We start from the raw sequence: 230,686 nt of genomic DNA on the forward strand, positions 1-230,686 counted from the left end.
GCCGGAATATGCGCCATCTTGTTGTATGCGCCGCGCACCTTGAAGGAGAACACCGGCTGGTTGTCCTCGCGCTTCAGGTAGACGGGATTGCGCAATCGCGCCGACAGATTCGGCGCACGCTCGAGTTCGGTCTCGCGGGCCACGTCGTAGACACGCGCGGTCAGGGTTTTCTTCAGGTAGTCGTGGGAAGCCATGCGGGTGGCGCGGTGCGCTTTGCGGGACGGGAAAGGATCAATGATAGCGCCAACGGTGCGCTCTCTGACCTTCAGCGTATCGCCCGGCGCCTCGGATGAAGGCCCGCCCGACCGTTCGGTCGGAAAATTCGCCGCAGGCACTGCCGGCCATCGTCCGCCAGGAAAGCGCTCCGGGCCGCCATCGTTTCGCGTCTTTCCGCCGGACATGACGCAAGGTTTTACACCAATAAGCTTGCCTGGCAGGCGACGCAAACGGTTCGTTCGACGAAGCGAGGCTGCCGATCGAACTCAGTAGTACGGATAAGGCGCGTACATCACCGGCGGCGGCGCGACATACCTCGGCGGCGGCGCATAGTAGTACGGCTGCGGTGCGTAATAGGCCGGCTGCGGCGCATAGTAGGCCGGCATCTGCGGCTGCGAGATCGTATTGCCTTTCGAGGTCATGCACTGCGCGTAGGCGGCGTCGTAGCGCGCTTGCAAGCCCGCCGCGGAATACTGCGCGCCATTCGCGCCGTTCGCGCCACCGATCAACAGCCCGCTGCCCGCCCCGATCGCCGCGCCCGCGCCGGCATTACCCGCCGCCGCACCGATCAGTGCGCCGACAGCGGCGCCGCCGAGCGTGCCGATCGCCGCGCTGTTCACGCTGTTCGTGGTCGCCGCTTGCGCAGCCGCATTCGGGTCGGTCGAGCGGTTCGCGTAGTCTCGGCATGCATAGTCGTCCTGTTGGAACTGCCCGAGCGGCTCGCCGCTGCGCGGCAGCGCCACCACACTTGGGCCGCCAGGCGGCATCACCGCGCAACCGCCGAGCGCGAGAGCGACGACGGCGGCCGGTATGACGATGCTTATCGACTTGGTGCTGGAGATCATATTGGTGTGCTTTAGAGACATTGGAATTCTAACGTTAGGCCAATCGGTACCGTCCCTGGTTACAGGATCGTTACAGAAAGTTTTTCGCTGACATCCGTGCAGCGGCCCGCGCGGTGGTCCGCTCAATGCAGGAATGGAGCCTCGGTCGCCAGTTCTGATTTCACGCCTCACGGCCTAAACTGGCTGTCTCCAACGCCGGGGAATCTAGCCGAAGCGCTGCCTCGCATCGCACGGCGGCTCCACTGGATGTGCACTCACCCGTTGGCTCGTGCGGCACCAGTCGCTGAATTAGAGGATCACTCGATGAATCGGTTTGTTTTCGCCGTGGCGGCTTCATTCGGCTGCATATCGCCCGTCTTCGCGCAGTCGAATATGACGCTCCCCAGCACCGTGATCGAGCCCTCGACGACGACATTTCCGAGCGCCGCGATCGCGCAGAATTTCCAATACATCAATCACCCGCCACCACCATCCGCACCCGCGAGTTCGGTTGCGCCCAACGGCGGCGGGCGTGGTCATCGGCATCGACAGATGTCGACGGATTCCGATACTGCAGGCGCTGCATCGACTCAGCCTTGAGCCGCGTGCTCACAAAGTCCGCTGCAATGGTCAGTTGTGCTCGCCGCAGTTACCCGATCGATAGCAGAAGTCGTGAATCCAGGTTCGACGTATTTGACCGGCCGATGCTTCACGCAATGCACACCGACCACTGAGGAACTGACGACCTGTTGACGTTGATTGCGTGCCGCGGCATGCGTCAGCAGAGAACGGGGCGTCAACCCACGGCTGGCCGTCCCAATTCTCCAGACGCTGAAAAGCAGAAAACCCTCGCGAAGGAGACCGCCACGGCCCGGATTTCACGCGTCAACGCGCAACTGGATCATGCGGTAGAATTCCATTTTGGAATAAGGATCGGAAGATGCATTGGCAGCCTCGGATCGCCCATTTGATGCCCGCCCCGCGTGAGTCTCGCCCCGCGGCGGAGCGTCATGTCCGCCAAGCGCGATCGTGTAGCGGTCTCTGAGCGCCGCGAAGCGACTGATGTGGGTAGACCGTCGGTCGTGCTTCGCTCCACAAGAAAATTTCCAGCATTGCGCACCACGCGCACCGTCAGCCGGCGCCTCGTCAATGAGCCCGCCGGGTTGACCCACCGAGTCGTCCGAACATGAACGCACCTCAAAGTTTCGATCCGCACGGGGCCGCCGCTGAGGTGGCCGCCGATCCCGAAGCGCGTCTGCGCGAAATCCCCTATAACTACACGTCGTTTTCCGATCGCGAAATCGTCATCCGTCTGCTCGGCGATGAAGCCTGGGCGGCTTTGGCCGAACTGCGCGCGGAACGCCGCACCGGCCGCTCGGCGCGGATGCTGTACGAAGTGCTCGGCGACATCTGGGTGGTGCGCCGCAATCCTTATCTGCAAGACGATCTGCTCGACAATCCGAAGCGCCGCGCGCTGCTGATCGAAGCGCTGCATCATCGTCTCTCGGAGATCGAGAAGCGCCGTCGCGCCGATCTGGTCGAGCACGGCGATGCAGCCGGCGTCGACCGGGCCGCTCGCGTCGAAACGCTCGTCACGGCCGCGCGCCGCGCCGTCGACGATTTCGAGACCGAATTCCAGAAGACAACCGATCTGCGCCGCCGCACGAACAGGGTGTTGGGCCGCGTCACGGAAAAAGACAACATCAAGTTCGACGGTTTGTCCCGGGTGTCGCATGTGACCGATGCGACCGACTGGCGCGTCGAGTACCCGTTCGTCGTGCTGACGCCGGATACCGAAGCCGAGATCGCCGGCATGATCAAGGCGTGTTTCGAACTCGGTCTGACCGTGATTCCGCGCGGAGGCGGCACGGGCTACACGGGCGGCGCGGTGCCGCTTACGCCGTTCTCGGCCGTCATCAATACCGAAAAACTCGAACAGCTCGGCGCGGTCGAATTGACCGTGCTGCCGGGCGTCGAGCGCAAAGTGCCGACGATTTTCTCCGGCGCGGGTGTCGTCACGCGTCGTGTGACCGAAGCGGCCGAACAGGCGGGCTACGTGTTCGCGGTCGATCCGACGTCGCTCGACGCATCGTGTGTCGGCGGCAATGTCGCGATGAACGCGGGCGGCAAGAAGGCGGTGTTGTGGGGCACGGCGCTCGATAACCTCGCCTGGTGGCGCATGGTCGACCCGGAAGGGAACTGGCTCGAAGTCACGCGTCTGGACCATAACCTCGGCAAGATCCACGACATCGAAGTCGCGCGTTTCGAACTGAAATGGTTCGACGGCAACTACGCACCGGGCGAAAAGCTGCTGCGCACGGAAGCGCTCGACATCAAAGGCCGCGTGTTCCGCAAGGAAGGGCTCGGCAAGGACGTCACCGACAAATTCCTCGCCGGCCTGCCGGGCGTGCAGAAGGAAGGATGCGACGGTCTGATCACGTCGGCGCGCTGGGTGCTGCACAAGATGCCGGCGCACACGCGCACGGTCTGCCTCGAATTCTTCGGCCAGGCGCGCGAAGCGATTCCGAGCATCGTCGAAATCAAGGATTACCTGTTCGAAACGTCGAAGCAGGGCGGCGCGATTCTCGCCGGCCTCGAACACCTCGACGAGCGCTATCTGCGCGCGGTCGGCTACGCGACCAAGAGCAAGCGCAACGCGTTTCCGAAGATGGTGTTGATCGGCGACATCGTCGGCGACGACGCCGATGCGGTCGCGCAGGCCACCTCGGAAGTCGTGCGGATGGCCAACGGCAAGAGCGGCGAAGGTTTCGTCGCGGTCAACGCCGAGGCGCGCAAGCGTTTCTGGCTCGACCGCAGCCGTACCGCCGCGATCGCGAAGCACACCAACGCGTTCAAGATCAACGAAGACGTGGTGATCCCGCTCGACCGGATGGGCGAGTACACCGACGGCATCGAGCGCATCAACATCGAGCTGTCGATCAAGAACAAGCTGCAACTGGTCAACGCGCTGGAAGCGTTCTTCAAGGGCGGCAAGCTGCCGCTCGGCAAGAGCGACGACGCCAATGAAATCCCGAGCGCCGAGTTGCTCGAAGATCGCGTCCAACAGGCGCTCGATCTGCTGAAAAACGTGCGCGCGCGCTGGGAATTCCTACGCGACAAGCTCGATCTGTCGTTGCGCGAGGCACAGCATTATCTGGTCGGCCTCGGTTACGAAGGGCTGGCTGAGAAGTTCGCCGATCGCGTGGACGCGCAGCCGGACGCAACCGTGTTCCATGTCACGCAGGACCGTACGGTGCGCGTGTCGTGGAAGGCGGAGATCCGGGCTGAGTTGCGACAGATCTTCAACGGTGGCGAGTTCAAGCCGATCCTCGACGAAGCCCAGGCGATCCACAAGCAGGTGCTGCGTGGCCGCGTGTTCGTCGCGCTGCACATGCACGCGGGCGACGGCAACGTGCACACGAACTTGCCGGTCAACTCCGACAACTACGAGATGCTGCAGGACGCCCACACGGCGGTCGCGCGCATCATGAAGCTGGCGCGCTCGCTCGACGGCGTGATTTCCGGCGAGCACGGCATCGGTATTACGAAACTCGAATTCCTCACCGACGACGAGATCGGCGAATTCCGCGCTTACAAGCAGCGCGTCGATCCGCATGGCCGCTTCAACGCGGGCAAGCTGCTCGAAGGCGCCGACTTGCGTAACGCCTATACGCCTAGCTTCGGCCTGATGGGCTATGAATCGCTGATCATGCAGCAGTCCGATATCGGCGCGATTTCCGATTCGATCAAGGACTGTTTGCGTTGCGGCAAGTGCAAGCCGGTGTGCGCGACCCACGTGCCGCGCGCGAACCTGCTGTACAGCCCGCGCAACAAGATTCTCGCGACGTCCTTGCTGGTCGAGGCGTTCCTGTACGAAGAGCAGACCCGCCGCGGCGTGTCGATCAAGCACTGGGACGAGTTCAACGACGTCGCCGATCACTGCACCGTCTGTCACAAATGCGTGACGCCGTGCCCGGTGAAGATCGACTTCGGCGACGTGACCATGAATATGCGCAACCTGCTGCGCAAGATGGGCAAGAAGAAGTTCAACCCGGGCAACGCGGCCGGCATGTTCTTCCTGAACGCCACCAATCCGCAGACCATCAACCTCGCGCGCACCGCGATGATGGGCATCGGCTACAAGGCGCAGCGTCTCGGCAACGACGTGCTGAAGAAGTTCGCGAAGAAGCAGACGGCGCACCCGCCGGCGACAGTCGGCAAGCCGCCGGTCACGCAGCAGGTGATCCACTTCATGAACAAGAAGATGCCGGGCAATCTGCCGAAGAAAACGGCGCGCGCGTTGCTCGACATCGAAGACAACAAGATCGTGCCGATCATCCGCAATCCGAAGACGACCACCGCCGATACGGAAGCGGTGTTCTACTTCCCGGGTTGCGGCTCGGAGCGTCTATTCTCGCAAGTGGGTCTGGCTACGCAAGCCATGCTGTGGGAAGCGGGCGTGCAAACCGTGCTGCCGCCGGGCTATCTGTGCTGCGGCTATCCACAGCGAGGCTCCGGCCAGTTCGACAAGGCCGAGAAGATCGTCACCGATAACCGCGTGCTGTTCCACCGCGTCGCGAATACGCTGAACTACCTCGACATCAAGACGGTGGTGGTGTCGTGCGGCACGTGTTACGACCAGCTCGCGGGCTATGAATTCGAGAAGATTTTCCCGGGTTGCCGAATCATCGACATCCACGAGTTTCTGCTGGAGAAAGGCATCAAGCTCGAGGGCGTGAGCGGCATGCGCTATATGTATCACGACCCGTGCCACACGCCGATCAAGACGATGGATCCGGTCAAGCTCGTCAATGAACTGATGGGCTCGGAAAAAGACGGCTACAAGATCGAGAAGAACGATCGCTGCTGCGGCGAATCCGGCACACTCGCAGTGACGCGCCCGGACATTTCGACGCAGGTCCGTTTCCGCAAGGAAGAAGAAATTCGCAAGGGCGCGGCCAGGTTGCGCGACATCCCGTTGGTTGCCGAAGGTGCGGCGGGTGCGTCGAACAACAACGGTTCGGCACTCAAGGCCGGCGACGGGTCACAGCCGAAGGGCACTACCGACGTGAAGATCCTGACGAGCTGCCCGTCCTGCCTGCAAGGTCTGTCGCGCTATAACGAAGACACGAACACCGAGGCGGACTACATCGTCGTCGAGATGGCGCGTCACGTGCTTGGCGAAGACTGGATGGCGGATTACGTCCAACGGGCGAACAATGGCGGAATCGAGCGCGTGCTGGTCTAATGGCAGCACCGACGATTTCTGCCCGAGGACGACGATGGACTGTGTTTTTTGCCGCGAAGAAGGCGGCGACGTGCTGTGGCGGGACGACACCCTGCGTGTCGTCCTCGCCGACGAACACGATTACCCGGGCTTCTGCCGGGTGATCTGGAACAGGCACATAGCCGAGTTTTCCGATCTTGCAGGAAACGACCGCGATCGCGTGATGCGGGCCGTGTATGCGGTCGAACGTGCGATGCGACGCATCATGCAGCCGGTCAAAGTGAATCTGGCGAGCCTCGGCAACCAGGTGCCGCATGTGCATTGGCATGTGATTCCGCGTTTTTCGAACGACGCGCATTTCCCGCTGCCGATCTGGGCGCCGCGGCAACGCACGGTATCCGAAGCATTGCTGTCGTCGCGCCGCGCGCAGGCTACCTTGCTGCGCGATGCGGTGCGCCAGGAAATCGAACAAGCGCTTGGTTGAGGCCATCATGAGTGGACTGACTCCCGATACCCCGGTGCCGACCGGTGTGGTCGTGCATTCCAAGTCACGGATGCTCGAACTGCAATATGCAAACGGCGAAACGTATCGTGTGCCGTTCGAACTGCTGCGCGTGTATTCGCCGTCGGCGGAAGTGCAGGGTCACGGGCCCGGCCAGGAAACCTTGCAGACCGGCAAGCGCGACGTGACGATCACGATGATCGAAGGTGTCGGCAACTACGCGTTGCAGCCGACTTTCTCCGATGGCCATGCCACCGGCCTCTATTCCTGGGACCTGTTGTACGACCTTGCAGTTCGTCAGGATGAACTCTGGCGCGCCTATCTCACCAAACTGGAAGCGGCCGGCGTCGACCGGGATACGCCTATGACCCCATCCGGCGCTGCGCACGGGCACTGTCACTGATACGATTCGCCCTGGTCGCCGCACTGATGCGGCGCAACATTTCAGAATACGCGAAAGGACAAGCGCGATGAGCAAAACCCACTTCGGCTTTCAATCGGTCGACGAACAGGAAAAAGCGCAGAAGGTGGCCGGCGTGTTCCACTCGGTTGCCGCAAACTACGACTTGATGAACGACCTGATGTCGGGCGGGTTGCACCGGGCGTGGAAGATGTTCACGATCGCGCAGGCCAACGTGCGGCCGGGCTTCAAGGTGCTTGACATCGCGGGCGGCACGGGCGATCTGTCCAAGGCGTTCGCCAGACAGGCAGGCGAGACCGGCGAAGTCTGGCACACCGACATCAACGAATCGATGCTGCGCGTGGGCCGCGACCGCCTGCTGGATAAGGGCGTGATCACGCCGGCGCTGCTCTGCGACGCCGAAAAGATCCCTTTTCCGAACAATTACTTCGATGTGGTCACCGTGGCATTCGGCCTGCGCAACATGACGCACAAGGATGTCGCGCTGGCGGAAATGCGCCGGGTGCTGAAGCCGGCCGGCCGTCTGCTGGTGCTGGAGTTTTCGAAGGTGTGGGATCCGCTCAAAAAGGTCTACGACGTCTATTCTTTTAAGGTGTTGCCGTGGCTCGGCGACCGCTTTGCGAAAGACGCCGAGAGCTACCGCTACCTCGCGGAATCGATCCGGATGCATCCGGATCAGGAAACTTTAAAAACAATGATGGAACAAGCAGGCCTGGATGGCGTCAAATATTACAATTTGTCAGCTGGCGTGGTAGCTTTACATGTGGGGACCAAATACTAGGGGTCCCTAACCCATCGTTTTTTAAAGGAAAGTACGAAAATGTCCGATTCAGATGTGTTATCTCCCCGTAAGGTTTCGAGGTCGTTGGTGAGAAGAATCGGACTGATCGCAATGGTCGGTCTGATCATGGCCGGCTCTCTCGCCTCGCTCGATGCCGAAGCCCGCCGCATGGGCGGCGGCCGCAGCATCGGCCGTCAGTCGAATACGGTTCAGCAGCAATCTGCGCCGACACAGCCGTCCCAAAGCAATCAGGCGATGCAGCAGCGCGCGCAGCCTGCTCCGGCGCCCGCGCCGACGCCGGCCGCACAGCCTAACCGCTCGCGCTGGCTCGGCCCGATCGCCGGTCTCGCGGCCGGTCTCGGCATCGCTGCCTTGTTGTCGCACTTCGGTCTTGGCGGCGCGTTTGCCGGCGCCATGGCCAACATCATCGTGATCGCCGTGATCGCGATGATCGGTATCTGGCTGATTCGCCGCTTCATGGGCCGCAAGCGCGATGCGGCGCAACCGGCTTACGCAGGCGGCTCGCCGTCGCTGAACGCGGGCGGCACCGGCTACGCGCAGGAACCGCGCTACAGCGCGCCGCCCACCGGCTCGTACCTCGAACCGCAAGGCAACCCGCTGACCACGCCGTCCATCAACACCGCGCCCGTTGTGCCGGCCGGCTTCGATTCGGAAGCGTTCCTGCGTAACGCCAAGGTGTACTTCGTGCGCCTGCAAGCGGCATGGGACGTCGGCAACATGGAAGACATCCGCGAATTCACGACGCCGGAAATGTTCGCCGAAGTGAAGGTCGATCTGAGCTCGCGCGGTGCGGAGTCGAATCAGACGGACGTGGTGCAACTGAACGCCGAGCTGCTGGGTGTCGAAGAGCGTGCGAACGAGTACTTCGCCAGCGTGCGCTTCTCCGGTTTGATCCGCGAATCGGCGGGTGCGGCGGCCGAGCCGTTCGTCGAAGTCTGGAACCTGTCGAAGTCGAACCGCGCCGGCGAAGGCTGGCTGCTGGCCGGCATTCAGCAGGTCGCGCAGCACTAGGACAACGCTGAGGCAGCGCAAAGCATTGGCCGTTCGGCATAGCAAGCCGCGAAGCGAACGGACGTTACAATAGGAACCCGCGCGGGCACCTCGCCCGCGCGGGTTTTTTCTTGCCACTTTCAATGACCCTCGCCGCCAAGCCCTTCGCTGCTGCCGTCAATCACTTGCTCGCCCGCGAATCGTGGGCTCGTGAGCGCCTCGCCCCGTACGCGGGCAAAACCGCCAGACTGTCATGCCCGCCGGTCGTCTTGATGCTGCTGGTGCAACCCGATGGCTACCTGAGCGCGGTCGGCGAAACAGAGGCGCAACAGTTCGATGTGACCATCGCGGTGCCGTCCGATGCGCTGCCGGCCTTCGTGCAAGGCGGCCAGGCCGGCGTGATGAAGCATGTGAAGATCGAAGGCGACGCCGAGTTCGCCACCGTGATCGCGAAGCTCGCCGAGCATCTGCGCTGGGAGCCGGAAGAGGACCTCGCGAAACTGATCGGCGACGGTCCGGCGTGGCGGGTTGCGTCGGTCGTGCGCACGGTCGGCGAACATGCGCGGCGCACCGGCCGCAACCTGCTCGATACGGCCGCCGAATATCTGCTCGATGAGAATCCGCAGTTGGTGCGGCGCGCCGCGCTCGACGATTTCAACGTCGAACTGGCCCGTGCCCGCGATGCTTTGGCGCGCGTTGAAAAGCGCCTCGAACGTCTTGAACAGAAGGTCGAAGCCCGCGGCGCCGATGCGCCGGGCGGCGCCGCCACGTTGCGCGGCACGCGCTAGTCACCGGGCTCAACTATGCGTTTTCTGCGTTTTCTCAAGATTTTTTTCACAGTCATCCGCTTCGGTCTCGATGAGATGATGCTCAGCCGCGTCAACGACCGGCGCGTGCGTTTGCTGCTGCGTATCACCACCATCGGCCGCAAGTTCGAACAGCCGCCGGGCGTACGGCTGCGGCTCGCGCTCGAAAGCCTCGGGCCGATCTTCGTCAAGTTCGGGCAGGTGCTCTCCACCCGGCGCGATCTGCTGCCGGTCGATATCGCCAACGAGCTTGCCAAGCTCCAGGATCAGGTGCCGCCGTTCGATTCGGCCGTAGCGATCGGCCTGGTCGAGAAGTCGCTCGGCGCACCGGTCGACATTCTGTTCGACGACTTCGAGCGGGTGCCGGTGGCGAGCGCGTCGATCGCGCAGGTGCACTTCGCGAAGGTCAAGGCCGGCCAGCATGCGGGCAAGGACGTCGCAGTGAAGGTGTTGCGGCCGAACATGCTGCCGGTGATCGATTCCGATCTGGCGCTGCTGCGCGACATCGCCGTGTGGGCCGAGCGGCTGTGGGCGGACGGCAAGCGTCTGAAGCCGCGCGAGGTAGTCGCCGAGTTCGACAAATACCTGCACGACGAACTCGACCTGATGCGCGAGGCGGCCAACGGCAGCCAGTTGCGCCGTAACTTCGCCGGCCTCGATCTGCTGCTGGTGCCGGAAATGTACTGGGAGTTCTGCACGCCCACCGTGCTGGTGATGGAGCGCATGGTCGGCGTGCCGATCAGCCAGATGGACACGCTGCGCGCGGCCGGCGTCGATATTCCGAAGCTGGCGCGCGAAGGCGTCGAGATCTTCTTCACCCAGGTGTTTCGCGACGGCTTTTTTCATGCCGACATGCACCCGGGCAACATTCAGGTGAGCCTCGATCCGGCGCACTTCGGCCGCTATATCGCGCTCGACTTCGGCATCATCGGCGCACTGTCGGACTTCGATAAAAACTACCTCGCGCAAAACTTCCTTGCGTTCTTCAAGCGCGACTATCATCGCGTCGCCACGCTGCATCTGGAGTCCGGCTGGGTGCCGCCGACCACCCGCGTCGAAGAACTGGAAAGCGCGATTCGCGCGGTCTGCGAGCCGTATTTCGACCGCGCGCTGAAGGATATTTCGCTCGGGCAGGTGCTGATGCGGCTGTTCTCGACGTCGCGCCGCTTTAACGTCGAGATCCAGCCGCAATTGGTGCTGCTGCAAAAAACCATGCTGAACGTGGAGGGGCTCGGCCGCTCGCTCGATCCTGAACTGGATCTGTGGAAGACCGCCAAGCCATACCTCGAACGCTGGATGAACGAGCAGATCGGTGTGCGCGGCTGGTACGAGCGGCTGAAGATCGAGGCGCCGCAGTGGAGCAAGACGCTGCCGCAGTTGCCGCGCCTGATCCATCACGTGCTGGCCGCGCGTCACGACCACACCCGCGGCGCGAACGACGACATGATTCGCCAGATTCTGCTTGAGCAAAAGCGTACCAACCGGCTGCTGCAAGGGTTGTTGCTGTTCGGCGTGGCGGTCGGCGTCGGCGCGGTGCTGGCGAGGGCGTTTCTGGCGTTCGCTTACGGCGGTTAATCCAGGCGAGGTGTTCAATGAGCGACCCGAACCAACCTGGCGCACCTGACTTCGCCAGCCGCGATCCGAATTCGCCGGACTTCTGGGACGAGCGCTTCGAACGCCATTACACGCCGTGGGATCAGGCCGGGGTGCCGGCGGCGTTCCGATCGTTCGCCGAGCGGCATAGCGGGGCGGCCGTGCTGATTCCGGGCTGCGGCAGTGCCTACGAGGCACTTTGGCTGGCCGAGCACGGCAATCCGGTCTGCGCGATCGACTTTTCACCGAACGCCGTAGCCGCAGCACGTGAGCAATTGGGTGCGCAGCATACGGAACTGGTCGAGCAGGCGGACTTTTTTACGTACCAGCCGCCGTTTGCGCCCGCATGGATCTATGAGCGCGCGTTCCTCTGCGCGTTGCCGATAGCGCGCCGCGCGGACTACGCGCAACGGATGGCCGAACTGTTGCCTGGCGGCGCGCTGCTGGCGGGGCTCTTCTTCCTCGGCGCGACGCCCAAAGGGCCGCCGTTCGGCATCGAGCGCGCCGAACTCGACGCGTTGCTCACGCCGCACTTCGATCTGATCGAGGACGAAGCCGTGAGCGATTCGATTGCTGTGTTTACCGGGCGCGAGCGTTGGCTGACCTGGCGCCGCCGCTGAAACAGCACTTGATTCGATATCGGCCACCCCCATTTAGAGCGACGGCGGCTGCGTCGGGTGCTTGCCCCGGAAATCCAGGGGTGGGATGTCGTTTGCGGCTATAATTCAAGGCTTTGCAAGCGTTTACAAGATTTCTGTAGGGAAAAGATCATGCCGATCTACGCTTATCGTTGCGAATCGTGCGGCTTCGGGAAAGATGTGCTTCAGAAGATGAGCGACTCCCCGTTGACGCAATGTCCCGAATGCGGGAAAGACACCTTTCGCAAGCAGGTGACCGCCGCCGGCTTCCAGCTTAAGGGCTCCGGCTGGTACGTCACCGATTTTCGCGGTGGTAATGGCGGCGCGGGCTCGCCGGCGAAGCCCGACGCGAATGCCGGTTCGAATGCGAACTCGGACGAGAACGGCGCGTCCGCGAATCACGGCGCCGCGAAATCAGACTCGGGTTCGGCCAGCAGCACGGCCGCAGCCAGTACTTCGAGCGCTGCCGCAACGCCGGCCGCGCCCTCAGCCGCACCGGCCGCTTCGGCAACATCGAGCGGTTCGGGCAGCGCCTAGCAGGACTGCCGCCCTCGGGGCGGCGCACACACCGCGCCTCGAGCCTTGGCTCGCGCGGCTTTCTGGCGGTACACATGACGACGAAAAAAACGACGCTCAAATCGGTGTTCCTGACTGGCCTGCTGGTGCTGGTGCCTTTGGCCATCACACTGTGGGTGCTCGGCCTGATCATCGGCACGATGGACCAGACGCTGTTGCTGTTGCCGAGCTCATGGCAGCCGGAGCGCGCGCTCGGCTTCCGTCTGCCCGGTCTCGGCGCGGTGCTGACGCTGGCGTTCATCTTTGTCGTCGGGCTGTTGACGCAGAACTTCATCGGGCAGAAGCTCGTGAAGTGGTGGGAAGTCGTGGTCGCGCACATTCCGGTGGTCGGTCCGATCTACACCAGCGTCAAGCAGGTGTCGGACACCTTGCTCTCCAGCAGCGGCAATGCGTTCCGCAAAGCGCTGCTGATCGAGTACCCGCGCCGCGGCTCCTATACGATTGCGTTTCTGACCGGTATCCCGGGCGGCGACGTGGTCAATCACCTGAAAGAAGATTACGTCAGCGTGTATGTGCCGACTACGCCGAATCCGACCTCCGGCTTCTTCCTGATGGTGCCCAGGAGCGAAGTGATCGAACTCGACATGACGGTCGACGCTGCGCTCAAGTACATCGTCTCGATGGGCGTCGTGGCGCCGTCCGCGCCGCCGGCGCCGGTGGTGCGCCGCACGACAGTCGAGCCTCCGCTGTAATTCCGGCGCGCAGCGTTTCACGCAGTGTTTCATTGCGGCGCGCCGTTCAACCAATGCAAAACGAAAGACAAACATCATGTCGATGAGATCTCAATACTGCGGTCTGGTGACCGAAGAACTGCTGGGCCAAACCGTCTCGCTGTGCGGCTGGGTAAGCCGCCGCCGCGACCATGGCGGCGTCATCTTCATCGACCTGCGCGACCGCGAAGGCCTCGTTCAGGTCGTCTGCGATCCGGACCGCGCGGAGATGTTCAGGGCCGCCGAAGGCGTGCGCAACGAGTTCTGCCTGCAGATCAAGGGCGTGGTGCGTAGCCGGCCGGAAGGCACGACGAACGCCGCGCTGAAGAGCGGCAAGATCGAAGTGCTGTGCCATGAGCTGATCGTGCTGAATGCATCGATCACGCCACCGTTCCAGCTCGACGACGACAACCTGTCGGAAACCACGCGTCTCACGCATCGCGTGCTCGACCTGCGCCGTCCGCAGATGCAGCACAACCTGCGTCTGCGTTACCGCGTCGCGATCGAAGTGCGCAAGTATCTGGACGCGCAAGGCTTCATCGACATCGAAACGCCGATGCTCACCAAGAGCACGCCCGAAGGCGCGCGCGATTACCTTGTGCCGTCGCGCACCAACGCGGGCCAGTTCTTCGCGCTGCCGCAATCGCCGCAGCTGTTCAAGCAACTGCTGATGGTGGCGAACTTCGATCGCTACTACCAGATCGTCAAGTGCTTCCGCGACGAAGATCTGCGCGCCGACCGTCAGCCGGAATTCACGCAGATCGACTGCGAAACCTCGTTCCTGTCGGAACAGGAAATCCGCGATCTGTTCGAAGCGATGATCCGTCACGTCTTCAAGGAAACGATCGGCGTGTCGCTGGCCGAGAAATTCCCGGTCATGCTGTATTCGGAAGCGATGCGCCGCTTCGGGTCGGACAAGCCTGACCTGCGCGTGAAGCTCGAATTCACGGACCTGACGGATGCCGTGAAGGATGTCGACTTCAAGGTGTTCAGCACGCCCGCCAACACGAAAGACGGCCGCGTCGCGGCAATCCGCGTGCCGAAGGGCGGCGAACTCTCGCGTGGCGACATCGACAGCTACACGGAATTCGTGCGCATCTACGGCGCGAAGGGCCTGGCGTGGATCAAGGTCAACGAAGTCGCGAAAGGCCGTGACGGTCTGCAAAGCCCGATCGTCAAGAACCTGCACGACGAAGCGGTCAAGGCGATCATCGAGCGCACCGGCGCGCAAGACGGCGACATCATTTTCTTCGCAGCGGATCGCGCGAAGGTGGTGAACGACAGCCTGGGCGCGCTGCGTCTGAAGATCGGTCATTCGGAATTCGGCAAGGCCAACGGTTTGGTCGAGTCCGGCTGGAAGCCGCTGTGGGTGATCGACTTCCCGATGTTCGAATACGACGAGGAAGACAACCGCTACGTCGCCGCGCATCACCCGTTCACGAGCCCGAAGGACGAGCACCTCGAGTATCTGGAAACGGATCCGGCGCGCTGCCTCGCGAAGGCTTACGACATGGTGCTGAACGGCTGGGAAATCGGCGGCGGTTCGGTGCGTATCCACCGTGAAGAAGTGCAGAGCAAGGTGTTCCGCGCGCTGAAGATCAACGCGGAAGAAGCGCAGGCCAAGTTCGGCTTCCTGCTCGACGCGCTGCAATACGGCGCGCCGCCGCACGGTGGTATCGCATTCGGTCTGGACCGCATCGTCACGATGATGGCCGGCGCCGATTCGATCCGCGACGTGATCGCGTTCCCGAAGACGCAACGCGCGCAGTGTCTGCTCACGCAGGCGCCGAGCGAAGTGGACGAGCGCCAGCTGCGCGAGTTGCACATCCGTTTGCGTACGCCGGAACCGAAGGTGTAACCAGAAACGGGTCGAGCCAAAGCTGTCTGAAAACGACAGCAAGGGGTAGACGAAAAAGCGAGACAAAAAAGGCGCGTGATGCGCCTTTTTCGTTTTTTGCGTTACAGTCGAAGCAACCGGTCTCGACCGCTCATGGGACCGATCACCGACATGTACCGCGCAAGCGTTGCGCCCAGTTTTAACGCCATGCCGAAACCGCCGAAGATCCCGCAATCCGTACTAGTCGTCATCCATACACCCGCACTCGAGGTGCTGCTGATCGAGCGCGCCGACCATGCAGGCTTCTGGCAGTCGGTGACAGGTTCCAAAGACCATCTCGACGAGCCGCTCGCCGAAACGGCCGTGCGCGAAGTCGCGGAAGAAACCGGCATCGTGGTCGGCAGCACGCTGGTGCCGCAGAGCGCGTTATTCGATTGGCAATACGAGATCGAGTACGAGATTTACCCGGAGTATCGCCATCGCTATGCCGAGGGCGTGATCCATAACACCGAGTATTGGTTCAGCCTGCAAGTGCCCGAGCAGATCGAGGTGACGCTCGCGCCGCGCGAGCACACCGCGTTCCTGTGGCTCCCGTACGAAGAGGCGGCGTCGCGCTGCTTTTCGTCGTCGAATGCCGACGCGATCTTGCAGTTACCCAGGCGGCTGACCGGGCGGCTCCATGAGCGCCTGAAGGAGCGTGCCCGGTGAGCGTCGGCGGCGCGCGCCGTTTCGCGCGACTCCGTCAATCGCTGCTTGGCCGCCGCTATTTGCAGCGCTACCGTTTTACCAGCGGCAACGACGTCAAGCTGCTGCGTTCCGGCGACGCGTTCTTCGAGGCGCTGACCGGCCGTATCGACGCCGCGCAGACCGACGTCGTTCTTGAAACCTATATCTTCTGCGACGACAGCGCCGGCCATGCCGTTAGCGCGGCGCTGCTGCGCGCCGTCGCGCGCGGCGTGAAGGTGCGCGTGATCACCGACGGCATCGGCACCGCGCGCCTGCCGTTGTTCAACGAATGGACACTCGCCGGCATCGAGCATCGCATCTACAATCCGCATCTGTTCGGCCACTTCGGCTTCTCGCGCACGCACCGCAAACTGGCGGTGGTGGACGATCGGTTCGCGTATTGCGGCGGCATCAATATCGTCGACGATTACGAGAACAACGGTGAGAAGCTGCCGTACCGGCGCTGGGATTTCGCGGTCGAGTTGCACGGGCCGGTGGTTAGCGATATCCGCCAGGCATTCGAGCTGCAATGGCAGCGGATTCGCCTCGGCCATCGGCCCCTCGAGTCCATGGTGCCCGAGCCTGGGCCGAAGACCGGCGCGTCGCTCGGCACGCTGGGGCGCCGCCGCCGCAACCGCAACGAGGCGCTATGGACCGGCGGACAGCCGTGCGTGGCCTTCGTCGCGCGCGACAACCTGATCAACCGGCGCGCCATCGAAAAAGCCTATCTGACCGCGATCGGCCAGGCGCGCAGCGAAGTGCTGCTGGCCAATCCCTACTTCATGCCGGGCCGCAAGCTGCGGCGTGCGCTGGTGTTTGCGGCCCGGCGTGGCGTCGAGGTAAAGCTGATCATCGGGCGCAAGGAGTTTGCCGCACTCGATTACGCTGTGCCGTTCCTGTATCGTGCGCTGCTCAAAGCCGGTGTGGAGATCGCCGAATACGAGAAAACCATGCTGCACGGCAAGGTCGCGGTGGTGGATTCGAACTGGGCCACCGTTGGCTCGTCGAACCTCGACGCGCTTAGCCTCGTGCTCAACAACGAAGCCAACGTGGTGCTGGTGAACGACCCCCAGATCAATGCGCTGCGCGAAGCGATCCTCATGGCGTTCAAGGATTCGCGGCGGATCGACGAGGCGCGTTACGATGCCCGTCCGGCCGGCGAGCGCTTCCTCAACTGGCTCGCTTATACGACTTACCGGGCCGTGATGAAGCTACTGACGGTGGGCGGCTATGACTAGCGCATCCTCCTCTTTCGCATAAGCGCAAGGGTTCGGCGTCAAGGTAAGGATAAAAAAGAAGGCAAACGCCTCTAAAAAATCTCCTTCCTCCGATTGACGGATGCCGCAGAATTGAAACCGGGTTAGAAACCGGTTTCTAATAAAGTCCTTGTTTCGCGGACGGCGGCACTCAATAATAGTACGGCCGTTCGATTTTCTTTCGGTCACATTAGAACGGTAAAAAAGCTATGCGAAAAGGCGAACAAACGCGAGCCGCGATTCTCGATGCAGCACTTGATCTGGCAAGCCGCGACGGACTGGAAGGTCTGACGATTGGACTGCTGGCCGAGCGCATGCAGATGAGCAAAAGCGGTGTGTTTGCGCATTTCGGGTCGCGCGAGGATTTGCAGGTCGAAGTCGTGCGCGAATATCACCGTCGTTTTGAAGACGAGGTGTTTTTCCCGAGTTTGCGCGAGTCCCGCGGCTTGCCGCGTCTGCGCGCGATGATCTCCCGCTGGATCGAGAAGCGCATTCAGGAAGTGACCACTGGATGCATCTATATCAGCGGTGCGGTCGAGTATGACGACCGCGCGGACAACCCGGTGCGTGAGCAACTGGTGTCGAGCGTGACGATCTGGCGTGCGGCGCTCACTCGCGCGATTTCGCAGGCGATGGAAGAAGGGCATCTGCGTGCCGATACCGATCCGCAGCTGATGCTGTTCGAACTGTACAGCTTCACGCTCGGCCTGCATCACGACGCGCGCTTCCTGCACTTGCCGGATGCGGTGCGCCTCACGTGGGCCGCGCTGGAAAAATTGATTATTTCGTATCAGAGCGAAAGCCGTTAGCAGGGCCGCCGAACTTAAGCAGATTCAGCGGCGCTGAAAGTCCGATCCACGGACCCAGCTGACAGCCTGGCTTCTTGTCAAACTTTGGAGAGAGTCATGGGACAGTACGCCGCGCCGCTGCGCGACATGCAATTCGTGTTGCACGAGCTGCTTAACGTCGAAGCCGAGATCAGGCAGATGCCGAAGCACGCGGATCTCGATGCCGACACGATCAACCAGGTGCTCGAAGAAGCCGGCAAGTTCTGCTCCGAAGTCCTGTTCCCGCTGAATCAGAGCGGCGACCAGGAAGGCTGCACGTACGTCGGCGACGGCGTCGTGACCACGCCGAAGGGCTTCAAGGAAGCTTACCGGCAGTACGTCGAAGCCGGTTGGCCCGCACTCGGTTGCGATCCGGAATACGGCGGCCAGGGCCTGCCCGCGTTCGTCAACAACGCGCTGTACGAAATGCTGAACTCGGCGAATCAGGCCTGGACGATGTATCCGGGCCTGTCGCACGGCGCGTATGAATGTCTGCATGCGCACGGCACGCCGGAGCAGCAGAAAACCTATCTGCCGAAGCTCGTGTCGGGCGTCTGGACGGGCACGATGTGTCTGACCGAGCCGCATTGCGGCACCGATCTCGGCATTCTGCGCACGAAGGCCGAGCCGAACGTCGATGGCTCGTACGCGATCAGCGGCACGAAGATCTTCATCTCCAGCGGCGAACACGACCTGTCGGAGAACATCGTTCATCTGGTACTCGCGCGTCTGCCGGATGCGCCGATGGGCACCAAAGGCATTTCGCTCTTCATCGTGCCGAAGTTCGTGCCGAACGAGGCGGGTGAACCGGGCGCACGCAATACCGTGAAGTGCGGCTCGATCGAACACAAGATGGGCATCCACGGCAATGCGACCGCCGTGATCAATCTCGACAACGCGAAGGGTTGGCTGGTCGGTGAGCCGAACAAGGGCCTCAACGCGATGTTCGTGATGATGAACGCCGCGCGTCTGGGCGTCGGCATGCAGAGCCTGGGCCTGACCGAAATCGCCTATCAGAACTCGCTGACGTACGCGAAAGAGCGTCTGCAAATGCGCTCGCTGACCGGCCCGAAGGCGCCGGAAAAGGCGGCTGACCCGATCATCGTGCACCCGGACGTGCGCCGCATGCTGCTCACGCAAAAGGCCTATGCCGAAGGCGCGCGCGCATTCTCGTACTGGTCGGCGCTGCACATCGACAAGGAACTGTCGCACGCCGACGAATCGGTGCGCAACGAAGCCGCCGACCTGGTCGCGCTGCTCACGCCGATCCTGAAAGCCTTCCTGTCGGACAATGCGTTCGAAGGCACCAATCACGCGATGCAGATCTACGGCGGTCACGGCTTCATTGCAGAGTGGGGCATGGAGCAATACGTGCGCGACGCGCGCATCAATATGATCTACGAAGGCACCAACGCGATTCAGGCGCTCGACCTGCTGGGCCGCAAGATCCTCGGCGACATGGGCGCGAAGATGAAGAAGTTCGGCAAGCTGGTGTCGGAATTCGTCGAAGCCGAAGGCGTGAAGCCGGAAATGCAGGAGTTCATCAACCCGCTCGCCGACATCGGCGAAAAGGTGCAGAAGCTGACGATGGAAATCGGCATGAAGGCGATGCAGAACCCGGACGAAGTCGGCGCCGCGGCTGTGCCGTATCTGCGTACCGTCGGCCACCTGGTGTTCTCGTACTTCTGGGCGCGCATGGCACGTATCGCGCTCGACAAGGAAGCATCGGGCGATGCGTTCTACAAGGCGAAGCTGGCCACCGCTCGTTTCTACTTCGCGAAGCTGCTGCCGGAAACGGCGATGACGATCCGTCAGGCACGCGCGGGTTCGAAGTCGCTGATGGAAGTCGACGAAGCGCTGTTCTAAGCACACATCGAGGCAAGCGCCACGTTCACGAAAGAACGTGGCGCTTGCGCCAGCCACACATCGCGAAACGTTGATGAAGCATTCGCGACCCCGCATAACTCCCCGGAGGAACGACGTGAGCAATCTGATCATTCGCAAGGTAGCCGTGCTCGGCGCCGGCGTGATGGGCGCGCAGATCGCCGCGCACCTGATCAACGCCAAGGTGCCCGTGCTGCTGTTCGACCTGCCCGCAAAGGAGGGCCCGAAGAACGCGATCGCGCTGAAGGCGATCGAGAATCTGAAGAAGCTGTCGCCCGCGCCGTTCGGCGTGAAGGACGACGCGCAATACGTCCAGCCCGCGAACTACGACGACGATATCGAGAAGCTCGCCGAGTGCGACCTCGTGATCGAAGCGATCGCCGAACGCATGGACTGGAAGCACGACCTGTACAAGAAGGTTTCGCCGCACATTGCGCCGAATGCGATCTTCGCGACCAACACGTCGGGTCTGTCGATTACCGAACTGTCGAATGGTTTTTTGGATGAATTGAAGTCGCGCTTTTGCGGCGTGCACTTCTTCAATCCGCCGCGCTACATGCATCTGGTCGAATTGATTCCGACCGCGACGACGCGTCCGGAAATCCTCGACCAACTCGAATCGTTCCTGACGAGCGTGGTCGGCAAGGGCGTCGTGCGTGCGAAAGATACGCCGAACTTCATCGCGAATCGCGTCGGTATTTTCTCGATCCTCGCCGTGATTACCGAAGCCGCGAAGTTCGGCCTGCGTTTCGACGAAGTGGACGACCTGACCGGCAGCCGCCTCGGCCGCGCGAAATCGGCGACGTTCCGCACCGCGGACGTGGTCGGTCTCGACACGATGGCGCACGTCATCAAGACGATGCAGGACAACCTGAAGGCCGATCCGTTCTTCCCGGTCTACGAAACGCCTGCGGTGCTCGCCGAACTGGTGAAGAAGGGCGCGCTCGGTCAGAAGACCGGCGGCGGCTTCTACAGGAAGGAAGGCAAGGCGATCAAGGTGCTCGACCCGAAGACGGGCGAGTACGTCGACGGCGGCGCGAAGACCGACGAACTGGTCGGCCGCATTCTGAAGCGCCCGCCGGCAGAGCGGCTGAAGCTGCTGCGCGAATCGGAGCACCGCCAAGCGCAGTTCCTGTGGTCGATCTTCCGCGACGTGTTCCACTACATCGGCGTGCATCTGGAGTCGGTCGCCGACAACGCGCGCGACATCGATCTGGCTATCCGTTGGGGCTTCGGCTGGAACGAAGGCCCGTTCGAAGGCTGGCAGACGGCCGGCTGGAAACAGGTCGCCGAGTGGGTGCAGGAAGATATCGCGGCAGGCAAGGCGCTGTCGAACGCGCCGCTGCCGTCGTGGGTCCTTGAGGGTCCCGTCGCCGAGAAAGGCGGCGTGCATACGAACGAAGGCTCGTGGTCGCCGGCTTCGAAGACGTTCGTGCCGCGCTCGTCCCTTGGCGTCTACGACAAACAGGTGTTCCGTGCGCCGCTGGTCGGCGAAACGGCGGCCGATCCGAAGACCTACGGCAAGACGCTGTTCGAAACCGACGCAGTGCGCGCATGGGTCGACGACCGTGCCGGCGAGAACGACGTCCTGATCGTGTCGTTCAAGAGCAAGATGAACACGATCGGACCGTCGGTGATCGATGGCCTGACGCAAGCCATCGAACTGGCCGAAAAAGACTACAAGGGGCTGGTCGTGTGGCAGCCGACATCGCTGAAACTCGGCACGCCGGGTGGCCCGTTCTCCGCAGGCGCGAACCTCGAAGAAGCAATGCCGGCGTTCATGATGGGCGGCGCGAAGGGTATCGAGCCGTTCGTGAAGAAGTTCCAGCAAGGGATGCTGCGCGTGAAATACGCGAGCGTGCCGGTCATCTCGGCCGTGTCGGGCATCGCGCTCGGCGGCGGTTGCGAGCTGGCGCTGCATAGCGCGAAGCGTGTCGCGCACATCGAAAGCTATCTCGGCCTGGTTGAAGTCGGCGTGGGTCTCGTGCCGGCAGGCGGCGGTCTGAAGGAAGCCGCACTGCGCGCGGCGGAAGCCGCGACGCAGGCCGGCGCGACCAACGACCTGCTGAAGTTCGTGCAGAAGTCGTTCGAAAACGCGGCGATGGCGAAGGTGTCGGCCTCCGCACTCGACGCCCGCGCGATGGGCTATCTGAAACCGTCCGACACGATCGTCTTCAACGTGTTCGAACTGCTCGACGTCGCCAAGAAGGAAGCGCGTGCGCTGTCCGCCGCGGGTTACCGTCCGCCGCTGCGCGTGACGCAAGTGCCGGTCGCGGGCCGCTCGGCGATTGCGACCATCAAGGCATCGCTCGTCAACATGCGCGACGGCCGCTTCATCAGCGAACACGATTTCCTGATCGCCAGCCGCATTGCGGAAGCCGTCTGCGGTGGCGATGTCGAAGCGGGCAGCGTGGTCGATGAAGAATGGCTGCTGCAACTCGAGCGTCGCGCGTTCGTCGATCTGCTCGGCACGCAAAAGACGCAGGAACGGATCATGGGCATGCTGCAAACCGGCAAGCCGGTGCGTAACTAACGCGCGACGAGCGGACAGCAAACATTGCATGGGACCAGAGTAAGTGCTAAAGCGCCAACTCTGGTCGACATAGGAGCTTTAAATGACAAAGCAATTGCAAGACGCATACATCGTCGCCGCGAGCCGCACGCCGATCGGCAAGGCGCCGCGCGGCATGTTCAGGAACACGCGCCCGGACGAACTGCTGGTGCACGCGATCAGGTCGGCCGTGGCGCAAGTGCCGGGTCTCGACACCAAGGTGATCGAAGACGCAATCATCGGCTGCGCGATTCCGGAAGCTGAACAGGGCTTGAACGTCGCAAGGATGGGCGCGCTGCTGGCCGGCCTGCCGAACACGGTCGGCGGCGTGACGGTGAACCGCTTCTGCGCATCGGGCCTGACGGCGCTGGCGATGGCGGCTGACCGCATTCGCGTCGGCGAATCGGACGCGATGATCGCGGGCGGCTGCGAATCGATGAGCATGGTGCCGATGATGGGCAACAAGCCGTCGATGTCGCCGCACATCTTCGATCGTAATGAAGATATCGGCATCGCTTACGGCATGGGCCTGACGGCCGAGAAGGTCGCCGAGCGCTGGAAGATCAGCCGCGAAGCACAAGACCAGTTCTCGGTCGAGTCGCATCGCCGCGCCATCGCCGCACAGCAAGCCGGCGAATTCAACGACGAAATCGCCGCGTACACGATCACCGAGCGTTTCCCCGATCTGGCCAGCGGCGAGGTGCGGGTCAAGACGCGCGAGGTCGCACTCGACGAAGGTCCGCGTGCGGAAACGTCGATGGAAGGCCTGGCGAAGCTGCGCGCGGTGTTCGCCAACAAGGGTTCGGTGACGGCGGGCAACAGTTCGCAGACGTCGGACGGCGCGGGCGCGCTGATCGTCGTGTCGGAGAAGATGCTCAAGCAGTTCAACCTGACGCCGCTCGCGCGTTTCGTCAGCTTCGCCGTGCGCGGCGTGCCGCCGGAAATCATGGGCATCGGTCCGAAGGAAGCGATTCCGGCTGCGCTGAAGGCCGCCGGCCTGAAGCAGGACGACCTCGACTGGATCGAACTGAACGAAGCGTTCGCCGCGCAATCGCTGGCGGTGATTCAGGACCTCGGCCTCGATCCGTCGAAGATCAACCCGCTCGGCGGCGCGATCGCACTCGGCCACCCGCTGGGTGCGACCGGCGCGATCCGTGCGTCGACGGTGGTGCACGGCTTGCGCCGCCGCAACTACAAGTACGGCATGGTGACGATGTGCGTCGGCACCGGCATGGGCGCGGCGGGCATCATCGAACGTCTGTAAGCGTGTTCGCTCCGGGCCCCCACGGTGACTCCCGCAGTGATCCCTTAAGGACCGCATGAACGGTTCGCACGCCGGCAGGCTTGCGAACCGTTTTTCCATTCAGCAGTGTGAGGAGATGACAATGGATATTCTGGTCGAGCGCGCGGACGGCGTGCTGACGATTGCCTTCAACCGGCCGGACAAGAAGAACGCGATTACGGCCGCGATGTATCAGACGATGGCCGATGCGCTGGTGCAAGCGCACGGCGACGCCTCGGTTCGCGCGATCCTGATTCGTGGCAGCGTCGGCATTTTCAGCGCAGGCAACGATCTCGAAGACTTTATGAAGAAGCCGCCCAGCGGCGAAGACGCGCCGGTATTCCAGTTCCTGCGTGCGATCAGCTCGGCGGAAAAGCCGGTGGTGGCGTCGGTGGCGGGCCCGGCTGTCGGCATCGGCACGACGCTGCTGCTGCACTGCGATCTGGTCTACGCCGCCGATACAGCCACCTTCTCGCTGCCGTTCGCGCAGCTTGGGTTGTGCCCGGAAGCGGCCTCGAGCCTCTTGTTGCAGCGCGTCGCCGGTTATCAGGCAGCGGCCGAAAAGCTGCTGCTCGGCGAAGCGTTCGACGCGCGCGAAGCCCACCGCATGGGCTTCGTGAATCGCCTGCTGCCCGCGGCGGAAGTCGACGCGTTCGCGGCGGCGCAAGCGGCCAGGCTGGCGGCGCTGCCTGCCTCATCGTTGCGTGTGACGAAGAGCCTGATGAAGCGCGCGAGCGAGCATGAGTTGCAAACGCAGATGACCGAGGAAGCGGTGCACTTCGCCAAGATGCTGATCGCGCCCGAAGCGCGCGAGGCGTTCAAGGCGTTCTTCGAGAAGCGCAAGCCGGACTTCCGGCAATTCGATTGACCGGCGGCGTTCAGCCGTTCAAGGCTGCGTCGGCTGCAACGTGTCGTAGTCGACGTAGCTGGTTTCGCGGCAGAAGCTGACGAGCCGCACGCCGGCCTTGCGCGCAATCGCAATCGCCAGCGACGACGGCGCGGAAATGGTGGCGACCATCGGCACGTCGACGCGCGCCGCCTTGCGCACCAGCTCGTAGCTGGCGCGGCTCGACAGAAACACAAAACCCTCTTTGGTATCCGCGCGATCGAGCACGAGTTGGCCGATCAGTTTGTCGAGCGCGTTGTGACGGCCGACATCTTCGAATGCGTAGCGGATCGCGCCCGCCGCATCGCACCATGCGGCAGCGTGCAATCCGCCGGTCAGACGCGTCAGCGCCTGGTGTCCGGGCAATTCGCGCGCAGCCCGAGCGATCGCATCGGGCGCGAGCCGTTGCAGAAAACCGGTGTCCGGCACGCGTTCCGGTTTCAGATCCAGCAGATCGATGCTTTCGATCCCGCATACGCCGCAGCCGGTACGCCCGGCCAGTGCGCGGCGCTTTTCCTTCAGCGCGACGAAAGCCTGTTGCACGACTTGCAATTGCACTTCGGCATGCGGCAATTCACCGTCGTCATGCAGTTCGACCTCGATGTCCTGAATGTCGCTGCCGCGCGCCACGATTCCTTCCGAGATCGCAAAACCTACCGCGAACGCTTCCAGATCGCGCGGCGTGCACATCATCACCGCGTGCGAAATGCCGTTGAAGACGAGCGCGACCGGCCACTCCTGACCGACGTGATCGGTGACGGTTTCGACCGCCGCGCCGCGGTGCCGGTGCACCTGGCGCTCGACGGCGCCCGGTTGTCCAGCCGTTTCCAGTTCGTTCAAGTTGCTTCACTCCTTTGGCCATGCTGCGCGCGAGCGGCTGCAAGCCTTGCCTCGCGCCGAAAAGCGGCCCCAGTCCGCGCCGCTATTACGCGAATAAGGTTCTAAAATACCCCAAGGCGGGTTTGCGCGTTGCCCGCCGTCAAAGGGGAATACTGTCATGGGACTCAACGAGGCACCGCTTCTGTTCAACTTCGAAGTCGAGTCTTCGGAGAATTTCACCTTCATTCCAATGTCCGTGCGCTTCAATCTGGACCGTTTCGGGCTGCGTATCTCGCTTGCGCAGTGGCAGTTGCTGCCGCTCGAAGACCGCAAGCTGCTGGCGCGTTTTCCGGTCGAGGAAGACACGGAAATCGAGCCGAATTTCGATCACGCGCTGTTCGAAATGCTGCGCACCCACGCGAACGTCGAACCGGAGTGGTTCACGCCCGACGAAGCGCCTGCCTGGCGCCGCACGGATAGCGTACCGGAAGGCGTCGCGCACCAGGCGGGGCTGGCTAGCCTGCCCGCGCCGGGCGCCGCCGAGTGGGCCGAACTCGATCCGTTCAAACGCTACGTGCTCGCCAAATTGTCGCGCAAGCCTGAAGGCAGCCACGACTTTGTCCCCGCTATGAGGGAGTTTGGTCTGGCCAGATAGGCCTGGCCGGCTGGCACCACGAACCGGCCGCGTTCGCCCTGAAGCGGCCGCCGCGCACTGCGCCCACTCCAAAGCCGCCCAGACGGCCGGCTAATTTTTTCTCTCGCCCCCCTCAAGCTGTTCCGAACCCAGCCGTTATCCATGGGTTGGCGCGTAAAAAGACTCGTATCGACGCGAGCTCGCGCTCCCGCCCCCCAGAACGATTAACGTTCGGAACCCATGACTCCTTTTTTATCGAAGCGGCTGCTGATCAATCTGGCGGTCGTCGTCGCGGCGGTCGGCGCGAACGCGTTCGTCGCCTATACGCAGATTTGCGGCCAGCGCGACACCGACGCGCGCATGCTGCGTTCGACAAGCGTGCGTGAGGACCTCGACGCCTACCAGATGGCGCTCGACGGCGGTCTCGCCACGCTTGGCCGTTTCGACGCGTCGGGCGAGGCCCCGCCTGCCAATGAGGCCGCTACCGTGGCGGCGTCGCTGGCCCGGCTGGAGCGCGAGTTGCGCAGCGATCTGGCCGGCGAGCCGGCCATGCTCGATACGCTCGGCAAGCTGAGCGCGGATAGCCGCGCGCTGCAACGCGGCATCGACGCTGCGCTGTTGCGCGGCGCGAGCGCCGCGCCGAACGAGTCGCGCGCCTGGGCGTCATCGGCCTACACGCGTCTCGGCATGGGACAGGACCGCGTCGAAGCCGGGCTGGCAGCGCTGCGGGCGCAGGAGAATCACGCGTTGCAGGCGTCGCTTGCGGCCTCCACGCGTGAAACCGAGCACGCGATGCTGTTCCTGATCCTGACGATGCTGGCCGGCAGCGCGCTGCTGATCTACACGTTCGGCGCGCGCGAAAACAGCGCGCGCGAGAAATTGCGCATGGTTCGCGCGCTGGGCCGCCACGACGACCGTTTTCGCGGCCTGTTCGACGATCATCCGGTGCCGATGTACATCTTCGATCGCGAGACGCTGCGCTTTCTGGCGGTCAACGCGGCCGCCGTTCAGCAATACGGTTACACGGAGAGCGAATTCCTCGGCATGACGATCCGCGCGATCCGGCCAGATTCCGAAGTCGGCCGCCTCGAATCGCACCTGCAACGCAGCGACGCAGTGCCGCGCGGCCGCACGATGGCAGGCATCTGGCATCACCGGCGCAAGGACGGCTCGACCATCAGCGCGGATATTTCGTACCATGCGCTGAACTTCATGGGGCGCGCCGCCTTCTTCGTGCTGGCCGACGATGTCACGGATCAGATCAATGCCGAAGCCGAAGCGCAGCGCTCGAACCAGATGCTCGAGACGGTGATCGACAACATTCCGCAGCGCATTTTCTGGAAGGACCGGGAATCGCGCTATCTCGGCTGCAACATGGCGTTCGCGCGCGACGCGGGGCTTGCTTATCCGGAACAGGTGGTGGGCAAGAGCGATGCCGACATGCCGTGGCGCGCATTCGCCGACCGTCTGCGCGGGCACGACGAAGAGGTGTTGAGCACCGGCGTGCCGAAGATGAACTTCGAAGTCGACATGGTCATCGACGGCGTGCATCGTACGACGATCACGAGCAAGCTGCCGTTCACCGACGGCGACGGCCGCGTCATCGGCGTGCTCGGTTCCTATACGGACATCACCGAACGCAAGCGTGCCGATCTGGCCTTGCGTCTGCAAAGCCGCGCACTCGATGCGAGCGTCAACGCGATTCTGATCACCGCGCCGTCGCCGTCGGGCAATCTGATCGAATACGTGAACCCCGCATTCAAGCGCATCACCGGCTACGATCCGGCCGAATTGATCGGCCACGATTGCCGCGTGCTGCAACGCGACGACCGCGATCAGGAAGGCGTCGCCGAGATCCGTCAGGCGCTCGCGGCGAACCGCGAGGTCAGCGCCGTGGTGCGCAACTATCGCAAGGACGGCGCGCTGTTCTGGAATCAACTTTTCATCGCGCCGGTACCGAACGCGGAGGGCGTCATCACGCATCACATCGGCGTCATCAACGATGTGACCGATCTGATCCGCTATCAGGAGCAGCTCGAATATCAGGCCAACTATGACAGTCTGACGCGGCTGCCCAATCGCAACCTGCTGCGCGACCGCCTGCAGCATGCGCTGATCGTCGCGCAGCGGCATCACAAGGGCGTCGCGGTGGTGTTCATCGATCTGGACGGTTTCAAGAACGTCAACGACAGCCTCGGTCATAGCGTCGGCGACCGCCTGCTGAGGGTGGTCGCCGAGCGGCTCGCCCGCTGTACGCGCACGAGCGACACGGTGGCCCGTCACGGTGGCGACGAGTTCGTGATCGTGATGACCGACACCGTCGACGAACAGTCGCTGATCGCGTGGATGGAGCGCGTGCGTGCGTCGATTTCCGAGCCGGTGTGGCTCGACGGTACCGAGCTGTATGTCGGCTGCAGCATGGGCGCGAGCCTGTTCCCGCAGGACGGCGGCGACGTGGAAACGCTGATGAAAAAAGCCGACCTCGCGATGTATCGCGCGAAGGACATGGGCCGCAACACGTTCCAGTTTTATCAGCCGGAGATGAACGCGAGCGCGGGCGCGCGGTTGAATCTCGAACGGCGTTTGCGCCGTGCGTTGCGCGACAACGAATTTCTGCTCCACTATCAGCCGCAAGTGGATATCGGGAGCGGGCAGATTGTAGGCACCGAGGCGCTGGTGCGCTGGCGCGATCCGGAAGCCGGCTTGATTCCGCCGTCGTCGTTCATTCCGGTCGCGGAAGAATGCGGCTTGATCGGGCCGCTGTCGGAGTGGGTGTTGCGCGAAGCGTGCCGGCAGAACAAGGCCTGGCAGGATCAGGGTTTGCCGCCGGCGCGGGTGTCGGTGAATCTGTCGGCGCGGGTGTTCCAGCAGCGCGATATTGCGAAGCTGGTGATGCAGGTGCTCGATGAGACGGGCCTCGAGCCGCAATACCTCGAACTCGAACTGACCGAAAGCACGATCATGCGCAACGCCGAAGAAGCGGTATCGATGCTCAACGAGTTGCACGCGCTGGGTATCGGTCTCGCCATCGACGACTTCGGCACCGGCTATTCGAGCCTCAGCTACCTGAAGCGCTTTCCGGTGGACCGCCTGAAGATCGACCGCTCGTTCGTGTCGGACATCGGCGTTTGCGGCGACGACGAAACGATCACCTCGGCGATCATCGCGCTCGCGCATTCGCTGAAGTTGCAGGTGATCGCGGAAGGCGTGGAGACCTCGGCTCAACTCGACTTCCTGAAAGAACGCGCGTGCGACGAGATGCAAGGTTTCTACTTTGCCAAACCGTTGTCGACGGAGGCGATCTCCGCGTTGTTCCAGGGCGGCGTGGACCGGGAGATCGTCGCAGTCTGAGCGCTAGCAAGGGCCGCTAGCGCGGGCTCAGGCGCGCGCCTTGGCCCATGCAACGGAGCGCGAGCCTAAGTCGCGCTCCGTCCCGCGACGCGCGGCCTCAAACAGCCGGCGTGCTGACGAAAACCGGCAACTGTTCGGCTGACTCGGAAAAAGCCTGCAGATGGGGATACGCCGCCTTCGCGACGATCTCCGGCAGGAACATCTGCGTGAAGTTCCATGCGACCGCCACGCTGACGTCCGCCGCGCCGAAGCGGCCCGGCTCGATCGGCAGGGCCGCCGCTGCGAGGTCCTGTTCAAGCTCGCGGTATGCGGCAAGCAACTGCTCGGTGACACGATCGACCCACGGCGCGTGCTGCTTCTCCGCCGGACGCAGATTGCGTTCGTAGACGATCTGCACCGATTTCTCGCAAGCGGCTAGCGCCAACCCCGTCAGGCGCGCCGCGCGCTTCCAGTGCTCCGGTCGCGTCGGGAAGATCCGCTCGCCCGGTCCGGCGAGCGTGGCGACATACTGAAGAATCACCGTCGAGTCCATCACGCGTTGGCCGTCGTCGAGCACCAGTGTGGGTGCCTTGACTACCGGGTTGATCTTCTTGAACTCGTCGTAGGTCCTGAATACCGAGATCGATTCGTGCTCGAAGTCGAGCTTCAGCAACTTGAGGCAGATGGCGACGCGGCGCACATAGGGCGAGTCCAGCATTCCGATCAGTTTCATTGCGTTTTCGTTAGAAGATCCATCATCGCGCGCCCGAGTGCGCCGGGGCGTGCTCCAATTGCAGTCAGTCCAGCACCGGCAATGCCCGCGGGCGCCGGTCGCTATCGGTCGCGACGTAGGTCAGGGTCGCCTCGGTCACCTTCACGACTTCTTCGGTCAGGCTCATGCGCTGCGCGTACACCTCGACCGACACCGTCACCGAGGTGTTGCCCGTCTTCACGATATCCGCGTAAAAGCTCAGCAGATCGCCGACGAACACCGGCTGCTTGAAGACGAACGAATTGACCGCAATGGTCGCCACCCGCCCGTTGGCGCGCCGGCTCGCCGGAATCGAGCCGGCGATATCCACTTGCGCCATGATCCAGCCGCCGAACACGTCGCCGTGGACGTTCGCGTCCGACGGCTGCGGCACGACGCGCAGCGCACATGACTTTTGCGGGAGTTGAAGAAGATTGGTCATCGGGGGCACCCTTGAGAAACGTATTGGCTCGGTCGGCTCGACCGGCAGGCGGGGGATTTCACGACAACTGCACGGCACAGCGGCATGACCAGCGCGTAAACGAGACGCGCGTCAGCGACGGCCGCACTGCCCATGAAAAGCGGCGCCAGCCGGCTTCTGCGACAATAGAACAATGAGGAATTGTACGGGAAAGCGCCCAGCCGGGTCGCGCGACATAAAGCAGTCTGCCGACTGCCTGTCGGCGCCGCTGCGAACTCCGTCGCTTCCACACTCTCCCTCCAGCCGATCCCATGCGCCGCACGCCCGCCTCCGAACCTTCGCCGATCTCGACTCAGCCGCGCAACGACTGGCAGACGATCCTGTCGTTGCTGCCCTACCTCGCCACCTACAAATGGCGCGTCGTCTTCGCGCTGAGCTGCCTGATCGGCGCGAAGATCGCCAACCTCGGCGTGCCGGTCGTGATGAAGCGGATCGTCGACAACCTCGCCTCCGTGCAGCATCTGACGGCGCTCGGCCGCGCGCACGATGCGCCGGGCATCGTGTTGCTGGGCGGCGTCGGTTTGCTGGTAGTCTCGTATGCGGTGGTGCGGCTGTCCACGTCGCTGTTCACCGAGTTGCGCGAGATCCTGTTTTCGAAAGTGACCGAAAGCGCGGTGCGGCAACTCGCATTGAAAGTGTTCCGCCATCTGCATGCGCTGTCGTTGCGCTTTCACCTCGAGCGGCAGACGGGCGGCATGTCGCGCGATATCGAACGCGGCACGCGCGGCATCACGCAGCTCATTTCGTATTCGCTGTACAGCATTCTGCCGACGCTCGTCGAAGTCGGCCTCGTGCTCGGTTTTTTCGTCGTCAAATACGAAGCGTATTACGCGATCGTCACCTTTATCGCGCTCGCCGCGTACATCACGTTCACCGTCAAAGTCACCGAATGGCGCACGCATTTTCGCCGCACGATGAACGATCTCGACTCGCGGGCGAATTCGCGCGCGATCGATTCGCTGCTCAACTACGAAACCGTCAAGTACTTCGGCAACGAGGAGTGGGAAGCGCAGCGCTACGACGAAAATCTCAAGCGCTATCGCACGGCGGCGATCAAATCGCAGCGCTCGTTGTCGGCGCTGAATTTCGGTCAGCAGGCGATCATCGGCACGGGGCTAGTGTTCATTCTGTGGCGCGCCACAGAAGGTGTGATGGCCGGGCGCCTCACGCTCGGCGATCTGGTGCTGATCAACACCTTCATGTTGCAGCTCTACATTCCGCTCAATTTTCTCGGCGTCGTGTATCGCGAGTTGAAGCAGAGTCTCACCGACATGGACCGCATGTTCACGCTGCTCGGCGCCTCTCAGGAAGTGCCGGATGCGCCGGACGCGCCCGCGTTGCAAGTGAACGGCGCGCAGGTCCGCTTCGAACACGTGAACTTCGCGTACGAACCGGCGCGGAAGATTCTGCACGATGTGAGTTTCACGATCCCGGCGGGCACCACGACGGCGGTGGTCGGCCACAGCGGCTCGGGCAAATCGACGCTCGCGCGGCTGATGTTCCGCTTCTACGATCTGGATCGGGCGAGCGGCGGCGCGATCACGATCGACGGCCAGGATATTCGCGACGTCACGCAGGATTCGCTGCGCGCGTCGATCGGTATCGTGCCGCAGGACACGGTGCTGTTCAACGATTCGATCTACTACAACATTGCTTACGGCCGGCCGTCGGCCACGCGTGACGAGGTGGTCGCGGCGGCGCGTGCCGCGCATATTCACGACTTCATCGAAGGCCTGCCGAAGGGTTACGACACGCCGGTCGGCGAGCGTGGCTTGAAGTTGTCGGGCGGTGAGAAGCAACGCGTCGCGATTGCGCGGACCATCCTGAAGAATCCGCCGATCCTGCTGTTCGACGAAGCGACTTCCGCACTCGATTCGCGTTCGGAGCGCGCGATCCAGCACGAACTCGATCAGATCGCCCGCGAGCGCACGACGCTGATCATTGCGCACCGGCTTTCGACCGTGGTGCACGCTCAGCAGATCATCGTGATGGACAAAGGACGCATCGTCGAGCGCGGTACGCACACCGAATTGCTGAGCGCGAACGGATTGTTCGCGCAGATGTGGGCGTTGCAGCAGCAACGCGCGGCAGAGGCGCCCGAGGCCGCCGAAACGGTAGGCGCGGAGGTTCGCCGCACGTTCGAGGCTTAGCGTGCGCTCAGACGTTGATCCAGCGCCTGTAGCTGGGCCGGTGTGCCGACGTTTTCCCACAAACCTTCGTAGAGCTTGCCGCTCGCAAGGCCGCGCACGATCGTGTCGCGGTAGTACGGCTTGAGCGCACGCCGCGTGCCGCGCGGCAGATCGCGGAACATCCGCGTGTCGTACAGACCGATATTGCCGAACGTGAAGCGAGGTTGCGCGTCGAGCGACAGCACGCCGTCGATCAAGGCAAAATCGCCGTCCGGATGAAACACCGGGTTCGGCACCATCACCAGATGCATGCCCGGCTCGGGCAGTGCCGAGAGCTTGTGGGCGGGAGCATTCAGCGTCGCGTAATCGAAATCCGCATAGACGTCGCCGCTGACCGCGACGAACACCTCGCCGCGGCCCGCGTCTTCCAGTAGCGGCAGCGCCTGCACGATACCGCCTGCCGTTTCCAGCGCTTCGTGCTCGGCCGAGTAGCGCAGTTGCACGCCCCAGTGCGAACCGTCGCCGAGCGCGGCTTCGATCTGCTCGCCTAGCCAGGCATGGTTGATCACAATGGTTTGAAAGCCGGCGCGCGCAAGCCGTTCGATCTGCCACACGATCAGCGGTTTGCCGCCCGCTTCGAGCAAGGGCTTCGGGCGCGTGTCGGTCAACGGACGCATGCGTTCGCCGCGGCCCGCAGCGAAAATCATCGCTTTCTTCAGAGACATTGTCATCGGTCAGAAGGTGTAGCCGACTTCATTCGCCCGGCCTTCGAGATCGTCGAGCAGCTTCGCGAACGGGCGCAGTGGTGCGTAGCGTTCGGCGACCTTGCGCGCATAGCCGATGAAGCGCGGCAGATCCTTCATGTAATGTGGTTTGCCGTCGCGATAGTTGATCCGGCAGAACAGACCCAGCACCTTGATGTGCCGTTGCAGACCCATCCATTCGAGTTGGCGGTAGAACTCGCCGAAGTCCGGGTCGACCGGCAGGCCGGCTTTTTTCGCGCGCTCCCAGTAGTACACGAAGCAATCCAGCTCGAACTCTTCGTCCCAGCTGATGAACGCGTCGCGCAGCAGCGAAGCGACGTCGTAGGTGATCGGGCCGTACACCGCGTCCTGGAAGTCGAGCACACCGGGGTTCGCGGGCTTGGGCGCTGTGGCGATCAGCAAATTGCGCGGCATGAAATCGCGCAGCATGAACACTTGCGGCTGCGCCCGGGCGCTTGCGATCAGCAGCGCGAAGGTGCGATCGAGCAGCCCGCGGGTCTTTTCGTCGACCTCGCGGCCCAGATGCCGGCCGATGAACCACTCCGGCATCAATTCCATCTCGCGGCGCAGGAAGGCTTCGTCGAACGGCGGCAGCACGTCTTCGCGCGAAGTGAGCTGCCAGCGGATCAACGCGTCGAGCGCGTCGCGCATCAGCGTGCGGGCCGCGCGGGGCTTGTCGTCCTGCTGTGCTTGGCTCAGCGCGCGGAGGTACGACTCGGTGCCCAGATCGGCGACGAGCATGAAGCCCGCGTCGAAATCGACCTCCAGCACCCGCGGCACATGCACGCCGGCTGCGTCGAGCAACTGGGCGATCTGCACAAATTCGCGGCACTTTTCGGGCGGCGGGGCGTCGACGGCGATCACCGTGCCGACGCTTTCGCCTTCCGCCGCCTTACCGGCGAGCCGGAAATAGCGGCGAAAACTGGCGTCGGATGAGGCCGGTGCAAGGGTGGCGAGTTCGAGCGCATAGCGTGCTGCGTGGCCGTTCAGCCAGGCGGTGAGCAGGTCGAGGCGGGTATCGGTGGTGTCTTGGGAAGGGGGCAGCGTCATGAAAACCGGCGGCAAATTCAGAGGGGCAACGTCTTGCCATATAATACCCCACGACTTTTTTGACGCGACTTACGCCGGCTTTCGCGTATTCCGCTTTACCGCCCGCCTCATCGTTCGACAGATTGTAAATATTGATGTGCAGCCGACTGTCACGGTCGGGGTGTGCAGGCGGTGGACCGTGACTGCAGAAGCTGACGGACGAGCCGATTCGCCAAACGATACATGCCGCCTAGACAGCTTTCCCAAACGACTCCCTCTTGTGCTGTTGTGCCGCGCAAAAGGCGGCTCGTCGCGGCGTTGATCGCCGTTCCGGGCCTGATGCCCGCGCTTGCGCACGCCCAGTTGACGGGGGAAGCCGCGCAGCCGCAGCCTATCGACGCCCCTTGGGGCATGCAACTCGCCCCACAACTCGAAGAGCATCCGTTAATGCCCGGCCAGAAGCCGGCCACCTTCGTGCTGGGCGACACCACCAGCGGCACCACCGATCAGGACATGGCCGCCAAAGGCTCGGCCGAGGTGCGCCGCAATACGGTCGCGATCAAGGCCGACGCGTTGCATTACGACCAGGACACGGACATGGCCGACGCGTACGGCCAGGTCCACGTGATCAACAACGGCAGTACGTTCGTCGGCCCCGAAGCGCATCTGCGAGTGGATTCGAGCGAAGGCTTCATGACCTCGCCGAAGTACCACTTCAACGTGACGGGCGGCTCGGGCAGCGCGGAACGCGTCGATCTGCTCGACAACGAGCGTTCGGTTTTCACGCACGGCACCTACACGGCCTGCGCGTGCGCGGACGATCCGGCGTGGTACATCAAAGGCAGCGAGTTCGACTTCGACACCGGCGCGGACGAAGGCGTCGCGCACAACGGCGTGCTGTTTTTCCAGGGCGTGCCGGTGTTCGCTTCGCCATGGCTGTCGTTCCCGCTGTCGGGCGAACGGCGTAGCGGCCTGCTGCCGCCCACGTTCTCGCTCAGTTCGGGCAACGGTTTCGAACTGTCGGTGCCGTATTACTTCAACCTCGCGCCGAATCGCGATCTGACGGTCACGCCGCGTCTGATCTCGAAGCGCGGCGTGCAGTTGCAGTCGACCTTCCGCTATCTGTCGCCGACCTATTCCGGCTCGATCACCGGCGAGTACCTGCCGAACGATCGCCTGACGAAGACCAACCGCTACGCGCTGTATATCCAGCACAACCAGAACTTCGGTAACGGGTTCGGCGGCTACATCTACTACAACAAGGTTTCGGACAACACGTATCCGGAAGACCTGTCGTCGTCGGTCAGTCAGTTTATGAACGGCACCCAGCTCCTGTATCAACAGGAAGCAGGGTTGACCTACAACAACGGGCCGTGGTCGGTGCTCGCGCGCGAACAGCACTGGCAGACGCTGACGCCGTCGGTGGCGCCGTACGGCCGCGAGCCGCAGTTGAACGTGAAGTACGCGAAGTACAACGTCGGTGGCTTCGACTTCGGCTCGGAAGCGGACTACACGAATTTCCGCATCACGACCGCGGACATGACCGAAGGTCAACGGGTGATGTTCAACCCGTACATCTCGTATTCGGTGGTCGGGCCGGGCTACTTCGTCACGCCTAAGGTGCAGTGGCACTTTGCGTCGTACAACCTGCGCAATATCGGCACCGATGTGCCGGCTGGCACGCCGAAGAATTTCACCGAATCGATCCCGACGCTCAGCTTCGACACCGGGCTGATTTTCGACCGTTCGGTGCGCATCTTCGGCGAGGATTACATCCAGACGCTGGAGCCGCGGCTTTACTACGTGTACACGCCGTACCGGAACCAGGCATCCGCGCCGCTGTTCGATACCGCCGACTCCGATTTCGGGCTGGCGGAAATCTTCACGCCGAACACGTTCGTCGGCAACGACCGGATCGCCGACGCGAACCGCCTGACCGCCGCCATCACCACGCGCTTCATCAATCCGGCCACCGGCGACGAGCGCGCGCGCTTCGTGCTCGCGCAGCAGTACTACTTCACGGATCAGCGGGTCACGCTGCTGCCTACCCAGACCAGCACGCAAGCCACGCATTCGGACCTGATCGCGGGTGCATCGATCAAGCTCGGGGCCGGTTTCGCTTCGGAAACGGCGTTCCAATATAATGCCGACAACAACCAGTTGGTGAAAACGAGCGTCGGTTTCGGGTTCAGTCCGGGCACCAGCAGAGTGATCAATGTCGCGTATCGCTACACCCGCGCGAACACCACGCTGGACAACCAGCCGATCAATCAGATGCTGGTCTCGGGCCAGTGGCCGCTGTCGCATCGCGTGTACGGGGTAGGCCGTTTCAATTACGACCTGGGCGGGCACCGGATTGTCGACGGTCTGGTCGGCCTGCAATACGACGCCGACTGCTGGACGCTCGGCGCCGGGATCCAGCGTTACGCGAACGGTCTGAATACCTCGGGGCAGCATCAGTCGAGCACGCGGTTTCTCGCGCAGTTGACGTTCAAGGGCTTGTCGAGCGTCGACAACGGGCTGATTTCCGCGTTCCGCTCCAGCGTGGCCGGCTACACGCCGTTGCCGCCGCCGCCGCCGCCGGAAGCGCGTTTCACCAATTACGAATGATGCTCGTCCGATCATTTATAGAATGCGAAAAGACGGGCCAGGCGCGCCCGACATCATTGGAGTATCTGTGGCAATCATGAAAAAGCTTCGCTTGGCAACGCTTGCGGCCGGTCTCGCCGCCGTGGCGTCTTTCCTGTCGGTCGTGCCGGTTCAGGCGCAGGCGCTGTCCGGCAATAGCGGCCAGACGGTCGACACCATCGCCGCGGTGGTCAACAACGGCGTCATCACGCGGCGCGAGCTCGACGAGCGCATGGGCCTGATTACCCGCCGGCTGAACCAGCAGAACGCGCCGGTCCCGCCGATGGACCAGTTGCGCCAGCAGGTGCTCAACCAGATGGTGCTGGAACGCATCCAGTTGCAGAAGGCGAAAGAAGACGGCATCAATGTCGACGACGCCGCCGTGCAAAAAACGCTGGAACGGCTCGCGCAAGCGAACAACATGACGCTCGACATGTACCGCGCGCGGATCGAGGCGCAAGGCGTGCCCTGGAGCACGTTCACGGGCGACGCCCGTACCGAACTGACGCTCTCGCGTCTGCGCGAGAAGGAAGTGGACAGCAAGGTCACGGTGTCGGACGCGGAAGTCGCGAACTACATCGCCAGTCAGCGTGGCCCGAACGCTGGCCTGACGAGCGATCTGCGCTTCCAGCACATTTTCCTGAAGGCGCCGCTGAACGCGTCGGAAACCGACATCGAAGCGGCACAGCAAAAGGCCCAGGCGCTGCTGACGGAAGCCAGGGGCGGCGCCGACTTCGAGAAGCTCGCGAAGTCGAATTCGCAAGCGCCGGATGCCTCGAAGGGCGGCGATACGGGTTTCGCGCCGCCGTCCAAACTGCCGCCTGAATTCGTCAAGGCCGCCGCGGCACTGCGCCCCGGCCAGGTCAGTCCGGATCTGATCCGCACCAACGACGGCTTCGAAATCGTGCGCCTCGTTGATCGTCGCGCGGGCCAGGGCACGAGTACAGCAGACGCGACAAAGCTAGTGCAGACGCACGTGCGCCACATTCTGCTGCGCGTCGGCGACGGCATGTCGGAGCCGCAAGCACGTCAGAAGCTGCTCGAAATCAAGAACCAGATCGCCGGCGGCGGCGACTTCGCGAAGTTCGCCCACACCTACTCGCAAGACGGTTCGTCGTCGCAAGGCGGCGACCTGGGCTGGATCAGCCCGGGCGAGACGGTGCCGGAATTCGAGCGCGCGATGAACAGCCTGCAGGACGGTCAGATCAGCGATCCGGTGCGCAGCGAATACGGCTATCACCTGATCCAGGTGCTGGGCCGCCGCGAAGCGGAAGGCTCGGTCTCGCAGCAGATGGATCTGGCGCGGCAGGCAATCGGTCAGCGCAAGGCGGAACAGGCTTACGCCGACTGGCTGCGTGAATTGCGCGACACTGCGTATGTCGAAGTGAAACCCGCTCAAGCAAACTTGCAATAAACGTCATGACAACCGCCGCCCAGTTCGCCAGCGCTCCGTTGCAAATCGCGATCACGACCGGCGAACCGGCCGGCGTCGGCCCCGAGTTGACGGTGCAGGCGCTGGCCGGGGCGGCGGCGCATTGGCCCGGCGCGCAATTTACCGTGCTGGGCGATGCGGGCTTGCTCGCCGAACGCGCCCGCGCGGTTGGCGTCGATTGGACCGCGCTGGTGGCTGACGGCAAACGCGTGCGGGTGCAGCACCGGCCGCTCGGCGCGCCGTCGCAGGCAGGCAAGCTCGACGCCGCGAATGGCCGTTACGTGCTCGACCTGCTCGACAGCGCGATCGACGGCGCGGTGGCCGGTACCTTCGACGCGATCGTCACCGCGCCGCTGCAAAAAAGCACGATCAACGATGCCGGTGTGCCGTTCACCGGCCACACCGAATACCTGGCCGAACGCACGCACACGCCGCGCGTGGTGATGATGCTGGCCGGCACCGGCAAGCGCCCATTGCGCGTCGCGCTCGCCACCACGCATCTGCCGCTGAAAGACGTGTCGGCGGCGTTGTCGATCGACGGTATCGGCGAGACGCTGCGTATCATCGATCACGATCTGCGCCACCATTTCGGTGTGCCGGCGCCGCGCATCCTCGTGACCGGTTTGAACCCGCATGCGGGCGAAAACGGCTATTTGGGCCGCGAAGAAATCGACGTGATTTCGCCGGCGCTGAAACTCGCGAACGAGCAGGGCATCGACGCACGCGGTCCCTATCCGGCCGACACGCTATTCCAGCCGCGTTATCTGAACGAAGCCGACTGCGTGCTCGCGATGTTCCACGATCAGGGACTGCCGGTATTGAAGTACGCGACTTTTGGCGAAGGCATCAATATCACGCTCGGCTTGCCGATCATCCGCACCTCCGTCGACCACGGCACCGCGCTCGATCTGGCCGGCACCGGCCGCGCCGATTCCGGCAGCCTGATCGCCGCGATCGATACGGCGGTGTCGATGGCGCAGCATCGCCGCGCGGGCTGATTCACGCTGGCTATCGTTTCACCAGCAGCGTTTCACCAGCATCGCTTTACCCGCGTATCCGGCGTTTCTTTTTTTAAGCAGTTCTCTTCCTAGCGTTTCTTCGATGTCCACCAGCAGACAGCAACGGGCCCAGCATCAGGGTCATACCGCACGCAAGCGTTTCGGCCAGAATTTTCTGGTCGATATGGGCGTGATCGATTCGATCGTCGACGTGATCCGGCCGCAGCGCGGCGAGCGCATGGTCGAGATCGGGCCGGGGCTGGGCGCGCTCACCGAACCGCTGATCGAACGTCTGGCGACGCCTGAAGCGCCGCTGCACGCGGTCGAACTGGATCGCGATCTGATCGGCCGGCTCAAGAAGAAATTCGGCGACCTGCTCGAGCTGCATGCGGGCGACGCGCTCGCGTTCGACTTCGGCTCGCTTGCGGCGCCGGGCGACAAGGCGTCGCTGCGCATTGTCGGCAATCTGCCGTACAACATTTCGAGTCCGCTGCTGTTTCATCTGACGTCGTTCGCACATCGCGTGATCGATCAGCACTTCATGCTGCAGAACGAAGTGGTCGAGCGAATGGTGGCGGAGCCGGGCACCAAGGCGTTCAGCCGGCTCTCGGTGATGCTGCAATACCGCTACGTGATCGACAAGCAACTCGACGTGCCGCCCGAAGCATTCCAGCCTCCGCCGAAGGTCGATTCGGCGATCGTGCGGATGATCCCGTACGAGCTGCGCGAATTACCGCCGGTGGACGAGCGCGTACTCGGCGAAGTGGTGACGGCGGCGTTCTCGCAACGGCGCAAGATGCTGCGCAATACGTTGGCAGCCTACCGTGACTCGGTGGATTTCGACGCGCTCGGCTTCGATCTGCAACGCCGCGCCGAAGACGTGCCGGTCGCCGAATATGTGCGTGTGGCGCAGGTCGTGGCGGCGTTGCCGTCGCGCGGCGCCGCGGCCGCTGAAGACGGCGACGCCTGAGGTCCACGGCTTAAGCCGTGAAGGAAGCGCGCCGCGTCCTGCGGCGCGCTTAAAAAATCACTTCGCTTAAACGGCAACCCGCTTCGCCGGCGCATTGACCAGTGCAATGCCGGCCAGCACCAGCACCGCGGCCATCAGGAAACGCAGGCTGAACAACTCGCCGAGCAACAGCGCACCCGCGAGCAAGCCGGCGCCCAGGGTGCCGTCGTCAAGCCAACAGCGTGGCAGTCATAAGTCATACGATAACAAAACCGCTCATGCTGCAATGTGATGACCCCACCGCCTACGCGTGCTTCTGGCGCACTGCAAGTAGTTCGCTGACTTAACAGCACCGGTGCAACACCTGCGCAACACCGACATAGTCTATTTTCTTGCCATGCCGATTTCAGGATATGGTTCCACTCACGCGTATTTCGTCAGGTCATTGGCGAGGCTCCCAACCTGTGCGGCGCTGGTACTTTACATCAGGCGTGGCAGCGCAGACGGCAGGAGACGGCGGCTAAAAAGACAGGATGCCTACGCGTCATGCGGTGCGCCGCCCGCCTGAAAACCTGACTGATGCGCGCCCGCAGAGCGACACGAACGACCCATATCCGCGGCAAGCGGAACCAATATGAGGAACCGTTATGAAGAACGTGAGCAAATGGGCGATAGCGATAGCGATGGCGCCCGCGGCATTGGCCTGTCAGATGGTGCACGCGCAATCGAGCGTGACGCTATACGGCGTGGTCGATGAGAGCGTGCGATACCTGACCCACGCGAATAAAGCCGGCGATTCGTCGATTGGGCTTGGCACCGGCGGCATGACCCAGAGCCGTTGGGGCCTGAAGGGCGTCGAGGATCTGGGCGGCGGCTGGTCCGCGTTCTTCAAGCTCGAAAACCGTATTTACATCAATAGCGGACAAAGCGATCCCACCCTGCCGTTTTTCAACGAAGCGCAAGTGGGGCTGCGCTCGAACTCCTATGGTCAAGTGATCCTGGGCCGTCAGTACAACGTGATGATCGAAGGCGTCACGATCGGCGGCTACGGCAGCAATCCCTGGATTCCGTACGATTTCAGCTTCCAGCCGGAAGTGACGATGACCGGCGGCATCTGGACCAGCAACCAGGTGCAGTATCAGGCGCACTTCAACGGCTTGATGTTCGCCGCCGGCTACGCGTTCGGCGGCAACGCGGGAAATTCATACGGTAGCCAGATCGGCGCCGCAGCGGCGTATGCTCCGACCGGCGGTCCGTTCACCATTGGCGGCGCGTACGAGGAGTCGAAAGACTCGGTCAACGGCGCGGCCGCGAAGACGTGGAGCTTCGGCGGTTCGTACACGTGGGACAAGACGCGCTTCGCGGCCGGTTACATCGTCAATCAGAACGACGCCGGCTTTTCGAATTTCGCCAATGGACCGTTCACCGCGCCCGCGCTGGCCGCGCTCAAGTACACCGACTTTTCGCGGCGTCGCATGATCATGGGCGGCATCACGCAGCAGGTCGGCCATGCGTGGCACTTCGCCGCGAATGTGTGGCGTACGCTGCAGGACGGCAAGAAAGCCGCTCAGGACGGCTCGGCATGGCAGTACCAGCTGGTTGCCGACTACAACCTGTCCAGGCGCACCGATGTTTATCTGGAAGGCGACTACTCGCTGTACCGGGGCGATCTGATCGGCGCTCAACTGCAAGGCGTCAACGGCGTCGGACTCGCGCAGAAGGGAACGCAGATCGGCCTGATGGCGGGCGTGCGGCATCAGTTCTGATCACCCGTTCCGCCGTCATGGCTGAAAATCCGGCTGCGGCGCCGCCTCGGATTGCCGGACAGTTGATTTTTTTACCGAATAATCGGAACAAGAATTCCGTTTCCGATTATTCGGATGAGTGACAGACGACGCGTTTTCGCGAGACGCAACCTGATTTTTCAAGGAGACATTCGGTACGGCCGATCCGTTGCGTACATTCTTCGAATGCTTTGATCGGCCCGCGCGGCGTATGCCCGCATCAGCGCATCGAGATGCGAAACCAAGGGAGGAGACATGGAAAAAATCTTGGCGCGCGGGGCGCGCATCGCGGTGATGTTGCCGAACGTGCTGCAATACCCGGTGACGATGGCCGCCATCCTGCGCGCGGGTTACGTCGTGGTGAACGTCAATCCGCTGTACACGCCGCGCGAACTCGAGCATCAGTTGAACGACAGCGGCGCCGCAGCGATCGTGTTGCTCGATACCTTCGCCAGAACGCTCGATGCGGTGCAGGCGCACACCTCGATCAAGCATGTCGTGCTGACGTCGGTCGGTGAAATGCTGGGTGCGGGCAGCCCTGAGATTGCGGAACACGCGCCGTCGTCGCGCATCGCGTTGAACGATGCGATTGCACGTGGCGCGGAAACGGCCTTCACGCCCGTTGCCTTGACCGGCGGCGACGTCGCGGCACTGCAATACACCGGCGGCACGACCGGCGTGTCGAAAGGCGCGACGCTTTTGCATAGCAATCTGATCGCCAACATCCTGCAATCGGAGTTGTGGCGCGAGCCGGCATATCGCGGGCGTTCCGATATCAAGCAGTACATCACGGTCGTTGCGCTGCCGCTGTATCACATCTTCGGACTGACGGTCTGCGGCTTGTTGACGATGCGTTGTGGCGGCATGGGTATCCTGATTCCGAATTCGCGCGACCTGCCCTTATCGGAGTGATGACCGAAGGGGGCTTCGTGAAGATCGTCGATCGCAAGAAGGACATGATTCTGGTGTCGGGCTTCAACGTCTATCCGAACGAAGTGGAAGACGTGGTCGCGAAGCATCCGGGCGTATTCGAAGTGGTGGCGGTCGGCGTGCCGGATGCGGAGTCGGGCGAGGTGGTGAAGCTCTACGTCGTGAAGAAAGATCCGGCGCTCACCGAAGCGGATGCTTTCGCATTCTGCAAGGAACAACTGACGGGGTACAAGCGCCCAAGGATCGTCGAGTTCCGCACCGAACTGCCGAAGACCAACGTCGGCAAGATTCTGCGGCGCGCGCTGCGCGACGAAGCGAAGGGCGCCGGTTAAAAAGGGGCCGGACGCGCATCACACGGCGCGTTGCGCGCTCTGCAGCGCAGCGTGATTCCGGGTACATTTACGTTCTCGACATCACGCAACAGGGAGTACACGATGCGCCTGCTTCACACCATGCTCCGGGTCGGCGACCTGGACCGTTCGATCGCGTTCTACACCGAACTGCTCGGTATGAAATTACTGCGCCGCGACGACTATCCGGACGGCAAGTTCACGCTTGCTTTCGTCGGCTACGAGGATGAGCGCGATGGCACCGTCATTGAGCTGACGCACAACTGGGATACGCCGTCGTACGACCTCGGCACCGGCTTCGGGCATCTCGCCGTCGAAGTCGAAGACGCGTACGCCGCGTGCGACAAAATCAAGGCGCAGGGCGGCACGGTTGTGCGCGAAGCCGGCCCGATGAAACACGGCACCACCGTGATTGCCTTTGTCACCGATCCGGACGGCTACAAGATCGAGTTCATCCAGAAGAAAAAATAACGCACGCGCCACGGCGAGGATGCAGGCAATGAGCAACAACAATCCCTATTTCGAAGAACTGGACACCATCCACGTCGAAATTCAGGCGTTGTTCGACGGTTCGGCGGACGCCGGCGCGCTGGAGCGGATCATGGCGCGCTTCGCGCCGCAGTTCACGCTGGTCATGACGTCGGGCGTCGCACTGGACCACGCCGGCGTGCGCGAGATTTTCGCGAAGCTCCGCGGTGCGCGTCCCGGCTCGCAGATCACGATCCGCGATAGGGAGATCGTGGCGGCGTATCCGTCGGGCGCAGTGGTGAAGTATCGTGAATATCAGCGCGACAACGCGGGCAACGCAAACGTGCGGCGCTCGACGGCGGTGATGGACATCGATGCGCACGGCAAGGTGACATGGCGTCATCTGCAGGAAACGTTCTGCACGGCGTGAGCCGCGGGCTTCGGAAGGCCGGCGCTTCAGCCTGAAGCGCCGGCGCTTTAAAGCGTCGGCAGCAACTCCGGCGGGTGCGACTTCAACGTCTGCCGCGCTTCGCGGAATTCCGGAAAAATCGATTCGACCGTTTGCCAGAAGCGCGGGCTGTGATTCATCTCGCGCAGATGCGCGAGTTCGTGCGCGACGACGTAATCGATGATCGACAGCGGGAAGTGAATCAGCCGCCAGTTCAGGCGGATCTTGCCGTCGCTCGAACAACTGCCCCAGCGCGTTGCCGCCGACGAGAGCGCATACGCGCGATAGTCGACACCCAGCTTCTCCGCGTAAATCGCGAGGCGCTCGCCGAACAGGCGCTTCGCTTCACCTTGCAGCCAGCCTTGCACGCGGTCCTTGATCTGCTGCGGATCGGCCTGCAACGGCAGCGGCAGTGCGAGCGCCGCCTCATCCGCATTGAACGCCAACGTGCCTTGCGGCGAGCCGAGCTTCACGCGTACCGGTTGGCCGAGATACGGCACTTGCGCACCATCTTTCCAGTCGACTTTGGGCAACGCGCGTTGCTCGACACGCGTTTGCCACTCGATCAGCTTCGCAAAAATCCAGCGCTGCTTTTCGGTGATCGCGGTTTCGATGTCGGCAAGCGTGACCCAGCGTGGTGCGGTAATCATCAGGCCGCTGCTGTCGATCGCGAAACCGATCGAACGGCGTGCCGAGCGCTTGAGCTGGTAGTGCAGTGTCTGCGAACCGATCGTCAGGCTGCGCAGCTTGCTGCCGTCCGGCGCGAGCGGCACGGCCGGCTGTTGCCCGCTTGGCGAGCCTGGCGAAGAGCCGGACGAAGGTATGGACGGTGAAGGGGACGACGACGTCGAACCCGGCTCGGCGAAGAGCGGGAGATCGAGTTGCCGGCTATCGAGCGCCGCAGCGGGTTGCGGCGTAGGAGACTTCTGCATCGGATTCGGCTTCGCGCAAATGCGCCATCGAGGGCGCGGGCGCGTCAGATTGGTGCGGCGGCGGAGGTGCTTTCCGCCGCGCGGTACGCGGTAGGATCGATGCGACGCATTTCGGCTTCGATCCACTTTTCGACGCGCGTGTTCACTTCATCGGGCGTGAGCCCCGTCGTCTCGATCGGCTTGCCGATCGACACCGTGACTATACCCGCATATTTGAGAAACGAGTTGCGCGGCCACACACGTCCCGCGTTGTGCGCGATCGGCACGACCGGCGCGCCGCTTGCAATCGCGAAACGCGCGCCGCCGGTTTTGTATTTGCCTTGCTTGCCGGTCGGCGTGCGCGTGCCTTCCGGAAACATGATGACCCAGGCGCCTTCGGCCATGCGCGCCTTGCCTTGCCTGATGACCGATTCGAACGCGTACTTGCCTTCCTTGCGATCGATGTGAACCATCTTCAGCATGCCCAGCGCCCAGCCGAAAAATGGCACATAGAGCAGCTCGCGCTTGAACACGTAGCACAGCGGCCGCGGCATCAGCGCCGGAAACGCCAGCGTTTCCCACGCCGATTGATGCTTCGACAGCAGCACGGCAGGACCGTCGGGCAGATTCTCGTAGCCTTCGACGTGGTAGCGGATGCCGTTCAGCCAGCGCACCGTGTGGAGCGTGGCGCGGCACCAGCCGGCGGCCATCCAGTAGCGGTGGTCGGCGCGCATGAACGGAAACGCGATGAAGCACGCGGTCGCGTACGGCACCGTGAACAGAACGAAGTAGATCAGCAGCAGCAAAGAACGAATGAAGCGCATCGGCGTGGTCAGTGAAGGTTGGGGACGCGCTCTACGCGCATCACTCGTGATCGTCGGAAAGGAAGTCGAGCGCGAACGCGCGCAGATCGTTGTGCACGCGCGTGCCTTCGGGCAAGCCGCCGGCCTCGAGCGTTTTGCGGCCCTTGCCGGTCAGCACCAGATGGGTCGGATGTCCGAGTGCGGCGCCTGCTTGCAGGTCGCGCATCGCATCGCCGACCACCGGCGTATATTCCGGCAAGACTTCGAAGCGCTCGGCGATCATCTTCAACATGCCGGGCTTCGGCTTGCGGCATTCGCAATGGTCTTCCGCCGTGTGCGGGCAGAAGAACACCGCGTCGATGCGCCCGCCGACCGCCGCCGCCATGCGGTGCATTTTCAGATGCATTGCATTGAGCGCGTTCATGTCGAAAAGTCCCCGGCCGATGCCCGACTGGTTGGTCGCGATCGCGACGCGATAACCGGCCTGGTTCAGACGGGCAATCGCTTCGAGCGAGCCCGGCAGCGCGACCCATTCGTCCGGCGACTTGATGAACGCGTCGGAATCGACGTTGATCACGCCGTCGCGGTCTAGGATCACCACTTTTCTTGTCGGCATGGTGCGGGGCTCAGGCGGCGAGTCGGGAAATGTCGGCGACGCAATTCATCTGCTGATGCAGCGTGCCGAGCAAGGCCAGACGGTTGGCGCGCAACGCCGGATCTTCGGCGTTGACCATCACGTCGTTGAAGAACGTGTCGACCGGTTCGCGCAATGCGGCCAGTGCAGTCAAGGCGCCAGTGTAATCGCGTGCGGCGAGTTGCGATTGCACACGCGGCGTGACGTGTTCGAGCTGCGCATGCAAGGCTTTTTCCGCCGTTTCGGTCAGCAGCGTGACCTGCACATCGCCGGTCGTGGCGCCGTCCGACTTCTTCAGGATGTTCGAAATGCGCTTGTTGGCCGCAGCGAGCGATGCTGCTTCAGCCAGCGTCGCGAATTCGCGCACCGCATCGAGTCGCGCGACGATGTCGTCGAGGCGCGTGGGGTTCAGCGCCAGCACCGCGTCGATTTCACCCGGCGCGTAGCCGAGTTCACGCAGCAAGCCGCGCAGACGGTCCGTGCAGAACTCGTAGATCGCTTGTGTCGAATCGGCGACGTTCGGCACCGCGGCGAATTGCGCGTAAGCGGTGCGCAGCAGTTCGACGAGATCGACCGGCAACTGCTTCTCGAGCAGAATCCGCAGCACGCCGAGCGCGTGGCGGCGCAGCGCGAACGGGTCTTTCTCGCCGGTAGGTTGCAGGCCGATGCCCCAGATGCCGACCAGCGTTTCGAGCTTGTCCGCCAGCGCGACGACCGTGCCGGTTGCGGTGGACGGCAATGCGTCGCCGGAGAAACGCGGTTGATAGTGTTCCGAGCATGCGAGCGCGACTTCTTCCGGCTCGCCGTCGTGGCGCGCGTAGTACGTGCCCATCGTGCCTTGCAACTCGGGGAATTCGCCGACCATGTCGGTGATCAGGTCGGCCTTGGCCAGACGCGCGGCGCGCCTGGCGAGCGCAACGTCCGCACCGATCAGCGTGGCAATTGCACCGGCCAGCGATTCGACGCGCTCGACGCGTTGCAGCGCCGACCCGAGCTTGTTGTGATACACGACATTCGCGAGCAGCGGCACGCGATCGGCCAGCGGCTTTTTCTTGTCCTGCTCGAAGAAGAACTTGGCGTCTGCCAGACGCGGACGTACCACGCGCTCGTTGCCTTCGACGATATCGCCCGGCGTCGCCGTTTCGATATTCGACACGATCAGAAAGCGCGAGCGCAGCTTGCCGTTCGCATCCGTCAGCGCGAAGTACTTCTGGTTCGTCTGCATTGTCAGGATCAGGCATTCCTGCGGCACTTGCAGGAATTCGTCCTCGAAACGGCAGGCGTAGACCACCGGCCATTCGACCAGCGACGTCACTTCATCCAGCAACGATTCCGGCATCACCACCTGGTCGCCGTCGGCTTGCGCGAGCAGATGCGTGCGGATCGTTTCCTTGCGGTCGGCGAAATTCGCGACCACGCGGCCTTTGTGCATCAGCGTCTCGGCGTACGCTTCCGCGTGCTGGATCTGTACGAAACCTTCGGACAGGAAGCGGTGACCGAGCGTGGTGTCGTCGGCGTCGATACCCAGTGTGCTGACCGGCACGATCTGGTCGCCATGCAGCACCGTCAGACGCTGCGCCGGGCGCACGAACTGGATGTTGGTGCCGTCCGGACGCTGATACGTCATCACCTTCGGAATCGGCAGCTTCGACACGGCGAGCGCTTCGTCGAGCGCGGTTTGCAGACCTTCGGCGAGTGTTGCGCCCGGTGCGGCGTAGCGCAGGAAGAAGGCTTCGGCCTTACCGTCCGACGCGCGTTCCAGGTCGCTCACCGAAAAATCGGGGAAGCCGAGCGCGGCGAGTTTCTTGGCGAGCGGCGCGGTAGGCTGGCCGTCTTTGTCCAGCGCGACCGAAACCGGCAGCACTTTTTCGCGCACGTGTTTTTCCGGCGCGACCGCGCGCACGTTCCTGATCGTGACCGCGAGCCGGCGTGGCGTTGCATAACGTTCGAACGACAGTTCGCCTTCGATCAGATCGCGCGCCGCGAGGCGCTGCGCGATGCCTTCGGCGAATGCGTCGCCGAGACGCGCGAGCGCTTTCGGCGGCAGTTCTTCGGTCAGCAGCTCGACGAGCAGGGTAGCTTGATGGGGATGAGTCATTTCCAGGTGTTCTCGTCAGTCCTGATCGATCTTGCGTTCGACTTTCAGCGGTGGCGCCCACGCGGGCATGGCGGCATCTTGTGCGTCGGTCGTGAGGCCGGGCACGCCGTGCACCGGATTACCGAGCATCGGGAAGCCGAGCTTTTCGCGCGAGTCGTAGTAAGCCTGTGCAACCAGCTTCGACAGCGCGCGGATGCGGCCGATATATGCCGCGCGTTCCGTGACGGAAATCGCGCCGCGCGCGTCGAGCAGGTTGAATGTATGGCCGGCCTTCAGCACCAGTTCGTACGCGGGCAGCGCGATCTGTGCTTCGATCATCCGCTTTGCTTCCGCTTCATAGCTGTTGAAGATCGAGAACAGCAACTCGACGTTCGCGTACTCGAAGTTGTAGGTCGACTGTTCGACCTCGTTCTGGTGATACACGTCGCCGTAAGTCAGGCGACGGATTTCCGGGCCGTTCGGGCCTTGCTCTTCCCACTCGGTCCAGATCAGGTCGTAGACGTTCTCGACCTTCTGCAAGTACATCGCGAGACGTTCGAGACCGTAGGTGATTTCGCCGAGCACCGGCTTGCAGTCCAGACCGCCGACTTGCTGGAAGTAGGTGAACTGGGTGACTTCCATGCCGTTGAGCCACACTTCCCAGCCGAGGCCCCACGCGCCGAGCGTCGGGTTTTCCCAGTCGTCTTCGACGAAACGCACGTCGTTCTGCTTCAGATCGAAGCCGAGCGCTTCCAGCGAGCCGAGGTACAGATCGAGAATGTTTTCCGGCGCCGGCTTCAGCACCACCTGGTATTGGTAGTAATGCTGCAGACGGTTCGGGTTCTCGCCGTAGCGGCCGTCCTTGGGGCGGCGCGACGGCTGCACGTAGGCGGCTCGCCACGGTTCCGGGCCGATCGCGCGCAGGAACGTGTGGACGTGGGACGTGCCCGCGCCGACTTCCATGTCGATCGGCTGGAGCAACGCGCAACCCTGCTTATCCCAATAGGATTGCAGTGTCAGGATAATTTGCTGAAACGTGAGCATGAAGTGCCTTTCGGGCATGGGGCCGCGCCGCAAGTGCCGAAGCGCGCGAGCTGGCCGTGGAGCGAAGTGCTAAACCGTAGATTTTAACGGAAAGGGAGGGGGGTGTCCGTTTTGCGGGGTCGGTCGGGTCCAGCGGGATCCTCAAACGACGAAGGGCCGCATAAAAGCGGCCCTTCGTCGTCAAACCGAATTACGTCGCGGCCAGTTCCATCTTCGGCGCAAACGAATCGCTTTGCGCCACCGGCCACCACTTCTCGTACAGCGAATAACGATAATTGCCATTGAGCAGATCGTTCGGCTCGAGATACTTCAACAGCTCCGACATCAACTGCACCTCATGCGACGATACGCGCCGCACGATGTGATGCGCGCGCAGTTCCGCCGGATGCTTGAGTCCCGCGGCCTGAATGATTTCCTTCAACGCGTGCAGCGTGTTGTGATGGAAGTTGAACACGCGGTCAGCCTTGTCCGGCACGACCAAAGCACGCTGGCGCACCGGATCCTGCGTCGCGACGCCGGTCGGGCAGCGGCCGGTGTGGCAGGTCTGCGCCTGGATGCAGCCGACCGCGAACATGAAGCCGCGCGCCGCGTTGACCCAGTCGGCGCCGATCGCCAGCGTCTTCGTGATGTCGAACGCAGTGATCATCTTGCCGCTCGCGCCGATGCGGATGCGCTGGCGCAAGCCGATACCCACCAGCGTGTTGTGCACCAGCAGCAGGCCCTCCTGCAACGGCACGCCGACGTGATCGGTGAATTCCAGCGGCGCGGCGCCCGTACCGCCTTCGGCGCCGTCGACCACGATAAAGTCCGGCAAAATGCCCGTCTCCAGCATCGCCTTCGCTATGCCGAAGAACTCCCACGGATGCCCGATGCACAGCTTGAAGCCGGTCGGCTTGCCGCCGGACAGCGTGCGCAAGCGGTGGATGAATTCGAGCAGGCCGCGCGGCGTCGAGAACTCGGAGTGCGTGGCCGGCGAGATGCAGTCGCGGCCCATCGGCACGCCGCGGGTTTCCGCAATCTCCGGCGTGATCTTGGCGGCCGGCAGCACGCCACCGTGACCGGGTTTCGCGCCTTGCGAGAGCTTCACCTCGATCATCTTCACTTGCGGTTCGGCGGCCTGCTTCGCGAACTTCTCCGCGCTGAAGGTGCCGTCGTCGTGACGGCAGCCGAAGTAGCCCGACGCGATTTCCCAGATGATGTCGCCGCCGTGCTCGCGGTGATATTTCGACATCGAACCTTCGCCGGTGTCGTGCGCGAAGTTGCCTTTCTTCGCGCCGAGGTTCAGCGCCATGATCGCGTTCGCCGAGAGCGAACCGAAGCTCATCGCGGAGACGTTGAAGATCGACATCGAGTAAGGCTGCGCGCGATCGCGGCCGACCACGACGCGGAAGTCGTGATTGTCGAGCGTGGTCGGCGCGAGCGAGTGGCTGATCCATTCATGCGCGACGGCTTTGACGTCGAGTTCGGTGCCGTACGGGCGGCTATCCACGTCGTTTTTCGCGCGCTGATAGACGATGCTGCGTTGTGCGCGCGAGAACGGCTTCTCGTCGGTATCGCCTTCGACGAAATACTGGCGGATTTCCGGCCGGATGAATTCGAACAGGAAACGGCAGTGGCCCCACAGCGGATAGTTGCGCAGAATCGCATGACGCTCCTGCGTCAGATCGAAGAGGCCGAGTGCGACGAGCGCCACCGGCACGATCATCCAGAGCCACGAAATGTGATGCGTCGCGGCGAGCGCCGCGCAGACGGCGAGCAGCACGACTGCGCACCACATCGCCAGATAACGTCGAGAAAACATGGAGTCTCCAGTGCAGTGAAGGTCGTCACGGCGGGAAACGCCGACGCCGTGGGCGCAGACGGAATCCGCCGCGAGGGGAAACGAACAACTGCTCTTTTAGGGTGAAGCTGCGGCTTGAAGATGAAACGAGCGGATGAAGCGCGTGCAGCAGCGGCGAGTGCCGCCGCACGATAAGACTTTTGCTTAGCGGGCGGTGAGCAACGCCGCCCTTTGCGGTTGACGCGCCGCCGGCTGCCCGGTCACCGCGTGTTCGATGATGCCGCCGCCCAGACAGACGTCGCCATCGTAGAGCACCGCCGATTGCCCCGGCGTGACAGCCCATTGCGCCGCGTCGAAATTCAGTTCGAACAGGCCCTCGGCGATGCCCGCGGCACTAGCCGCCGCGCTGAATGTGCAGGGCGCGTCTGCCTGGCGGTAGCGGGTTTTCGCGCCGCACGCGAAGCCTTGCGCCGGCGCTTCACCCGCAACCCAGCTTGTATTGCCCGCCGAGAGCGTATGGCTCAGCAGCCACGGATGATCGTGACCTTGCGCGACATACAGCGTGTTCGACGCAATATCCTTACCGGCGACGAACCACGGTTCGCCGCTGCCGTCCTTGCTGCCACCAAGGCCGATGCCCTTGCGCTGACCGAACGTGTAGAACGCGAGACCGATGTGTTCGCCGACCACTTTGCCGTCGGTGGTTTTCATCGGCCCGGGTTGAGTCGGCAGATAGCGATTCAGAAAATCGCGGAACGGCCGTTCGCCGATAAAGCAGATGCCGGTGGAATCTTTCTTCTTCGCATTCGGCAGTCCGATCTGTTCGGCGATTTCGCGCACTTTGGTTTTCGGAATCTCGCCCAACGGAAACAGCGTCTTCGACAACTGCGCCTGATTCAGACGATGCAGGAAGTACGACTGATCTTTCGTGTGATCGAAGGCCTTCAGCAGTTCGAAGCGGCCGTTGTTCTCGCGCACGCGTGCATAGTGGCCGGTCGCGATGGTTTCCGCGCCGAGCGACATTGCGTGGTCGAGGAAGGCCTTGAACTTGATTTCAGCGTTGCACAGCACGTCCGGATTCGGCGTGCGGCCGGCCGAATATTCGCGCAGGAATTCGGCGAACACGCGGTCCTTGTATTCGGCGGCGAAGTTGACCGCTTCGACGTCGATGCCGATCAGGTCCGCCACCGAGACGACGTCGATCCAGTCCTGCCGCGTCGAGCAGTACTCGCTGTCGTCGTCGTCTTCCCAGTTTTTCATGAACAGGCCGACCACGTCGTAGCCTTGTTCCTTCAGCAGCCACGCGGTGACCGACGAATCGACGCCGCCCGACATGCCTACTACGACTTTCTGCTTGCTCATAAGGTGCTCACTGCGTGCTGCCTGACTTCATTGATCGGTCGTCGACCGCGTTTGTTGACTGTTGGGCCCGACCGAATGCGTGTGCACGAAGTCGAGCGGGAAACGCCGGCCCGCGAGGTAATCGTCGATACATTGCATGACGAGCGGCGTGCGGTGCCGTTCGGGACATGCACGCAATTCGTCGGCGCTCATCCACAGCGTGCGGACGATGTCGGGGTCGAGTGCGCGCTGCGCGTGCTCTTCGCCACTCTGGCCGCAATAGGTGAAGCGCAGGTACGTCACGCCTTCACGGCCGGGCCGCTCGAAATGGGTCATATACATGCCGACCAGCGCCTCGGGCGCGAACGGATGGGCGGTTTCTTCGAGCGTTTCGCGGATGACCGCTTCCAGAAGCGTTTCCCCCGCCTCCAGATGGCCGGCGGGCTGGTTCAGGCGCAGGCCGTCGACGGTATGTTCCTCGACAACGAGAAAACGTCCGTCACGCTCGACGATGGCCGCGACGGTAACGTGCGGCGCCCAGGTTTCCGGTTTCATGGGAGCGCATTTTACCGCCTATGGGCCACGGCTGCCGGGAAGCGGGCGACCGGCGGCAGGCGAGCGGCGGCGAGCAGGTGGCAGCGGGCGGCAGCAGGTGCGCGGCAGGTGCGCGGCAGCGTGTGAGCGGCGGCGGGCGAACCGCGGGCCGGGACGGCGGCCGCCAGGGCATACCGCAGGGCCGGGACCCCCGGATTGTCCCCGATTTCAGCGAACCCCCCAGTTTCGGTTAAAGTGACGCGTTAGCCGTTGCAACCGCAAGCCGGCGTGCCTCGTCGGCGGATCTGTCGTAAAACAGGAAGTCGAGGAGGAACAACGATGCACATCGGAGTGCCAGCCGAGACGCGCGCGCATGAAACACGCGTCGCCGCGACGCCCGAAACGGTCAGGAAGTACGTGACCCAGGGCCACCGGGTCACGATCCAGAGCGGCGCCGGCACCGGCGCGAGCTTTCCTGACGATGCCTTTACAGCCGCCGGCGCGGAAATCGTCGATGCGGCCACCGCTTTCGGCGCCGAGCTCGTTCTCAAAGTCCAGTCCCCAACCGATGCCGAGTTGCCGCTATTGAAGCGCGGCGCGACGCTGGCCGGCATGCTCGATCCGTTCAACGCCGAAAACGCGTTGAAGCTCGCCGCGGCCGGCGTCACCGCGTTCGCGCTCGAAGCCGCGCCGCGCACTACCCGCGCGCAGAGCCTCGACGTGCTGTCGTCGCAGGCGAACATCGCCGGGTACAAGGCGGTGCTGGTGGCGGCGACGTTCTATCCGCGCTTCATGCCGATGCTGATGACCGCCGCGGGCACCGTCAAAGCGGCGCGCGTGCTGATTCTCGGCGCGGGCGTAGCCGGTTTGCAGGCGATCGCGACCGCGAAGCGCCTGGGTGCGGTGATCGAAGCGTCGGACGTGCGTCCGGCGGTGAAAGAGCAGATCGAATCGCTCGGCGCCAAATTTCTCGACGTGCCGTACGAAACCGACGAGGAGCGCGAAGCCGCGCAGGGCGTCGGCGGCTATGCGCGGCCGATGCCGCCTTCCTGGCTTGCGCGCCAGTCGGTGTTGGTCCATGAACGGGCCAAACAGGCTGACGTGGTGATCTCGACCGCCCTGATCCCAGGCCGGCCCGCGCCGACGCTGATCTCGGTGGAAACCGTGCAGGCGATGAAACCCGGCTCCGTGCTGGTGGACCTCGCGGCAGGACGCGGTGCCGAGTACGAAGGCCGGCGCGGCGGCAACTGCCCGCTGACCGAAGCGGACCAGGTCGTCACGAAAAACGGTGTGCAGATCGTCGGCTATACGAATCTGGCCTCCATGGTGCCGGCCGACGCGTCGTCGCTGTACGCACGCAACCTGCTCGACTTCCTCAAGCTGATCATCACCAAGGAAGGCGCCCTGAACATCGATCTCGCGGACGACATCGTCGCGGCCACGCTGCTGGCCCGCGACGGCGAAGTCGCGCGCAAGACCTGAAGCGAATTACTACATAGGAGAACGGCGATGGAAGTCATCAACCACACCGTCATCAACCTGATCATCTTCGTGCTGGCGATTTATGTCGGCTACCACGTCGTCTGGAACGTCACGCCGGCGCTGCATACGCCGCTGATGGCCGTGACCAATGCGATCTCGGCGATCGTGATCGTCGGCGCGATGCTGGCTACCGGCCTCACATTGGGCACGCCGGGCAAGTTCTTCGGCACGCTCGCCGTCGCGCTGGCGGCGGTGAACGTATTCGGCGGCTTTCTCGTCACGAGGCGAATGCTGGAGATGTTCCGCAAGAAAGAGCCGAAGAAGCTAGCCGCCAAGGAGAATGCGTAATGAGTCTGAACGTCGTCACGCTGCTTTATCTGGTTGCGTCGGTCTGCTTCATCCAGGCGCTCAAGGGGCTGTCGAATCCGAAGACGGCGCGCACCGGCAACACCTTCGGCATGGTCGGGATGGCAATTGCGATCCTCACGACCCTCGTGCTGATCACCAAACAGGCTGCCGCGCTCGGCTCGAATCTCGGCCTGGGGCTCGGTCTGCTGCTGGTCGCGCTGGTGATCGGCGGCGCGGTCGGCGCGTTCGTCGCGGCGCGCGTCGAGATGACCAAGATGCCGGAACTGGTCGCGGCGATGCACTCGCTGATCGGTCTCGCGGCGGTGTGCATCGCGTATGCCGTGGTGTCGGAGCCGTCGGCGTTCGGTCTGGTCGATCCGGAGAATCCGGTGCCGGGTTTCCTGCCGTACGGTAACCGCGTCGAACTGTTCATCGGCACGTTCGTCGGCGCGATTACGTTCTCCGGGTCGGTGATCGCGTTCGGCAAGCTGTCGGGCAAGTACAAGTTCCGGCTCTTCCAGGGCGCGCCGGTCGTCTATGCGGGGCAGCATCTGATCAACCTGATGCTGGCGATCGCGATGCTCGGCTTCGGCGTGATCTTCTTCCTCACGCAGTCGTGGCTGCCGTTCATCCTCATGACGGCGATCGCGTTCGCGCTCGGCGTGCTGATCATCATCCCGATCGGCGGCGCGGATATGCCGGTGGTGGTGTCGATGCTGAACTCGTATTCGGGTTGGGCGGCGGCGGGGATCGGCTTCTCGCTGAACAATCCGATGCTGATCATCGCGGGTTCGCTGGTGGGTTCGTCCGGTGCGATCCTGTCGTACATCATGTGCCGCGCGATGAACCGGTCGTTCTTCAACGTGATTCTCGGGGGCTTCGGTAACGAGCCGGGTGCGGCAGCCGCGGGTGGGTCGGCGGAACAGCGTCCGGTGAAAGCCGGTTCGGCCGACGATGCGTCGTTCATGCTCGGCAACGCTGAAACCGTGGTGATCGTGCCGGGTTACGGGCTTGCCGTGGCGCGTGCGCAGCATGCGCTGAAGGAACTCACCGACAAGCTGGTCGAGAAAGGCATCGAGGTGAAATACGCGATTCATCCGGTGGCTGGCCGCATGCCGGGCCACATGAACGTGCTGCTCGCCGAGGCCGAAGTGCCGTACGACATGGTGTTCGAAATGGACGACATCAACGGCGAATTCGGCCAGGTCGACGTGGTGCTGGTGCTCGGCGCGAACGACGTGGTGAACCCGGCCGCGAAGAACGATCCGAAGTCGCCGATCGCGGGCATGCCGATTATCGAGGCGTACAAGGCGCGCACGGTGATCGTGAACAAGCGTTCAATGGCCGCCGGTTACGCCGGGCTCGACAACGATCTGTTCTACATGGACAAGACCATGATGGTGTTCGGCGACGCGAAGAAGGTCATCGAGGATATGGTGAAGTCAGTGGAGTGACGCGCCTCGGCGGTTCGCGCCCTGCCAGGCGGCAGGCCGCGACCCTCACTGCCGCTTCGCGCTGACATGTCGCAAAAAATCCGCCAGCCGTCTGTTTTCCTGGTCCGGATAGTGTTCGAGCACCTGCAGATTCTGGATCTTCTCCAGCCCGAAATTGCGGAAGTCGCTACGTAATTCACACCACGCGCCGAGTGTCCAGCGCGCGCCCCAATACGCGAGCGCCAGCGGCCATACGCGCCGCTCGGTGGCCGCGCCGTTCGCATCGGTGTACGCAAAGCTCACCACTTGACGGCCGTCGATCGCGCGATGCAGCGCGTCCACCTTCGCGGAAAAATCCGCTTTGATGTGAAACGACGGCGCGAAGATGGCCAGGCGCTCGAGTTTCGCGCGTTTGTCGGCGGGCATCGCCGACGCGATCTTCGCCAACGCGCCGCGCGCACCGCTCGCGAAGCCGGCGCCGCCCCACGATTCGAGCATTCGCGCGCCGGCTGCGAGTGCGGCCAGTTCGTCGGCGGTGAAGGTGAGCGGCGGCAAGCTTGCCGCGCGGCTTAACCGGTAGCCGATGCCGGCTTCGCCTTCGATCGGCACACCGGAGAGTTGCAGATCGCGCACGTCGCGATAGACCGTGCGCAATGAGATGTTGAGCCAGTCGGCGAGTTGTTGCGCGGTGGTCAGACGCCGTCCGCGCAGCAGTTCGGCGATCTGGAACAGGCGGTCGGCGCGGCGCGTCATCGTGGGCGTCTTGTAGAAAAGAACCGGAACAGTCCCGCGATGATAGCGCCGCATGCCATGCTCCGGCCGGTATTCGGATCGGTCGACGAATAACCGCCGTTGCCGCCAGGCCGTTTAACCGTTGGTGCGCGAATGCAGGCCGAGGCGGTTGCCTTCCGTATCGGTGAAGAACGCGATGTAGCCGATGTCCTGCGGCAGCTTGATCACCGGCCCATCGGTCTTGCCGCCGGCCTGTTCGACGCGGGCGAGCGTGGCGTCGACAGTCGGTTGCGCGTTCAGGTAGACGAGCACGCCGTCGCCGGTCGGCGTCATCGACGGGCTGTGGACGATCGCGCCGCCGGTGGCCGGCTCCTCGTAGCCGAAGATCGCGATCGGCTGGCCGCCGACTTCCTGGCGATTCAGTTTGACGCCGAGCGCGGTTTCGTAAAAGCGAACAGCACGATCGAAATCGACCGACGGAATCTCGAACCATGCAACAACTTTGGATGATGCGGACATGTCACTCTCCTGTGGATGGCGGTAAGCCGTGCAAAGCGCCGGATGGCGTGAGAAGGAGTGTGCAGAGGGGCTACTGACAGCGTGCTGTCAGTAGGGCGTGACGGAAGTGCGAATAGATGCGAACGCGTGCAGATGAAAAAAGCCGCGAACCTCAGCGGTTTGCGGCTTGTTCAGCAAGGCTGTCGCGCGACGGGCTCAACCCGCCGGCGTATCGTTCTGCGGCCTTTGCCGGACGCTGCCGGCGATCAGATCGAAGCGGAACAGACGGCATTCGAGCGCGCCATTGAAGAGCGGTGTCTTGGTCGATTCGCGCAGACGCAACTGGCCAGGCAGCTTGCGATCCGACGTGAGAATAAACGCGTGCCAGCCGGTGAAGCGCTGCTTCAGCGCGTCGCCGAACGACTGGAAAAACTCGCTGTCCGGTGTTTCTTCCTGAGCGCGGCGGAAGCCTTCGTCTTCGCGGCTTTCGCGATTTGCGCGGCCTTCGCGGATTTCGCCGCGCGCGTTGCGGCCGCGCACTTCGATCCGTTCGCCGTACGGCGGATTCGCGACGAGAATGCCCGGCTCGGACGAGGGCGCCGTCATGCCGCGCGCGTCGACCTGTTTGAGCGGAATCGACGGCAGGCCGGCGCGCTGGAAGTTGGCGCGCGCCTTGTCCAGCATGTCGCCGGAAATATCGCTGCCGAAGATCTGCAGATCGGCGCGCGAATTGCGGGCGGCGTGTTTGGCGTCGAGCGCGGCGGCCTTCAGCGTTTGCCAGGTCCTGGCTTCGTATTGCTTGAGCTTTTCGAAGCCGAAGCGGCGTTCGGCGCCCGGCGCGATATTCAGCGCGACTTGCGCGGCTTCCGCGAGGAACGTGCCGCTGCCGCACATCGGATCGTACAGCGGCGTACCGGCCGTCCAGCCGGTCAGACGCAGGATGCCCGCCGCGAGGTTTTCGCGCAGCGGCGCCGCACCCTTGTCCAGGCGCCAGCCGCGCTTGAAGAGCGGATCGCCGGAGGTGTCGAGGTAGAGCGTGCAATCGGTCGCGGTGAGGAAGGCGAACACGCGCACGTCGGGCATGCCGGTGTCGATGCTCGGCCGCGCGCCGCTGACTTCACGCAGACGGTCGCAGATCGCGTCCTTGACGCGCAGGGTCGCGAATTCGAGGCTGCGCAGCGGCGACTTGATCGCGGTAACGTCCACGCGCAGCGTTTCGTTGGCCGAGAACCACTGTTCCCAACGCTGTTCGAGCGCGAGTGCGTAGATATCCTGCTCGCTGCGATATGGCCGGTGTGCGATTTTGAGCAGCACGCGGCTCGCAAGGCGCGAATGCAGGTTGGCGGCCATGCCGGCGGCCCAGCCCCCGCGGAAATGCACGCCGCCCGGAACTTGTGCGCCGGCCGTGAACGGCGCGCCGTTCAGATGTTTCGCGGCAATTTCGGCGAGTTCGGTGGCAAGCGAGGCTTCGAGGCCGCGCGGACAGGGAAGGAAGAAGTCGAAGGACATTGAGATTGCCGGAAGGCGTTGGATAACGCGCTATTGTACGCGGTCGGGCTGCGGCGCCCGGGGGCGCACCGGCCACACCAGTTCGAGCGGATGCCGGAACACACGCTGCCGGATCGCGCCGCGCAGCGAGCGTACCGTGGTGCGCCGCAAATCGCGCGACTTCACCGCCATGTAGAAGGCAAGCGCGAAGCTCACGGCCACGTTCAGTATCGCCATGCTGCCGACCCCCGCGACCGCCCACCACAGCTCAGGCAACTCCAAAGCGCCTTTACCGAGCACGCCGAGCGCGACGCCGATCGAGCCGGCGCTGAGCGTGACGTGGCGCACTTCGAAAGCGAACGCGAAGGCGGTGAGGATGGCCGGCACGAGCCCGAGCATCAGGCCGAGGGTGATGTTGCCCGCGGCGCCCGCCACGTTCGAGCGGCAGAACTGCGCGAGGCGGGCGGCGCCGGCCGCACCGAGCGTCATGCGCAGCCGCCGGTTGTAGGCGAGCGCATCGGCCACGCGATGCAGGACGAACCAGTTGTCCGCCCAACCCGCGAGCAGGCTCGACGACCACAGCAGCACGCCGGTCAGCGCCGCGTAGAACGGCGTCGGTCCGAGCAGCGAGAAGGAATGCAGCGTCGCGTGGGCTTTCTCCGGCGCGATGAGATTGCCGTTGAAGAGCGCGTGCCACAGCAATTGCACGCCGAGGCACACCGGGAACACCAGCAGCACGTTGCCGAGCACCGCTGCCGCCTGCGTGCGGATCAGCGCGGTCACCGAACTCACGAAGCTGTCGACGCCGGCTGGCGTGCCGGTTCCGTCGAGTTCACGCGCGAGGGTGGGCGCGGTCATCGCCGGCTGTTTGGTGGCGAGCGAGAAATGCAGGAAGTGCATCAGCATGAAGCTGGCTGCGTAGTTGATGCCGGCCAGCAGGCCTTCGAGCATGGCTTGCAGATGCGCGCCGGAGATCGCGAATTTCATGCATACCGTGACGACGGTCACGAGTCCGCCGCCGGCCGCCATGCGTAGCATCTTCAGGTATTCGGCGCGATCGCGCGCGATGTAGTGTTCGCCGGTGTCGGCGCTGTATTCGACGACCTTGCGCGCGAGCAGCGAGAAATTGCTGCGCACCAGGTGGGCGACGCTCTGGCTCGCATGATTGGCGTTCACCAGCTCGGCGGTCAGACGCGCGCCGGCGTGCGGGTCGTCGTGCGCCATCCATGCGTCGAGCAGATGCTCGGCGCGCATGATGCGCATGCGCATCCGTTCGACCTGAAACACGATATCGACGCTGACGCCGTTGCGATAGAGATGCGCGAAGACGTTGTCGGTGGCGTTGCGGCATTCGTCGAGCAGCAGCCGCAGAAAGTTGACCTCATGCAGCAGCTTGTCTTGCGGGCCGCCTTCGACGATCGCTTGATGCGCGGCTTCGACGGCGAGCATCGCGCGCGTGAGCCGGTAGAACGGCTGCTTTTCCATCGCGACGCGCACATCGGCGGCATCGCGAACGTCGACTTCACCGAGACGGCTGCGCACGGTTTGCGACAGACCGGTCGAACTGATCTGGCAGGTGAGGTTGTGCAGGGCGGCCAGCAGGTCGAGCGAGAACGCTGCGGTTTCGCGCTGCTCGTGTTCGTCTGCATCTTGCGCGTAGTCGAAGAGGGCGTGGATGCGCGTGAGCAGATCGGTCGGTATGGCGTCGATCCAGTCGGCGTCGCGCTCGGCGCTGAACATCAGCGTGACGATCGCGGTGAGATCGCGCCGGTTCGGCGCGGGCGGAATCAGCGAGGCTTCGAGTCGTTCGAACATGGCGCCGAAGAAGCCCGAGTGAACCGGCATGCCTGCATCACAGAGGAGCGAGAGACTGTCGCTTTCGCGTAGCAGCGCGCGGAGGATGCCGGCGACGTTTGCCTTCCAGGCTGGATTGCGGTCCAGAACGTTGAGCAGATAGCGGATTCTTGTATGCGCGGGGTTCGAGCGCGAATCGGATGCGGTGTCCGATGCGGTGCCGGATGCGGCCGGTTGCACGGCGCCCCCGCGGCGGATCCAATGCGCGAGCTCGATCAGCCACTCGCTGCGGTCGGGGTATGGCGCTGTCCTGTCGGCGATCGCTAGCAGCGCGTCTAGCTGGTGGCCGCTGTCGCGGGAGGCGCGCCATTTTTTGATGAATCTTTGAATGGAGGTGAACATTTTTTTGCGTGCGGCGCTGGGTGGTCGTTAGGGGGAAGGATATGGCATGTTGTTTTTCTTCTGTTTGAGGTTTTGTGTTTTTTTCTTTTTTGCCTTTGGTGGCGGCGTTCTTCTGTGTGCCTGCGGTGTTGGCCTTTCCTTGCTTTGTTATTGGTTTATTAGCGTTCCCCCTGTGCGGGGGGCACCTACTTTTCTTTGCCGGCCGCAAAGAAAAGTAGGCAAAAGAAAGCGGCTTCACACCGCTAGTTCTTAAGCGGGTCCCCTGGCTTGGAGGGGACAGTGGTGCATCTGGAATCAGTGTTCTCGCACATTCAGCCCTGGTGACAAGGCCATCATTCTTCCGGCGGCGCTGCGCGCGCCGTGGCGGTACTTCATCAAACCGCTTGGCGGTTTGGGCGCCTGCGCCTGGTTCGGCGCGGTAGCCTGCCCTCGCATCCCCAATGCCTTACCGAGGCGCTAGCGTCTCACTCGGAGTAATGGTCCGCCTCGCGCACCAGGGCGCTTCGCCAAGGCGCAGCCGATGGCCCCCACCGCGCGCAAACGAAGCCACTGGTTTCCCTTGCAGACCGTTCCGGCGAGCACGTAGTGCGAAGCGGGAAGGATGACTGCCTTGTCACCAGGGCGGAATGTGCGAGAACACGGATTCCAGGCGCAGACGCCCAAACCGCCAAGCGGTTTGATGAAGTACCGCCACGGCGCGCGCAGCGCCGCCGGAAGAATGATGGCCTTGTCACCAGGGCTGAATGTGCGAGAACACTGATTCCAGATGCACCACTGTCCCCTCCAAGCCAGGGGACCCGCTTAAGAACTAGCGGTGTGAAGCCGCTTTCTTTTGCCTACTTTTCTTTGCGGCCGGCAAAGAAAAGTAGGTGCCCCCCCGCACAGGGGGAACGCTAATAGACCAATAACAAAGCAAGGAAAGGCCAACACCGCAGGCACACAGAAGAACGCCGCCACCAAAGGCAAAAAAACCTTAACTAGCAGTACCAACAGCAGAAGGACAGGCAGGCACTGCCACCATAACACCAGCCCCCTTGCCAGTGGAACTGGCCCGACCCTGCGGAGCAACAACAGCCATCGCTTTCACCCCGGCGGCAACTTGCAGAGAAATCTGCTGCAGTGCCAACCGATGCCCATTGACGAGCGCGTCATAACCGCCGCCAACCGGCTCACTAACAACACTTCGACACGTCATCACAGCAGTACTGCGTACGGCCCGTACGCTCCAAACCGCGTCGATCAACGCGTGCGATCCCGGCCATGACTCGAAACGTTGCACATTCATGCTGACCCGATACACCGGCACCGCATCCGGATAAGCCGTGCCATACACGTCGATCGTGCCGAGCTGTTGCGTGAGAGTGGTCGACAAAGCCCGACGAATCTCATCGCCGGGCAACGAAGCCCAGCGTTCCTGCTCCAGTACCTGGACCTGCGTGGGTCCCGTTTGCACCACGAGCTGATTCTTGGCCACTTGAGGCGGCACATCGATCGGCGCCACCTCGATCAGCCAGGCCGGCGCAGCCGAAGTCCGAACGCTAGCCGGAGCCGTCGACGCCGCTGACGCACCAGCCGAAAGACCCTCGGCGCCTAGCGTATAGAAGCGGCTAGTGGGCGACGAACACGCCGCCATCGCCACCAGTCCGGCCAGAGCGCCAACATAAGCCGCGCCGCGCACGAGCCCGCGCGGCGGGCGGGGGAGCCGGGCAAACATCATGGTTTATCTCCTGTTTTACCGCGCAACAGCGATTCCGGATGGCGCTCCAGATAGTCCGACAGCGCATTCAGCGACTGCAACGTGCGCGTCAGTTCCTGCAACGCCTGATGAACATCCGACTGCAACGGCGAATCCTGCTGCAGCGTCGCCTCGGCCGACCCGAAGGTCTGCTTGGCAGCCGCCAGGGTGTCGCGCGCCTGCGGCACGACTTCCTTGTCGAGTCGCGTGAAGAGCTGGTCGGCGTTCTTCAGCGCGCTGTTCAGATTCGTACCGATCTGGTCGAACGGCACCTTGTCGAGCTTCCTCGCAATGTCGGCGACTTGCAGTTGCAGTTCGTCGAGCGTGTTCGGAATCGTCGGCAACTCGAGCGGGTCGCCCGTCACGTCGACCGTGGCCGGCGGCGCCTTCGGGAAGATGTCGAGCGCGACGTACAACTGGCTCGTGATCAGGTTGCCGGTACGCAACTGGCCGCGCAGACCATGCTTGACGAGCTGTTGCAGCAAGCTCTGCCCAGCCAGCGTGCCCGGTGTCGGCGCCGATTCGCGGAAGCGCCTGCCGAGGCGGTCGGGGTACAGGTTCATCGTCACCGGCATCGTGAAGGTACGCGTCTTCGGGTCGTAGTCGATGCCGATGTTGGTCACCTGGCCGAGCACAATGCCGCGGAAGTCGATCGGCGCGCCGACCGACAGCCCGCGCAGCGACTGGTTGAAGTTCATCACCACACGCAACGGCACGCCGTCCGGTTCGCGCATGGCGTCCGCTTCGTCGGAGCCGAGGCGGAAGGTCGTGTTGTTCGGCGCCTGCGCGCCCACGCTCTGGCCCGGCGGCGACTGGAACGACAGGCCGCCGACGATCACGGTCGCGAGCGACTGGGTGTTCAGCTTGAAGCCGCTCGAATCGAGCCGCAAATCGAGGCCGCTCGCATGCCACCAGCGTGTGTTGGTGCCGACGTACTGGTCGTACGGCGCGGCCACGAACACCTGCATGGTCACGCCGGTGCCGTCCTTGTCGAGCGAGAAGCCGACCACCTGACCGACCTGCACGCGCCGGTAGAAAATCGGCGAGCCGATGTCGATCGAGCCGAGCGAGTCGCCGTGCAGGACGAACTGATGGCCCTTCTGGTCGCCGGTGATGGGCGGCGGGGTTTCGAGGCCGGTGAAGCGCGACTCGCTGTCCGGCGAGTGACCGGCGTCCGCGCCGATGTACGCGCCCGACAGCAGCGTGCCGAGCCCCGAGACGCCGCTCGCGCCGATCCGCGGCCGCACCACCCAGAAGCGCGAATCCTTGACTGCGAAGTCCTCGGCTTCCTTGGTGAGCTGCACCTGGACCAGCACGTGCGACAGATCCTTCGACAGCGTGATGGTCTTCACCGCGCCGACGTCGACGTCCTTGTACTTGACTTTGGTCTTGCCGGGCTCGAGTCCTTCGGCGCTGACGAAACTGATCGTGATGGTCGGTCCTCTTTCGGTCACCGACTTGATCACGAGCGCGACGCCGATCAGCGCGGCGATCAGCGGAATCACCCAGACCAGCGAGGGCAGCCAGCGGCTGCGCGGTTCGATTTCGGGGTCTGGCAGTTGAGGCGGCAGTCTGGGTCCGTTCGAATCGTTGCGCGGCGCATCGGGGGCGGGCGTCGGTCCTGGCGGGCTAGTCATGTTCGAGGTCCTGAGGTTTTTGGGTACTGCCTTCCACGTTGTCCCAGATGAGCCGTGGATCGAATTGCATGGAGGCGATCATGGTCAGAATCACCACCGAGCCGAAGGCAAGGGCGCCCGGCCCGGCCGTGATGACGGCAATCGACTTGAAGCGCACCAGCGCGACGGTCAGCGTGACGACGAAGACGTCGAGCATCGACCAGCGCCCGATCCGTTCGACCATCCGGTACAGCGTGGTGCGCTGCCCAGGCCGCCAGCGCGAGCGGCGCTGCGCAGTGACGGTGAGCAGCACCAGCACGCTGAGCTTGAGCATCGGCACCATGATGCTGGCGATGAACACGATCATGGCCAGCGGCCAGTCGCCGGAGGTCCAGAAATAGACGACGCCGCTCATGATGGTGTCGTCTTCGGAGCCGAGCAGCGAAGAGGTGTGCATCACCGGCAACAGATTCGCCGGAATATACAGCAAGGCCGCCGCGATCAATAGCGCCCAGGTGCGCATCAGGCTGTCGGGGTTGCGCCGGTGCAGCACAGCGCCGCAGCGGCTGCAGTGCTGCGCAGTGACGGAGCGGATGCGTGGCTCGACACGTCCGCACGCATGGCAGGAGACCAGGCCCGCACGCATCGCGGTGACGTATTTCATCGTGCGCTCATCCCTGATGCGGCGTCGGCGGCACGCCGGGTTGGCTCGCGGAAGGCGTGGGGGACTCCGTCGCGATATCGACGACGGCCGCCGCGCTGTCGGCCTCGGTGCGCGGCAGCGGGCGCCGCTGACGGTCGCCCATTTCGTCGGCGAGGTCCCACAGAATGCGCGGGTCGAAGGTGACGACCACCGCGAACATCAGCGTCAGCGCGCCGAAGGCGAACAGCGCCGCTTCCGGGATCACGCGCGCGAGACTGACCATCTTCACGATCGTGATCAGCACGCCGAGCATGAACACTTCGATCATCCCCCAGGGGCGGACGAATTGAATCGCGCGCAGCACGCGGTGGAAGGCCGGCGGCACACGGCCGGCGCGCAGCGGGATCAGCACATAGAGCAGCGCGACCAGTTCGGTCAGCGGAAACAGGATGGTCGAACAGAACACCATGATCGCGACGATCTGCATGTCCTCGCTCCATAACGCGACGAGCGCGCCGAACAGCGAGGTCTGCGAGGTGATGCCGTTGGTTTCCAGTTCGACGATCGGGAACCCCTGGGCGATCAGGAAGGTGAATAGCGCCGCGAGGGTCATCGCGGTGATGCTGTCGAGCTTGCGGGAGACGCCGCGATAGAGCGTTGCGCCGCAGCGCGGACAGCGCGCGACCATGCGCCCGACAAGCGGTGGCTTGCGGAACAGCGTATCGCACTCATGGCACGCGATCAGGTTGTCATGTTCCATACGGCACAAGGGCTAACGACGTGAGGGGAGACGTGCAATGCCGGTTTTCAAGATGGGTCTGGCGAAAACGTGGAGCAAAACGTGGAGCAATAGTACCAAACGCGCTCCACCGCTGCGCCGCTCGCTGCATTCAACCCCGCTGTAAGGCCCGCTGCGCGGGCATTTGAATTAATCTGACATGAATCGGGCATGACTCTGACAACCTCCGGCCCTAATTGTTCAATGCTGGCTTGGCGGGATGGAAGTGTGCGGCGTCGGCATATTCCAGCCACCGGCAGCCAGCTTTTTTCGCTTGCTGTAGCATGGCGGCCTTGGCGTCTTTTGCAGCCCGCACCCCTGAAATTGCATGGCTCGATGCAAGCCACATCGGCAGTGGGGAATAGCAAGGCCGGCTGCGCCGTTAACCTCTTTCTAGCGTTGACCTGACATGGCACACAATCCTTCTTTCGGTGGCCGGGAGTCGTACACGCGAACCGCCATCGCCTTTCACTGGCTGATCGCGTTGCTGATCGTGTGCGGTTTCGCGCTCGGTTGGGTGATGACCGACATCCCCGGCTTCACGCCGACCAAGCTGCGCTATTTTTCCTGGCACAAGTGGATCGGCGTGACGGTGTTCGCGCTCGCCGTGCTGCGCATTCTGTGGCGCGCCATGTATGGGGCGCCGCCGATGCCGCGCCGCATGCCGGCCTGGCAGCGCGGCGCCGCGCATCTCACGCATCTGCTGCTGTACGTGCTGATGATCGCGATTCCCGTGTCGGGCTATCTGTATAGCTCCGCGGCCAACGTGCCGGTGGTGTACCTCGGGCTGATCCCGCTGCCGCGCCTGATCGCGCCGGACCCGCACCTCAAGGAACTGCTGAAGAACGTGCATATCGTGCTGAACTACACGCTTCTGGTGCTGGTCGCATTGCATGTGGCGGCGGCGCTCAAGCATCAATGGCTGGACCGTGACGGCCTGCTGTCGCGCATGCTTCCTTTCATCAAATAAGGATAACCATGAAGGTCTCGTTTTATCGCTATATGCTCGTCGCGTTCGCGGCGGCCTCGCTCACCGCAGCCGGCGGCGCGCTTGCACAGGTCGACGTCGCGAAGAGCACGGTGACGGCAACCTCCAAACAGATGAACGTGCCGGTGGAAGGCAAGTTCGGTAAATTTACCGCGCAAGTGAAGTTCGATCCGGCCAAACCGGCCGAGGGCGGTGCGCAGATCAGCATCGATGTCGCCAGCTACGATCTCGGCGACGAAAGCTACAACGAACAGGTGCGCGGCAAGGACTGGTTCGACGCGAAGACACATCCGAGCGCGACCTTCGTGTCGAGCGCGATTGCGCCGGCCGGCGGCAATCAGTTCAAGGTGACCGGCAAGCTGACCATCAAGGGTAAATCGCAGACGGTGGTGGTGCCGGTCACGGTCACCAGCCAAGGCGCGACGCAGGCCTTCGACGGCGCACTGCCGATCAAGCGTTCGCAGTTCGATATCGGTACCGGTGAATGGAAAGACACATCGGTGGTCGCCGATGAAGTGGTGATCAAGTTTCATATCGTTGCAGCACGCAAGTGACGTTCGCTGCGCTGTTCGGGCGCAGCAGCTTTTCTTTCGGAACAAAGGAGCATGAATTGAAAACATCCCTGTTGATCGCCGTAGGCGCGCTGGCTTCTTCTTTCACGCTCGGCGCGTTCGCCGCCGATACCTATCAGCTCGATCCGACCCACACCTTTCCGAGCTTCGAAGCGGATCACTTTGGCGGCCTCTCGGTGTGGCGCGGCAAGTTCGTCAAGAGCTCGGGCACCGTGACGCTCGACCGTGCGGCAAAAAACGGCACGGTGGACGTGACCGTCGACCCGGCTTCGGTCGAAACCGGCAATCCCAAGCTCGACGAGCATCTGAAGACGCCCGATTTCTTCGATGTCGCCAAGTTTCCTTCGGCGACCTACAAGGGCACTGACATCAAGTTCGACGGCGATAAGCCGGTCGAGGTGGTCGGCAACTTCACGATGCATGGCATAACCCGGCCGCTGAATCTGAAGGTCGAGTCGTTCAAGTGCATGCAGCACCCGGTGCTCAAACGCGAAGTGTGCGGCGTGGAAGCGAGCGGCCATTTCAGCCGCGCGGATTACGGCATGGATTCCGGCGCGAAGTACGGCTTCAACATGGATACCAAGCTGCATATTCAGGCTGAAGGCATCAAGCAGTAGTGAGCGCGTTAGCGAGTCTTTGCAAGCTCGCGCGCATCGGAGATCTGCATGAATGCAACGACGGCAGCGAGCGTGGCGGGGAGCCGTCGGCCATCTGTCGGACCGGCATGGACGCACCACGATCATGCTGAGCTCCGCGCTGCTGCTTCTCGTGCTGATCAATCCGGCTTTCGTCTATCTGATCGCGCATCCGACTTTCGGCACGCTGATCGCGCTGCAGATCGTGTTCGGCTTTCTGATGACGGGTTATTTCGCCGCGCTGCCCGGTTTGCTCTCCGAGATGTTCCCGGTGCAGACACGCACGACCGGCATGTCGCTCGCCTATAACATCGCGGTGACGATCTTCGGCGGCTTCGGGCCGTTCATCATTGCGTGGCTGATCGACTTCACGGGTTCGAAGGCCGCGCCGAGCTACTACATGATTTTCGCCGCGGCAGTGAGTCTGACGGCGTTGATGGCGGCGCGGCGCAAGCTTGGGTTCAGATAAGACTGTTCAAAAGCTCTCTGCACTATGCGTAATCGTAGGGCGGTGGAAGCGGTAAACGTAAAAGGCCGGTTCGAGAGAACCGGCCTTTTTCATTGCGAGGTCGACCGCAAGATCAAACTTGCGCGCCTGCGTTCGGGTCGTTCGGATCGGCGCGGTCCTTCTTGTCCTTCAGCAGATCTTCGCGCTTCACGCCCAGCCACATGGCCAGCGCCGCCGCGACGAACACCGACGAGTAGATACCGAACAGAATACCGACCGTCAACGCCAGCGCGAAGTAGTGCAGCGTCGGGCCGCCGAACAGGAACATCGACAGCACCATCATCTGCGTACAGCCGTGGGTGATGATGGTGCGCGACATCGTGCTGGTGATCGCGTGGTTGATCACTTCGATCACGGTCAGCTTGCGTTCGCGGCGGAAGGTTTCGCGAATCCGGTCGAAAATAACCACCGATTCGTTCACCGAGTAGCCGAGCACCGCGAGCACCGCAGCCAGCACCGACAGCGAGAACTCCCATTGGAAGAACGCGAAGAAGCCGAGAATGATGATCACGTCGTGCAAGTTCGCGATCACGCCGGCCACCGCGTACTTCCATTCGAAGCGGAACGACAGGTAGATCACGATGCCGGCCACCACGCAGGCGAGCGCCAGCAGGCCGTCGGTGGCGAGTTCCTTGCCGACCTGCGGACCGACGAACTCGACGCGTTGCAACTGCACGTGCGGATCTTCTGCCTTGAGCGCGCCCATCACCTGGTCGCTCTGCTGCGCCGAGGTGAGGCCTTGCTTGAGCGGCAGACGGATCAGCACGTCGCGCGAGGTGCCGAAGTTCTGCACTTGCGCGTCGGCATAGCCGAGCTTGTTGAGCGTGCCACGCACAGGTTCGAGCGGTACGGTGCCCGGATACTGCACTTCGATGACTGTGCCGCCGGTGAATTCCACCGACAGATGCAGCCCGCGATGCAGCAGGAAGAACACAGCGGCGACAAACGTCAGGAGCGAGATCGCGTTGAAGATCAACGCACGCTGCATGAACGGAATGTCTTTGCGAAAGCGGAAAAATTCCATGGTCTTGTTCTCCGGGACTCAGCGGGATGAACCCGGTTTCTGCGGCGTGTTAGGCGTATTGCGACGGCGCACCGTCGGCTTGCCGGCACCCGCTTGCGCCGCCGCCGGTGCCTTCTTCGGCTTGGCGGTGGCCGCGGCGATGGCTTGCGCGGTATCGGTGGCCGCGTCGTCGTTGCCGAGATAGGCCGCCGCGCCATCGACGCCTTGCGGCCTCCACACCTGACCGATGGCCAGCGACTTGAGCTTCTTCTTGCCGCCGTACCAGAAGTTGACCACGCCGCGCGAGAAGAACACGGCGGAGAACATCGACGTCAGAATGCCGATGCAGTGGACTATCGCGAAGCCGCGCACCGGGCCGGAGCCGAACGTGAGCAGCGCGAGGCCGGCGATCAGCGTGGTGACGTTCGAGTCGAGAATCGTCGCCCATGCGTGTGCGTAGCCGTTCTGGATCGCGAGTTGCGGCGGCGCGCCGTGGCGCAGTTCTTCACGTACACGTTCGTTGATCAGCACGTTCGCGTCGATCGCCATACCGAGCGCGAGCGCGATAGCGGCGATACCCGGCAAGGTCAGCGTGGCTTGCAGCATCGACAGCACGGCGATCAGCAGCAGCAGGTTCACCGAAAGGCCGATCATCGAGATCACGCCGAACAGCATGTAGTACGCGATCATGAACACGGCGATCGCGGCAAAGCCCCACACCACCGAGTGGAAGCCCTTGTTGATGTTGTCCGCGCCGAGGCTCGGGCCGATCGTGCGTTCTTCGATGATCTCCATCGGCGCCGCGAGCGAACCGGCGCGCAGCAGCAACGCGAGGTCGGCGGCGCCTTGCGGGGTGGCCTGGCCGGTGATCTGGAAGCGATCGCCCAGTTCAGACTGGATGGTCGCCACCGTCAGCACTTCGCCCTTGCCCTTTTCGAACAGCACCATCGCCATCGGCTTGCCGATGTTGTCGCGCGACACGCTGCGCACCGCGCGGCCGCCGGCCGAGTCCAGACGGATGTTGACCGACGGACGCTGATGCTCGTCGAAGCCCGCCGACGCGTCGATAATCCGGTCGCCCGTGAAGATGATCTGCTTGCGCAGCAGCACCGGCGTCTGGTTGCCTTGCGTGAACAATTCGTCGCCCGGCGGCACCGGATCGGACGGGTTCGGATGCGTGTTGACCGGGTCGGCGAGACGCGCTTCGAGCGTTGCCGTGCGGCCGATGATGTCCTTCGCCTTCGCCGTGTCCTGCACGCCCGGCAGTTCGACGACGATGCGGTCGGAGCCTTGCTGCTGGATCACCGGCTCGGCCACGCCGAGTTCGTTCACGCGGTTATGCAGCGTGGTGATGTTCTGCTTGAGCGCGGCGTCCTGCACGGTTTTCTGCACCGCCGGCGTGAACGTGCCGACGAGTTGCACACCGCCGTCCGTCCCCGTTTGCGACGCCCACTGGAGTTCGCCGATGCTGCGGCTCAATTGTTTGAGCGCGGCGTCCGCCGTGGCCTGATCGGCGAAGTTGATCACCACCGTCTGGTTGACGCGGTTCACGCCGCCGTCGCGGATGTTGTTGTCGCGCAGGAGCGTACGCGCGTCCGAGGCGTCGGAGTCGAGCTTCTTGTTCAGCGCGCCGGCCATGTCGACCTGCAACAGGAAGTGCACGCCGCCGCGCAAATCGAGACCGAGGTACATCGGCAGCGCGTGCAGGGCGCTCAGCCAGTGCGGCGACGCGCTTTGCAGGTTCAGCGCGACGATGAACTGCGGATCGGTCGGATCGCTGTTCAGCGACTTCTGCAACAGGTCCTTCACGCGCAACTGCGTGTCGGTGTCCAGCAGACGCACGCGAATGTTCGCGTTGGCCGACGCGTTGTCGAACGTGACGTCTTCAGGCTTGATCTGACTGGCAGCGAGCGCCGCTTCGACTTGCGACAGCGTGGTCGAGTCGAGCTTGACCGTTGCCTTGCCGCTCGACACCTGCACCGCCGGCGCTTCGCCGAACAGGTTGGGCAGCGTGTACACGAGGCCGATGACCAGAGCCACCAGCATCACGGCGTATTTCCAGAGGGGGTAACGATTCATGAGTGGTCCAACGGGAAGGTTGGCTTGGAAGCGATGCGTCCGGCGATGAGCGCGGGCGGTGCGCGGTGTGCTGCGTAAGCCGCCGGCGAGGCCGCGCCGGACGCGAGAGAGCAGGCCTTACAGCGACTTGATCGTGCCCTTCGGGAGAATCGTCGTCACCGACGCTTTTTGCACGGTGATTTCCGTGCCTTCCGAGATTTCGATGCCGACGTAAGCTTCGCCCACCTTGGTCACCTTACCGACGATACCGCCGTTCGTCACCACTTCGTCGCCCTTGGCCATCGCGGCGAGCATATTGCGATGTTCCTTCTGGCGCTTCATTTGCGGGCGAATCATGATGAAGTACAGCACGCCGAACATCAGGATCAGCGGCAGGAAGCTCATCAGGTTCGATTCAATGCCACCAGTTGCTGTGCCTTGGGCGAAGGCATTGGAAATGAACGACACGTTGGTCTCTCCGTTATAAATCAAAACGATCAAAAAAATCAGCCGGTTATTCTACCACCGGCTAACCAGGGCCCGGCGCGGCGAATCGGCTTTCCGATCAAGCTGTTAAAGCCTTCTTTTGCCGCGCGCGAAAGCTTATTGTAATGTTTCCGTATGATGCCGACGGATTCTTCCGGTGAATCCGCCGCTGGCCGCCGGCATGGCGCCTAGTCGACGCCGCGCGCGCGGTTCTCGTGAAAGCGCTTGCGGAAGGGCTCGAACAGCTTCGCGTCGATCGCGTCGCGCATTTCCTGCATCAGTTCGAGGTAGTAGTGCAGGTTGTGGATCGTATTCAACTGCGCGCCGAGAATTTCGCCTACACGATGCAGATGGTGCAGATAGCCGCGGGTGAAATTCCGGCAGGTGTAGCAGCCGCATTGCTCGTCGAGCGGGCGCAGCGAATTCCTGTGCGTGGCGTTGCGGATCTTGATGTCGCCAAAACGCGTGAACAGCCAGCCGTTGCGCGCATTGCGGGTCGGCATCACGCAGTCGAACATGTCGACGCCTGCGGCCACGCCCGCCACCAGGTCTTCCGGCGTGCCGACGCCCATCAGGTAGTGCGGTTTGTCGGCCGGCAGCTTCGGGCCGAGATGGTTCAGCACGCGCATCATGTCTTCTTTCGGCTCGCCGACCGACAGCCCGCCGATCGCGAGGCCGTGGAAGTCCATCTCAGCAAGCCCCGCGAGCGATTCGTCGCGCAGGTCTTCGAACATGCCGCCCTGGACGATGCCGAACAGCGCGTTCGGATTGCCGAGGCGATTGAATTCGTCGATGGAGCGCCTGGCCCAGCGCATCGACATGCGCATCGAATCGGCGGCTTCCTCGCGCGAAGTCGGCACGTTATTGGTTGCGTAGGGCGTGCATTCGTCGAACTGCATGACGATGTCCGAATTCAGCACCTTCTGGATCTGCATCGACACTTCGGGCGACAGGAAGAGCTTGTCGCCATTGATCGGCGACGCGAACGTGACGCCATCTTCGGTGATTTTGCGCAGATCGCCGAGCGAAAACACCTGAAAACCGCCCGAGTCCGTCAGGATCGGCTTGTTCCAGCCCATGAAGCCGTGCAGGCCGCCATGCGCCTCGATCGTCTCCAGCCCCGGGCGCAGCCACAGGTGGAAGGTGTTGCCGAGGATGATCTGCGCGTGCATTTCCTCGAGCTCGCGCGGCTGGACCGCCTTCACCGTGCCGTACGTGCCGACCGGCATGAAGATCGGCGTTTCGACCACGCCGTGATTCAGCGTGACGCGGCCGCGCCGCGCCTGGCCGTCGGTGCCGAGCAGCTCGAATTGGAGGCCGTTTTCAGGGCGCTCGGTGGTCGCTTGTTGCGAATGATGACCATCGGTCATGAATAACTCCTGTGCTACCGGAAAACAGTCCGGCGCAAATCGTGAACGCCGCCGGAAGGTTCGCGGCGGCTAAGAGGACTACAAAGAGGACTACCGAGTGGGAACTGCAAAAACTTCCAAACGACGCGTCAGACGTCGCGGCGCGTCAGCAGCATCGCGTCGCCATAGCTGAAGAAGCGGTAACGCTGCTCGATCGCGTGGCGATACGCTTCACGAATGGTCTCTACGCCCGCAAATGCCGACACCAGCATCAGCAGCGTCGACTTCGGCAAATGGAAATTGGTCACCAGCCGGTCCACCACGCGGAATTTATAGCCCGGCGTAATGAAGATGTCGGTTTCGGTGCTGGCCGCGCCGAGCGGCCGGCCGGCGGCTGCGGCGTCGCGCGCGGCGGCTTCGAGCGCACGCATCGACGTCGTGCCGACCGCGATCACGCGGTTGCCGCGCGCGCGGGTCGTCGCGATTTTGTCGGCGAGGCTTTGCGGCAGGTGATACCACTCGCTATGCATCTTGTGCTCGGCGAGGTTCTCAACCCGCACCGGCTGGAAGGTGCCCGCGCCGACGTGCAGCGTCAGCGTCGCGCGTTCGATGCCTCGCGCGTCTAACCGGGCGAGCAGCGCGTCGTCGAAGTGCAGGCCGGCGGTAGGGGCGGCGACCGCGCCGGGATTCTGCGCGAACACGGTCTGATAGCGGGTTTCGTCGGTCGCGTCGGGATCGTGCTCGATATACGGCGGCAGCGGCAAGCGGCCGTATTGCTCGATCAGCGTCAGACAGTCGTCCGGGAAATGCAGCGTGTAGAACGGCTCGACGCGCTCGCCGACCGTCACGTCGAACGCATCGGCGAGACGGATCGTGGTGCCCGGCTGCGGGCTTTTGCTCGCGCGGATCTGCGCGAGCACGGTGCGCTCGCCGGTGAGACGCTCTACCAGCACTTCGATCTTGCCGCCGCTGGCCTTCTGGCCGAGGAAGCGCGCCTTCAGGACTTTGGTATCGTTAAAGACCAGCAGGTCGCCGGGCGCGATGCGTTCGGGCAGTTCGGCGAAGCGGCGGTCGATCAGGCGGGCCGGGCTCACCGTAGGGTCCACTTCGAGCAGACGGCTGGCGCTGCGCTCGGGCAGCGCAACTTGCGCGATCAACTCGGGTGGCAGATCGAAATCGAAATCGGAAAGCGTAAACATGCGGACGACTGGAAGCGAATTGAGACGGAATTGAGCCGAAGCCGGGCGGCGAGCGGCTATGATTGCGGGACGCCGCAGCGGCCCGCGAGTCCGCGCGCTGTATGGCGGCGACACCTTTGACAGCCGATATTGTACTTGCGAAGCAACTCATGCCTTTGTCCGATCGCCGTTTGCCTCCTGCCGCCGATGAAGTGAGCGCCGAGCCGAAGCGCCGCGTCGCGCGGGGCGAGGCAACGGCGGCGAACGGGTCCGGCGTTAGCGCGACTGTCGCGCCGGACAAGAAGAAAACTGCGCCCGCAGTGGCCAAACCCGGTGCCAAACCGGCGGCCAAAACCGTCGACAAGCTCGCCAAACTCGGCCTCACGCGCGACATCGATCTGGTCCTGCATCTGCCGATGCGCTACGAAGACGAGACCACGCTGACGCCGATCGGCCACCTGCTGCCGGGCGGCATCGCGCAAACGGAAGGCGTGGTGTTCGACAACGAGATTGCCTATCGTCCGCGCCGCCAGTTGCTGGTGAAACTGCGCGATGACGCCGGCGACGAACTCGTGCTGCGCTTTCTGAATTTCTACGGCTCGCAGGTCAAGCAGATGGCGATCGGCGCTCGGCTGCGTGTGCGCGGCGACGTGCGCGGCGGCTTCTTCGGCATGGAGATGGTGCATCCGGCGGTGCGCGTCGTCGACGAAGACACGCCGCTGCCGCAGGCGCTGACGCCGGTGTACCCGAGCACCGCGGGCGTGACGCAAGCGTATCTGCGCAAATCGATCGATAACGCTTTGTCGCGCGCGTCGTTGCCGGAACTGCTGCCTGAGCCGATCGCCCGCGAGTATTTGCAGCCGCTCGGCGTGCCGGCACTGATGGACGCGGTGCGCACGCTGCATCATCCGGGCGTGCAGTCCGACGAAACCGCGTTGATCGACGGCACGCATCCCGCCTGGGTGCGTATCAAGTTCGAGGAATTGCTGGCGCAGCAGATGTCGTTGAAGCGCGCGCATGAGGAGCGCCGCACGCGCGCGGCGCCGGCCATGCCGCGCCGCAAGGAAGGCGATGCGTCGGCGCTGGTCGCGCGCCTGCTGAAGGCGTTGCCGTTTTCGCTGACGGCGGCGCAGGAGCGCGTCGGCGGCGAGATCGCGCTCGATCTGACGCAGCCTCATCCGATGCAGCGGCTGTTGCAGGGGGACGTCGGCAGCGGCAAGACGATCGTTGCCGCGCTGGCCGCTGCGCAGGCGATCGACGCCGGCTACCAGGCCGCGCTGATGGCGCCGACCGAAATCCTGGCTGAACAGCACGCGCGCAAGCTGCGCGGGTGGCTGGAGCCGCTGGGCGTGAGCGTCGCGTGGCTGGCCGGCAGTTTGAAGACCAAAGAAAAGCGCGCCGCGATCGAAGCCGCGGCGCTCGGCACGGCTCAGCTCGTGATCGGCACGCACGCGATCATTCAGGACGCGGTCGAGTTTGCACGGCTGGGGCTCGTGATCGTCGACGAACAGCATCGCTTTGGCGTGGCGCAGCGGCTCGCCTTGCGCGCGAAGGCGCTGAACGCCGCCGACGGTGCGCAGGATTTCCAGCCGCATCAGCTGATGATGTCCGCGACGCCGATTCCTCGCACGCTGGCAATGACCTATTACGCCGACCTCGACGTGTCGACCATCGACGAATTGCCGCCCGGTCGCACGCCGATTCTGACCAGGCTGGTGTCCGACGCGCGGCGCGAAGAGGTGATCGGGCGCGTGCGCGAGGCGGCGTTGACGGGACGGCAGGTGTACTGGGTGTGTCCGTTGATCGAGGAAAGCGAGACCTTGCAGTTGCAGACCGCGGTGGAGACGTACGAGACGCTCGTGGCTGCGTTGCCCGAGTTGAATGTCGGGCTTGTGCATGGCCGGCTCGCGCCGGCGGAGAAGGGTGCGGTGATGGATGCGTTCACGCGCAACGAGGTGCAATTGCTGGTGGCGACGACGGTGATCGAAGTGGGTGTCGATGTGCCGAATGCATCGTTGATGGTGATCGAGCACGCCGAGCGGTTCGGGTTGGCGCAATTGCATCAGTTGCGGGGACGGGTTGGGCGCGGCAGCGCAGCTTCGATTTGTGTTCTGCTTTATACGGGACCGCTGTCGATGACCGCGCGGGCGCGGTTGCAGACGATGCGGGAGACGACTGATGGCTTCGAGATCGCCAGGCGCGATCTGGAGATTCGGGGCCCCGGGGAGTTTCTGGGCGCCCGGCAGTCGGGCGCGGCGATGCTGAGATTTGCTGATCTTCAGAATGATCAATGGCTTATCGAGCCCGCTAGAGGGGCTGCCGCGGCCTTGCTGGAGAAGTACCCCGAGGTGGTGGTGCAGCACCTGGCCCGGTGGCTTGGGGCTCGGGAGCAATATTTGAAAGCCTGATTTTTTCACCTGCACACCGTCGCTGCGCCGCGCAGACAAAAAAACCAAAAAGTTGGCGAACCGACCCTATGGGTGTATAACTAGAACCTATCGAAATATCGCCTTGATTGGTCCCCAATGACGCTCACTGAATTGAAATACATCGTCGCGGTAGCGCGCGAACGGCACTTCGGCCGGGCCGCCGAGGCGTGTTTCGTCAGCCAGCCGACGCTGTCGGTAGCAATCAAAAAGCTCGAAGATGAACTCAACGTGCAAATCTTCGAGCGCGGCACCAGCGAAGTCAGCGTCACGCCGATCGGCGAGCAAATCGTCACGCAAGCACAACGCGTTCTAGAACAAACGCTCGCCATCAAAGAGATCGCCAAACAAGGCAAAGACCCGCTAGTCGGGCCGCTGCGCCTCGGTATCATCTATACGATCGGGCCGTACCTGCTGCCCACGCTCGTCAAACAGATGATCAGGCGTGTCCCGCAAATGCCGCTGATGCTGCAGGAAAACTACACGCTCAAGCTGATCGAACTGCTCAAACAAGGCGAAATCGACGTCGCCATCATGGCGTTGCCGTTCCCGGAAACGGGCCTGATGCTGCGCCCGCTCTACGACGAGCCGTTCGTCGTCGCGCTGCCGTCCGGCCACGCGTGGGAGAACCGTCTGAAAATCGACGCGGACGACCTGAAGCAGGAAACCATGCTTCTGCTCGGCAGCGGCCACTGCTTCCGCGATCATGTGCTGGGCGTCTGCCCCGAACTGATGCGCTTCTCGCAGAATGCGGACGGCATCCAGAAAACCTTCGAAGGTTCGTCGCTGGAAACGATCCGTCATATGGTCGCGAGCGGCGTCGGTATTACCGTGCTGCCGCGCATGTCGGTAAATGAAGTCAAGCCGCACGCTGGCGGCATCGATTCGGGCCTGCTCAGCTACGTCGCCTTCGACGAACCCGTACCGGATCGCCGTGTCGTGCTCGCCTGGCGCAAAAGCTTTACGCGCATGCCCGCCATCGAGGCGATCTGCGACGCCGTCAACGCCTGCGATCTGCCTGGCGTGAGAAAACTCGATCTGCCCGTCGCCGTCAACTAATTGGCGCCCATGCCGGCTCGCCGCCCTCCGCAGCGGGCAAGCGGCGACAAGTGGTTATGCCTATCGAATAGATAAAATTAATCAAATACTATAATTTGATAGCATTGATATAGTTCCCTCCATGGATCGCCCGATCCGCACAAGACCCGGAGGAAATCATGACGCAATCGAACCCGCAGCAAGTCCAGGCCGTCGCCGCTCAATCTTCTCGTCCCGTCACCGGCTCGTTCGCCGCGTCGATGCTCGGCATGCGCACGGTCGCCATGTCCTTGCTGGTCGATCGGGTTTTGTCCGCTTAAATCATCAGCCCTGGCGCGCCGCGCCCCCGTATTTTTCTTTCCGATCAAAGCAACCCAGGAGTTCCGCATGTCCGAACGTAAGCTCACCAATGCAGCCGGCGCACCCGTCGCTGACAACCAGAACTCGATGACCGCCGGCGTGCGCGGTCCGGTCGTCCTGCAAGACGTCTGGCTGCTCGAAAAGCTCGCCCATTTCGACCGCGAAGTGATTCCCGAACGCCGTGTTCACGCGAAAGGCTCGGGCGCATTCGGCACGCTGAAAGTCACGCACGACATTTCGCGCTACACGAAGGCCAAAGTGTTCGCCGAAGTCGGCAAGGAAACGCCGCTCTTCATGCGCTTCTCGACGGTGGCGGGCGAACGCGGCGCCGCCGATGCGGAGCGCGACGTGCGCGGTTTCTCGATCAAGTTCTACACGGAAGAAGGCAACTGGGACGTGGTCGGCAACAACACGCCGGTGTTCTTCATCCGCGATCCGCTCAAGTTTCCGGACTTCATTCACACGCAAAAGCGTGATCCTTATACCAACATGCGCAGCAATGTCGCGGCGTGGGATTTCTGGTCGCGTCATCCGGAGTCGCTGCATCAGGTGACGATTCTGATGAGCGATCGCGGCATTCCGAAGAACTACCGGCGGATGCACGGCTTCGGTTCGCACACGTACTCGTTCATCAACGCGAACAACGAGCGTTTCTGGGTGAAGTTCCATTTCAAGTCGATGCAGGGCATCGAGAACTACACCGACGCGGAAGCGGCGCAGGTCGTCGCGCAGGATCGCGAAAGCGCGCAGCGCGATCTGGTCTCGAACATCGATGATGGCAACTTCCCGAAATGGCGTTTCGCCATTCAGGTGATGCCCGAAGCGCACGCGGCGAGCTATCGCTACAACCCGTTCGACATCACGAAAGTGTGGTCGCAGAAGGACTTTCCGTTGATCGATGTCGGCACCATCGAGTTGAATCGCAACGCGGCGAACTATTTCGCGGACGTCGAACAAGCGGCGTTCACGCCGGCGAACGTGGTTCCTGGTATCGGCTTCTCGCCGGACCGCCTTTTGCAGGGGCGTTTGTTCTCGTACGGCGACACGCAGCGCTATCGTCTCGGCATCAATCACCATCAGATTCCGGTGAACACGTCGCGCGTGCCGAATCCGCATTCATTCCATCGCGACGGTGCGATGCGCACGGACGGCAACCTCGGCGGCAACGTGAATTACGAGCCGAATCGTTTCGGCGACTTCGCGCAGGACCGCAATGCGTCGGAACCGCCGCTCGCAGCGGGTGCAGTCGACCGTTACGACCATCGCGCGGATGAGGATTACTACAGCCAGCCGGGCTTGCTGTTCCAGTTGTTCGATACGGCGCAACGCAAGCGGCTGTTCGGCAACATCGCACGGCATATCAATGGCGTGCCGGAGGACATCGTCGCGCGTCAGATCGAGCATTTCCGCCGCGCCGATCCGGCGTATGCGCAAGGCGTGATCGCGGCGATCGCCGAGCTCGCTGAAGGCAACAAGAAGTAAGCAGTTGAAGTGATGCAGCAAGGCAGGGCGCATCGGCGCCCTGCCGGTTTTGATACGAATCGACGGAGCACGATCATGATCCAGATGATGATGTCCACCATTGGCGGCTCTGTTGCCGCACGCCGCGTGCGGCAACAGCAGCAAGCATGGATGCTGCGCCGCGCAGTGGGTTTCGCGATCGTCACGAGCGGACTGGCGGTGATCGTTGCGCAAGCGCTGCAACACGCGCTCGGCAGCTGATTGACATGCAGCGTTCACGCTTCGCGAGTGACGGTGCGTCACATAAGTGGCGTCAGTTTCTAAGATAAACTGGCGAGCGGTCCAATGTTTCCGGCTTGCCAATCTGCAAATCGTCAATTAGCCGAAATCAGCCGACCGGTTCGTATCACTCTTCAAAGGAGTCGTCATGGCCAAGAAAGAAGCCGTCCAGCACGTCAACATCGGGATCAGCGACAAGGATCGCAAGAAGATCGCAGAAGGTCTGTCGCGCCTGCTCGCCGACACCTACACGCTGTACCTGAAGACCCATAACTTTCACTGGAACGTGACGGGCCCGATGTTCAACACGCTGCACCTGATGTTCGAAACGCAGTACAACGAGCTCGCGCTGGCAGTCGATTCGATCGCTGAACGTATCCGCGCGCTGGGCGTGCATGCGCCGGGCAGCTACAAGGAATTCGCCAAGCTGTCGTCGATTCCGGAAGCGGACGGCGTGCCGGCCGCGGAAGACATGATCCGCCAACTGGTGGAAGGTCAGGAAGCCGTGGTGCGTACCGCCCGCGCAATTTTCCCGTCGACGGAAGCCGCTAACGACGAGCCGACGGCCGACCTGCTCACGCAGCGCATGCAAACGCATGAAAAGACCGCGTGGATGCTGCGCTCGATGCTGGCTTAAGCGCCCTCGGCGTTTCGCCCGGGTTCAGCGCGGCGCATTGGCCGTTCGCGTTGAACCAAAACAAAAGCCTCTCTTCGCGGGAGGCTTTTGTTTTTTGCAGCGCCGGATCGGGCGATGAGCCAGGCCCTGCTCGCCCGGACGCTGCCCGTCGCCCGCATCCCGTAAAATAGCGGCACCGCCTGCACTTCCCCGAATCCGCCATGTTCGCCAGACTTCCTCTGTATCTGCGCCTCGTGCGCATGGACAAGCCGATCGGCAGCCTGCTGCTGCTGTGGCCCACGCTCAACGCGCTGTGGATCGCATCCGACGGCCATCCTTCGTGGCCGCTGCTGGTGATCTTCACGGTGGGCACCGTGCTGATGCGCTCGGCGGGCTGCGCGATCAACGATTACGCGGATCGCGATTTCGATCGCTATGTGAAGCGCACTGAAAACCGTCCGATCACGTCGGGCAAGATCAAGGCGTGGGAAGCGGTGGCGCTGGCGGCCGGTTTGTCGCTGCTGGCGTTTCTGCTGATTCTGCCGCTCAACACGCTGACAAAAGAGTTGTCAGTGGCGGCGCTGTTCGTCGCCGGCTCGTATCCGTTCACCAAGCGCTTCTTCGCGATTCCGCAGGCTTATCTCGGCATCGCGTTCGGCTTCGGCATCCCGATGGCGTTTGCCGCGATTCAGGATCATGTGCCGATGCTCGCGTGGGTGATGCTGCTGGCCAACGTGTTCTGGTCGGTTGCGTACGACACCGAATACGCCATGGTCGATCGCGACGACGACATCAAGATCGGCATCCGCACCTCGGCGCTGACCTTCGGCCGCTTCGACGTGGCCGCGATCATGCTCTGTTATGCCGTGACGTTGGGGATTTACGTCGGCATCGGCGTGATGCTGGGTTTTGGCGTGCTGTACTGGCTGGGATGGGCGGCTGCGGTGGGCTGCGCGATCTATCACTACACGCTGATCCGCAACCGCGAACGGATGCCGTGCTTCGCGGCGTTCCGTCATAACAATTGGCTCGGCGGCGCGTTGTTTGCCGGCATTGCCGCGCATTACGCGGCGGCTTCGTTCTGATTTTCCCGCGCTTCTTCTTCATTCGGGCTGCCGACGCCGCTACGGATTGATCCACCGCGCGGCGTTCTGGTCCGGGCCACTTCCCGATTGCTTATTGCTTGCCGAACTCGTCGCCCATTTCCCTGGCGCGCGCGTCGGCGGCGAGCACGCCGCGCACGATCGCATCCTTGATTCCGCTGGCGTCGAACGACGTCAGCGCGGCGGCGGTGGTGCCGCCCTTAGACGTCACACGCTCGCGCAACAGGCTGGGCGGCTCGTCGGAGTTCGCCGCCAGTTGAGCCGCGCCGGTGAAGGTCGCGACCGCCAGCGCGCGGCCTTGCGCTTCGTCCATGCCGAGTTGGCGCGCGGCTTCCTGCAACGCTTCGATGAAATAGAACACGTAGGCGGGGCCGCTGCCCGAGATCGCGGTGACGGCGTCGATTTTCGCTTCGTCGTCGAACCAGACCGTTTCGCCGACCGCGCCGAGCACCTGCGAGGCGAGCGCGCGGCCCGCTTCATCGACGCCGGCGGTAGCCGCGAGGCCCGCGACACCCATGCCGATCAGCGCCGGCGTATTCGGCATCACACGCACGATGCGGGTGTGGCCGTTCAGCCAGCGCGACATGTCATCCATGCGAATGCCCGCGACGATGCTGATCGCCAGTTGCGCGGCGTTCAGATGCGGTGCGAGGCCTTGCGCGACGCTCTTCAGAATCTGCGGCTTCACCGCCAGCACGACGGCGTCGTACGACGCGAGCGCGGCGTCCGCCGCGGCAGCCGTACGGATGCCGAATTGCGCTTCATTGCGCTTGCGCGCGTCTTCGTTGGGGTCGATCGCGTAGAGGTCGGCGGGCGCGACACCGCGCTTGATGAGGCCGCCGATCAACGCGGCAGCCATGTTGCCGCCGCCGATAAAAGCAATTTTCATGATGTTCCGAAAGATGTCCAGAAAGATGGCTCGTGAGGTGTCCCGTCAGGGAGACCAAAGCGTCCCGCAAAGGTCAGTTAGCGTAATCTCGCGCGCCGAAGATCGCAGTGCCGACGCGTACGATGGTCGCGCCTTCCAGCACTGCGGCTTCGAGGTCGCCCGACATGCCCATCGAGAGCGTATCGAGTTCGAGCCCGTCGTCGCGCAGACGCTCGAACAGTTCGCGCAATTGCCGGTGCGGTGCGCGTTGCTCGTCGATATTGCCGGCCGGTTCCGGAATTGCCATCAGGCCGCGCAAACGCAACTTCGGCAGCGCGGCGATTTCCCGCGCGACTTCCGCGGCCTCTGAGATGCTGACGCCGCTCTTCGACGCCTCGCCGCTGATATTCACCTGCAGGCACACGTTCAGCGGCGGCAGGCTATCCGGGCGCTGCTCGGCCAGACGCTGCGCGATCTTCAGCCGATCGACCGAATGCACCCAGTCGAAATGCTCGGCGACCGGCCGCGTCTTGTTCGATTGCAATGGTCCGATGAAATGCCATTCGATCGACGCCCGCAGATCGGCCAGCGCCTCGATCTTGGTGATGGCTTCCTGCACGTAGTTCTCGCCGAACGCGCGTTGGCCGGCCGCGTAGGCGGCGCGCACGTCTTCGGCGGGAAATGTCTTCGAGACCGCAAGCAGGGCAATCGAACGCGCGTCGCGTCCGGCGGCATGCGCGGCGAGGGCGATGCGCTGCTGCACCGCTTCGAGGTTGTGAATCAGATCGGGCATGGAACGGAACCGGAAGTCCAGCGAAAGACGATGTAACGGATTATACGGACGTCGTCGCATCGCGCCGTTGCCGGGAGCGTCTCACGAGAGCGAAGGCAGCGGCATGTGACATGCCGCTGCCCCCACTCGTCTCAAGCGGACAGAATATGCTCCACCAGTTCGATCCAATGCGCGACCGGCGTGGACGTGCCGCTTTGCAGATGCGCGATGCAGCCGACGTTCGCCGACACGATCACTTGTGGCTCCTGCGCGTGCAGCCGTTCGAGCTTCTGGTCACGCAGCGCGTACGAGAGCTTCGGCTGCGTCAATGAATAGGTGCCTGCCGAGCCGCAGCACAGATGACTGTCGGCAGGCAGCCGCACTTCGATGCCGAGCGCCGTCAGCAGGTGTTCGACGTTGCCGCGCAACTGCTGACCATGCTGCAGCGTGCACGGCGGATGGAACGCGACCGTATGAATCGCGCGGCGGCGCGTAACGGCGACCAGCGCTGCTTCGAATTCCGGCAGGATCTCCGAGATGTCGCGCGTCAATTCGACGACGCGGCGCGCCTTCTGCGCATACGCCGGATCGTTGCGCAGCAGGTGCGCGTATTCCTTGACCGTCGCGCCACACCCGGACGCGTTCATCACGATCGCTTCCACGCCCTCTTCGATGTACGGCCACCATGCATCGATGTTGGCGCGCAGGTCGTCGAGCGCTTCGTCGTTGTAGCCCAGATGCAGACGGATCGCGCCGCAGCAGCCGGCTTCGGGTGCCACCAGCGTTTCGACGCCGAGTGCGTCGAGCACCCGCGCGGTCGCAATGTTGATGTTCGGCATCATCGACGGTTGCACGCAGCCGGCCAGCATCAGCATCTTGCGGGAATGTTTCGCGCTCGGCCATTCGAGCGCACGCTGCCGCGCGGGCACCTTGTCGCGCAGCTTCTTCGGCAGCAGCGGGCGCACGTGCTGGCCGAGGCGCATGGTCGGCGTGAACAGCGCGCTGTTGGGCACGAAGCTCGCGAGCAGCCGGCGCACCAGCCGCTGACCGAGCGGGCGCGTGATTTTCTCTTCGGTGATCTTGCGGCCGATCTCGACCAGCCGGCCATATTGCACGCCGGATGGGCAGGTGGTCTCGCAACTGCGGCAGGTCAGGCAGCGGTCGAGGTGGAGCTGGGTGCTGCGTGTGGCCTCCGCGCCTTCGACCATCTGCTTGATCAGATAGATGCGCCCGCGTGGGCCATCGAGTTCGTCGCCGAGCAGTTGATAGGTCGGGCAAGTGGCCGTGCAGAAACCGCAGTGCACGCACTTGCGCAGGATGGCGTCAGCTTCGTCGCCGTCGGGCGTGTTGCGAATGAAGTCCGCGAGGTTGGTTTGCATCGCGTCGCTCAGAAGTCGGGATAGAGCCGGCCGCGATTGAAGATGCGGGCGGGGTCGAAGGCGGCTTTCAGGCCGCGATGGATCTTCATCAAAGGCGCGGGCAGCGGCGTGAATACCCCGGCGCTGCGGTCGTAGCCGTGACCGGTGCGGAAGATCGTGGCGTGGCCGCCGGCCTGTTTCGCGCTGATGCGCACGGTTTGCGCGTCGGCGTCGGTGATCCACCAGCGTTGGCCGCCGCCCCATTCCATCAGTTGCGCGCCGGGCAGTTGCAGCGGTTCGGTGATCGACGGCAGTGCGAGGCGCCACAGCGCGGCCTTCGGCGCGATCGCCGAAAAGAACGGGTCGGTCTGTTCGCGCAAGCCGGCCCAGAAGCGCTCCGCTTCGACCGCATCGACCACCTCTCCGCCGAGCGCCGAGCGGGCCGCCTTGACCGCCGCTTCCGCGCCCGCCAGCCGCACGACTAGCGTGCCGTGACGCCATGCGCTCGCCGTGATCGGCAATGGCCGGCCGCCCCATTCGTTGAGCTTGCGGACCGCGTCGGTGCCGTTCATGTCGAATTTGAGGGTGGTTTCGGCCTGCGGCAGCGGCAGCACTTTAATGGACAGTTCGAGGATCAACCCCAAGGTGCCGAGCGAGCCTGCCATCAAACGGGACACGTCATAACCGGCGACGTTCTTCACCACCTGGCCGCCGAAATGCAGTGTCTCCCCTTGGCCGTTCATGATCACCGCGCCGAGCACGAAGTCGCGCGCGGCGCCTGCGGCCGGCCGGCGCGGACCGGCGATGCCCGCCGCGATGCAGCCGCCGAAGGTGGCCTGCGGGCCGAAGTGCGGCGGCTCGAAGGCGAGCATCTGATGGTGTTCGGCGAGCGCGGCCTCGATCTCCAGCAGGGGCGTGCCCGCGCGCGCGGTAATGACGAGCTCGGCCGGGTCGTAGGCGATGATGCCGCGATAAGCGCGCGTGTCGAGGATGTCACCTTCCAGCGTCTGACCGTACCAATCTTTGGTGCCACCGCCACGGATGCGCAACGTGCGGCCTTCGGCACTGGCCGAACGCACGCGGTCGGACCAAACGGCGACGATGTCGTCCTCTTCCATGGTGTCCCGCTTCGTTGTGTTTCGCTTGATTGTACCGGGCGGGGGCTCGCTGGCAACCCGGAGCGGACCCGCATCGGGTAATCAGGGTGGGACTAGGGATGAGCCGCCGGCGCAAGGTATGCGCAGCGCGTCGGCGGGTCGAAAATGCTTAAAATCGCGGCAGTTCCGGATGCGGCAGCAAGCCGCCGCGTACGTGCATCTTGCCGTACTCGGCGCAACGCGCGCGCGTCGGGATGCCCTTGTCCGGATTCAGCAGACCGGGCGAATCGAAAGCGCGCTTGACCGCGTGAAACGCGTCGCGCTCTTCGGGCGAGAACTGTACGCACATCGAGTTGATCTTCTCGATGCCGACGCCGTGCTCGCCCGTCACCGTGCCGCCCAGTTCGACGCACGTCTCAAGAATGTCGGCACCGAACGCTTCGGCCCGGTGCCATTCGTCCATGTCGTTGCCGTTGAACAGAATCAGCGGATGCATGTTGCCGTCGCCGGCATGGAACACATTGATGCAGCGCAGGCTGTATTTCTTTTCCATGACTTCGATGCGCGCGAGCAATGGACCGATGCTGCGGCGCGGGACCGTGCCGTCCATGCAGTAGTAGTCGGGCGAAATGCGGCCGGCGGCCGGAAAGGCGTTCTTGCGCCCCGACCAGAAGCGCAGCCGTTCGTTTTCCGAGCGCGAAATCTGGATGCGGGTTGCGCCGTGTTCGCGCAGCACCGCGGTCATACGCACGATTTCGTCGGCGACTTCTTCGGGTGTGCCGTCCGATTCGCATAGCAGGATCGCTGCTGCGTCGAGGTCGTAGCCCGCGTTGACGAATTCTTCGACGGCGCGCGTCGCCGGTTTGTCCATCATCTCCAGACCGGCCGGAATGATGCCCGCCGCGATAATGCTGGCGACCGCATCGCCGCCTTTAACGACGTCGTCGAAACTGGCCATGATGACCTGCGCGGTTTGCGGCTTCGGAATCAGCTTGACGGTGACCTCGGTGACGATCGCGAACATCCCTTCGCTGCCGATCAACACCGCGAGCAGATCGAGCCCCGGCGCGTCCGGCGCAAGCGAGCCGAATTCGACGATGTCGCCTTCCATCGTCACGGCGCGCACGCGCAACACGTTGTGCACGGTGAGGCCGTATTTGAGGCAGTGCACGCCACCCGAATTCTCCGACACGTTGCCGCCGATCGTGCAGGCGATCTGCGACGACGGATCGGGTGCGTAGTACAAGCCGTACGGCGCGGCGGCCTCGGAAATCGACAGATTGCGCACGCCCGGTTGCACCGTTGCGGTACGCGCGTACGAATCGACTTCGACGATCTTCCTGAAGCGCGCGAGCGACACCACCACGCCGTGACGAATCGGCATCGCGCCGCCCGACAAGCCGGTGCCCGCGCCGCGTGGCACGATCGGCACGTCGAGCCGGTGGCAGATCTGCACGATGCGCTGCACTTGCGATTCCGTCTCCGGCAGCGCGACGGCGAGCGGCAGCCGCCGATAGGCGGCCAGGCCGTCGCAATCGTAGGCCACGGTGTCTTCTTCGCGATACAGCAGACAATGGGTCGGCAGCACGGCCATCAGCGCCTGCACGACTTCGCGCTGGCGCTGGGCGAGCACTTCGGCCGTCAGTTCGGCGGGTGCGTTCATGTGACTCGTCTCCTCGTACTTTTCACCCTTCGTGCCGCTCGAGCTCAACAGCGGCTGCGGCTGCGGCGCTTGAACCGCGCGTCAACGGCGCCTCAAGCTGCCCACGAAAAAATCTTGCCCGGGTTCATCAGATTGCGCGGATCGAGCGCGTGCTTGATCGAGCGCATCGTATCGACGGCGACTTCACCGTGTTCTTCGAGCAGGAAGTTCATCTTGTGCAAGCCGACGCCGTGCTCGCCGGTGCAGGTGCCGTCCATGCGCAGCGCGCGCTGGACGATGCGCTCGTTCAGACGCTCGGCTTCGGCGAGTTCTTCGGGCTTGTCCGGGTCGATCAGGATCGCGACGTGGAAATTGCCGTCGCCGACATGGCCGACGATCGGGCAGGGCAGCGGCGATACCTTCAGATCCTGTTCCGTTTCCACCACGCATTGCGCGAGGCGCGAGATCGGCACGCAGACGTCGGTGGTGACCGCGCGGCAGCCGGGCTTCAGTTGCAGCATCGCGAAATAGGCGTTGTGGCGCGCGTTCCACAGGCGGCTGCGGTCTTCCGGCCGGGTCGCCCATTCGAAGCCTTCGCCGGCATTCTGCGCGACGATCTCCTGCACCAGTTCGGCCTGTTCTTTTACACCGGCTTCGGTGCCGTGGAATTCGAAGAAGAGCGTCGGCGCCTCGCGCAACGTCAGATTCGAATGACTATTGATCGAGCGGATCGCGAGCGAGTCGACGAATTCGACACGCGCGACCGGCACGCCGATCTGAATCGTTTCGATGACCGCGCGCACCGCATCGCCCATCGACGGAAACGCGCATACCGCCGCCGAGACCGCTTCCGGCTGCGGATAGAGGCGCACGGTGATTTCCGTGATCACGCCGAGCGTGCCTTCCGAACCGACGAACAGGCGCGTGAGGTCATAACCCGCCGACGACTTGCGCGCCCGCGTGCCGGTTTTGATCACGCGGCCGTCGGCCAGAACCACCGTCAGCCCGAGCACGTTCTCGCGCATCGTGCCGTAGCGCACGGCGTTGGTGCCCGACGCGCGCGTGGCCGACATGCCGCCGATGCTCGCGTCCGCGCCCGGGTCGATCGGGAAAAACAGGCCGGTGTCGCGCAGCGCTTCGTTCAGTTGCTTGCGCGAGATGCCAGGCTCGACGGTGACCGTGAGGTCTTCCGCATTGATCGACAGCACGCGGTTCATTTCCGACAGATCGATCGACACGCCGCCTTGCACCGCCAGCAGATGCCCTTCGAGCGACGAGCCGTTGCCGTAGGGGATGACCGGCACGTTGTACTGGCCGCACAGCTTGACGATGGTTTGGACGTCTTCGGTATTGCGCGCGAACACGACGGCGTCGGGCAGTTGCGGATCGAACGGCGATTCATCGCGGCCATGATGGGCGCGCACGGCTTCGGCAGTCGACACACGTTCGGCAAAGACGGCTTTGAGCGCGCTCAGCAACTCGGCGGGAAACGGCCGGCGCAGTGGGGCCGGCGGCACGGGATGGTTCACGCATGTCTCCTGATATTGGGGCAGAGCCGTTCCACAACTGGCGATCCATTTTACGCCGATCGCCCACGGGCCGGCGTCGAGGCCGGCTGCCGGTCCTATAATGGCGGCGACTTCGCAATGCGCGCAATATGGATAAACGCGGTGGCTAACGCGGTGGCCGGGCGGTTGGCCTGCGCGGATGCATCGTCACTGAAAGGGATGGGAGACATCATGGGCAACCGCTTGAGCAAGATCGTCACCCGGACGGGCGACGACGGCACCACCGGTCTCGGCGACGGCCGCCGCGTGCGTAAAGACGATGCGCGCATTGCCGCGATCGGCGATGTCGACGAACTCAATTCGAATCTCGGCGTGTTGCTGTGCGAAACGCTGCCCGACAAGGCGCGCGCGGCGCTGGTCGCGATTCAGCACGACCTGTTCGACCTTGGCGGCGAACTCTGCATTCCCGGCCACACGATGATTACCGACAAGCATCTCGGCCAACTCGACGACTGGCTCACCGACTACAACACGACCTTGCCGCCATTGAAGGAGTTCATCCTGCCGGGCGGCTCGCGCGCGGCCGCGCTCGCGCACGTATGCCGCACCGTGTGCCGCCGCGCCGAGCGCGCGATCGTCGCGCTCGGCGAGGTGGAAACGATCAATCCCGCGCCGCGCCAGTATGTGAACCGGCTGTCCGACCTGCTGTTCGTGCTGGCGCGCGTGCTCAATCGCGCGGACGGCGGCAGCGACGTGCTGTGGCAGCACGAGCGCGGCGCCGGCTAGAACCGCTCTTCATCCCGCTTTGGCCCTGTGACAATCTGTCCGGGTCAAAATTTCTTCTTAAAAAGGTATTGTAAATACATCTTTAAGGAGAAGCACCGATGACCGCCCTCACTGCCGACCAGATTGCCCGCGTCAAAGCCACGGTTCCCGTTCTTGCCGAACATGGCACGACCATCACCAGGCACTTCTACAAGCGCATGTTCGCGCACCATCCCGAGTTGAAGAACGTGTTCAACCAGACCCACCAGAAGAGCGGCAGTCAACCGGAAACGCTGGCGAAGGCGGTGTACGCGTATGCGGCGAATATCGACAACCTCGGCGCACTGGGCCCGGCTGTCTCGCGCATCGCCCATAAGCACGCCAGCCTGAATATCCGGCCGGAGCAATATCCGATCGTGGGGCGTCACCTGCTGGGCGCGATTGTCGACGTGTTGGGCGATGCGGTCGATCAGGAGACGCTCGGCGCGTGGGAAGTCGCGTACGGGCAACTCGCCGACATTTTTGTCGGCGCGGAGGCGAAGCTTTATCAAGGCGCCGCATGGAGCGGCTTCCGGCCGTTCAAGGTCGCGCGCAAGGAGGTGGAGAGCGATGAAATCACGTCGTTCTATCTGACGCCCGCCGACGGTTCGCCGGCTTGCGGCTTCGAACCCGGTCAATATCTGAGCGTGAAGCGCTTTGTCGATGAACTTGGCGTCGACCAGCCGCGGCAATACAGTTTGTCGGATGCGCCGAACGGCAAATGGCTGCGTATCTCGGTGAAGCGTGAGGCAGGCCGCGAAGACACGGCGCCGGGTTACGTGTCCAACCTGCTGCACGACGGTGTCGAAGTGGGCGCGGTGGTGCATGTCAGCGCACCGATGGGCGACTTCACGCTCGACCGTAAGAAAACTACGCCGGTGGTGCTGATGAGCGGCGGCGTGGGCGTGACGCCGATGACCTCGATGTTGGCCACGTTGCTCGCGGATCAGAGCGAACGGAGCGTGACCTTTGGGCATGCGTGCCGCAACGGCCGCGTGCACGCGTTCCGGCAGTGGTTGAACGACCAGGTCGCAACACATCCTAACGTCACGCGCGTGGTGTTCTACGAGGCCATTGAAGCGACCGACCGTGCCGGCATCGACTACGACTTCGAAGGTCGCCTCGATGTGGCGAAAATCGCTGACAAGGTGATCGTGCCCGATGCGGATTACTACATCTGCGGGCCGGTGCCGTTCATGCGTGCGCAGTGCGACGCGTTGGCCGCGCTTGGTGTGGACGCGGCGCGGATTCACACCGAAGTGTTCGGTTCAGGCGTAGTGGAATAAAGCGAGGGCGCACGGCAAACGCGTGCAAAAACACATATGAAGCGCCGTGCGCCTCAACCGACCGCCAGCGTAACCGGCTTGCCGATCCGGCTCATCATTTCGACCAGGGTATCGATGGTGAACTTGGTGGTCTTTTTGTTGACCACGTCGGATACGCGCGGCCGCGACACCATCAGAATCTCGGCAGCCTCCGCTTGCTTGAGGTGATGCTGCTCGATCCAGCTAGACAGTTCGGTCATCAACTGCTCTTTGAGCCGGCGCGTGTCGTTGATCTGTTTTTGTGACGCGGCGTGCAAGCGCTTGGCTTCTTCAGCGGAAAAGCCGAGTTCGAGGAACAGGTTTGCACCGGGTTTTGTCACGTGACGGATTTTGGTGTCGATCGTCATTTGCTAAGTTTTCCTATCGTTGACTATGGCGCGATACCGCGTCTCTGCAATGTTTCTATCGTGCTGTCCCAGCTTCTGCGTCTTTTTCCGGAAGCAATGCAGCACGTACAACGCTTCCACGAACTTTGTCACGTACATCACGCGATAAATACCGTCTGCTTCCCTGATGCGAATCTCGCGCGTTCCGGCGCCGATCGCATCAAACGGTTTCCAGTCGTCGGGGTCCAGACCTGCCTGAATCTTGCCAAGTTGGAACCCGGCCTGACGGCGCGGCTCTTCGGGAAAGGCCAGTAAATCGCGATAGCTGGAGCCCATCCAGCGAATTTCTTTTTCCTGCTCCATAGCCGCCTTTCATGTACAAAATCTTATACGTAACGTCCAACCCGGTCAAGTCCTATTCGACCCGGTGATGAGTTGTTACGGTACAGAGGCGGCTCATGAAGCACCATTAGTCCGTTTGGCTAACAAAAAACCCGGCTCGATGAGCCGGGTTTTTCGATGAACTTACTACAGCCGCTGCACAAGGCCTTTAGTTGCCGCTGCCGCGTGCCACACGCCGTTGCTTGACCGCATCGGCGAGTCCTTCCAGCACACCGACGCTGTCGTCCCAGCCGATGCAGGCATCGGTGATGCTCTGGCCGTACGTCAGCGCGCAGCCTTCCTGCAGATCCTGGCGGCCCGCAACCAGATGCGACTCCACCATTACGCCGACGATCCGTTCGTCGCCGGAAGCAATCTGACGGCCGATATCCGCGCACACCGGAATCTGATTCTCGTGCTTCTTCGAACTGTTCGCGTGGCTCGCGTCGATCATCAGACGCGCAGCAAGACCGGCCTTGCCGATGTCGGCGCACGCGGCATTGACGCTGTCCGCGTCGTAGTTCGGCGTCTTGCCGCCGCGCAGGATGATGTGGCAGTCCTCATTGCCTGCGGTCGAAACGATCGCCGAGTGACCGCCCTTGGTGACCGACAGGAAATGGTGCGGTTGTGATGCGGCCTTGATTGCGTCGACGGCGATCTTGACGTTGCCGTCCGTGCCGTTCTTGAAGCCGACCGGGCACGACAGTCCCGAAGCCAGTTCACGATGCACTTGCGACTCGGTGGTGCGCGCACCGATCGCGCCCCACGAGATCAGATCGGCGATGTACTGCGGGCTGATCATGTCGAGGTATTCGGTGCCGGCCGGCAGCCCGAGTTCGTTGATGCGCAGCAGCAGCTCGCGCGCAGTGCGCAGGCCGTCATTGATCTTGAAGCTATTGTCCATATGCGGGTCGTTGATGAGACCCTTCCAGCCCACCGTCGTGCGCGGTTTTTCGAAGTACACGCGCATCACGACTTCCAGTTCGCCGGCGAACCGCTTGCGCTGTTCGACGAGACGCCCGGCGTATTCCATCGCCGCCTTCGTGTCATGAATCGAGCACGGTCCGATGACGACGATCAGCCGGTCCTCCATGCCGTGCAGGATGCGATGCATCGCGTTGCGCGAGTTGTAGATCACTTCGGATACCGTTTCGTCGCAGGCGAATTCGCGGATCAGGTGAGCGGGCGGCGTGAGTTCTTTCAATTCTCGGATGCGGACATCGTCGGTGTTGTGCGGGGGCATGGTTATTCTCCTGAATCGGTTCGTAGCGTGTTCGCGCAGGCAGGAAAGGCGGCGATGAGGCAGCGATGCCAGAGCGGACGACAATCAAAAAAAAGTTTCAAAGACGTGAGGCGAAAAAAAACCGCCAGGCTGGCTGGCGGTTTTTCGGGAATTCTCGGTGTCTTGCGTGCACTAACACCCCTCTCGATCCGCCAGCGGTCTGAGATGCCAAAAAAAGTAAAAATAAAACTTGGCGGACATGGCGAAATAGGTCGTTGGTCAAAAAGGGTAAGTGACTTTATAACCCGCGCAGGCTCGGCTGGCAAGCCGAAGGGTGAAAAAATGCGGGAAATCCGCATACCTCGCGCGTAACGTGCTCGAAGTATGCGTCTGCATCAAAATCAGGCCGTACCGCCAACCGTCATGCGGTCGATCCGCAGAGTAGGCTGGCCAACGCCCACCGGCACGCTCTGGCCTTCCTTGCCGCACACGCCCACACCCGAATCGAGCTTCATGTCGTTGCCGATCATGCTGACGTACTTGAGCGATTCCGGGCCGCTGCCGATCAGTGTTGCGCCCTTGACCGGGTAGGTGACCTTGCCGTTTTCGATCATGTACGCCTCGGAGGCCGAAAACACGAACTTGCCGTTCGTGATATCGACCTGGCCGCCGCCGAAGTTCACCGCGTACAAACCGTTCTTCACGGACGCGATGATTTCTTGCGGGTCTTTATCGCCGTTGAGCATGTACGTGTTGGTCATGCGCGGCATCGGCAGCGCGGCGTACGATTCGCGGCGCGCATTGCCGGTGACCGGCATCTTCATCAGACGCGCGTTCAGCGTGTCCTGGATGTAGCCCTTCAGGATGCCGTCTTCGATCAGCGTCGTGCACTGGGTCGGATTGCCTTCGTCGTCGATATTGAGCGAGCCGCGGCGGTTCGGCAGCGTGCCGTCGTCGACCACGGTCACGCCCTTCGCGGCAACCCGCTCGCCGATGCGGCCAGCGAACGCCGACGAACCCTTGCGGTTGAAGTCGCCTTCGAGGCCATGGCCGATCGCTTCGTGCAGCAACACGCCGGGCCAGCCGGGTCCGAGCACGACGGTCATGGCGCCGGCCGGCGCCGGCCGGGCGTCGAGGTTGACCAGCGCCGCATGCACCGCGTCGTCGACGTAGCGCGACAATACTTCATCGGTGAAATAGCCGTAGTCGAAGCGGCCGCCGCCGCCGCCGCTGCCGATTTCGCGGCGGCCGTTCTGTTCGGCGATCACCGTGACCGACACGCGCACCAGCGGACGGATATCGGCCGCGAAGCCACCGTCGCTGCGCGCCACCAGCACCACGTCGTATTCGCCGGCGAGGCCTGCCATCACCTGCTGGATGCGCGGATCGCGGCCGCGCGCCATCTGTTCGATGCGCTCGAGTAGTTTGACCTTGGCGGTTGCGTCGAGCGAATGCAGCGGGTCGGACGGCAGGTACAGATCGCGCCCGGAGATGCCGGTCAGCGACGACGCCACCTTCACCTTCTGCTTGCCCCCGCCCGCCTTGGCGATCGCTCGCGTGGCGATGGCCGCCTGACGGATCGCTTCGGGCGAGAGGTCGTCCGAATAAGCGAAGGCCGTACGGTCGCCCGACACGGCGCGCACGCCGACGCCCTGGTCGATGCTGAAGCTGCCCGACTTCACGATGCCTTCTTCGAGACTCCACGCTTCGCTGCGCGTGGCCTGGAAATACAGGTCCGCGTAGTCGATCTTGTGCGTGAAGATTTCGGCGAGCGTGCGGGTGAGCAGGGATTCGTCGAGACCGTAGGGCGTCAGGAGAATGTCCTTGGCGGTGACGAGATTACGGATACCGGGTTCGATGATGTTCATGCGAAGTATGTTCAGCTCGATACGAAGGATTCGGTTAGCGCCACGTCACTCTATGAGCTGGAAGCGCCGCAGTTTCAATGTCAGGTCAACACGACTCAGCAACTAACTGAGCACGCGATGACGCCAGGCGGGCAGACTCTGCCGCACTTCGTCGATGCGTGCACGCTCGAGATTGCCGGCCACCACGCCGGCGCCTTCGTCGCGCACCGCGACGATCTCGCCCCACGGGTCGATCAGTATGCTGTGGCCCCAGGTCCGGCGGCCGTTTTCATGTTTGCCGCCTTGCGCGGCGGCCAGTACGTAACACTGGTTTTCGACTGCCCGGGCGCGCAGCAGCATTTCCCAATGCGCGCGGCCGGTGGTGTAAGTGAACGCCGACGGCACCACGATCAGCGCGCAGTCGCCCATGCGCCGGTACAGCTCCGGAAAGCGCAGATCGTAGCAGACCGACAGGCCGACGCGGCCGAACGGGGCCTCGAAGGTGCGAACCTCGCCGCCGGGGCGGATCGTGCGTGCTTCGTCGAACGATTCGTCGCCCTTTTCGAAGTTGAACAGATGGATCTTGTCGTAGCGCGCCGCCTCGTTGCCTTGCGGGTCGAACACCAGGGTGGTGTTCAGCACGCGCGAGGCTTCCGGCGCCATCAGCGGCAAGGTGCCGCCGATCACCCAGACCTTGTGACGGCGGGCGGCGTCGGCGAGAAAGCGCTGGACCGGACCGTCCTGGTAGGCTTCGCGCACGGCGAGTTTGTCCGTGTCCTTGAAGCCCATGAAGCAGAAGTATTCAGGCAGCAGGACGAGTTGGGCGCCGCCGGCAGCGGCTTCGGCGATCAGGCGCGCCGCTTCGGCAAGGTTGCGTTCGCGATCGGGCGTGCTCACCATTTGCAGCGCGGCGACACGGTAGGACGAAATTGATTGGACGTGTGGTTCGCTCATGAGCGTTTCGAACAACTCCCGGCAAAGGCGGCGGCGCTAACCGTCTGCGCCGCATACGTCGATCAAGGCTGGCTGGGGCCGCCGGCGCGGCACCGCGCGCTATTCGTCGAATCTGTTCGAACAGGGCTCAGTGTGCTTCCACGGCAGAAGCCGGAGCGTCCATCTTACCGCGATCGCTCTTCACCCGCTCGATGTGCGGTTTCGACCACGAACCGGTGATCGCATAGTCGCGCTCGAATGCGCTGGCGACCGACTTGCTGAATGCCAGGTCGGCCACCAGCGCACCCAGGCCGAGCAGCGGATTGACCACGGTCGCGGCGATCACCGCGGAGCCCGCGCTGACGGTCGGCACGATCTCGACGTGCAGATCCTCGGTTTCCTGCGCCAGGTCGACCGACCCCTTCATTTGAACGCGCGCCGGCGCCGTGACCATCTCGAAGTTCTCGGTGCGGCCGATGCCGTTATGGATCTCGCCAGTGCCGGTGACATGTTCGAATGGCAGCCCTTCGCCGATCACGTCGCGGAAATTCAGCGTGAGGAAGCGCGCAAGACTTTGCAGGCTCAGCACGCCCAGCAGCTTGGCAACGCCCGGATCGACCTTGAGAATCTGGCCATGGCGCAGATCGACAGCCAGATTGCCGTTGAGCGTCGGATAGTCGATCGCGGTCGGGCCGCCGCGCCACACCACCTTGCCTGACAGCGTGCCGCTGCCGCCCTTGAGCGTGCGCGGCTGGCCGGCCCGCTCCAGCAGCGCGCCGGCGTCCTTGATGTCGAGCTTGAAATCGAACACAGTGCGGCGCGGCGTCGTTTCGTCGGCGGTGTTGCCAAGACCCGTCGAGGTGCGCCAGTTCGCGGTGGCGGTCAGCGTGGCGGCGGGGTTGCTGATGTCGAGCTTGTCGAGTTGCCAGACCGGTACGCCGTCTTCGTCGAAATTGTGCGCGTCGACTTCGAGGCGGCCGATGTTGCGATCGCGCACGATCAGCTCGTTGACGACCAGATCGATCGACGGCATGTTCTGCGCCGGCGCCGAGATCGCCTGGCCGAGCAGGTCTTTGTCAGTGGCCGACGGAATCACCATGCGGGCGAAGCGCGCTTGCAGCGTGCCCGGCGATTCCCTGGTGGCGCCCGGCAGCCACGAGACGTGACCGGACACCTGGTTCGACGCGATATTGGCCTGCCATTTCCCGTCCGCATGCGACGCGCCGACGATCACGCTTTCCCAGTGGCGCTTGAGCAGCGTCAGCGTGCCGATGTGCAGCGCGAAGCGGCTCGGCAGGAATTGTGCGAGGGTGCTATTCGGCGCGGCCGGCGGGGCAGCGGGCGCTTGCTTGTTGCGCATCTGCGTGACGAGCGCGCGCCATGCGTCGGCGTCGAAAGCTTGGACGTCGACAGCGGCGATCACGCCTTCGGACGGTAATTCGGCAGGGCGGTTCACGCCGATCGCGCCCACCACGACGGTCGGCGGCGTTTTCGGCTGGTAGCGCAGCAAATAGGTGGCGGCGATCGGGCCGAAGGTCAGGTCGGCGCGTTCCAGGCCGGATTCGCTCGCCGTCGCCGAAGGGCTGACGGAAAAGCGCAGCGGCATCGGCGTGCCTGCCGGCTTGTTGAACGGGGCGGGGAAGTCGAGCGCGAGGCCCCTCAGATCGGAATTCGCCGTCACTTCCGGCAGCCGCCCGCGGGCGCCGCGCACGTTGAGCGCGTACGGCGCGCTGCCGCTCAAGCGCGTCAGCACCTGTTCGGCCGGGCCATGCAGATTGAGACCGCGCGCTGCATCGACGGCGATATGACCGCCGACATTCACCGCATACGTGCCGTCCTGCTTCAACCCGCCATTCGCGTGCACGTCGCCGCCCATGAACTGGCCGGAGAGCCAGTCGGTTTGCGCGGTATGTTCGGTGAAGCGCACCTTGCCGTTCAGTTGCGACAGCGGCGGCACGTTCTCGACCGTCAAGCGGTTGTTCTGGAAGCCGACCGCGCCGTCCACGGCGACATGCGGTTTCGGCGTGCGCGGCACCGTCAGTTTGAGCGCGAGCGACGCAGGCCCTTCGGCGCGCACCTTCTCGGCCGCATGTTTAGACATGATGCCGAGCGAGCTTTCGTTGACGTAGTCGAGCATGTCGGCGAGCGGTCCGCGTCCATCGCCATCGATGACAAGGCTCGACGCTTTGGTGCCGAGGTCGGCGATCTTGCCGCTCACCTTTGTTAGCGCGACGCGCTTGTAATGCGCGCGGTCGATATCGAAGCGCAGCACGTTCTGCTGGAGTTCAAACACACCGTCGATGCCATCCAGCGGCGGCCACACGTTCGGCGTGCCGTTCTTCATCTTGCGCGGCGGGAACGGCGACGGGTCGAATCTGGCGCCCTTGAACGGCGCGACGACATGGAAGAGCCCGGCGCCCGGATCGCGCGCGTAGGGGAATTTGGTCAGATCGCCGTGCACTTCGATGGTCGCGCCGTGAGATGTGCCGGCTTGCAGCCCGTGGCCCAGATAGATGCGCAGCTTTTCGCTGATGCTGGTCGGCAGATAGCGGACGATGCGCGTCACCTGCGCGCGCTGGAAGTCGGCTTTCAGATCGAGCGAGCCGCGCCCATGGCCGGGGTTGCTGTAATTGGCCGTGGCGGTGGCCGCGACGTCCGCGTTGGACGCGCCGAGCTCGGCCACCTTCACGGTGAACGCCCGGTGGTTCTCACCCGGCGCCTTCGACGTAATGGTCCAGTCGGCGCGGCCGCGCAGGTGGTCGAGCTTCAGGCGCGGATCGTCGAACACGCCCGGCAGCGTGATCGCGACGTTTGAAGTATTGAGAAGCGCCGAGCCGTGGTTTTCGTCGGCATCGACGCTGCCCCACAGGTTTTCGATGCCCGGTATGCCGGCACGCGGGTGGTTCAGCGCCGTCAGCCCGGGCGGCGGTTCCTGCGCGGCGACGCTGATGCCTTGCAGATCGGCCTTGAAGCGATAACGCTCGATCGGTTCGGCGCCGCTCGGCCGGCGGTCGCTGCCCGCTTCGCCGGCTTCCGGTTTGCCGCGCTCGACTTCGATGACGTAGTTCGCCACCAGTCCGCGCGGGTTGAAGCGCACGAGGCTGTTCAGCAAACGGGTCGGCAACGGCAGCGCGCGGCTGAATTCCGCAAGGATGCCCAGATCGACCCGGTCGCCGCTGACGCTGACAAGCTGCCCATGTTGCAGCGTGGCCGTCCGGTAGCGGCTGTTTAGCGTCGATAGTGCAAGGATGCGGGTGAGCGGCGTGCCGTCGTCGAGCGGCGGCTGGCCCAGTTCGGCGTGCAAATCGCTCAGTTGCAGCTTGTAGTCGTCGTCCTGGTCGGCTTCGAGGCGCCACAAGAAGTTGGCAACCGGCACGACCAGTTTGGGCTGGGTGGGGCGCACCCGCATCGAGACTTCCGTGCCGGCAAGCTGGCCGCCCGCCGACTTCATGCGGCCATCGGCGAAATCGACCCAGATCGTGTTGTCGATGCGGCCTGCGAACAATTCGATCGGGAAATTGACGTAGCGCGCGAGCGTCGGCAAATCGACCGGGCCGGTCGATGCGTAGACCTGGCCGGTCCAGTTGACCGGCTTGCCGATCGCGGAGCGCGGCGCGTGTTTGAAATGCGCGCGGAAATCGAGCGGGCCGTGCAGGACCTGGCCTTCGGCGGGCGCTTGCAGGGCGAGCCGGTGATCGTAACCGTCGTTGAGAATCGCAAGGCGGATGTCGTGCAGCGCGAGTTCCGGCGCATCGTGCAGGGCATCGCGCCAGCGCAGGACGCCGCCGCGCACCACGATCGCCTGCTGGCGCAACAGCCAGGTGGACAGCGTATCGTTGCCGCTGTGCCGGGTCGGCACCGGCACGCCCGCCACCGAAAGCACGCCGTCGCCGGTGCGCGAGACCAGCACATCGGGCTGATCGACGATCAGAGTGGAAAGTGCGGGATGAAATTGCCAGAGCGACTTCCACGACAGCGTTGCGGTGGCGTGCGGAACGGTCAGCGCGGTTTTACCTTCGTGATCGCGGATGACGATATCGGTGACGTCGATGCCCGGCTGGAATCCACTCCAGTGTGGCGCCAGCTTGCCGATGGTGAATTGTGTGTGCAGCTTGTCGGAGACGGTGGCTTCGATACGCGGCCGGAAAGAATCGATGCGTGGCAGCAGCACGTAACGCAAACCGAGAAACAGACCCGCCGCGATGAAGTAGAGGGCGAGTACGAGCGCCATCACCACGTGCGACGTCCGATGCAGCAAGACGTGGTCGTTTCGGCTCGCAGGCCGGACTTGTCCGGTTTCGTGCGGGTCGGCGGATTCGTTTCGCTCGGACATGCTGCGGCGGGTGGGCGTATGGTAGTTTTGCGAATTAACGACGAAATGTAACACACGGGATAAGGTCGGCGGACCTCCGGCAAACCCTGTCTGCATGCCGTCTCGCGACTTGCGCGAGGCCGGCGGACCCCTGTGCTGCAGCGAACTGAACAACGCCTGTAAAGCAACGAGCGAGCCAGACCCTTGATGACTGACGCCATTCTCCTGAGTTCCAGCTATTCACACTACGCGGCACGCGCTGCAGCGGCCCGTCCGCAACTCGCGGCGCAGGTGGCGGCGCTGGCGTCCGCACCGCTCACGCGCGAGCGCATCGACGCGCGTTTCGACGTGCTGTGTGCCGAGGCGACCGAAGCGGCGGGCGGCGTGCTGAGCGAGGACGCACTCAAACGGGCCTTGCGCCAATTGCGGACCGAGGTGTTTTGCGCCGTGATGGAGCGCGACCTGGCCGGCGAGGCGGATGTCGCCGAAGTCACCGGTGCCATGACCGATCTGGCCGAGACGACGATCCAGCGCGCGCTGGCGGTGTTGTCCGCTGAACTCGAAGTGCTTTACGGCGAGCCGCGCGGACCGCAAGGCGAGCGGCTCGCTTTGGGCGTGGTCGGGATGGGCAAGCTGGGCGGGCGTGAGCTGAACGTGTCGTCGGATATCGACCTGATCTTCATTTATGAGGAGGACGGTGAGACCGCGGGTGGTCAGCGTTCGCCGATCGCCGTGCAGGATTTTTTTACGCGTCTCGGCAAGCGGTTGATCGGCGCGTTGGCGGAAGTGACCGCCGACGGTTACGTGTTTCGCGTCGATATGCGCTTGCGGCCGAATGGCGATTCGGGGCCGCTGGTGTGCAGTCTCGGCATGCTCGAAGAGTATTTCTACGTGCAGGGCCGCGAGTGGGAGCGCTATGCGTGGATCAAGGGGCGGCTGGTGTCCGAGGGTGCGAGCGATGCCGCGCAGCGGTTGCAGAAGCAGCTCGACGCGATTGTCACGCCGTTCGTCTATCGCCGTTACCTCGATTTCGGCGTGATCAGCGCGATTCGTGCGCTGCATCTGCAGATTCGCCAGGAGGCGCAGCGCCGTGCGTCGATGCGGCCCGACAAGGCCGACGACATCAAGCTGGGCCGCGGCGGCATTCGCGAAATCGAATTCAGCGCGCAGGTGTTCCAGCTGATCCGTGGTGGCCAGGACGCCGGTTTCCGCGTGCGGCCGACGCTCGCGGTGCTGCGGCACGCGGCCACGCACGGGCTGATCGACACGACGGTCTGCGTGAAGCTTTCGCAGGCGTACCGCTTCTTGCGCGAACTCGAACATCGTCTGCAATACCGCAACGACGCACAGACCCATGCGATGCCGGTCGATCCCGAAGCACGCGTGGCGCTCGCTCGCGCGATGGGTTGCGACGACTACGCGGCGCTCATGGCGAAGCTCGACGCCCACCGAGAATTCGTCGAACGGCAGTTCGACCAGATTTTCGCCGACAAGGTGAGCGGCCGCGACGGCTGCGGCGCACCGGAGGACGGCGCGGCGGTGTGGATCTGGAGCAGCGCGCTCGCCGACGACAGCGCGGACGAAGCGTTGCAGGCGCGCCTGATCGAACTGGGCGTGGCCGAGCCGGGCGATCTGCTGGCGCGGCTGCGCGCGGTGTGGCAGTCGTCGCGTTACGCGGGGCTGGCGGAGCGCAGCCGGCAGCGTTTCGACATCGTCGCGCAGCGCGCGCTGGAGGCCGCGCGGACGTTGGAGCCGGCCGAGCGGCGCGGCGACACGGTGGCGCGCTTTTTCGACCTGCTCGAAGCGGTGAGCCGGCGCGGCGCGTATCTGGCGCTGCTGACCGAATATCCGCAGGCGCTGCATCGGGTGCTGTCGGTGCTGGGCGGTTCGCGCTGGGCCGCCGGCTATCTGATTCGCCACCCGCAATTGCTCGACGAACTGCTCGACGACGAAGCGATCTCCAGTCCGTTCGACTGGCCCGAGTTCAAGCGCACGCTGCGCTTGCGCCTGGCCGCCGCCGACGGCGTCGAACAGCAGATGGACCTGCTGCGCCACGCGCATCAGGCCGAGGTGTTCCGCATCCTGCTGATCGATCTCGCTGGCAAGCTGAGCGTCGAACATGTGAGCGACCGGCTGTCCGAACTCGCCGACGCCGTGCTCGACGTGACGCTCGAAGCCGTCTGGAAGCAGTTGCCCAAACGTCATCGCGAGGTGCCGCGCTTCGCGGTGATCGCCTACGGCAAACTGGGCGGCAAGGAACTGGGCTACGCGTCCGACCTCGACGTGATCTTTCTCTACGAAGATCCCGACGATGCCGCCGCGGACGTCTATGCGGCCTACACGCGCCGCCTGATCACCTGGCTGACGACCGCGACCGGCGCGGGCACCTTGTTCGACGTCGACTTGCGGCTGCGGCCGAACGGCGAGTCAGGCCTGCTCGTCACCGATCTCGATGCGTTCCGCCGCTATCAGCTGCGCGAAGGCGACGCCGCCAACACCGCGTGGGTCTGGGAGCATCAGGCGTTGAGCCGGGCGCGTTACTGCGCAGGCGACGCCGATATCGGCGCGAAATTCGAAGCGATCCGCGAACAGGTGCTGACGACGCCACGTGAGGCCGCACCGCTCGCGAAGGAAATTGCCGAAATGCGCGAACGCGTCGAGGCCGGACATCCGAACCATACGGTGCTGTTCGACCTGAAGCATGACCGCGGCGGGATGGTCGATATCGAATTCACCGTGCAGTACTGGGTGCTGTTGCACGCGGCGAGCGATCCGGAGCTGATCCGCAATACCGGCAACATTGCGTTGCTGCGCGAAGTGTCGCGCTTCGGCTTGATGAGCGAAGCGGAAGCTGAGACGGTTGGCGCGGCGTATCGGACCTACCGGAAGTTGCAGCACAAGCTGCGTCTGGACGGGATGGAGAAGGCGCGGGTCGAGCCTGCTTCGGTGGCAAGCGAGCGCGAGGCGGTGCTCGCGTTGTGGAAGCGGGTGTTCGGCTGAAGGCGCGTGGCTGGCCGGGACGATCTCCCGGCCGCTTGCGCTTAAGCCGCCAGCATTTCCTTCGCGTGTTTGCGGGTGGTCGCGGTGATCTCCAGGCCGCCGAGCATTCGTGCGACTTCTTCGACGCGGCTCGCCCGGTCGAGCGAGGTCACGCTGCTGACCGTGCCGCCTTGGCCGTTGCCCGCTTTCGCCACCTGGAAATGATGATCGCCGCGTGCGGCCACTTGCGGCAAGTGCGTTACGCACAGCACCTGGCGCGCCCGACCGAGTTGATGCAGCAAACGGCCGACGACCTCCGCGACGCCGCCGCCGATTCCGGTATCCACTTCGTCGAAGATCAAGGTCGGCGTGGGGCTTGCCGCGCTGGCGATCACGGCCAATGCGAGGCTGATCCGCGCCAGTTCGCCGCCGGAGGCCACCTTCGCAAGCGGCCGCAACGGCACGCCGGCATGACCGGCGACGCGGAATTCGACCTGTTCGAGGCCGTGCGCGCCACCTTCAGGTAGCGCCACCAGCGCGACTTCGAAGCTGCCGCCTTTCATCGACAGTTCCTGCATGCCGGTCGTGACCGCCGCGCCCAGCGCTTTGCCGGCCTTGGCGCGTGCCTTCGACAGCTTCTTCGCTTCGGTGAGGAAATCTTCCTTGGCCTTGGCTTCAGCCGTGTGGAGGCTGTCGAGGTCGGCTGCGGCGTCGAGCGCGGCGAGTTGCGCGCGGCGCGCTTCGTGTTCTTCAGGCAGCGTTTCCGGCTGCAAACGGAATTTGCGTGCCGCCGAATGCAATGCGTCGAGCCGTTTTTCGACCTGCGCGAGCCGGTCCGGATCGAGTTCGAGCTTTTGCGCGTAGTGGCTCAGCGAATAGGCCGCTTCCTGCAACTGGATCTCGGCCGGTTCGAGCGCGGCCAGCACGTCGTTCAGCGTCGGGTCGATCTCCGCGAGGTCGCGCACCTTCGAGACGATCGAGGCCAGATGCGTGATCATCGCCTCGTCCGATTCGGACAGCGCGCCGAGCGCGCCTTGCACGCCGTCGATCAGGTTGGCCGAATGCGACAGGCGCCGGTGCTCGGCGTTGACCTCTTCCCACTCGCCCGGCTGCGGCGCAAGTTTGTCCAGTTCGGTGAGCTGCCAGGCGAGGCGCTCGCGTTCGAGCTGCAATTCGCGGTCGCGGGTTTGCGCGTGCTCGACGGCCTGAACCTTGTCGCGCCACGTGCGCCACGCACGCGTCACGGTTGCCGCGGTTTCGGCGAGACCGGCGTGCGTGTCGAACAGCTCGCGTTGCGCGTCCGGGCGCATCAGCAACTGGTGCGCATGCTGCCCATGGATATCCACCAGCATCTCGCCGACTTCACGCAACTGCGTGAGCGTGGCCGCCGTGCCGTTGATGAACGCCCGCGAGCGGCCGTTCACATCCACCACGCGCCGCAGCATCACGGTGCCGCCGTGATGGCCGTCATCGGCCGCTGCGCCGAGCGCCTGTTCGTCGAGCCATTGCTCGACTTGCGCATGCGTCTCGAACTCGGCGGTGATGTCGGCGCGGCTCTCGCCGGTGCGCACCACGCTCGCGTCGGCGCGTGCGCCGAGCGCGAGCGCCAGCGCGTCGATCAGGATCGACTTGCCGGCGCCGGTCTCGCCGGAGAAAACAGTGAAGCCGCTGTCGAATTCGAGATCGAGCGCGGCGACGATGACGAAGTCGCGTATCGAGAGGTGGCGAAGCATGGAGGTCGTCTGATGAGCTTAAAGTTTCTGGCCGCGGCGGTCATGCCGGTTGGTTCGGGTCCGCTCAGGGCTCGCAATCTTCTTCGTGCGACGGGTATTCGTTCCAGTGCAGCTTCTTGCGCAGCGTCGCGTAATGGCTATAGCCGACCGGATGCAGCATCGGCACCGTATGACGCGAGCGGCGCACTTCGATCGTGTCGCTCAGTTCGAGCGAGGTGAACGACTGCATGTCGAAATTGACGTTCACTTCGCGGCCCGAAACGATCTGGATGCTGACCTTCGAGTCGTCCGGCAGCACGATCGGCCGGTTCGACAGCGCGTGCGGCGCGATCGGCACCAGCACGATGCCTTGCAGTTGCGGATGCAGGATCGGCCCTTGCGACGACAATGCGTAGGCGGTCGAACCGGTGGGCGTGGCGACGATCAGGCCGTCCGAACGCTGGTTGTACATGAAGCGTCCGTCCACCGACACGTGCAGCTCCGCCATCCCCGAAAAGCCGCTGCGGTTGACCACCACGTCGTTGAAGGCCAGCGCGTGGTAGATCGGGTTGCCGCCGCGCATGATGCGTGCCTCGAGCAGCATGCGTTCTTCGCGTTCGAAGTTGCCGGACAGCATTTGCGGCACGATCTCGCTCATGTCGGAGATCGGGATGTCGGTGATGAAGCCGAGCCGCCCGTGGTTGATGCCGATCAGCGGCGTGCGGTACGGCGCAAGCTGGCGGCCGATGCCGAGCATCGTGCCGTCGCCGCCGAGCACCACCGCGACGTCGGCGCGCGCGCCGATCTCGGCGGGACGCAGCGCCGGATAGTCGGTGACGCCGATTTCGGCGGCGGTTTCCGCTTCGAACACGACGTCGAAGCCGCGCCTCGCGATGCACGAGGCGAGCGCGGTCAGCGGCTCGCCGATGCCCGGCGTATTGCTGCGCCCGACGAGCGCGACGGTCTTGAACTGGCTGGTCACTTGCATGCCGGCATTACACCATAGGTAGGGTTTGAAAAGAACCGCAGACAGACCCGGTAACGGGCCGGCCAACGTGGCCTGCCAGCGCGTTGCACGATTATCGTTAGAATGGTGAAGCCTTGATGACACGTGTGCGGGATGTGGCCTGGCAGCGTGCCACGGGTGGATTGGCCGGAAGGGCTGCTGGCAAGGCGCTGGGCGAAGTGCCGGAGCCGATGCAAAGCGCCGCGCCGCCAACCGGCGGCGCGCTGGGCAGTGCCTGGCGCGGTCGGCGCCGTTAGCGCTCGCGATAGTCGTGTCATTGAGCTAAAATTTTCCGTCATGCTAGATCCCCGCGCACAAACCCTCCTCAAAACGCTGATCGAGCGCTACATCGCCGAAGGTCAGCCGGTCGGCTCGCGGACGTTGTCACGCTATTCCGGCCTCGAACTGAGTCCGGCGACGATCCGCAACGTGATGTCCGATCTCGAGGACCTGGGGCTCGTGATCAGTCCGCACACTTCCGCGGGCCGCATTCCTACGCCGCGCGGCTACCGGCTGTTCGTCGACACCATGCTGACCGTAGAATCCGCCGCCGACGAGGAGGCCGTTACCCGTACCGTGAAGACTACGCTGCAGGCCGGCGAGCCGCAGAAAATCGTCGCGGCGGCGGCCAGCGTGCTGTCCAACCTGTCGCAGTTCGCCGGCGTGGTGCTGACGCCGCGGCGCAGCCACGTGTTCAAGCAGATCGAGTTCATGCGCCTGTCCGACAAGCGCATCCTGCTGATCATCGTGACCCCCGAAGGCGACGTGCAAAACCGCATCATGGCGACCCAGCGCGACTTCTCTCCGTCGCAACTGGTTGAAGCCTCCAATTACATCAATGCACACTTTGCGGGCCTGTCGTTCGACGACGTGCGCCGGCGCCTGCGCGAAGAAATCGACGAGCTGCGCGGCGACATGACCACGCTGATGCATGCCGCCGTCACGGCCAGCACCGACGAATCCGACACCGGCGAGACCGTGCTGATCTCCGGCGAACGCAATTTGCTCGAGGTCGCCGACCTGTCGTCGGACATGGCGCGGTTGCGCAAGCTGTTCGATGTGTTCGACCAAAAAACCAGCCTCCTTCAGTTGCTCGATGTGTCGAGTCACGCCCAGGGCGTGCAGATTTTCATCGGCGGCGAGTCGAATCTCGTGCCGATCGAGGAAATGAGCGTCGTCACCGCGCCGTACGAGGTGAACGGCAAGATCGTCGGCACGCTCGGCGTGATCGGACCGACTCGCATGGCCTACAACCGTGTGATTCCGATTGTCGACATCACCGCCCGCCTGCTTTCGCTGACCCTCAGCCAGCAATAAGCATTGGCTACCGCGGTTCATGCCGCAAATGATGCGCGACGGCGCGCGGCTTGCCAATCGGCCGAATGGCCAGGGTGTCCTGGCAAACCCCGCAATGGACCGCGCCGCTATAATGAATCCCACCTGAAACCGACTTTCCGCCTCAAGCGGATATCCCTGTTGCCTATGCGCTTCGACCTCGAGCGGCCTTCGCAGAACGCCACGTCGCACCGTGTCGCCGTGCTGCTGATCAATCTCGGCACGCCCGACGCGCCGACGCCGCGCGCGGTTCGCCGCTATCTGGCGCAGTTCCTGTCCGACCCGCGCGTGGTCGAAATTCCCGCTTTGATCTGGCAGGTGATCCTGCGGCTGTTGATTCTGCCGTCCCGAGGCCGTGCGTCGGCCAGGAAGTACGCGGCGGTCTGGATGCCCGAAGGCTCGCCGCTGCGTGTGTACACGGAGAAGCAGGTGGAAGGTTTGCGCCATCTGCTGCAATTGAACGACTACACGGTGCTGGTCGACTACGCGATGCGCTACGGCACGCCCGGCATTCCGTCCATGCTGAACCAGTTGAAGCTCGCGGGCGCCGAGCGCGTGCTGCTGGTGCCGATGTATCCGCAATATTCGTCGTCGACCACGGCCACGGCTTTCGACGCTGCTTTTTCAGCGCTCAAGCGGATGCGCAATCAAATGGAAATCCGCACGGTGCGCCAGTATGCCGATCATCCGGCATACATCGCCGCGCTGGCCGCGCAGGTGCACCATTACTGGCATCAGCACGGCCGCCCGGATTTCGCGGCGGGCGACAGGCTGGTACTCAGTTTTCATGGCGTGCCCAAGCGCACGCTCGACCTCGGCGATCCGTACCACGAGCAGTGCCAGCAAACCGGCGCATTGTTAATGCACGCGCTGGAACTCACGCCGGTGGAATGCCGGATTACCTTCCAGTCGCGTTTCGGCAACGCCGAATGGCTGCAGCCGTACACCGCGCCGACGCTAAAGGAACTGGGCTCGGCCGGAGTGAAGCGGGCTGACGTGTTCTGTCCGGGCTTCACCGCCGATTGCCTTGAAACGATTGAGGAAATCGGCATGGAAGGGCGCGACGAGTTCCTGCATGCAGGCGGCAAGGAATTTCACCGGATTCCCTGCGTGAACGCCTCGCAGGCATGGATTGCCGCATTAGGCGAGATCGTCGCGCAGAATTTGCAAGGCTGGCCGGTGCAGGCGGTGCCTGTGCCGCATACGGCAGGGGCGTAGGTAACTCATGAATTACAGGGTTTCAACCGAACCGGGCGCCAGGCTGCGCATCGACAAATGGCTCTGGGCAGCGCGCTTCTTCAAGACCCGCTCGCTCGCGGCGGATGCGGTCGACAAAGGGCACGTGCGCATCGGCGGCGCCAGCGTCAAGCCGGCTAAGGACGTGCGTGTCGGCGACCTGGTCGAAATCGAGATCGAGCGGATGGTCTGGCAGGTGGAAGTGCTGGGCGTGTGCGACGTGCGTGGCCCGGCGAGCGTCGCGCAGACGCTTTATGCGGAAACCGAAGAGAGCAAGGTGAAGCGGCAGGTCGAGCAGGAGCGGCGCAAGACATATCGCGAGCCGGCCGCCGTTTTGCACGGCAGGCCGACCAAACGCGATCGGCGCATTATCGACAAATTTTCAGGTGGGGATTGAACAGCTGTTCCATCGTCGCATGCACACCGCCGTACTCGGTGGTGTGATCGTTGACGGCGCCGGACATGCAGATGGTCGTGGTGCCCGCTATCAGTACCAATGCGACCACCGATATTGCAAAGGTCAGTTTCACGGTACTCCCCTCAGGAACATGCAGGAACATGCACGATAGAAACGGGCTAATCAGGTGGAATTGCAAAAATGTCGGAAAGGCTTGCATCAGATTAGGGTTAACGCGTCTTTTCCGATGCTTTAATGGAGCATAGGCCACTTGTCGGGCGCACTCAATCTCAATCTGATTGCGGCACGATAATGGTTGTAACCGGGCATTTCTGCCGCATATCGGTGGTTCGAAAAGTTCCGGGCGAGCCGCTTGAAATGGTTGTTTCAGGCCCCATCTGTCGTCTCGATACGCGGTAGCGCGCGGCGGCTGCTTGTCGCGTTTTTGCAACGCACAAACTGCGCCAGTTTCGCTCGATGCCGCCACCGTTGGCTTTTACTTTTTTGACGACTTTCAGCGACATGGAAAACACGCAAGAGAACCCGACGAGCCAGAATCCCACGCCCGCCGACGAAACCGAGCGCCAGGCCGCCGAGGCCGCAGCGTCCCAGCAGGACGCGGCGGCAACCGCCGCTGCTGCCACCGATTCGCCGGCAGTGGACATAGAGGCCGCGCTGGCCGAAGCCCAGGCGAGGATCGCGGAGTTGCAGGAGAGCTTCCTGCGGGCCAAGGCCGAGACCGAAAACGTGCGCCGCCGCGCTCAGGAAGATGTAGCCAAGGCCCATAAGTTCGCGATCGAAAGCTTCGCCGAGCACCTGCTGCCTGTGGTCGACAGCCTCGAGGCTGCGGTTGCCCACTCGTCCGACGACCTGCAGAAGGTCCGCGAGGGCGTCGAACTGACGCTGCGCCAACTCACCGGCGCGCTGGAGAAGGGCCGCGTCGTCGCCCTGAACCCGGTCGGGGAGAAGTTCGATCCGCACCGCCATCAGGCTATTTCGATGGTGCCGGCCGATCAGGAGCCGAACACGGTGGTCGCCGTGCTGCAAAAGGGTTTCGTGATCGCCGACCGCGTTCTGCGTCCGGCGCTCGTGACTGTCGCGGCACCGAAGTAAGCGTTACAAACCGTTTCGCCCTGGCGCGCACCGTGATGGCCAACATTCCCGTCGACGCAACCGCGTTTGCCGCGTTCGACATGGTGGAACTCAGCGCCGAGTCGTTCGACGCCAGGCTGGCCGAGGCTGGGGATGAACTGGCCGTGGTGTTTTTCTGGGGTCTCGACTGCTTCAACTGCGAGATCGCGAAAAAGGCAATGCTGGCGCAGCCGGACGCGATTCGCGCGCTCGGTCTCAGATGGTTTCACAGCAACGTCTACGAGCACCGCGAACTGGGCCGCCGTTTCATGCTTCACGGCGTGCCCACATGGTTCTTCTTCCACCGGGGCAAGCGGCTCGGCCGGGCAACCGGCTGGCACGGTCTTGGGCAGTTCGAGGCGGCGGTCGCGGCCGCGCGGGAAAAAATCCGGGCGGCTACAGCCGGCGGCGGTGCGCCAGGTAGCGACAAAACCGGCAAAAGTTCGAGCGATTGAAAAAAATTAAAGACCGCATCGTAAAAGAGGTCTTGAAAACGATGCGGACGCACTTATGTTGAGTGCAGGTATGAATTGAGGGCGGAGTGCCTTACCGCCAGATGGGCAAAAAGGCGCTTCCCGCAGCGATCAAAGTCAGGAGATTAGTAAAAATGGGCAAAATCATCGGCATCGACCTCGGCACGACCAACTCGTGCGTGGCGATCATGGAAGGCAATTCGGTCAAGGTGATCGAGAACTCGGAAGGCGCGCGCACCACGCCGTCGATCATCGCTTACATGGAAGACGGCGAGATTCTCGTCGGCGCGCCTGCCAAGCGTCAGTCGGTTACGAACCCGAGGAACACGCTGTACGCTGTCAAGCGCCTGATCGGCCGCCGCTTCGAAGAAAAAGAAGTGCAGAAAGACATCGGCCTGATGCCGTACAAGATCATGAAGGCCGACAACGGCGACGCATGGATCGAAGTGCGCGACCAGAAGCTGGCTCCGCCGCAAATCTCGGCTGAAGTGCTGCGCAAGATGAAGAAGACCGCTGAAGACTACCTCGGCGAGCCGGTCACCGAAGCGGTGATTACGGTTCCCGCGTACTTCAACGACAGCCAGCGCCAGGCGACCAAAGACGCCGGCCGCATCGCCGGTCTGGAAGTCAAGCGGATCATCAACGAACCGACCGCAGCCGCGCTCGCATTCGGCCTCGACAAGAACGAGAAGGGTGACCGCAAGATCGCGGTGTATGACCTGGGCGGCGGCACGTTCGATATTTCGATCATCGAAATCGCGGATGTTGACGGCGAAAAGCAGTTCGAAGTGCTGTCCACCAACGGCGACACGTTCCTCGGCGGCGAAGACTTCGACCAGCGCATCATCGATTACATCATCGGCGAGTTCAAGAAGGAACAAGGCGTCGATCTGTCGAAAGACGTGCTCGCGCTGCAACGCCTGAAGGAATCGGCTGAAAAGGCGAAGATCGAGCTGTCGTCGAGCCAGCAAACCGAAATCAACCTGCCGTACATCACGGCCGACGCGTCGGGTCCGAAGCACTTGAACCTGAAAATCACGCGTGCGAAGCTGGAAGCGCTGGTTGAAGAGCTGATCGAACGCACGATCGAACCGTGCCGCGTGGCCATCAAGGACGCAGGCGTGAAGGTCGGCGAAATCGACGACGTGATTCTGGTCGGCGGTATGACCCGTATGCCGAAGGTGCAGGAAAAGGTCAAGGAGTTCTTCGGCAAGGATCCGCGCCGTGACGTGAACCCGGACGAAGCCGTGGCCGTTGGCGCCGCGATTCAAGGTCAGGTTCTGTCGGGCGACCGCAAGGACGTTCTGCTGCTCGACGTGACCCCGTTGTCGCTCGGCATCGAAACGCTCGGCGGCGTGATGACGAAGATGATCAACAAGAACACCACGATCCCGACCAAGCACGCACAGGTCTATTCGACGGCTGACGACAATCAGAGCGCCGTGACGATCAAGGTGTTCCAGGGCGAACGCGAAATGGCAGCCGGCAACAAGCTGCTGGGCGAGTTCAACCTCGAAGGCATTCCGCCGGCACCGCGCGGCACGCCGCAGATCGAAGTGAGCTTCGACATCGACGCGAACGGCATTCTGCACGTCGGCGCGAAAGATAAGGCAACCGGCAAGGAAAACCGCATCACGATCAAGGCGAACTCGGGTCTGTCCGAAGCCGAAATCGAAAAAATGGTGAAGGACGCCGAAGCGAACGCGGAAGAAGATCACAAGCTGCGTGAGTTGGCCGATGCCCGCAACCAGGGCGACGCGCTGGTCCACAGCACCAAGAAGGCGCTCGCCGAATACGGCGACAAGCTGGAAGCCGGCGAGAAGGACAAGATCGAAGCCGCGCTGAAGGACCTCGAAGAAACGCTGAAGAGCGGTTCGAGCGATAAGGCCGCGATCGAAGCCAGGATCGAAGTGGTGGCGACCGCCTCGCAGAAGATGGGCGAGAAGATGTACGCCGACATGCAGGCTGCGCAAGGTGCCGAGGCTGCGGCAGCGGGTGCGGCAGGTGCGGGCGCATCGGCTTCGGCTGGTGGCGCGAGCCACCAGCAGGAGGACGACGTCGTCGACGCCGAGTTCAAGGAAGTGAAGAAAGACTAAAGCCAGGTCGCAATTCGACCGTAAAGCCGCACACAGCGATGTGTGCGGCCCGGCTGCACAAGGGAATGCGCCCGTTCGGGCGACATGAACGTGCAAGAGCGGTTATCGCGCCTGGCGAGCCTTTTGGGCTCTCCGGGCACATTTGTTTTATGGAGGGTGTTGTTTGAGCCGCTTGAAAGCGGGGCGAACAACGGCCGGACGAGTCGTGAGACTCCAGCATTCAAGAGGAGCCACCGCGCCGCATTGCGCGAGTGGCGTTGAACCGATATGGCGAAACGGGATTATTACGAGGTTCTGGGCGTCGCAAAGAACGCGAGCGACGACGAAATCAAGAAGGCTTATCGCAAGCTTGCGATGAAGCACCACCCCGACCGCAATCCGGACCACAAGGATGCGGAAGAGCATTTCAAAGAGGTGAAGGAAGCCTATGAAATGCTGTCGGACTCGCAAAAGCGTGCTGCGTACGACCAGTACGGCCACGCGGGCGTCGATCCGAATATGGGCGGAGCCGGTGCGCAAGGCTTCGGCGGCTTTGCCGATGCGTTCGGCGATATTTTCGGCGACATCTTCGGTCAGGCGGCCGGCGGCGCCGCACGCGGCGGTGGCGGCCGCGCGGGCCCGCAGGTGTATCGCGGCGCCGATCTGCGCTACAGCATGGAAATCACGCTGGAACAGGCCGCGCACGGCTACGACACGCAGATTCGCGTGCCGAGCTGGGTATCGTGCGAAATCTGTCACGGTTCGGGCGCCAAGCCCGGCACCAAGCCGGAAACTTGCCCGACCTGTAGCGGTTCGGGTTCGGTGCGGATGTCGCAGGGTTTTTTCAGCATCCAGCAGACTTGCCCGAAGTGTCACGGTACTGGCACTTACATTCCTGAACCGTGCGTGCATTGCCACGGCGCGGGTAAGGTGAAGGAAACCAAGACACTGGAAGTGAAGATCCCGGCAGGTATCGACGACGGCATGCGCATCCGCTCGGCCGGCAACGGCGAGCCGGGCATCAATGGCGGTCCGTCGGGCGATCTGTACGTCGAGATCCATATCAAGCAGCACTCGGTGTTCGAGCGCGACGGCGACGATCTGCATTGCCAGATGCCGATTCCTTTCACGACGGCGGCCCTCGGCGGCGAAATCGAAGTACCGACGCTTGCCGGCCGCGCCAGCTTCACGGTGCCGGAAGGCACGCAGTCGGGCAAGACGTTCCGTCTGCGTGGCAAGGGCATCAAGGGGCTGCGTTCGAGCATTGCCGGTGATCTGTACGTGCACGTGCAAGTCGAAACGCCGGTCAAGCTCACCGAGTCGCAGCGCGAGTTGCTCCAGCAGTTCGAGAAGGCGCTGGTGGAAGGCGGCGCTCGGCATAGCCCGCAAAGCAAGAGCTGGTTCGACCGGGTGAAGAGCTTCTTCGATTAATGGCGGTTTGAAGTTGGCGGTAAGCATGACGGCAGATGAGCGCGGCGCAGTTTTCGCGTTGCTCGACGATTGCGGCGCGACGGCGGCGCGCCGTTCGAGTCGTCTGTACACGGGGTTTGTGCACGAGCGGGTTTGTACGAGCGCCGCGCAACTCGAAGCCGTGTGTGAAGCCGTGCTCGCGCAAACGCAGCGTGGTTTGCATGCCGTTGTGCTCGCCGACTATGAGTTCGGCCGGAATCTCGCACTCGGGGACGTCCTCAGTTCGGGGTTGAAAAAAACGCAGCGTGGCGATGCCACGCTGCGTTTTTTATTGTTCGACCGTTGCGCGAAGCTGTCGCGCGAGGAGGTCGATGCGTGGCTCGTGCAGCTTGACGGTGGCGCGGCTGAGGCGTCGGTGGCGGGTACGGCGAACGTGCGTGCAAGCGTCGACCCAGCGCAATTCAACGAAGCGATCGATGCCATTCATGCCGCCCTGCGCGCGGGCGATTCCTATCAGGTCAACTACACGTATCGGCTCGGTTTCGATGTATTCGGCTCGCCGACGGCACTCTATCGGCGCTTGAGAGCCCGTCAGCCGGTGCGGTACGGCGCGCTGATCGCGTTGCCGGGCGACGACTGGGTGCTGTCGTGTTCGCCGGAATTGTTCATCGAGAAGGAGGGCGCCACGCTGCGCGCCCGGCCGATGAAAGGCACGGCGCCGCGCTCGGATGATCCGGTGGAGGACCGGCACACCGCCGGGTTTCTCGCCAACGATCCGAAAAACCGCGCCGAAAACGTGATGATCGTCGATCTGTTGCGCAACGATCTGTCACGCGTGGCGCAGACAGGCTCGGTCAGCGTACCCGCGCTGTTTTCGGTCGAACCGTATGCGTCGGTGTGGCAGATGACATCGACCGTGCAAGCGACATTGCGTGCGCATACGTCGTTTGCCGACGTCATACGGGCGCTGTTTCCTTGCGGCTCGATTACCGGCGCGCCGAAGCATCGCACGATGCAACTGATCGACTCGCTCGAAAGCACGCCGCGTGGTCTCTACACCGGCGCGCTCGGCTGGCTCGACGCACCTGCCGCTCATGCGAGCGATCGCTCATGCGGCGACTTCTGCCTGTCGGTCGCGATCCGTACGCTGGCGTTGCAAGCTGCCACCCAGGAAGGCGAGCGCCATGGCACGATGGGCGTCGGCGCGGGCATCGTGCTCGATAGCGTTGCTGCCGACGAATATGCGGAGTGCCAATTGAAGGCCCGTTTTCTGACCGGTGCCGAGCCGGGTTTCGAACTGTTCGAAACGATGTACGCGACCCGGGAGGACGGCGTGCGGCACCTCTCGCGCCATCTCGCGCGGCTCTCGGGCAGCGCCGCGACGCTGGGCTTCAAATTCGACGAGCATGAAATCCGTACATCGCTCGCGGAGAAATGCGCGGCGCTGTCGAAGCAAACGCCGCACCGCGTGCGTCTTGCACTGAACAAAAACGGAATGGCGCACATAACCGCTGCAGTGCTGGCGCCGCTAGCCGAGCCAACTGTCGGCGTGTTGCTGGCAGTTGACCACGGTTTTGCCGCAACCGAAGCGAATGATCCGCTGCTGCGTCACAAAACCACCCGTCGCGCGGAATACGATCGCGGCTGGCGCGAGGCCGAGGCGAAAGGCGCATTCGACACGCTGTTCTTCAACGAGCGAGGCGAGTTGACCGAAGGCGGCCGGTCGAATGTGTTCGTGAAAGTGGCGGGGCGCTGGTGGACGCCGCCGCTGGAGTCGGGCGTATTGCCCGGGATCATGCGGGGTGTGCTGCTCGAGGACGCCGACCTTCACGCCACCGAGCGTGTGCTGACTCGAACCGACGTGCGGAACGCCGAGGCGCTTCTGGTGTGCAATGCACTGCGAGGTGCGGTACCGGCAAAGCTGATGGACTGAAGGGGCTGCGGACTGCGCGCTGATAGCGTTTAACAGCGATATCGGACTGTTCTCAAAACGGGTGCAAATGTGTCATACCAGTCCGATTCACTGTTGAGGTGGTCAGAACGTGTGTTCCGGCCCGGGAAACGAGCCGTCCTTCACCGCCCGCACATACGCCTCGACAGCAGCCAGAATGCTCGGCTGCCCCTGCATGAAATCCTTCACGAAGCGCGGCCGCTTGCCGGGGAAGATTCCCAGCATGTCGTGCAGCACCAGCACCTGACCCGAGCAGTCCAACCCGGCGCCGATGCCGATCGTCGGAATCCGCAGTTGCTTCGTGACTTCGCTCGCGAGCAGCGTCGGAATCGCTTCCATCACGATCAGCTGCGCGCCGGCGTCCTGCACGGCGAGCGAATCGCGCAGCAACTGGCTCGCGCCCGCTTCGGTTTTGCCTTGCACCTTGAAGCCGCCAAACGCATGCACCGATTGCGGCGTGAGGCCGACGTGCGCGCACACGGGGATCGAACGCTCGACCAGAAAGCGCACCGTGTCCGCGAGCCATTCGCCGCCTTCGAGCTTCACCATCTGCGCGCCCGCGCGCATCAATTCCACCGAGCTTCTGAAGGCATCCTCCGGCGTGCCATAGGTGCCGAACGGCAAGTCGGCGACCACTAACGCCGACGGCCGAGCCCGCGCCACGCTCGCCGTGTGGTACGCGATGTCCGCGAGCGAGACCGGCAGGGTGGTCGTCTGGCCTTGCAGCACGTTGCCGAGCGAGTCGCCGATCAGCAGCACGTCGACACCCGCGCGATCCAGCAGCGCGGCGAAGCTCGCGTCGTAACAGGTGAGCATGGCGATTTTCTCGCCGGCATCGCGCATCGCCTGCAGTTTCGGCACGGTGACGGCGTTGCGGCTCGCTTCCTGCAAATAGGTCATGGGGACAATCCGTTGGGAAAGAAGAGGAGCCCGTGCTGCTTACAGCGACGTGCCTTTGACAAAAAATTCCTTGCGGCCGCGCATGGTTTCGATGCGATCGGCGAGTAGCGCAAGGTCCGCGTCCGAGTCGAGCGGATTCAGATGTTCGGCGTTGACCGTCAGCACCGGCGTGCAGTCGTAGTGATAGAAAAACTCGTTGTATGCGTCGCACAGCGCGTGCAGGTAAGCGTCGGAGATCTGCAATTCCATCGGCACCGCGCGCTTCTGAATGCGTGCGAACAGCACCTCGGGACTGGCTTGCAGATAGACCACGAAATCCGGCGCCGGCGCACTCACGTCGATCCGTGCGGCGAGGGCGCGGTACAACTGCCACTCGTCTTCCTGTAGCGTCAGGCGCGCGAAGATGTCGTTCTTCTGCGTGATGAAATCGGCGATCAGCGGCGTGCCGGACAGATGCACTGCGGCAACTTCTTGTGCCTGCTGCGCGCGTTGCAATGCGAAATGCAATTGTGTGGGCAGCGCATAACGCGCGGTGTCGCGATAAAAGCGTTCAAGAAAGGGATTGTCCTGCGGCCGCTCGAACAGTTCGTGCATCGACCAGCGCGCGGCCAGGCGCCGCGCGAGCGACGTTTTGCCGACGCCGATCGGTCCTTCAATCGCGAGATAGCCGACTGGCGGGCGCAGGTGCGGCGGAGTGACGGTGAGCGGCGGCGTGTTCATTCGCAACGGCCTTTGTCCGCGGCGCCGGTGTCGGCAGCCAATGCATTGAGCATCGGGCACTGACAGGGCGATTTGACCTTTTCGATACGTTGATCGGCAACGCTGCCAAGCAGCGCATCGGCGCGGCCATGCTGCGGGATGATCAGCGCCGCATCGATTTCGACGAGCGGCACGAGTGCAAAAGCGCGTTCGATCAGACGCGGATGCGGCACGATCAGATCGGCTTCGTCGATCGATTGATCGCCGTATAGCAGGATGTCCAGATCCAGCGTGCGCGGTGCATTGCGAAACGGCCGCTCACGGCCGAACTGATGCTCGATCTTGTGGCATAGCGCGAGCAGATGGCGGACGGGGAGCGTCGTGTCGACCTTCACGACGCAGTTGTAATAATCGTCGCCGCCCGCGTCGATCGGGGCAGTGCGATAGAAGCTCGACTTGGCGAGCACGGTGATGGTGTGCTGTTGTGCGAGGCACACCACCGCGTCTTTCAGGGTCTGGCGCGCGTCCCCGAGATTCGCGCCGAGGCCGAGATAAGCAACCGTCATGGCATAACTTCCTGCGACTTTTGTTCGACGGCTTCAGCCAACGCTGTTTCAGTCTTCGTGTGAGCCGTGATGACCCGCTTCGTTGACTGTGCGTTCGGCTGGCGTGCCGCCCTCCGTTCCGTCACCCGTTTTGCGGTTTCTGGCGCCACTGCTGCGCCGCCGTCGTTTTCTCGGGCTTCGGTCCTTCCCGCCTTGCGTGAGCAATGTCTCGCGCGCGACGACGTCCCCTTCGATGAACTCCGTCCACCATGCGCCGACCGACTCATCGAGTTCGCCCGATTCGCAGCGTAACAGGAGGAAATCATACCCCGCTCTAAATCTTTGGTGTTCCAGCACCTTCAGCGCGCTGCGGCCCGAGCGTTTCTCGAGGCGCAGCTGCAGACCCCAGATCTCGCGCATATCCGACGAGAAGCGCTTGTGGATCGCGAGTTTCTCGGTTTGCATGTCGAGGACTTCGTCCATCGCGCGATGCAGCGCGGGCACCGGATATTCGCCGTTTGCTTCAAATTGCTGCCAGCGTTGCTGCACGTCGTGCCACAGCAGCGTGGCGAACAGGAAGCCCGGCGACACCGGTTTGCCGGCGCGCACGCGGGTATCCGTGTTGGTGAGCGCGAGCGTGATGAATTTCTCGCCGGTGGGCTGTTCGAGCACCACGTCGAGCAGCGGCAGCAGGCCGTGATGCAGGCCTTCCTGGCGCAGCCGCTTCAAACAGGCGAGCGCGTGACCCGACAGCATCAGCTTGAGCATTTCGTCGAACAGGCGCGCGGCGGGCACGTTGTTGATCAGATCGGCCATTCTGGCGATCGGCGCGCGAGTCGCGTCTTCGATTTCGAAGTCGAGCTTCGCGGCGAAACGCACCACGCGCAGCATCCGCACCGGGTCTTCGCGATAGCGCGTGGACGGGTCGCCGATCATTCGCAGCAGGCGCGCGCGCATGTCGGCCATGCCGTGGTGATAGTCCAGCACGGTTTGCGTGGCCGGATCGTAGTACATCGCGTTGATCGTGAAGTCGCGGCGCGTGGCGTCTTCGTGTTGCTCGCCCCAGACGTTGTCGCGCAGCACGCGACCGCTTGCGTCCACGGCGTGCGTGCGGCGATCGAGTTCGTCGCGCTTCAGGCGGCGTGGCGGCGCGGCGTCGGCCGCGGGCAGATCGACCAGCGCGCGGAACGTCGAAGTTTCGATGATTTCCTGACCGAACTGCACGTGCACGATCTGAAACCGGCGGCCGATGATGCGCGCGCGGCGGAACAGCTTCTGCACCTGCTCGGGTGTGGCGTCGGTGGCGACGTCGAAGTCTTTCGGTGCGATGCCGAGCAGCAGATCGCGTACCGCACCGCCGACAATGAACGCGCGGTGGCCGGCCTGCTGCAAACCTTCGGTGACACGAATGGCGTTCCTCGAAATCAGCGAGGGATCGATGCCGTGGACGTCGTGCGGAATGATGACCGGCACATCGGGATCGCGTACGGTTTTGGCAGCGGGGCGCGCCGGTTTGCGGCGCGCTTTGGCTGCGCCGGACGTGGTGTGCGCCAATGCGTTGCCGGTTTCGTCGGCTTCGGCTTCGGCGGGCGCGGTGTCGTCAGCGGGCGCCGAGTCCTGGCCGAATAGCTTGCGGATAAATTTTTTGATCACGTGGATTGAAAGAGTTCGAGGATGCGCCAGCCTTTGGCCTGCGCATGGGCGCGCAATGTGTCGTCGGGATTGGTCGCGATCGGATCGGTGACCATTTCGAGCAGCGGGATGTCGTTGTGCGAGTCGCTATAGAAATAGCTGTGCTCGAAGTCCGCCCAGGTCTTGCCGAGCGACGCGAGCCATGCCTCGGTACGGACGATCTTGCCTTCTTTGTAGCTCGGCGTGCCGGTGGGGCGGCCGGTGTACGGCGAATGCGGCTGGCCGTCGACGGTTTCCGCTTCGCAGGCGATCAGTGCCTGAACGCCGAAGGCCTGCGCGATCGGGCGGGTGATGAACTCGTTGGTGGCGGTGACCACGCAGCAGAGATCGCCTGCCTCACGATGCTGCTTGACCAGTTCCAGTGCGACGGGAAAGATCGCCGGTTTGATGACTTCGTGCATGTACTGCGCGTGAAAGTCGGCAAGCTGCGCGCGCGTGTATTTCGCGAGCGGCGTGAGCATGGCGATCAGATAGGCGTGAATGTCGAGCTTGCCGGCCTTGTAGTCGGCGAAAAAGCGGTCGTTTTCACGGGCGAAATTGTCGGCGTCGACCATGCCGTGTTTCACCATGAAGCGGCCCCATTCGTGGTCGCTGTCGGTGGGGATGAGCGTGTGATCGAGGTCGAAGAGTGCGAGATTAGCCATGGGGGCCTATTTTACTTGAAGCGGCGGGTGACGCGGACGAGGCGGGCGGCGTGCGCCGCTCGTCGGCGTCGGGCGACGCCAGCATGGTGCGCAACAGCGGCAGCGTGACCGCGCGTTTCTGTTCGAGCGAGAAGCGGTCGAGCGCGTCGAGCAGCGCCATCAGGCTCGGCATGTCGCGGCGAAAATGCGTGAGCAGGTAGGCGGGGACGTCGTCGGCGAGTGCAATGCCACGTTCGCGCGCAGCGTGCTTCAGCACCGCGGCCTTGCCGTCGTCCGGCAGCGGCGCGAGGTGGAACACGAGGCCCCAGCCGAGGCGCGTGCGCAGATCTTCGCGCACCGTCATGCCGATCGGCGCGGCGCTGCCGGCGGCGACCAGCGCGCTGGTCGGATGTGCGCGCACTTCGTTGAACAGGTTGAATACGGCGATCTGCTGCGCCGCGGACAAGCCGTCGCAATCGTCGATCGCATACAGCGCGACGCGCGGGTCGAATGTGAAGGCGGCGAGACTGCTTTGCGGGCCGGCATAGCGTGCATGACCCGGCGGCGCTTCATGGACGAGCGCCTGCAACAGATGGGTGCGGCCGCTGCCGGCTTCGCCCCAGATGTAGAAGGTGCGATCGGCCACCGGACCGGCCGCGAGCGCGTTATCCAGCTCGCGCAACCGCGTGACCAGCTCGGCGTTGGCGCCGGCGAAGAAATTGTCGAATGTCGATGGCGGTGGGGTGCCGAGATCGAGCGTCAGTTGACGAAGCACAGTAGGTTAATGCCGAAAATGAGGCTAAGGCCGCAAATGGCCCGTACGTCGGGCCAAAAATAGTCAATGCGCAGTCAGTTGTTGTAAAGCGTGCTCGTCAGGTAGCTTTGACGCAACTCGCGCATCGCCACCGACAGAATCGCGCAGACCGGCAGCGCAAGCAGCACGCCGAAAAAGCCGAACAGCTGACCGAACGCGAGCAACGCGAAGATAACCGCGAGCGGGTGCAGGCCGATCCGTTCGCCGACCAGACGCGGCGTGAGAAAAAAGCTCTCCACAATCTGGCCGACGCCGTAAATCACCGCGACCGCGCCGAAGCCGTACCAATCGCCGAACTGTAGCAGTGCCGCGAGCAGCGCCAGCGCCAGACCGGTTGCGTAACCGATGTACGGGATGAACACCGCGAGACCGGTAAAGATGCCGACCGGTAGCGCGATCTCGAAGCCGGCGATGGACAGCGCGACCGCGTAGAACACCGCGAGCACCGCCATCACGAGCAACTGGCCGCGCAGGTATTGCGAGAGCATCTGGTCCATGTCGCGCGCGAGTTGCAGAGTCTTGTCGAGCCAACGGCGCGGGACCACGATCTGCATGCGCGCGAGCATGTGGTTCCAGTCGTATAGCAGATAGAACAGCACGAGCGGCACCATCACGACGTTGCCGATCACCGTGATCATCACGTTGCCGCTGGTGCGGATCGAGGTCCACGCATAGCGCGCGACGGTCTGCGCGCTGCCTTCCAGTTGCCCCATGACGAGATCGCGGATGCTGGCGAAATCGAGCGAATCGGCGAGGCCAAGCAGGGCGAGTTTCGGTTGCAGCCACGCGCTGACGTGCGCGAACAGTACCGGTACCTGCTGCTTCAACTGCGGACCTTCCTTCTGGACGACGGCTAGCACCAGCAACACGAGCAGCGTCATTATCAGCGAGAACAGCAGCATCATCAGCAAGGCAGCGAGCACGCGCGGCACGCGCCGGCGTACCATCCACGCGACGCCCGGCTGCAGAATGTACGCGAGAATCGCGCCGAGCAGGAATGGCGTGAGGACCGGGCTCAGTAGCCAGAGCAGAATGCCGACGCCCAGCGCGATGGCTAGCCAGATGAAGGCGCGGCGCTGGACGGGCGTCAAAATCGACGAGGTTTGCTGCAAAATGAGTTTCCTAGGTGGTTGGCGCGGGTGAAAGTCCAGCCAACCGGCCGGCATCGGGTAAAATCGCATTTTACCGACCTTCTCGCTCTTCCCCATGAATCAACCGAAATCCGCCCCTGACGCCCAAGGTTTGTCGTATCGCGACGCCGGCGTGGACATCGACGCGGGCGACGCCCTTGTCGACGCGATCAAGCCCTTTGCCAAAAAGACGATGCGCGACGGTGTGCTGGGTGGCATCGGCGGGTTTGGCGCGCTCTTCGAGGTGCCGAAGAAATACCGCGAGCCGGTGCTCGTGTCGGGCACCGACGGCGTCGGCACCAAGCTGCGGCTGGCGTTTCAATTGAACAAGCATGACACGGTCGGCCAGGATCTGGTGGCGATGAGCGTCAACGACATTCTCGTGCAGGGTGCCGAACCGCTGTTCTTCCTCGATTATTTCGCATGCGGCAAGCTGGACGTCGGCACTGCGGCGACGGTCGTCAAGGGTATCGCGCATGGCTGCGAACTGGCCGGTTGCGCGCTGATCGGCGGCGAGACGGCTGAAATGCCGGGCATGTATCCGGACGGCGAGTACGATCTGGCCGGTTTTGCGGTCGGCGCGGTCGAAAAGAGCAAGATTATCGACGGCAGCACGATTGCCCCGGGTGATGTTGTGCTGGGGTTGGTTTCCAGCGGGATTCATTCGAATGGTTTTTCGCTGGTGCGGAAGATTATCGAGCGGGCTCAGCCTGATTTGAATGCGGATTTCGATGGGCGGTCGTTGGCTGATGCATTGATGGCGCCTACGCATATTTATGTGAAGCCTTTGCTGTCGTTGATGCAGCAGGTCGCGGTGAAGGGGATGGCGCATATCACCGGCGGTGGGCTGGTTGAGAATATTCCGCGGGTTTTGCGTGAAGGGTTGACAGCTGAATTGGATCATCGGGCGTGGCCGTTGCCGCCGTTGTTCTCGTGGTTACAGAAGCATGGCGGTGTGGCTGATGCCGAAATGCATCGGGTGTTTAATTGCGGGATCGGAATGGCTGTTGTTGTTTCTGCTGCTGATGCAAATGCGGCTATTGGGATTTTGGCTGCCGCCGGCGAGCAGGTCTGGAAGATCGGGGTTATTCGCGAGAGCGCGGTTGGTGAGGCTCAGACTGTAGTGGTTTAAAGGTTTTTGCCTTTGCGGTGCTTTGGTTGTATGCCTACGGCGTTGCCTTTCCTTGTTTTGTTATTGGTCTATTAGCGTTCCCCCTGTGCGGGGGGCACCTACTTTTCTTTGCCGGCCGCAAAGAAAAGTAGGCAAAAGAAAGCGGCTCAAACCGCTAATTCTTAAGCGGGTCTCCCGGCTTGGAGGGGGCAGTGGAGCATCTGGAATCCGTGCTCTCGCACACTTCGCGCTGGTGACAAGGCAGTCATACTTCCGGCGGCGCTGCGCGCACCGACGCGGTACTTCATCAAACCGGCCGGCGGTTTCGGCACTTGCGTTACTTCACGAAGCCATCTGGCCGTTTCCGTGCCGCGTTAAGGCGACCGCCGCGGTACTTCTAAAGCCGTAGCAATATTCTGCGTCCCGCCGAATAAACCGCCGGGCGTTACTTCTCCAGCAAACCGCAAACCACTTCGGCGCCGAGGCGAAGCCGATGGTTTCTCTGGCAAACCATTCCGGCGAACACGCAGTGCGAGGCAGGAAGGATGACGCGGGAAGCGCGTACGACCCATCGGTTTTGAGAAGTACCGCGTCGGCGCGCGCAGCGCCGCCGGAAGTATGACTGCCTTGTCACCAGCGCGGAGTGCGCGAGAGCACCGATTCCAGATGCTCCACTGCCCCCTCCAAGCCAGGGGACCCGCTTAAGAATTAGCGGTTTGAGCCGCTTTCTTTTGCCTACTTTTCTTTGCGGCCGGCAAAGAAAAGTAGGTGCCCCCCGCACAGGGGGAACGCTAATAGACCAATAACAAAACAAGGAAAGGCAACGCCGTAGGCAAACAGACACAACCAGCCGGGGAAGGCAAAAAAAAACCAAGAAAGAGCCACCGCCGCAGGCAAACAACCAAATAACGCCCCGCAAGAAAAAACCTCAAATTAACTCATCAACAACACTAACAACCCGCGCGGTAGCGCCAGCATCACAACAATCCACAACAACCCTCTCAGGCATCGCCCGCAGCCACGTGAGCTGCCTCTTACACAATTGCCGGGTAGCAAAAACCCCCTTATCCCGCATGGTCGAATAGTCGACCACACCATCGAGATATTCCCAGACCTGCCGATATCCGACACACCGCATCGACGGCATCTCCGGCGACAAATCCCCGCGCTCGCGCAACCTCGCCACTTCATCGACGAACCCATCAGCCAGCATCGCATCGAACCGCCGCTCGATGCGGGCATGCAGCAAGCTCCGGTCAGAAGGCTCCAGCGCAATCGGCAAAAACCGCCAAGCCTGCACAGCAGCATCAAGGCGTGGGGGCGCCGCCAGCAAAACAGACATCGCCTGCCCGGTCAGCATAAAAACCTCGAGCGCACGCTGAATCCGCTGCGAATCGTTCGGCGCGAGGCGCGCAGCAGTAACAGGGTCGACCGCGGCAAGCCGCGCATGCATAGCCGGCCAGCCTTCGCGCGCGGCATCGGCGTCGAGCGTCGCCCGCACGTCGGCATCGGCGGCAGGCAGGTCGTTCAAACCCTGCGTCAGCGCCTTGTAGTACAGCATGGTCCCGCCGACCAGCAACGGTACCCGTCCGCGAGCACTAATCTCGCCGATCAGGCGCAGCGCGTCGGTGCGAAAATCCGCCGCTGAATAGGCGTCAGCCGGATCGACAATATCGATCAGATGATGCGGCGCCAGCGCGCGTTCTGCCGCCGTCGGCTTCGCGGTGCCGATGTCCATCTCGCGATAAACCAGCGCCGAGTCGACGCTGATGATTTCCACCGGCCGCCGTGCAGCCAACGCCAGCGCGGCAGCGGTTTTGCCGGACGCGGTCGGGCCCAGCAGGCAGGGGACCGGCGTGGGAATACGTGAAGTCATAGGTCAGCCGGCGCGCGCGGAAGAAATGTAACCAGGCTCACCCTCATTGCCCGCGCATAAACAGCCGATCGAGATCGGACAGTGTCAACTGATACCAGGTCGGACGTCCGTGGTTGCACTGGTCGCCGCGCTCGGTCGCTTCCATCTGCCGCAGCAGTGCGTTCATTTCATCGAGCGTCAAACGCCGGTTCGCCCGCACCGCGTGATGGCACGCCAGTGTGCCGAGCAGTTCGTGCTGGCGCTCGGTCAGCACACGCGAGCCGCCGAACGCGTGCAAGTCGGTCAGGACCGCGCGCGCGAGCGCCTGCAGATCGGCGTCTTTCAGCAGGGCCGGCACTGCGCGGATCGCGAGCGTGGTCGGTGACAGCACGGCGAGGTCGAAGCCAAGTGCGTCGAGCGTGTCGCGCTCTTCTTCGACGGTGCCGATTTCGATCGGATCAGCCTGCATGGTCTGCGGGATCAGCAGCGGCTGCACGGCAATCGTGCGATCCGACAGCGCGTTCTTGAACTGCTCGTACAGAATGCGCTCGTGCGCGGCGTGCATATCGACAATCACCAGCCCATGCGCATTCTGCGCAAGCACATAGATGCCGTGAATCTGGCCGAGCGCGAAACCGAGCGGTTGCTCGTCGGATGCGTGAAAATCGGGGGTTGTATAAGGGGCGGACGCGTTATACGGCGACGGCCCTTCGGCCGCGGAGTCGCGCGCCTCGAAGAGCGTCGCGCCGTCGGCGGTGCCGGCGTTCGTGTCTCTACGGCCGAACAGCGCGTCGTAAAAGGCCAGCGGTTGCGCAACCGGCAGCGTGCCCTGCGTCATGCGCGCCTGCCGCATCCACGTATTGCCTGGCTGCTGAGATCCGAATCCACCACCGAGACCAGCTGCACCAGCGCCAGCGCCCGTGCCCGCGCCGAAGCCGCCGGCACCCGCGCCTCCGAGCGGCGTTGCGCCAAACGAAGCCGGACTGCCCGCCGCGGCTTCGAGGTGAGCCGCATGCCCGCCCGCCGTGGTTTCCGGCGACGCGCCCGCATGCCGCGCCAACGCGCGCTGTACCGCGTGGAACACGAACTGGTGAATCGAGCGCGAATCGCGAAACCGCACTTCGATCTTCGACGGATGCACGTTCACATCGACCGCTTCAGGCGGCAGATCGAGAAACAGCACATAGGACGGATACCGGTCGCCGTGCAGCACGTCTTCATACGCGGCGCGCACGGCATGGGTGAGCAGCTTGTCGCGCACGAAACGGCCGTTGACGAAAAAATACTGCTGGTCGGCGCGTCCGCGGCTCGCGGTCGGCAGGCCGGCGCAGCCATAGACGGCAAGCGGTCCGGCCGATTCGTCGAGCGGCAGATGCGCCGTCGCAAAGGTTTCGCCGAGAATTTTCGCGACCCGCGCAGGCGGCTCGCTGGCGTTCCAGTGTTCGACCGCGCGGCCGTTATGCAGTACCGAAATCGCTACGTCTGGCCGTGCCAACGCGGCACGGCGAATCTGCTCGAGACAATGGCCGAGTTCGGTCTGCTCGCTTTTCAGGAATTTGCGGCGCGCGGGCGTGTTGAAGTACAGCTCGCGGACTTCGATCGTGGTGCCCTGGGTGCCGGCGGCGGGGCTCAGCACACCGGTTTGTGCATCGATGCGCACGGCGTGCGGTGCATCGGCGGTGCGGCTCGTGATGAACATCTCCGCGACCGACGCAATCGACGCCAGCGCCTCGCCGCGAAAACCCAGCGTGGCAACGGCCTCGAGTTCGGCGAGCGAGCGGATTTTGCTGGTCGCATGACGCATCAGCGCGAGCGCCAGTTCGCTTTGGGGGATGCCGCAGCCGTCATCGGTGATCGAGATGCGTTTGACGCCGCCTTCGTCGAGCACGATGCGCAGGGTCTGCGCGCCGGCATCGAGCGCGTTTTCCAGCAACTCCTTGACCACCGAAGCCGGCCGCTCGACCACTTCGCCGGCAGCAATCTGGCTGATCAGCTGGTCGGGAAGGGGCTGGATCGCCCGCAACAGGCGTGGGACGGACGCGGCGGCGAGCGCTGCGGCCGGGGCGTTGGTGTCGGCGGGCGTTTCGGAGAATTCGGACATGGCGAAATTATAGCGATTCGGCGCGTAGGGACCGGACGCGGGCCGAATACCGTGAACTGAGTGGTCCAGCGCCTCGAGCGACGCGACCTCGTAGCCGTAAGACTTTTATGGGTGGGAAAGCGTGGCATCCAACCCGCCGCACGGAATCGAAGTCGCTTACCCGCCACAGATTTTTAATCGCTTCCGGGCACTTTCGGTATCATGACGCGGTCAATTTCCCGCGGTAAGCTTGCGCTCGCCGCGCATCGCTCGCGGGCCCGCTAACACGGCCGTTCTCGCCTCTCTCACACATTCGCTCTATATAAAGGACGCTTTTTGGACACGCTGCTGCAGTTCGCAAACCTTGTCTTGCACATCGACAAGTTTCTGGGAATCTTCATCCACCAGTACGGCGCCTGGGTCTACGCGGTGCTGTTTCTGATCGTGTTTTGCGAAACCGGGCTTGTCGTATTGCCGTTTCTGCCGGGTGATTCGCTGCTGTTCATCGGAGGCGCTTTTTGCGCGGCCGGCGCAATGAATATCGGTTTGCTGATCGTGCTGCTGCTTATGGCGGCGGTCTCGGGCAATACGGTCAATTACATGATCGGGCGGGTCATCGGTCCACGGGTGTTCAATTCGCACATACCTTTTCTGGAGCGCTTCCTTGACCGCACCGCGTTGCAAAAGACGCATGATTTCTACGAGAAGCACGGCGGCAAGACCATCGTGCTGGCGCGTTTCATCCCGGTGGTGCGGACTTTCGCACCGTTCGTCGCCGGCGCCTCGCAGATGACGGTGAGCCGGTTTCAGCTTTTCAACATCGCCGGTGCGCTGTTGTGGGTGTTGTTGCTGGTGTTGCTCGGCTACTTCTTCGGCAACATTCCGTTCATTCGTCAGTACCTGAATGTGATCGTGCTGGTGGGGATCGGCGCCGCAGTGGTGCCGGTTCTGCTAGGCGCGCTGTGGAAGGTGACGCGCAAGAACGCAGCCAAGACGAACAGCCGCTGACACTTCCGATTGTGTGTGGCCCAGACGAACAAACGGCGTCGCGAATCTCGCGACGCCGTTTTCATACCATTGCAGAGAAACCCTTCGCTCAGGCAGCCTCCCAGATCACTGCGAGGCCACTGTGCGCGGCGCAAGCGGTGTTTCCGGTGTCGGATAGCCGGCATCCTTGAAGGTCTGAATGATCGCGCGATTGGTGTCGAAATAGACCTGCCAGTAATTGCTGTTGTTCGTGTAGGGCCGCACGCACAACAACGGACCTTCCGGCGTGAAGCTCAGTACCTCGACGTCTGGCGCGGGACTTTCGACAACGTTCGGAATCTTCGTCACGGCCGCCTTCAGCCGGCTCATCGCGTCCGTTGGATCGACGCCGTTGGCGATCTTCGCGGTCAACTCGACGCGCCGCACCGGCAGCGCGCTGTAGTTCGAGATCGTGTCGGAGAAGATCTTGTTGTTGCCGACGATGGTCGTCACGTTGTCGGGCGTCACGATGGTCGTGCCGAACAGGCCGAGTTCGGAGACCGTGCCGGTCACTCCCCCCGCCATGACGAAATCGCCGACTTTGAAAGGCCTGAGCACCTGCATGAAGATGCCCGCTGCGAAGTGCGCGAGCAAGCCGCCCCACGCGGTACCGATCGCGAGACCGAGACCGGCGAGCAACGCGGCGAACGAGGTGGTCTGGACTCCGAACACCTGCAGAATCGCAAGGATCAGCAGCAGGTTGAGCAGGGCGCCGAGAATCGAGCCGAGGTAATGCGCCAGCGTGGAATCGACGCGGCCATTGCGCGCCAGCAGCTTGCGGAGCATGCCGGTGATCAGGCCAATAATCCAGCGGCCGACGATCCACAAGACGATCGCGCCGACTACCTTGGTGCCGAGATCGATGCCCCGGGTCATGATGAACACGCGTACGGTTTCGAGATCCAAGATGTCCTCGTTGGTTAAATTGCCTTCGACTGATTGAACGGAGGTGGTGCAATACAGCGGCAAATGCCCTGGCAACGGGCTAAACAGCGACACGCGGTCTTCGGGAGTTATAGGTGACCGCTCTCGCATACGCAAGGACCGTTCCTGTCTGTTATGCGGATTGCCTGGCTGGAGAAAGCGGACGGTACGGCGGCTCCACGTCGAACCGATTGAACCAGGCGTGCCTGTGAGCTTGTAGTGGTTGTTGTCGCGCTTGCGGCTATGGTGTTGGGGTTTCCCTTGGCCTCGCCTCAGCGTGCTTTCTTGCGAGCGGCGTCGCCGCTGGCAAATTATCGTGCTGAGGGCTGCGCGTCGGGTTGCATCGGCAGATGCGATTCGGAATAGGGGGAGCTGCGGATGGTCAAGGTGTCACCGGCTTTCGCTTTGGCGGGCCGCGTGCGGCGAGCTACATACCCCCAGGCCAATGCGGCCACGGCTGCAAGCGCATACGCACCGGCGCGCTCAAAAAATGCGGACGATGTACTGAACTTGCCGTAGTGGTTTTGCGCATCGGCGAACACCAGAAAGGTGAGTGCCGCATCGAGCAGCCAGGCGGCCGACGCCAGTGCGACGAAAACATGCGCGCCATTGAGCGTGGCGCCGGGAATGAGCCGGTTGCACAGACGGCACGCGACCAGTACGATCGCTAGAAAAACCAGGTTCGAGACGAGATCGAACAGAAAATTGGTCATGTCGACGGAATGAAAGCGCAGGAATCTGCGGCGTTGCCAAAGCGGCCGCTCACGCAGCGTTGCAGCGTTGCAGCGTGTATCGCGGAACGGCGGCGATCATTGCACGTCTTTACGTCTCAATAAATATCGACGTTCGGAGTCCGTTGTATTGTCCTTGGTGGCGCTGATGTGCTGTCAGACAGCGCTTCTGTCAGCATGCGTGCGTTTGAATCGGACTGTAGGAACATACCGTACCAGGCCGAAACGACGATGCCTACTTGAGAGGCGCTTCGCGGCAGCGGACTTATCCCGCGCGCGCGTGGTCAGCCGCCATCGGCAACGACGGCGGCTCCATCGTTTGCGCGCATGGCCTCTGCTATTCCCGCGAAAGACATCGGACGGCCCGTCAGAAAGCCCTGAACGACGTCACATCCTGCCTCGGACAACCAGGCGAGTTGCGCAGGGTATTCAACGCCTTCGGCGACGACAGTGAGGCCAAAGCTGTGCGCCATCGAGATGATGGCGGTAACGATCGGCTGTCCTGCGCGCGGCAGTGCCCTGACGAAGCTGCGGTCGATCTTGAGCTGGTTGAGCGGGAACGACTGCAGATAGGACAGTGAAGAGTAACCGGTCCCGAAGTCGTCGATGGACAGCCGGATGCCTTGGGCGCGCAGTTGCGTCATCACGTGCACCGCGACTGACATGTTGGCCATGAGCAGACTTTCGGTAAGCTCGAGTTCCAGCATGTTGGCGGGCAAGCCACTATCCTTTAGCGCCTCGAGAACATCGCGCTGAAATCCGGGTTCTCGAAGTTGCCTCGCCGATACGTTGACCGAGACACTTGCGCGATTGCGCGCGTTGGCGTTCCATCGTGCGGCATCGTGACAGGCGCGCCGCATAACCCATCTTCCCAGCGCAACGATGAGTTCACTGTTCTCTGCAATCGGGATGAATTCCGCCGGCGAAATGCTGCCTTCCGATGAATGGTTCCATCGCGCAAGAGTTTCTACGCCTACAAGTTGTCCTGTCTGACAATCGAATTGAGGCTGGTAGGCCACCTCGAGTGCATCGCACTCAATCGCTTCCCGCAGTTCGCGCTCGAGCCGCGCGCGTCGCTGGGCATCCTGCGTCATCTGCGGTCTGAACTCGACAGCGACATTCTTGCCCCCGCTTTTCGCCGCATACAGCGCAATATCCGCGCTGCTGACGAGTGATGCAACGTCGGTGGCATCGTCAGGAAACCGACTGAATCCGACGCTTGCCGTCACCGGAACGCTACCTCCATGCAGCTCGAACGGCCGCGCGAGCACGTTGGTGATGCGCTCGGCGGTGCGGCGGCTTCCGGCGCGGTCGGCGTCGTCAATCGCAAGCACCGCAAATTCGTCACCGCCAATGCGACTCACGATGTCTGTCTCGCGAACTGCGTCGCGTAGCGCGGAGGCGACGAAGCGCAGCAGTTCGTCCCCAGCGCCATGGCCCAAGGTGTCGTTAACAGTCTTGAAGTCATCGAGGTCGATCAACACCAGGGTCACCTGCGCGCGTCCATCTGCCCCTGGTCCCAGGCGGGCTGCCAGTTCGTCGTAGAACGCCCTGCGGTTTGGTAAATCCGTGAGGGGGTCCGTATGCGCGAGGTATTCGAGTTCCCTCTCCGCCTTCAGGACACGCGCCTTCATGCGTGACGTGACGACGGACGATACACAGAGCGCGCATATACAAGCTGACAGGAGAAAGCCGGCATATTGCCAAAGCTCTCGAACCATGCCTTCAGTGCTCGCGACAAGCACCACCATACCAAGGACTTCACCGTCGTGGATGACAGGATTGGCGACGAAAACATCGTTGAGGGAAAAGTGGTTCTGCGCGAAGTTGCTTGCGAGCGTCGCTTCGTTAGCCTCATGTGCGGGGATTCCTGCCCTGGCATACCGCGCATGAACGCTGCCCTTCGCATTGAACACCGCGACGCTCTCGATATACGGCACGTTGCCAAGTGGTCGGAGCATCTCGCTGGTGGCCTGCTCATCGTGAAACATCAGCGACGCGGTGATATTTGCCGAGACCATAGCCGCCTGCAAACGCGCGTCAGCGGCAAGCGCGGCTCGTAACGACAGCGCCTGGTAGGCCAGCAGCCCCGCGCTGGAAATCAGCAGCGCGATTGCAATGCCAACAATGTTCAGGCGCCCCAGGGCGCGCGTCAGACTGGGTGCCTGTTCGTCATGGGACGTCATAAGACATTCCTTGCAAGGCGAAGCAGCTTGGAGCTGAGCGACAGGTGTAGGCGCAGCGCCAGCTGGTTATCTATGTCGAAACGGAGATGATTTTCATCAATGAACAAACGGATGACGGCAGTGCGGTCGCCGGCGTCAAAGTCGCTGATGACCAGAACGGGCTGGTCCGGCGAGACAACTTCTTTCGCCGCATGAGACATTTGCTCCTCGTTTTCCAGCACGATGACATTGCATCTGCTCTGGCCGCTCTTCGACGGTAGAGGAATGACGGACCACGCTCGGCCGCCGACAGTTCGGCCGTCGAGTTTCGAGAGCGCGCCGCCAAGATAGCTGTCCCTGTTCGCACAGACAAATAGGGCGGCGTCAGACAGACTTCCCGCAGGCCATGTGGTGAACTGGGTAAAGTTGAATATATAAGCTGCCTTCAATTCCGACTCATCCGCCTGCGCGTAAACCAATCCGGTTATAAGCGCCCAGATAACGAAGGTGCGGGCGCTTGCAGAGCAAAGGATGCGGGCGAACGGCATTTCAGAACCCGTACACCAGCTTGACCAGGAATTCCCGGCTTTGCTGGGCTATGACGTCCTGCGTGAAACCAGGGCTGGCGGGGTCCGCATACCGTGCATTGGCCACGTTGTAGACGGAGAAGGACACGTCCGCATGATCGATGAGACGCGAGCTTCCAATGGTCACGTTGCCGAGGCAATAGCCGGCCGCATGCCCCTGTTCCGCGAGGCGGCTCGATACGCATTGAATCTCCGTGCCAATGCGCGCCACGTTTTCGAAGACGGGCAGCAGGAGGTTCAGCTTCGCCAGGTTTCTGGGCGAGTTCTGCAGGACTGCACCGGAGTAACTGTCGCGAGCGATCTGCCATGAGTAACTGGCGCGTATTCTCGCGTCGCCGGCGAATCTTTGTTCATAGCTCAGTTCTGCGCCGTTCGCGTTCGCGCGATTCAAGTTCTCGAAGACGTAGAGCCCGGACGGGGCCATCGTCTCTGAAATCAGGTCGTGAATGTCATAGTGGAACACCTGCAACCCGTCGTTCACAGCATGGTGAAACGAGCCGTTGATAAAGCTGTGGGTATCGGTGGTGCTATCAGGCGTGTCGAAAATCGCGCCGTACGGGGCGTTCGGTACGCCCTTCGTCCGGTTCCCGTAGGCCATGCTGAGCCCGAAATCGCCATACGCAAACTTCGCAAGGAAGTTCTGGGCGCGGTCGTAGTCCAAACCTTGCGCAACGCCGTGGTTCTGATCCGCTGTGTCGAATTCCGGGTAGTAGAGGTCCTGTCCGCTCCTGACGTAAGAACTCGCCGAAAGCACCACGTCTGCGCCGTTACTGCCATGCCAGCCATAGCTTGCGCGCGCCCGTTTCTCGCCGAAGCTGCCTGCGGCAACCGCCACCTGCGGCCCCTGAAGGGTCTTCCCGGTTTTGGTAATCACGTTGACGACGCCAAACAGCGCGTTTGAACCGTATACCGCCGACCCTGGGCCCGGCACGTATTCAATACGCTCGACCATGTCCATGTCGACCGGGAAATCCGTACCGATCGGGGCCTGGTCGTACACGGCGTCGTTTATCCGCACGCCGTCGACCAGAAGCAGGAACCGGCTGTTGTAGTCGCCTGGGCGCTGGAAGCCGCGCGCCCCGAGATAGGCGTAATCCCGGTCATAGCTGACATAGAGCCCGGGCAGCGAGGCCGGCGCGTCGGCGAGCGTTCTCCAGCCAAAATCCCGGATGTCCGTTGCCGTCAGGACGACGACAGCAGCAGGCGCATCGGAGATGGGCTGATCGAGTCGGCTGGCCGTGCTGACCGTTACCTGCATCAGGTCTTCGAGCGGGAGCGCGGCCAGATCCGCGTCTGCATGTTGCGTAGAGTCGTTGCTCTGAACGGGGTCGGTCGCAGGCCGTGCGTCGGCTGGCCATCCTGCCATACAGGCACTGGCTAGCATCGCAATGCGCAAAACGCGCGGGAAAACGCACGAAGGTTCACACAAACAATACATTGGGGATTTCTTTACCCAGCACTCGCGCGCAAAGGCGGCTCTTCCCTTCTTCTTATCGGCCCAAGAGCCGCATTCTTGAGTGAGGCGTTCAACTGAAACGTCGACGGCGTGTACGGACTGGGCCAACGCCGATAACGACGGCTCCCCGAATGCTCGCCAGTTGAACCCGACACACTTCGATTTTCCGGTCAATTTCCCGTTTGTCGTCTCAACATTCCCGAGACATTGCCGTTAACAGGTGACCAGGGGTTCGCTTCGTCAGTTGGGTTGGCGATTGGGCCTGCTCGTTGCTATCGATATGAGAGGTTGGCAAACATATGAAACTGTCTTTTGCCCGGAAGCTCGCCATGACCGCATTCGTTGCGATGGGGGCCGTGGAGCGTGTGGATGCGCAGACTTTGCCGGACAGCGGCGCGAACGCTGCCATCGTCGTTGCCCAGCCTGGCGCGACGACGGCACTGCTGGCCACGACGCAAGAACAGCAGGGGCAGGCCGGTGTGCTGACAGCGGATGAAGCGAAGCAATCCGCCGCCGGCAACGTCGCCGAGCTGCAACAGATGATCCGCGGTTCGGACCTCAGCGAGCTGCGCACGACGTACAACGGCAGCTATGGCGCGAGCCTGCTGTTTTACGGCAAGGAGATGACGTACTACGTCGCGCTGTTCCAGCAAAAGAATTTCTGGCGCGTGATCAAGACGCAGGACGCAACGCGTGCCGACATGATCTACAAGGATTTTGTGCGCCAGACGTTGCAGCTGTCCGACGTCGAGTTTCGCCGCACGCGGCTCGAGGCACAGAAGGCGTTCACCGAGCGGAGGATTGCGCTGTCGCAGGATCGTGCGAACCGCCTGCAGGCTGACCTCGATGTAGCGCGTCAGCAGCAGAGCATCGTCAACAGCCAGCAGCAACAGACGCGTGCCGAAGCCGTCGCGCTTGCACAACAGAAGGCCGCCGCGCAGGACCAGTTGCGCGCCGCGCAGCGGCAGGTCCGCGTACTTCAGAGTCAGCTGGAAAGCGGCCTGGCGGGCTTACACTGATTTTCAGCCGGCTCCTGCAGGAACACGACCCCGTCCGATTCGCGGCGCGGGGTTGTGTTCATGGGCCGCTTTGAGCCCGGCACGGTACGCCGGCATGAATCGCGCGGGCGTCATGCGTCGGCAACTCGCCGGCGGGGCGCGCTCAGATTGGCCCACTCGTAAGCGTCATGTCCAAGCCTGCCCACTTCGCGCCATACGGCGAAGGGAATCTCCTGGCGGGCCGCGTGCCGGTCGACAAGCCGCTGGCATGCGTTTGTCATCTGTCGAAGCAGCACAAGCGCATGCGTTTCAGGTCTCTCACCATGCTGGTCGAGCGCCGTTTTTGCCTCTTGAGCCCGTTGGGCCATTGTCCGCCATTGAGAATCCCGGATTTCCTGAGCGTAAGTGCCGCGCTGCGCGAGTGCGCTCGAAACGATGTAGAGGTTTTTGAGTGCAGTGATGACGTCTGGTGGCGGCACGACGCAATCGTCGCTGCAGTCCCGTTGCGCGTGCGTCATCGGCATGCCCTCGACAGGTTTGCCAGGGGCGCGATCGCAGAACCCATTCTCGACGAAGTCTCGCAACCCGCCGAGGAATCGGCGGAACGGACGACGCTCGCCAGGCAGAGCAAATCTGGCCTGGGGAGCAGTGCTTGCAAGATGCCGGTCGGGGTGGCGCACATGCGGGCGTGATGAGTGTTGTGGGTTAGCTATGCGCCGAATTGTTCAGGTCGTTTTCTGCATTTAGCACAGGCATGGCTACCGATATGGAAGCAATCGCCGGGCTACCTTAATGCTTGCGGCCGAAGCACGCCTGGGCGGCATCGGCGGGCGACAGGCCGGCATCGAAATAGCCCCGCAGACGCCTCATGATCAGAGGGTCGGGATAATACGGCGGGCGGATAAATTTCGCTTCGACGGCTTCGTGGTACCAGGCGCGCGTCCACTGGTCCAGGCCCTGTTCGTATAACAGCGATACGTATTTCGACTCGTTAAACATGTTGACTTCCGAAAGCTCAATAGACGCGTTCGCCATAAATAATCGCGCGGACGCTGCAGGCAATCAGCCGACGCGACGACGCCTGACGGCGCGCAACGTTGTCCGCGAGTTTCTGACCTGTGACACCAGCAGCAATTGACGCAGTTGCGGCAGGCATGTTCAGGGAATCAATGCGCGTGCCGTGACGACGATCGGTTTCGAAGAAAACTATCCTTGCTTGTCGTGACTGGCACTCAAAAGCTTTGCGGCGCTCGTCACTGCGGTACCAGCACACTACATTCCGCGACGGGAGTGCCGAGCAGGTCGAGCAGCGCGCGGAGTCGTTGTCGATCTTGCACCGACAGACCGGGACGTCCTAGCAGGCCCTCGATCTGCGATATCCAGTAGTCACGAAGGATAAGTCGCGGGCGACGAACCAGCGCGTTCAGCGCCTTCTCCAGTTGCCCGATCTCGGTCTTTACTGTGTTCATGTTCGTTTCCCTCCGTGATCCTCTAAATCTGGAATGTCACATCGGCTGTCGTCGTTCCGGAGCCGACACCTCGTTCGGAATACATCGTGGCCTTTACATCACCCGGCGCGACGTTGGCGGCGCTCGGGTATCGGCTGTGATGCCACGCGCGCTACAAATAGTTGAGCCATATCACCATCAGGACGTAGGCGAGGACCAAAAGCCAACGCAGAATGAGACTACGAGATGTCAACATGGCCTATACGTGGGCTCATTTCGCGCTTTGACACCGGCTCGGCAGCCGTCCACCGCGTCCAGCCGCTTTGTCCACCCGCGTCGGTGACGCGCAAGGCACGGGAGCCGTCAGCGAACGTCAGGCATTCAACGCGAAGCCGCCGGTCTACTGCAGTATCTTCTGCGTGGACATCGCCGCCTTCATGCCTGAAATGCAACTTGCCTTCCTGCAAGAGGTCCAGCGGTGACTGGTCTCCTGGGTACGCATGTTTACGGTCCCATCGGTTCAGGAGCGTCGCGGCAATTTCGGCGTCGAACATGTTGGACTTTCCTCAGCGGGCTGATAAGGATGTCAGCCCGAAGCATTTAGAATCGCGTCTCCTGGGCCACCTTAAAACCCGCTATTGCGATTGGGTACCGACGCTATGGTCGTTCGATGCACCTGACGCAACAACCATGCGTCGAATCCCGTGGTCGCGGTCAGACAGACAAGCCGTTGGAGCAATGGCAGCCACAGTTTTTGGGCAAACGTTTGCATTTTCATGTCCGACTCGCCGTCACGGCATGGATGAAGTCAGCATGTATTACGGCGTGTCTTTTGCGTATTTAGATCGGTGTAAACCCTATATCGGCTAGCCTCATAGCAACGGACTGGGGCAAAACGGGTTGGGTCGTGGAACGCTCGATTGGCTGGTTTCATAACTTCACGCATCTGCGCGCTCGCTTCAAACGCCGCGCCTTCATCCACGAAGCGCTCATGGAAATCGCCTGCCAGCATCATCTGCTGGCGGCAACTTCGGCCTTCATTGTGTTAGCGCTTCTAAGTGGAATCCCTAGAGGACGCACACCGATGGTAGCGATACCATTCGAAAAATTCAAACGCTGGACGACAGCGTTTTTTGCGCAGCAGTATGGTAGCGCTACCATGGAGACGTCAGTGTCATCGAACCGCAAAACACCTGAACAGTTGCGCAGCTACCGCTGGTATGGCGTGAACGACCTCCGCTCGTTCGGCCATCGCTCACGCACGGCGCAAATGGGGTACCACGCGTCGGACTATATGGGCAAGCCGGTGATTGCCGTGGTCAATACGTGGAGCGAGATCAACTCCTGCCACACGCATTTCAAGCAGCGCGTAGAAGAAGTGAAGCGCGGCATCTGGCAGGCCGGCGGCTTCCCGGTCGAAATGCCGGTGATGACGCTTGCCGAGCCGTTCCAGAAGCCGACCACCATGCTCTATCGCAACTTCCTCGCGATGGAGACGGAGGAACTGCTGAAGTCCTACCCGTTCGACGGCTGTGTGCTGATGGGCGGCTGTGACAAGACCACGCCCGGCCTGCTGATGGGTGCGATCAGCATGAATCTGCCGGCGATCTATCTGCCGGCCGGCCCGATGCTGCGCGGCAACTGGAACGGCCGCACGCTCGGCAGCGGCTCGGACACCTGGAAATACTGGGCCGAATTGCGCGCCGGCAAGATCACCGAAGAGGAGTGGAAGGGTATCGAGAGCGGCATCGCGCGCTCGCCCGGCCACTGCATGACGATGGGCACGGCATCGACGATGACGAGCGCCGCTGAAGCGCTCGGGCTGACCCTGCCCGGTTTCTCGTCGATCCCCGCAGTCGATTCGCGGCACGCGCAGTTTGCGTCGCTCACCGGCCAGCGGATCGTGGAGATGGTGTGGACCGATCAGAAGCCGTCGGACATTCTCACCGCCAGGTCATTTGATAACGCTGTCACCACGGTGCTGGCGATGTCCGGCTCGACCAACGCGATTGTTCATCTGGTAGCTGTAGCGCGCCGCGCCGGCATCGATCTGACGACGGCGCGCTTCGACGAACTCGCGCGCATCACGCCCGTGCTCGGCAATCTGCGTCCGGCCGGCCAGTACCTGATGGAAGACTTCTTCTACGCAGGCGGCCTGCGCGCACTGCTCGTCGAGCTGGGCGAGCTGATCGACGGCTCGCAGATGACGGTCAACGGTTCGACCCTTGGCGAAAACATCGCGGGCGCGGAAATCTTTAACGACGATGTGATCCGCAAGCGCAACAATCCGCTCGTCGCGAGTGACGGTCTTGCCGTGCTCACCGGCAATCTCGCGCCGGACGGCGCCGTGATCAAGCCGGCGGCAATGGAAGCACATCTGCTGAAGCACCGGGGTCGCGCCGTCGTGTTCAAGGACTACGCCGACATGGCCGCGCGCATCGACTCCGAAGAACTGGAGGTCACCGCCGATTCCGTCATCGTGCTGCAACACGCGGGACCGGTGGGCGCACCGGGCATGCCCGAGTGGGGCCAGTTGCCGATTCCGCAGAAGCTGCTGAAGCAGGGCGTGCGTGACATGCTGCGCATTTCCGACGCGCGCATGAGCGGCACGAGCTACGGTGCGTGCGTGCTGCACGTGGCGCCGGAATCGTTTGTCGGCGGACCACTTGCGTTGGTGAAGGACGGCGACATGATCGAAATGGATGTGCATGGCCGCCGCCTGTGTCTGGAAGTGAGCGATGCCGAACTCGCCGCGCGCAAGGCCGCATGGCAGCCGCCCAAACGGCCGTTCGAGCGCGGCTTCGGCGTGATGCATCAGTTGCATGTCACGCAGGCGAACAAGGGTTGCGATTTCGACTTTCTTGAAGAGCCCGTGAAATCGGCTGCGCAGCCGCCGCAGACACCTTCCGGTCAAACGGAGCAGGCGACCGGCGACGCGCCCGCCGCCCAACGTACCGAGCCCGAAATTCACTAATGCCTTCCGAGCCTTTCATGACCGTATCCGCTATCACCATCAGTGAAGAAACGCTGGAGCAACTGCGCCACGTCAGCACCGCGACGCTGACCACGCAACTCTTCAAGCGCGGCCTGCGCAACGTATTCCTGCAAGGCGTCGCGCCGCTCGTCAAGCCGGCACCGGGTAAGCCGAACGTCGTGGGCCCGGCGTTCACGCTGCGCAACATTCCCGCCCGCGAAGACCTCGATCACGTCGGCGTCTTTCAGGACCCGGATCATCCGCAACGTAAAGCGGTCGAGAGTGCGCCGCCGGGCAGCGTGCTGGTGCAGGACTGCCGTGGCGAGCGCGCGGTGGCATCGGTCGGCTCGATTCTCGCGCTGCGTCTAGCGAAGCGCGGCGTGGCGGGCATGGTGTCGGACGGTCCGGTGCGCGACAGCGGCACGATCGCTGAACTGGGCTTGCCGCTCTGGTGCGCCGGCGCGAGCGCGCCGCTGAATCTGGCGAAGCATCACGCAGTGGACATGAACGTGCCAATCGCGTGCGGCGGCGTACCGGTCTATCCCGGCGACATCGTGGTGGCCGACGTCGACGGCGTGGTCATCGTGCCGCGCGAAATGGCCGCCGAGGTCGCGCGCGACGCCACCGAGCAGGAACAGCTCGAAGTGTTCATCACGCAGCGTATCGAGGAAGGCCGGCCGTTGCGCGGCACCTATCCGCCGAACGAGGAAACGCTGGCCGCCTACGCGCAATGGCGCGCACAAAAACAATAACGCGTCGAAGCGGTTCCGATCCCACGAATAACAAAGACTCGTGCGCCCGGCGCGCTAGGGCAATAAATTGCATGGGACCGGAGTAAGTGCTCTGCATAGGACCGGAGTAACGCGCTAAAGCGCGAACTCCGGTCGATACGCTAAAGCGGCAACTCCGGTCGACCGCAATAAATTGCATGGGACCGGAGTAAGCCGCTAAAGCGGCAACTCCGGTCGACACAGGAGACATAGTGACTATCACGCAACCGGCGATCGACGAATCGCGTTTGATCAACCGTCTGGCGCTTCGCCTGATGCCGCTGCTCGGGCTGCTTTATCTGGTGGCCTATATCGACCGTTCCAACATCAGCTTCGCCAAATTGCAGATGCTCGGCAGCCTCGGTTTATCCGAAGTGGCCTATGGGCTTGGCGCGTCGCTGTTCTTCATCGGATACCTGTTGTTCGAAGTGCCGAGCAATGTGCTGTTGCATAAGTACGGCGCGCCGCGCTGGATGGCGCGCATCATGTTCACGTGGGGCGTCGTGACGGTGCTGCTCGCCTTCACGCAGAACGCGGCCATGTTCACCTGTCTGTTGCTGTTCGCGGCCGTCACGTTGCTGATCCTGCGTCGCGATCGCGGCGCTCGCATCGTGCAAAGCCACGTTCCGGCGACCGAATGAATTCCCGGATCAAACCCCGAACGAATCCCCGTTGATTCATTGAGCCGCGCCACGTCGCGGCCTTTTCTGCGCGCCGCATACACCATTTGACGAGGAACTTCCATGCAGATCACCGGCGATATGCTGATCGGCCAATCCACCGTGCGCGGCAGAGGCAAACTGCTGCGCGATCAATCCCGCTACCGGCGAAGCGATCGACGAGCCGCAATTCGCGAGCGGCGAGATCGAACTGGTCGAGCGTGCATGCGCACTCTCCGAAGCCGCGTTCGATCCGTTTCGCGCGCTGCCGCTGGAGACGCATGCGACATTTCTCGACGCGATCGCGGACTGGCCTGACGCGGATTGCACCATGATTCGCCGAAGCTGGCCAATCTGAGCGATCTAGCGCGCGCGGTATGCCGCCGCGCGCGGTCTACAATAGGCGCGATCCGTTATTTCCCGCTAGCGAACCATGCCGAATCCCAAGCCGAGCACCGCTGCCAGCCCTGATGTGCCGGAGCCGGCGGCGGCGCCCGCCAAACGCCTGCGCGGTGGCCCCAAAGGGCTGCGCATCACCGACGTCGCCGCGTTGGCCGGTGTCGCGCCGATTACGGTGTCGCGCGTGTTCAATCGTCCCGAGACCGTCGCGCCCGAGACGCTCGAACGGGTGAGGCAGGTCGTGCAGAAGCTCGGCTTTGTGCCGAACCGTCTCGCTGGCGGTTTGTCCTCGTCACGCTCGCGGCTGATTGCGGCCATCGTGCCGACGATCGCTCACTCGCTGTTTTCCGAAACGATCCAGGTGTTCAGCGAGACGATGTCGCGTGCCGGTTATCAGGTGCTGCTGGCGCTGAGCGGCTACAGCGATTCGAGCGAGGAGGCGCTGCTTGACGCGGTGCTGAGCCGGCGTCCCGAAGGCGTGCTACTGACCGGCGTCGCGCATACCGAATCCTTGCGCGAGCGTCTGCGCAACGTCGGCATGCCGATCGTCGAAACGTGGGACATGACCGAAACGCCGATCGATATGCTGGTCGGTTTTTCGCATTACCAGATTGGCGTCGCGGTGGCCGAACACTTTCTGCAGCGCAAGCTGCGCGCGCCGGGCCTCGTCTCGGCCAACGACGACCGCGCGCTTGCGCGCCGCGATGGCTTTCGCGAGCGGCTCGCTCAGGCGGGCATCCACGAGATCGCTGAAGTGCTGGTGTCGCCGCCGAGTTCGGTGGCCGTCGGCAAGGCAGCGTTGCCGACACTGATGGAGCAGGCGCCGCATCTGGACGGCGTATTCTGCGGCTCGGATCTGCTGGCGATCGGCGTGCTCGGCGCGGCGCGGCGCCTTGGGCTCGGTGTGCCGTCGCAGTTGTCGATCTGCGGTTTCGGGGACCTCGAATTCGCCACCGAAACCACGCCGCAACTGACCACGGTGCGCGTAGACGGCACGCGCATCGGGCTCACTGCCGCGCGCTGCCTGCTGGACCGGCTGGCGGGCAATGACAGAACCAAAGTGACCGACGTGGGCTTTCATATCGTCGAACGCGAGACGACCTGATTTATCCGCAGTTTTTTTGACACCGACACGTCAGCCATGCAGGATCTCGCAACGCCTCGCTGACGCGGCCGACGGCCGCGCATGCTGGGCGACATTAAGGTTTGTAGCGACATGAAATCGACAGAGTACACGGCGACTGCGCAACAAGGACTGGATCATGTCTCCAAGCATCACGAATTCTTGGGTAAAGAGCAATCTAACCTTGTAGCAATGATCGAGAATAATAAAGGTAGTCGGTCCGGTTGCTTGCGCAGTTTGCGCAATCACGCGACCGCGACTGTGCTTATTTCGTGGTTCAGACATAACGATCTGGCGAATTTCAAGGAATGGAGCCATGTAAGCGCCAAGTTGGAAAGAATTCTGTTTCAGATGGATCCAAAAACCTGGTATCCAGCATATTTGCTGCTGATGCCCCTGTTGTCCGATCATGAGGGACTGATCCAATAGTTTGCTCATAACGACCGTCCGTTCGATATTGCGCGTGCCAATGACCCAGCAACGCCAGAATTTCACGGGTATCAGGCTTTGTTGGCGGTTCGTGGGGAGTGGCGTGCATTGGAAGATCGCTGTCTTCGAATCATTGGCCATTCGCCGTCAAAAATGAAGAAATACGAGATTGACCACCGGTTCTATCTGGCCTTGTCCCGAAAGGATGTACCGGGCATGGAAGCAGTTCTTCAAGAGCTCACGTCACCCAAGGTCTCCAAGGTTCGGAACGTCGAGCAAGCTTTTGGCTTTACGGAAAAGCTCATCGCTACGCATGCCGTGATTTATGCAAAAATTGCTTGGCGCCACGGATTTCAGGTTAATGTCGACACGCCTTGGATTCCTCAAGAGTGGTTGCCGATCACCCCTCTAGCCGATTATGTTGACCCCTACGATTTCATGAGCCGCGTCGAAATTAGTGGACCGTTGTCGTGAACAGCAGGGCTATTGAGGAGACCTCTGCTGACCTGTAACGTCAGCCGTAGGCAGGGCCGCCACGCCGGCGCGGGCGTGCTGACGGGGCAGTGTCTTGCCGGCAGCGAATCACAACGCCACGTCACCCACATGCCATCGTGACCAGTAATAAAAAGTCGCATGCCCGCATCACGAAGAGCAAAAAGCACAGCGGAGCGAAGAAACGCCAATCAACGGGAAGTGCTGTCGAACCGGAACAGCAGGACGAAATACAGCCGCCGACCAGCGTCGGCTAACCCGTGTCGTTACCGTGAAAGCTGGGTAGCGCGGGCGCAAGCGTTTTCCGCTCGCATTGCCGCGAGTTTAATAATGTCGCCAGGCCCGATCCCTCGTTGCAGCGATCTCTACGTGGCAGCAGACGTCGATGCGTTATCGGGCCATTGGCCTATGACCTTCAGTTGTTTGATCCAGCGCGGCGCGTTTTTCTTCGCACTGGTGACGGAAATTCGGACTTATCTGATTGGCCCCACTTCCTCGCCTGGCATAACTTCTTATGGGCAATCCGCACCCATTTAACAGGACTCGGGAATAACAAGACATGGCTGCATCGACAAACGGAAAAATCCGTTATTTCAAGATCGGTAAGTTGCTCTGGCGATGGAAGCTATGCGATGGGGACAACGGATGCAGCCCTATTCCGGGTCTCGCTATAGCTATGGACAAAGCGCCACCGGCGCTACCCAGCCCGGCGGCGTCCACACCAACACCGCCCCGCCCATGGACACGCGAAGAATTCAGGAAGGACACCGCAGCGACCTTCTCTAGCTTTAAAAAATGGCTCGATACGCCATGGGGTGGCGATACGCCCGCCGCACCCAAGCCCGAGCCAGTCAAGCAGAAGGCTGTACCGCCGTTTGACATTCAGGAAATTCCTGGCGCAATGCGTAAGGAAGCGAAGCCATTCGGGGCCAAGCTGATGGAGCGATGGTTCGCTGGGCGGTTGAACTATTCCCCGACCCCTGCTGACGAGAAAGCGGAAATCAATCAGGACGGAAAACCCTATCCGCCCGACATGTACGACACAACCACAATCAAACTGGATTGGGTGCTTAAGTTTGCGCGCGCAAAAGAAAAATATGACTATCTTATAAGCGAGGCTATCCGCTCACCCGCAGCCCGAAAAGTGCTTCACGACAAGCTGGAATTTTACAAAAATAGAAGCGATTTTTTTACGGCTGATGCTTGTGGGGATGATTCAAAAGAATTACATAAATTTTTTCAATTTCAACATATTCAGATTGACGGCTCTCTTAGTGAAAAAATAGCTACGCAATTAAAGGCGGATGTTGAGCGATTCGGTGTGCCCGATGACCTATCTGCCGCGCTTGGATCGTTTAATATTTACGCCGCTATTGGTCATGTTCGGTTTTTGAGGGACTATTCAAGCGGTATTTCTAGCGGCAATTCAGTAACAAAAGCCGAAGTAACGGGTATATGGGTGTACGTGAAAGACAATTACACATTCACTGATCAACAAGGAGAGCGCTCGCAATATCTGGGTCATTGGGGTAGTGACGGCGTTATCGTTGTCCCGCTTGATGAAATTGCATCTTTCTCTCGTTATATTCCTTACCTAGACTCGCCCGTGACTACCGGGAGTCCGATCATTAAGGGCGAAGTCCATTACCCTGTACTCAATAGTGATTTTCGGAAATGGCAGATAAATCATAAGCGAGGCGGTGACTTTGTGGTTTTTTCGGATCGTCGATTTGTCCCTGTTTACCCACCAATTCCAATCCATCTATGAAGAAAGCTTTTAGGCTTGCCGCACTGTTAGCTTTAATTTTTGGTGCGCCTTATTTCATTGTCTTTGATCATACTCCGCCCGGCACAGATTGTAAAAAATCGTCGTCTCCTGATGGTAGTTACACGGCTGAGCTTTGCATGTTGAAATGGTATGGGCGAGGCAATGCGGAATATGTGGGCCGAGTATTCGATGCGGGAAGCGGAAAATTGCTGGCGCAACATACGTTTATTACGCCAGTTCCAACGATTATGTGGTCTGACTACGAGGGGGAATCCGTGTTGTTTTCAATTGGCGATGGAGGCGATAAATCTACGTATGTAGATTTGCCGCCGTCGAAGTGGGACAGGCTGCTAGCAGCGCGTCCACGCCTTTAATCGCAATGCGTGTCACTGCACTAATCTGCGCGCCAAAGTGCATTACTTGGTTTGGTGGTTTGCACATTCACGACAGGACTGCGCTACAAGAGACTACATGTGCCGCCCACGCTTCCATCAACGGGCGGCGCTGTTCCAATAGATCGGTTCTGTGATAGGCCGCTTCAATCCAGTTCGCGGCAGCATGCGCGAGCGCCCGCTCTGCGAGGTCTCGCGCGTAGCCATTGTTCGCTGGCCCAATCATGAAAGCTGCATCCGAACCTGAGCGTGGTTGCGACGCGTCCCGGTGTGTCACCTTGGGCCAGCACCTCACAAATGGTATTCGAGGTCTCAGGCCGTACGATCCGTGTTGACCGGATTTGCCTACACAGCGCCTACACGAAGCCAGAAACGAACAAGGGGTTACAGAAAGACACCTGTAACCCCTTGATTTTTTGGTAGGCCGTACGGGATTCGAACCTGTGACCAACGGATTAAAAGTCCGCTGCTCTACCAGCTGAGCTAACGACCCAAAAGAGAAGCGAAATTATAGCGATAGCCCCTGAGGACTGTCAACCCACCGCGGCCATTTCGGCGCACGGCACTGCGGATAGTGAAAAGCCCGAGGTATGACTACCCCGGGCTTTCCGGCGAGAGGCGCGCGCGCCTTTTGACCGCGGACACTGCGCGTTTACCGCTAACTGCTAAACGCCAAACAACTACTTGATCTGCGACAGCTTGCTTTGTGCCGTTTGCGCGACGTCCGAACCGCCGTATTGCGCGACGATCTGCTCCAGCGTCTTCCTGGCCGCAGCCTTCTGACCTTGCTCGAGCTGATTGTTCGCAATCGCGAGCAGCGCTTCCGGCGCACGCGGATGCTGCGGGTAATTCTTTACGACGCCTTGCCACGTTGCCGTCGAGCCCTTGTAGTCGCGCAGTGCGTACAGCGCGTTGCCGAGCCAGTACTGCGCGGTCGGCTGGTAAGGGCTGTTCGGGAACTTGGAGATGAAGCTGCGAAACGACGCTGCCGCGTTCTTGAAGTCGCCGCTGCGAAACTGTTGTGAGGCCGCATTGAACGAGTCCGTTTCACCCGGCTGCACCTCGCCCTGAACGCCGTCCACCGTCTGTTGCTGCGGCTCGAATTTCTTCAGACGCGTGTCCAGATCGGTGTAGTAGTCCTTCTGCTGCTTCTGCAGCGTGGCGAGCTGGTTGGCCATATCCTCGTTCTGTCCACGCAGCGTCGCGACTTGCTGATTCATCTGGTCGAGGCGGTTGGACTGATCGAGGATCGTGCGCTGCGCGGCCGACAGCTGGCTCGACAGGCTATCGGTCTTCGAGCGCAGATCGAGAATGGCCTGACGGGCCTGATCGTCGTCGAAGATACCCGCGTGAGCGGGCACGGCCGCGAAAGCCGTGCCCGCGACGCAGGCCGCTGCGGCAAACCGCAGCCAGGAGAAACGATGCGTCATTCGGCTCATCACCCATTACTTACTGTTGGTACACGAGGTCGGCGCGGCGGTTTTGTGCCCACGACGATTCGTCATGACCGGTTGCTTGCGGCTTTTCCTTGCCGAGGCTCACGGCTTCCATTTCCGAGTCCGTCACACCCATCACCGACAGCGAACGGCGCACAGCTTCAGCACGCTTCTGGCCAAGCGCCAGGTTGTACTCGCTGGTGCCGCGTTCGTCGGTGTTGCCCTGGATCAGGACGTGGCGTTGCGGATGGCTCTTCAGGTATTGCGCGTGTTGTTGCAGCAGCGATTGGTAGTCGTCCTTGACCGAGTAGCTGTCGAAGTCGAAGTAAATGCTGCGCTTGGCGAGCGGGCTGTTCGGATCGTTCAGCGGATCGACGTTGACCTGTGCGACATCGGTCGGGTTCGGTTGCGTCGAAACTGCACCACCCTTGTTGGCATTTTCGTCGAGCTTGACGCCCGAGTGACATGCAGCCAGCGCACCGACCATCAATACGGCAAATGCGAAACGAAGTTTAGACATCATGTGTTGCTCTCCTTGAGTGTTGTTGCATAAACGTTATTGCATAAACGGGCCCCAGGACGGCTCCCGTACGCTGCCGCCCTGAACGGACAGGACCTGCCGAGTGCGACCATCGGTCGATACAGCGGCCAACACGCCACGGCCGTTCACCTGTGTGGCGTAAAGAATGTACTGACCGTTCGCCGCGAAGCTCGGCGATTCGTCATGTGTCGTATCGGTCAGACCCGTGGCCGTGTTGCCCTGCAGGTCCTGAACGTACAGCTTGAACCCGCCGCCGACGCGCGAAATATAGGCGAGCTGCTTGCCGTCCGGGCTTACGCGCGGGCTGGTGTTGTAGCTGCCCGTAAAGGTCACGCGCTGCGCGGCGCCGGCGTTTTCGCCCTGGGCCGACATCTTGTAGATTTGCGGTGCGCCGCCACGGTCGCTGGTGAAATAGATCGACTGGCCGTCAGGAGAGAAACACGGTTCAGTGTCGATCGAGCTGCCTTGCGTCAGGCGCCGCAGGCCGCTGCCGTCCGCATTGACGGCGAAAATCTGCGTGTTGCCGGTGCGCGAAAGCGCAACGGCCAGCGTGCGTCCATCCGGCGACCATGCCGGCGCACTGTTATTGCCCTTCTGGTCCGAGACGACCACGCGCCGGCCCGTAGGCAGATCGTGGATATAGACAATCGGTTTCTTCTTTTCGAATGAAACGTACGCGACCTTGGTGCCGTCAGGCGACCACGCCGGCGAGATGATCGGCTCGGGGCTCGACAGCGCGATATGCGCGTCCTGGCCGTCCGAATCGGAAATCTGCAACTGATAACGGCCACCGGTCTTGATGACATACGACAGGCGCGTGGCAAACACGCCGCGGCCACCCATCAGCTTCGCATAGATGTAGTCAGCGACCTTGTGCGCGCTCATGCGCAGCCCGCTTTCCGGGCTCACCAGCACGAGGCCGCCGAGGCTTTCGCCCTTGACGGTATCGTACAGCTTGAAGCGCACTTCGTACTGGCCGCTCGGCAGGCGGTTCACGCTGCCCGACACGAACGCATTGGCACCCTTGGCCTTCCAGCTGCCGAGATCGACGGAATCCGTTTCGGAAACCGGCGTGCTGCCCGCGTCGATGTTCGTGAATTTGCCGCTGCGCTGCAGATCCTGACGCACGATCGTGCTGACCTGCTGCGGCGAGTTCGCTTCATTGGCGAAATTCGCCGTTGCGATCGGAAACTGGGTGGACCCGACGCCCGTCACGAGAACGTTGAGTTGTGCGTGGGCGGCGCCGCCCGCGGCGATCAGGCACGACGCTACAAGTGTCCGCAGGCCTAGCTTGGTCATCAAACTCATGCTGTATGGATTCCCCAAAAAACGGTTTTACTAACACTTCACGACAGCAGAGAGACCGGAAAACATCCAATTCGTTCCCGGGCGCGCCACGCCAGGCGGGGCGCTGCGTCTGCTGTCAACTCGCCTTCAAGTTGCGGCTCCGACCCGGTATCAACCGGCCGGCCGCAACGTAATCTTGAAGCTCGCGGGCGTCTTGCCGTCGATGTCCTGAGGCATCGGATCGGAGCGCTGAACGGCCCGCAGCGCCGCGTCGTCCCAGGCAGGATTGCCGCTGCTGTGCGAGATCGTCGCGCTCAGCAAGGTGCCTGTCGGTGAGCAACGCACGGAGATCACGGTCTCGAGACCCTCCGTTTCACCGCCCCACGAGATGTTCGGGCGCACCACGCGGCGCACCTTGTCGGCGTAGCCGGGCGATGCTGCGTTGCCGCCCGAGCCGCTGCCCGTGCCGGTCTTGCCGAGTCCGTTGCCGGTCGAACTTTCCCCGCCGGCCATGCCTTGCATTTGTGCCAGGCGCGCACGACGTTCCACGTCGAGCTTCTTCGCTTGCGCGGCGGCATCGGCTTGCGCCTTGGCCTTCGCTGCTTTCTGCTCATCGGCCTTCTTCTGCGCGTCGGCCTGAGCCTGCTTCTGCTGCTCTTGCTGCTGCTGTTCTTTCAGTTGCTGCTGCTTTTGCTGCTCGGCCAATTGCTGCTGTTTCAGCTTGTCGGCCTGCTGCTGTTGCTGCTTCTGTTTGGCAGCCGCGGCTTTCTGCGCGGCGAGTTGCGCCGCCTGGTCAGCAAGCTGCTGCTGACGCCTGGCCTCGGCTCCCTGCTGAGCCTGCAGCTTCTGTTGACGCTGCTGCTCTGCCAGTTGCGCCTGGCGAGCGGCTTCCTGCTGCTGGCGTTTCTTCTCCTGCAGCGCGATGTCGGCCTGTTCGTCAGGCAACGGCGGGGCAGGGGCCACCGCAACGGGCGGCGGCGGGGGAGGGCGCGGAATCGCCGAATCCGGCACTTCGGTCCACAGTTCGGCTTCCGCGCCTTCGGGCGTACTGTTCTGCCATTGAATGCCGTGGTACAGGAAGAACCCGAGCAGCACATGCATCACCAGCGCGAACACAAAGGCTCGCCCGGTGCCGCGTTCACGCGGTGGCTGGAGCGGGGTTTCGGAATTCTTGCGGATCATTGTGATTTGACGAGCAATCCAACGCGCTTGACGCCCCGAGCTTTCAACTGGGACATCACGTTCATCACGACTTCATACTTCACTGTTTTGTCGGCGGCGATGACGACCGGCTGATCAGGGTGCGACTGTGCGCGATCGGCGATAAATCCGTTCAGATCGGCCTTCGTCATGTCTTCCTGCTGCTGCGCGCCCGCGTCGTCCTTGTATTTGACGCTCATATTGCCGTCCGCGCGAATGTTGACGATCACGGGCGGGGTCTGCTGCTGCGGCGCGGCGCCGCCGACGGTCGGCAGATTGACGATCGACGGAGCGATCAGCGGCGCGGTCACCATGAAGATCACGAGCAGCACGAGCATCACGTCGATGTACGGCACGACATTGATGTCGGCCATCGCGCGGCGCGAACGGCTGCCGCGCATGCTGGAGGAGCGAGAGCCTGCCATCGTGGACTCCTTACTGTGCCTGGCGCTGCAAAATGTTCGAGAACTCTTCGATGAAGGTCTCGAAGCGGATCGCCAGACGGTCGATATCGTGCGCGTAACGGTTATAGGCAACCACGGCCGGAATTGCCGCGAACAGGCCGATTGCGGTGGCGGTCAGCGCTTCGGCAATGCCCGGCGCAACGTTCGCAAGCGTGGCCTGCTGCACGTTGGCGAGGCCGCGGAACGCATTCATGATCCCCCACACCGTGCCGAACAGGCCGATGTAAGGGCTGACCGAACCGACCGACGCGAGAAATGCAAGGTTCGCTTCGAGCACGTCCATTTCACGCTGGAACGCGGCGCGCATTGCCCGGCGTGCGCCATCGAGAATCGCGCCCGAATCGTTCAGGCGCTTTTCTTTACCTTTCAGGAATTCACGCATGCCGGACTCGAAAATCCGTTCGAGCGCGCCGATCGTGTGACGGTTGTTCGCGGCGCTTTGATAGAGGGCTTGAAGGTCGCCACCCGACCAGAAATCGCGTTCGAAACGTTCAGTTTGCGCGCGCGCCCGGCGGATCGCAAACCACTTGCGGAAGATGAAAGTCCACGACAACAGCGACAACAACAGCAACAGCGCCATGACTGCCTGCGCCAGCAGGCTCGCGTTGAGTACGAGAGAAACGATCGACAGATCTTGTGTAGTGTTCATAAAGGTTCGTTTTAACGTCCCGGAAGGGGGCGTCCGGCTGCAAGGTCACTCGAAGCTTGCCGTGAGCAAAACGGCAAGCATCGGCGACACCGCAAGCCGAACCATGCTTTGTGTTGCTTGATCGATACGAGTTCAATGGCCCCTTAACAACGGGGTTCAGACGTTGTTCGTTGACATGCCGCCGTCGCTCACGCCAGGCCCGCGCCGCAAGGCGGCGAGCACGGATGGCGGGATCGCGGCTGGCCGCAGCGCGGTGCGGTCGACACAGCCGACCCGGATGGAGCCGGCGGCAAGCAGCGTGCCGTCACGCCACGCCTCCTGCGCGAAGTCGACCGACGCACGGCCAAGACGCTCGATCCGGCTCACTACCTTGACGATGTCGTCGAGCCGGGCCGGCGCCCGGTAGTCGACTGCGGTGCTGCGCACGATGAAGAGCGCGCCTGTTTCGTCCGCGAGCCGGTTCTGGTCGACGCCGCATGCGCGCAGCCATTCGGTGCGCGCCCGCTCGAAAAACTTCAGATAGTTCGCGTAAAACACGATGCCGCCGGCGTCGGTATCTTCGTAATACACGCGGATTGGCCACGTGAAGCCGATTGCAGTGCCGGGCTGGCTGGTCGACATATTCATGCGGCGCATTTTACCGGAACGCACACCCGGAGGTCTGTTTCAAGATGTGCGCCCCGCCTGGCGGGCGTTAGCCGCAATTTCAGCCGCGCTGAATCGCCAAACCGGCGAACGATTGGGCCACCGGCATCAACTCGATCGTGTTGATGTTGACGTGGGCCGGACGCGTGGCGATCCAGTAGATCGAGTCGGCGATATCCTCGGCCGTCAGCGGTTGTACGTTCTGGTACACATTGGCCGCTTTTTCGTCGTCGCCGCGAAAACGCACGTTCGAGAACTCGGTGCCGCCGCACAGGCCCGGTTCGATGTCGGTCACCCGCAGCGCGGTGCCGGCCAGATCGGCGCGCAGGTTCAGGCTGAACTGGCGGACGAACGCCTTGGTCGCGCCGTACACGTTGCCGCCGGCGTACGGCCAGCGGCCGGCCGCGGAGCCGAGGTTGAAGATGTGGCCGCGGTTGCGCTCCACCATGCCGGGCAGCAACGCGTGCGTGACCTGGACGAGGCCCGTGCAATTGGTGTCGATCATGGTGTTCCACTCGTCGAGACTCGCCTTGTGCGCCGGCTCGACGCCGAGCGCGAGGCCGGCGTTGTTGACGAGCACGTCGATCGCGGCGAAATCGGCCGGCAGCGCGGCCGGCGCGGCTTCGACGGCCGCGCGGTCGCGCACGTCGAGTTCGAACGGCAAAAGCGCGTCGCCGAGTTCGTCGGCGAGTGCCTGCAGGCGATCCTTACGGCGCGCGGTGGCGACGACGCGATGGCCGCCTTTGACGAAAGCGCGAGCGATAGCAGCGCCGAATCCCGCGGACGCTCCGGTGACGAATACGATCATTGCAGTTCCCTGGTCGGTAAAAGAGAAAGGTCCCAAGCCTACTTCCAATGCGGCGCTGCGGCAAGAATGAACGAGCCGGACAAGCGGCTGTGGCAGAGGCTCGGCCCGGCTTGCCGGCGAACTTTTATCAGACGTTTGCGGAACCCGCACGACGGCGCCGCGGCACGTCCCGCGAGCGCCTGCCGGGGCGGCAGCAAGGCGGTTGCCTATTCGATCCTCTTCCAATAAACTAACGCGCTCACCCCTGCGTGACTGGCGATAGAACCGATACAACCAATCGGGTTCAAGGTGGAGCGACCCACCGTGAAGCGCAGGGTGCCGTTTTGCCGTTCGCCTGGGCAGCCGTGATCCGCGCGCATTTATCTGCGCTGACGGTGGCTGTCCTGCCTCGCGTGTGCGGCGTCTCTCTATTCGCCACGTCAGGGCTGGCCCAGCCGCCAGCAGCGCCGCGTACCCTCTACGCAAGATTCGGCGCACGATCCGGTCAACCTGAACACACTCAACGGAATCCGTATGTTTGACAGAGCCCAAAGCACCATCGCCAACGTCGATCCTGAACTCTGGGAAGTGATCCAGCAGGAAAACCGCCGTCAGGAAGAGCACATCGAACTGATCGCGTCGGAAAACTACACGAGCCCGGCCGTGATGGCTGCGCAAGGCTCGCAACTCACCAACAAATACGCCGAAGGTTATCCGGGCAAGCGCTACTACGGCGGCTGCGAGTTCGTGGACGTCGCCGAACAACTGGCAATCGACCGCGTCAAGCAACTGTTCGGCGCGGAAGCCGCGAACGTGCAGCCGAACTCCGGCTCGCAGGCGAACCAGGGCGTGTTCTTCGCCATGCTCAAGCCGGGCGACACGATCATGGGCATGAGCCTCGCGCACGGCGGTCACCTGACGCACGGTTCGCCGGTCAACATGTCGGGCAAGTGGTTCAACGTGGTGAGCTACGGCCTGAACGAAGCCGAAGACATCGATTACGACGCGGCTGAAAAGCTTGCGCAGGAGCACAAGCCGAAGCTGATCGTGGCTGGCGCATCCGCATTCGCGCTGCGTATCGATTTCGAACGCATGTCGAAGATCGCGAAGTCGGTTGGCGCGTACTTCATGGTCGACATGGCGCACTACGCCGGCTTGATCGCGGCGGGCGTCTACCCGAACCCGGTGCCGCACGCCGACTTCGTCACCACCACCACGCACAAGAGCCTGCGCGGCCCGCGCGGCGGCGTGATCCTGATGAAGGCGGAGTTCGAAAAGCAGATCAACTCGGCAATCTTCCCGGGCATTCAGGGTGGTCCGCTGATGCACGTGATCGCAGGTAAGGCAGTGGCGTTCAAGGAAGCGCTGTCGCCGGAATTCAAGGCGTATCAGCAGCAAGTTGTCGAAAACGCGCGCGTGCTGGCTGAAACGCTGGTCAAGCGCGGTCTGCGCATTGTCTCGGGCCGCACCGAAAGCCACGTGATGCTGGTCGACCTGCGCGCGAAGAAGATTACCGGCAAGGCTGCGGAAGCGGCGCTCGGCGCGGCGCACATCACGGTCAATAAGAACGCGATTCCGAACGATCCGGAAAAGCCGTTCGTCACGAGCGGCGTGCGTCTCGGCTCGCCCGCCATGACCACGCGCGGTTTCGGTGTCAAGGAAGCGGAGCAGGTGGGTAACCTGATCGCCGACGTGCTGGACAATCCGGAAGACGCAGCCACGATCGAACGCGTGCGCGCGCAGGTTGCCGAGTTGACCCAGCGCTTCCCGGTCTACCGCTAAGCCGTCATGCACTGCCCCTTCTGCCGGCACGCCGATACGCAAGTTGTGGATTCCCGCGTATCCGAAGACGGCGCGGCGATTCGCCGGCGCCGCCGCTGCCCGGCCTGCGACAAACGTTTTACGACGTATGAGCGGGTCGAGCTGGCGTTGCCGTCGGTCGTCAAGAAGGATGGCAGCCGCACGGAATTCGACCGCCGCAAGATCGTCGCGAGCATGCAACTGGCGCTGCGCAAGCGCCCAGTGGCAGCGGACGAGATCGATGCGGCGGTTGCCCGCATCGAGTATCAATTGCTCGGTAGCGGCGAGCGCGAGGTGCGCAGCGAGCGCCTCGGCGAACTCGTGATGAACGAGTTGCGCGCGCTCGACACGATTGCCTATGTTCGATTTGCCTCCGTCTACCGGCGCTTCGAAGACGTCTCCGAATTCGAAGACGTGATCGAAGAATTTCGCCGCGCCTCCTCGCCTCCCAAACCTCCCCGCAAGCGCTGATTGGCGCTGTTCCCGGACTTGCATTCGAGTCTCTGTTTTCTTCTCTCGCATTTGTTCGCCGATCCGCATTCCCTCTCCCGTTATGGTTCGTCACGCGTGCATTTTTGCGCGGGATAGCGTCTGAGCGCCACCTGGCCATTCGGCCGATTGTCGACGCGTTTCCAAATCGCTAGATTGGCTGCATTCTTTGCAACGATCAGGGATGCAGATGAAATGGAACGCAGTCTGTTTGCGGCCGCGCCGCGGGTTGACGCTTGTCGAAACGCTGGTTGTCGTCGCACTGCTGGCAGTGATCGCGGTAATGGCGACACCGTCCTTTGTCGCGTGGCATCTGCGGGATCAGGTCGATGCGCGCGCGAAAGCGCTCGCGTCAACGCTGGCCTATGCGCGCAGCGAAGCATTGCGGCGCGGGGCGCGCGTCACCGTCTGCCGGATCGACGCTGCGAGGCATTGTCTTGCCGCGGGGCAAGCGTGCAGCGATGGCGTGACCGACTGGTCGTGCGGCTGGGCAGTCCTGGCTGAACACGGTGGTGCGCTTTCGCTGCTGCGCGCACAGCCGCAGCTTGCGGCGGTCAGCGTCACCGGGACGCTGACGAATCTCACGTTCACGCCGCCGGCCGGGCAATTGATCGGCACCTTTCGCAGCTTCGACATCGCGCCGCGCGTGTCGTCGAAAGCGACCGATGGCGACAAGTGGCGGCGCTGTATCCGGATCGCGGCGGGTGGTCGCGCGCGGACCGTCGAGGGCGCATGCGGAGCATCGTCATGAACCGATACTCGTTGAACCCATGGTTGCTCTGCTATTCAGTCAAGCACAGCGGCAGCTCGCTGATCGAAGTCATGCTCGCCGTAGCACTGATGGCGGTGACGGCTCTCGGCTTGATCGCCGGTCAATTGTGGAGCGCACGTGAAGTGCGCGCGATGGCAATGCGCGAGCACGCCGCGTGGATAGCCGATTCCGTCGCTGAGGCGATGCGCGTGCCGTCTGCGGGCGAGTCTGTGGTCAGGCAATGGAGCGCCCGCGCGGCGTCCCTGTTGCCACGCGGCGAGGTCTCTGTGGGCGAAAGCGGTAGCGTGTCCGTCGCGCGCGTGACGTGGGCAGCGCTGCGCGACATGCCGGGCTCCGGCGACATAATCGACAAACCCGAGTCCTGTGGCGGCGCTGACGTTCCCGCAGGCTCCTCATGCGTTGTGCTGGCGTTTGCGAAATGATGCAGCGTTTGCATATTGCGCGCGGCCATACGCTGGCTGAGCTTGTGATCGCAATCGCGCTGGGGCTGGTGGTGACCGCGGGCGCGGCGTCGCTCTATACGACACAGCGAACTGCATTCGAGCGATCGAGCGATGCGGTGCGGGTCCGCGAAGCCGGTCTGACTGCGCTCACGCTGATCGGCCAGCAGCTTCAGATGGCCGGTTTCGTGCCTGCGGATGCCGCCGGGTTCAACAGTCCGCCGCCGCTGTTCGGTTGCTCGGGTGGCCGCCCTGTCGGCGCGGACGATAGTCTCGCCTGCGAGGCGTTGGCGAGTCATTCCGACGGCGTCGCGGTTCGCTATGTCGGCGACAACATTTCGACGTGGCCGTCGGCGGCCGGTCAATCCACCGACTGCCTCGGGCAGGCCGTGATCAGCAATAGCGCGGCGCTCGGTGGTCAGGGCGTGTCGATCGTCAATCGCTACTTTGCCCGGGTTAGCGGCTCGACGGGCGAACCGGAGTTGTATTGCGAAGGTAACGGCAAGGCTGGTTCTGCACAGCCGCTGGTCGAAGGCGTCGAGCGCGTGCGGCTCCGGTACTGGCCGGCTGGCGGCCTGAGCGCGATCGACGCGTCGGCGGTGAGCGCCGATCAATGGGCGAAGGTCGTTGCCGTCGATCTCTGTGTGCTCGTGCGAGGCGCGCCGCAGGGGCGGCGTTTGCGCTACGTCGACTGCGACGGTGCTAGCGTCGTCGGCGCTGATACGCGGGCGCGCCAGGCGTTCTGGCGGCGAGTCGCGATACGTAATCAAGCGGAGGATTCGCTGTGACAGGAAGACGATGCTACGTGAGTCGCCGCACGGCGCTGTCTGTTCGATATCGGCGCGCTCATCCGGCAGGCGGGACCGGTTACACCGTCCGCCTCAGCCGTACCGATCGCATCTGCCGCCTCCGCACTGGTGGCGCCGTTCTGCCGATTGTTCTGCTGATTTCCGCGATGCTGTTGACCACCTCAGCCGCCTGGTTCGAAACATCGCTTGCGGCGGCGCGCGGCGCGACTAACGTGCGCGACTATTTGCAGGCGTTTCACGCTGCGGATTCGGCGCTGACTTTATGCACCCGCAACGTCACTGCCGCTGCAGCAGTTGAGCCGATGGCGGCCGAACCGCCCGCAACCGGCGAGCCTACACAATGGAAGCTCGAAGCCGCCTTTGAAGCAGGCGCCGTCACGCCCGTCGCGCAATGGCCCGGCTCGCTGCGTGCCCCGCAGTGCCTGATCGAAGCGTGGCGCCTGGGCACGCGCGCCGATGTTCGGGCGTATTTACTGACCGCGCGTGGCTTTGGCCGGACCAGAGAGTCTCAGGTATGGCTGCAGATGGAACTCGTGATCGATGGCGCGCGGATCGAGCGGCATTGGCGGCGCGTTGCCGCACGGCCATTCTGAGGGGCGGTTCATGACGAAGCCGTACACGTCCGCGTTCACGCTACTCGAACTCATGATCGCGTTCGCGGTAGCCGCGACGCTGGTGATGTTTGCAGTGCCGTCGTACCGGAGCCACGTCGCGCGAACGCACCGAATCGATGCAGCATCCGCACTTTATCGGGCAGCCCAATTTGTCGAGAGAGCGGCAAGCGACAGCGCTGCGACGTTGCCGCCGGGCTTCGATCAGGCGCCGCAATTCGGCACGCCGGTCTATCGGGTAGGGGTGCTGCCGGCGGACGAAGCAAACGGCGGGTACTCAGTTGAGGCTGTGCCAGCCGAAGCCGGCCCAATGCGGGACGACGCCTGCGGCATCTTTACCCTCGATGCAACGGGTCTGCGAAGCAATAGAAGTGGGGCAAACGGTGTGGCGCCGGCAAGCGGCGAATGCTGGAGCACGGGTTAGAGAACGAGCTAAATAGTGCGAGCTAATGCGTTCAAGTCGGGCAGAGAAACAATCCGATGTCTTTTGTCGACACCGACTCAAAGTCAAACCGCACGCGGATCAATCAGCTATCCGGAGAACGTTGTAGCCGCGCGATTCAGGCGTCACCGTCCGCAGGCCCCGTTTTTCCGTCAGTCGGCGGATTGGATTCGCTCTTTATCTGCTGCCAGATCCGGTACGCTTCCCAACCGGCAAGTGCGAGGCTGCCCCACTTGAGCACGGGTTTGGCGCTACGCAGGATAGTGGTGCGCAGCGGCTTGGCCAGCAATATCGACGCAATCGAACTGACGAGCGGGTATTGCTTGAGCAGCGCGCCGACGGTTCCTGCGTTCAGGAAGCGTGTTTTCGATCCGCTACCCACGCGTATGCCGCCGAATCCCGGCACGATGAATTTGAGCCAGCTGAAATGCGTGATCGCTTGCCGCAGTTCGACGGTTGCTTGAGCGAGTCCTACGCGCTCGACATCCGCGCGCACCATCAGCAGTTCCTTGCGCAACGCTCGCAGATGCGGCGCGCTCAAATCTTTGACATGGCGGCGCGTGTTGCGGAAAGCGGTATCGGAATGGCTTTGACTCATGGCGTGTCGGCGGCAGTAGTGGAGGCTGGTAAAACGGCGCTGCTAGACGTTCGCAGTAGATGCGGAAGGCGCACGGCGTTTCAAGTACCCGTTACGCCCCGCCATGTCACCGCTTACGGAAGATTTCGCGGTCCTTTTCGAACTCGGCAATCGTGGCTTCGAAGACCATCGGCGCATTGCGCAAACCGCTGCGCGCCTTCAGCGCACAGGCCAATCCGGCAATCGCGTAAACCACCGTGATGCCGGCGAGCGCCTGCCATCGATAGGTGTCCCAGAACGCGATGGCAATCAGCGCTGTCAAGGCGATCAAGGCCATCGTGGCGAGCATCATGGCCGCGAGGCCGAGGAACAGCACGCCGAGTAGACGGTCTTTTTCTTCGGCGAGTTCGATGCCGACCAGTTCAAGCCGCGTTTGCAGAATGGCAAACACGGAACCGAAGATGCGGCGCAACGGACTGTGTTCCCCGCGCTGCGATTGTGTATCGATCGTCATGGCTGTGAGCGTTGCGCGTGATGGCCTAACCGGCGCGCGGGAACGAGCGCGGCAAGAGAAGCGGACCGGCCAGGTAGGCGCCGGTCAACTCGATTCGCTGGTGTGCCGGTCGTCATTCGTCCGGCAGCGAGACCAGTTTTTATTTGCGGTTGATCAACAGCCCCAGCAGCACGCCGGCGCCCGCAGCGATGCCGATGGATGCCCACGGATGTTCGTGCACGTAGTCGTCGGTAGCGCGGGCAGCCTTCTTGCCTTTTTCGACCACGACAACCTGCACGTCAGCTGCCTTCTCGCGAGCCTGCTTCAGGCGCGAAAGCGCCGTTTCGCGCAATTCCGAAGCACGTTCGCCGGTGGCGCTCGCGGCTTGCTTCAACAGATCTTCAGCGTCCGCGAGGACGGTTTTGATATCCGACATCAATCTCTCCTTGTTGACTTCCGACATTGACAGCTCCCCTTCGTCTCACGCCACGCGTGAATCGTAACCAAAGAAACGGCCGCTGGCGAGCGCAGCGCCCGATTCGTTCGAAGTAACGCACGAAGCATTCCCGGTTGAGGTAGGGCCAAAAATTCCACTATCACGTACACGCGCAGCAAAGTTTGCCTGAAATGGAGTCGATCTGTCCCGCAAATTTTCACCAAGGCTGTGAAAATTACAAAAACGCATAAAGTAGTGACGCAATCTTGGTTCGTCGTGTACGGTCGCTCCCGTATGCTGTATTTTTGCGGGGCGCGCTTTAGCGGAGCATTGCGAGCGAACGCCCGCACGGAATGTCCGAATACATCAAGGAGCTGCAACATGAGTCTACGTCTTGGCGACATCGCACCGGATTTCGAACAGGGGTCGAGTGTCGGCCGCATCAGGTTCCACGAATGGCTGGGCGATAGTTGGGGCGTGCTGTTCTCGCACCCGGCTGACTTCACGCCGGTCTGCACGACCGAGCTGGGGTTGACGGCCAGGCTGGCCGGCGATTTCGAAAAGCGCAATGTGAAGACGATCGCGTTGTCGGTCGACAGCGCCGAGTCGCACAAGGAATGGATCAAGGACATCAACGAGACGCAAGCCGCCAACGTCGGTTTTCCGATTCTCGCCGACGGCGATCGCAGGGTCGCCGAGCTGTACGACATGATCCACCCGAACGCCAACGAAACGCTCACGGTCCGCTCGCTGTTCGTGATCGATCCGAAGAAGAAGGTGCGGCTGATCATCACGTACCCGGCCAGCACCGGCCGTAACTTCGACGAAGTGCTGCGCGTGATCGACTCGCTGCAACTCACGGACAACTATTCGGTCGCTACGCCCGGCAACTGGAAGCAGGGCGATGACGTGGTGATCGTGCCGTCGTTGAAGGACGAAGAAGTGATCAGGCAGAAATTTCCGAAGGGCTACAAGGCGCTGCGCCCGTATCTGCGCATGACGCCGCAGCCGAACAAGTAAGCTGCGCGGGAAGCTGCGGTATAAAGCCGCGGCGCTGCAACGAAAAAAGGCCGGTTCGAAATGAACCGGCCTTTTTTCAATCGCCCGACGCCAGCTGGCAACGCGTCATCAGAAGAACGCCTGAATCCCGGTCTGCGCGCGCCCGAGAATCAGCGCGTGGATATCGTGTGTCCCTTCGTATGTGTTCACCACTTCCAGATTCACCAGATGCCGTGCGATGCCGAACTCGTCCGAGATGCCGTTGCCGCCGAGCATGTCGCGCGCGAGCCGCGCAATGTCCAGCGCTTTGCCGCATGAATTGCGCTTCATGATCGAGGTGATTTCGACTGCCGCGGTGCCTTCGTCCTTCATCCGGCCGAGGCGCAGCACGCCTTGCAGGCCGAGCGTGATTTCGGTTTGCATGTCGGCGAGCTTCTTCTGGATCAATTGGTTTGCCGCGAGCGGCCGGCCGAACTGCTTGCGATCCAGCACGTACTGACGCGCCGTGTACCAGCACGATTCAGCCGCGCCGAGCGCGCCCCAGGCGATGCCGTAGCGCGCCGAATTCAGGCACGTGAACGGACCGCGCAAGCCGCTGACTTCCGGGAAGCGGTTTTCTTCCGGCACGAACACTTCGTCGAGCACGATCTCGCCGGTGATCGACGCGCGCAAGCCCACCTTGCTATGGATGGTCGGCGCCGACAGCCCTTTCCAGCCTTTTTCGAGAATGAAGCCGCGAATCGCGTCCTTGCCGTTTTCTTCGAGCTTCGCCCACACGACGAACACGTCGGCGATCGGCGAATTGGTGATCCACATCTTCGAGCCCGACAGCGAGTAGCCGCCGTCGACTTTCTTTGCCCGCGTGACCATGCTGCCCGGATCGGAGCCGTGGTTCGGTTCGGTCAGGCCGAAGCAGCCGATCCACTCGCCGGTGGCGAGCTTCGGCAGGTACTTCTGCTTTTGCGCTTCCGAGCCGAATTCGTAGATCGGCACCATCACCAGCGACGACTGCACCGACATCATCGACCGGTAGCCGGAGTCCACGCGCTCCACTTCGCGCGCGATCAGGCCGTACGCCACGTAGTTCAGACCGGGACCGCCGTACTGCTCGGGGATCGTCGGACCGAGCAGACCGAGCTCGCCCATCTCGCGGAAGATCTCGATGTCGGTCTTCTCATGACGGAACGCCTCGAGCACGCGCGGCGCGAGCTTGTCCTGCGAGTACGCGGCGGCGGCGTCGCGCACCATGCGTTCGTCTTCGGTGAGCTGCTGATCCAGCAGCAACGGGTCTTCCCAGTGAAACTGCGCGGCCTCGGCCATGACGTATCTCCTGATTCCTTGCTTGACTTAAGTTCCGCTATGCGAAACAATGTTTTGCAAACCACGACCGAGTGTACCACCTCATGACGCCCGTATCCACTTTCTCCGAATCGCTCGACGAGCGCAAATTCGTCGTCGCCCTCGCACGTGGACTGGATCTGCTGCGTGCGTTCAAGCCGGGCGAAACGATGCTCGGCAATCGCGATTTCGTCGAACGCACCGGCTTGCCGAAGGCGACCGTCAACCGTTTGGCCTACACGCTGACCGTGCTCGGTTATCTGCGCCTGGACGAAACGCTCGGCAAATATGCGCTCGATGCCGGTGTGCTGTCGCTCGGTTTCGCGCTGTTGTCGGGCACCGATACGCTCGAACTCGCGCGCCCGCACATGCGAACGTTCGCACGCGAAGTGGGCGCGGCGGTGTCGCTCGGTTGCCGCGACGGCCTCGACATGATCTATCTCGACACCATCCGCAGCGAAACCGCGCTGACGCTCGGGCTCGCGTCCGGTTCGAAGCTGTCGATGTTGACGAGTTCAATGGGGCGCGCGTATCTCGCCGTACAGCCTGCCGACGTGCGCGCGGCCTTGCTGGCCGAACTGAAAAAGGCAGCGGGCAAAGACGGCCCGGCGTTAGTGGCCGATGCTGAAGTCGAGATCGAAGCCTTCGCGCGGGAGCGCTGCTGTTTTTCGTTTCGCGCGTGGCACGACGATGTGAACGCGGTGGCGGTGCCGTTTCGCGAGCCGCGCGAAGGCCGCTGGCTGGTGCTCAGTTGCAGCGGACCGGCGTCGTCGATGGGAGCGGAAGTGTTTCGGGAAAACGTGGCGCCGCGCCTGAAAGCACTGGCGCGGCGATTGGGCGATACGGGTTGAAGTGCGATGTGAGAAGCTGCCTTCAAAACTCAAACTCAAACCAAAACGCTGCGGCAACGCAAAGCCTCAAGCCGCCCGATCGTGATAATGCGCGTTGAACAACGGCCCTTGCACGAAGCGCACATCGTACTGTTGCAGCGCATCGAACTGCGCCCCATCCATCACGCGGTTGAAGATCAGCGGAATCCGCAGCCGGCTCGCATAGCCGACTAGCGGCTTCACCGTCGAGTCGCGCAGCGCATTCGCCGCATCCATCTTGATGAAGTCGAGCCGCGCCGTATCGGACACCGACAGAATCTGCCCCGCGTTCGACAGATTGCCCGCCACCTTGAAACCATAGCGCTGATAGCTCTTGGTCAGATAGCCGAGAAAGGTCTTGTGCGCGACCGCCGCCGCCGGCAACTCGATCACCACGCGCGACGGATTCAGCCCGAACGACACCAGCACGCTCGAGAAATGCCGTCCGTGGTCGTACTTCACACTCTTCAGCAAGCGCTCATGCACGCGCAGAAACAGCAGTCCATGCCGCTGCGCGCCGAAGAAATTGATTGCGTGCAGAGCGCGTGACATGCGGTCGAGTGCGACCAGTTCCTGATCGTCGGCAATGCGCTCGAATGGATCGAAGATGTCGAACGGTTCGCCGTCGAGACGCCGCGTGACTGCCTGAAAGCCCAGTTCATCGCCGAAACGATCCACGCCTTCAGCACCCGACGAAAGCGACTGCGCCAACGAATGCACGCTGATATCGAAGATCGGCTCATACCCGCTGCCGAGTTCGATGCCGCCGAATTCGGCCAGCGCGGTTTCGCTATGTACGCCTGTTCCCATCGCCAGATGTTCGCCGAGAAACGGGTGATCGGCGGCGCGGGCAATGAGGTTGGGGATGGTCGGCGGAATCATGAAAGGCGGATAGATGGCAGTAGGTGCGCGCGCGGCGCCCGGCAACGCGACTCGATTGCCGCATCTCATGATGGTAGCAGTCCGCACCGCGCGTACATGAACAAAATGCTCATAACGTTATCGGCCGAACGCTTGTGCGACGGGCCGCTCCGGCTTTCGAGCGGGTCATTCAGGGTATACGTTAATTTCACAATACGTAATTAGTTTTACCATACGTAAATTGCTGTGCCGCTGCGGTAGGTGGTCGCTCTGGCCGGCGCGATGCGGCAACGCGCTCCAGCGGCGCCGCAGACGGCCTGACGTAGACCGCCCACGTCGGCACCTCAGGTATCAACGGAGAACCTTGTATGGACACCCAAACACGTAGGCCGAATACCGCCAGTTCGCGGCTTGAAATCGAGCCGGGCTATCAGTCGGGTTTCGCGAACGAATTCGCCACGGAGGCATTGCCGGGCGCGCTACCCGAAGGCCGCAATTCGCCGCAGCGCGCGGCCTATGGCCTGTATGCCGAACAACTGTCGGGCACCGCGTTCACCGCGCCGCGCGGCCATAACCGCCGTTCGTGGCTGTACCGGATTCGTCCGGCCGCGATGCATAAGCCGTTCACGCCGCTACCGTCGGCGCGGCTCGTCGCCAACTTCGCCGACGTGCCGCCGACGCCGCCGAATCAGTTGCGCTGGGACGCCTTGCCGATGCCGACCGAGCCGACCGATTTCGTCGACGGCTGGGTAACGATGGCGGGCAACGGTTCGGCGGAAGCGATGAACGGTTGCGCGATTCATCTGTACGCGGCAAACCGGTCGATGAAGGACCGCTTCTTCTACAGCGCGGATGGCGAGCTGCTGATCGTGCCGCAGGAAGGGCGCCTGCATATCGCGACCGAGCTCGGCCGGCTCGATGTCGAGCCGTTCGAAATCGCGGTGATCCCGCGTGGCGTGCGCTTTGCGGTGAGCTTGCCGGACGGCGCGGCGCGCGGCTACATCTGCGAGAACTTCGGCGCGCTGCTGCGTCTGCCGGATCTCGGCCCGATCGGCTCGAACGGCCTCGCCAATCCGCGCGACTTCCTGAGCCCGCACGCTGCCTACGAAGACCGCGAAGGCGACTTCGAACTCGTCGCGAAGATGAACGGCATTCTGTGGCGCGCGGACATCGGTCATTCGCCGCTCGACGTGGTGGCGTGGCACGGCAATTACGCGCCGTACAAGTACGACCTGCGCCGCTTCAACACGATCGGCTCGATCAGCTTCGATCATCCGGATCCGTCGATCTTCCTCGTGCTGCAATCGCAAAGCGACACGCCGGGCGTCGATACGATCGACTTCGTGATTTTCCCGCCGCGCTGGCTCGCTGCCGAAGATACCTTCCGCCCGCCCTGGTTCCATCGTAACGTCGCGAGTGAATTCATGGGGCTGGTGCATGGCGTGTACGACGCGAAGGCCGAGGGTTTCGTGCCGGGCGGCGCGAGTCTGCACAACTGCATGTCGGGTCACGGCCCGGACGCGGACACCTTCGAGAAAGCTTCGCATAGCGATACGTCGACGCCGAAGAAAGTCGACGACACGATGGCCTTCATGTTCGAAACCCGCGCACTGATCAAGCCGACCCGTTTCGCGCTCGAAACCGCGCAATTGCAGGCGGATTACTACGAGTGCTGGCAAGGTCTCAAGAAACATTTCAAACCGGAGCAACGATGAACGCATTGAGCGATCTTCAGGCGACGCTCGATCCGTCGCGCAAGAGCTGGATCGAATCGGCGAACGATTCGACTAACGATTTTTCGATTCAGAATCTGCCGTTCGGTGTTTTCAGCGACCGGAACAATGCCGCGCGCCGCGTGGGCGTGGCGATCGGCGACGAGATCGTCGATCTGGCGGCGCTGCAAGCGGCAAGTTTGCTGAACGTGTCGAAGGAGGGCGTGTTTGCCCGCGACACGCTCAACGATTTCATCTCGCTCGGCCGCGATGCATGGCGCAGCGTGCGCATCCAGTTGAGCATCCTGCTGGCGCGCGACACCGCGACCTTGCGCGACGATGCTGCGTTGCGTTCAAAGGTGCTGGTGCGTCAGGCCGACGCGCAACTGCATCTGCCGGTGCAGATTCCCGGCTACACGGATTTCTATTCGTCGAAGGAACACGCGACCAACGTCGGTTCGATGTTCCGCGATCCGAAGAATGCGCTGCTGCCGAACTGGTCGGAGATGCCGATCGGCTACAACGGACGCGCTTCGTCGGTGGTGGTGAGCGGCACGCCGGTGCGCCGTCCCAACGGTCAATTGAAGCTGCCCGATCAGGAGCGTCCGGTGTTCGGTGCGTGCCGCAAGCTGGATATCGAGCTGGAGACGGGTTTCGTGATCGGCCGGGGCAACGACCTCGGTGAGCCGATTGCATGCGCCGACGCCGAGGCGCACATCTTCGGCATGGTGCTGCTGAACGACTGGAGCGCGCGCGATATCCAGCAATGGGAATACGTGCCGCTCGGCCCGTTCAACGCGAAGACCTTCGCGACCACGATTTCGCCGTGGATCGTGACGCTCGACGCGCTCGAACCGTTCCGCGTTGCGCAGCCGGCGCAGGAGCCGCAGCCTTTGGCGTATCTGCGTCACGACGGTAAGCATGCTTTTGATATCTCGCTGGAGGTTCAACTGCGGCCACAACACGCGAAGCAGGCGAGCACGATTGCGCGGACCAATTTCAGGCACATGTACTGGACGATGGCGCAGCAGCTCGCGCATCACACCGTATCGGGGTGCAATACGCGGGTTGGCGATCTGATGGGTTCGGGGACGATCAGTGGTCCGACTGAAGATTCGTTTGGCAGCCTGCTCGAACTGACGTGGAATGCGAAGAAACCGCTGGAGCTGAAGGAAGGCGGCACGCGCGCGTTCATCGAGGATGGTGACGAACTGACGCTGGCCGGATGGTGCCAGGGCGATGGATATCGAATCGGCTTTGGCACGTGCGTAGGGGAGATTTTGCCTGCGACGCTGTAATGTTTGAATGCATGCGGTGTTGAGCCACCGCATGCATTCAAACATCAACCCTTGGTCAGAAGACCAAAAACAGCGACGCCATTCGTGGTCCCGACATAAACCTTCCCATTAGCGATCATCGGCGTGATGAACTTATTCCCCGCCCCGAACTGGTCACGCGTACCCATCTGATTGCTGTTGTACAGCTCGGTGGCGAGATTGCCGGGATCAAACGCATGCAACGCCGCAACGTTGCCATTCTCGGCCGCCCACACAATACCGTTAGCAGACCCATTGGCCGATACGCTCGGCGTCGTCCCGGGATAAACAAAAGTCATGGCGGTCTGACTCGAAGGCGTTGCGGACAACCTCGCATTGGTAATCGTGAATGCCTTCAAATGATCGCTGACGGAGCCAAAATAAACCGTATTGTTGAAATAGGCCGGCATGCCAAATTCGCCGCCGCTCAACTGCGCAGGAATCTCCTGATAGATGTTGTCGCCGCCAGCATTGAATTTTCCCATCGAGTCACGATTGAGCACATAAATGATGTCGTCCTTACCCGTTCCCAAGGTGAGGTGATGAACGCCGCCGCTCGCGTCCGCGAGATCCGGCAACACGAGCGCGCCACCCGAGCCCAGATCCTCATCGACGTTGGACTCCTGAACAATATTCGACATTGCGAAATAATCCGCGACCGACAGCCCGCCAGCCGTGCCGAGTTTCAGATACGTATTGCCGAAGTCGCCTTGTGCAGGAAAGCCGCTCGCGTTCAAGGCGGTATCGAACGTGCCGTTCGCGTCGAGCAGATAAATCGACGAGCCGTCCGATGCCGGGCCGGCGCCGCTCATCCAGACTGAACCGTCCGAACCATTCGGCGTGACGTTGAGTACGGAGGTCTGCTGCAACGTGTCGGCGCTGTAGCCGATGATCCAGCCGGTGTACGCGCCCTGGTCGCAATGCGAGGTCCACGTCGTGTAGATGACGCCGTTGAGCAGCAGCAACCCCGCGCGTTCGGCATAAGACGACGGCGCGAACACGACGCGGCCGTTCGAACTGTTCGCACCGGTACCCGGATACGATGCCGTGACTTCGGTCGGCCCGTTCAGCAGTTCGGCGCCGGTCGCGAGGTCGAGTGCATGTACGCGCTGGTGGTAGCCGCCGCCGGAATCCTTCGTCATCGCGACGACAAAGATCGTGCCATGCGCGCCGCGTGAGCGGTCGATGACCGGCGTCGACGTGATGCCGATCTCAGGCGTGATCTGGGGGCAACCGAGGTCGTTGCTCGGTGTTTCGCCGGCGCCGAGTGCCGACACCGTCCACAGTCGCGCGCCGGTGTCGGCATCGAATGCAAACACGCTGTCGTGTTCGGTTACGACGTACAGCACGTTATGCGTACCACCGGCAATGGCCAGCGAGCCGACGAAAAGCGGCTGCCCATCCACCTTGCCGTCGACCGTAAAGAAGCCGACCTTGCCGAACGTCGTCGCGTTGACGTTCGCCGGCGTGAGGATGGTTTCGTTGAGGTTCTGGCCGGTGCGCGCAATGTCGTTGTGGTAGGTCACGACGTCGCCGGCCGCGGACATCGCGGTGCCGCCTGACGAACTGCCTGTACCGCCCGTGCTTCCGGTCCCGCCGGTTGTGCCGCCGCTTCCCGTTCCGGTTGTTGCGCCCCCTGAGCCGCTACTGGCCGTGCCTGAAGTCCCACCGCCCCCGCCGCAACTCAAGAAGAGCACGGCGCATAAAATCAGCGCGCTCAGCAGGTAAAAACGGCGCGAAATGGGCAGAGTTTGCATGGCGTTCTCCCCATTGCCGGCGTCCACGCCATGAGAGATCGGCCACACCAGCGAAGCGCCGTGCAATGTGGCATTAAAGGTAGCATCAAGTGTGCTGGCGAACGCGCCAAAAATCAGTGCCGGAGCGTCATCCGATCGCGCGGCGGTGCTCTTAACCAGGCACGGCCATCCGTTGCGTACGCCGGTCGATCGACACCGACCACAGCGTCAAACCCAGCGCGCCGATCGAGGTCGCTACGCCGACCCACGGCAAGGTAGTCAGCGGCGCGCCCGCGCCGATCGCCATGCCGCCGAGCCATGCACCCGTCGCATTGCCGAGGTTGAATGCGCCCTGATTCAAGGTCGATGCCAGATTCGGCGCATGGCTCGCGCGATCGACGATCAGCATTTGTAGCGGCGGCACGATCGCGAAAGCCAGAATGCCCCACACGAAGATCGTGATCATCGCCGGAATCTCCGCGTGCATCGTGCCGGCGAAGATGGTGAGAATTACAACGATTGCCAGCAAAAACGCCACCAGCGACGGCATCAGCCGCCAGTCCGCCAGCTTGCCGCCGAGCGTGCTGCCGACCGTCAGGCCGAGGCCGAACAGCAGCAGCACCAGCGTGACCGCATGCGGCGTGAAGCCGGTCACGTCTTCGAGAATCGGCGTGATGTACGTGAAGGTCGAAAAGAGGCTGGCCGACGCGAGCACGCTGATGCCGAGCACCATCAGCACCTGCGGATTTTTCAACACGCTGAATTCGCGCACGAGGCTGGCCTTCTGCATCTCGATCTTTGCCGGCAGACACACGGCGAGCGCGAGCGCGGCGAGAATGCCGATGCCGGTGACCGCCCAGAAGGTCGCGCGCCAGCCGACCGCCTGGCCGAGCGCGGTGCCGAGCGGCACGCCGAGCACGTTGGCGAGCGTGAGGCCGGTGAACATCAGCGCGATTGCTTGTGCGCGGCGGTTCGGCGCGACCAGCCCGGCGGCGACCACCGAACCGATGCCGAAGAACGCGCCGTGGCAGAACGCCGTGACGATGCGCGCGGCCATCAGCACCGCGTAGCCCGGGGCGATCGCACACAGCAGATTACCGACGATGAACACGCCGATCAGACTCATCAGCGCCTTCTTGCGCGGCATGTTCGCCACCGCGATCGCGACGATCGGCGCGCCGATCGTGACGCCGAGCGCGTAGGCCGACACCAGCATGCCGGCAGCCGGGATCGACACCGCCAGGTCACGCGCGACATCGGGCAGCAACCCCATGATCACGAATTCAGTGGTACCGATTCCAAAGGCGGCGACGGCGAGGGCGAGCAGGGGTAAAGGCATGGTGGCGGAGCGAGAATCGGCGTGACGGGGAGCGTCACGCGGCAGGCGCGCGTTTTCGGGGCGAAGAGCGCATGCGCCGTGCAAGGGGTAAACAGTAGGGGATTCTACCTAAGTCAAAACGGCTTTGCTGAGCGCCGAGCGGAGTGTTGTTTTTCGTTGAAAGGCGCGGCGGGACGGGCTTTGCCGACGCTTTGGCGAGGGATTGGCGGCGGTTTGGCGAGGGATTGACGGCGGTTTGGCGACGGTCAGCGAGGGGCAGCAAGGAGCAGCGAGGAGCAGCGACGGTCAGCCGGCGTCAGCGAGCGCTGCCGCCGGGGCCGAGCGTGTCGCCGTGGCGGCCGGCTCCATCGGCAAAACGGGTGGCGCCCGCGACGCCTTCGTCGAACACCGCCTGATAGCCGCCGGCGCCTTCGCGCCGCAGCGCGTCGGCGAGATCGTCGAGCATGCTGTTCTCGAGCGCGGAGCGCCGGTCGGCCAGCAACGCCGCTTGCGGAAACGCCGCCAGTCCGGCGGCCAACTGTTCGGCGGCCGCGCGCGCCTCGCCTGTGCGCACGATGCGGTTGGCGAGGCCAAAGCTGAGCGCTTCCTGCGCGTTCACGGCGCGGCCGGTCAGAATCAGGTCCAGCGCTCGCGAGAGCCCGATCAGGCGCGGCAGACGGATCGTGCCGCCGTCGATCAGCGGAATCCCCACGCGCCGGCAGAACACGCCGAGCACCGCGTCTTCTTCGACCACGCGTAGATCGCACAGCGCCGCCAGTTCCAGGCCGCCCGCCACGGCGTATCCGGCAATCGCGGCGATCACCGGTTTGCTGAAAACCATGCGCGTCGGTCCCATCGGGCCGGGGCCGCTGCCGTCGGCGTGCAGTTCGTTGCGGCGCGTGTCGTCGGCGAGCGCGGTGAGGTCCGCGCCGGCGCAGAAAGTGCCGCCCGCGCCGAACAGCACCGCCGCACGCCACGCCGGCTCAGCTTCGAAGCGGCGGAAGGCGGCGCTGAGCGCATCGGCGGTAGGGCGGTCGACAGCATTACGCCGTGCCGGACGATCGAGCACGATGGTGGCGACGCCGGTGGCCTCATCGGCTTCGATACGCACGTGTTCATTGAAATTTTGGGTGGATATCATCGTCGTTTCCGTAAGACCTGCGGGCACCCGCCGATGCCGGGTGATTAATACATAGGCTTGTCATGCTTCTTTCACAATCGACTCGTAGCTTAGGCGCTCTTTTAACCTGCTGGCGCGTGCGCGCTGGCTTATCGAGCCGGCCTTTGCATTCGTCCAATCCATCGTCCTTTGCCGCGCCGGCCTACGCCGAGCCGGTCTGGATCGTGCCTCTGCATGATCATCCATGGTACGACCATGTGCGTCTCAAGCGCGTCTTCGTCACCGACGATACGCGGCATCAAGTGGTGTTGGTCGACGCGCGCAAGCTGCTGGCGTGTGCGGATCGCGACGACACCGACTACGTGTTGAAGCCTGTTGCCGAATGGCATTCGGGGAAGATGCGCGGCATTCGCGAGTTTCTCGACCCGGACAACCCGCGCATTCCGCAGATGCCGTACGTGACGATCACGACGCGTCGCGCGCCGGGTTTGTTGGGCTGGATGGGTCTCGAGCGTGAAGGCGTGGTGGCGTTTCGCAATGGCCAGCATCGCGCGCGCTATCTGGCCGACGCGGGCGCGCGCTGGTTTCCGGTGGAAGTGCACGAGCGCGAGGTGGCGTTGCTGCGCGAAGTCTGCGGCGCGGCGGACGACGCCCGCACGGCGATTCGCTCGACCACGATGGAGGGGGGCGCCTAGCCAGGGGCGCTTAGCTGGGGACGCCTGGCTGGGCTCGCCGATCCGGCCGCCCCGAGCCGGGGCGCTTAGCTGTGAGGGAGCATGGCCAAGGGCGCCAAGCCTGGGGCGCCAAGCTGTGAGGGAGCATGGCCAAGGGCGCCAAGCCTGGGGCGCCAAGCTGGCGGGCGCCGATCCAGCCGTCCCTACCCGCGCGTCCGCACTGCATTGCGCGATGTACCCGCCTGCCATGCGGCGACATTATCGAGCGTGGTCTGCGCGATCTCGTTCATCGCCTCGCGCGTGAAAAACGCCTGATGCGCGGTGACGATCACGTTCGGAAACATCAACAGACGGGCCAGCACGTCATCCTGCAACGGCAGGTTCGAGTGGTCTTCAAAAAACAGGCCGCCTTCTTCCTCGTACACGTCGAGCCCGAGATGGCCGAGCTGCCCGTCCTTCAATGCGCCGATCAGCGCATTGCTTTCGACGAGGCCGCCGCGCCCGGTGTTGATCAGCATCGCGCCGCGTTTCATCTTCGCCAGCGCGCTGCCGTCGATCAGATGGTACGTGCCCGGCACCAACGGACAATGCAGGCTGACGACGTCGGCTTGCGCCAACAGGGTGTCGAGCGGCACGTAGCGAGCGCCGAGCGCAAGCAGGTCTTCGGCCGGCGTGCCGGGATCGTGCGCGAGCACCTGCATGCCGAAGCCCGCCATGATGCGGCCGAACACGCGGCCGATCATGCCCGTGCCGATCACGCCCACTGTCTTGCCGTGCAGATCGAAGCCGAGCAGCCCGTGCAGGGAGAAGTCGCCTTCGCGCGTGCGCGCGACTGCGCGCGGCAGCCGCCGGTTCAGCGCGAGAATCAGGCCGACCGCATGCTCGGCGACGGCGTGCGGAGAGTAGGCCGGCACCCGCACGACCGTGATGCCGAGACGTTCAGCCGCTGCCAGATCCACGTGATTGAAGCCCGCCGAGCGCAGCGCGATCAGGCGCGTGCCGCCGGCATGCAGGCGTTCCAGCACGGCGCCGTCGACGTTGTCGTTGACGAACGGGCATACCACTTCATAGCCCTGCGCGAGGATCGCTGTTTCGATATCGAGGTGCGATTCCTGGAAATGCAGTTCATAGCGATGCGTGTGGTTTGCCTCGATGAATGTGTCACTGTCGTATTGGCGGCTGCTGAAGAGGATCATGCGCATGGAAGGCTCCAAAGGATGCATGCCGGCGCTGGCGATGCGCACTGACGGCGCAATGGCCTGCCGGCAGATCAGTATATCGGCCCGTTGCGGCAAATATGTGCTCACCGCCACCCGGAAAACCGACTTCGTCTATCTCGGCCTCGGCGTGCTGGTCGGCACTTTGGCCGACGTTTCCGGGCGATGAGGCATAGACAAAAAACTTGCGCAATCGCGCGGATCGGTGAATGATCGAACGGACGGCCTCGCCAGTGTCACTGTTGGCGAGGCCGTTTGTTCCTTTGCGTCCTGACATTCACGTATCCATCATGCAGACCTCATCATCTACCTCCGCTTCCTTTTCAGTGCCCTGTCCGGTTGTCGAATCGCTCGACGCCATCCTTCCCGAAGAGCCGTTACTGATGATGGGCGCCGGCCCCGTGCCGATTCCCGCCGCCGTCGCCAAGGCCAACGCGATTGTGATCAATCACCTGGGCGGCACGATGGTGAAGGTGATCGGCCAGGTCAAGACGATGGCGCGCTACGTGTTCCAGACGAACTCGAAATGGGTGCTCGGCGTGGCGGGCCCGGGTTCGGCCGCGATGGAAATGGCGATCTCCAATCTCGCGTGGGAAGGCACGCGAGTGCTGAGCATCAAGAACGGCTTTTTCAGCGAGCGGATGGCGGAGATGGGCCGACGCGTCGGCGCGCAGGTGAGCACGTTGGACGTCGCCGACCGTTCGGTGGCGAGCCTTGACCAGGTCGCCGAAGCGATCCGTCGTGAGCGTCCGGAGATCGTGACGGTGGTGCAGGGCGAGACGTCCAACACGGTGTGGAATTATCACTTGAAGGACATTGCCGCGTTGGCGAAAGCCGCGGGCGCGCTGGTGATCGTCGATGCGGTGTGCACGTTGAGCACGATGCCGCTCGAGATGGATGCATGGGGTATCGATGCTGTGATTACCGGCGGACAGAAGGGGTTGTCGTCGATTCCTGGCGTGTCGCTGATTGCGTTTTCCGATGCTGCCTGGGAGCGGGTTAAGGGGCGCACGGCGCCTAATGCACATTGGTGTCTGGATGCGTCGCTAGCGGAGAACTTCTGGCATAACGCCGGTTATCACTACACGGCGCCTGTGTCGGGCGTGCTGGCCTTGCACGAGGCTTTGCGGCTGGTTTGTGCCGAGACTTTGGAGAAGCGGTTTGCGCGGCATTTGAAGTGTTCGATTGCCTTGCAGGAGGGAGTAACGGCTTTGGGCTTGCAACTCTATGCGCCGAAGGCTTGCCGGTTGAACTCCGTCGTTGGGATTGAAGTGCCCGTCGGGCTGAGCCCAGGGGATGTTTGCTCGCATATCTCGCGACAGCATCAAGTGGAAATATCTGGTTCCTTCGGATTGCCGATTGTTCGGATTGGGCAGATGGGAGAGCAGTGTCGCGAACATAACCTGTTTCGGACGTTGCACGCGCTTGGGAGGACTATGGTTGATCTTGGCGTTGGGGTCGATTTGCCAGCCGGCGTGGCGGCCCTGGAGCGTGAGCTTTCCGGAGGGAAGTAGAGGGTTTCACGCAAAACGAAAGCGACGATTTTTTGCGGGTCCAATACCGCCAAAAAATAGTCAAACAACGCCGCGCCGAAGCTGCCTTGTCTGATACTGTTACCATGCCCTGCAAACGACGGGGGGCCAGGATGAGCAAAACGGCAAGCAAATCTGGCGGAGTACTACCGGCGCTCACCAGCATCCGTTTTTTTGCTGCCTTGACCGTAGTGTTATCCCATTTCACCGAGTTGGGCTTACTCAACATGCCCACGCGGATCTTCCATTTCGTAGACGGCGATCGTCCCGCCGTTTCACTATTTTTCGTGCTTTCCGGATTCATCCTGACGTATACGTACCGGCAAACGATTGGTACCGAGGGCGGCCCGATGCGTTTCTATGTCGCTCGCTTCGCCCGAATCTATCCGGTTGTGCTTCTTGCACTGTGTCTGTCGGCGCTCGTCACCGCTTATCTGCTTAATGCGGGAAATGCATCGCTCCTGCTCGAGTGGTACGCGCTAAAGAACTGGATTTATATCTCACTCGCCGTAAGCCTGATCTGCCAACTGCTCTTGCTGAATGCCTGGTTTCCGTTTGCCGCAATTAATCAACCATGGAACGGACCCTCATGGAGCATCTCCTGCGAAGCATTCTTCTACGCGTTGTTTCCACTGCTGCTTCGCAGGCTGGGAGCAATGCGGTTGCGGGCGTTGTACTTTCTTTGTGCGGGACTCTGGATACTGCAGGGGCTGTGGATCGTGCTTCTACAACATGCGCTACCAGCGAGCCGCCACGGCTTTCTCGTCGCCGAATTCCCAATTACACATCTGTTCGAATTCGTCGTCGGCATATGCGCCGCGATCCAGTTTGACGCGTTGCGCACACGCGGCACCTCGCTCCACTCTCGCGGCTTATTACTGATTTCTTTGGCACTTGTTGCGATCGTTGTTCTGGCAATCACTAGCCCTGTGTCGCCCGCGTATTATCTGGAATCGCCGTTCTTCGCCGCTCTCATACTCGGCCTTGTCCTATTGGAGCGTCCAGTCATTGGCCTCCTGAATCAACGTTGGCTGGTTCTGCTCGGCGAAGCAAGCTATTCCCTCTACCTCATTCACGTGCCGTTAGCGCATCTGGCGCATATCGCCGGGTTCGGGCAATCGAATGGATGGATTGCGATGCTCTTCGTGATAGGTCTGAGCGCCGTGATCTTTAAGTATTTTGAAGAGCCAATGCGGAGGCGGATCCGCGCGAGGTTATCAACCGCGCCGTCAATACGGCCGGCAACGATGCTACATGATCGGGCCGCATGACGTTGCGGCAAGCGCAGGCGCGGCTCGCCGTCGGCAAAACAGGAAAGCAGAATCAGAGCAGAACAATCACAGCGCCGCAGGCAAATTAGTCACCTTGGCATTGCGCAAATAGAGAAAAGTAGAAAGCCCAACCGCCGCGGCAGCGGCAACAGCTGCAAAAAGAAAAACCGATCCATAGCCGAATTCGCCAGCGATATACCCGGCCAACGGCCCAGTAATCCCCAGCGAGAGATCGAGAAACACCGAGTAAGCCGACAAAGCAGCCCCGCGGCTAGCGGGCGGCACAAGCCCGACGGCTTCCACCCCAAGAGCGGGGAAAACCAAAGCAAACCCAAATCCGGTCAACGCCGCCCCGGCAAGAGCAATGTGAGGTTCAGGCGCCAGCCACAGCATCAGCAAGCCAACGCACTCGAACGAAAACGACGCAATCGCGACGCGAAAGCCGCCGTACGTCTTGATCGTATTGGCAAACAACAGCCGCGCGCCAATAAACAGCGTGCCGAATACCGTCAGCGACAACGCGGCATTCGGCCAATGCCGCGCCGCGTAAAACAGCGTGATGAACGTCGCTATAGATCCAAAGCCTGCTGACCCGAGTGCGAGGCCAATCCCGTGCGGCAATACGCGCGTGAACACACTGCGGTACGACATCCGCTCACCATGCACGAGCGGCACCGACGCCATTGGGCGAGCAAGGAAGTAGCCGAGCGCGGCCAGCGCGATCACCACAATGCCCAACGCCGCAAACCCCACCGTGTGCGAGATCGCGACACCCAGCGGCGCGCCGATTGCCAGCGCGCCATAAGTCGCAATGCCATTCCACGAAATCACCCGCGCATTGTTACTGGTGCCGACCCGGCCGATACCCCACAGAATCGCACCGGTGCCGCACAGGCTTTCGCCGAAACCGAGCAGCAGGCGGCTCAGCGCGAGAATCGACAGGCTCAGTACCGGCCATCGTCCGCAAAGCACCGCGAGCAGCAACAGCACGCCGCTCGCCGCGCAGCCGAGCAAGCCGATCGACACCGTCTTCTTGGGCCCGAGCGTGTCAGCCGAGCGGCCGGCGACCGGCCGCGTTGCCAGCGTCGCGAAGTACTGCACGCTGATTGCCAGACCGGCCAGCACAGCGCTGTAACCAAGGTCGTCGTGGACATAACCAGGCAGCACGGCGAGCGGAATCCCGATCGTCAGATAGCAAAGAAACGTGAAAAAAACGACCGGAATGATCTGCATGGTCGTCGCAAATTCGCTGTGAGGTGTCGCTGAGTCAGTGGACATGGGGAAAACGAGACTTGAAAACGGCGGGAACGCGTGATTCTCCCATGGAACCGATTCCCCTGCAGGGGCTGCTGAATAACTTGACTGCCCGATTAACGGTGCCAGATGGATAGAGTGGTCCGCTTTCGCCGGGCACACGCCGACTTTTGCGCCCCAGCGCGAGGGGCTCCCACGCGTTCGTGGCTAAAAATCAGCAAAAGTTGAATAAGTATGGCAAAACAGGCGGGTCAACATAAGCCAGCTGCGCCGCAAATCCTTCTCTATATCGTTTTGCGGATATGTCCCGCATGCGATCCCCGCTATGGGTTGTATTTATTGACGGTGATAGTTTTCGAACCGTCACCGCAGTACGTCCCATGGACACAGAACATTCGAGAGTAACGACACATGACTGAGCCGATTCGCTTCTACCACCGCAACGCGATCCGCGAGATCGAGGACGCGCCCGTCACCCGCACGGTCCTGCAGTATCTGCGCGAGGACGCGCATTGCACCGGCACCAAGGAAGGCTGCGCCGAAGGCGATTGCGGCGCGTGCACGGTCGTGGTCGGCGAACGCAATGAGAAGGGCGGCGTCGACTTCAAGGCGGTCAACGCCTGCATCCAGTTCGTGCCGACGCTCGACGGCCGTGCGCTCTTCACCGTAGAAGACCTGCGCCAGCCGGACGGCTCGCTGCACCCGGTTCAGGAGGCGATGGTCGAGTGTCACGGCTCGCAGTGCGGTTTCTGCACGCCGGGCTTCGTCATGTCGATGTGGTCGCTGTACGAAAAGCACGGCCACGAACATAGCTGCGCGAACAAAACCGTGCCGTCGCGTGAAGCGATCAGCAACGCGCTGACCGGCAATCTGTGCCGCTGCACGGGCTACCGGCCGATCGTCGACGCGGCCGTGCGCATGTTCCAGGCGCCCGCGCCGAAAGCGCCGGTCAACGTCGAAGCACTGGCGAAGACGCTCGCCACACTCGAACGCACGGACACGTTCCACTACCAGCACGCCGGCCAGCGGTTCGACGCGCCGCGCACCGTCGAAGCCCTCGCGAGGATCAAGGAAGCGGAACCCGCCGCGCGGATTCTTGCCGGTAGCACCGACATCGGCCTGTGGGTCACCAAACAGATGCGCGAACTCGGCAACATCGTCTACGTGGGACAGATCGCCGAGCTGCAAAAGCTCGAAACCAGCGACGACTGGATCGAGATCGGCGCCGGCGTCACCGTCGAACGCGCGTACGCGGAAATTGCCAGGCAATATCCGGAGCTGACCGAAATGTGGCAACGCTTCGCGTCGCTGCCGATCCGCAATGCCGGCACGCTCGGCGGCAATATCGCGAACGGCTCGCCGATCGGCGATTCGATGCCCGGCCTGATCGCGCTCGGCGCGCGCGTGATCGTGCGCGGCGGTGAGATCGAACGCGACATGCCGCTCGAAGATCTGTACCTCGCGTATCAGAAGAAGGATATGGCGGAGCACGAGTTCGTCGTCGGGCTGAAGGTGCCGACGCGCACCGGCGCACGCAAGCATCTGCAATTCCGCACCTACAAACTCTCGAAGCGCTTCGACTCGGATATCTCGGCGGTGTGCGCTGCGTTCTCGTTCATCGCCGACGCTCACGTGATCCGCGAGCCGCGCATCGCCTTCGGTGGCATGGCCGCCACGCCGAAGCGCGCGACGCACGCCGAGGCCGTGCTGCGCGATGCCGAATGGCACGAAGCCACCGCGCAGGCCGCGATGCTCGCGCTCGGCGACGACTACGCGCCGCTTTCCGACATGCGCGCGACCAGCCACTATCGCCTCGAATCCGCCAAAAACACGCTGTACCGCTTCTGGCTCGAAACGCGTCCGAACAATCCGCTGCCGAAGAGCGCGCTGGATGTTCGCGCGGTCGCCGCTGCCTGCGCGCCTGCCGGCGCCAACGCCTGAGAAGCCCAAAAGGATACGGAGAACACAAGAATGAATCAGCACGCCGAACCGTTTCTGAAGGACCTTCAGGACCAGGAGGACTTTACTCAGGTCCACGTCTCGCGTCCGCACGAATCCGCGCATCTGCACGTAAGCGGCCGCGCGACCTACACCGACGACATCCCGACGCTCGCCGGCACGCTGCACGCCGCACTCGGCCTGTCGCCGAAAGCGCACGCGAAGATCGTCTCGATGTCGCTCGACAAGGTGCGCGCGACGCCCGGCGTGGTCGCGATCTTCACCGCCGACGATATTCCCGGCGTCAACGACGTCGGCCCGATCGTCCACGGCGACGATCCGATTCTCGCCGACGGTGTCGTGCAATACGTCGGCCAGCCGATGTTCATCGTGGTCGCTACGTCGCATGAAGCGGCGCGTCTGGCTGCACGCCGTGCCGAAGTCGTCTACGAAGAGCTGCCGGCGATTCTCACCGCGCAGCAGGCACGCGCCGCGAATCGACATGTCCTGCCGCCGATGAAACTCGCACGCGGCGAAGCCGGCACGAAAATCGCCCGCGCGGCGCATCGTGAAGCCGGCGAAATGCTGCTCGGCGGCCAGGAGCAGTTCTATCTGGAAGGTCAGATTTCGTACGCGGTGCCGAAGGACGACGACGGCATGCACGTCTACTGTTCGACCCAGCATCCGACCGAAATGCAGCACATGGTCGCGCACGCGTTGGGCGTGGCGTCGCACAACGTGCTGATCGAATGCCGGCGGATGGGCGGCGGCTTCGGCGGCAAGGAATCGCAATCGGGTCTGTTCGCGTGCTGCGCGGCGCTGGCCGCGTGGAAGCTGCTGTGCCCGGTCAAGCTGCGTCCGGACCGCGACGACGACATGATGGTTACCGGCAAACGCCACGATTTCCACTACACGTATGAAGTCGGCTACGACGACAAGGGCGTTATCGACGGCGTGACGGTCGACATGACCTCCCGCTGCGGTTTCTCCGCCGACCTGTCCGGTCCGGTGATGACGCGCGCGCTGTGTCACTTCGACAACGCGTACTGGTTGTCCGACGTGTCGATCGACGGCTTCTGCGGCAAGACCAATACGCAGTCGAATACGGCGTTCCGCGGCTTCGGCGGCCCGCAAGGCGCGTTCGCGATCGAATACATCATGGACAACGTCGCGCGTTCGGTCGGCGAGGATGCGCTCGACGTGCGCCGCCGCAATCTGTATGGCAAGACCGAGCGCAACCAGACGCCGTACGGCCAGGTGGTCGAAGACAACGTGATTCACGAACTGATCGACGAACTCGAGGCGACCAGCGAATACCGTGCGCGGCGCGCGGAGATCGACGCGTTCAATGCGAACAACGACGTGCTGAAGAAAGGCCTGGCACTCACACCTGTCAAGTTCGGCATCGCGTTCAACGTGACGCACTTCAATCAGGCCGGCGCGCTGGTGCACATCTACACCGACGGCTCGGTACTGGTGAACCACGGCGGCACCGAAATGGGCCAGGGCCTGAACACGAAGGTCGCGCAGGTCGTCGCGCATGAACTGGGCGTCGGCTTCAACCGCATTCGGGTCACGGCCACCGACACCAGCAAGATCGCCAATACGTCCGCCACCGCTGCGTCGACCGGTTCCGATCTGAACGGCAAGGCCGCGCAGGATGCCGCGCGCCAGTTGCGCGAGCGTCTGTCGGCATTTGCGGCCGAACGCTTCGGCGCAGGGCAGGTGAGCGCCGCGGATGTGCGCTTCGCGCACGACCGCGTGCGGGTCGGCGATGTCGTGGTGCCGTTCGAGGAAGTGATCGCGAAGGCCTACGTCGCTCGCATCCAGCTCTGGTCGGATGGTTTCTACGCGACGCCGAAACTCTACTGGGATCAATCGAAGCTGCAAGGCCGTCCGTTCTATTACTACTCGTACGGCGCGGCCGTGTCGGAAGTCGTGATCGACACGCTGACCGGCGAAATGCGCGTGCTGCGCGCGGACGCGTTGCACGACGTGGGCGCGTCGCTCAATCCGGCACTCGACGTCGGTCAGGTGGAAGGCGCGTTCATTCAGGGCATGGGCTGGCTCACGACCGAAGAACTGTGGTGGAACGCCGGCGGTAAGCTGATGACGCATGCGCCGTCCACCTACAAGATTCCGACCGTCAACGATACGCCGCCGGACTTCCGCGTGCGGCTGTTCAGAAACCGCAATGCGGAGGACAGCATCCATCGTTCGAAGGCGACCGGCGAGCCGCCGTTGCTGCTGCCGTTCTCGGTGTTCTTTGCGATTCGCGACGCAGTGTCGGCCGTGGGCGGCCACAAGGTCAATCCGCCGCTGAACGCGCCCGCGACGAGCGAGGAAATCCTCAAGGCGGTAGGCGCGGTGCGGGCCGCGACTGCGGCGGCACGGCAGTAGCCGGCAGCGCTAAGATACTCACTGGAATGATCGCCATGAACGACTTATCTTCCGTTCAGATCGGCCGGCGCAGCGCCGTGAAAGCGCCGCCTGCGGCGCCGATGCACATCGTGCTGTTCGGCGCTGGCCACGTCGGCCATGCGCTCGTCACGCTGCTCGGGCACTTGCCGTGCGTCGTCCAGTGGGTCGACGAACGCGACGAACTGTTTCCCGACGAAACGCCCGCCAACGTGCAGGTCGAGGCGACCGATACGCCCGACGCGATCGTCGACACGGCGCCGCCCGGCGCTTACTTCCTCGTGATGACGCACAATCACGCGCTCGACTTCTCGCTCGCCGAGCGCATCATGCGGCGGCGCGATTTCACCTACTTCGGCGTGATCGGCTCGAAGACCAAGCGCGTGAAATTCGAGCGTCGCCTATTGGATCGCGGCGTGGCTCTGGGCCGGCTGGTCGAAATGACGTGCCCGATCGGCGTGGCGGGCATCGTCGATAAGGCGCCGCCGGCCATTGCGGTTGCGGTGTGTGCGGAGTTGCTGCAGATTCGCGCGCGGCAGGCCGCGGCACGGGCGGCGACGCACAAGCTCTGCGCGAGCGTTTGAGCGGTCAAATAAAGCGATCGAATAAAAAAACCTCAGCCCACTGCGGCTGACGTTTTCTTTTCCTGCGGCCGTTTCACGCGCCGCGCCTTGTGCGCCACCAATTCGTCCGACACTTGCGACATCAAGGTCCGCAGCCAGCCGACGTCGCTCGGCCGATCCGGCTGCGGATGCCACAACTGATAGCACTTGATGCGCGGAAACGGAATCGGCACCTCGACGACCGCCAGCGGCAGGATGTGCGCGTAGTGGGTCGCGAAGCGGCGCGTGGTGGTGAAGATCAGATCCGATTGCAGCAGCGTTTGCGGCACGAGGCCGAAGTAAGGCAGCGTGGCGACGATGCGCCGTTCGGCGCGCGCCCTCGCGAAACCGATGTCGATGGCGCCGCCGCGCGCGCCGCTATAAGGCGTCGGCGCGAGATGCGGTGCGGCCAGGTACGCTTCGCGTGTCAACGGCGTGCGCGTCAACGGATGATCGGCGCGCATCAGGCATACCACCGTGTCCGAGAACAGATCGGTCTTGCCGAAGCGCGGATCGGGTTTCGGCCAGTTGCCGATCACCAGATCGAGTTCGCCCGCATCGAGCGCGGCCGAGTGATCGAGCATCGGGCTCAACGAATCGATTTCCAGACGCGCATGCGGAGCCGCCTCGCGAAACTGCGCGATCACGGTCGGCATGAAGAAGTCGTTCAGATAGTCGGGTGCGGCCACCCGAAAGGTGCGGCGCGAGCGGCCAGGGTCGAAGTCGCCATGCGGCGTCGCGACGAAATCGACTTCGCGCAGCACGCGTTGCGCGGACGCCAGCAGCGATTCGCCGTATTCCGTCGGCACCATGCCCGATTTGCCGCGCACGAGGATCGGATCGTTCAGCGTCTCGCGGAGTTTGCGCAGCGCGGTGCTGATGGCGGGTTGGGTCTGATTCAGCCGCAGCGCGGTCTGGGTGACGCTGCGCTCGACCAGCAGCGTGCGCAGCACGCGCACGAGCCAGATATCGAGGGAGGCGGCGGTGTCGTCCATGGTTCAGGCGAGGCGGTGCAAGCGGATCGGGTTCGGGTGAGGCGCCATAAGGAGCCGCCCGCGAGACGGCTCGCGCAGCAACGCGCAAAGGTCATAACCTTAGGCCCGATTGCAGTGCGGCGGCCATAGCGGACACGGTATAGCCGGCATCAGCACGGTATGGGCGGCGGCCATGGCGCGCTTCATGACGTGCTCAGCGCGCCGAACCTGTCTAAATCCTACACTTCGCCTACGGTGGTGTTCGCGACACCCAAAGGCAGCGAACTGATCCGCTTCACTTCTTGCGAATCGAGCCAGTTCGGCGTGCGTGCGCAATACAGCACCATCGGCAGTGCGTCTTCGCCCCAGAACAATTGTTTGTTCATGTAAAAAGTCGGCACGCCATAGACGCCCAAGCTGATCGCATTCGCTGTATTGCGCTGCAATTTCGCCTTGACCTCTTCGCTTTTGATCAACTCGGGCCCGTCCGGCTGGCCGACGCGTTCACACAGTTCTGCGAACGCTGCATCGCTCGACGGATCGCGGCCTTCACGCCAGATAAAGCGAAAGATATCGCGCACGAAGCTGATGTCGCCGTTCACCGCGGTGGCGAGCAACAGCGGCTTCATCGAGTCGAACGGATGAGCCGGCGGCATCTTGAACGGAATGCCGAGCTGCTCCGCGCGGAACAGCGCATGCCGGTACATGAACACCCGCTTGGTGGGCACGTTGTAAGCCGGTAGTTGCCCCCAGTGGCGATACAGGTCGTTCAGCACGACCGGCGTGAACACGAAGTCGAAGCCCGGCCATTTGTCGTGTTGCTCGAGCAACAGGTACGTGAACGGCGAGCCAAAATCGTAAAACCACAGCGGTTGCCTGGCGTCGATGCCAACGGTCATGAATGTCTCCCGGATTGCCTGTTCCGAACGGTGTGCGTCTGCTAAACCGTCGAATCTGTAATGATCTTACGCGGTGCGGCCGCTGCTTGCAGCGGTCAATATGGTTTAGAGGCCGGTTTTGGGCCGCTCACTGCCAGTGCCGTGAACGTCAGGCCCGGCTCGGCGCGGGCAATGCCGGCCCCGAAGCGGGGTGCGCGTCTGAAGACTCTGTGCCTCGTCACCCGCTTTGCCGCCTTCGCGTGCCTCACCTATTTCAGCCGCCTCATTCGCCTCCTCCGTGTCACTCGTCTCAGGCGGCTCCGGTCCATCGCCCGGTTCGTCCGACGCTTCGCGCAGGGCCTCGCGGCTATGCGTAAGCCGCTGGCGCACGAAGCCGATATGTTCGCGCAGCACGTAGAACTGGTCCGCATAGGCGAGCGGCATCTTCAGGCCGTTGACCGACTCCTCGATCGCGTCCAGCCGCTCGATCAGCGAGGCGCGTTCGGCGGCCGAATACTCGCTGAGCGCGCTGCGTTCGATCGCGATCAGCGCGCCGTACCAGCGATAGATGCGCGATTTCACCCGCCACGCATACAGCGACGGCACGACGCGCAGCGCCGGAATCAGCAGCACGATCAGCGGCACCACGACGACCAGCAGCCGGTCGGCGAGACTCGCGAGCCAGAACGGCAGGATCCGGTAGAGGAAGCCTTTGCCCGACTTGTAGAAGCGCGCGGCATCGTCGCTGATTGGGAAGTCGTGCGCGAGCGGCGCGGGGAATTCGCCGGCACGCTGCATGATGCTCGCTTTGCCGTGCACTTCGCGCGCGGCTTCGATCAGCAGATCGGAGAGCGCGGGATGCAACGAGTCGCGCGCCACCAGCTCGGCGGTCGGCGCCACCATGTGAATCGGCGCGGACGGCAGATTTTTGCCGAGGTCGAACGCGCCCATCGGCATCTCGAGTTGCGTCAGATACGGAAAACGGCGGGTGTACGCATCGGCCTGGGTGAAGTCGTAGAACTGCACGTTCGGCGTGCGATACAGCTTGCCCATCACCGCCGGTTGCGCCGAATCGCCAGCCAGAAAGGCCGCGTCGACTTTACCGGAGATGAGTGCCTGCGCGGCGTCGTCACCGGAGAGCGGCAGCAGTTTAGTGGCGCCGCCCGGCTCGATGCCGTTCGCCTTGAGCAGCGCGAGCGCCAGTTCCCGCGTGCCGCTGCCTTCGGCGCCGACCGCGACACGCGAACCCTTGAATTCGGACAGCCGCGTGACGGTCGGGCCGTGGTAGAAAATCGCCAGCGGCACATACGCCACGCTGCCGAGCGACATCAGAGCGTCGCTCGCCGGGCCGGGCGCGACGCCGTCCTGCACGAAGCCGACATCGACGTTCGAGTTCGGATCCGATAGGCGCTTGAGATTCTGCAACGAGCCTTCCGACGGCAACACGTTCAACGTGATGCGGTTGCGCGCGAGAATGGCCTTGTACTTTTGTGCGGCGGTCCAGAAGGTGCTGCCTTCGGGGCCGGCGCTGATCGTCAGCGTATTGGGCGGGGCGGGCTGGATCAGACGCACGGCGACCCAGATCGCCGCGATGGCGACCAGCAGGATCGGACCGAACGAGACCGCCAGATCGCGCCACGAGATTGCGACGAAACGGGCGACGATGCGGGGAGGGCGTTTGCGGCCGGTGGCAGGCTTCATCGGATGACGTGACGGGCTTACGGTCGAAGGTGAACAGGGTTGCGGCGGCACTTTAGCGTGGCGCAAGTCGAGGCGCTCGCGCCATGGCTGGCTTGATGCCGGGGCGCCGCGCGGCAGCTCGCATTCGCGGCGATGGTACCTGAGATTCGCGCGGCGGCGGCGCGCACGGCGATGGTGAGCGCCGACAAACCCGTAACAAATCGTGAGAACGCGCGCGAAAAAACGCCTGAACAGGCGCTTGAGCGGAGCATGACTGTTGCGCGAACGATCCCCACTCGAAGTATGACGGGCGCATCGACACCGGCACGAACCACCGTCGACGGCACCCGGCACACGCCTGGAGCATGACTAAACCCTTTGCGCTTCTGGCTCGGCTAGATTAAATTGTGCATCGCTGCCGCGATTAGACGTTTGCGCAGCGCGACCCGGCACGACATAGCAGAACCGGGCGCTCTGGCGGACTTCGCGGCATGCCGGCCTTGATGCCGCATGCATGACTGTTATCGCATGCGGCTAGCGGCGGCTGGCTTCTCTCGCCTCTCGCATACCGTGTTGCAGCCATAGTCGGCCATCGCTCAGCCACGCCTTGTCGCGTCCGGGCCCGGCCGCCGGTAGTCGTAACGAAGCCGCTTGGTAGAGGCGGTCCAATGTGAAGCAAAAGGAGAAATTATGAAATCGGTCGGTTTTCTGAAAACGCTGGGCTCGGTTGTGGCGATGGTGGTGGCGTGCAATGTGTACGCTCAGTCAAGCGATGCGATGGCAAGTGGCGCGATGGCCGCCCCGGCCGCCCCGGCCGCGACCACCAAGAAGGCCAATAGCCAGCTCGGCCACAAGGTGCGCAGCGCGCTCTCCAAGGCGCAAGGCATCGACGTGTCGAACATCGCGGTGCGCGCTCGCGGCGGTGCGGTGACGTTGACGGGTTCGGTGCCTGACCAGGGCCAGATCGACAAGGCGGGCGAAGTTGCCAAGGGCGTTGCGGGTGTGACGTCGGTGTCGAACAAGCTGAGCGTTGAGCAGCAGTAAGCCGGCGGCACGAGGGGCAATAAGCGCAATAAGTGCGTGAAGCGCATGAAGTGCCGCAGGGCGCCATGCGCGGCACGCTTCATGAAGCGTGCAATCCGTTGCCGCTTTGCGCCATCTTGATGCATGCCAGCAAACGGGCTCCGGCGAATCGCCGGGGCCCGTTTTTTTAGTTTTATTTTTCGCGGCGGCGATTTTTGAAACGGTGATGATGGATCGGGGCGGTTCGAGCCGGAAGGCAGCACCGCAACGAACCGTCCGGTGTGCGCTATGACACACAACTGACGCGTTGTGAGGCGTACCGTGATAAGTGGTGAAACGGAGTCAATGCCATGGAAACCACGCTTTTGCGCTATACCGATCTAGCCATCAGCGATCGGGCGGCTTTCGAACTGGTGTGCGCGCGGCACGGTTTCGCGCCTGCGCATTTTGATATCAGCGTCTGCGCGGATCCGGACGACGCCGCGCACGAACGCCTCGTCACGGTGCGGCGCGGCGGCTGGGCGCAGTCCTATCGCGACCATCACGGTCAATGGGTGCGGCAGTTCGAGACCGATCTGACCTGCCGCTTTTTCAAATAGCCGGCGGGTTGGCGCGTCGGCCTGGCGTTCAGGTCAGCACGAGGCGCACGCCGACCAGCGTCAGGGTGGCGGCGAGCAGGTTGCGCAGCAGCACATCGGGCGCGCGCGACGACAGATAACTGCCGACGGCGATGCCCGGCAGCGATCCGACCAGCAACGACAACAGCATCGACCAGTCGACCGAACCCAGCAGCCAGTGCCCCGCGCCTGCCAGCAGCGTGAGCGGCACTGCATGCGCGATGTCTGAACCGACGATGCGCGTGGTCGGCAGCAGCGGGTACAGCAGCAACAGCACCGTCACGCCGATGGCGCCCGCTCCCACCGAAGTCAGCGACACCAGCACGCCGAGCATCGCTCCGGTCAGCATGGTCAGCGCGAGCGTGCGGCCTTGCTTCGGCACCGGCAGATGGCGCGCACCGAGCGCCGCGAGTTGCGGCCGGAACACCAGCGCCACCGCCGTCACCAGCAGCGCTACGCCCAGCACGATCTGGATCAGCCGGCTTGCGCCCGGCGTGTCCATGCCGAAACGATGTAACAGGATCAGCGTGATGGTCGCTGCCGGCACGCTGCCGGCAGCCAGACGCAGTGTGATCTGCCAGTCGACGGAGCCTTTCAGGCCGTGCACCAGCGTGCCGGTCGCCTTGGTCGCGGCTGCGTACAGCAGATCGGTGCCGACGGCGGTGGCCGGATGCACGTTGAACAGCAGGACCAGGATCGGCGTCATCAGCGAGCCGCCGCCGACGCCCGTCAGTCCGACCAGAAAGCCGACGAACAAGCCGGATACGGAATACAGCAGATCGATGTGGGGAAAGGCCATTGAGCAGACCGGTGACGGTCGGGTGGGTTGGGTCGGTAGAGCGGCAATACCGGCACCCGCGTGCCGTCGATGGTCGACGGACAGGCGCGTTGTCGGCGCGGCGAAAGGCGCTATTGTCGCAAAACTGCCGCGCTTGCGTATAAAACCGTCAGTCGGCGCGGCTTCGGCGGACTTTTATGTGGCGTCGGTCAGCGCGCCTTTCGCCACCGCCTATGACATCTCCTTGACCTCGGCCGCTTAAAGCGCGCGGCGAACTTCGACGATGCCGAACGCCGCCAGCGTGATCCCGACAAGCCGGTCGATCGCGAGCCGCAGCTTGCTGCCGATCGCGTGACGCGCGAGCGACACCGCGGTCACGAGAAAACACCACCACGCGATCGAGCCGCAAAACACGCCGCTGACCGTCGTCAACGCGATGCTCGATGAAAACGCGCCGCGCGGCGCCAGTGTCGTGAACAACGCGGCGAACATGATGACGGTCTGCGGATTGGTGAGCGTGAGCAGCAGCGAACTGGCGTACGCGCGCAGCGCGCCGGCGCGGCCGATCTGCGCGAGCTTGCCGTCGCCGTTCGGCGCGTCGGCGGATGGCTTTTGCAGCAGTGTGCGCACGCCGAGGTAAAGCAGAAAGAGGCCCGCCGCGAGTTGCAAAGGCCGGTCGTAGGCGAGCATGAACTGCGAAATGCCGACCAGGCCGAGCGCCGCGATCAGGCCATAGAACGCATCGCCGCTGGCAATGCCGAAGCCGATCGCCAGTCCCGCGCGCGGACCGCCGGTCAGCGTGCGGCGGATGCACAGCATGCCCATTGGGCCGACCGGTGCGGCGATTGCGAGGCCGACGCCCGCGGCGGTGAAGAAGAGGCTGGTGGTGGACATGGAGATTGCCGGTTAATTGTTCTGGCCTGGTCGTTTCCCGTGCGGCGCCGCTTGTTTGCCTTGGTTGCGCACGCCAGACGCGTGCGTCAGCATGGCCAGACCGATAATCTCCGGCAAGACGGCGCGCGGAAAACCTGCGCAACGCCGCGTGCACCGGGCATAGGGCGCCGGGCGTTGCACGAACGGCATACGAGCGGGCGCGGCAAGGAAGTGCAGAGTGCGTTATTCGAAAACTGCGTGCTGCTGTGCCGGCGACGGCCAGTGGCGCGCGATGTCGCGTTGGAGGATATTTCCAAATAGCTTTCTGCTGATGCAGTTGAGGGCCCGCCTTGCGGGGCGGGCTTGCTTTGTTTAGTGCTTCTTTTGCGTCGCGGACGTGCTCGGTGCTACGCGGATCGGCGGCGCGCCTGAGGGCGAAGTGGCCGGTTTGGGTTTCTTTTCCTGTTTGGGTTTTTTCGCTTCGCGGTTGCTGCGGAGTTGACCTTTTGCCATGATGGACTCCCAATTTGGCTTTTTTCGCTCCGCGATGGAGCAGTAGAGTAGTGTGCGCTGGTTTTATTTTTAATGTTTAGTTTTTTGCGCATAGCGGGTGGGAAAGGCCAACGCCGGAAGGCTGAGCTCGCCCGAGTCGCACGGAGCAGTGCATGTCTGACAAACAACGTCAGCCGGCAAGGATCTTCCGGGCCGGCTGACGTTTTTTCCTTCTGCTTGATGACCTGGCTTCGGTGCCTAGCTGCCGGCGTATCCCACTGGAACCGTTGCGTTGGACTTGGCGACGGACGCGTTGTTCGACACCACATACACCGGCGATTCCGTCAGGGTGAGCGTCAGCGCACCATTGCTGTAATTGGCGGTCGACGCATTACCCATCATATCGACGATTTTCACTGTGCCGCTGGTGCCCGGCGCGTCGACGGTCAGGCTGTACGCCACGCTATAGGTCGAACTGAACCCGGCGCTCGCGCTCCACACGCTGTTGTTATGCGCCCACAACGCGGTGATTACCGCGCCGTTGCCCACCTGCTGGAACGCGTAGGCGTAGACGCCGGTCGGCGTGCCGTTCACCGGGCCCAGCGTGGTGGTGCCGTCGAGTGCGCGCGTCATCGCGCCGATCGCCATCGCTACCGGCTTCGGACTGATGTTCGACGCACCGAACGCGCCCTGCGCATCGTTCAGATCGAAGAACGTGCCGTAGCCGACTTCGCCCGGGTAGTCCGCGCCGTAGAACACATAGGTCTGGTCCGCGCCTTCGCCGAGCGTGATGATGTGCATGCGCGCCGCAACCGCAGCTTGCGCGTACAACACGTTCGCGCTCGGGTAGTTCGGACCGTACGCGCTGCCGAGGTCGTAGCTGATGCCGGCTTCCGTCGAGAACAGCTTCATGCCCGGACGGTAATCCGTGGCCATTTCCGCGCGCAGATTGCGCATCTGGCCGCGCAGCGAACCGCTGGCGGTCGACGGATCGGCGTCGTAGCGCTCAGGCGGATGCGAAGGCGAGGTACCCGCGTCGTAGTAGCCGTGCGTGGCGACGGCGTCGATATAGCTGCCGAAGCCGAGCGGCGCGAGACGCTTCAGCCGCGTCGTGGTCAAGCTCGGGAACGCATCGGTGGGGCCCATCACGACGGCATGCGGATCGGTCGAATGAATGCCTTGAGAGACGGCCTTGTACAGCGCGATGAAGTTCGCATCGGTGTCCGTCCACATCTGGTTCGGCTCCCACGTCACCTGGTAGTAGTTAGCCGATTGCTGCGGGAAGTATGCGGTGCGAATGGTGTTCGATTCCGTGCCTACCCGGCTCATGTAGCTCTGATAGTACGAAAGATCGGTCGGCACGCCGGTGTCGTCCTGGTACGCGCCGGTGCTGCTCGCCCACGCGGGAATCCCGTCGAGGCGGATCAGGCGCATCACGTTGCCGGTCTTGTAGAACGGGTCGAGCGTGCTGGTGGAAGGATTGAAGGTGTTCCGTCCATTCGGCTCCATCGTCGAGAGCTGGCGATCGTCGATGGTCGACGAAATGCCCAGCGCGGCGAGCAGCGGACCGCTGTCGTTCGCGCCTTGCATGCCGAAGCGGTGCTGTTCCTGATGCGCGTAGGTGACGGCAGGAACGACGCCGGACAGGTCCGGCGTCACCCCGAAAGTCGCGATGCCGACCGGACGCGTGCCGGCTTGCGGCAACTGGCCGCCGTTCTGCGCGAGCGTGCCCGACGCGGCGAAATAGCCGGCGAGCGTCGAGGTGCAATTGAGCGTGATGGTCCGCGAACCGCTGGGCACGGCGGTGCTGCCGCTCGCCGCAACCTTGCCGACGGTGTCCGTGACGGACCAGTTCAGCGTATCCGCGGACGACACGTTGGTGCTGAAGGCAAGCTGGAAGGTGCTGCCTGAAGCGAAGATGCGGGTGCCGTCGGCGCTAGGCGTGTCGGCGGAGATGACGGCGCTGCCGGAGCCCGCCGAAGTGGCCGGCGCAGCGCAGCTGAGCTTTGCGTTAGGGTTGGCGGAAAGCGCTGACGTCGAGGCCGGATTGGCGCTTGTGCCGGTGCTTCCCGAGGCGTTCGAGGTGGCAGCACTGCTGCCGGAGCTGCCGCCGCCACCGCCACAGCCTGCGAGTGCCAATGAGAGTGTAGAGAGTAGAAGTAGATGTGATTTCATCAATCAGTAAGCCATGCGTTAGCTACATGTTCTTCCGGTGTCTCGCACAAGCCGCGTCGCGAGACGGATTGAACATTGGGTTCAAATGGCAAGCCAGCCGATGACCGGGCCGTCGGCATTGGCCGTCTTGAGCGCGCAACTGTCCGGCTGCGCGATGAGTGATGCTTTGCTGGGTTATCGGCGTCCCGCGAATATTTCTGCAGGAGCACCGCTTGTCTGACGATTCGCGCGGCCGGCAGAGCCGGCGTGGCGGAATAAAGCGATCAGAAACGTACGACGAAAACAGGCAGCGTCTTAATGAACAGTAGGATTCACATCGCCGCGCGCGAACTCATCGCGCACGTCAATGAACTTTTTACTGTCCCCTAAAGCGAAGCAGGTTTTATTGAGGAAAAGCGATGGCAACGATACGCATTAGTATGTTTAAAAGAAGTAACGAGCTGTAACGTATGAACAATGACGCAGTACTAATTGCATTGTTCATAAAAAATAAAGCCTCTGCCGGCACCTGTTCTTTTCCGCCATGAAAAATTGGGGTCAATAATTTAACGCGACGGATACCTAACTATCGAGTTGGCGCAAGACGGCGAAAAATTGGCGTTGGCGCTCATTGCACAGCCGATAGTGCCTTGGAGTTGGCGCAATAGTGCTGGAGCTTCGGTGTAACGTTTATTCGGCGATAGTGACTTCGCAGCGGAACTGTCGCTGTCTTTTGCGGACAATGCCGCGCCGCGTAAGAAATCGGGGCGCGCCAGATCAACCGATGATGGAGATGCCGACGACTCTTTGGGCTGGTGCGATTGCCGGGTCGGCATGTCCATTTGCTGCGTAAGAAATGCGGTTATCCCGAGAGATAAATCGTGCGAATTCTTCAGCTTGTTCACGCACCGCGGCTATCCGGAGCGGAAGTCCTGGTAAAAGGTCTCGCCATTCATCATCAGCGCGCTGGCCATCAAGTGTGTATGGCATCGCTGCTCCCGCAGCAGGACGATTTCGCCGTTATTCGCGCTGAACTCCAGGCCGCAGGGGTGACCTGCCTCTTCCCCAAAACCCGCTACGGCCGGGTGGGCAAACTGCTGCACCTGTATCGCGTGGTGCGCCGGTTCCGGCCTGATTTCATCGTGGCTCACGCAACGCTTGCCGCGCTATATGTACGCCTTCTGCCCGTCCATACGCCGATCGTGTGGGTGATGCACTCCGGCGTGAACGACTTCGAGAACGGCGCGCTCAAGCAGGCAGAGCGTCTGCTGTCGCGGCGGGCGAGGGCGGTGATCGGCGTGTCGCAGAAAAATATCGACGAATACCTGAGGGAGATCGGCCAACACCCTGCTCTGGTGGTCATTCCTAATGGCGTGGATGCGTCGCAGTTCGCGGCGGACTTCGACGCGCCGGCGCCGGATACCGGTGTAGCGGCCAAGCAGATTGTTCAGCTTGGCCGCTACATGGAAGGGAAAAGCCAGTTGGACACGATCCGCGCGTTTGCGCGCGTGTTGCAGAGCGAGCCTGAAGCGCGCTTGCTGCTATGTGGTGTCGTTGAAGACGTCGCGTATCACGACGCCGTGCTGTCGCTGGTCGACCAGCTCAGGTTGGGGAGCCACGTGACCGTGTGCGGACCCAGATCGGATGTCGCCGCCATCCTCCGATCGTCGCGTGTCTTCGCGATGCCTTCGCGCTTCGAAGCGCAGAGCATCGGTTTTCTCGAGGCGCTCGCATCGGGCATTCCGGTCGTGGCTAGCCGGATTCCGTCGTTCAGTTTCGCAAGCGGCTTTGCCGGCGTCAGTCTCGTCGATACGAGCGATCCGGAGGCCTATGGCCGGGCCTTGCTCGCGGCGCTGAAAACGCCGCGGGCGAATCGGCAACTGGCGGGATATACGCTGCATGACACCGCGGATCGCTATATGACGATTGCGCGGAAGTTCGTCCGGCCGCTTGCGGTTTCGGCGTGAGCGGCATCGGATCGAGCGGCTTGCGCTACTGCGCCAGCCGGTCGATCCGCACAGTCTCCGAGAAGAGCCCCGGCAGTTCGCCGAGATCCTGCGCGGTTCCCAACGCGAAACCTTCCCCGGCCGGGTAGCGCAGCAGCGCCGCTGAGCCGCCGGTGAAATAGAAGTCGCCGAGTGTCGCGTCGGTCCTTCGATAGAGCACCAGCGCCGTATTCCGGTTGTCGCGCACGAGCGCCGGAAAAACATCCGACCATGACATGCCGCGTAATGCCGCCGCCTGTACAGGTGCTTTCGCCGCGTCTGCAAGGTTCACGGTAGAAATGTCGATGACGGCGTCGTCGCTCGCGCTGTCGAGATGCGGCGTCAACAGGACCAGCGCGTCGCTGTCTTTGCCATGCAGAGCGCCGATTGCCGCCTTGACGAAGTCGGGTACGAAACGCGCCGGCAGAACCCGGCGTTCGCCGATTAGCAGATGCGCGCCATCGTTGGCGATTTGGGTGAGCGCGAGTCTGCCGCCTGAACCGTCGAGCGCAACCAATGACGCCCGCGAGCCCTCGGTGTGGACCGGCAGAAAGTTCGCGTTTTGCGGCAAATTCTTTGCTTGCGCCCATAAGGCCGGCGCGGGACTGGCTGCGCCCGTGGACGATGCGATCCAGAGGTCGAGCCCGCTATCGGCTCGTCTCTGGGCAATCAGCACACTGGCTCGTCCTCTTCCGGTGAAGTCGGCCGCAACATACTGCTGTGCCAGTTCGGGCTTCAAAACACGGCTTGTCTGTAGCCAGAGACGCGGCGCCTCGAACCTGTCCCCTGCGTTGCGCAGTAACCAGAACGCGGTCCCGCCGCGGCGCGCGGCGATGACCATCAGGTCCGCCCGGCCGTCGCCGTCGAAATCTCCCAGCAGGAAACGCACGCTGTCGAAGCACAGCTTGTCGTCGGCGCAGCTCGGCGTTGTCGAACGGTAATCGAATGGGACGGGGTTGGCGTACCAGAGCGCGGGGCGCGCCGCTTTCGACAGCGACGCCGCATACACGTTGAATCCGGGCCCGTCGTGCTGTCGTTGAATATAGATGGCGGATGGCTCGCCGTGGCCGGCGATATCGCCGTACATTGCCGTCGCGAGCCGCAGATCGGTTGCCTGGGTGCGTTGCGTGGTTGCCCATCGGTAGCGGGTAGTGAGCAAGGTGCAGCCGCGCATGGTGAGCTTGCCGTCGTTCTCGCCGAGGCAATGCCGCTGCGGCGTGTAGACGAGGCCGAAGTCCCAGGGCGTCCAGCGCTGAGCCGAGTCCCATTCGTCGCATGTCTCGGAGATCAGGAAGCCGTCGCGCTCGGCGATGCATTGCGATGTCGCGACGCTGACCAGCGCGGCGTTGTGCGCATTGCCGGGATAGACCGCCAGCGGTTGCCAACGCCATTGTTGCGCTGGCGAGCCCGTGCATGCGGCAAGGAGGGGTTCACGGCCGGCGCCGTCGGCGCTCAGGCAGCGGTTCGACGCTGCATTGAACAGTTGAACAGGATGCGACTGGAAATCCGCGGCGGGACGGTCGGTGCGATCGGCGAACGCATAGCGGCGCGCCACCCAGTTGCCGTTCCACTGATACTCGCCGAAAACATGTGACGCGTCGTTGCCGTCGATAGCAAAGTAGCTGGCGACGATGTCGCGCTTGCGCTGCACCTCGGCGGCGGGAAGATTGGCGGGCCATCCGCCGGTAGGATAGGTGATGTGGTATTCGATGGGCACGCCCTTGTTGAGCGTCTGGGCGACGTGACGCGTGATACGCGCGGAGAAAATGTGATCGGGATGCTCGATAAACGGCACGGTGTCCGGATTGAGCGTGAAGATCAGCGTGGCATCGGCGAGTATCGCTCTGAGCGTCGCCGACAGGGAGGCACGATCGTATTGCACACGAACGGAGCCGTCCGCGTTCATCGGGTAAGTCGAAAGCGTTGCGCGTTGTTCCCACAGCAGGCCGAGCGGTTCGCGGCCGCCGCGCACGCCGCCGCCGGGCAGGCGTAACTCGAGCAGGCGCACTTGTGGCTTTGCCTTCAGCACCATTTGATGAACCAGCTTGCCGGCGATCGGAATGTTTGATTCGGCCCAGTCGTCACGCACGCCGGCCATGCGTGCGTAAGCGAGCCGGGACGCCCGCTCGCGGGTCTGCACGTAGGCGAAGTCCGCGCCGTTGGCGCCGCCGATCAGATGGACGGTCGTGATGCACCAGCCGGCGTCGAGACGTTCGCTGATGGCGGGGTCCACGAACAGCAGATCGTCGTCGAGATGGGCGACGACGGTGACGAGCGTGCCGGCGCGGCAGTCGGCAGCGCGCGCCGAACCAGCTAGGACGGCGAAGAAAATAAACAGGAAGAAAACAATGGATGAATCTCGAACGAGCCTGGCTGCCATTGATCGCATGTGGATTCGAGCCCTGACGGTGAGCTCGATCTTACTGCACTCGAGTGGCGCGGCACGTTAGCGAACTTACAGTAGGAATCGGACTGCGCGCCGGCCGGCAACGGCGCATAAGTCAATGCCGGCGCCCGCAGGCGCTAGCGGAAATACGCCTTGGTATTCTCGTGGACGTCCTCGTACGCCAGCAATTCGGCAGGTGTGAGCCATAGATACTCGCTGTGCTGATCGAGTCGTCCGACCGGCGCGGAACTGCCGAGGCTGCTGAGCGGCAGCGAATAAACGAGGACGATGTAGTGGGTCGAGATATCCGGCTCGGCTGCGAAGTTGTCGTTGTAGTGGTGCTCGAATACCCCTTCGAAGTGTGCAACTGAGCGTCGGAGTTTCGCGATGCCCAGTTCGGCATCGACGATGCGGGCGAACGCGGCGTCGAGTGTTTCGTCCTTGAGGATGCGCCCGCCGGGTACGAACCATGTGCCGCGAGCGGGGCGGTTGCGGCGACGGCCAAGCAACACGCGGCCCGCGGTATCGTTGACGATCAGATCGATCGCGACCAGAGGCGTCAGGCGGAGCACGTCCAGGAAATCGATCTCTGTCAGCATGTCATCTCCTGCGGGTCGAGCGGGGATTGAGCGTGGGTGAACGGCGGTCGAACCTGGGGGCACTAATCATCGTGATGGTCCGCGCCGTGTTTGGTGAGCCGATCGGAAACATTCCCCAGCAACAGCGCAAGAACGATCGCGCCGATCGTCACGAAGAGCAATGAACCGATCATCGCGGCAAGCACCAGCATGGTCCATGCGAGGCCGTTCATCTTCGGGCTCCAGCGCGTTGATACGCGTGCGAACGAGTATCCGCCTGGAGTTTACGCGAGCAAAAGGCAGGCGGCCCTGTCACGACACGCCGGAGTATCGTCACTTCTCGACATCTGCTTGTCCGCTGCCGACGCGCCGCGCGCGGGCGCTTATCGCGGCACGTAGCCCTCCGGCGTCATGACCGCGCCCCTGAAAACCTCTGCATTGGCGGAGACCACGTAGATAGGCGCCGGAGACAGCTTGAGGCTGGCCACACCGTCGCGATACGGCAGTGTCGACGCGTTTCCCATCATGTCGAACGCGGTGACTTCGCCCGACGTGCCCGGCGCATCGACCCTTAAACGATAGTCGACGCTTTGGCTCGTACTAAAACCCGCCTTGGCGTTCCACTTCTCGTTGTCGTGAGTCCAGAGCGCGGTCACCACCTTGCCGCCGCCGAGGCGGCGGAATGCGTAGGCATAGACACCGCTGGACACGTGCTTGAGCGGCCCGAGCGTTTCGGTTCCGTCGATGATCCGGGTCATCGCCGCGGTCGCGAGCGCAGCGGGCTTCGGGCTAATGCGAGTCGGGCCGTAGGCGCCGGCCGGATGATCGAGTTCGAAGAAAAGCCCGTAGCCGGGCGCGGCATCCGGCATATCCGCGAGATAGAAAAGGTAGGTCATGTCCGCGCCTTCGCCCAGCAGGATCAGGTGCGTGCGCGCGACGACGGCAGCCTGTGCGTACAGCACGTTCCAGCCCGGATAGTTTTTACCGTAGGATGCGCCGATGTCGTAACTGATGCCGGTTTCGGTCACGAACAGCGGCGCACCGGGCTTCAGGTACTGGTGCATCTGGTGGCGCAGCGCGCGCATCGCTGCGGGCAACGCATTCGCCGCCACGGCCGGATCGCTTGCATTGGCGAGCCGCTCGGGCGGATGCGACGGCGACGTCCCCGCATCGTAGTAACCGTGAATGCTCAGGCCATCCAGGTAACGGCCGATACCGAGCGGACCCAGCCGGCCGAGCCACTGGACGTTGCCTTGTACCGACGAGTAGGTCAAACCCATTACCACGGCATGCGGATCGGTGGAGTGGATGCCGCGCCAGACTGCCTCGTACAACGCGACGAAATTCGCATCGGTGTCGCGCCACGGCAGCCCGCCATCCGCGTCAGGCTCCCAGGTCACCTGATAGTAGTTGTCCCGCTGTGTTGGGAAATACGTCATGCGCACGCGGTTGGACTCCGTGCCCACTTTGGCCATGTAGTCCTTGAATTGCGTGAGCGAGGTCGGCGCATAGCTGTGAGTCTCTTTGCCGGTCGGGCTTGCCCACTTGGGAATCCCGTCGAGCTGGATCAGACGCATGATGCCGCCGCGCCGGAAGAAGGAGATCAGCTGCTTGGCCGCTGGATCGAACGTGCCGGCCTTTTGGGGTTCCTCCATATACCAGTTGCGATTGTCGTTCGCCCACCACAGGCCGAGCGCCGTATAGACCGGCCGATAGCCGTCGCCATCGCAGCAGTGCTGGCCGGGCGCCAGATAGGCGGTGCCTTGTCCGCCGAATCGATGCAGGTCTTCGTACGGAAAGCGGACGGGCGGCAATGCGGCGGACGTGTCGGGCAGCACGCCGAAAGTAACGATGCCCGCCGGACGTGTGCCGCGCGACTCGAGCTGTCCGTGCGCACGTTCCAGCGAAGCGGAAATCGCGAAGTAGCCGGCGAGTGTCGACGCACAGGTGAGTGTCGATATGGAGGCGCCTGCGGGGACGGGGAAGCGGCCGCTTGCGCGCACGACATTCCAGCTGTCGCGTATCTGCCAGTTGAGCGTATCGTCTTGCGTCGGGCGCGTCGTGAAGACGACCGCAAACGGCTTGCCTGACGCGAACAGGCGTGTTCCGTCGCTCGGCGTGTCTGCTTCGAGCAGGTCACCGCCGGCGGCCGCGCCAGCCTGCAAGGAGGGCGCGGCGCAACGCAGGCCCTGGCCGCCAGGCACGCGCGATGCGGGGCGCGCGACAGCCGCTTCCGGCACCGCACTCTGCGGCGCGTCTTTGCTCGGGAGAAGCGCAACGGCGCAATGCTTGTCCTCGCCGAATGCCGGGTCGCCGAATACGCTATTGCTGCATTCGGTACCGTTCGAAAAGGTCTTGACCACGTGGCGCCCGGCCGTGCCATACAGCACGTCGCGCGTGCCGGCAAACCGGCACGTTTCGTTTTCCGCCGCGCACGGCGTCCATGTCCGGCCGTCGGCTGTGATGTTGGCGGCGCTGTTGGCAATGACATCGGCATTGCTCGCGCCGTCCTGCTCAGAAGCGCCAGCCGCATTGCAGTTTGCGCCGGCCAGGCAGATGATACATACCGTTGCCCAGGCGGCGACACGCTGCGCGGTGATCCGAGTGGTAAAGGCGCTGGCGAGTAGTCGCAGCGCACGATATTCACGTAAGTTCGGCATATATTCCCCATCCTCGTTCAGTGGGTGCCGCCACGGCAAAAATTGCCTCGCGCGCGTCGGTGAACAGCTACTTGACCAGGTTAGACCCGCCTTCAGTACCCATACAGCAAACTGTTGCGTAAACCTCATAGTGTATTTCCGCAATTCCTTGGCGGAATCATGCCGTCTCTCATACGACAGAATTCGCCACTGGCCCGTCTATTGCCGTACGGGTCTGAAGTTGTCTTACTTGCGTGTTTCACGTTTGAAACATTAATCGTCGTGTTTATATTCTGAAGCCTCACTAGCAGCGAATTAAATAATTTCTTCTCGCTAGAATTGTTTATATTTAAGACTCGCTTTAGATGCTCTCGCCGGCTAATGGTAATGTCGGAAGAAAGCTCACTGCCGGGTTCCAGAAGGAAGACGCGCATAGGACAAGGCAGCTGCACTCATTCTGTCGGTTGCATTGGGAAAAGTCACTTCAAGTCAATGGAGTGTTGGGTGGATCAAGCATTTCCCGAAGCGACTGTATGTGTGCTGGCGCACAAAAAAGCGTAGTTAATTCCAATATAAAATTCGCGAAATGTAAATTCATTCATATGTGGAATTGATTTTTTAATTCTTTGAAAAATAGGTGGTTGATAGTCGTTCCGAAAATAACTGGCCGGGCCATGCCGATGCGCCAAATTGTCTGCGCTTTCGGTCATGGCGGTTAAATGCTTGATTCGGCATGACTATGATGCACCGCACAGAGCCTGCCGTTGTGCCGGTCGCTCAAGGTGAAAAGTAGATTCGTTTTCTGATGAGAGGATAACTATGACCTGTGCGAGTCTCGAGTCAGCAATGCTGCGCTGGGTGCACGCGCCGAACAAGGGTATGCGTCGCGTCGCGATATTGATGTTTAACGAATGCTCGCTGCTGGGCGCCGGCGTGGTGGCCGAAGTGTTCCAGGCCGCAAACGAACTTGCCTCGTCCAGTTCGGGCGGATGGCTGTACGACGTTTCCTTCCTGTCGCCCGACGGCGGCATGGTGACCTGTTCCTCCGCATTACGCGTCTGGACCGACGGGCTCGACGCCCGGCACTACGGCGGCTTCGATGCGTTGTACGTCGCCGGCGGCAAGGGCGCGACCGCTGCCGCTTCCGACGAACGGCTGATCGCGTGGCTGCGGCGCGTGCGCCGCAACACGGGCATGGTTCGTCCAATCGGCGAAGGACGCTCGCTGCTCGAGGCCGCGTCGCTCGCCGACAGTAAGGAATCCGGCGATATGCGCCAACAACCCATTCCATCACTCCCGAGCGAACCGAATGGCGACACGGGCGACCGGCTCGAGTCGATGAGAAGCGCGCTCGCGATGGTCAAGCGCGATCTTGGCGGGACAGCTGCCCGCACCGTTGCAGAACATCTGCTCGCCGACTCATGCGCGAATCTTGCGCCGCTGCTCGGCGAAGACGGCGGCTTGAGCCCCGGCGACAAAGTCCGCGCGGCGGCTCGCTGGCTGCAAGAGAATTGCCAGCAGGCTATTTCGATCGCCGACGCGGCCCAGTTCGCCGCGATGAGCGAGCGCAACTTCTTGCGCCGCTTCAAGATGGAAATGGGCATCACGCCTTCGAGTTTCCTGTTGCACGAACGCCTTGCGGTGACCTGCAGTCTGTTGACCGAATCGGAATTGCCGGTCGACAAGATTGCCCGTCGCACTGGCATGGGCAACGGCGACCGGCTTGCGAAGGTGTTCCGCAAACGTATGAGAATTTCTCCCACGGAATTCCGGATTCAGAGCCGTCGCATGGTGGGCGAGTAGCGCACGCGATGCTCGTTAGCGGGTCGCGCCCATCGCGCGGTGCTTCGGTAAATATTTCCGCGGAATCATGGGATTGTAAGGAATGCGAATATGTTGACAAATGAGACGGTAAACGCGGCATCGGTTGGCCCGGATGCTGCTTGCGCCGGGACAACCTGGGTGCGTTGCACGCGGATTGTGCCGGTCATTCTTGCGGGTGGTTCGGGCACGCGGCTGTGGCCGGTGTCGCGCGAAAACTATCCGAAACAACTGATCGACGTGGTCGGCTCCGACTCGCTGTTGCAGGCGACCGCGCGGCGCATGGACGGTTTTCCCGCGGGCTGGAAGGTGGATGCTGCGCCGATCATCGTCTGCGGCGAGGAGCACCGGTTTGTGATCGCCGAGCAGCTTCATGAAAACGGCGTCGATGCGCGTCTGATTGTCGAGCCTGCGCGACGCGATACGGCGCCGGCGTTGACGCTCGCCGCGTCGCTCGCATGTGCGGACGGAGACGATGCCATCCTCATCGTGATGCCGGCCGACCATTCGATTGCCGATGTGCCCGCATTGCAAAGCGCACTCGAAAGCGCCGCCAGGCACGCGGAACAGGGCGCGATTGCCACGTTGGGCGTGCCGCCGACTCATCCCGATACAGGCTTCGGCTATATCCGCATTGGCGCCGGGCTGCCTGACGGCAGCTATGCGATCGACGGTTTCGTCGAAAAGCCGGCGGAGGAAATTGCGGCGCAGTATGTGGCGGCCGGCACCTATTGGTGGAACAGCGGCATTTTCATCGTGCGGGCGCGGGTCTGGCTCGATACCTTGAAACGTCTGCAACCCGACATGCACGCCGCGTGCGAGCGCGCATTCGCAAACGGCCATGCCGAAGGCGCGTATTTCCGTCCGCTGGTGGAGGCTTTTCTGAGCGCGCCTGCGAACTCGATCGACTACGCGGTGATGGAGCGCCTGGGTGCCGCAGACGCAGACAAAGACACAGACAAAGACACAGACGCAGACGCAGACGCAGATACGACATCTGGCACTAACCCTGCTGGAGTTGTCGTGCGGCTCGATGCGGGCTGGTCGGACCTGGGTTCCTGGGACGCGGTCTGGGCCGCGATGGAAAAGGACTCGTGCGGTAACGCCGGCCGCGGCCGCGTGACTTTCGAAGGTGCGGTGTCGAGTTACGCCCATTCGGAAGGGCGGCTGGTCGCCTGCGTCGGCACCAGCAACGTCGTGGTGGTCGAAACAGCCGACGCCGTGCTCGTGGTCGATCGCGCCCATGTGCAGGACGTGAAGGGGCTGGTGGCGCGCATCAAGGCGCAGCACGCGCCCGAGGCCGATGCGCATCGCAAGGTGCGCCGCCCGTGGGGTTACTACGATTCCATCGACCGGGGCGAGCGCTTCCAGGTCAAGCGCATTGTCGTCACGCCGGGCGCCCAGCTTTCATTGCAGCTGCATCACCATCGGGCCGAACACTGGGTCGTGGTGCGCGGCACGGCGCTCGTCACACGCGGCGACGAGCAGTTTCTGCTGAGTGAAAACGAATCGACCTTCATTCCGCTCGGCACGCGTCACCGGCTCGAGAACCCGGGGAAAGTACCGCTCGAAATCATTGAAATCCAGTCAGGCACCTATCTGGGTGAAGACGACATTGTGAGGTTCAACGACAGCTACGGCCGCTGCTCCTAACAGCGGGCCGGGAATCATCTGCGGAAAAGAATGGTAAGAACGAGGTAAGCAAAATGGGCAAGTTTCAGGATTTGCTCGCGCGAGTGTTCGATGTCGCGCTAGTGCTCGCGGGAGCAGCGGTAGCGTCTCAGATCCGTTTCGATTACCTCGCCCAATCCGGGTTCTATTGGGCGCTGGTGATGTTCTCCGCCGCGTTTGCGCTGGCCACCTTTCCGGTGTTCGGCGTCTACGAATCATGGCGCGGCCGTTCGAAGCTGGCGCTGGCCGGCCAGGTTTCGCTTGCGTGGCTGATGGTGCAATGCAGTGCGCTGGTGCTGATGTACTCGCTGCATCGCAGCGACTTCGTATCGAGACTGTGGTTCTCCTACTGGACCGCGGTGACCGGCGGCCTGTTGATCGCCTACCGGTTGATCACGCATGCGGTGCTGGCACGCGCACGCAGGGCCGGCTTGAACCTGCATCAGGTTGCGATCGTCGGCAGCGGCTCCCAATGCGACGCGATCATTCGGCGGATCGAGTCGGCGCCCGGCACGGGTTTTCGCGCCACCGCCGTCTACAACACGCACCCTGAAGTGTCTGCCGTCACCAGCGCGCGCGCGCCGGTGTTCGATTCGGTGGACGCGCTGGCCGGCTACATCCGAACCAACGACGTGCACGAGCTTTGGCTCATGTTGTCGCTCGCCGAAGAGCCGCTGATCTGCAAGCTGATTAGCGAGTTTCGCGACGATCTGGTGAACATCCGCTTCATGCCGGACGTGCGCAGCATTGCGTTGTTCGACGGCAGCGGCGTCATCGATCTGCTCGGTGTGCCGGCGATCAACCTCGTCGCCTCGCCGCTGTCCGCCAGTTCGATGCTGAAGAAGGAAATCTTCGACCGCCTGTTCGCGTCGGCCGCGTTGATCGGCCTCGCGCCGATCCTGCTCGCGATCGCGATCGCGGTAAAGCTTTCGTCGCGTGGCCCTGTCCTGTTCAAACAGAAGCGCAAAGGCGCGGACGGGCGCGTATTCACGATCTACAAGTTTCGCTCGATGCGTTTGCATACCGAGGAAAAAGGCACCCTCAGCCAGGCGACGCGCAACGATCCGCGCGTCACGAAAATCGGTGCATTTCTGCGCCGCACGAGCCTCGACGAACTGCCGCAGTTTTTCAACGTGCTGCGTGGCGACATGTCGGTCGTCGGACCGCGTCCCCATGCGCTCGAGCACGACGACCTCTATCAGAAGGTGGTCGCCGGCTACATCAATCGCTATCGAATCAAGCCAGGTATTACCGGCTGGGCGCAGATCAACGGCTTTCGTGGCGAAACCGACCGCATCGAGAAAATGGAGCGTCGCGTCGAGCACGACCTGTACTACCTGGGACATTGGTCGTTCGCACTCGACATGCGGATCATCGGCGTGACGATCGTCGCGGGACTGATGCATCGAAACGCTTACTAAGTGGTTAACAAGCACAAGGGTCGCTGCCTCCCCGAGGACAGCGACCTGGCGCAAGGAGGAAACATCATGAGTTCGCTTGAGTTACGTACAGGAAGCGTTCTGGTCTGCGCAATTGCAGCCCTGCTGTCCGCGTGCTCGCTGGCACCGGGCCAGCGAATGATTACGCCCGCCGCGCTGCAGGATACGGGCGGGGATTTCAGCACGGAGGCGGCGCAGCAGGTGCAGATACCGATTACCGATATCAACCTCGCGCTGCTGCGCAAGATGCATGCTGCGACGACGTCCGCGGCACTGACGCCGCAGACGGTCGCTTTGTTCGGCAAACCGACGGCTTACAGGGTCGGTCCGGGCGATGTGCTGCAGATCGTCGTGTGGGATCACCCGGAACTTGCGGCGGCGCTCGGACAACCCGCGGCGAATCAGAAACTGTCAGATGCGGCACCCGGCTTTCTGATCGATGAAAGCGGCAACGTGCAGTTTCCGTATGCAGGCACCGTGCACGTCGCCGGGCAAGACGTCGCGACGATCCAGCGCGAACTGCATAGCCGCCTGAGCAAGGTGTATCAGAAGCCCGAGATTACGGTACGGGTCGCGTCGTTCCGTATGGCGCAGATCTATGTCGACGGCGAAGTGCGCACGCCCGGCGCGCAGTCTCTCAACGACATTCCGATGTCGCTGACCAGCGCGATCAACCTGAGCGGCGGCTTCAGCGCCAACGCGGACCGCAGCCGCGTGGAGTTGGTCCGCAACGGCGCTACCTATCCGCTCAACGTCGACGATCTGATCAAACGCGGCCGCAATCCGTCGGAAATCTACCTGCAACCCGGCGACCTGGTGCGCGTGTCTTCGCGCGAAGACAGCGGCGTGTATGTGATGGGCGAGGTCAACAAGCCGGCGACCATCCTGCCGATGCGTAACGGTTCGCTGACGCTTTCGCAGGCGATCTCGGATAGCGGCAGCTTCGATTCGAACACGGCCCAGACGAGGCAGTTGTTCGTGATCCGCAATTCGATGAGCGAGCAGCCGCAGGTCTATCACCTCGATGCGACTTCGCCCGTGTCGATGCTGCTCGCCAACCAGTTCGAGCTCCAGCCGAAGGACGTGGTGTACGTCGGCCAAGGTTCGCTCGTTCGCTTCAACCGTGTGCTGAACCTGCTGCTGCCGGCGATCAATGCGGCGGTGACGGGGGCTGTGCTCGCGAAATAAAGCGATCTGTCGAGATCTTGAACCGCCGGGCTTTGCTGGGTGATGAAAATGGCAATCAACTTCGAAAACCGCTACACCGACGTGTCCGTGCAGGAGGAGCTCCATCTGTCGGACTATCTGCGTACGATCGTGCGTGGCTGGCGCACGATCGTGATGGCGATGCTGATCGCGCTGGCGCTGGGGTGCGCCTACGCGTTTCTGGCGCCGCCGACTTTCCGCGCGGATGTGCTGTTCCATGTCGAGGACAAGACGGGTAATAACAACGCCAATGGCAAGGATTCTCTGCCGCCGCTCACCGGCATGTTCGACACCAAGCCATCGACGGCGGCGGAGATCGAGTTGCTGAAGTCGCGTCTCGTCACCGAGGAAACCGTCAGGGCGCTGCACCTCGACATCACGGCGACGCCGCGCTATCTGCCGTTTATCGGCGGGATGATCGCCGGGCTGGTGAATGGGCAATGGGGCTTCAAGTTGCCGCCTTTCATCAACCTGTCCGGTTACGCATGGGGCAGCGAGCGTATTTCGGTGTCCCGCTTCGACACCGCGAAGGAGCTTTACGACACGACCTTCACGCTGGTCAAAGGCAATGACGGCTCGTATGTGCTGCGCGACAGGAACGGCATCGCCATTCTCTCCGGCCATGTCGGCGAGACCGTGCAGACCGATACCGCGGATGGGCCGATTGCGCTGCGTGTCGACGCGCTGGTCGGGCCTGCCGGTTCACGTTTCGAATTGCAGCGTGCCTCGACGCTGAGTACCGTCGACCGGCTGCAGAAGGCGCTCGTGGTCGCCGAAACCACGCTTCAGTCCGGCGTGATTCGCGCCAGCCTCGAAGGCGGCGACAGCGCGTTGACCGCGAATATCGTCAACAGCATGGCGCGCGAGTTCATCCGCCAGGATGTCGAAAGCCGCTCGACTGAAGCTCAGCACATGCTGGCGTTCCTCGATCAGCAACTGCCGGGCTTGCGCAAGGAACTCGACGACGCCGAGCAGCGCTATAACAAGTTCCGCAATACGCACGGCACAGTCGATCTCGGTGAAGAAAGCCGGCTGCTCCTTCAGCAGATCGTCGACAACAAGACCAAGCTGCTCGACCTGCAGCAGCAGCGGGCGGAGATGTCGACGCGCTTCACGGCGAGTCACCCGGCGGTGGCGGCGCTCGACGCACAGATCGCCGCATTGCAGGGCGCGCAGAACAACATGAACCGCAGCGTGGCCGTGATGCCCGATACCGAACAGACCGCCTTGCGGCTGTTGCGCGACGTGCACGTCGACACGGAGCTCTATACCAATCTGCTCAACAGCGCGCAGCAACTTCGGGTGGCGAAAGCCGGCCAGGTCGGCAGCGTGCGCGTGGTGGATTTCGCCGAGGCGCCTGACGAGCCGGTGCGTCCGAAGCGTGTGCTGGCGATCGTGATCGCGCTCGGCGGCGGCTTGCTGATCGGCATCATGCTGACCTTCTTCAAGCGGGCGATGTATGGCGGCGTGGAGCGTCCGGACGAAATCGAGGCCGTGCTCGGCGTGCCGGTGTTCGCCGTCGTGCCGAGAAGCCAGCATCAGCTGCGGTTGCAGGAAAACGTCATGCTGCGCCGCCGCGGGCTTCACGTGCTGGCCGAGCAGGCGCCGCAAGACATCGCGGTGGAAGGCGTGCGCAATCTGCGGACCTCGTTGCAGCTGTCGCTCGATCATGCCGAGAACAACGTCGTGATGATCACGGGTTCGCGCCCGGATACCGGCAAGTCGTTTTTGTCGGTGAATCTTTCGGCGCTGGTTGCGTCCGCGAACAAGCGCGTGCTGATCATCGACGGCGACATGCGGCGCGGCGACGTCCATTCGCATTTCGGCATCGCACACCAGCCAGGGCTCTCGGACGTACTGAGCGGCGGCGATCTGCATTCCATGATCCAGCGCGAAGTGCTGCCGGGCCTCGACGTGCTGGCCAAGGGCACGCTGCCCGCGCATCCGTCCGAACTGCTGATGAGCAAACGCTTCGAGACGATGCTCGACGACTTGAAGTCGAGGTACGACCTCATCATCGTCGACACGCCGCCGGTGCTGGCGGTGACCGACTCGACGGTGATCGGCAAATACGCGGGCACGGCGCTGCTGGTGGTGCGCTACGGGCGCCATCCGTTGAACGAGATATCCGAGACCGCCAAGCGGCTGTTCAATGGCGGCGTGTCGCTCAAGGGCGTGTTGCTCACCGATGTGCCGCAGGAAGGGGCGTTCCTCGGCTCGGGCTATCACGGCGGCTACTACGGATACGACAGCATCGCCGGTTGATGCCGGTTGATGCGGCGGCCCGCGCCCAACACCATTATTCGACCGCGCTGCGGCACTGGGGTAACAATGTTCACCGAGGAGAAGGCTCCATGAAACGCAAGGTCGCGCTGATCACCGGCATCACTGGACAGGACGGGTCGTACCTGGCTGAGCTGCTGCTCGCCAAGAACTACGACGTGCACGGCATCAAACGCAGATCATCGCTGTTCAACACAGACCGTATCGATCATCTTTACCGCGATCCCCACGATCCGGAGCAGCGGCTCTTTCTGCATCACGCCGACCTGACCGACTCGACGAGCATCCTGCGAGTGATCCAGCGCGTCGAGCCCGACGAAATCTACAACCTTGCGGCACAGAGCCACGTGGCGGTGTCGTTCGAGGAGCCCGAATATACGGCCAACGCGGACGGCCTCGGGACCTTGCGCATTCTCGAAGCGATCAGGATTCTGGGGCTTCAGCACAAGACTCGCTTCTATCAGGCCTCGACATCGGAGTTGTACGGTCTCGTGCAGCAGATTCCGCAGTCGGAGACGACGCCGTTCTATCCGCGCAGCCCGTACGCGGTCGCCAAGCTGTTTGCCTACTGGACGACCGTCAATTACCGCGAGGCCTATGGGCTCTATGCGTGCAACGGGATTCTGTTCAACCACGAGTCGCCGGTGCGCGGCGAGACCTTCGTGACGCGCAAGATCACGCGCGCCGTGGCGCGTATCGCCGTGGGCATGCAGAAGACGCTGTACCTCGGCAATCTGTCGGCGCTGCGCGATTGGGGCCACGCGCGCGATTATGTCGAGATGCAATGGCGCATGCTCCAACAGGAGCAGCCCGAGGACTACGTGATCGCCACCGGCGTGCAGTACAGCGTGCGCGAGTTCGTTCAGCATGCCGCCGCTGAATTGGGCGCGACGGTGCGTTTCGAAGGCACCGGTGTCGATGAAGTCGGCATTGTCGAGAAGGTCGAAGGACGCGAAATCAGGATGTCGCCGGGCGACGTGATCGTGCGCGTCGATCCGCGCTACTTCAGGCCGGCGGAAGTCGAAACGCTGCTCGGCGATCCGTCGAAGGCGCACGCGCGTCTCGGCTGGCGGCCGACCACGCCGTTCGGCGCGCTCGTCAGGGAAATGGTGCGCGCGGATTATCAGATCGCGAGACGTGACGCGCTCGTCACGCTGGCCGGATTCACGGCGCTGGAACATCACGAGTGATTATGATGAACAAAACTGCACGCATCTTCGTCGCAGGCCACCGTGGCATGGTCGGCTCCGCACTGGTCCGGCGCTTGGGCGCCGACGGCTATCGCAACATCGTCACGCGTTCCAGGGCGGAACTCGATCTCACGGATCAGGCTGCCGTGAATCGCTTCTTCGAGGAAGAACAGATCGACGTCGTGCTGCTCGCGGCCGCGCGAGTGGGCGGCATTCTCGCCAATGCGACGAAGCCGGGCGAGTTCATCTACGAAAACCTCGTGATCGAAACCAACGTGATCCATGCCGCGTATCGCGCCCATGTCGAGCGGCTGGTGTTTTTCGGCTCGTCGTGCATTTATCCGAAGCAGTGCCCGCAGCCGATTCGCGAAGAGTATCTGTTGACCTCGGCGCTCGAGCCGACCAACGACGCCTACGCGATTGCGAAGATCGCCGGCCTCAAGCTGTGCGACGCCTACAACCGCGAATACAACACCCAGTTCGTCGCGTTGATGCCGACCAATCTGTACGGTCCGAACGACAACTACGATCTGAACAGCAGCCACGTGCTGCCGGCGCTGCTGCGCAAGGCGCACGAGGCGAAGACAAGCGGCGCCGCCACCTTGACGGTGTGGGGTTCGGGCACGCCGCGCCGCGAGTTTCTGCACGTCGACGATCTGGCGGCAGCGACGCTGTTCGTCCTCGAGCACAACGTGACCGAGGGCCTGCTCAACGTCGGCGTCGGCGATGATCTGTCGATTCGCGAACTGGCGGAATGCATCTGCCGCGTGGTCGGCTTCGAGGGCGAACTCGTATTCGATGCATCCAAGCCTGACGGCACGCCGCGCAAGCTGCTCGACGTATCGCGGCTGGCGCGGATGGACTGGCGCGCGACGATCGGCCTCGAGGAGGGCATCGCGGCCACCTATCGGGATTTCGTTGCATCGCACGCCGGTTCGACGCCCGCCGCCGCGCTGCACGCATAGGCGCGAACGACGAGCCGTAGAACGCTGTTCCGGGTCTTCAGGAATGCTTGGGGCTCTTCGCGCGGACAGTTCGCGCAACGGGCACAAAGACGATTTTTCGAGGAGTGGCATAAAAATGACAGCGTCAGTCACGATCTTTCACAACGTCGTATGGTCGCGCCACAAAGGTGTTGTTTTCTCTGCCTTGCACAACATTTCGGCATCTGGCGCGATTCGCTACTCGATGGTGCAGATCGCGGATACGGAACACGACCGGGTCGGCTTTTCGGATGTCGACTACTCGTACCATCGCTATCCGATGCACAAGCTGTTCGACGGTTGCTATGAAGACGTGCCGACGCTGAAGATGATCGCGCGGCTCACATGGGAAGTGCTGCGCACCAGGGCGGATCTGATCATTCTGCCGGGCTATCACCGTCCGGAGTACTGGGCGATGCTTGCGGCGTGCATCGTGACCGGCAAGCGGCGCGCGGTGTTCGTCGATTCGACCGCACGCGACCGGCCAAAGCGGCTCCTCACGTCGATCCCGAAACGGGTGTTCTTCTCCCTCTGCGACGGCTACTTCGGTTTCGGCGAGCGCAGCCGCGATTATCTGCTGTCGCTCGGCGCCAAGCGCGACAAGATTTTCGTGCCGTGTCAGGCCGCCGCGATGCCCGGATCGTTCTCGCCGGAACGCGCGCTGGTCGAACGGGTCGCGAGCCGTGCCGGCAATCCGCCGGTGTTCTTATACGTTGGCCGTCTCTCCGAGGAGAAGGGCATCGGCACGCTGATCGAGGCCTTTGCCGGATTGCAGCGGCGTATTCCGGCCGCGAAATTACGCATTGTCGGCACCGGGCCGATGACCGACGTCCTTCACACGAAGGTCGCCGAACTCGCGCTCGGCGATGCCGTGACTTTCGCCGGCAGTCTGCAGGATGAGCCGCTGACGCACGAGTACTACGGCGCGACCTGTCTGGTGCTGCCGAGCTATAGCGAGCCGTGGGGGCTGGTCGTCAACGAGGCGCTCGCGCATGGCTGTCCGGCCGTCGTCAGCGAGAGTTGCGGCTGCGTTCCGGAACTGGTGATCGACGGCGTGAGCGGCTATGCGTTCACCGCCGGCGACGTCGCGGCATTGCAGCGCACGATGCTCAAGGCGATGGAAGCGTTTGCCGACGCCGGCGGAACCGCGCATCGCTGCATGGATGTGATTCGCCGGTTCGATCCGCCTTCTGCCGCGGCCAACATCGCGCGCGGCTGCGCGCTGATGTTGAGCGACTGACACGCGGCCCGGCCGGTTGGGTCCGCAAAGCTATAACACGTTCTGGCTGCCACTATGAAGATCCTGATCTACGGCCTCAACTACGCGCCTGAACTGACGGGGGTCGGCAAGTACACGGCGGAAATGGCTGTGCTTCTGGCTGCCGGAGGACACGAGGTTCGCGTGGTGTGCGCGCCGCCGTATTACCCGGAATGGCGTGTTGCGGACGGCTATTCGTCCTGGCGGTTTCACCGCGAGACGCGTGACGGCGTGACCGTCTGGCGTGCGCCGCTTTGGGTGCCGTCGCGGCCCGGCGGCATGAAGCGGATGGTTCATCTGGCGAGCTTTGCGATGACGTCGGTGCCGCTGCTCGCCCGGCAGGCGCTGTGGCGTCCCGATGCGGTCGTGCTGATTGCGCCGACCCTGATGTGCGCGCCCGGCGCACTGACGCTGGCACGCGTCGCGAACGCCAGTGCGTGGCTGCATATTCAGGACTACGAGGTTGACGCGGCATTCGATCTCGGCCTGTTGAAGAGCTCGCGCGCGGCCCGTTTTGCACACTGGATCGAAACTGCGTTGCTGCGGCGCTTCGATGCGGTCTCGTCGATTTCCCGCCAGATGACCGCGCGTGCGCTGACCAAGGGCGTGGACCCGTCGCGGATCGTGAGCCTGCCCAATTGGGTCGACGCTTCGACCATTTTTCCGCTCGCGCGCGCGAGCGAATATCGGCGCCTGCTGCACATTCCGGACGGACAGAAAGTGGTTCTGTACTCGGGCAACATGGGCGCCAAGCAGGGCATCGAGACGCTCGCCGATGCGGCCGAGGCGCTGGCCGGACGCACTGACGTCACGTTCGTTTTCTGTGGCAGCGGAGCGGCGAAACAGAGTTTGCTGGAGCGCTGCGCGGCATTGACGAACTGCATTTTCATTCCGTTGCAACCGGCGGAGCGTTTGAACGAATTGCTCAACCTTGCCGACATCCACGTTTTGCCGCAGCGCTGCGATGCAGCGGATCTGGTGATGCCGTCCAAGCTCACCGGCATGTTCGCCAGCGGACGGGCTGTCGTGGCGATGGCGCGTCGGGAAACCGGCCTGTTCGATGAGGTCTCGCCACGTGGCGTGGTGGTGCCGCCCAACGATGTGCGCTCACTTGCCGAGGCGATCGGCGCGCTGGCTAGCGATCCGGAACGTCGTGCCGCGCTGGGCCGTGCCGCACGCGCTTACGCCGAGCGCGCGCTATCGCCGCAGGCGTCGATTCGTACGTTCGAGGAGCGGCTCGCGACGCTGGTTCGCGCGGCCGGCGGCGCGCGGCGCGCAGCAAAAGCCGTGGCGACGCAATTCGTCCCGGAGTCTTCGACTGCGACCGTGGCGGCGAGGCGCAGCGAGCCGGCGGCAGCTACGACGGAGAAAGCCGCGCCGGATTAATCCGGCACGCGGCGCTTTTATGAATGCGACATCACCATGGGGAACGGTAAACGCCGTGGTTGCCCGTGCCTGTGAGGTTGTACGGGTCAGCGTAAGTGGCTTTCGCCGCTGCTGCGGGCATCAAGGCGTCGTTCGCAGTCGGGCGCGGCTGGCCGGCGACGCGTGCATTGCCGTTGGCGGCGGCCGGCGCCTTGAAGCGCTGACCCTTGCCCCGCGGCGGCAGGGCGCCCGGAGCCCGGCCGGTCATGCTCATGCGTTGCTCGTCGAGCAAGGCTGCCTGCTGGGCGTCGACGGTATTGCGCTGCGGTGCATCGGCGGTGCCGTATTCCTGCGGGGCGCCGAGCAGCTTCTCTTCACTCGCACGATGAGCCGCCCGGCCGTTTTTTGGCGCGACGGTGTTCGTGCCGCCGCCGTAGCCCGGAGCCGTAGCGGCAGTTGCAGCCGGTGCAGCTGGCGCGGGAGCGGCCGTTTGTGCGAGAGCCGGCACAGCGGCGCACCATGCGATGGCGACCAGCAGCGAGGTAGCGGTATGACCAAGCGGGATGTTCATCGTTTTCCCCAGGCAAATGCGGTCACGATAAGCCTATCGTGCGCCAACCAGCACGCATGTAGCCGCCAAAACGCTTCCCTGTACGGCCATACAGCAAAGTGCCGCGGGAAGCCGCAACATAATGGCACCACGCGCGGTACGAATGGGTATGTTTACTACCGCTCGTGGCCAGGAGAAAGCTGATGGGCAACGTTGCCGACGATCCGCAGATCGGCCGCATGCCGGATGCGCCGGATGCACCCGATGCACCCAATGCGCCCGCCGTGAGCGGCACGCGTGAGAATGACCGCGTCATCGATCTGAGTCTCGCTGGAAAGGGCAACTACCGCGCGAAGCGCGGCGCCCTGATCGAACTCATCTGGTTTGTCGTTGAAGCCTGTGTGATCAACAACAAACTGCTGCCTTTTTCATTCATCCGCGTTGCGCTGTTGCGCCTGTTCGGAGCGAAGATCGGTACAGGTTGCCGCTTCGTGCATCCGCTGCGCGTGAAGGCGCCCTGGAATCTCGAGGTGGGCGACAACTGCTGGTTCGGCGTCGATGTCTGGATCTACAACCAGGCAATGATCCGCATCGGCTCGAACGTCTGCATTTCCCAAGGTGCGTTTCTGAGCGCCGGATCTCACGACATGAGCACCACCATGGATCTGCGCGTCGCGCCCATCGTCATCGAGGACGGTGTCTGGATTACGTCGAAGTGTGTTGTGCAAATGGGCGTGACGATCGGCCGTTCGGCCGTGGTGACGCCTTTGTCCGTCGTGCATCGCTCGCTCGAACCGGAGGGCGTGTATGGCGGCAATCCGTGCCGCTTCATCAGGAATCGCTTCGATTCCGTGGCTTAAAGCACAGATAGAGAACCGCGGCGTCGATACGCTGAGGTGGCCCAGGTCGTTTACTGCATGAAGCAGGATGGGGAGCAGGGATGTTTATCGATACTCGCAATGTCGAACAAAACACGGTCATCGAGACGGCAGTCTGCATCATTGGCGGCGGAGTCGCCGGCATCACGCTCGCGCGCGAGATGTCGAGGGCGGGGATCGACACCTGCGTGCTCGAAAGCGGCGGCTTCGGCCCCGACGACGAAACCCGCGACCTCTATCGCGGCGAGAACATCGGGCTTCCCTATTCGTTTGCGGATGGTTCCCGTAGCCGCTACTTCGGCGGCAGCAGCAATTGCTGGGGCGGATGGTGCCGCCCGCTGGATCCGTGGGACTTCGAGAAGCGGGATTGGATACCGCACAGCGGCTGGCCGTTCGGCCTCGACGAACTGGCGCCATATTACGCGCGCACCCATGAGTTGCTGATGCTCGGTCCGCAGAATTTCGACCCCGCTTATTGGGAGCGCGAGATCGGGCGCCACGACGTGCGCCGCATTCCGCTCGCGACGGGCGATATGCGCGATACGGTGGCCCAGTTCAGCCCGCCTGTGCGCTTCGGCAAGCTGTATCGCGACGAGTTGTCCCGGTCGTCGCACGTGCGCATATTCCTGTACGCGAACGTCCTGAACATCGACGCCAACGCCCAGGCGTCGGCCGTTTCGCGGGTTCAGGTGGCGACGTTCAGCGGTCGCAGGATGTCGGTGGTGAGCAGGATTTTCGTGCTGGCGACCGGCGGCATCGAAAACGCGCGCATGCTGCTCGCGTCGAACAATGTCGAGGCCGCCGGCCTTGGCAATCGCAACGATCTGGTGGGCCGCTTCTTCATGGATCATCCGCGGATGATGTGTGGGAAAGTGCGTTTCCGCCCTGGGTTCGCGCGCAACAAGCTGTACGACATCAAGTATCACTACCAGAATGCCGCGGTCTCCGCGCACGGTACGAAGATCTCCTCGCAGTTCGCGCCGAAGCAGGAGTTGATGGAGCGCGAGAAATTGCTCAATTCGCGCGTGTGGCTCTATTCGCGCTTTTACGGCGAAGGCAGTAAAGGGTCCGAGGCGCTGATCCACTGCAAGGAAGCGCTGCTGTCCAAGGACCAGCCGGGCCGCAGCCTGAAGGCCGATCTCATCACGATGGCGTCGCATCCGCTCGACACTATCGGATACGGCTTGACGCGGCTGTATCAGTGGCCGGCGCTGGTCACCGGCGTGACTCTGCAGGCCATCGTCGAAGCGGAGCCCAACCGTGACAGCCGCGTCACCTTGTCCGATCAACGCGACCGGCTCGACATGCCGCGCGTCAAAGTGGCATGGCGGCTCGGCGATCAGGTTCAGCGCACGTTCGACAGAACCTTCGCGTTGCTTGCGCAGGAATTGCAGATGGCCGGGATCGCGGACGTCGAACTCGACGCGCCGCTCGAAGGCCGGCCATGGCCCGGGAAGCTGGAGGGCACGTGGCACCACATGGGAACGACGCGCATGCATGATTCGCCACGCGAAGGCGTGGTCGACCGCGATTGCAAGGTGCACGGGATCGGCAATCTTTATGTGGCCGGCAGCTCGGTCTTTCCGACGGTCGGTGCCAACTTTCCGACCATAACGATTGCCGCGCTTTCGCTGCGTCTGGCCGGGCATCTGATCCGGCAACTCGATGTGCCGGACATCGTGGGCGGCACCCGAACCGACGCTGCCAACACGATGACGATTCAGACTCAGGCGCAAATCGACGGCCTGCCGATCGCAGCTTCTACGTTGACGCCGTTGATGAAGGAACAGTAGCCCGAAAGGCGCAATGGCCCAGCCGGCGACAGGGTGCAACGAGCATCCCGTCACTGGCTCTGCTGAGCCGTTTCTCGCAGCGCGGTGAGCGTGGGTTCGCGCACGTCGGCGCTGCCTTGGGTTTCAAGCAGAGCCGTCAACGCGCCGACCATGGTTTCGATCCGGAAGCGCGCATCGAAGGTGCGGCGCGCCTGCGTGCGCATGTTCGCGCGGGCCGCGTCGTCGAGTTCGTACCAGCGCACCAGATTCTGTTCGGTGCCCTCGACGGTGTCGGCGGCAACCAGCCCCGCGCCATCCGCTTCGATCTCGCGCCAGACGTTGACCTTATCGGAGATCAGCGCCGGCAGTCCGCAGCCGAGCGCTTCGGCGACCGCTACGCCGAAGTTTTCCTGGTGCGACGGCAGAACGAACACGTCGCTTGCGTGAAACGCGCCCCACTTGAGATCGCCTTGCAGCATGCCCGGCAGGCTGACGCGGTGCGCGACGCCGGCCGCTTGTGCCTGCGCGCGCAGATGCACGACCCAGCCGGTCTCGTCCGGTCCCGCGACGACGAGGTGCAAGGCCGGATCGCGTCCCGCGATGCGCGCGAACGCATCGATCAGCAGATCGCAGCCTTTCTTGGCATGCACGCGTCCGAGAAACAGCACGATGCGTTTGCCGCGCAAGCCCGGCACGGCTTGCAGGAATGCTTCGCGTACCGACTCGGCATCGAGCGGCGGCACGGTCGTGCCGAACGGCACAATCCGTTCTTTGGCCCGATATAGCCAGAAAGATTGCCGGGCGCGCGTGCGCTCTTCTTCCGTCGTGAAGATGACGGCGCGTGCGTCGCGCAGCACACGATATTCGGCCCATGGCCAATACAACCACTTCTTGAGGTGCTTGAGCGGGTACGCCTGTTTGAACCACGGATCGAGCATGCCGTGAACGTACACGTAGTACGGCACCTCGCTTCTTCTGAGTGTCTTACACGCGGCGAGGCCATGGTATTGCCACAGGCCATGGACGATGACCGCATCGAAGCGGCGCGCGTTGGCATCGAGCCATGGCGCGAGCCGTGCGCTGTAACTGTAGCGGCTGGAGACAGGACCAAACGCATGGACCGGAAACGGCAAGGCCGCGAGGTACGCGTCGCCTGGCGCGTCGCAGGTGGCCACTTCGATATGGTGTCCGGCTTCCTGCATCGCCATGCCGCTGCGGCGCACGCCTTCCACGGGGCCGCCGGCGCGTGGATCGACACTTGCGAGCAGGTGGAGAATTTTCATCGGACGGGACTCGATCGGTTGACGCTGCGCGTCGACGATGTACCGGACGCGAGCGGTCCGAAGCGGCCAGACCCGGTCGCGGTGCCGGCCGGGCGTGAGAGACCGAGGGTCGTGGCGAGGTCAGAGCGGCCCATGCCGGGCTGGATCCGGCCCGGCAACTCCGGCAGGGTGGTCGCCAGGCGCACACGTGGCGGCGTGCGAACGCGCTTCGGCCGGATCGGAAGTGCGCGTTGCAGCCGCGCATGCGTGGCGATCATCAGGCCAAGCGCGATGCCGAACACCAGTCCTGAGAAACGCGGCCCGAGCGGATTGCCGCCGATCGACGTAGCCGGCAGTGCCGCAAACAGCATGATGGCTCGCCCGAGTACGGGAAGCATCGGCGCGCCTGGCGCGACGGCACGCCAGTGACGGTAGGAGAGAAAACATATCGCCAGCGCGATCAGCATGGCAACAGGCATGCCGACGCCGAACAGCAGCCCGCCCGCGAATAACTGGTACACCCAGAAATTATGGCCGGCGGCCCAGTCCCGGATCGCATAGAAGTCCTTCTCGGTGATCTGGCCGGCGAGATCAGGCAGGTAGGCGGGGGAATAGCGGTAGTAGTGGCCGAAGCCTGCGCCGAATAACAGCGTTTCGGGCGACCCGGTCACCTGGTCGTACTGATCGCGCATTTCGGCGAGACGCGTGATCGTGGTCGGATCCTTGCCGGTGACGGTTTCCTCCGATGCGAAAAGACGCTGCGTCCAGTGCTGGGTGACGGTTGGAAAGCTCCATGCCGCCGCACCGGCCACGCCGGCGATCACCGCGCATGCGATCAGGCCGCGCGCGATCGCGCGCCAGATTTGCTGGATCGTTGGCGCGCACAGTCCCATGGCGATCAGGAACAGCAACGCCGTGCCGACCAGCAAGCTGCGTGTGACGCTCAGCAATTCGACGATCACGCTGAAGGCGAACACAGCGACAGTAAAAAAGGAAAAGCGCCTGGCGACGACGAATTCGTGCAGCAGCACGCCCTGCAGTCCCAATAGCGTGACGGAGATGATCCGGTAACGGACTTCCTCGAGACCGCCTGCCGTCGCGATGCCATAGACGCAGGTGAAAACGAGGCTGATCGTGTTGGCGACGAACAGGGCTTTCTCGAACCGCGAGAGTCTGTATTCGCTCCATGGATGGCAGGCCACGAGGTAGCCCAGCAGGAACAGCAGAAACGGCAGCAATACCCGCAGGTAGTTGCCGGTGTCGTTGTCCTGCATCAACTGGGTAACGACGCTGCCGGCCACGCACAGCGTCACGCTCGCGGTGACGAACCCGCGCAGGCGTGAGCGGTCATGAAAGCGTGGCGCGATCAGCGCCAGCGCCAGCCCGGCGGCAAGCGCAGGGAGGACGAACACGAACTGGGCGAAATGGCCTGTGTTTGCGTCGGTCGCTTTGTAGTCCACCGCTAGCGGTAACAGAAAAATCCAGATCCACAGCGTCCCATACTGATGGCGCATTCTCATTGTTGATCCTCCCCGGCGCCGTCGGTCTATACCAGACGGTTTCGCGTCAGTTCATTGTGGGGGAATATCCTCGCTTGCCAATTACCCCTACCCGTTTCGTCGCCGATTGCCTGGGTTCTGGCGACTGAGGCAAGCCCGGCTGTTGCAAGATGTCGCAAACTGCGTTCCCGTTTTGTCGGGCAATACCTTGATGTTGGCGCGCACGCGTGCGTCGCGCCGCCGAAAATAGGGACACTGACCCGCAGATGGCGGCAGGGAGAAGAACATGAAACTATTCGGCGGGGCGGGACCTGCGAGAGCCGGCAGGGCAGTCGAGCTCGATTTCGTTCGCGGTATCGCGATTATCGCGGTAATGGGGTTTCACTTTCATACTGTTCATACCGACAATTTCCTACTCCAGATTATTGAATACCCGCTGAAAAATTTTGGACGTGAAGGCGTGAATCTGTTCTTCACGCTGAGCGGCTTTCTGGTGGGCGGCCTCCTGCTCAGGCAGTACGCCGAAAAAGGTCACGTCGACGCAAAGCGTTTTATCGTCCGGCGTATTTTCCGCATCTGGCCCGCGTATTACGTACTGATCGTTTTTCATCTACTAGCTGGCCGCCATCCGTGGAATACGTTTCTATTCCAGAACCTGACCCATCTTCAGAACTATCTGGGTACCTCGATTACCCAAACCTGGAGCCTCGCGGTCGAAGAACACTTTTACCTGGTGCTGCCGGCGCTGCTGTTGCTGTTCGCCCGCTGGCGTCTGGGCGTGTGGACCATCGTCGGCGTGCTTTCCGCTATCTGCGCGGTGGTGCTCACCGCGCGCTGTTTCGCCGTGGCGGGCGGCGACCTGCAAGGCGCCTTCGCGTACACGCAATACCGGATCGATAGCCTGCTGGTCGGCGTGATTCTGTCCGCCATCTACTGGATGAAGCCGGGCGTCTATCAGCAGTTCGCGAAGCGCAAATGGATGCTGATCGCGATCGTCGCGGTGCTGTGCGGATGGCTCGCGTTCGCGACGAAAAATCTGGCGCTGGACGAAAGCATCGGCTACACGATTCAGGCGCTCGGTTTCGCCGCCTTGCTCGTGCTGGTGCTCGAGCATTCCGGATCGCTGCGCTCGTCGATGGTATATCGCGCGGTTGCGTGGATCGGTCTCTATTCTTACGGCATTTACCTATGGCATTCGCTCGCGCTCGCGCCCGGCGACATGCTGATTCGCAAAGCAACCGCGCTCGGCCTGGCGCCGAGCCTGACGTGGATTGTCGCGCTGACCGCGCAGTTCGCGTTCGCCATTCTGATCGGTTATGTGACGACGCGCGCGATCGAGTTTCCGTTCCTGCTCATGCGCAACGCGCTCTTTCCGGAAAAGCGCAGCAGCGCGGTGCGCGAAGAGGCGCTTGCCGCCGACGACCCGCCGCCACAGCGTCAACGGCCTGTGCGGCCGGCGAATATTGAGGGCGCCAGTTCGACGATAGTCGAGCCTGCTGCCGCGGTGCTTGCCGCCGCCGGACGTGCTGCCGCAGGACCTGCTGCCGAGCCGGGAGCGGGCGGCGAACCGGTCGCCTGATATCTTGCAGGGTTGGGGTATGGGCTGGAAGATGAGCCGGCGGATCAGGCCATCTGCTGAAGCAAGGTCTGCTTGAACTGACCGAGCGTATGCCGGGACAGCAGATCTTCCCGGGCGGACGGGACGTCCTTGGGCGTATGCGGCCACGAGGTCGTGATCTCGGTGATGGCCTTGCCGATCGATGCCGAGCTCAGGTCGCTCAAGATCGGCCCCAGTTCACAGCGCCGGCTAAACCAGCCGATCAGCCCGTCTTCCGTCGCGATTACCGGCTTGCCGAAGCGGTACGCCTGCACGAGCACGCCGCTCATCCCGTAGTGTCCCTTGTAGCCCAGCCAGACCGCGTCGCAGGCGGAGAACAGGTCGCGCTCGACGTCGTTGGCGATGAACGAGTCGAGTATCAGCGGCGCGGGTGTCAGGCTGCGGACGTGGTTACGCATGAAATGGCGCGCGCCGGCGTCCTGCTCGCCGGCGACGATCAGCGTGGGCGCATTGTCCAGACGCGTCAACGCCTCCACGAGTTCGTAGATGCCTTTGCGCTCGGTAATGGCGCCGTACACCAGCAGATAGCGCTGCGCGGGGTCCAGTCCGAGCCGTTCGCGGGCGAGCACGGGGTTTTCCGCCCGCTCGTCCGGAAAGGGGTCTGCGACATAGGCGATGGCCGCGCTTGCCTTCGATGCGCTGTGCGCCGCCCATTCCGGCAGCGTGGGATCGATGGTGAGCAACGTGCGCAAGCCCTCCGTTCTGATCGCGCGTTTGAAGAGTTGCGCTTTGATCGCATTGACCAATGGACGATCCGGCGCCTTGATGCCGACCTTGTGATGATGAAAGGTCGAGCGCATCGTGATGCCGATCCACGGCGTCTGGCGGAATGGCGAGCCGAGAAACGGCAGCGCATAGAAGAAGTAATCGACGTACGGAACGACCACCAGCCTGATCGGCTGCGCGCGACCGACAATCTTGTGCACGTGCTTGAAATAGCGGTGAAATCGCCAGTATTCATTGGGGTCGCGCAGCAGGCCGCGAGGCCGCTCGTCGGGATCGACAAACGCGATTTCCATGTCAGCCCGGTTGGCGGCGACGATCTGTCTGGCAAGCCGGTGATCTTCGTTGGCGCATTCGGTCGCCAGGATGCACGGATATCCGGCTTCCGCACAGGCTTGCATGGTCCACTCGACATAACGCCAGCGATGGCCGGTTAGATTGGGCTCCACAATCAGGACGTAGTCTTGTTCCATCGCGTTGGTTGGCATGGGCGTTGTGGAAAAGGCACCGGGACTGCGAATTGCTCGCGTCGCCAGAACAGCAACGAACAGCAACATTAGCACTGCAGACGTGCGTGAACCCGTCAATTTGCTCCGTTTTGTGGGTAAATGTACTACAGCGCAATAGCTTCGGCTGAACTGGCCTAGCTGATGGCGGTTGTCGCCGATTCTCTCGCGGTAAGGTCGTGCATAGATTCCGATGAAAACGTCGCCAGCTCGCTGGCGCACCTCACTCATTATGCGCCGGCGGCATCACGCAGCGATTCGGTTGAGTCGTTGTGCAGCCGAGTCAGCGGCGTTCCGATTCGACGGAGAAATAGCTTGCGGGCGATCAGGCTTCCGGGGTTCTCGATAGCGGCCAGCTTCGGCGCGAGCGCGGCGACTTGGGTGCTATTGCAACAGTTCGCCGTGCGCGGACTGGTCGCGATCAAGTTTCTTGCGATTGGCCGCATGCTCGGACCCGCGGCGATCGGCAGCGTGAGCGTGGCATTGCTTGCAGTAGCAATAGCCGAGGCGCTGTCGGACACCGGCCTCGCGCAAGCGGTCATTCAAGGCGAACATGCGCCGACGCGTTCGCAACTCGGTGCGGTGTGGACGACCCTGACAGCGCGCGGAGTGCTGATCGCGTTGCTGTTGCTCGCGCTGGCGCCGTTGCTGGGCAGCCAGTTTCACCTCGACGGATCACTCGCGTTGCTGCAGCTTGCCGCGGCGCTGCCGTTGCTGCGGGGCCTCGCGTCGCCTGCCTATTTTGTCGTGCAGCGCGAGCGGCGTTTCCAGCATATCGCCGGCGTCGAGGTGGCGGCGGCATTCGTCGATTGTTCGGCTGGGCTTGGCCTCGCGTACTTCGGCGCCGGCGCGGCCTCGGTGCTGCTCGGTCTGGTCGCCGGCGAAACGCTGAAAAGCACGCTGACCTGGCTGACGATGACGCCACGCCCGCCAGTGCGCGCGGTGTGGTCGGGCATCGGTCAATACGTGGGCTTTAGCCGGTGGATCTGGGCAAGCAGTGTCATCAACCTGCTGCTGAATCAGTTCGACAAGGTGGTCGTCGGCAAGCTGCTCGGCCCGGCGCAACTGGGCAGCTATCAAATGTCGTCGAGGCTCGCGCAGATGCTGCTGGCCGACGCGGCGATCGCCATGTCGCAATACCTGTTCCCCACCTTTGCCGCGCATCATCGCAGGAACCCGCGTGCCGCGTCACGGCTGATCAAGATCTATCTGCTGGTGATTGGGGTGGGGCTGGCGGGATTCGTCGAAGTGCTGAGGCTGATCGCGCACCCGCTGTTCTCCCTGATTCTCGGCGCGGCGTGGTTGCCCGCGGTGCCGCTGTTCAGAATTCTGGTGATCAACATGGCGATCGGCGCATTGATTGCGGTGCTGGTCGCGTATCTGCGCGCGGTGGGTGATGCGAAGGCGACGGTGCATGCCTCGGCGATTCAGGTCGTCGTGCTGCTGGTCAGCGCGCCGCTTGCGACGCACTGGTGGGGCGTCACGGGCATCGCATGGTCGATGACGCTCGGGCTTGGCTGCGCCGCGGCATGGATGCTGTTTCGAACGCTGACTGCAAGGACTTCATGATGCGTGTCCTTCATCTGGTTCTGGCACCGCGCCTGTCTGGCGCCGAAGTGCTCGCAAAGGATCTCGCCATCGATCAACGCGCCGACGGCACGGCGGTGTGCGTGGCATCGCTGTTGCCGTCGCATGCAGAGTTCATGCCGCTGCAGGATGAACTCCAGGATCACGGCGTGCTGTGCTGGTTTCCGCGGCGGCGGCATCGCGCCCCCCGCAAGCTGTGGAATCTGTTCTTCGCGGTGCGCCGCTTCCGCCCGGATGTGATTTTCGCGCACGCCACGATTCCGTCGTTTTACGCACGCGCGCTGCCGCTACGCGTCCCAGTCGTCTATGTGATGCATTCGGCGGCCAACGACTTCGAGCGCCCACTGTTCCGGCGCGTCGAACACCTTCTCTCGGGACGCGCCCGGGCCGTGATCGGCGTGTCGCAGCAAGGCTTGACGGACTACGCGCAGGCAATCGGACCGCATCCGTCGATGAGCGTCGTGCCCAACGGCGTGGACCTCGCACGGTTCGCGTTCACCGACGGTGCGGGGTGTAACGGCCGCGCGCCGCAGATCGTGCAGATCGGCAGGTATGCGTCGGTGAAGAATCAGCTTCTGACTGTGAGTGCGTTCAGCGAAGTGCTCAAGCAGGTGAAAGACGCGCGCCTGACGTTATACGGTGTGGTCGAAGATCCCGGCTATCAGCGTGCGGTCATCGACCTGGTGGACCAGTTGGGACTCGCGGACTGTGCCCTGGTCGCCGGACCGCACACCGATGTGGCGACCGTGCTGTCGGAGTCGAGCGTCTTCGTCATGCCGTCGCGCTCCGAGGCGCACAGTGTGGCGTTTCTTGAAGCGCTGGCCTCAGGCATCCCGATCGTGGCCAGCAAGATTCCGTCGTTTGCATTCGCGAACGGATTTCCGTGCGTGCAGCTTGTCGAGACCGACGATGCAAAGCGCTACGCGGACGCCATTGTTCTCGCATTAGGACAGGCGCGGGCGCAACGCTCGCTCGCCGGTCTGACGCTCCGGGATACCGCTGCCCGCTACCGGGCGATTGCGCATCAAGTGTGTCCTGCTGTGCCGGCTCAGTAGTCTTGGTCGTTTGAGTTTGTGCGGCCGGTCGCGGTCCTCCCTGTCTGCGTATCGATCGGTCGAATCAAGACAAATTCGCACGATCTTAATGCGGGAGAAGCTCGGCTGAAGCTCGGCAAACGCGGCACCCTGTGCCCGGACCCATCCGTCTGCACAATGCCCGAGTTCCCCACAGTGACACGATCCGGCCCGCGCGGGCGCCGGGTCTTGTGTGTGAGAGCGCACTTAACTTTGGCGGGGAACAGCGCTTACTAGGCGCGGTCGTACTAGCATGCCATTCAGTAATCCAACCCTGACGCGAGACGTTAACGCTATCAGCGCTTAGAACAATGAAACCTGTCATTTTCAATGGGCATTTTGGCTGGCTGCATCCGGCCGACGGTAACAAGGGCGTGGTGCTTTGTAACCCCTTCGGACACGAAGCAATGTGGCTGCATCAAGCGCTGCGCGAACTCGCGCAGCGTCTGGCCGCACGTGGCGTTCCGGTTTTGCGTTTCGATTATCGGGGGACAGGCGATTCCATTGATTGCGAAGGTCTGGTGTGTCCCACCGATTGGGCGGACGAAGTTATCGAGGCAATCGACTACTTGAGGAGCATCACCGGCATAGAGCGGGTTTCCCTCGCGGGGTTTCGCTTGGGCGCAACGGTCGCTGCGTGGGCGGCGCGCAAGCGCGAAATCGAATCAATTGCAATGCTCGCGCCGGTTCGGTCGACGCGTCTTTTTTGGCGCGAAATGAACATCCTGAATCAGACCTGGAGACAGACTTCAGGTGTTGGCGAAGACCATGAGCACACGCCGCCTGGGGCGCGGGACATCCTGGGCCATAGGGTCAGTGCGCGGGCGCTTGAAACAATCGGCGATCTCGACCTGTGCAATGAGGCACAGGTACCCGCGCAGCGGATCCTGATCGCTCACAGCGGCCAGCGCGACGGCAGTCACGCGCTCAGTGCCCACTATGAACGCAACGGCGCCTGCGTGGAGTCTGTAGCCTTCGAGAACTACACACAGGTACTCCAGACCGCATGGCTAACCGAACTCCCGGAATTACTGTTGAACAGGGTGGCGGACTGGCTGTCGGAGGGGGTTGAGCCGTGTGTCCGGGCGCCGGCAGTGTCGGTTGATGCGCGCCCCGTTCTTGTCAGCACGTCCGCAATGGAATACCCGCTGCACATGGGGGACGAGAGCGTTTTTTGCATCCTGTGCGAACCTGCCGTGCGGCGAACAGCGCGTGAGCACACGCCCTTGCTTCTAATCGCCAATACGGCCGCCACGCATCACGTCGGCGACGGACGTTTTGGTGTGGAACTCGGACGGGAACTTGCGAAGCGCGGTTTCGCCTCACTGCGAATCGACGCCGAAGGGCTTGGCGACAGTTGTTGTGCGGCACGCACCGGCGGACCTGGCCAAACGGTCCTCGATGCGATGGGGGGGGATTTGTCCCGCGCGGCGGATTGGCTTGCCGGACGCGGTTACCGTGACGTTGTAGTGTTCGGCATCTGCGCGGGGGCATACGCGGCGCTGCAGGCGACGAGACTGAACCGCGCGGTGCGTGGACTCATTATGGTCAATCCGGTCGCCTTTGTTCTGCCGGACGGATGTACGATGCAAGGCGCGGCCGAGCGTAGGCCGGGGTCGCCGCAAGTGCTTCTGCGCTCCATGATGCGCGCCGGGAAGTGGCTCGAGGTGATCCGCGGCCACGCGCGGCTTGGACCCGCCCTGCGCACGATGTGGCGGCACGCAGTTGCGTATATACAGGACATAGTGGCGGACTGGAGTGGCGAAGCGCTGTGCCCGGCGCCGGAAAGCCACGAGGTCCGCAAACTGTTTCAGCGACTGGACGTTGACGGTGTTCACGTTCGTCTGCTCTTTAGCCCCCGGGACCATAGCCTCGGCGAACTTCATATGCACTTTGGCGTGAATGGTCGCCGCTTGAAAAAGCTCTCGCGTGCGCATGCACTTATTGTTCGCAACATGGACCATGAGGTGCTGAGTCGGATTGCGCGGGAAGATGTGATGGCCGTATGTGAGGAGCTGCTACGCGCGGTATCCCTTGCCGCCGTCACAGACAAAAAAATCTCTTCCGTACCGAAAGCGGTCAGCGCCGCAGTTGCATCGCGCCCAACTCATGGCGCCATCGGCGCTGGAAAAAGTAGAGGCGCGAGTCGCGGATAGGACGTCCCGGCAAGTTCTCCTCGGGGCCAAAAACTCGCCGTAACGGACGCAGTTCTGTCTAACGCGGTTCAACCGCTTGCGCCTTGCTCCACTGCGTCACTTCGGACGCGTTGCTGTCGATCCAGCTGGAAACGGGGACGACCTTGCCGTGACAAATCACGATGAGCGCTATAGCGATCGCGGCGAACGGCGTGGAGTCGCGCATCGAGAACTTCCCGACTGAAAAGCTGCGGACACGTGACTGAGCCATCAAGCTGCATGTCATGCCAGCGATAACCGTGCCGAGCAGCCAGCCGGTCACGACTTCGGCGGTTGAATGCAAGCCCATGAGGACCCGCGATACGCCGATCGCCAATGCGCAAACGAGGCCGAACAGATAAGCCAGCACAATAGTGCGTGGTTTTGCCGGAGTCGCGCAGAGGCCAAAAGTCGTAGGATAGACCGCGCTGGCCAGCATGGAATGACCGCTGATGACCGCAAAGTTCAGCGCGGGTATTTCGACCCCCCAGCCTGTGTGAGCAATCCTGCTTGCTGCGACGGCCAATACCCCCACGCTAAAACAGCACGTCCAGGCAACCAATGGTCGCCACGCCCGCGTCGCTACAAGCCACAGCATCACGACACCCGCGAGGAGCGACGTCAAGTAAGGATCACCGAAATTGGTTATATAAGATAGCAGCCGCACAGTAACTCCTTATGGTTGGATAGGTCGATTGACTTGCCTACAAACGTATTGGCGCGATCTGGCGCAAATTGGCGTTCAGCGAGAAACGAGGCGCTACGCACGCCTTACTGATGCACTCAACGGCCACGCTAACCCGGTCTTCGCTCAAGCTTTTACGGGCGGCTTGAGCACTCCCGGGGACGCGCAGGCCCCGTGCTTTTAAGATGCTTTGCCGGCTTATCCGCTCGGCTGGCGACCCGCCTGACCGACAGGGAAGACCGGGCCTTAATCCCCTGACGTGCATGCCGTAGCCGGTTCGCACCATTGCTGTCACGTGTTGTTCCATTTTCGAGCGTATAACACGATTGTGTGATTTAAACTATGCGGCTGGGGACCGACGCGGGACCAATACGCTGCTCCGCGATCTCGATGTTTCTGTTCATTGCCGCAGGAATGCTGTGACCAGCGCGAGCGAACCAAGACGCGCGGCGCAAATAAAGGCGATAGTTTGGCGGATGCTGACGTGGATAATGAATAACCCTAGGAACGATCAGGAATCCGCGCTATTCGTCTGATTTAACTTGTTCCATTTCGGAGTCGGGAGGATGTGGTCAACATGTGCAGTCGTTTGAAACCATTAAAGAAGTCGTGGTATAAGCGTCTTTCCTGATCGCCGACAACGGTCTGTACGCCAGACCGCTCAACTGTAGTTTGCAAACGGACGCTACCTCGCAGTAAAGAATGGGAGACGCGTCCAAGTGGATCTTGCCGCCTCGGCAACGGGGTCTGTCTGATAGTCAGCACCTGATTTGGTGACGTTCAACTTAGCTGACAAGTCAACATAAATTGCTGTTGCGTGGGACTCGATTTTATTTACCGATCCGCCTACGACAATTTCAACTATCCGCATACGAAACGCGGTAATAGATCCTGACAATCCTGGGTAAATGATCATCAACAGGAAAAGGTTGCGATTTGAATAAACAGTTTTATCGGTCGTTAGTTTATGTTTCCCGTTCACCCGAGCGGGGGTTGTGTGACAAGCTCGGACAACGCGGCTGGGACGTCGCGGTGCTGAGGTCGGGCCGGGAGGCCAGAGCTTATCTCGCCGCGCACCATCCGACTGTAGGCGTGTTCGACTTCGCGAGCGGCTTCTCGTCACACGAACTTGCCGGTTTCAAATCTTGTTTCGCCACGGCGGGGATAGGCTGGGTCGGCATCCTGGCCGCGCTTCAGCTAACGAACGAACTTCAGCGAAGTGTGATCCGCCGGTATTTCTCACGGTTTGTCACCGTTCCTTATGAACTAGACAGCATTGCCGATGCTATCGGTCATGAGCACGGCATGGTGGTACTCAACGCGGAAACAGGTGCGCCCACGGTGCGCGATGAAATAGTCGGTACCTGTCCTGCAATGAAAGATCTGTTTCGCACCATAACCAAGGTTGCGAACAGCGAGGCGCCCGTGCTGATTTCCGGCGAGTCGGGTACGGGTAAGGAATTGACGGCCATGGCTATTCACAAGCGTTCGGTACGGCGCAATGGCCCTTTGGTAGTGATCAATTGTGGGGCGCTTCCTTATCATCTCGTGCAATCCGAGTTATTCGGATATGAACGTGGAGCCTTCACGGGTGCATTCCAACGTAAAATTGGCCGCATCGAGGCCGCGCACGGCGGCACGCTGTTCCTCGATGAGATCGGTGATCTTCCATTGGAAAGTCAATCTATCGTGCTGCGTTTTCTGCAGGACAGGAAGATCCAGCGGCTCGGAGGTACGGAGTCGATCGATGTGGACGTGCGGATCATTGCCGCAACTAACGTCACGCTTGAAAAAGCCGTCGCAGAGCAAACGTTTCGCGAAGATCTCTATCACCGGCTGTGTGTGCTACGCATTGCTGAGCCGCCGCTCAGGAAGCGTGGTGAGGACATCGAGGTACTTGCGTATCACATGCTGGAAAAATACCGCTCTGACGCCTCTCATCAGATCCGCGGATTCTCCGACGAAGCGATCAAGGCGATGTACGCGTATAGCTGGCCCGGCAATGTGCGCGAACTCGTGAACCGCGTCCGTCGCGCGATCGTGATGTCGGATGGGCGCGTGCTTGGCCCGGCCGATCTGGAACTGGACTCCATGCTGAGCGAAGGCAACAACACGCTGACCCATGTGCGCGAAGCCGCGGAACAAAAGGCGATTGAAGCAGCGCTCCGCCGTCATCGCGGCCGGTCACGTCCCGCAGCCCGCGAGCTCGACATCTCGCGTGCGACGCTGTACCGGCTGATGGCGAACTACGGCGGCCGTGCGCACCAGGACAGCACTGCCGCTTCCATGCGGATCCAGGCTGTCCCTGCCGCATGCGACGAGGAACAGTGCAAGAGTCGAAGGAACGCTACGCCAAAGTGGTAACGCCACATTCCCAAGCGGATCCTTCGGCATCATCTCCCAGACGGCATCCCATGAGCCGACGCCGGACCAAGAAGAATCCATCGGCACAACAACTCCGCAGGTGCCTTTACATTCACCCTTCTTGCTGCGAAATACCTCTTCTCTGATTCAGACAACGAGGGGTGAAACACAACATAAGTTGATGAAAAGAAAAAGAGCTGCTCTGTGCGGAGTCGAACTTAACGTTTTGCGGCGTAAGTACGTAATAGACGGAAAGCTTTCATCTCCGTTTATTCGTGTGATGTTTAAAGCGGTTATTCGTCTGGCTAGAAATAAAAACAAAGGATTACGAATTAATGGTGCGCTCTGACGTCCGGAGGCGCCAGGGGTTCGTTTGTTCAATAATGAGACACTTTTTGGCCGAAAGACGTGTTTTAATTCTGCCGCCTCGCGAGCGCAGGCGGGGCATCTAGGGGCCCCTATATTCCGCCGTTTCCCGCAGGATATGTGTTTCCCCTGCGGGACGCTGCGTCGCAGCAATTATCGCGCCCGTGTCACAGAAATGTTTGCAGTTCGCGAAGTCGTTCAGATTTGAGACGGTTCGCTCGCATAATCGCGATCAAATTTCGAGTGTTGATAATAAATGTTTTTAAAAACAAGCACTTGAAATCGATGGCATGGGTCTGGCTAAAGCCCGTCTGCCCTCTAGGTGTAATGTCTTGTGGCACTACTTTCTGGTGCTTCAGTCGGACCCTTGCAGTGCAGTAATTTTTGGGCGGTAATCCGTTCCCTCACACTTCGCATGCCTACCCGGCGTGCGAGGACCAGCCGGAAATGACTATGCTCGACTTTACGAACGACCAATTCGCGAACCACCTGCTGGCTGTCGTACCTAAGCACGAACTGGCAACGCTGGCTCCTCATCTCAAGCTCCTGCAACTACGCTCTGGCCAATTGCTCTCGGATTCAGGCGAAACCGTCAAACACGTGTATTTTCCAACTACCGCTATTGTGTCGATGGTCTTTCTGATGGCGGACGGTGCGACTGCGGAAGTCGCTGCTGTAGGTAACGAAGGTGTAATCGGCGTGCCGGTACTGATGGGCGGAGCAACGATGCCCAACCGCATCGAGGTACGAAGCGGCGGCTACGCGTACGCGATGAACGCTCAGGTATTCAAGCGAGAGTTCG

Annotated in this window: 199 protein-coding genes, 1 tRNA gene, 4 pseudogenes and 1 riboswitch (1 of these 205 cut by a window edge); of the genes and pseudogenes, 105 read left to right on the plus strand and 99 right to left on the minus strand. The window is 62.7% G+C overall.

All coding sequences use genetic code 11. The features are described 5' to 3' along the window. From SB772_RS13340 to SB772_RS13350, 3 genes are all read right to left on the minus strand, one after another. Positions 1-236 (minus strand): pyridoxal-phosphate dependent enzyme (locus tag SB772_RS13340; RefSeq protein WP_410833995.1); only part of this gene is annotated, 236 nt, incomplete at its 3' end. Between the two features lie 246 nt (positions 237-482). Then, positions 483-1,061 (minus strand): glycine zipper family protein, encoded by a 579-nt coding sequence (locus SB772_RS13345; protein ID WP_410833727.1) that lies wholly within the window; start codon positions 1,059-1,061, stop codon positions 483-485. Positions 1,062-1,357: 296 nt separating this feature from the next. After that, on the minus strand, positions 1,358-1,513 hold the full coding sequence (locus SB772_RS13350; protein ID WP_410833728.1) for a hypothetical protein: 156 nt from the start codon (positions 1,511-1,513) through the stop codon (positions 1,358-1,360). A 713-nt stretch (positions 1,514-2,226) separates the two neighbouring features. On the opposite strand from SB772_RS13350, the gene SB772_RS13355 reads away from it, so the two are divergent. The 18 genes from SB772_RS13355 (at position 2,227) to SB772_RS13440 (ending at position 24,536) form a co-directional block, all read left to right on the plus strand. Then, positions 2,227-6,288 carry a DUF3683 domain-containing protein gene (locus SB772_RS13355; protein WP_410833729.1) on the plus strand — a complete coding sequence of 1,354 codons (4,062 nt, stop codon included), beginning with the start codon at positions 2,227-2,229 and terminating at the stop codon, positions 6,286-6,288. Between the two features lie 34 nt (positions 6,289-6,322). Continuing rightward, entirely contained in the window at positions 6,323-6,751 is a 429-nt protein-coding gene (locus SB772_RS13360) for an HIT family protein (RefSeq protein ID WP_410833730.1), read from the plus strand. A gap of 7 nt (positions 6,752-6,758) precedes the next feature. Continuing rightward, a complete protein-coding gene (locus tag SB772_RS13365) occupies positions 6,759-7,172 on the plus strand; it encodes a gamma-butyrobetaine hydroxylase-like domain-containing protein (RefSeq protein WP_410833731.1) in 414 nt (137 codons plus the stop codon). A 67-nt stretch (positions 7,173-7,239) separates the two neighbouring features. After that, positions 7,240-7,971: a bifunctional demethylmenaquinone methyltransferase/2-methoxy-6-polyprenyl-1,4-benzoquinol methylase UbiE gene (ubiE, locus tag SB772_RS13370; RefSeq protein WP_410833732.1), complete on the plus strand. Its 732-nt coding sequence runs from the start codon at positions 7,240-7,242 to the stop codon at positions 7,969-7,971. A gap of 39 nt (positions 7,972-8,010) precedes the next feature. Further along, on the plus strand, positions 8,011-9,003 hold the full coding sequence (locus tag SB772_RS13375; protein WP_410833733.1) for a Tim44 domain-containing protein: 993 nt from the start codon (positions 8,011-8,013) through the stop codon (positions 9,001-9,003). Positions 9,004-9,125: 122 nt separating this feature from the next. Then, entirely contained in the window at positions 9,126-9,770 is a 645-nt protein-coding gene (locus SB772_RS13380; protein WP_410833734.1) for an SCP2 domain-containing protein, read from the plus strand. Positions 9,771-9,785: 15 nt separating this feature from the next. Then, complete coding sequence (ubiB, locus tag SB772_RS13385; protein WP_410833735.1) at positions 9,786-11,363, plus strand: ubiquinone biosynthesis regulatory protein kinase UbiB; 1,578 nt, start codon at positions 9,786-9,788, stop codon at positions 11,361-11,363. A gap of 17 nt (positions 11,364-11,380) precedes the next feature. Next, a complete protein-coding gene (locus SB772_RS13390) occupies positions 11,381-12,001 on the plus strand; it encodes a methyltransferase domain-containing protein (RefSeq protein WP_410833736.1) in 621 nt (206 codons plus the stop codon). A gap of 150 nt (positions 12,002-12,151) precedes the next feature. Continuing rightward, entirely contained in the window at positions 12,152-12,556 is a 405-nt protein-coding gene (locus SB772_RS13395; RefSeq protein ID WP_410833737.1) for an FmdB family zinc ribbon protein, read from the plus strand. A 74-nt stretch (positions 12,557-12,630) separates the two neighbouring features. Next, complete coding sequence (locus tag SB772_RS13400) at positions 12,631-13,287, plus strand: DUF502 domain-containing protein (RefSeq protein WP_410833738.1); 657 nt, start codon at positions 12,631-12,633, stop codon at positions 13,285-13,287. A 76-nt stretch (positions 13,288-13,363) separates the two neighbouring features. Next, positions 13,364-15,163, plus strand: coding sequence for an aspartate--tRNA ligase (aspS, locus tag SB772_RS13405; protein ID WP_410833739.1), 1,800 nt, complete (start codon positions 13,364-13,366; stop codon positions 15,161-15,163). A 186-nt stretch (positions 15,164-15,349) separates the two neighbouring features. After that, entirely contained in the window at positions 15,350-15,850 is a 501-nt protein-coding gene (gene nudB, locus SB772_RS13410) for a dihydroneopterin triphosphate diphosphatase (protein WP_410833996.1), read from the plus strand. Continuing rightward, positions 15,847-17,106 carry a cardiolipin synthase ClsB gene (gene clsB / locus SB772_RS13415; protein ID WP_410833740.1) on the plus strand — a complete coding sequence of 420 codons (1,260 nt, stop codon included), beginning with the start codon at positions 15,847-15,849 and terminating at the stop codon, positions 17,104-17,106. The genes nudB and clsB overlap by 4 nt, the downstream gene beginning before the upstream one ends. A gap of 227 nt (positions 17,107-17,333) precedes the next feature. Continuing rightward, positions 17,334-17,933 carry a TetR/AcrR family transcriptional regulator gene (locus SB772_RS13420; RefSeq protein ID WP_410833741.1) on the plus strand — a complete coding sequence of 200 codons (600 nt, stop codon included), beginning with the start codon at positions 17,334-17,336 and terminating at the stop codon, positions 17,931-17,933. A 96-nt stretch (positions 17,934-18,029) separates the two neighbouring features. Continuing rightward, positions 18,030-19,817, plus strand: coding sequence for an acyl-CoA dehydrogenase C-terminal domain-containing protein (locus SB772_RS13425; RefSeq protein WP_410833742.1), 1,788 nt, complete (start codon positions 18,030-18,032; stop codon positions 19,815-19,817). 115 nt (positions 19,818-19,932) lie between these two features. After that, positions 19,933-22,368, plus strand: coding sequence for a 3-hydroxyacyl-CoA dehydrogenase/enoyl-CoA hydratase family protein (locus SB772_RS13430; protein ID WP_410833743.1), 2,436 nt, complete (start codon positions 19,933-19,935; stop codon positions 22,366-22,368). A gap of 82 nt (positions 22,369-22,450) precedes the next feature. Continuing rightward, positions 22,451-23,650, plus strand: a complete 1,200-nt coding sequence (locus SB772_RS13435) for an acetyl-CoA C-acyltransferase (RefSeq protein WP_410833744.1) — start codon at positions 22,451-22,453, stop codon at positions 23,648-23,650. A 115-nt stretch (positions 23,651-23,765) separates the two neighbouring features. Then, positions 23,766-24,536, plus strand: coding sequence for an enoyl-CoA hydratase (locus SB772_RS13440; RefSeq protein ID WP_410833997.1), 771 nt, complete (start codon positions 23,766-23,768; stop codon positions 24,534-24,536). Between the two features lie 18 nt (positions 24,537-24,554). Here SB772_RS13440 and fdhD read toward each other — a convergent pair whose 3' ends face one another. Then, positions 24,555-25,394, minus strand: coding sequence for a formate dehydrogenase accessory sulfurtransferase FdhD (gene fdhD / locus SB772_RS13445; RefSeq protein ID WP_410833745.1), 840 nt, complete (start codon positions 25,392-25,394; stop codon positions 24,555-24,557). A gap of 157 nt (positions 25,395-25,551) precedes the next feature. On the opposite strand from fdhD, the gene SB772_RS13450 reads away from it, so the two are divergent. After that, a complete protein-coding gene (locus SB772_RS13450; RefSeq protein WP_410833746.1) occupies positions 25,552-26,028 on the plus strand; it encodes a nitrate reductase associated protein in 477 nt (158 codons plus the stop codon). A 219-nt stretch (positions 26,029-26,247) separates the two neighbouring features. Further along, positions 26,248-29,358 carry an EAL domain-containing protein gene (locus SB772_RS13455; protein WP_410833747.1) on the plus strand — a complete coding sequence of 1,037 codons (3,111 nt, stop codon included), beginning with the start codon at positions 26,248-26,250 and terminating at the stop codon, positions 29,356-29,358. 97 nt (positions 29,359-29,455) lie between these two features. Here SB772_RS13455 and SB772_RS13460 read toward each other — a convergent pair whose 3' ends face one another. Then, a complete protein-coding gene (locus SB772_RS13460) occupies positions 29,456-30,070 on the minus strand; it encodes a glutathione S-transferase (protein WP_410833748.1) in 615 nt (204 codons plus the stop codon). 64 nt (positions 30,071-30,134) lie between these two features. Continuing rightward, positions 30,135-30,530, minus strand: coding sequence for an acyl-CoA thioesterase (locus SB772_RS13465; RefSeq protein WP_410833749.1), 396 nt, complete (start codon positions 30,528-30,530; stop codon positions 30,135-30,137). Between the two features lie 290 nt (positions 30,531-30,820). Between SB772_RS13465 and SB772_RS13470 the strand changes: the two genes are divergently transcribed. Next, complete coding sequence (locus tag SB772_RS13470) at positions 30,821-32,719, plus strand: ABCB family ABC transporter ATP-binding protein/permease (RefSeq protein ID WP_410833750.1); 1,899 nt, start codon at positions 30,821-30,823, stop codon at positions 32,717-32,719. Here SB772_RS13470 and murU read toward each other — a convergent pair. After that, complete coding sequence (murU, locus tag SB772_RS13475; RefSeq protein ID WP_410833751.1) at positions 32,716-33,429, minus strand: N-acetylmuramate alpha-1-phosphate uridylyltransferase MurU; 714 nt, start codon at positions 33,427-33,429, stop codon at positions 32,716-32,718. The two genes, SB772_RS13470 and murU, sit on opposite strands and share 4 nt — an antisense overlap. A 3-nt stretch (positions 33,430-33,432) precedes the next feature. Further along, positions 33,433-34,512 carry an aminoglycoside phosphotransferase family protein gene (locus SB772_RS13480; protein WP_410833752.1) on the minus strand — a complete coding sequence of 360 codons (1,080 nt, stop codon included), beginning with the start codon at positions 34,510-34,512 and terminating at the stop codon, positions 33,433-33,435. Between the two features lie 222 nt (positions 34,513-34,734). On the opposite strand from SB772_RS13480, the gene SB772_RS13485 reads away from it, so the two are divergent. From SB772_RS13485 to rsmA, 4 genes are all read left to right on the plus strand, one after another. Next, complete coding sequence (locus tag SB772_RS13485; RefSeq protein WP_410833753.1) at positions 34,735-37,101, plus strand: LPS-assembly protein LptD; 2,367 nt, start codon at positions 34,735-34,737, stop codon at positions 37,099-37,101. A gap of 67 nt (positions 37,102-37,168) precedes the next feature. After that, entirely contained in the window at positions 37,169-38,533 is a 1,365-nt protein-coding gene (locus SB772_RS13490; protein WP_410833754.1) for a peptidylprolyl isomerase, read from the plus strand. Positions 38,534-38,538: 5 nt separating this feature from the next. Next, complete coding sequence (gene pdxA / locus SB772_RS13495; RefSeq protein ID WP_410833755.1) at positions 38,539-39,549, plus strand: 4-hydroxythreonine-4-phosphate dehydrogenase PdxA; 1,011 nt, start codon at positions 38,539-38,541, stop codon at positions 39,547-39,549. A 103-nt stretch (positions 39,550-39,652) separates the two neighbouring features. Beyond that, the gene (gene rsmA, locus SB772_RS13500; protein WP_410833756.1) at positions 39,653-40,519 is read left to right on the plus strand and encodes a 16S rRNA (adenine(1518)-N(6)/adenine(1519)-N(6))-dimethyltransferase RsmA; all 867 of its coding nucleotides are present in this window, start codon (positions 39,653-39,655) and stop codon (positions 40,517-40,519) included. 66 nt (positions 40,520-40,585) lie between these two features. On the opposite strand, the pseudogene SB772_RS13505 reads toward rsmA, so the two are convergent. Next, a pseudogene (locus SB772_RS13505) lies at positions 40,586-40,708 on the minus strand (EamA/RhaT family transporter); the annotation flags it as partial. A 437-nt stretch (positions 40,709-41,145) separates the two neighbouring features. On the opposite strand from SB772_RS13505, the gene SB772_RS13510 reads away from it, so the two are divergent. From SB772_RS13510 to SB772_RS13525, 4 genes and pseudogenes are all read left to right on the plus strand, one after another. Further along, positions 41,146-42,264, plus strand: a complete 1,119-nt coding sequence (locus SB772_RS13510; protein WP_410833757.1) for a porin — start codon at positions 41,146-41,148, stop codon at positions 42,262-42,264. Positions 42,265-42,549: 285 nt separating this feature from the next. Continuing rightward, positions 42,550-43,544, plus strand: a pseudogene (locus SB772_RS13515) (AMP-binding protein); the annotation flags it as partial. A gap of 102 nt (positions 43,545-43,646) precedes the next feature. Then, the gene (gene gloA / locus SB772_RS13520) at positions 43,647-44,033 is read left to right on the plus strand and encodes a lactoylglutathione lyase (RefSeq protein ID WP_341313229.1); all 387 of its coding nucleotides are present in this window, start codon (positions 43,647-43,649) and stop codon (positions 44,031-44,033) included. Between the two features lie 28 nt (positions 44,034-44,061). Further along, positions 44,062-44,460, plus strand: coding sequence for a hypothetical protein (locus SB772_RS13525; RefSeq protein WP_410833758.1), 399 nt, complete (start codon positions 44,062-44,064; stop codon positions 44,458-44,460). A gap of 47 nt (positions 44,461-44,507) precedes the next feature. On the opposite strand, the gene SB772_RS13530 is transcribed toward SB772_RS13525, so the two are convergent. The 8 genes from SB772_RS13530 to SB772_RS13565 form a co-directional block, all read right to left on the minus strand. Continuing rightward, complete coding sequence (locus SB772_RS13530; RefSeq protein WP_410833759.1) at positions 44,508-45,410, minus strand: M48 family metallopeptidase; 903 nt, start codon at positions 45,408-45,410, stop codon at positions 44,508-44,510. A gap of 44 nt (positions 45,411-45,454) precedes the next feature. Continuing rightward, positions 45,455-46,213 carry a lysophospholipid acyltransferase family protein gene (locus tag SB772_RS13535; protein WP_410833760.1) on the minus strand — a complete coding sequence of 253 codons (759 nt, stop codon included), beginning with the start codon at positions 46,211-46,213 and terminating at the stop codon, positions 45,455-45,457. A gap of 40 nt (positions 46,214-46,253) precedes the next feature. Beyond that, positions 46,254-46,808 (minus strand): D-glycero-beta-D-manno-heptose 1,7-bisphosphate 7-phosphatase, encoded by a 555-nt coding sequence (gene gmhB / locus SB772_RS13540; RefSeq protein ID WP_410833761.1) that lies wholly within the window; start codon positions 46,806-46,808, stop codon positions 46,254-46,256. A 10-nt stretch (positions 46,809-46,818) separates the two neighbouring features. After that, positions 46,819-48,924 carry a glycine--tRNA ligase subunit beta gene (gene glyS, locus SB772_RS13545; RefSeq protein ID WP_410833762.1) on the minus strand — a complete coding sequence of 702 codons (2,106 nt, stop codon included), beginning with the start codon at positions 48,922-48,924 and terminating at the stop codon, positions 46,819-46,821. A 15-nt stretch (positions 48,925-48,939) separates the two neighbouring features. Continuing rightward, positions 48,940-49,947, minus strand: a complete 1,008-nt coding sequence (gene glyQ / locus SB772_RS13550; RefSeq protein ID WP_410833998.1) for a glycine--tRNA ligase subunit alpha — start codon at positions 49,945-49,947, stop codon at positions 48,940-48,942. 190 nt (positions 49,948-50,137) lie between these two features. Beyond that, complete coding sequence (locus tag SB772_RS13555; protein WP_410833763.1) at positions 50,138-51,748, minus strand: FMN-binding glutamate synthase family protein; 1,611 nt, start codon at positions 51,746-51,748, stop codon at positions 50,138-50,140. Positions 51,749-51,931: 183 nt separating this feature from the next. Then, positions 51,932-53,089 carry a tRNA 2-thiouridine(34) synthase MnmA gene (gene mnmA / locus SB772_RS13560; RefSeq protein ID WP_410833764.1) on the minus strand — a complete coding sequence of 386 codons (1,158 nt, stop codon included), beginning with the start codon at positions 53,087-53,089 and terminating at the stop codon, positions 51,932-51,934. 27 nt (positions 53,090-53,116) lie between these two features. Beyond that, positions 53,117-53,623, minus strand: coding sequence for an NUDIX hydrolase (locus SB772_RS13565; RefSeq protein WP_410833765.1), 507 nt, complete (start codon positions 53,621-53,623; stop codon positions 53,117-53,119). Between the two features lie 318 nt (positions 53,624-53,941). Between SB772_RS13565 and SB772_RS13570 the strand changes: the two genes are divergently transcribed. Genes SB772_RS13570 through SB772_RS13580 form a run of 3 tightly spaced genes read left to right on the plus strand, consistent with a single transcriptional unit; the run spans position 53,942 to position 56,886 of the window. Next, entirely contained in the window at positions 53,942-55,084 is a 1,143-nt protein-coding gene (locus SB772_RS13570) for a Re/Si-specific NAD(P)(+) transhydrogenase subunit alpha (protein ID WP_410833766.1), read from the plus strand. 27 nt (positions 55,085-55,111) lie between these two features. Next, a complete protein-coding gene (locus tag SB772_RS13575; protein WP_410833767.1) occupies positions 55,112-55,432 on the plus strand; it encodes an NAD(P) transhydrogenase subunit alpha in 321 nt (106 codons plus the stop codon). Continuing rightward, on the plus strand, positions 55,432-56,886 hold the full coding sequence (locus SB772_RS13580) for an NAD(P)(+) transhydrogenase (Re/Si-specific) subunit beta (RefSeq protein WP_410833768.1): 1,455 nt from the start codon (positions 55,432-55,434) through the stop codon (positions 56,884-56,886). The genes SB772_RS13575 and SB772_RS13580 overlap by 1 nt, the downstream gene beginning before the upstream one ends. Positions 56,887-56,931: 45 nt before the next feature. On the opposite strand, the gene SB772_RS13585 is transcribed toward SB772_RS13580, so the two are convergent. The 8 genes from SB772_RS13585 to SB772_RS13620 all read right to left on the minus strand — a co-directional run bounded on the left by SB772_RS13585 (position 56,932) and on the right by SB772_RS13620 (position 66,533). Next, positions 56,932-57,672 carry a helix-turn-helix transcriptional regulator gene (locus SB772_RS13585; protein ID WP_410833769.1) on the minus strand — a complete coding sequence of 247 codons (741 nt, stop codon included), beginning with the start codon at positions 57,670-57,672 and terminating at the stop codon, positions 56,932-56,934. Positions 57,673-57,732: 60 nt separating this feature from the next. Continuing rightward, positions 57,733-58,116, minus strand: coding sequence for a VOC family protein (locus SB772_RS13590; RefSeq protein WP_410833770.1), 384 nt, complete (start codon positions 58,114-58,116; stop codon positions 57,733-57,735). 195 nt (positions 58,117-58,311) lie between these two features. Continuing rightward, positions 58,312-59,604, minus strand: coding sequence for a class I SAM-dependent RNA methyltransferase (locus SB772_RS13595; RefSeq protein WP_410833771.1), 1,293 nt, complete (start codon positions 59,602-59,604; stop codon positions 58,312-58,314). A gap of 30 nt (positions 59,605-59,634) precedes the next feature. After that, entirely contained in the window at positions 59,635-61,779 is a 2,145-nt protein-coding gene (locus tag SB772_RS13600) for a site-specific recombinase (protein ID WP_410833772.1), read from the minus strand. A 973-nt stretch (positions 61,780-62,752) separates the two neighbouring features. Further along, the gene (locus SB772_RS13605) at positions 62,753-63,496 is read right to left on the minus strand and encodes a membrane integrity-associated transporter subunit PqiC (protein ID WP_410833773.1); all 744 of its coding nucleotides are present in this window, start codon (positions 63,494-63,496) and stop codon (positions 62,753-62,755) included. Continuing rightward, positions 63,493-65,151: an intermembrane transport protein PqiB gene (locus SB772_RS13610; RefSeq protein ID WP_410833774.1), complete on the minus strand. Its 1,659-nt coding sequence runs from the start codon at positions 65,149-65,151 to the stop codon at positions 63,493-63,495. The genes SB772_RS13605 and SB772_RS13610 overlap by 4 nt, the downstream gene beginning before the upstream one ends. Further along, complete coding sequence (locus SB772_RS13615) at positions 65,144-65,794, minus strand: paraquat-inducible protein A (RefSeq protein WP_410833775.1); 651 nt, start codon at positions 65,792-65,794, stop codon at positions 65,144-65,146. Before SB772_RS13615 ends, SB772_RS13610 begins: the two co-directional genes overlap by 8 nt. 7 nt (positions 65,795-65,801) lie before the next feature. Beyond that, on the minus strand, positions 65,802-66,533 hold the full coding sequence (locus SB772_RS13620; protein WP_410833776.1) for a paraquat-inducible protein A: 732 nt from the start codon (positions 66,531-66,533) through the stop codon (positions 65,802-65,804). Between the two features lie 427 nt (positions 66,534-66,960). Here SB772_RS13620 and SB772_RS13625 point away from each other — a divergent pair, with 427 nt between their 5' ends. From SB772_RS13625 to SB772_RS13640, 4 genes and pseudogenes are all read left to right on the plus strand, one after another. Then, positions 66,961-67,521 (plus strand): cytochrome b, encoded by a 561-nt coding sequence (locus SB772_RS13625; RefSeq protein WP_410833777.1) that lies wholly within the window; start codon positions 66,961-66,963, stop codon positions 67,519-67,521. Positions 67,522-67,529: 8 nt separating this feature from the next. Next, positions 67,530-68,093, plus strand: coding sequence for a YceI family protein (locus tag SB772_RS13630; RefSeq protein WP_410833778.1), 564 nt, complete (start codon positions 67,530-67,532; stop codon positions 68,091-68,093). Positions 68,094-68,161: 68 nt separating this feature from the next. Beyond that, on the plus strand, positions 68,162-68,728 hold the full coding sequence (locus SB772_RS13635; protein ID WP_410833999.1) for a YceI family protein: 567 nt from the start codon (positions 68,162-68,164) through the stop codon (positions 68,726-68,728). Between the two features lie 79 nt (positions 68,729-68,807). Continuing rightward, a pseudogene (locus tag SB772_RS13640) lies at positions 68,808-69,215 on the plus strand (MFS transporter); the annotation flags it as partial. A gap of 112 nt (positions 69,216-69,327) precedes the next feature. Here SB772_RS13640 and secF read toward each other — a convergent pair. The 5 genes from secF to queA form a co-directional block, all read right to left on the minus strand. Beyond that, positions 69,328-70,278 (minus strand): protein translocase subunit SecF, encoded by a 951-nt coding sequence (gene secF / locus SB772_RS13645; RefSeq protein ID WP_410833779.1) that lies wholly within the window; start codon positions 70,276-70,278, stop codon positions 69,328-69,330. Positions 70,279-70,296: 18 nt separating this feature from the next. Beyond that, entirely contained in the window at positions 70,297-72,336 is a 2,040-nt protein-coding gene (gene secD, locus SB772_RS13650; RefSeq protein ID WP_410833780.1) for a protein translocase subunit SecD, read from the minus strand. Positions 72,337-72,453: 117 nt separating this feature from the next. After that, a complete protein-coding gene (gene yajC / locus SB772_RS13655) occupies positions 72,454-72,783 on the minus strand; it encodes a preprotein translocase subunit YajC (protein ID WP_094780780.1) in 330 nt (109 codons plus the stop codon). Positions 72,784-72,989: 206 nt separating this feature from the next. After that, positions 72,990-74,171, minus strand: a complete 1,182-nt coding sequence (gene tgt, locus SB772_RS13660) for a tRNA guanosine(34) transglycosylase Tgt (RefSeq protein WP_410833781.1) — start codon at positions 74,169-74,171, stop codon at positions 72,990-72,992. 128 nt (positions 74,172-74,299) lie between these two features. Further along, positions 74,300-75,349 (minus strand): tRNA preQ1(34) S-adenosylmethionine ribosyltransferase-isomerase QueA, encoded by a 1,050-nt coding sequence (gene queA / locus SB772_RS13665; RefSeq protein WP_410833782.1) that lies wholly within the window; start codon positions 75,347-75,349, stop codon positions 74,300-74,302. 149 nt (positions 75,350-75,498) lie between these two features. Between queA and recG the strand changes: the two genes are divergently transcribed. The 7 genes from recG (at position 75,499) to ubiA (ending at position 82,593) form a co-directional block, all read left to right on the plus strand. Next, complete coding sequence (recG, locus tag SB772_RS13670) at positions 75,499-77,736, plus strand: ATP-dependent DNA helicase RecG (protein ID WP_410833783.1); 2,238 nt, start codon at positions 75,499-75,501, stop codon at positions 77,734-77,736. Positions 77,737-77,853: 117 nt separating this feature from the next. Next, positions 77,854-78,813: a LysR substrate-binding domain-containing protein gene (locus SB772_RS13675; RefSeq protein WP_410833784.1), complete on the plus strand. Its 960-nt coding sequence runs from the start codon at positions 77,854-77,856 to the stop codon at positions 78,811-78,813. A gap of 158 nt (positions 78,814-78,971) precedes the next feature. Continuing rightward, entirely contained in the window at positions 78,972-79,112 is a 141-nt protein-coding gene (locus SB772_RS13680; RefSeq protein ID WP_410833785.1) for a hypothetical protein, read from the plus strand. A gap of 67 nt (positions 79,113-79,179) precedes the next feature. Continuing rightward, a complete protein-coding gene (locus SB772_RS13685) occupies positions 79,180-80,634 on the plus strand; it encodes a catalase (protein WP_410833786.1) in 1,455 nt (484 codons plus the stop codon). 75 nt (positions 80,635-80,709) lie between these two features. Continuing rightward, the gene (locus tag SB772_RS13690; RefSeq protein WP_410833787.1) at positions 80,710-80,874 is read left to right on the plus strand and encodes a hypothetical protein; all 165 of its coding nucleotides are present in this window, start codon (positions 80,710-80,712) and stop codon (positions 80,872-80,874) included. 166 nt (positions 80,875-81,040) lie between these two features. Then, positions 81,041-81,529: a Dps family protein gene (locus tag SB772_RS13695; protein ID WP_054037764.1), complete on the plus strand. Its 489-nt coding sequence runs from the start codon at positions 81,041-81,043 to the stop codon at positions 81,527-81,529. A gap of 200 nt (positions 81,530-81,729) precedes the next feature. After that, positions 81,730-82,593: a 4-hydroxybenzoate octaprenyltransferase gene (gene ubiA / locus SB772_RS13700; RefSeq protein WP_410833788.1), complete on the plus strand. Its 864-nt coding sequence runs from the start codon at positions 81,730-81,732 to the stop codon at positions 82,591-82,593. Positions 82,594-82,684: 91 nt separating this feature from the next. Here ubiA and proC read toward each other — a convergent pair whose 3' ends face one another. The 6 genes from proC to SB772_RS13730 all read right to left on the minus strand — a co-directional run bounded on the left by proC (position 82,685) and on the right by SB772_RS13730 (position 89,877). Continuing rightward, positions 82,685-83,500, minus strand: a complete 816-nt coding sequence (gene proC / locus SB772_RS13705) for a pyrroline-5-carboxylate reductase (protein ID WP_410833789.1) — start codon at positions 83,498-83,500, stop codon at positions 82,685-82,687. A 73-nt stretch (positions 83,501-83,573) separates the two neighbouring features. Further along, complete coding sequence (locus SB772_RS13710; protein WP_410833790.1) at positions 83,574-84,272, minus strand: YggS family pyridoxal phosphate-dependent enzyme; 699 nt, start codon at positions 84,270-84,272, stop codon at positions 83,574-83,576. 131 nt (positions 84,273-84,403) lie between these two features. Then, positions 84,404-85,630, minus strand: a complete 1,227-nt coding sequence (gene glcF, locus SB772_RS13715; protein WP_410833791.1) for a glycolate oxidase subunit GlcF — start codon at positions 85,628-85,630, stop codon at positions 84,404-84,406. A gap of 8 nt (positions 85,631-85,638) precedes the next feature. Further along, positions 85,639-86,727, minus strand: a complete 1,089-nt coding sequence (glcE, locus tag SB772_RS13720; protein ID WP_410833792.1) for a glycolate oxidase subunit GlcE — start codon at positions 86,725-86,727, stop codon at positions 85,639-85,641. Positions 86,728-86,875: 148 nt separating this feature from the next. Continuing rightward, on the minus strand, positions 86,876-88,369 hold the full coding sequence (locus tag SB772_RS13725) for an FAD-linked oxidase C-terminal domain-containing protein (RefSeq protein WP_410833793.1): 1,494 nt from the start codon (positions 88,367-88,369) through the stop codon (positions 86,876-86,878). Between the two features lie 92 nt (positions 88,370-88,461). Next, positions 88,462-89,877, minus strand: coding sequence for an FAD-binding oxidoreductase (locus SB772_RS13730; RefSeq protein ID WP_410833794.1), 1,416 nt, complete (start codon positions 89,875-89,877; stop codon positions 88,462-88,464). Positions 89,878-90,087: 210 nt separating this feature from the next. Between SB772_RS13730 and SB772_RS13735 the strand changes: the two genes are divergently transcribed. Together SB772_RS13735 and hmpA are read left to right on the plus strand one after the other, a co-directional pair. Further along, positions 90,088-90,642, plus strand: a complete 555-nt coding sequence (locus tag SB772_RS13735; protein WP_410834000.1) for a cob(I)yrinic acid a,c-diamide adenosyltransferase — start codon at positions 90,088-90,090, stop codon at positions 90,640-90,642. A 98-nt stretch (positions 90,643-90,740) separates the two neighbouring features. Continuing rightward, entirely contained in the window at positions 90,741-91,946 is a 1,206-nt protein-coding gene (hmpA, locus tag SB772_RS13740) for an NO-inducible flavohemoprotein (RefSeq protein WP_410833795.1), read from the plus strand. Positions 91,947-91,999: 53 nt separating this feature from the next. Here hmpA and SB772_RS13745 read toward each other — a convergent pair whose 3' ends face one another. From SB772_RS13745 to aroG, 3 genes are all read right to left on the minus strand, one after another. Further along, positions 92,000-92,332: a helix-turn-helix domain-containing protein gene (locus SB772_RS13745; RefSeq protein ID WP_410833796.1), complete on the minus strand. Its 333-nt coding sequence runs from the start codon at positions 92,330-92,332 to the stop codon at positions 92,000-92,002. 3 nt (positions 92,333-92,335) lie between these two features. Beyond that, positions 92,336-92,674 carry a type II toxin-antitoxin system RelE/ParE family toxin gene (locus SB772_RS13750; protein ID WP_410833797.1) on the minus strand — a complete coding sequence of 113 codons (339 nt, stop codon included), beginning with the start codon at positions 92,672-92,674 and terminating at the stop codon, positions 92,336-92,338. A 187-nt stretch (positions 92,675-92,861) separates the two neighbouring features. Continuing rightward, positions 92,862-93,935 (minus strand): 3-deoxy-7-phosphoheptulonate synthase AroG, encoded by a 1,074-nt coding sequence (gene aroG, locus SB772_RS13755; RefSeq protein WP_410833798.1) that lies wholly within the window; start codon positions 93,933-93,935, stop codon positions 92,862-92,864. Positions 93,936-93,962: 27 nt separating this feature from the next. Between aroG and SB772_RS13760 the strand changes: the two genes are divergently transcribed. Continuing rightward, the gene (locus SB772_RS13760) at positions 93,963-94,286 is read left to right on the plus strand and encodes a hypothetical protein (RefSeq protein WP_410833799.1); all 324 of its coding nucleotides are present in this window, start codon (positions 93,963-93,965) and stop codon (positions 94,284-94,286) included. Between the two features lie 29 nt (positions 94,287-94,315). Here SB772_RS13760 and tldD read toward each other — a convergent pair whose 3' ends face one another. The 3 genes from tldD to SB772_RS13775 form a co-directional block, all read right to left on the minus strand. Then, positions 94,316-95,782 (minus strand): metalloprotease TldD, encoded by a 1,467-nt coding sequence (tldD, locus tag SB772_RS13765; RefSeq protein ID WP_410833800.1) that lies wholly within the window; start codon positions 95,780-95,782, stop codon positions 94,316-94,318. A gap of 102 nt (positions 95,783-95,884) precedes the next feature. Beyond that, positions 95,885-96,715 (minus strand): carbon-nitrogen hydrolase family protein, encoded by an 831-nt coding sequence (locus tag SB772_RS13770; RefSeq protein WP_410833801.1) that lies wholly within the window; start codon positions 96,713-96,715, stop codon positions 95,885-95,887. Positions 96,716-96,842: 127 nt separating this feature from the next. Continuing rightward, positions 96,843-101,027, minus strand: a complete 4,185-nt coding sequence (locus tag SB772_RS13775) for a YhdP family protein (RefSeq protein ID WP_410833802.1) — start codon at positions 101,025-101,027, stop codon at positions 96,843-96,845. Between the two features lie 186 nt (positions 101,028-101,213). On the opposite strand from SB772_RS13775, the gene glnE reads away from it, so the two are divergent. Continuing rightward, complete coding sequence (gene glnE, locus SB772_RS13780; protein WP_410833803.1) at positions 101,214-104,006, plus strand: bifunctional [glutamate--ammonia ligase]-adenylyl-L-tyrosine phosphorylase/[glutamate--ammonia-ligase] adenylyltransferase; 2,793 nt, start codon at positions 101,214-101,216, stop codon at positions 104,004-104,006. 41 nt (positions 104,007-104,047) lie between these two features. Here the strand turns inward: glnE and recN are convergent, their stop codons facing one another. Together recN and SB772_RS13790 are read right to left on the minus strand one after the other, a co-directional pair. Further along, complete coding sequence (gene recN, locus SB772_RS13785; protein WP_410833804.1) at positions 104,048-105,718, minus strand: DNA repair protein RecN; 1,671 nt, start codon at positions 105,716-105,718, stop codon at positions 104,048-104,050. Between the two features lie 64 nt (positions 105,719-105,782). Beyond that, positions 105,783-106,685, minus strand: coding sequence for an NAD kinase (locus SB772_RS13790; protein ID WP_410833805.1), 903 nt, complete (start codon positions 106,683-106,685; stop codon positions 105,783-105,785). Positions 106,686-107,000: 315 nt separating this feature from the next. On the opposite strand from SB772_RS13790, the gene hrcA reads away from it, so the two are divergent. The 3 genes from hrcA (at position 107,001) to SB772_RS13805 (ending at position 109,671) form a co-directional block, all read left to right on the plus strand. Continuing rightward, positions 107,001-108,020, plus strand: a complete 1,020-nt coding sequence (gene hrcA / locus SB772_RS13795) for a heat-inducible transcriptional repressor HrcA (RefSeq protein WP_115103794.1) — start codon at positions 107,001-107,003, stop codon at positions 108,018-108,020. A 165-nt stretch (positions 108,021-108,185) separates the two neighbouring features. Then, positions 108,186-109,256 carry a ferrochelatase gene (gene hemH / locus SB772_RS13800; protein ID WP_410834001.1) on the plus strand — a complete coding sequence of 357 codons (1,071 nt, stop codon included), beginning with the start codon at positions 108,186-108,188 and terminating at the stop codon, positions 109,254-109,256. A gap of 7 nt (positions 109,257-109,263) precedes the next feature. Beyond that, entirely contained in the window at positions 109,264-109,671 is a 408-nt protein-coding gene (locus SB772_RS13805) for an RNA-binding S4 domain-containing protein (protein ID WP_410833806.1), read from the plus strand. On the opposite strand, the gene SB772_RS13810 is transcribed toward SB772_RS13805, so the two are convergent. Both SB772_RS13810 and SB772_RS13815 read right to left on the minus strand, forming a co-directional pair. Continuing rightward, entirely contained in the window at positions 109,643-109,804 is a 162-nt protein-coding gene (locus SB772_RS13810; protein WP_165848039.1) for a hypothetical protein, read from the minus strand. The genes SB772_RS13805 and SB772_RS13810 overlap by 29 nt on opposite strands. Positions 109,805-109,961: 157 nt before the next feature. After that, positions 109,962-110,195 (minus strand): hypothetical protein, encoded by a 234-nt coding sequence (locus SB772_RS13815; protein ID WP_410833807.1) that lies wholly within the window; start codon positions 110,193-110,195, stop codon positions 109,962-109,964. On the opposite strand from SB772_RS13815, the gene grpE reads away from it, so the two are divergent. From grpE to pabB, 5 genes are all read left to right on the plus strand, one after another. After that, positions 110,194-110,784: a nucleotide exchange factor GrpE gene (gene grpE, locus SB772_RS13820; RefSeq protein ID WP_410833808.1), complete on the plus strand. Its 591-nt coding sequence runs from the start codon at positions 110,194-110,196 to the stop codon at positions 110,782-110,784. The two genes, SB772_RS13815 and grpE, sit on opposite strands and share 2 nt — an antisense overlap. Before the next feature lie 35 nt (positions 110,785-110,819). Next, on the plus strand, positions 110,820-111,257 hold the full coding sequence (locus tag SB772_RS13825) for a thioredoxin family protein (RefSeq protein ID WP_410833809.1): 438 nt from the start codon (positions 110,820-110,822) through the stop codon (positions 111,255-111,257). A gap of 152 nt (positions 111,258-111,409) precedes the next feature. Then, a complete protein-coding gene (gene dnaK, locus SB772_RS13830; RefSeq protein WP_410833810.1) occupies positions 111,410-113,371 on the plus strand; it encodes a molecular chaperone DnaK in 1,962 nt (653 codons plus the stop codon). A 267-nt stretch (positions 113,372-113,638) separates the two neighbouring features. Then, positions 113,639-114,781, plus strand: a complete 1,143-nt coding sequence (dnaJ, locus tag SB772_RS13835) for a molecular chaperone DnaJ (protein WP_410833811.1) — start codon at positions 113,639-113,641, stop codon at positions 114,779-114,781. Positions 114,782-114,806: 25 nt separating this feature from the next. Beyond that, complete coding sequence (gene pabB, locus SB772_RS13840) at positions 114,807-116,693, plus strand: aminodeoxychorismate synthase component I (RefSeq protein WP_410833812.1); 1,887 nt, start codon at positions 114,807-114,809, stop codon at positions 116,691-116,693. 102 nt (positions 116,694-116,795) lie between these two features. On the opposite strand, the gene panB is transcribed toward pabB, so the two are convergent. From panB to SB772_RS13875, 7 genes are all read right to left on the minus strand, one after another. After that, the gene (gene panB / locus SB772_RS13845) at positions 116,796-117,611 is read right to left on the minus strand and encodes a 3-methyl-2-oxobutanoate hydroxymethyltransferase (protein ID WP_410833813.1); all 816 of its coding nucleotides are present in this window, start codon (positions 117,609-117,611) and stop codon (positions 116,796-116,798) included. 39 nt (positions 117,612-117,650) lie between these two features. Continuing rightward, positions 117,651-118,331 (minus strand): deoxynucleoside kinase, encoded by a 681-nt coding sequence (locus tag SB772_RS13850; protein ID WP_410833814.1) that lies wholly within the window; start codon positions 118,329-118,331, stop codon positions 117,651-117,653. Further along, on the minus strand, positions 118,328-118,876 hold the full coding sequence (gene folK / locus SB772_RS13855; RefSeq protein ID WP_410833815.1) for a 2-amino-4-hydroxy-6-hydroxymethyldihydropteridine diphosphokinase: 549 nt from the start codon (positions 118,874-118,876) through the stop codon (positions 118,328-118,330). The genes SB772_RS13850 and folK overlap by 4 nt, the downstream gene beginning before the upstream one ends. A 48-nt stretch (positions 118,877-118,924) precedes the next feature. Then, positions 118,925-120,508, minus strand: coding sequence for a polynucleotide adenylyltransferase PcnB (gene pcnB, locus SB772_RS13860; protein ID WP_410833816.1), 1,584 nt, complete (start codon positions 120,506-120,508; stop codon positions 118,925-118,927). Continuing rightward, the gene (locus tag SB772_RS13865; RefSeq protein WP_410833817.1) at positions 120,505-121,191 is read right to left on the minus strand and encodes an HAD family hydrolase; all 687 of its coding nucleotides are present in this window, start codon (positions 121,189-121,191) and stop codon (positions 120,505-120,507) included. The genes pcnB and SB772_RS13865 overlap by 4 nt, the downstream gene beginning before the upstream one ends. Then, entirely contained in the window at positions 121,184-121,945 is a 762-nt protein-coding gene (gene hda / locus SB772_RS13870; RefSeq protein ID WP_410833818.1) for a DnaA regulatory inactivator Hda, read from the minus strand. Before hda ends, SB772_RS13865 begins: the two co-directional genes overlap by 8 nt. 74 nt (positions 121,946-122,019) lie before the next feature. Beyond that, complete coding sequence (locus tag SB772_RS13875; RefSeq protein ID WP_410833819.1) at positions 122,020-123,096, minus strand: AI-2E family transporter; 1,077 nt, start codon at positions 123,094-123,096, stop codon at positions 122,020-122,022. A 94-nt stretch (positions 123,097-123,190) separates the two neighbouring features. Here SB772_RS13875 and purM point away from each other — a divergent pair, with 94 nt between their 5' ends. Next, positions 123,191-124,246 (plus strand): phosphoribosylformylglycinamidine cyclo-ligase, encoded by a 1,056-nt coding sequence (gene purM, locus SB772_RS13880; protein ID WP_410833820.1) that lies wholly within the window; start codon positions 123,191-123,193, stop codon positions 124,244-124,246. A 907-nt stretch (positions 124,247-125,153) separates the two neighbouring features. On the opposite strand, the gene miaA is transcribed toward purM, so the two are convergent. Both miaA and mutL read right to left on the minus strand, forming a co-directional pair. Beyond that, positions 125,154-126,101 carry a tRNA (adenosine(37)-N6)-dimethylallyltransferase MiaA gene (gene miaA, locus SB772_RS13885; protein ID WP_410833821.1) on the minus strand — a complete coding sequence of 316 codons (948 nt, stop codon included), beginning with the start codon at positions 126,099-126,101 and terminating at the stop codon, positions 125,154-125,156. Positions 126,102-126,144: 43 nt separating this feature from the next. Continuing rightward, positions 126,145-128,181: a DNA mismatch repair endonuclease MutL gene (gene mutL, locus SB772_RS13890; RefSeq protein WP_410833822.1), complete on the minus strand. Its 2,037-nt coding sequence runs from the start codon at positions 128,179-128,181 to the stop codon at positions 126,145-126,147. Positions 128,182-128,496: 315 nt separating this feature from the next. Here mutL and SB772_RS13895 point away from each other — a divergent pair, with 315 nt between their 5' ends. After that, complete coding sequence (locus SB772_RS13895; RefSeq protein ID WP_410833823.1) at positions 128,497-129,168, plus strand: DedA family protein; 672 nt, start codon at positions 128,497-128,499, stop codon at positions 129,166-129,168. A 105-nt stretch (positions 129,169-129,273) separates the two neighbouring features. On the opposite strand, the gene SB772_RS13900 is transcribed toward SB772_RS13895, so the two are convergent. From SB772_RS13900 to SB772_RS13920, 5 genes are all read right to left on the minus strand, one after another. Beyond that, a complete protein-coding gene (locus SB772_RS13900) occupies positions 129,274-130,092 on the minus strand; it encodes a mechanosensitive ion channel family protein (RefSeq protein ID WP_410833824.1) in 819 nt (272 codons plus the stop codon). A 329-nt stretch (positions 130,093-130,421) separates the two neighbouring features. Then, positions 130,422-130,823 carry a hypothetical protein gene (locus SB772_RS13905; protein WP_410833825.1) on the minus strand — a complete coding sequence of 134 codons (402 nt, stop codon included), beginning with the start codon at positions 130,821-130,823 and terminating at the stop codon, positions 130,422-130,424. Between the two features lie 302 nt (positions 130,824-131,125). Next, positions 131,126-133,027: a putative bifunctional diguanylate cyclase/phosphodiesterase gene (locus SB772_RS13910; RefSeq protein WP_410833826.1), complete on the minus strand. Its 1,902-nt coding sequence runs from the start codon at positions 133,025-133,027 to the stop codon at positions 131,126-131,128. Further along, positions 133,024-133,554: a YfiR family protein gene (locus SB772_RS13915; RefSeq protein WP_410833827.1), complete on the minus strand. Its 531-nt coding sequence runs from the start codon at positions 133,552-133,554 to the stop codon at positions 133,024-133,026. Before SB772_RS13915 ends, SB772_RS13910 begins: the two co-directional genes overlap by 4 nt. 1 nt (position 133,555) lies before the next feature. Beyond that, positions 133,556-135,223, minus strand: a complete 1,668-nt coding sequence (locus tag SB772_RS13920) for a TonB-dependent receptor plug domain-containing protein (RefSeq protein WP_410833828.1) — start codon at positions 135,221-135,223, stop codon at positions 133,556-133,558. 155 nt (positions 135,224-135,378) lie between these two features. Between SB772_RS13920 and SB772_RS13925 the strand changes: the two genes are divergently transcribed. Both SB772_RS13925 and SB772_RS13930 read left to right on the plus strand, forming a co-directional pair. Beyond that, the gene (locus SB772_RS13925; protein WP_410833829.1) at positions 135,379-136,068 is read left to right on the plus strand and encodes a DUF2968 domain-containing protein; all 690 of its coding nucleotides are present in this window, start codon (positions 135,379-135,381) and stop codon (positions 136,066-136,068) included. Positions 136,069-136,292: 224 nt separating this feature from the next. Continuing rightward, positions 136,293-136,739 carry a hypothetical protein gene (locus SB772_RS13930; protein ID WP_410833830.1) on the plus strand — a complete coding sequence of 149 codons (447 nt, stop codon included), beginning with the start codon at positions 136,293-136,295 and terminating at the stop codon, positions 136,737-136,739. Between the two features lie 97 nt (positions 136,740-136,836). Here the strand turns inward: SB772_RS13930 and SB772_RS13935 are convergent, their stop codons facing one another. From SB772_RS13935 to SB772_RS13945, 3 genes are all read right to left on the minus strand, one after another. Beyond that, the gene (locus SB772_RS13935) at positions 136,837-137,082 is read right to left on the minus strand and encodes a hypothetical protein (RefSeq protein WP_410833831.1); all 246 of its coding nucleotides are present in this window, start codon (positions 137,080-137,082) and stop codon (positions 136,837-136,839) included. Positions 137,083-137,300: 218 nt separating this feature from the next. After that, on the minus strand, positions 137,301-137,516 hold the full coding sequence (locus SB772_RS13940; RefSeq protein ID WP_410833832.1) for a hypothetical protein: 216 nt from the start codon (positions 137,514-137,516) through the stop codon (positions 137,301-137,303). A gap of 218 nt (positions 137,517-137,734) precedes the next feature. Beyond that, entirely contained in the window at positions 137,735-138,049 is a 315-nt protein-coding gene (locus tag SB772_RS13945; protein ID WP_410833833.1) for a hypothetical protein, read from the minus strand. 605 nt (positions 138,050-138,654) lie between these two features. Between SB772_RS13945 and araD the strand changes: the two genes are divergently transcribed. The 4 genes and pseudogenes from araD to SB772_RS13965 all read left to right on the plus strand — a co-directional run bounded on the left by araD (position 138,655) and on the right by SB772_RS13965 (position 143,402). Continuing rightward, complete coding sequence (gene araD, locus SB772_RS13950; RefSeq protein WP_410833834.1) at positions 138,655-140,469, plus strand: L-arabinonate dehydratase; 1,815 nt, start codon at positions 138,655-138,657, stop codon at positions 140,467-140,469. 17 nt (positions 140,470-140,486) lie between these two features. Further along, positions 140,487-141,221 carry a ribonuclease activity regulator RraA gene (locus SB772_RS13955; protein WP_410833835.1) on the plus strand — a complete coding sequence of 245 codons (735 nt, stop codon included), beginning with the start codon at positions 140,487-140,489 and terminating at the stop codon, positions 141,219-141,221. 230 nt (positions 141,222-141,451) lie between these two features. Continuing rightward, positions 141,452-141,793 (plus strand): annotated as a pseudogene (locus SB772_RS13960) (MFS transporter); the annotation flags it as partial. A 538-nt stretch (positions 141,794-142,331) separates the two neighbouring features. Beyond that, the gene (locus tag SB772_RS13965) at positions 142,332-143,402 is read left to right on the plus strand and encodes a LacI family DNA-binding transcriptional regulator (protein ID WP_410833836.1); all 1,071 of its coding nucleotides are present in this window, start codon (positions 142,332-142,334) and stop codon (positions 143,400-143,402) included. Between the two features lie 30 nt (positions 143,403-143,432). Here the strand turns inward: SB772_RS13965 and SB772_RS13970 are convergent, their stop codons facing one another. Then, the gene (locus SB772_RS13970; RefSeq protein ID WP_410833837.1) at positions 143,433-143,858 is read right to left on the minus strand and encodes a hypothetical protein; all 426 of its coding nucleotides are present in this window, start codon (positions 143,856-143,858) and stop codon (positions 143,433-143,435) included. A 144-nt stretch (positions 143,859-144,002) separates the two neighbouring features. Here SB772_RS13970 and SB772_RS13975 point away from each other — a divergent pair, with 144 nt between their 5' ends. The 3 genes from SB772_RS13975 to SB772_RS13985 all read left to right on the plus strand — a co-directional run bounded on the left by SB772_RS13975 (position 144,003) and on the right by SB772_RS13985 (position 146,483). Then, on the plus strand, positions 144,003-144,323 hold the full coding sequence (locus SB772_RS13975) for an Imm49 family immunity protein (RefSeq protein WP_410833838.1): 321 nt from the start codon (positions 144,003-144,005) through the stop codon (positions 144,321-144,323). 577 nt (positions 144,324-144,900) lie between these two features. Next, positions 144,901-146,109 carry a DUF6402 family protein gene (locus SB772_RS13980; RefSeq protein WP_410833839.1) on the plus strand — a complete coding sequence of 403 codons (1,209 nt, stop codon included), beginning with the start codon at positions 144,901-144,903 and terminating at the stop codon, positions 146,107-146,109. Beyond that, a complete protein-coding gene (locus SB772_RS13985) occupies positions 146,106-146,483 on the plus strand; it encodes a hypothetical protein (RefSeq protein WP_410833840.1) in 378 nt (125 codons plus the stop codon). The genes SB772_RS13980 and SB772_RS13985 overlap by 4 nt, the downstream gene beginning before the upstream one ends. 435 nt (positions 146,484-146,918) lie before the next feature. Here the strand turns inward: SB772_RS13985 and SB772_RS13990 are convergent. The 9 genes from SB772_RS13990 to ydfG form a co-directional block, all read right to left on the minus strand. Continuing rightward, a tRNA-Lys gene (locus tag SB772_RS13990) sits at positions 146,919-146,994 on the minus strand. A gap of 187 nt (positions 146,995-147,181) precedes the next feature. After that, a complete protein-coding gene (ybgF, locus tag SB772_RS13995; protein ID WP_410834002.1) occupies positions 147,182-147,931 on the minus strand; it encodes a tol-pal system protein YbgF in 750 nt (249 codons plus the stop codon). 19 nt (positions 147,932-147,950) lie between these two features. Next, positions 147,951-148,460 (minus strand): peptidoglycan-associated lipoprotein Pal, encoded by a 510-nt coding sequence (gene pal / locus SB772_RS14000; protein ID WP_410833841.1) that lies wholly within the window; start codon positions 148,458-148,460, stop codon positions 147,951-147,953. 33 nt (positions 148,461-148,493) lie between these two features. Continuing rightward, positions 148,494-149,786 (minus strand): Tol-Pal system beta propeller repeat protein TolB, encoded by a 1,293-nt coding sequence (gene tolB, locus SB772_RS14005; RefSeq protein WP_410833842.1) that lies wholly within the window; start codon positions 149,784-149,786, stop codon positions 148,494-148,496. 150 nt (positions 149,787-149,936) lie between these two features. Then, positions 149,937-150,947 carry a cell envelope integrity protein TolA gene (tolA, locus tag SB772_RS14010; protein ID WP_410833843.1) on the minus strand — a complete coding sequence of 337 codons (1,011 nt, stop codon included), beginning with the start codon at positions 150,945-150,947 and terminating at the stop codon, positions 149,937-149,939. Beyond that, complete coding sequence (gene tolR, locus SB772_RS14015; RefSeq protein WP_410833844.1) at positions 150,944-151,390, minus strand: protein TolR; 447 nt, start codon at positions 151,388-151,390, stop codon at positions 150,944-150,946. The genes tolA and tolR overlap by 4 nt, the downstream gene beginning before the upstream one ends. Positions 151,391-151,400: 10 nt before the next feature. Next, positions 151,401-152,078 (minus strand): protein TolQ, encoded by a 678-nt coding sequence (gene tolQ / locus SB772_RS14020; protein WP_012431821.1) that lies wholly within the window; start codon positions 152,076-152,078, stop codon positions 151,401-151,403. A gap of 156 nt (positions 152,079-152,234) precedes the next feature. Next, complete coding sequence (ybgC, locus tag SB772_RS14025; RefSeq protein WP_410834003.1) at positions 152,235-152,714, minus strand: tol-pal system-associated acyl-CoA thioesterase; 480 nt, start codon at positions 152,712-152,714, stop codon at positions 152,235-152,237. 70 nt (positions 152,715-152,784) lie between these two features. Then, entirely contained in the window at positions 152,785-153,531 is a 747-nt protein-coding gene (gene ydfG, locus SB772_RS14030) for a bifunctional NADP-dependent 3-hydroxy acid dehydrogenase/3-hydroxypropionate dehydrogenase YdfG (RefSeq protein WP_410833845.1), read from the minus strand. Between the two features lie 238 nt (positions 153,532-153,769). Beyond that, a riboswitch (ZMP/ZTP riboswitch) is annotated at positions 153,770-153,878 on the plus strand. A 166-nt stretch (positions 153,879-154,044) separates the two neighbouring features. Here ydfG and glyA point away from each other — a divergent pair. From glyA to SB772_RS14065, 7 genes are all read left to right on the plus strand, one after another. Continuing rightward, positions 154,045-155,292 (plus strand): serine hydroxymethyltransferase, encoded by a 1,248-nt coding sequence (gene glyA, locus SB772_RS14035; RefSeq protein WP_410833846.1) that lies wholly within the window; start codon positions 154,045-154,047, stop codon positions 155,290-155,292. A gap of 6 nt (positions 155,293-155,298) precedes the next feature. Continuing rightward, positions 155,299-155,781, plus strand: coding sequence for a transcriptional regulator NrdR (gene nrdR / locus SB772_RS14040; RefSeq protein WP_410833847.1), 483 nt, complete (start codon positions 155,299-155,301; stop codon positions 155,779-155,781). 208 nt (positions 155,782-155,989) lie between these two features. Continuing rightward, positions 155,990-156,550: a GspH/FimT family pseudopilin gene (locus SB772_RS14045; RefSeq protein WP_410833848.1), complete on the plus strand. Its 561-nt coding sequence runs from the start codon at positions 155,990-155,992 to the stop codon at positions 156,548-156,550. Then, positions 156,547-156,993, plus strand: coding sequence for a hypothetical protein (locus SB772_RS14050; protein ID WP_410833849.1), 447 nt, complete (start codon positions 156,547-156,549; stop codon positions 156,991-156,993). Before SB772_RS14045 ends, SB772_RS14050 begins: the two co-directional genes overlap by 4 nt. Next, a complete protein-coding gene (locus tag SB772_RS14055) occupies positions 156,993-157,799 on the plus strand; it encodes a PilW family protein (protein ID WP_410834004.1) in 807 nt (268 codons plus the stop codon). Before SB772_RS14050 ends, SB772_RS14055 begins: the two co-directional genes overlap by 1 nt. 167 nt (positions 157,800-157,966) lie before the next feature. Beyond that, positions 157,967-158,413, plus strand: a complete 447-nt coding sequence (locus SB772_RS14060; protein ID WP_410834005.1) for a hypothetical protein — start codon at positions 157,967-157,969, stop codon at positions 158,411-158,413. Positions 158,414-158,423: 10 nt separating this feature from the next. Next, positions 158,424-158,855: a type IV pilin protein gene (locus tag SB772_RS14065; protein ID WP_410833850.1), complete on the plus strand. Its 432-nt coding sequence runs from the start codon at positions 158,424-158,426 to the stop codon at positions 158,853-158,855. Between the two features lie 136 nt (positions 158,856-158,991). Here SB772_RS14065 and SB772_RS14070 read toward each other — a convergent pair whose 3' ends face one another. The 3 genes from SB772_RS14070 to SB772_RS14080 all read right to left on the minus strand — a co-directional run bounded on the left by SB772_RS14070 (position 158,992) and on the right by SB772_RS14080 (position 160,406). Beyond that, positions 158,992-159,471, minus strand: coding sequence for a DUF3318 domain-containing protein (locus SB772_RS14070; RefSeq protein WP_410833851.1), 480 nt, complete (start codon positions 159,469-159,471; stop codon positions 158,992-158,994). 106 nt (positions 159,472-159,577) lie between these two features. Then, entirely contained in the window at positions 159,578-159,964 is a 387-nt protein-coding gene (locus tag SB772_RS14075) for a phage holin family protein (RefSeq protein WP_410833852.1), read from the minus strand. A gap of 139 nt (positions 159,965-160,103) precedes the next feature. Then, on the minus strand, positions 160,104-160,406 hold the full coding sequence (locus SB772_RS14080; protein ID WP_006047848.1) for a YqjD family protein: 303 nt from the start codon (positions 160,404-160,406) through the stop codon (positions 160,104-160,106). A gap of 354 nt (positions 160,407-160,760) precedes the next feature. Between SB772_RS14080 and SB772_RS14085 the strand changes: the two genes are divergently transcribed. Then, entirely contained in the window at positions 160,761-161,399 is a 639-nt protein-coding gene (locus tag SB772_RS14085) for a peroxiredoxin (RefSeq protein ID WP_410833853.1), read from the plus strand. A gap of 108 nt (positions 161,400-161,507) precedes the next feature. Here the strand turns inward: SB772_RS14085 and SB772_RS14090 are convergent, their stop codons facing one another. After that, positions 161,508-162,698 carry an acyl-CoA dehydrogenase gene (locus tag SB772_RS14090; protein WP_410833854.1) on the minus strand — a complete coding sequence of 397 codons (1,191 nt, stop codon included), beginning with the start codon at positions 162,696-162,698 and terminating at the stop codon, positions 161,508-161,510. An 83-nt stretch (positions 162,699-162,781) separates the two neighbouring features. Between SB772_RS14090 and SB772_RS14095 the strand changes: the two genes are divergently transcribed. Next, positions 162,782-163,567 (plus strand): IclR family transcriptional regulator, encoded by a 786-nt coding sequence (locus SB772_RS14095; RefSeq protein ID WP_410833855.1) that lies wholly within the window; start codon positions 162,782-162,784, stop codon positions 163,565-163,567. Between the two features lie 66 nt (positions 163,568-163,633). On the opposite strand, the gene SB772_RS14100 is transcribed toward SB772_RS14095, so the two are convergent. After that, the gene (locus SB772_RS14100; protein ID WP_410834006.1) at positions 163,634-164,467 is read right to left on the minus strand and encodes a diguanylate phosphodiesterase; all 834 of its coding nucleotides are present in this window, start codon (positions 164,465-164,467) and stop codon (positions 163,634-163,636) included. 347 nt (positions 164,468-164,814) lie between these two features. Between SB772_RS14100 and hmgA the strand changes: the two genes are divergently transcribed. Both hmgA and fahA read left to right on the plus strand, forming a co-directional pair. Continuing rightward, positions 164,815-166,161, plus strand: a complete 1,347-nt coding sequence (gene hmgA / locus SB772_RS14105) for a homogentisate 1,2-dioxygenase (RefSeq protein ID WP_410833856.1) — start codon at positions 164,815-164,817, stop codon at positions 166,159-166,161. After that, positions 166,158-167,456, plus strand: a complete 1,299-nt coding sequence (gene fahA / locus SB772_RS14110; RefSeq protein WP_410833857.1) for a fumarylacetoacetase — start codon at positions 166,158-166,160, stop codon at positions 167,454-167,456. The genes hmgA and fahA overlap by 4 nt, the downstream gene beginning before the upstream one ends. A 44-nt stretch (positions 167,457-167,500) precedes the next feature. On the opposite strand, the gene SB772_RS14115 is transcribed toward fahA, so the two are convergent. The 3 genes from SB772_RS14115 to SB772_RS14125 all read right to left on the minus strand — a co-directional run bounded on the left by SB772_RS14115 (position 167,501) and on the right by SB772_RS14125 (position 171,669). Next, positions 167,501-169,231, minus strand: a complete 1,731-nt coding sequence (locus tag SB772_RS14115) for a pyrrolo-quinoline quinone (RefSeq protein WP_410833858.1) — start codon at positions 169,229-169,231, stop codon at positions 167,501-167,503. Positions 169,232-169,382: 151 nt separating this feature from the next. Next, positions 169,383-170,549 (minus strand): MFS transporter, encoded by a 1,167-nt coding sequence (locus SB772_RS14120; RefSeq protein ID WP_410833859.1) that lies wholly within the window; start codon positions 170,547-170,549, stop codon positions 169,383-169,385. 295 nt (positions 170,550-170,844) lie between these two features. Next, positions 170,845-171,669: a crotonase/enoyl-CoA hydratase family protein gene (locus tag SB772_RS14125; protein ID WP_410833860.1), complete on the minus strand. Its 825-nt coding sequence runs from the start codon at positions 171,667-171,669 to the stop codon at positions 170,845-170,847. Between the two features lie 62 nt (positions 171,670-171,731). Between SB772_RS14125 and SB772_RS14130 the strand changes: the two genes are divergently transcribed. Beyond that, on the plus strand, positions 171,732-172,343 hold the full coding sequence (locus SB772_RS14130; RefSeq protein ID WP_410833861.1) for a plasmid fertility inhibition factor family protein: 612 nt from the start codon (positions 171,732-171,734) through the stop codon (positions 172,341-172,343). 182 nt (positions 172,344-172,525) lie between these two features. Here the strand turns inward: SB772_RS14130 and SB772_RS14135 are convergent, their stop codons facing one another. After that, on the minus strand, positions 172,526-173,524 hold the full coding sequence (locus SB772_RS14135; RefSeq protein ID WP_410833862.1) for a 2-hydroxyacid dehydrogenase: 999 nt from the start codon (positions 173,522-173,524) through the stop codon (positions 172,526-172,528). On the opposite strand from SB772_RS14135, the gene SB772_RS14140 reads away from it, so the two are divergent. The 3 genes from SB772_RS14140 to SB772_RS14150 all read left to right on the plus strand — a co-directional run bounded on the left by SB772_RS14140 (position 173,517) and on the right by SB772_RS14150 (position 176,342). Then, positions 173,517-173,708, plus strand: coding sequence for a hypothetical protein (locus SB772_RS14140; protein ID WP_410833863.1), 192 nt, complete (start codon positions 173,517-173,519; stop codon positions 173,706-173,708). The two genes, SB772_RS14135 and SB772_RS14140, sit on opposite strands and share 8 nt — an antisense overlap. Positions 173,709-173,829: 121 nt before the next feature. Then, positions 173,830-175,053: a pyridoxal-phosphate-dependent aminotransferase family protein gene (locus SB772_RS14145; RefSeq protein ID WP_410833864.1), complete on the plus strand. Its 1,224-nt coding sequence runs from the start codon at positions 173,830-173,832 to the stop codon at positions 175,051-175,053. A gap of 131 nt (positions 175,054-175,184) precedes the next feature. Continuing rightward, positions 175,185-176,342, plus strand: a complete 1,158-nt coding sequence (locus SB772_RS14150) for an acyltransferase family protein (RefSeq protein WP_410833865.1) — start codon at positions 175,185-175,187, stop codon at positions 176,340-176,342. 66 nt (positions 176,343-176,408) lie between these two features. On the opposite strand, the gene SB772_RS14155 is transcribed toward SB772_RS14150, so the two are convergent. Continuing rightward, positions 176,409-177,620 carry an MFS transporter gene (locus tag SB772_RS14155; RefSeq protein WP_410833866.1) on the minus strand — a complete coding sequence of 404 codons (1,212 nt, stop codon included), beginning with the start codon at positions 177,618-177,620 and terminating at the stop codon, positions 176,409-176,411. Positions 177,621-178,007: 387 nt separating this feature from the next. Here SB772_RS14155 and xdhA point away from each other — a divergent pair, with 387 nt between their 5' ends. Genes xdhA through xdhC form a run of 3 tightly spaced genes read left to right on the plus strand, consistent with a single transcriptional unit; the run spans position 178,008 to position 182,536 of the window. Continuing rightward, a complete protein-coding gene (xdhA, locus tag SB772_RS14160; RefSeq protein WP_410833867.1) occupies positions 178,008-179,537 on the plus strand; it encodes a xanthine dehydrogenase small subunit in 1,530 nt (509 codons plus the stop codon). A 30-nt stretch (positions 179,538-179,567) separates the two neighbouring features. Next, positions 179,568-181,934 (plus strand): xanthine dehydrogenase molybdopterin binding subunit, encoded by a 2,367-nt coding sequence (gene xdhB / locus SB772_RS14165; RefSeq protein WP_410833868.1) that lies wholly within the window; start codon positions 179,568-179,570, stop codon positions 181,932-181,934. A gap of 35 nt (positions 181,935-181,969) precedes the next feature. Further along, positions 181,970-182,536: a xanthine dehydrogenase accessory protein XdhC gene (gene xdhC, locus SB772_RS14170; protein ID WP_410833869.1), complete on the plus strand. Its 567-nt coding sequence runs from the start codon at positions 181,970-181,972 to the stop codon at positions 182,534-182,536. A gap of 32 nt (positions 182,537-182,568) precedes the next feature. Here xdhC and SB772_RS14175 read toward each other — a convergent pair whose 3' ends face one another. From SB772_RS14175 to SB772_RS14185, 3 genes are all read right to left on the minus strand, one after another. Then, positions 182,569-183,549: a LysR family transcriptional regulator gene (locus SB772_RS14175; RefSeq protein WP_410833870.1), complete on the minus strand. Its 981-nt coding sequence runs from the start codon at positions 183,547-183,549 to the stop codon at positions 182,569-182,571. A gap of 218 nt (positions 183,550-183,767) precedes the next feature. Next, positions 183,768-184,427, minus strand: a complete 660-nt coding sequence (locus SB772_RS14180; protein WP_410833871.1) for a 2-hydroxychromene-2-carboxylate isomerase — start codon at positions 184,425-184,427, stop codon at positions 183,768-183,770. Between the two features lie 105 nt (positions 184,428-184,532). Beyond that, on the minus strand, positions 184,533-186,341 hold the full coding sequence (locus SB772_RS14185; RefSeq protein ID WP_410834007.1) for a TAXI family TRAP transporter solute-binding subunit: 1,809 nt from the start codon (positions 186,339-186,341) through the stop codon (positions 184,533-184,535). 435 nt (positions 186,342-186,776) lie between these two features. Here SB772_RS14185 and SB772_RS14190 point away from each other — a divergent pair, with 435 nt between their 5' ends. Together SB772_RS14190 and SB772_RS14195 are read left to right on the plus strand one after the other, a co-directional pair. Then, positions 186,777-187,130, plus strand: coding sequence for a BON domain-containing protein (locus tag SB772_RS14190; protein WP_410833872.1), 354 nt, complete (start codon positions 186,777-186,779; stop codon positions 187,128-187,130). A gap of 329 nt (positions 187,131-187,459) precedes the next feature. Next, positions 187,460-187,708, plus strand: a complete 249-nt coding sequence (locus SB772_RS14195; protein ID WP_410833873.1) for a hypothetical protein — start codon at positions 187,460-187,462, stop codon at positions 187,706-187,708. Between the two features lie 28 nt (positions 187,709-187,736). Here the strand turns inward: SB772_RS14195 and SB772_RS14200 are convergent, their stop codons facing one another. The 3 genes from SB772_RS14200 to SB772_RS14210 form a co-directional block, all read right to left on the minus strand. Beyond that, a complete protein-coding gene (locus SB772_RS14200; protein WP_410833874.1) occupies positions 187,737-188,525 on the minus strand; it encodes a sulfite exporter TauE/SafE family protein in 789 nt (262 codons plus the stop codon). A 237-nt stretch (positions 188,526-188,762) separates the two neighbouring features. Beyond that, complete coding sequence (locus tag SB772_RS14205; RefSeq protein WP_410833875.1) at positions 188,763-189,398, minus strand: LysE family translocator; 636 nt, start codon at positions 189,396-189,398, stop codon at positions 188,763-188,765. 729 nt (positions 189,399-190,127) lie between these two features. Next, positions 190,128-191,669, minus strand: a complete 1,542-nt coding sequence (locus tag SB772_RS14210) for a hypothetical protein (protein WP_410833876.1) — start codon at positions 191,667-191,669, stop codon at positions 190,128-190,130. Between SB772_RS14210 and SB772_RS14215 the strand changes: the two genes are divergently transcribed. After that, positions 191,638-192,054 (plus strand): hypothetical protein, encoded by a 417-nt coding sequence (locus SB772_RS14215; protein ID WP_410833877.1) that lies wholly within the window; start codon positions 191,638-191,640, stop codon positions 192,052-192,054. The two genes, SB772_RS14210 and SB772_RS14215, sit on opposite strands and share 32 nt — an antisense overlap. A 535-nt stretch (positions 192,055-192,589) precedes the next feature. Here SB772_RS14215 and SB772_RS14220 read toward each other — a convergent pair. Continuing rightward, positions 192,590-192,928, minus strand: a complete 339-nt coding sequence (locus tag SB772_RS14220) for a hypothetical protein (protein WP_410834015.1) — start codon at positions 192,926-192,928, stop codon at positions 192,590-192,592. Between SB772_RS14220 and SB772_RS14225 the strand changes: the two genes are divergently transcribed. Further along, entirely contained in the window at positions 192,905-193,990 is a 1,086-nt protein-coding gene (locus SB772_RS14225; RefSeq protein WP_410833878.1) for a glycosyltransferase family 4 protein, read from the plus strand. The genes SB772_RS14220 and SB772_RS14225 overlap by 24 nt on opposite strands. 25 nt (positions 193,991-194,015) lie before the next feature. On the opposite strand, the gene SB772_RS14230 is transcribed toward SB772_RS14225, so the two are convergent. From SB772_RS14230 to SB772_RS14245, 4 genes are all read right to left on the minus strand, one after another. Then, positions 194,016-196,397 (minus strand): PIG-L family deacetylase, encoded by a 2,382-nt coding sequence (locus tag SB772_RS14230; protein WP_410833879.1) that lies wholly within the window; start codon positions 196,395-196,397, stop codon positions 194,016-194,018. A 134-nt stretch (positions 196,398-196,531) separates the two neighbouring features. Further along, positions 196,532-196,993 (minus strand): GDP-mannose mannosyl hydrolase, encoded by a 462-nt coding sequence (locus tag SB772_RS14235; RefSeq protein WP_410833880.1) that lies wholly within the window; start codon positions 196,991-196,993, stop codon positions 196,532-196,534. Positions 196,994-197,055: 62 nt separating this feature from the next. Beyond that, complete coding sequence (locus tag SB772_RS14240; RefSeq protein ID WP_410833881.1) at positions 197,056-197,205, minus strand: hypothetical protein; 150 nt, start codon at positions 197,203-197,205, stop codon at positions 197,056-197,058. 150 nt (positions 197,206-197,355) lie between these two features. Then, positions 197,356-199,632 (minus strand): hypothetical protein, encoded by a 2,277-nt coding sequence (locus SB772_RS14245; protein WP_410833882.1) that lies wholly within the window; start codon positions 199,630-199,632, stop codon positions 197,356-197,358. Positions 199,633-200,430: 798 nt separating this feature from the next. Between SB772_RS14245 and SB772_RS14250 the strand changes: the two genes are divergently transcribed. The 9 genes from SB772_RS14250 (at position 200,431) to SB772_RS14290 (ending at position 212,848) form a co-directional block, all read left to right on the plus strand. Continuing rightward, the gene (locus SB772_RS14250; protein ID WP_410833883.1) at positions 200,431-201,414 is read left to right on the plus strand and encodes a GlxA family transcriptional regulator; all 984 of its coding nucleotides are present in this window, start codon (positions 200,431-200,433) and stop codon (positions 201,412-201,414) included. 90 nt (positions 201,415-201,504) lie between these two features. Further along, on the plus strand, positions 201,505-203,085 hold the full coding sequence (locus SB772_RS14255) for a sugar phosphate nucleotidyltransferase (protein ID WP_410833884.1): 1,581 nt from the start codon (positions 201,505-201,507) through the stop codon (positions 203,083-203,085). Between the two features lie 53 nt (positions 203,086-203,138). After that, positions 203,139-204,524, plus strand: a complete 1,386-nt coding sequence (locus tag SB772_RS14260) for an undecaprenyl-phosphate glucose phosphotransferase (RefSeq protein ID WP_410833885.1) — start codon at positions 203,139-203,141, stop codon at positions 204,522-204,524. A gap of 66 nt (positions 204,525-204,590) precedes the next feature. Beyond that, positions 204,591-205,730 (plus strand): polysaccharide biosynthesis/export family protein, encoded by a 1,140-nt coding sequence (locus tag SB772_RS14265; RefSeq protein ID WP_410833886.1) that lies wholly within the window; start codon positions 204,591-204,593, stop codon positions 205,728-205,730. Between the two features lie 48 nt (positions 205,731-205,778). Beyond that, a complete protein-coding gene (locus tag SB772_RS14270; RefSeq protein ID WP_410833887.1) occupies positions 205,779-208,013 on the plus strand; it encodes a polysaccharide biosynthesis tyrosine autokinase in 2,235 nt (744 codons plus the stop codon). 89 nt (positions 208,014-208,102) lie between these two features. Continuing rightward, complete coding sequence (gmd, locus tag SB772_RS14275) at positions 208,103-209,221, plus strand: GDP-mannose 4,6-dehydratase (protein WP_410833888.1); 1,119 nt, start codon at positions 208,103-208,105, stop codon at positions 209,219-209,221. Positions 209,222-209,226: 5 nt separating this feature from the next. Further along, positions 209,227-210,186 carry a GDP-L-fucose synthase family protein gene (locus SB772_RS14280; protein ID WP_410834008.1) on the plus strand — a complete coding sequence of 320 codons (960 nt, stop codon included), beginning with the start codon at positions 209,227-209,229 and terminating at the stop codon, positions 210,184-210,186. A gap of 115 nt (positions 210,187-210,301) precedes the next feature. Continuing rightward, positions 210,302-211,444 (plus strand): glycosyltransferase family 4 protein, encoded by a 1,143-nt coding sequence (locus tag SB772_RS14285; protein ID WP_410833889.1) that lies wholly within the window; start codon positions 210,302-210,304, stop codon positions 211,442-211,444. A 54-nt stretch (positions 211,445-211,498) separates the two neighbouring features. Continuing rightward, positions 211,499-212,848, plus strand: coding sequence for a glycosyltransferase WbuB (locus SB772_RS14290; protein ID WP_410833890.1), 1,350 nt, complete (start codon positions 211,499-211,501; stop codon positions 212,846-212,848). A 31-nt stretch (positions 212,849-212,879) separates the two neighbouring features. Here SB772_RS14290 and SB772_RS14295 read toward each other — a convergent pair whose 3' ends face one another. Beyond that, on the minus strand, positions 212,880-213,398 hold the full coding sequence (locus tag SB772_RS14295; protein ID WP_410833891.1) for a hypothetical protein: 519 nt from the start codon (positions 213,396-213,398) through the stop codon (positions 212,880-212,882). Positions 213,399-213,580: 182 nt separating this feature from the next. Here SB772_RS14295 and SB772_RS14300 point away from each other — a divergent pair, with 182 nt between their 5' ends. Both SB772_RS14300 and SB772_RS14305 read left to right on the plus strand, forming a co-directional pair. Further along, entirely contained in the window at positions 213,581-214,237 is a 657-nt protein-coding gene (locus SB772_RS14300; protein WP_410833892.1) for a putative colanic acid biosynthesis acetyltransferase, read from the plus strand. Between the two features lie 80 nt (positions 214,238-214,317). Further along, complete coding sequence (locus SB772_RS14305) at positions 214,318-216,048, plus strand: FAD-dependent oxidoreductase (RefSeq protein ID WP_410833893.1); 1,731 nt, start codon at positions 214,318-214,320, stop codon at positions 216,046-216,048. 50 nt (positions 216,049-216,098) lie between these two features. Here the strand turns inward: SB772_RS14305 and SB772_RS14310 are convergent, their stop codons facing one another. Together SB772_RS14310 and SB772_RS14315 are read right to left on the minus strand one after the other, a co-directional pair. Continuing rightward, positions 216,099-217,310 (minus strand): glycosyltransferase, encoded by a 1,212-nt coding sequence (locus SB772_RS14310; RefSeq protein ID WP_410833894.1) that lies wholly within the window; start codon positions 217,308-217,310, stop codon positions 216,099-216,101. Then, a complete protein-coding gene (locus SB772_RS14315; RefSeq protein WP_410834009.1) occupies positions 217,307-218,803 on the minus strand; it encodes a hypothetical protein in 1,497 nt (498 codons plus the stop codon). The genes SB772_RS14310 and SB772_RS14315 overlap by 4 nt, the downstream gene beginning before the upstream one ends. 271 nt (positions 218,804-219,074) lie before the next feature. Here SB772_RS14315 and SB772_RS14320 point away from each other — a divergent pair, with 271 nt between their 5' ends. Next, entirely contained in the window at positions 219,075-220,367 is a 1,293-nt protein-coding gene (locus SB772_RS14320; RefSeq protein ID WP_410833895.1) for an acyltransferase family protein, read from the plus strand. A 44-nt stretch (positions 220,368-220,411) separates the two neighbouring features. Here SB772_RS14320 and SB772_RS14325 read toward each other — a convergent pair whose 3' ends face one another. Continuing rightward, on the minus strand, positions 220,412-221,617 hold the full coding sequence (locus tag SB772_RS14325) for a glycosyltransferase (protein ID WP_410833896.1): 1,206 nt from the start codon (positions 221,615-221,617) through the stop codon (positions 220,412-220,414). Between the two features lie 333 nt (positions 221,618-221,950). On the opposite strand from SB772_RS14325, the gene SB772_RS14330 reads away from it, so the two are divergent. The 3 genes from SB772_RS14330 (at position 221,951) to SB772_RS14340 (ending at position 226,451) form a co-directional block, all read left to right on the plus strand. Further along, positions 221,951-223,204, plus strand: a complete 1,254-nt coding sequence (locus SB772_RS14330) for an oligosaccharide flippase family protein (RefSeq protein WP_410833897.1) — start codon at positions 221,951-221,953, stop codon at positions 223,202-223,204. Beyond that, complete coding sequence (locus tag SB772_RS14335; protein ID WP_410834010.1) at positions 223,204-224,277, plus strand: glycosyltransferase; 1,074 nt, start codon at positions 223,204-223,206, stop codon at positions 224,275-224,277. The genes SB772_RS14330 and SB772_RS14335 overlap by 1 nt, the downstream gene beginning before the upstream one ends. A 329-nt stretch (positions 224,278-224,606) precedes the next feature. Beyond that, a complete protein-coding gene (locus SB772_RS14340; RefSeq protein ID WP_410833898.1) occupies positions 224,607-226,451 on the plus strand; it encodes an alpha/beta fold hydrolase in 1,845 nt (614 codons plus the stop codon). A 58-nt stretch (positions 226,452-226,509) separates the two neighbouring features. Here the strand turns inward: SB772_RS14340 and SB772_RS14345 are convergent, their stop codons facing one another. Continuing rightward, positions 226,510-227,136 carry a phosphatase PAP2 family protein gene (locus SB772_RS14345; protein ID WP_410833899.1) on the minus strand — a complete coding sequence of 209 codons (627 nt, stop codon included), beginning with the start codon at positions 227,134-227,136 and terminating at the stop codon, positions 226,510-226,512. 954 nt (positions 227,137-228,090) lie between these two features. On the opposite strand from SB772_RS14345, the gene SB772_RS14350 reads away from it, so the two are divergent. Beyond that, entirely contained in the window at positions 228,091-229,518 is a 1,428-nt protein-coding gene (locus SB772_RS14350; RefSeq protein ID WP_410833900.1) for a sigma 54-interacting transcriptional regulator, read from the plus strand. Positions 229,519-230,337: 819 nt separating this feature from the next. Next, on the plus strand, positions 230,338-230,686 hold the 5' portion of the coding sequence (locus SB772_RS14355; RefSeq protein WP_410834011.1) for a Crp/Fnr family transcriptional regulator. The gene runs 464 nt beyond the window's last position; the window shows 349 of its 813 coding nt (coding positions 1-349); its start codon is at positions 230,338-230,340; its stop codon lies off the right edge, out of view.

Origin of the sequence: Paraburkholderia sp. SIMBA_030, assembly GCF_046535245.1 — a bacterium.
GTDB lineage: Bacteria > Pseudomonadota > Gammaproteobacteria > Burkholderiales > Burkholderiaceae > Paraburkholderia.

Bases quoted from the DNA above. Each gene is read 5' to 3' on its own strand.
- SB772_RS13345 (WP_410833727.1), bottom strand. From the start codon at position 1,061: ATGATCTCCAGCACCAAGTCGATAAGCATCGTCATACCGGCCGCCGTC.
- SB772_RS13350 (WP_410833728.1), bottom strand. From the start codon at position 1,513: ATGTATTGGAAATTCTGCGCGATCGCGGCGCTCGGAAATGTCGTCGTC.
- SB772_RS13355 (WP_410833729.1), top strand. From the start codon at position 2,227: ATGAACGCACCTCAAAGTTTCGATCCGCACGGGGCCGCCGCTGAGGTG.
- SB772_RS13360 (WP_410833730.1), top strand. From the start codon at position 6,323: ATGGACTGTGTTTTTTGCCGCGAAGAAGGCGGCGACGTGCTGTGGCGG.
- SB772_RS13365 (WP_410833731.1), top strand. From the start codon at position 6,759: ATGAGTGGACTGACTCCCGATACCCCGGTGCCGACCGGTGTGGTCGTG.
- ubiE (WP_410833732.1), top strand. From the start codon at position 7,240: ATGAGCAAAACCCACTTCGGCTTTCAATCGGTCGACGAACAGGAAAAA.
- SB772_RS13375 (WP_410833733.1), top strand. From the start codon at position 8,011: ATGTCCGATTCAGATGTGTTATCTCCCCGTAAGGTTTCGAGGTCGTTG.
- SB772_RS13380 (WP_410833734.1), top strand. From the start codon at position 9,126: ATGACCCTCGCCGCCAAGCCCTTCGCTGCTGCCGTCAATCACTTGCTC.
- ubiB (WP_410833735.1), top strand. From the start codon at position 9,786: ATGCGTTTTCTGCGTTTTCTCAAGATTTTTTTCACAGTCATCCGCTTC.
- SB772_RS13390 (WP_410833736.1), top strand. From the start codon at position 11,381: ATGAGCGACCCGAACCAACCTGGCGCACCTGACTTCGCCAGCCGCGAT.
- SB772_RS13395 (WP_410833737.1), top strand. From the start codon at position 12,152: ATGCCGATCTACGCTTATCGTTGCGAATCGTGCGGCTTCGGGAAAGAT.
- SB772_RS13400 (WP_410833738.1), top strand. From the start codon at position 12,631: ATGACGACGAAAAAAACGACGCTCAAATCGGTGTTCCTGACTGGCCTG.
- aspS (WP_410833739.1), top strand. From the start codon at position 13,364: ATGTCGATGAGATCTCAATACTGCGGTCTGGTGACCGAAGAACTGCTG.
- nudB (WP_410833996.1), top strand. From the start codon at position 15,350: ATGCCGAAACCGCCGAAGATCCCGCAATCCGTACTAGTCGTCATCCAT.
- SB772_RS13420 (WP_410833741.1), top strand. From the start codon at position 17,334: ATGCGAAAAGGCGAACAAACGCGAGCCGCGATTCTCGATGCAGCACTT.
- SB772_RS13425 (WP_410833742.1), top strand. From the start codon at position 18,030: ATGGGACAGTACGCCGCGCCGCTGCGCGACATGCAATTCGTGTTGCAC.
- SB772_RS13435 (WP_410833744.1), top strand. From the start codon at position 22,451: ATGACAAAGCAATTGCAAGACGCATACATCGTCGCCGCGAGCCGCACG.
- SB772_RS13440 (WP_410833997.1), top strand. From the start codon at position 23,766: ATGACAATGGATATTCTGGTCGAGCGCGCGGACGGCGTGCTGACGATT.
- SB772_RS13450 (WP_410833746.1), top strand. From the start codon at position 25,552: ATGGGACTCAACGAGGCACCGCTTCTGTTCAACTTCGAAGTCGAGTCT.
- SB772_RS13455 (WP_410833747.1), top strand. From the start codon at position 26,248: ATGACTCCTTTTTTATCGAAGCGGCTGCTGATCAATCTGGCGGTCGTC.
- SB772_RS13460 (WP_410833748.1), bottom strand. From the start codon at position 30,070: ATGAAACTGATCGGAATGCTGGACTCGCCCTATGTGCGCCGCGTCGCC.
- SB772_RS13465 (WP_410833749.1), bottom strand. From the start codon at position 30,530: ATGACCAATCTTCTTCAACTCCCGCAAAAGTCATGTGCGCTGCGCGTC.
- SB772_RS13470 (WP_410833750.1), top strand. From the start codon at position 30,821: ATGCGCCGCACGCCCGCCTCCGAACCTTCGCCGATCTCGACTCAGCCG.
- murU (WP_410833751.1), bottom strand. From the start codon at position 33,429: ATGACAATGTCTCTGAAGAAAGCGATGATTTTCGCTGCGGGCCGCGGC.
- SB772_RS13480 (WP_410833752.1), bottom strand. From the start codon at position 34,512: ATGACGCTGCCCCCTTCCCAAGACACCACCGATACCCGCCTCGACCTG.
- SB772_RS13485 (WP_410833753.1), top strand. From the start codon at position 34,735: ATGCCGCCTAGACAGCTTTCCCAAACGACTCCCTCTTGTGCTGTTGTG.
- pdxA (WP_410833755.1), top strand. From the start codon at position 38,539: ATGACAACCGCCGCCCAGTTCGCCAGCGCTCCGTTGCAAATCGCGATC.
- rsmA (WP_410833756.1), top strand. From the start codon at position 39,653: ATGTCCACCAGCAGACAGCAACGGGCCCAGCATCAGGGTCATACCGCA.
- SB772_RS13510 (WP_410833757.1), top strand. From the start codon at position 41,146: ATGAAGAACGTGAGCAAATGGGCGATAGCGATAGCGATGGCGCCCGCG.
- gloA (WP_341313229.1), top strand. From the start codon at position 43,647: ATGCGCCTGCTTCACACCATGCTCCGGGTCGGCGACCTGGACCGTTCG.
- SB772_RS13525 (WP_410833758.1), top strand. From the start codon at position 44,062: ATGAGCAACAACAATCCCTATTTCGAAGAACTGGACACCATCCACGTC.
- SB772_RS13530 (WP_410833759.1), bottom strand. From the start codon at position 45,410: ATGCAGAAGTCTCCTACGCCGCAACCCGCTGCGGCGCTCGATAGCCGG.
- SB772_RS13535 (WP_410833760.1), bottom strand. From the start codon at position 46,213: ATGCGCTTCATTCGTTCTTTGCTGCTGCTGATCTACTTCGTTCTGTTC.
- gmhB (WP_410833761.1), bottom strand. From the start codon at position 46,808: ATGCCGACAAGAAAAGTGGTGATCCTAGACCGCGACGGCGTGATCAAC.
- glyS (WP_410833762.1), bottom strand. From the start codon at position 48,924: ATGACTCATCCCCATCAAGCTACCCTGCTCGTCGAGCTGCTGACCGAA.
- glyQ (WP_410833998.1), bottom strand. From the start codon at position 49,947: ATGCTCACGTTTCAGCAAATTATCCTGACACTGCAATCCTATTGGGAT.
- SB772_RS13555 (WP_410833763.1), bottom strand. From the start codon at position 51,748: ATGTTTTCTCGACGTTATCTGGCGATGTGGTGCGCAGTCGTGCTGCTC.
- mnmA (WP_410833764.1), bottom strand. From the start codon at position 53,089: ATGAGCAAGCAGAAAGTCGTAGTAGGCATGTCGGGCGGCGTCGATTCG.
- SB772_RS13565 (WP_410833765.1), bottom strand. From the start codon at position 53,623: ATGAAACCGGAAACCTGGGCGCCGCACGTTACCGTCGCGGCCATCGTC.
- SB772_RS13570 (WP_410833766.1), top strand. From the start codon at position 53,942: ATGCACATCGGAGTGCCAGCCGAGACGCGCGCGCATGAAACACGCGTC.
- SB772_RS13575 (WP_410833767.1), top strand. From the start codon at position 55,112: ATGGAAGTCATCAACCACACCGTCATCAACCTGATCATCTTCGTGCTG.
- SB772_RS13580 (WP_410833768.1), top strand. From the start codon at position 55,432: ATGAGTCTGAACGTCGTCACGCTGCTTTATCTGGTTGCGTCGGTCTGC.
- SB772_RS13585 (WP_410833769.1), bottom strand. From the start codon at position 57,672: ATGCGGCGCTATCATCGCGGGACTGTTCCGGTTCTTTTCTACAAGACG.
- SB772_RS13590 (WP_410833770.1), bottom strand. From the start codon at position 58,116: ATGTCCGCATCATCCAAAGTTGTTGCATGGTTCGAGATTCCGTCGGTC.
- SB772_RS13595 (WP_410833771.1), bottom strand. From the start codon at position 59,604: ATGTCCTTCGACTTCTTCCTTCCCTGTCCGCGCGGCCTCGAAGCCTCG.
- SB772_RS13600 (WP_410833772.1), bottom strand. From the start codon at position 61,779: ATGTTCACCTCCATTCAAAGATTCATCAAAAAATGGCGCGCCTCCCGC.
- SB772_RS13605 (WP_410833773.1), bottom strand. From the start codon at position 63,496: ATGATGTTTGCCCGGCTCCCCCGCCCGCCGCGCGGGCTCGTGCGCGGC.
- SB772_RS13610 (WP_410833774.1), bottom strand. From the start codon at position 65,151: ATGACTAGCCCGCCAGGACCGACGCCCGCCCCCGATGCGCCGCGCAAC.
- SB772_RS13615 (WP_410833775.1), bottom strand. From the start codon at position 65,794: ATGAAATACGTCACCGCGATGCGTGCGGGCCTGGTCTCCTGCCATGCG.
- SB772_RS13620 (WP_410833776.1), bottom strand. From the start codon at position 66,533: ATGGAACATGACAACCTGATCGCGTGCCATGAGTGCGATACGCTGTTC.
- SB772_RS13625 (WP_410833777.1), top strand. From the start codon at position 66,961: ATGGCACACAATCCTTCTTTCGGTGGCCGGGAGTCGTACACGCGAACC.
- SB772_RS13630 (WP_410833778.1), top strand. From the start codon at position 67,530: ATGAAGGTCTCGTTTTATCGCTATATGCTCGTCGCGTTCGCGGCGGCC.
- secF (WP_410833779.1), bottom strand. From the start codon at position 70,278: ATGGAATTTTTCCGCTTTCGCAAAGACATTCCGTTCATGCAGCGTGCG.
- secD (WP_410833780.1), bottom strand. From the start codon at position 72,336: ATGAATCGTTACCCCCTCTGGAAATACGCCGTGATGCTGGTGGCTCTG.
- tgt (WP_410833781.1), bottom strand. From the start codon at position 74,171: ATGACCGATGGTCATCATTCGCAACAAGCGACCACCGAGCGCCCTGAA.
- queA (WP_410833782.1), bottom strand. From the start codon at position 75,349: ATGTTTACGCTTTCCGATTTCGATTTCGATCTGCCACCCGAGTTGATC.
- recG (WP_410833783.1), top strand. From the start codon at position 75,499: ATGCCTTTGTCCGATCGCCGTTTGCCTCCTGCCGCCGATGAAGTGAGC.
- SB772_RS13675 (WP_410833784.1), top strand. From the start codon at position 77,854: ATGACGCTCACTGAATTGAAATACATCGTCGCGGTAGCGCGCGAACGG.
- SB772_RS13680 (WP_410833785.1), top strand. From the start codon at position 78,972: ATGACGCAATCGAACCCGCAGCAAGTCCAGGCCGTCGCCGCTCAATCT.
- SB772_RS13685 (WP_410833786.1), top strand. From the start codon at position 79,180: ATGTCCGAACGTAAGCTCACCAATGCAGCCGGCGCACCCGTCGCTGAC.
- SB772_RS13690 (WP_410833787.1), top strand. From the start codon at position 80,710: ATGATCCAGATGATGATGTCCACCATTGGCGGCTCTGTTGCCGCACGC.
- SB772_RS13695 (WP_054037764.1), top strand. From the start codon at position 81,041: ATGGCCAAGAAAGAAGCCGTCCAGCACGTCAACATCGGGATCAGCGAC.
- ubiA (WP_410833788.1), top strand. From the start codon at position 81,730: ATGTTCGCCAGACTTCCTCTGTATCTGCGCCTCGTGCGCATGGACAAG.
- proC (WP_410833789.1), bottom strand. From the start codon at position 83,500: ATGAAAATTGCTTTTATCGGCGGCGGCAACATGGCTGCCGCGTTGATC.
- SB772_RS13710 (WP_410833790.1), bottom strand. From the start codon at position 84,272: ATGCCCGATCTGATTCACAACCTCGAAGCGGTGCAGCAGCGCATCGCC.
- glcF (WP_410833791.1), bottom strand. From the start codon at position 85,630: ATGCAAACCAACCTCGCGGACTTCATTCGCAACACGCCCGACGGCGAC.
- glcE (WP_410833792.1), bottom strand. From the start codon at position 86,727: ATGGAAGAGGACGACATCGTCGCCGTTTGGTCCGACCGCGTGCGTTCG.
- SB772_RS13725 (WP_410833793.1), bottom strand. From the start codon at position 88,369: ATGAACGCACCCGCCGAACTGACGGCCGAAGTGCTCGCCCAGCGCCAG.
- SB772_RS13735 (WP_410834000.1), top strand. From the start codon at position 90,088: ATGGGCAACCGCTTGAGCAAGATCGTCACCCGGACGGGCGACGACGGC.
- hmpA (WP_410833795.1), top strand. From the start codon at position 90,741: ATGACCGCCCTCACTGCCGACCAGATTGCCCGCGTCAAAGCCACGGTT.
- SB772_RS13745 (WP_410833796.1), bottom strand. From the start codon at position 92,332: ATGACGATCGACACCAAAATCCGTCACGTGACAAAACCCGGTGCAAAC.
- SB772_RS13750 (WP_410833797.1), bottom strand. From the start codon at position 92,674: ATGGAGCAGGAAAAAGAAATTCGCTGGATGGGCTCCAGCTATCGCGAT.
- aroG (WP_410833798.1), bottom strand. From the start codon at position 93,935: ATGCCCCCGCACAACACCGACGATGTCCGCATCCGAGAATTGAAAGAA.
- tldD (WP_410833800.1), bottom strand. From the start codon at position 95,782: ATGAACATCATCGAACCCGGTATCCGTAATCTCGTCACCGCCAAGGAC.
- SB772_RS13770 (WP_410833801.1), bottom strand. From the start codon at position 96,715: ATGAGCGAACCACACGTCCAATCAATTTCGTCCTACCGTGTCGCCGCG.
- SB772_RS13775 (WP_410833802.1), bottom strand. From the start codon at position 101,027: ATGTCCGAGCGAAACGAATCCGCCGACCCGCACGAAACCGGACAAGTC.
- glnE (WP_410833803.1), top strand. From the start codon at position 101,214: ATGACTGACGCCATTCTCCTGAGTTCCAGCTATTCACACTACGCGGCA.
- recN (WP_410833804.1), bottom strand. From the start codon at position 105,718: ATGCTTCGCCACCTCTCGATACGCGACTTCGTCATCGTCGCCGCGCTC.
- SB772_RS13790 (WP_410833805.1), bottom strand. From the start codon at position 106,685: ATGCAAGTGACCAGCCAGTTCAAGACCGTCGCGCTCGTCGGGCGCAGC.
- hrcA (WP_115103794.1), top strand. From the start codon at position 107,001: ATGCTAGATCCCCGCGCACAAACCCTCCTCAAAACGCTGATCGAGCGC.
- hemH (WP_410834001.1), top strand. From the start codon at position 108,186: ATGCGCTTCGACCTCGAGCGGCCTTCGCAGAACGCCACGTCGCACCGT.
- SB772_RS13805 (WP_410833806.1), top strand. From the start codon at position 109,264: ATGAATTACAGGGTTTCAACCGAACCGGGCGCCAGGCTGCGCATCGAC.
- grpE (WP_410833808.1), top strand. From the start codon at position 110,194: ATGGAAAACACGCAAGAGAACCCGACGAGCCAGAATCCCACGCCCGCC.
- SB772_RS13815 (WP_410833807.1), bottom strand. From the start codon at position 110,195: ATGTCGCTGAAAGTCGTCAAAAAAGTAAAAGCCAACGGTGGCGGCATC.
- SB772_RS13825 (WP_410833809.1), top strand. From the start codon at position 110,820: ATGGCCAACATTCCCGTCGACGCAACCGCGTTTGCCGCGTTCGACATG.
- dnaK (WP_410833810.1), top strand. From the start codon at position 111,410: ATGGGCAAAATCATCGGCATCGACCTCGGCACGACCAACTCGTGCGTG.
- dnaJ (WP_410833811.1), top strand. From the start codon at position 113,639: ATGGCGAAACGGGATTATTACGAGGTTCTGGGCGTCGCAAAGAACGCG.
- pabB (WP_410833812.1), top strand. From the start codon at position 114,807: ATGACGGCAGATGAGCGCGGCGCAGTTTTCGCGTTGCTCGACGATTGC.
- panB (WP_410833813.1), bottom strand. From the start codon at position 117,611: ATGACCTATTTGCAGGAAGCGAGCCGCAACGCCGTCACCGTGCCGAAA.
- SB772_RS13850 (WP_410833814.1), bottom strand. From the start codon at position 118,331: ATGAACACGCCGCCGCTCACCGTCACTCCGCCGCACCTGCGCCCGCCA.
- folK (WP_410833815.1), bottom strand. From the start codon at position 118,876: ATGACGGTTGCTTATCTCGGCCTCGGCGCGAATCTCGGGGACGCGCGC.
- SB772_RS13865 (WP_410833817.1), bottom strand. From the start codon at position 121,191: ATGGCTAATCTCGCACTCTTCGACCTCGATCACACGCTCATCCCCACC.
- purM (WP_410833820.1), top strand. From the start codon at position 123,191: ATGAATCAACCGAAATCCGCCCCTGACGCCCAAGGTTTGTCGTATCGC.
- miaA (WP_410833821.1), bottom strand. From the start codon at position 126,101: ATGACTTCACGTATTCCCACGCCGGTCCCCTGCCTGCTGGGCCCGACC.
- mutL (WP_410833822.1), bottom strand. From the start codon at position 128,181: ATGTCCGAATTCTCCGAAACGCCCGCCGACACCAACGCCCCGGCCGCA.
- SB772_RS13905 (WP_410833825.1), bottom strand. From the start codon at position 130,823: ATGACCAATTTTCTGTTCGATCTCGTCTCGAACCTGGTTTTTCTAGCG.
- SB772_RS13910 (WP_410833826.1), bottom strand. From the start codon at position 133,027: ATGACGTCCCATGACGAACAGGCACCCAGTCTGACGCGCGCCCTGGGG.
- SB772_RS13915 (WP_410833827.1), bottom strand. From the start codon at position 133,554: ATGCCGTTCGCCCGCATCCTTTGCTCTGCAAGCGCCCGCACCTTCGTT.
- SB772_RS13925 (WP_410833829.1), top strand. From the start codon at position 135,379: ATGACCGCATTCGTTGCGATGGGGGCCGTGGAGCGTGTGGATGCGCAG.
- SB772_RS13935 (WP_410833831.1), bottom strand. From the start codon at position 137,082: ATGGCGAACGCGTCTATTGAGCTTTCGGAAGTCAACATGTTTAACGAG.
- SB772_RS13940 (WP_410833832.1), bottom strand. From the start codon at position 137,516: ATGAACACAGTAAAGACCGAGATCGGGCAACTGGAGAAGGCGCTGAAC.
- SB772_RS13945 (WP_410833833.1), bottom strand. From the start codon at position 138,049: ATGTTCGACGCCGAAATTGCCGCGACGCTCCTGAACCGATGGGACCGT.
- araD (WP_410833834.1), top strand. From the start codon at position 138,655: ATGGAGACGTCAGTGTCATCGAACCGCAAAACACCTGAACAGTTGCGC.
- SB772_RS13955 (WP_410833835.1), top strand. From the start codon at position 140,487: ATGACCGTATCCGCTATCACCATCAGTGAAGAAACGCTGGAGCAACTG.
- SB772_RS13965 (WP_410833836.1), top strand. From the start codon at position 142,332: ATGCCGAATCCCAAGCCGAGCACCGCTGCCAGCCCTGATGTGCCGGAG.
- SB772_RS13970 (WP_410833837.1), bottom strand. From the start codon at position 143,858: ATGAGCAAACTATTGGATCAGTCCCTCATGATCGGACAACAGGGGCAT.
- SB772_RS13975 (WP_410833838.1), top strand. From the start codon at position 144,003: ATGAAGAAATACGAGATTGACCACCGGTTCTATCTGGCCTTGTCCCGA.
- SB772_RS13980 (WP_410833839.1), top strand. From the start codon at position 144,901: ATGGCTGCATCGACAAACGGAAAAATCCGTTATTTCAAGATCGGTAAG.
- SB772_RS13985 (WP_410833840.1), top strand. From the start codon at position 146,106: ATGAAGAAAGCTTTTAGGCTTGCCGCACTGTTAGCTTTAATTTTTGGT.
- ybgF (WP_410834002.1), bottom strand. From the start codon at position 147,931: ATGACGCATCGTTTCTCCTGGCTGCGGTTTGCCGCAGCGGCCTGCGTC.
- pal (WP_410833841.1), bottom strand. From the start codon at position 148,460: ATGATGTCTAAACTTCGTTTCGCATTTGCCGTATTGATGGTCGGTGCG.
- tolB (WP_410833842.1), bottom strand. From the start codon at position 149,786: ATGAGTTTGATGACCAAGCTAGGCCTGCGGACACTTGTAGCGTCGTGC.
- tolA (WP_410833843.1), bottom strand. From the start codon at position 150,947: ATGATCCGCAAGAATTCCGAAACCCCGCTCCAGCCACCGCGTGAACGC.
- tolR (WP_410833844.1), bottom strand. From the start codon at position 151,390: ATGGCAGGCTCTCGCTCCTCCAGCATGCGCGGCAGCCGTTCGCGCCGC.
- tolQ (WP_012431821.1), bottom strand. From the start codon at position 152,078: ATGAACACTACACAAGATCTGTCGATCGTTTCTCTCGTACTCAACGCG.
- ybgC (WP_410834003.1), bottom strand. From the start codon at position 152,714: ATGCGCCGCATGAATATGTCGACCAGCCAGCCCGGCACTGCAATCGGC.
- ydfG (WP_410833845.1), bottom strand. From the start codon at position 153,531: ATGATCGTATTCGTCACCGGAGCGTCCGCGGGATTCGGCGCTGCTATC.
- glyA (WP_410833846.1), top strand. From the start codon at position 154,045: ATGTTTGACAGAGCCCAAAGCACCATCGCCAACGTCGATCCTGAACTC.
- nrdR (WP_410833847.1), top strand. From the start codon at position 155,299: ATGCACTGCCCCTTCTGCCGGCACGCCGATACGCAAGTTGTGGATTCC.
- SB772_RS14045 (WP_410833848.1), top strand. From the start codon at position 155,990: ATGAAATGGAACGCAGTCTGTTTGCGGCCGCGCCGCGGGTTGACGCTT.
- SB772_RS14050 (WP_410833849.1), top strand. From the start codon at position 156,547: ATGAACCGATACTCGTTGAACCCATGGTTGCTCTGCTATTCAGTCAAG.
- SB772_RS14055 (WP_410834004.1), top strand. From the start codon at position 156,993: ATGCAGCGTTTGCATATTGCGCGCGGCCATACGCTGGCTGAGCTTGTG.
- SB772_RS14060 (WP_410834005.1), top strand. From the start codon at position 157,967: ATGCTGTTGACCACCTCAGCCGCCTGGTTCGAAACATCGCTTGCGGCG.
- SB772_RS14065 (WP_410833850.1), top strand. From the start codon at position 158,424: ATGACGAAGCCGTACACGTCCGCGTTCACGCTACTCGAACTCATGATC.
- SB772_RS14070 (WP_410833851.1), bottom strand. From the start codon at position 159,471: ATGAGTCAAAGCCATTCCGATACCGCTTTCCGCAACACGCGCCGCCAT.
- SB772_RS14075 (WP_410833852.1), bottom strand. From the start codon at position 159,964: ATGACGATCGATACACAATCGCAGCGCGGGGAACACAGTCCGTTGCGC.
- SB772_RS14080 (WP_006047848.1), bottom strand. From the start codon at position 160,406: ATGTCGGAAGTCAACAAGGAGAGATTGATGTCGGATATCAAAACCGTC.
- SB772_RS14085 (WP_410833853.1), top strand. From the start codon at position 160,761: ATGAGTCTACGTCTTGGCGACATCGCACCGGATTTCGAACAGGGGTCG.
- SB772_RS14090 (WP_410833854.1), bottom strand. From the start codon at position 162,698: ATGGCCGAGGCCGCGCAGTTTCACTGGGAAGACCCGTTGCTGCTGGAT.
- SB772_RS14095 (WP_410833855.1), top strand. From the start codon at position 162,782: ATGACGCCCGTATCCACTTTCTCCGAATCGCTCGACGAGCGCAAATTC.
- SB772_RS14100 (WP_410834006.1), bottom strand. From the start codon at position 164,467: ATGATTCCGCCGACCATCCCCAACCTCATTGCCCGCGCCGCCGATCAC.
- hmgA (WP_410833856.1), top strand. From the start codon at position 164,815: ATGGACACCCAAACACGTAGGCCGAATACCGCCAGTTCGCGGCTTGAA.
- fahA (WP_410833857.1), top strand. From the start codon at position 166,158: ATGAACGCATTGAGCGATCTTCAGGCGACGCTCGATCCGTCGCGCAAG.
- SB772_RS14115 (WP_410833858.1), bottom strand. From the start codon at position 169,231: ATGCAAACTCTGCCCATTTCGCGCCGTTTTTACCTGCTGAGCGCGCTG.
- SB772_RS14120 (WP_410833859.1), bottom strand. From the start codon at position 170,549: ATGCCTTTACCCCTGCTCGCCCTCGCCGTCGCCGCCTTTGGAATCGGT.
- SB772_RS14125 (WP_410833860.1), bottom strand. From the start codon at position 171,669: ATGATATCCACCCAAAATTTCAATGAACACGTGCGTATCGAAGCCGAT.
- SB772_RS14130 (WP_410833861.1), top strand. From the start codon at position 171,732: ATGCTTCTTTCACAATCGACTCGTAGCTTAGGCGCTCTTTTAACCTGC.
- SB772_RS14140 (WP_410833863.1), top strand. From the start codon at position 173,517: ATGCGCATGGAAGGCTCCAAAGGATGCATGCCGGCGCTGGCGATGCGC.
- SB772_RS14135 (WP_410833862.1), bottom strand. From the start codon at position 173,524: ATGCGCATGATCCTCTTCAGCAGCCGCCAATACGACAGTGACACATTC.
- SB772_RS14145 (WP_410833864.1), top strand. From the start codon at position 173,830: ATGCAGACCTCATCATCTACCTCCGCTTCCTTTTCAGTGCCCTGTCCG.
- SB772_RS14150 (WP_410833865.1), top strand. From the start codon at position 175,185: ATGAGCAAAACGGCAAGCAAATCTGGCGGAGTACTACCGGCGCTCACC.
- SB772_RS14155 (WP_410833866.1), bottom strand. From the start codon at position 177,620: ATGTCCACTGACTCAGCGACACCTCACAGCGAATTTGCGACGACCATG.
- xdhA (WP_410833867.1), top strand. From the start codon at position 178,008: ATGACTGAGCCGATTCGCTTCTACCACCGCAACGCGATCCGCGAGATC.
- xdhB (WP_410833868.1), top strand. From the start codon at position 179,568: ATGAATCAGCACGCCGAACCGTTTCTGAAGGACCTTCAGGACCAGGAG.
- xdhC (WP_410833869.1), top strand. From the start codon at position 181,970: ATGAACGACTTATCTTCCGTTCAGATCGGCCGGCGCAGCGCCGTGAAA.
- SB772_RS14175 (WP_410833870.1), bottom strand. From the start codon at position 183,549: ATGGACGACACCGCCGCCTCCCTCGATATCTGGCTCGTGCGCGTGCTG.
- SB772_RS14180 (WP_410833871.1), bottom strand. From the start codon at position 184,427: ATGACCGTTGGCATCGACGCCAGGCAACCGCTGTGGTTTTACGATTTT.
- SB772_RS14190 (WP_410833872.1), top strand. From the start codon at position 186,777: ATGAAATCGGTCGGTTTTCTGAAAACGCTGGGCTCGGTTGTGGCGATG.
- SB772_RS14195 (WP_410833873.1), top strand. From the start codon at position 187,460: ATGGAAACCACGCTTTTGCGCTATACCGATCTAGCCATCAGCGATCGG.
- SB772_RS14200 (WP_410833874.1), bottom strand. From the start codon at position 188,525: ATGGCCTTTCCCCACATCGATCTGCTGTATTCCGTATCCGGCTTGTTC.
- SB772_RS14205 (WP_410833875.1), bottom strand. From the start codon at position 189,398: ATGTCCACCACCAGCCTCTTCTTCACCGCCGCGGGCGTCGGCCTCGCA.
- SB772_RS14230 (WP_410833879.1), bottom strand. From the start codon at position 196,397: ATGCGATCAATGGCAGCCAGGCTCGTTCGAGATTCATCCATTGTTTTC.
- SB772_RS14235 (WP_410833880.1), bottom strand. From the start codon at position 196,993: ATGCTGACAGAGATCGATTTCCTGGACGTGCTCCGCCTGACGCCTCTG.
- SB772_RS14240 (WP_410833881.1), bottom strand. From the start codon at position 197,205: ATGAACGGCCTCGCATGGACCATGCTGGTGCTTGCCGCGATGATCGGT.
- SB772_RS14245 (WP_410833882.1), bottom strand. From the start codon at position 199,632: ATGCCGAACTTACGTGAATATCGTGCGCTGCGACTACTCGCCAGCGCC.
- SB772_RS14250 (WP_410833883.1), top strand. From the start codon at position 200,431: ATGACCTGTGCGAGTCTCGAGTCAGCAATGCTGCGCTGGGTGCACGCG.
- SB772_RS14255 (WP_410833884.1), top strand. From the start codon at position 201,505: ATGTTGACAAATGAGACGGTAAACGCGGCATCGGTTGGCCCGGATGCT.
- SB772_RS14260 (WP_410833885.1), top strand. From the start codon at position 203,139: ATGGGCAAGTTTCAGGATTTGCTCGCGCGAGTGTTCGATGTCGCGCTA.
- SB772_RS14265 (WP_410833886.1), top strand. From the start codon at position 204,591: ATGAGTTCGCTTGAGTTACGTACAGGAAGCGTTCTGGTCTGCGCAATT.
- SB772_RS14270 (WP_410833887.1), top strand. From the start codon at position 205,779: ATGGCAATCAACTTCGAAAACCGCTACACCGACGTGTCCGTGCAGGAG.
- gmd (WP_410833888.1), top strand. From the start codon at position 208,103: ATGAAACGCAAGGTCGCGCTGATCACCGGCATCACTGGACAGGACGGG.
- SB772_RS14280 (WP_410834008.1), top strand. From the start codon at position 209,227: ATGAACAAAACTGCACGCATCTTCGTCGCAGGCCACCGTGGCATGGTC.
- SB772_RS14285 (WP_410833889.1), top strand. From the start codon at position 210,302: ATGACAGCGTCAGTCACGATCTTTCACAACGTCGTATGGTCGCGCCAC.
- SB772_RS14290 (WP_410833890.1), top strand. From the start codon at position 211,499: ATGAAGATCCTGATCTACGGCCTCAACTACGCGCCTGAACTGACGGGG.
- SB772_RS14295 (WP_410833891.1), bottom strand. From the start codon at position 213,398: ATGAACATCCCGCTTGGTCATACCGCTACCTCGCTGCTGGTCGCCATC.
- SB772_RS14300 (WP_410833892.1), top strand. From the start codon at position 213,581: ATGGGCAACGTTGCCGACGATCCGCAGATCGGCCGCATGCCGGATGCG.
- SB772_RS14305 (WP_410833893.1), top strand. From the start codon at position 214,318: ATGTTTATCGATACTCGCAATGTCGAACAAAACACGGTCATCGAGACG.
- SB772_RS14310 (WP_410833894.1), bottom strand. From the start codon at position 217,310: ATGAAAATTCTCCACCTGCTCGCAAGTGTCGATCCACGCGCCGGCGGC.
- SB772_RS14315 (WP_410834009.1), bottom strand. From the start codon at position 218,803: ATGCGCCATCAGTATGGGACGCTGTGGATCTGGATTTTTCTGTTACCG.
- SB772_RS14320 (WP_410833895.1), top strand. From the start codon at position 219,075: ATGAAACTATTCGGCGGGGCGGGACCTGCGAGAGCCGGCAGGGCAGTC.
- SB772_RS14325 (WP_410833896.1), bottom strand. From the start codon at position 221,617: ATGCCAACCAACGCGATGGAACAAGACTACGTCCTGATTGTGGAGCCC.
- SB772_RS14335 (WP_410834010.1), top strand. From the start codon at position 223,204: ATGCGTGTCCTTCATCTGGTTCTGGCACCGCGCCTGTCTGGCGCCGAA.
- SB772_RS14340 (WP_410833898.1), top strand. From the start codon at position 224,607: ATGAAACCTGTCATTTTCAATGGGCATTTTGGCTGGCTGCATCCGGCC.